This window comes from Paenibacillus sp. FSL P4-0127, from assembly GCF_038007325.1.
GTDB classification, from domain to species: Bacteria; Bacillota; Bacilli; order Paenibacillales; family Paenibacillaceae; genus Fontibacillus; species Fontibacillus macerans.
Window position 1 is genome coordinate 4,065,946 of the sequence record NZ_JBBOWY010000001.1, and the last position, 230,686, is coordinate 4,296,631.

Sequence of the window (230,686 nt, forward strand, 5' to 3'; positions counted from 1 at the left end):
TCAATGCCCTGGAAACGATCCGGATGAGAAGTTTGCTGAAAAAAGAGCGCGACACGGCTAAGATTATCCATAGCATGGCCAAATTCTTCCGAGGCTCTTTGACCTGGAACAAAGACCGGGTTTCGGTGAAGGAAGAGCTGGAGTTTATTTTATGCTTTTTGGACATTCAGAAATATCGCTTCGAGGACAAGCTGGACTGCCGGATCGCCGTCGCGCCGGAAGCGTATGAATGCCTGGTGCCGAAAATGGCGTTCCTTCCTTTCGTCGAGAATGCCTGTATCCACGGCATCGAGCCGCTGAAACACGGAGGGATGATCGAGATTCGAATTGACGCTACGGAAGATGAACTGACTTTTACCGTCAGGGACAACGGGATCGGCATGGACGATGAAACAGTCAACAAGCTGTACCGTTACCTGGAGGCCGAGGAAACCATGGGCGAACGCATCGGTGTTCAAAACGCGATATACCGCACGAAAATAATCTACGGGGAGAAGATCCGTTTTTCGCTGAACAGCCGTCCGGGAGAAGGGACCTGCGTTATGCTCGCAATCCCGAACGAAAAGAGTTGACCGCCGAAACAAATACTGAAATTTTTGCAGGAAGCTCTATAGTTCTCCGGGTAACCCCAAATTGAAAACGATTTTATACTGTTCCTGTAAATACCACTCAACAATCGAAAGGGGCAGATCGGTTTTGACGAAAAAGAAATTTTGGATTTTCTTTCTGGTCGCGGCATTGCTGTTGTCTGTAGTCTCCGCTTGTTCCGGCGGCAAAAACAACCATAAAGCCGTGGGCGAGACAGGCAATAACCCGGAAGAAAGCAACAAACAGGACAAGGTCACCTTTACGATCTTTAATGGCGTAGCCGGATCCAAGGACCGGAATACAAACGAGACCACCCTTGGAAAAATACTGGAAGACCAAACGGGAGTCAATTTCAAACTGGAGTTTCTGGTCGGCGACCTGAATACGAAAATCGGTACGATGATCGCCGCGAACGAGTATCCGGACGTGCTGATTCCGGATGCGGCGATGGAAAGCGTATTGAACGCAGGTGTATTTATCCCGCTTGACGATTTGATCGAGGAGCACGGCCCGAATATCAAACGGGTATTCGGGCCATATTTTGACCAGCTGAGAGCTGAAGACGGCAAGCTTTATTTCCTTCCGATCGCCGTGCAGGTCGGCGACTTCGTTCCGGACCCGGAGCCCGGAGCCGCATTTTGGATTCAGCGCCGCGTCTTGGCCGAAGCCGGTTATCCGAAAGTCAACACGCTGGATCAATATATTGAACTGATCAGAAACTATGCCGAGAAGCATAAGGATGAAGATTTGACGGGCATGATCACCCTCACGCATGACTGGAGATTTTTTGCGACATCCAATCCGCCGATGCACCTCATGGGTTACCCGAACGACGGCGAAGTCATCGTCGATCCGGAAACCTTTGAAGCCAAGACGTACGCGGCTTCCGAGGCGACGAAAAGATGGCTGAAGACGCTGAACGAGTTAAATGCGGAAGGCCTGTTCGACAAGGCTTCTTTCGTGGACAATTACGATCAATACATCGCCAAATTAACCTCCCATAAAGTGCTGGGCTTTTTTGATTACCGCTGGCAGGTGGGAAATGCGCTCAACGTCCTGAAGGACGCAGCGCGCAAGGACCCCGCCCAGGATACTTACAACTACTTCCCGCTTCCCGTTACCTTTGACGAGAACACGCCGGATGCGTATGTCGACGCCGAAGGCGGATTGGCAACGAACCGCGGCATCGGCATTACGGTCAGCGCGAAGGACCCGGCAAGAATCATCCAATATTTCGACAATATGCTGACGGAAGATAACCAAACCCTGTTGTCTTGGGGCATTGAAGGCGAAACCTATGAAGTGAACGAACAAGGCCGCTTTTACCGGACACAGGAACAGATCAACATGATCGACGAAGCTTTTAACGAGAAGTTCGGCTTTAAATATTACAATTGGAACTGGCCGATGTACAACGCCAATTCCACGCTCGCGAGCGGGAATGCCAAAAGCGTGGCTTACCAGCCCGAAGTATTCCAAATGAGCTTGACGCAGGCCGATAAGGCCATTTTGGACAAATACGGCGTGCAAACTTACAGCCAAATGTTCGCGACCCCGAAGTTCCGCCCTTGGTATCCTGCCTGGGGATTCGCCAAGGAACAAAATTCGCCGGAGCAGCTGTGGGAAACGGCCAAGGATGAATTGACCAAGAAATACTTCCCGAAACTCGTGCTTGCAACGCCGGATAAGTTCGAATCGGTGTGGAACGAATACTTGAACGAATTCGGCAAGCTTGACACGGCCGGTTATGAAAAGTGGACGACGGAGCAAGCGCAGGAGAAAGTCAAAATCGTTACCGGCGGTAAATAATCGATTCTACCGGAAGGCCGGGGAGGGAGAATGGTATGGAGACTGATTCGGTGCTGGCCGCGTCCGGGCCGGAGACATGCAAAAAGCCGAAAGGGATCGGGCCGTTTTGCAAAAAATTGGTGCAGCAGCGCGCCTTGGCCGTGATGACCATCCCCTTTTTCATTTGGCTGGTCATTTTCAAATATGTTCCTTTATGGGGCTGGACGATTGCTTTCCAGGATTATAAACCGGCGCGCGGGTATTTGGATCAAACTTGGGTCGGATTTCAACATTTCAGATTTTTGTTTGGAGACGAGCGGTTTTTGCGCGTATTGCGAAATACGCTGGCCATGAGTTCCATCAACTTGATTCTCGGCTTTGTGACGGCGATTTCGCTGGCATTGCTGCTCAATGAACTTCGGAACGTAGCATTTAAGCGAGTGGTGCAAACGGTCAGTTATTTGCCCCATTTCATTTCTTGGGTGGTGGCCGCAAGCATCATTCAAACGACGCTCGCGCCCGACGGAATCATCAACCAGCTGTTGATCTGGACGGGATTGGTTGATAAGGGGAACGAAATATTATTTCTGGGGATTCCCGAATATTTCTGGGGAATATTTGGAGCCGGCTCCGTCTGGAAGGATATCGGCTGGAACACGATCGTGTATTTGGCCGCGATAACGACGATTGATCCGGCGCAATACGAAGCCGCCGAAATCGACGGCGCCAGCAGGTTTAAACGGATGATCTATATTACATTGCCAGGCATTAAATCCGTCGTTGTCATCCTTTTAATTATGAATATCGGCTATTTGCTGGAATCGGGATTCGAGCCCCAATATTTGCTGGGTAACGGCATGAACGTGGATTATTCCGAAAACATTGACATATTCGTATTGAAATACGGCATCGCCCAAAGCAACTTCTCGCTATCCATCGCGGCCGGCATGTTCAAGACGGTGGTCAGCTTCATCTTGCTGTTCTTCGCGAACCATATCGCGAAACGGGCGGGTGAAGCCAGGCTTTTCTAGAGAAGGAGGTAAAGCCAATGGATCAAAGATCCGCAAGCGCCGCGAGAAGGGTTAGGAAACCGCGAATCAAATCTTCCGGCGGTGATCGTATTTTTGATCTCTGCAATTACATCTTTATGGTTCTATTGATGGCCGTGACGCTATATCCGTTCATAAATGTTCTGGCCGTGTCGCTAAACAATGCTCAAGATTCGCTCAAAGGCGGGATTTATTTGCTTCCGAGGATCTGGACGCTGGACAATTACAAATATATTTTCAGGGAAGCCACGATATTTCACGCCACGCTCGTCTCGATATTGCGTACGATCATCGGTACGGTGGCTACGGTGTTTTGCTCCGCCATGGTGGCTTATTCGATCAGCAGGCAGGATTTCGTGCTCCGCAAATTTTTTACGGTCGCCTTTATTTTAACCATGTATTTTAACGGCGGGTTGATCCCCAACTATTTGCTGATGAGGGATTTGCAACTCGTGGGCAACTTCTGGGTATACATCCTGCCCGGATTAATCGGCGTGTTCAACCTGATCATCATCCGCTCCTTTATTGAGAATCTCCCCGAGAGCATTCTGGAATCGGGACGGATTGACGGAGCGGGCGATTACAGAACTTTTTTCAGCATCGTATTGCCGTTGACGACGCCGGTTTTGGCTACGGTGGCCTTGTTCTCGGGCGTCTTTCAGTGGAACTCCTGGTTTGACGTGTTTTTGTACAATTCTTCGCACATTGAATTAAGCACACTGCAGTATGAACTGCAGAAAATTTTGCAGAATTCCAATACGACTTCGGGAACTTCGAGCCTGGACGGGATGATCCAGGGCGCCAGCGGGGCGCAGCAAAACACCGTTACACCGTTGTCCGTTCGCGCCACGATGACGATGGTCGCCTCCGTCCCCATTATCATGGTGTATCCTTTCTTGCAAAAATATTTCGTCAAAGGCATGATGGTCGGCGGGGTTAAAGGGTGATCAAGCCGCCGCGGGAGTCGCATGCTTATCGTGATATGATCAAGGCCGTGAGCATAATCGATTTACGATCCTGGGATTTGGATATGCGCCGTTAAGAATTCGCTTTGAGAAAAACGAAAGGAGAGAATGAAATGAGAACAACAGCTCCTGACGGATACGACCGGTACAGGGAAAACATAGCCTGCGGCAATGTCGAAGTGGTGGAATATTTCTCCGGAGCGGTAGGGACCCCTCGCAAAACGAGGATATATACTCCGCCCGGATATTCCGGAAACCAAATGTATAACGTATTGTATCTTTTGCATGGCATAGGCGGGGATGAAAATGAATGGTTCAACCATGGGCAGCCCCATATCATCCTTGACAATCTTTACGCGGACAACAAGCTCGCGCCTATGATCGTCGTTTTGCCCAACGGACGCGCCATGCCGGACGACCGTCCGGTGGGAGACATTTTCGCCCCCGAAAAGATCCAGGCGTTTGAGAGGTTCGAATTTGATTTGCTCCATGATCTGATCCCTTTTATTGAATCGAACTACCCGGTATCTACTGATCAGGAGAGCCGCGCGATTGCAGGTTTATCCATGGGCGGCGGGCAGTCCTTGAACATAGGATTGAAGCATCTCGACCGCTTCGCCTGGATCGGGGCTTTTTCCCCGGCCCCCAATACAAAAGCTCCCGAGCAACTCGTTCCGAATCCGCAGGCGGCGGCCCTTCTCAGACTGCTGTGGCTTTCTTGCGGGGATCAGGATAATCTCAAGCATATCAGCGAACGGACGCACGCTTATTTGGCGGAGCACGGTGTGCCTCACATTTGGGTTGAGGAAAGCGGCGGACACGATTGGCCCGTGTGGAAAAACGATCTGTACTATTTTTCCCAACTGCTGTTTAAAGTTTAAACAATGAGAAGGAGCGGCTGACGAAATAAATTATGACTTTAGCTCTATTGATTCGAGGCTGCCGTACTGAGGACTGAGGGGACTGTCTATTTATAGAGTTCGTGTCTTGGTGTCCCTGCATGCTGCTTTGCACGATTATCCCCTTCGTTCAGGGGGCAGGGGTTGGGGGCAAGGATAAGGGATCCAGATGTCCGTACACCGGCGGTAGAGTCGTTTCCTCTAGCCTATCGGCTGTATGCGCCCTTGCGGAAAGTGGTGAGAGAGGCGTGGGAATCGGCTGAAGAGTACGTATGTAGCTTTGGGACTGAAACATCTGCAGGCGTACCTGAACGAGTACGCCGGACGCCGTCGGCTGCGCCTGCCCGGAGCGGAAGAAACGATGCGGCAGAAGTTACTGCGTATCTGTGTGGCGATTCCGGCGATCTCTTACCGCCGGCTGATCGCGCGCCAACCGAATCAGCCCCTTGCGGCTGCAGCCTGATAGAAGTGCTTGAACGGTGCAGTCGTTGCTGCAATCGGATTCAGGCTGCAGTAGGCTCACGGTCTTTTCATTTTTCCCGGTGTCTTGCCCCATCCCTCCCGTCAGCTCTGCTTCCTGATCAAACGGTATAATCGTGCAAAGCGTCCGGACAGTGGATATTGATCTGCTAACCACTAAATCAATATTTCAAAAGAAAGTTCAATAAAATCAAAAAAAATTCTATTAAATTTTATCGCTAATCTATTTATAGTGAAATTGTAAAAATGTAATAAATTACTATTATATGTTTTTTTAAGGAGGTTGATAGGCCGTATATTTATTCAATCGAGTGCGTCCAGATTTGGATCCGAAAAAATTAGGGAGGAGCAGATTTATGATTTCACGGTTTAAGAAAGCTATTTGTGCAGGTTCGGCCCTTGTAATAGCATTGACCCTCATGGTAGCGCCGGGCGATGTTGCCGCAGCCAGCGACGCTGTCGTGAATGTATCGGCGGAAAAACAAGTGATTCGCGGTTTCGGAGGCATCAACCACCCGGCTTGGATCGGAGATTTGACGGCGGCACAAAGAGAAACCGCTTTCGGAAACGGAAATAACCAGTTAGGTTTCTCGATATTAAGAATCTATGTGCACGATGACCGCAATCAGTGGTACCGGGAATTGGAAACGGCAAAACGAGCCATTGCCCTCGGAGCCATCGTATTTGCGTCGCCATGGAACCCGCCCGCCGACATGGTCGAGACCTTCAACCGCAACGGCGATACGTCGGCAAAACGGCTCCGTTACGACAAGTACGCCGCGTATGCCCAACACCTTAACGATTTCGTGACTTACATGAAGAATAATGGCGTGAATCTGTATGCGATTTCCGTCCAAAACGAACCCGATTATGCGCATGACTGGACGTGGTGGACTCCCCAGGAAATGCTTCGCTTCATGAAAGAAAACGCCGGTTCCATTAATGCCAGAGTGATCGCGCCGGAATCGTTCCAGTATCTGAAAAATATGTCGGACCCGATATTGAACGATTCGCAGGCGCTTGCCAATATGGATATTCTTGGCGCACATCTATACGGTACCCAGATCAGCAATTTCGCTTATCCGCTATTCAAACAAAAAGGAGCGGGAAAAGATCTCTGGATGACGGAAGTATATTACCCGAACAGCGACAACAACTCGGCGGATCGCTGGCCCGAAGCCTTGGATGTGTCCTATCATATCCACAATGCGATGGTAGAGGGAGATTTTCAGGCTTACGTATGGTGGTATATCCGCAGATCATACGGTCCGATGAAGGAGGACGGCACAATCAGCAAACGCGGTTATAATATGGCTCATTTCTCCAAATTCGTCCGTCCCGGCTATGTCAGAGTGGATGCCACGAAAAATCCTGAAACGAACGTATACGTGTCGGCCTATAAAGGTAACAACAAAATCGTTATCGTTGCCATAAACCGGAGCAGCTCCGGGGTCAATCAGAACTTTGTCCTTCAGAATGGATCGGTTTCGAAAGTATCCCGATGGATCACGAGCAGCAGCAGCAATCTTCAACCCGGAACGGAGCTTACGGTGACGGGTCAGAATTTCTGGGCTCATCTCCCCGCCCAAAGCGTGACCACCTTCGTAGCTGATCTTGGCACAGCTTCAGGCAGAAGCGCAGCCAATGAAGCTGAGACAGACACAACCTTGCCTGACGCTGTCGTAGATAACCTACGTTAAACCTCCTGAAAAAGAAGCAGATTAAGAGGTTGTCCCAAAAGGTCGTGAAACATTGACCTAAGGGGCAGCCCTTTTTTAAATTCTGCAAGGAAGATAATCATGTACGGTAGGTCGATGGGTTTCGGTAAATGAAGGAGAAGTAAAGTAAAAAGATGAACGTTGTCGCGAAATGTGCTCCAATGCATAATGAAAGCGTAACCAAATGGAAGGCGAATACAATTGAACTGGGGGATGCAAATGAAAATGAGGACCCAAAATAGCTCAGTGTGGTTAAAAGGTCTCTCCGTAATAGTGCTGGCTTCGCTTATGCTTGCCGCATGCTCGGGCGGGGGCGGGGACGGGGCAAACGGGGATCCGGGCGGAGCTTCAAAGGATAACCAGAACCAGGCCTCCGCCGCGGATGACGGCCCGCTCGGCAAATACGATCCGGCGATCGAAGTATCATTCGTCAGAGATTTGAGCGATGTTGTGGAGAACAATGTGCTTGGCGTGCTGAAGGGCGAAACGATCGACAACAATCGCTGGACCCAATTGTACGAGGACGAGCTTGGCATCAAGATCAAATACGACTGGGTCGTCAAGGGCAGCCCGACTTCCGATCAATATCTGCAGAAAATCAACGTTACTTTGGCTTCCGGCGACTTGCCGGACGTCATCCCGGTGAATGCCACGCAGCTCAAGCAATTGGCCGATTCCGACCAAATCGAGGACATGACGGAGTTATACGAAAAGTACGCGTCTCCTTTTACGAAAAAAGTTCTCTCGGAAGAAGGAACAAGTGTGTTCGATGCCGCTACGTTCGACGGAAAGTTGATGGCGGTTCCCCAGCTGGAATCTTCCATGGAACGGGCGATGTACATTTGGATTCGTACCGATTGGCTGGATAAATTAGGCTTGAAGCCGCCGAAAACGATGGCCGACGTGCTGGCGATTTCGAAAGCGTTTACGGAGGGCGATCCGGACGGGAATGGCAAGAAGGATACCTTCGGTCTTGGCGTGACGAAAGATTTATGGGGCGGGGCGATGGGACTTGAAGGTTTTATGGCCGGATACGATGCCTACCCTAACATTTGGGTGGAAGACGCCTCGGGCAAACTCGTGTTTGGCAGCACTCAGCCGGAAGTGAAAAAGGCGCTTCAGGTGTTGCAGGATATGGCCAAAAACGGCCAGATCGATCAGGAATTCGGGGTCAAAGACGGGGGCAAGGTGTCCGAACAGATCTCCGCCGGAAAGATCGGGATGGAGTACGGCGAGCAATGGAATTCTATATGGCCGCTTCAGCTTAACCGCGATAATGATCCGAACGCGCAATGGCAGGCTTTCCCGATCGTATCGGAATCGGGCGAGACGCCGAAAGTGCCGCTTAAATTCAGCACTACCCGTTTCTTCGCCGTTAAGAAAGGCGCCGCTCATCCTGAAGCGGTGATCAAACTGTTCAATTTGCATCTGGAGAAAAACTGGGGCGAGACCGCGGAGTTCGATAAGTATTTTGCGCCGCCGGAGGCCGAAAGCGTATGGCAGCTCTCGCCCGTTACGCCGTATCCGGTTAAGAAAAACGTAGACGCCTTCCGGGCGATTGATGCCGCGCGCAAAGCCGGTGATTTCTCCACACTGACCGGGGAGGCCAAGACGATTCAAGAAAAACTGGAAGCCTACGCGTCGGGATCGTCGGATGGGTTTGCATTATGGGGCTGGGAACGGATTTATGGAGAAGAAGGCTCCATGGGAATCGCCGATCATTACGACAAAAACAATCAGTTTCTGCGGGAAAAATTTGTCGGCGCCCCGACTCCGACCATGGTGGAACGCAAAGCGACGCTCGAAAAGCTGCAAAACGAGGTGTTCGTCAAGATCATAATAGGGGATCCCATCGATAAATTCGATCAGTTCGTGGCCGATTGGAAAAAGCTTGGCGGTGACCAAATTACCCAGGAAGTCAACGAATGGTATGAAACTACGAAGTAACGATTCCGGGCCGGAGGGGGGCTATTGCTCTCCCTTGGCCCTACTCTTGCTCACCGATGTGGAGGATGAAAATGAGAGCGAAATGGCGAAGAGAATTGCCGCTTCATTTAATGATACTGCCGGGACTAATGTTGATCGTGTTATTTTCGTATATCCCGATGGCCGGCGTGATGATTGCGTTTCAAAAGTTTATTCCCGCCAAAGGCTTGTTCGGCGAGCAGAAGTGGGTCGGCTGGGACAATTTCGAGTATGTCATGAACTTGCCGAATTTCACCCAGGTTTTGTGGAACACCCTTTTTATTTCCGGCTTTAAGCTTATCTTAGGACTCGTGGTTCCAATCATTTTTGCGATTCTTTTAAACGAATTGAAAAATAATCTGATCAAACGCTCCGTGCAAACCGCGATTTATTTACCCTATTTTTTATCCTGGGTCGTGCTGGGCGGCATTCTGATCGATATTCTTTCCCCTTCCGGAGGGATCGTTAATGAATTCCTCGGATTATTTGGGATTTCGAAGATCTTTTTCCTCGGCGACAACGACTGGTTTCCCTTCACGCTGATCGCTTCGGACATTTGGAAAAACTTCGGCTACGGGACAATCGTATATTTGGCGGCAATCACGGGCATCGATCCGGGACTGTACGAAGCGGCGACCATGGACGGCGCCAATCGCTGGCACAAAATGTGGCATATCACGATTCCGGGAATGCGCATGGTGATCGTGCTGCTGTCGGTATTAAGCCTGGGGCAGCTGCTGAATGCCGGGTTTGATCAAGTGTTTAATTTATACAGTCCGCAAGTTTACGAGAGCGGCGATATTTTGGATACGTTCGTGTACCGGATCGGCTTGCTTGACGCGCAGTACGGGGTAGCGACGGCGGTCGGTTTATTCAAATCGGTCGTATCGTTTACGCTGATTTCCGGCTCCTATTTCTTTGCCTATCGGGTTGCGAAATATCGGATTTTTTAGAGGAGGGAGAACTTTGGAGCAAAGGTTGGCGCCAAAACCGGCAGGGTATGCCCGCATCCGGCAGGGAAAACGGTTTGAATGGTTTCCCCTGGTCAATGCCGTTATTCTTATCTTGATTTCACTCATTTGCGTCTTGCCCTTGATTCATATCATAGCGGTTTCTTTCAGTTCGAGCGCGGCGGCCTCGGCGGGGTACGTGAGGATGTGGCCCGTCGATTTCACATTCGCCTCTTACATGTATACGGCGAGCCGCAACGAATTCTGGCAAGCGATGCTCGTGTCGCTGACGCGGATTGGCTTGGGAACTCCGCTTAACCTGCTGTTGACCATCTTGGTCGCTTATCCGCTGGCCAAAGAGTCGCATGCTTTTCGGTTTCGCAGCCTGTATGCGTGGCTCTTTTTTATTACGATGCTGTTTAACGGGGGACTGATTCCCTGGTATTCGACGATTAAAGAATACGGGCTGCTCGATTCGATCTGGGCGCTTATTCTGCCGGGCGCGGTTCCCGTATTCAGCGTCGTGCTGCTGCTTAACTTTTTCCGGGAGATTCCGAAGGAGCTGGAAGAAGCGGCGCTCATTGACGGAGCGAGCCACTGGAGGACGATGTGGTCGATCTTCGTGCCGATCTCCAAGCCCGCGCTTGCCACACTGGCCTTGTTTTCCATGGTCGAGCATTGGAACAGCTGGTTCGATGGTCTGCTGCTGATGGGCAACCCGTCCAATTATCCGCTGCAAAGCTATATTCAAACCATCGTGATCCAGCAAAACCTGTCGAATATGTCGAGAGACGATATGCTCAACCTGGCGCTTATTTCCGATCGGACGTTGAAATCGTCGCAGATTTTCCTCGGTTCACTCCCGATTATTTTGGCGTATCCATTCTTGCAGAAATATTTCGTAAAAGGCATCGTTTTGGGCAGCGTCAAAGGATGAATGTGCGATTAATTGCATAGGGCTGCTTCGAATGTCTGGTTGTCTCTTCGGTTTCGGGCTATAATTGAGAAAAAATGGCTGGAGGCATCGGCTTTGTTTTTAAGGCAGGACTTTTCGCTGCGAAATACGATATTTCTACGGTTGATCATCACTTTTCTGCTGATCATGCTGCCTATTTTGTTATCCGCGGTTTATCTGTACCATTGGGTCGTGCAAACCGCAAGCGCGGACATAACCAAGACGGCTGCCGCGCAAACTGCATTCTATTTGACCGACCTGGAAAATGAGATCGAGCGTATAAAGCTATTGCAGTTCAGTCTGCTGGAGGACGATAACCTGAACGAACTCGCCCTCGCCTGGGAAACGATGGCGACGATCGACCGTACGGAGAATATGAATTCGCTGATGAAACGGCTGTACACCGTCCAAAACAGCAGCATGTATATCAAGGACGTGAGCGTTCATATCGCGACGATCGATCGAACGATGTCGGCCCTGGGCGGAGTGCGCGGGTTCGAAGCTGAGCGCTACCGCGAAATCCGCTCTGTATTTGGCGGCGGTTCCCAGGTCATCGAATGGAATGGCGGACTGTTCCTCGGCGCGATGAAACAGCGGGGAACCAAGGGGGCGGAGCCGTTGTTTACGGTCGAGATCGAGCTGGATCCGCAAAAGCTTCAGGAGGCGCTGGCCCAATTCAACACCTATCCCGGCAGCGGCACGCTGCTGCTGTCGGATAGCGCCAAGGTGGCTTTGGCGGGCGGAACGGGGGAATTGTCGAAAGCCGGCGCACCCTTTTATATCCGGGAAATCCGGCCGGACGCAGCAGGCAAAACGGCCAAGCTGCTTATTGCGGGGAACCGGTATTACGCCGTCCAGGCGCACTCTGCGGACCTGGGATTATCGATCTACCGTTTCATTCCCGAACAGGTCGTGCAAAAGCCGTTGAGCAAGTTTTACAAATGGGCATGGGTATTCGCCGCCTGTGCGTTGGGGATTTTTGCCGCTTTTGCGTTGTCTACCTATAAGTTCATCCACAAGCCTATGCTGACGCTCGTTAAAAGCTTCAGGAGGATGGAGCAAGGGGATCTGAGCATTTATATCGCCCATGAATCCAAAGACGAGTTTCGGTACTTGTACGGCCGGTTTAACCAGATGGTGGAAAATTTGCGTTCCTTGATCGATCAAGTCTATAAGCAAAAAATCATGGCTCAGCGAGCGGAGCTGAAGCAACTGCAATCGCAAATCAACCCGCACTTTTTATATAACAGTTTTTTTATCTTGAATACGATGGCCAAGACGGGGGACACGGAACGCATCGAACAGTTTACGACGCTGCTCGGGGAGTATTTCGAGTTTGTGACGAGAAATGCTTCCGACCTGGTTGCTTTGGAACAGGAAATTCATCATGCGAGAATGTATGCGGAAATACAGGAGTTGCGGTTTTCCAGAAGGATTCAGGTCCGTTTCGATCCGCTGCCCGATGAGCTGCGGTCGATTCCCGTGCCCCGGTTGATCGTTCAACCGATCATTGAAAACGCATTCAAGCACAGCCTTGAAAAAAAGGTCAAGGACGGCTTGATCGCCGTCCGTTTCGAGAAGGCGAGCAGCCAGGTCCGAATTATCGTGGAGGATAACGGAGATCGCTTGGCGGATGAAGCGTTGAAGCGGATACGGAAAGCATTGCACGATGTCCGGGATCAGGCCGAGACCACGGGGATGGTCAACATTCATCGCCGAATTCGCATCACATTCGGGGAGGATAGCGGATTGCAAACGGAACGGAGCGAGCTTGGAGGGCTTAGGGTAACGATCCTTCTTGCCGATGGAGGTGACCGGTCAGGTGTACAGAATGCTGATCGTTGACGACGAAGAGATTATTACGGATGGCTTGGCGGATATTTTCGGAAAGCTGAACCTCGATCTCGATCTGTATAAGGCGTATTCCGGCCAAGAAGCGCTGGACTTGTTAAACCGGACCAGAGTCGATATCGTCTTGTCCGATATCTGCATGCCCGGTATGAACGGCCTGGAACTGATGGAAGCCATACGTCTCAACTGGCCGCAGTGTAAAATTATCTTTCTGACGGGGCATAGCGACTTCAACTATGTCTATCAGGCGATTCAAGCGCCGGACGTGCAATATGTGCTGAAGAACGAAGGTTATCCGAAATTGATCGCAGCCGTTGAGCGAGCGCTTCAGGAATTGGCGGATACCTTGCGCGCGAACGATCTGATCCGGCGGTCGAAAGAGCAGCTGCATACGCTTGAGACGCTTGCGCATGGGGACTATTTTCGAAATCTGTTGTTCCACGACGTCCTCTTCGAGCGGGTACTGGCGGAAGATTTCCAGCGGCTGCAGATACTGCTGGACGCGTCTCTGCCGGTGCTGATCGCGCTCGGCAATTTAACGCATGCCGGAACGGCGGGGGCGTCCCCATCGTATGCCGAGCGGCAGGAGACGGCACTTGCGGTTAAGTTTCTGGCGGAGGCGTTTTTGGCGGAGCGGACGAACAGCATCGGCGTCATTGATCGATACGGCGATCTGATTTGGCTTTTTCAGCCCAAGCGGCTTATCGATGGGGAAAGAACGGACGCTTTCGAACAGACGGTTATGTATTTGGAAGGGACATTTGAGCTGATTCAGCAAGCCTGCCTGGAGTCGCTCGATACGACGGTTGCCGTTACGCTAAGCGGCGAAGCGTTTGCCTGGGAAGGACTTCCCGCCGTTTACGACAAAATGAGGCGGCACCAGCATGATCGGACCGGGGACGGAACGCGAATGGTCCAAAAGGTGTTTCCCAATAAGGACACCCCGGCGTCCGCCTCGATCCGCAGCCGGTCATTGCGCGATAAATCCGAAGCGTTAGCCGCGCATTTGGAAGCCGGAAGAAGAGCGGAATTCATGAGGCTGTTCGACGAATTGGCCGAGCCGGCAGCTTACGAACACGGGAGGGGAGACCCCAATCTGACGGAGCTTTGTTACACCATTGCGCTTGTGCTGCTGTCTTACATCAATCGCTGGGAAGTTCGCGAGATCGGTTCGTTTGGCCTGATGCGGCTGGAGGACTATCATTCCTGGAGAGAAGCCTTGGAGTTTTTGAAAGGCGCGGCCGAGGTTCTGTTTTCGCTCCGGCAAAGCGGAGAGCAGAAGAGAGCGGCCGGCGCAATCGATAAAATGTGCGTGTACATTGAACATAATATTAGCGAAGATCTGTCCCTTGTGAGACTGGCGGAAGAATTCCATTTCAATCCCTCCTATTTGTCCAGACTGTTTAAGCAGGAACGGGGTGTCAATCTGTCGGAATATATCGATGAGCTCCGAATCCGCAAAGCGAAGGAGCTGCTGAGGAAGGACGAGTTGAAGGTGGCCGAGGTCGGTTGGTTGATCGGATACGAAATGCCGCAATCCTTTACCCGTTTTTTTAAAAAATGGACCGGCTTAACGCCGCAGGAATATCGCACCGGCACGCAAAGCGGCGACGGGTCCTTTTTGTGATTTTGACGCTTTCTAAAGTTGCCTTTTAAAGTCCGGAAGCATAGCAGGCCTTGTATTCCGCAGGCGTCATATTCATATAAAACCTGAACCATTTGGAAAAGTAACTGACATGCTGGTAGCCGGACTCCAGCGCGGCCTCCAGAACATTGTACGATCCGCTGCGCAGCAAGCCCGCGGCTTTATTGATCCGGATAAAATTCACATATTCCATCGGCCGCATCCCGGTCTGCGTTTTGAAAAATTTGCAAAAATGGGAGCGGCTAAGGGACGCTACGGCAGCCAGTTGATCCAACTCAAGCTTTTCATGGGAGTGCTCCTCCATATAAGCCAGCACTTTTTTGATTTGCCGGTTATATTCATATGCGTGGCGTTTTCCTTGATCGTCGTTTTTTTCCATCAACCCGTGCCGGCAAACATCCGCAATCAGCAGCAGCAGGAGGCCTTTCAAGCTCAATTCGTAAGCGGGCGACCGCTGCTCGAAGCGGATCAGAAGCTGCCGTATATAGTCCAGCAATTCGGGAGGCGTCCCTGCGGGAGCGGACAACAAGGCGGGCAGCCTGGCTGTCCCCTGCAGGATCGGCCCGAGGAACAGCTCCTGAATTCGATCGGCCTGGAGCGAAGACAGCCAGGATAATTTGAACACGATGGAGTAATAACATATCCCTGCTTCATGATCGTTCATTCCCGAATGGAGTTCGCCCGGGTGAACGACGAGCGCTTCTCCCTCCCGAATGGCGAACTCCCGGCTTTCGATGCGGAACGTGGCCTTTCCTCGGGCCAGATAGATGATTTCCATCTCATTATGCCAATGGATGGGAAGGATGGAAAGAACCCCGGCTTGATGCTCCACCTGGTATATATGCAGCGGAAAGTCGGGAACGCCGTGCGGCTTGTTTTCCCGGTAACGATGCTCGAACATGCGCCCTCCTGGAAATCGTAATATAGTGACGATAATACGCAATTATCTGCTAGATATGTTGGGATTAACAATAATATCATTATATTATCAAATCCACGGGGAAGGGTAGCGATAGTTTTGAGGTTGACTCATTTTCATACCGAAGCGAACGGCGTTACGTTAAACACCTCTGCCGGAATCATGCAGATCGCATTTTGCACACCCGGGATTGCCGGAATCCGTTATACTTTGGATTCGGAGTTCAGCGGGAAACAGAGCCTTATGGTTGTGAATCGGCCGGAAAGACAGGATGTGCAATTGAAGGTTGCAGATCATTCGGGCCATCTGGAAATCTCGACCGAGCTGCTTAAGGTAATGGTGGACAAATCAACTTGTGCATTCAGTTATTGGGATTCTAGCGGCAGTCTGCTCGCGGCAGAACCGTCCAGAGGCGGAAAAACGCTCGAGCGCACCGACGTTTACCGAACGATCTTCGATGCTTCGGCGGACGGGGTTGAAACGGATCGCGGGGCGGACGGGTTCCGCGCAAGAGCGGAGGGGATGAACCGCATTTTCGACAGGCAGGCCTATCATACGAAGCTGGAGTTCGATTGGCAAGCTGGCGAGGCGCTGTACGGGCTTGGCTCGCATGAAGAGGGGATGATGAATCTTCGGGGCAAACATCAATATTTGTATCAGCAAAATATGAAGGCAGTTATCCCGGCCCTTTTATCTACAAGAGGTTATGGAATTTTGGTGGACTCCTATTCGTACATGAGTTTTCATGACGACTCCTTCGGTTCTTACATTTGGACTGACGTCGACGATGAAATGGAATTTTATTTTATTTACGGTCCGGAATTCGATCAGATCATCGCCGGGATTCGCTATTTGACGGGCGAAGCGCCGATGCTGCCGAAATGGGCTTACGGCTATGTGCAATCGAAGGAACGCTACGTTTCCCAGGAGGAATTGATCGATACCGTACAGGAATATCGCGGCCGCGGATTGCCTCTCGATTGCATTGTATTGGATTGGCAATCATGGACGGGGGAGCTATGGGGGCAAAAGACGCTTGATCCGCAGCGTTTCCCGGACCCTTCGGAAATGATGCGCAAGTTGCATGCGCTGAACGCCAAGCTGATGGTATCAATCTGGCCGATCATGAAAGAGGGCGGCGACAATCATCGGGAAATGAGCGAACATGGGTTTCTGCTTGGCAACCAGGCAACCTATGACGCTTTTACGGATGAAGCCCGCCGATTGTATTGGAAGCAAGCTCATGCCGGACTGTTCTCGCATGGGATAGACGCATGGTGGTGCGACTGTACCGAGCCGTTCGAAGCGGACTGGAAAGGGGCGGTCAAGCCGGAGCCCGAACAGCGAATGCTGATGAATACGGCGGAAGCCAAGCTTTATCTCGATCCGGAGTATATCAATGCCTATTCGCTGCTGCATTCCAAAGGCATCTATGAGGGACAACGTTCCGTAACCGACGGCAAGCGGGTCGTGAATTTGACGCGTTCCGCTTATGCCGGGCAGCATCGTTACGGCGCGGTTACTTGGTCGGGCGATATATCTGCCAACTGGGAGACGCTGAGAAAGCAGATTGCGGACGGTCTTAACTTTTGCGCGGCGGGGTCTCCATATTGGACGCTGGATATCGGCGCGTTTTTCGTTCATAACCATAAAGATCTCTGGTTCTGGAACGGAGATTATAACGATGGAGTTGCAGATCTGGGGTATCGCGAGCTGTATGTCCGCTGGTTCCAATTGGGGGCTTGTCTGCCGATGTTCCGTTCCCACGGGACGGACACGCCAAGGGAAATTTGGCAATTCGGCGAGCCGGGCGAACCATTTTACGATACGTTGGCGAAATATCTGAAGCTTCGGTACAGGCTGCTGCCCTACATTTATTCACTTGCGGGGGCGGTTGCGCATCATAGCTATACGATGCTCCGGGCGCTAGCTTTCGATTATCGGGAGGATGCGCGTGTGCACGATATTGACGACCAGTTTATGCTGGGTCCGGCCTTTCTGGTTGCGCCCGTCACGACAGCGATGTATTACGGGCCCGGTTCCCGTGAACTTCAAGGCGTCAGCAAGTCGCGCAGCGTCTACCTGCCGGCCGGCGAATGGTACGATTATTGGACTGACGAAAGAATCGAGGGCGGCCAAACGCTTGAAGCGAAAGCCGATTTGGAGACGCTTCCGCTTTTTGTCCGTGCCGGCTCCATCATTCCTGTCGGACCGGACGTGCAATATGCGGATGAACGGCCTGAAGCGGTTATTCGCCTGAAAGTATACCCCGGTAAAGATGCCGAATTTACGCTTTATGAAGATGAGGGGGATACTTATAACTACGAGGCGGGTGCTTATTCCACGATTGAGATGCGCTGGTGCGAATCGGACCGCACGCTGACGATTGGGGGGCGGACCGGCAGTTATGACGGTATGCCTGGGGACAGACAATTCGCAGTGGAAATCGCCGGGAAATCCGGTCAAAGCATCGTTTCTTATCAGGGTGACCCTGTGGTCGTCAGGGAAGATGAGATTGAAGTATGAGAAGAAAGTCTTGCAGTTAACAAGGAGAGTGTAATTATAGTGAAAAAGCAAGGATTGAATCCCTATCTCCCATCATGGGAATACGTACCTGACGGAGAGCCGTATGTTTTTAACGGCAGAGTTTATGTGTATGGTTCTCACGACCGTTTCAACGGACACGCTTTTTGTTTAGATGACTATGTGTGCTGGTCGGCGCCCGTGGATGATCTGGGCGACTGGCGGTATGAAGGCGTGATTTACAAGAAAACGGATGACCCGCTGAATCCGGATGGCAGAATGTGCCTTTATGCGCCTGACGTTACCGTCGGCCCGGATGGACGGTATTATCTCTACTATGTTCTGGATAAGGTTTCCATCGTTTCGGTAGCCGTCTGCGATACGCCGGCCGGCAAGTATGAATTTTACGGTTACGTCAGGTATGCCGACGGCACACGCTTGGGAGAAAGAGAAGGCGATGAGCCCCAGTTTGATCCGGGCGTGTTGACGGAAGGAGAGCAGACCTACTTGTATACCGGTTTCTGTGCGATTGGAGACAAATCCAGACACGGCGCAATGGCCACGGTGCTTGGTCCTGATATGCTCACGATTGTGGAAGAACCGGTATTTGTCGCGCCGAGCGAACCTTACGGCAAGGGCAGCGGGTTTGAAGGACATGAGTTTTTTGAGGCCCCTTCCATAAGGAAGAAGGGCGATACCTATTATTTTGTCTATTCCTCGATCGCCATGCATGAATTGTGTTATGCCACCAGCAAATTTCCGACGAAAGGATTTGTTTACCAGGGGGTTGTCGTAAGCAACAACGATCTGCATATTGATTCCTACAAGCCGGCGGACAAACCGATGTATTACGGCGGCAATAACCATGGCAGCATCATCCACATCGACGGGAAATGGTTTGTTTTTTACCATAGACATACCAACGGTACAGCTTTCTGCCGGCAAGGCTGTATCGAGCCGATCGCATTCCGGGAAGACGGAACGATCCTTCAGGCGGAGATGACCTCCTGCGGTCCGAATGGCGGACCGCTTGCGGGGCGCGGGGAATATCCCGCTTACCTGGCATGCAATCTGTTTTGTAAAGACGAGGAGCTGTATACAGGCGGTTTCGGCCAATCCGGGGCATGGCTGGACAGCCGTTTTCCGAAAATCACCCAGGATGGAAAAGACGGGGATGAAGAAATCGGGTACATCGCCAATATGACGGATTCCGCTACGGCCGGGTTCAAGTATTTTGACTGCCATGGAATCAGGAAGATTAAAATCAAGGTGCGCGGATATTGCCACGGCGTCTTTGAGGTGAAAACAGCTTGGGACGGCCCGGCTCTCGGAAATATAACGGTTAATTTTTCGAATATCTGGACGGAATATTTTGCCGATCTCGTCATACCGGACGGCATACAGGCGTTATATTTTACGTATAGAGGCTCGGGAGGCGCAAGCCTGTCCTCGTTTACATTACTTGGAGATGAATAGAATAGGAATACCATCTAAAAAATCGGCCTTGTTCGCATCGTCTGCGAAGAGGCCGATTTTTCATGCGTTTTTAGATTTACTTATTTCAATTTTCCTGCACGGATGTCGTCTGTCATCCCTTTATAAGGCGCTTTGGAGATTAGTTCTTGATTGTTAACGCCGGCATTCTCCAAAAATGTGATGTCAGCAAATTCAGGAACAACATATTTGGGATAAGTTTCATATTTTTCGCGCGATTCTTTCATTAATTCAAGATGGTCATTTTGATAACAAACCGTAATTTCCGGATGTTCATGAACCCACTTTGGGAAAAAAATAACACCGTGCATTCGTTTTTCATTTGGCATAAAATTCAAGGAAACGTCCGTTCCTGTTGGTTCGGTCCAGGATACTTTATAAACGCCTTCCGTTAGTTTTACAATATCAACTTCCTGGTCCCGCACCCAGCGGCCCGCAACCATGCCGCTATGGATCCGATAATCAATGGTATGGTCATTCTTAATGTAGATTTCGTATTCCCAACCATTTTCATAAGTATAAATCATATGGCTTCCTACAAAGTCTTTTAAAGCTTCTTTCGGTTGCATATGAAATCTCTCCTTATTTGAATAATTGCCTGCTTGAACGATGTTATTTCATATCCCGCCAGTTCTGGATATTGTTCTCCCAAATATATTTATATTTTCCGATAATATCCCTTGCTGTTTTTGGCTTTTGTCCAGTTAAAGTTTCAATGGCATCGGAATGAACGTTTAAAAGCCCTTCTTTAATGCTGGCATCGGTTGTCACGAGATCATCGCCGCAGAATGGAACGGGCGAGCGGGAGAAATCCCCGGTAATTTCTCTAGGAATGTGCAGTTTCTCCAGGTGTTCATAATATTGCTCCGCATTCACAGGAATATACTCCAGGTCTCTACCGGAAACTTCTTTAATGAGGTTGCACAGATCCCTTACGGAAACAGACTCTGATCCTACGATATTATAAGCCTCGTTGTCTTTGGCTTTTCCGAGCAGGGCTGCGGCTGCGGCCCTTGCACAATCATCTTTGTGAACTAAAGTAGCCCGTTCTTCGCCGGCAGTGCTCAACCATTTATTGTCGGACATTAGTGCCAACATCGTATACATTGTCAGATAGTTCTCTAAATATAAGTTATTTCTCATTGCATTGTAGGCAATGCCCGTTGACTTTAAGTAATTTTCAGTTGCTGTATGGTCCGGAGTTACAAAAACGTGAGCGTAATTAGGATCTGTCGCACCGATAAATGAACTATACGTGATGTGGGAGACTCCTGCTTTGATCGCCGTATCAATCGCATTTTTGTGTTGCTGGACTCTTCTGCCTACCTCAAGGCCAGAGACAATATAGATGCGGTCACCATCTTTGAAAGCCCGTTCCATGGATGGAATGTCATCATAATTGATTTCAAAGATTTTGACTCCCGCATTTTCCCATCGTTGAACCGTATCTTTGGGAATTCTGTCTTTCTTCATGCATGTGAAGGTTAAATTGCGGCCATCTGCTTCTGCGAGCACGGTTTCCGCTACACGGCTTGCTAGTTGACCATCTACGCCTGTTACAATATAACGCATGTGTATTCCTTCTTTCCTAGTGATAACTTTCACAAGGAAAGAATAGCATAGGTTGACGTTACAGTGAAATTACCCTATGTTATGATTTATAAAAAGGATTTATTACTAAAAAGGGTGTTTCAGATGAATATTCAGCAACTAAAGTGCTTTGTTTCTCTTGCCGAGACCCTGAATTTTTCAACAACGGCTGAGAAATTAAATTTGACACAACCTGCTGTAAGCCACAATATAAAAAGTTTAGAAAATGAGCTGGGAATCATTTTATTTGTCCGCAACAAAAGGACCGTTAATTTGACTTTAGCCGGCAATAGCTTTTACGAAGATATGGAAGGACTGCTATTTAGATTAGACCAATCCATTAAGAAAGCAAAACTGCTCTCGGAAAAATATGAAAGCACTTTGGTTATCGGATACACGGAGACTGTTTTTGAGAAGCAAGTTTTGCCGGACATTATTAGGCGGTTTAAGGAAAGATACCCGCAGATTCAGATTCAGTTGAAGAAGTCTAATTTGACCAGAGAGAAAGAAGACTTGTTAAACCAAAAGTTTGATATCATATTTACTTCGGAAGATAATTTGGGAAAGGACATTGATTTTTGTTTTTATCCAGTACTTAAAGGGGCCTATGTTTGTGTACTGCCCAAAAATCATCCTATTGCGAATGAAAGTGTGTTGGACATCGAACAATTAAATCATCAAGCGATCATTTTATTTGACGAACACCAATCCCCTCCAACACTAAAAAGGATGAACAGGAAAATTATTGAGAATTGTCCCGATTCCATTTATACCTATGGAGATACCATAAATACAGTACATACCATGATAAAAAGCGATCTTGGCGTTTCGGTTCTGCCGGACTTTGTGATTGGAGAGGACAATGAGATCGCCTTTGTTCCCTTAAGCTATACTGAAGAAGTGGTTTACGGTATTGCGTGCCTTAGAAGCGAACAGCGCTTAGAAGTAAAACGCTGGATTTCAACTATAAAAGAGTTGTTCACTTAAACCGAAACCTGAACCAGGCAATGAGAAATCTTTGCTTTGGCTTCAGGTTTTTTATAGCTTTTTGATCCGGCTGGCGAGACTGGCTCTTAAAAAATGACAACGCTTTCTTAAAAATGTTGGCTTACGGCGATAAAGTCCAGGAGGATACACTAGATGTAAAGCCCATGGTTCCGAAGTGAGTTTTGCACGAAGCTTACTCAGGAAGCAATGCGCACAAAACTTTGAGGAGGAGCGCATATGGAACTGGATACACAGCTTATGAGCCCCGCGGCTGGGGTTGGCCGGCGAACCCAATTGTGGAAGCGGTTTAAAAAGCAAAAAGTACTGCATGTATTTGTCGGACTCGGCATGATCTTTCTGCTGATTTTTTCGTACACGCCGATGTTCGGTATTTTGATGGCTTTTAAAGACTACAGCATTTCAAACGGCATTAAGGGGATCTTTACCAGCGAGTGGGTGGGTCTGAGGTATTTCGATGAATTCATCCACGATTATCAGTTTGCTACGATTGTCCGCAACACGCTGGTCTTGAGCTTTCTGAAGGTCATCTTCGCTTTTCCCGCGCCGATCTTGCTCGCGATCATGCTGAACGAAGTGAAGAACATGGCGTTCAAGCGGTTCGTTCAGACAATCAGCTATTTGCCGCATTTTATTTCCTGGGTTGTTGTTGTCGGCGTTTCCTACGCTTTTCTGTCCGCGGACGTCGGCATGGTCAACAGAGCCCTGATCGAAGCCGGATTCATCGACAAACCGCTCAATATTTTGACGAGTCCCAATTACTTCTGGGGGCTTGCCGTCGGAAGCGCGATTTGGAAGGAAATGGGCTGGTGGACGATTATCTTCCTGGCGGCCATTACGGGAATCAATCCCTCGCTTTACGAAGCCGCCGAGATTGACGGCGCCGGCAGGCTGGCGCGCATCCGTTATATCACGCTCCCGGGGATGAAGGGGACCATCGTCGTTGTGCTGGTCCTGACGATCGGCAGCATTCTCGGCGGCGGACTGGTCGGTTCGAACTTCGAGCAGGCCTACCTGTTCGGCAACAGCATCAACAATCCGACATCGGAGATCGTACAAACCTACGCGTTCAAAGTCGGTCTGAGCGACGGCCGTTTTTCCTATGCGGCGGCGATCGATCTAATTCAGTCCGTCATCTCGGTGGTGTTGATTTTCTCCAGCAACTTCATCGCCAAGCGAGTGTCAGGGTCAAGCTTATTCTAGAAAAAAGGAGGGTTGGTGGTGCTCAAAAGTCAAAAACAGAAGGATTTTCTTTTTGACAGCGTGATTTACATCGTTTTGTTTATCATCATGCTCACCATGCTGTACCCGTTCTATTATGTGCTGATCGCCTCATTTAACAAAGGTTCCGATACACTCCTGGGAGGCGTTTATTTGTGGCCCCGAAGCGTTACGCTGGAGAATTACAAAGTTTTTCTGGACGATCCGAAATGGTATCGCGCCTTCTTGGTTACGGTTGCCCGGACGATATCGGGCACGGCGTTGGGACTTCTGCTGACGAGCCTGGTCGCTTACGCTCTTTCCCACCGTGATTTGTTGTTCAGCAAGACGTATTTTACGATCATCATTTTCGCGATGTACTTCTCCGGCGGCTTGATTCCCTATTACGTAGTGCTGCGTTCGATCGGACTGCTTAATTCATTTGCCGTTTACATTGTCCCGTCCATGCTTAACACGTTTTTTCTGCTGATCGCCATCTCGTTCTTCCGGGAAATCCCCGGCGAGATGAAGGAATCGGCGCACATGGACGGCGCTGGCGAACTCGTGATTTTTTTCCGGATCATCCTGCCGGTTTCGACGCCGGTTCTCGCCACCATGGCCTTGTTCATGGGCGTCGGCCAATGGAATTCATGGCTGGATTCCGCTTATTTCGTACAATCGGAGAACCTGAGAACGCTTACTTACCGCATGATGGAAGTGATCAACAAGAGCAACTCGCCAATGGATGCCATTGCCGTTGCAAACAGCGCTTCGGCCTCGGCAGGGGTTACGAGCTTCTCGCTGCAGGTAACGTCGATGGTGGTCTCCATTGTGCCGATCATCTGCGTTTATCCGTTTCTGCAAAAATACTTTGTGCATGGAATCATGTTAGGCTCTGTGAAAGGATAAGTAGTTGTTCCTATTTTTAAGCGCTTACATTAAAATGACAATATATCCATTGGAGGGGTTTGTTTTGAAAACATTCCAAAGCTACAAGCTGCTTGCAGCGACACTGGCGGCAGTGCTTGCGTTTACGCTGCTGTCCGCCTGCGGCAACAACGGCAACGGCGAAGGCGCGAAGCAAGGCGGCGATTCGCCGGAGAAATCCGGCGGCGTGAAGGAGTTGTCGCTGTTCATCGATGCGCCATGGTATCCGGTTAAAGAATGGAAAGGACCGATCGCAGAGAAAATTACGGAGAAAACGGGAGTCAAGCTCAACGTTACCGTCGCAACGGACGATAAGCAGCTGCCGCTGATGATCGCTTCCGGAGATCTGCCGGACCTCGTCTTCACGTATGCCAACATTAATCGGATGTCGGATTCGAAGCTGTCCTATCCCTGGAATGAGTTGATCGGGAAATATGCGCCGGATTTCAAAATCGATCAGACGAGAATTGCGATCCATACAATGGACGACGGCAATTTCTACACGGTACGGAATTCCTTCGCCACACAGGAGGAAATGGCTCAAAATAAATATTCGATCGGCAGCGACGGCAATCCCGGCATAGCCGTGCGGGAAGATATCCTGAAGGAGCTCGGCAATCCGCCGATTCAATCGCTCGACGATTTCACGAAGGTGCTGGGCATGGTCAAGGAGAAGTATCCCGATATGGTGCCGCTGATGATGGACAAAGAGTGGATTGAGCAGTATTTTCTGCAGCAGTTCGGCACCGAAGCCCTCCTGGATGGCTGGTATGAACGAGATGGAAAAGTGGATTATGCCATCAGACAGCCGAAGATGTTGGACTTCTTCAAATTTATGAATAGCTTATATCGCAATGGATACATTCTGGCGGAAAATTTCGCCTTCGCAAACGACCAGATTGACGACCAGTACGTAACAAGCGGCAAAGCGTTTGCTCACGTTTATACCGTTACCGCGGCGGACTCGGATAACATCAAAATCAAGAGCAACGGAGGTTCATTTACGTTTAAAATGCTGCCCAGCGCCTTGTCGAAAGACGCGAAGGTTGTGAGCACGGGTCTCGGATTTGCCGGTACTTTCATCACCAAGAAAAACAAGGATCCGGAGGCGTCAATCAAGTTCATTCAATACCTGGCGAGCGACGAAGGCAAAAAACTGACCATGTTTGGCGTCGAGGGCGAGCATTGGACATGGAACGATGCGGGTTATCCGGATCTGAAATACAATCCGACCGATGCCGATTTCATGAACGGCAATGGAATTAAATGGTGGTATCTGTACAACGACGGAGTCACGGAAGGGATGCTGTCCTATGTTCCGGGCACGCAGAAGACACAGGCCTTGCTGGAGACAAAGGCCATTACGGCCTATAAGCCGGCGCTCGGCCTGATTCAGACCCAGCCGGATTCTAAAGAAAAGACGATCAAAACCAAGATCGACGAGATGATCAAAAATGAGAAAGTTAAAATTTACCTGGCGAGTTCCGAAGAGGAAGCCGTTGCGAAATACGAGAATATGGTGAAGACGGCCGAGAATATGGGCTTGCAAGAGCTTGTCGATTGGGCAAACGAGACTTATCGGAAGAAGAAGGATTTGTTCGAGTAAGCGAAGGTCGCCGCAACCGGTAGGGAGGTCAAATCTCTACCGGGTTTTGCTGGGCTCATGGTACGGTTAGAAGAAATAAATCGGCAGCGGGGGGAATCGTTACCGTGAGCATCGTACGCAAAATCATTTTAGGATATGTCATCTTGATTTTTATTCCGGTCGTCACGTTCGGCTATTACTATTATGTACAAATCTACGGCAACCTGACCCAACAATTCGTGGAGAGCCGGCAAAAAATATTGGAACAGGCCAAGGCAAACATGAAGGCGGATCTGACCCGAGTCGACTCCATCCATCGCTTGCTGCAATATAACCCGTATGTGACGGATTATTTAGGCGGAATTTATGAATCCGAATCGGACAGCATTTACGCCTACAACCGGTATATCAGTCCGATTATTACACAGTCGCTGTATGCCAATCCGGAAATTGAGAGGTTCAGGATATATACCACAAAGGAGCGCGCGCTTCAAATCACCGACCGGTTTCTCGATATATCGTCTCTGGATCCTCAGGGCAAGGAGATCGCCAGTTCGCTGAAGCCTGGTCAAGGAGTGTGGGTTGTGCCCGATCCGGAAGCCCGGGAACCGCGGCTCGTTTTTTATCAGAACATTTACAACCCGGATTTTACGGAGATCATCGGGCTTCTTGAGCTCCGCATCAGCGGTGGTCTGATCCGGAAATTTTACAACGCGACAGGCGGAGAAGGCAACTGGAAAGCGTTCCTGTTACCGAAGCAAGGAGGTCTGCCGGCGGCGGAAGGCGCAGCTGCCGGGATTGACGACGAAACGTGGAAGCTGCTCGGCACGAACGATACGAAAGCCTATTTCATCAACCGGAAAACGATCGTAAATCAGCTTTACATCGAGGAGCTTGGCGTCCGGGTCGTCGTCACCGGAAAGGTAGACGAAGTGTTTCACGCGGTCAAACGCAAGGAGATTATTCTGATTTCCACCATCGTCCTTCTTCTGGCGGCACTGTCGCTTGCGTATTATGCACTCGCGTCTACCATTACGAAACGTATCCTGCGCCTGGCCAGACATATGCGCAACTTGAGCGATGACAATATGAAACAGTACATCAGCAAGCACGACAAGCCGAACCGCCAGGATGAGATCGGGTTTCTGACCATGACCTACAATTCGATGATCCAGCGTATGGATGAGCTGATCAACAACGTCCACCGGGCCGAGCTGCGAAACAAAGAAGCGGCCTATAAAGTGCTGCAAGCCCAAATCAAACCGCATTTTCTATACAACACGCTTGAGACCATCCGAATGCTGGCGGAATCCAACAACGATAAAGAGGTAGCCGACATTTCCTATTGGTTCGGGAAGCTGATGCGTTACAGCCTGTCTTCGAAGGAGGATCAGACGGTGCTTGCCAGGGAAATCGAGACGGTTGTCTTCTATCTCAATATTCACAAAATGCGGCTTCAGAACAGGCTGAGTTACGAGATTGACATCGCCGTCGACGCGGAGCAGATCGCCTGCCCCCGGTTCATGCTCCAGCCTTTGATCGAGAACTGCATCATCCATGGGGCGTCCGCGACGCTTCGACCCGTCCATATCAAGCTTCAGGCGTCGGAAACCGCCGGCGAAATCCGGATCTGCGTTTCGGACAGCGGAATAGGCATTCCGGAAGACAAACTGCCCAGGCTCCGTTCACGGCTAACGGGGGGAGGCGATGTACATTCCGTCCAGGAGATGGAGGGAGGCGTAGGTCTGATTAACGTCAACGAGCGAGTCAAATCGTTTTTCGGCGGCGCTTCGCACTTGGCGCTTGATAGTGAGCAAGGCCGGGGAACATGTCTCACCATCATCATATCGAAAGGGGCGGCGGGTCAACGATGAGATTATTGATTGTGGATGATGAGCCGCTTATTCTTGGGGGATTGGTCAAGGTCATCAAGGATGCGGCTCCGCTCGGTACCGAGGTGCGCGAGGCAGGCAACGCTTTTGAAGCGCTTGAAGTCATGAAAGGTTATATGCCGGATGTTACGGTGACGGATCTCCATATGCCGGAGAAAAACGGATTCGAGCTGATGGAGGAGGCCAAGGAGAGCGGATTGTGCGACCGATTTATTATCCTGACGGGCTATGACGATTTCGAATACGTGAGGAGAGCGCTGCGCTGGGGCGTGGTGGATTATTTGCTGAAACCGCTTGACAAAAATGAGATTGCCGGGCTGCTGACACATATCGATCAAGAGCTTCCTTCCGAAGCCGATTCGGAGTGTGAACGGCACACGAAACGTATTCTGGCCTATACAGAACAGCATTATATGAACGACCTTTCGCTGGATCATCTTGCCGAACTGATGAATCTTCATCCGAATTACATCAGCAGCTTGTTCAAGAAAGTGACGGGAGACACGTTTGTGAATTATTTAAACGCATTCCGGATCAAGGAAGCGCAGAAATTGCTAGGGACGCACCGGCATCTTTCCGTGAGCGAGATCGGGCGGCGGGTCGGGTTTGAGAGTAAACATTATTTCGCCAAAGTGTTCAAGAAGTATACGGGGATCACGCCAGGCGCCTACCGTGAAAGAGACGAAACGGCAAAGGACAGAGACGAATCCTAAAAAAAGAAGGTCGGGATGAAATGGAGATTAATAAGGACTATAGATTCGGCGATATGATAGCCCGTTATGTTAAAGACGGCCAAACCGGGCAAGCGGGCTTGGTCCTGCTGCCGGAATCCATGGTATCCCATGTCTGTGAGAAGAAATACAAGGCGGATCCTTTAGTGCAACTCAAATTCATCGGGGATGCTTATCCCGGCGGATTCGCGCACGGCCATTCCATGCGCAACAGCGGAACCATGGATGCGCTGTTATTTGAAGAACAGCGTAAATTGGAGCGCGATACTAGTGTAACGGTGGTGTCCGCATGGCGCAGCCAGAGTTCGTGCCGGGTCGAGCATCATTTAACCTGGTATTCGGGGTATCGAGCACTGGAGTCTTTTACAATCATCAAGAATGAAAGCGAACTGCCCGTTACGGCGGAAATGATATCATCCTTCTCATTGACAGGGTTTACCCCGTTTGCCGAGAATGATGCTCCCGAATCGTTAGTTTTCCATCGAATCCTTAGTTCATGGTCCGCGGAAGGGCGCTTATATTCCAGTAATATCGAAGATTTAAACCTTGAACCGGCCTGGGCGCCTTCGGGTACACGATGTCTGCGCTTCGGACAGGTAGGATCCATGCCGGTGCGGGGATTTTTCCCGGCGGCATATTTGGAGGACACCCGCGTTGGCGTGACTTGGGGGGTTCAAATCGCCCACCCCGCCTCCTGGCAGATCGAGATCGGCAGACGGGATGACGCCCTGTATCTGTCAGGCGGACTGGCGGACAGGGAATTTGGCCATTGGACCAAGACGATTGGCCCTGGAGAGGCATTTCAGACTCCCAGCGCCTATCTCACCGCAGTAGTGGGGGATGTTGACCGTGCGGCGGAGCGGTTAACCGGGATGCAGGACCGGCCTCTATTGCGCGGGCCGGCGCTGGAAGAAGATCTGCCGATCGTCTTTAACGAGTTTTGTACAACATGGGGGTCTCCATCGGCTGCGAATCTTTACGCGATTGCCGAACGGCTCAAAGGCAGGGGAATACGTTATCTTGTCATTGATTGCGGATGGTATAAGCGGGAAGGGACGCACTGGTTTAACAGTATGGGCGATTGGGATGTGAACCCGATTGATTTCCCCGATGGGCTGGAACAAACGCTCGAACATATTAGAAAATGCGGGATGATTCCCGGCATTTGGTTCGAAATGGAAGCTTGCGGCGTGGAATCCGCGGCGTTTCATTGGGTTGATCATCTCTTAAAACGGGACGGCTTGCCGATCACGAGCGGTGACCGGCGGTTTTGGGACTTCCGCGATCCCTTTGTCGTCAGCTATTTGAAAGAGAAAGTGATCTCCTTTTTGAAAAATCATGGATTCGGCTATTTAAAAGTTGATTATAACGATAATCTGGGCATCGGCTGCGACGGCGCGGAATCGCTCGGTGAAGGATTACGCCGGCAGATGCAAGCGGTTCAGGATTTTTTCAGGTTGATCAAACAAGAAGTACCCGATATTGTGATTGAAAATTGCGCATCCGGCGGTCACCGCTTGGAGCCTTCCATGGTTGGACTTACAAGTATGTCATCATTTTCGGACGCTCATGAATGCGAGGAAATCCCGATCGTTGCCGCGAATTTGCATAGAGTGATTTTGCCGAGGCAAAGCCAGATCTGGGCCGTTCTTAGAAAAAATGACAGTTTGCAGCGTTTGGTGTACTCGCTGGCCGGCACGATGTTAGGCCGGATGTGTTTGTCCGGCGATATCCATGATTTGAATGAAGAACAGTGGAAAATTGTGGACGAGGCCATTGCTTTCTATAAGCTGGTTTCTCCGATCATTAAGGAAGGTACAACAAATCGATACGGCACCTTGGTGCACAGCTATCGTCATCCCAAGGGATGGCAAGGAATCACGCGCACATCCAAAGACCGATCACAGATGATGGCAGTTGTACATACCTTTGGAGGTGATGTTGCGGAAAGTGTAAAGCTGCCTCTTCCTGCATGGGGGCATTACGAAAATACGCAAATGTTCCCGGACAACAATACGGATGTGAAAGTAGAAGACGGTCACATTTCCTGCCGTTTGGCAAAACCGTTTTCGGCCTTGTGCATACTTCTTCGCATGAAGCAGTCTGGCGCACAATAAGGTGGAATGGAGGTGGTTTGATGCGTATTGACGCTCACCAGCATTTTTGGAAGATCGACAGAAACGATTACGGCTGGATTACGCCGGAAATTCCGGTGCTTTTCCGCGATTATTTGCCTTCCGATCTTGAACCGCATTTGCCAAAGCACGGCATCGGCAAAACGATTCTGGTGCAGGCGGCGCCAACGATTGAGGAAACCGAATTTATTCTTGAATTAAGCGAAACGGCCGATTTCATCGCCGGTGTGGTCGGGTGGCTGGATCTTGAGGACCCTACTTATAAGAAACAGTATGAGCGGTTTTGCAAGCATCCGAAATTTATCGGGCTTCGCGTGATGATCCAGGAGATGGAGGACCCAAACACCGTTTTATCGCCCGCTTATTTTGAAGCGTTTTCATATTTTGCGGAACAGGACGTGCCGGTTGATTTGCTTGTCCTGGCGAATCAACTGCCGCAGCTTGTCCAATTGCTGGAGCGAATCCCCAGGCTTCGGGGCGTCGTCGACCATTTGGCAAAGCCGCCGATCGCTTCGGGGTTGTTGGAGCCGTGGAGAAGCCATATGGCGGAAATCGCCCAATATCCGAACATCTGCTGCAAGCTTTCGGGGATGGTGACGGAAGCCGGCCGTCAGGGTTGGAAAAAGGAAAATTTCACGGCATACGTCCATGCAACGCTTGATTTGTTTGGCCCCGAGAGGGTGATGTTCGGCAGCGATTGGCCCGTGTGTCTTCTGGCGGCAACTTATGATGAAGTCGTAGACATATTGCGGCAAGCGTTGCAAGACCGGCTGCCCGCGGAAGCGATCGAAGCTGTTTTCGGCGCCAACGCCGCGAAATTTTACAAGTTGAATAAACATTGAGATTGGGGGAACGACGCGATGAAATACAGAAAGTTGGGGAACACCGGGCTGAACGTGTCGGCGTTAAGCTTTGGGGCGTCTTCGCTGGGAGGCGTGTTCCGGGACGTTCAGCGGGATGAGGGGATACGTACGGTCCATACCGCCATCGACATGGGCATCAATCTGATTGACGTTTCGCCTTATTACGGCCTGACGAAGGCGGAAACCGTGCTGGGCGAAGCGCTGCGGGCGATTCCGCGGGACCGGTATGTTTTGTCCACGAAAGCGGGGCGTTACGGGCAGGATGAATTTGATTTCTCGCGGGAGCGGGTGATTCACAGCGCGGAAGAAAGCATGCGGCGCCTAGGGACGGATTATCTCGATATTTTACTGCTGCACGACATCGAGTTTGGTTCGCTGGAGCAGGTGGTGGAGGAAGGAGTCCCCGCGCTTGAACAGTTGAAAAAATCCGGGAAAATCCGTTTTTTCGGCGTATCCGGCTTGCCCTTGAATATCTTCGAAGCGGTTTTGTCCCGTACCGCTCTGGATGTCATCTTATCGTACTGCCATTATTCTCTGAACGATACTACGCTGCTTGGTCTCCTCCCGCTCTTGGAACGGCTGGGAACCGGCCTGATCAACGCATCGCCGCTGTCCATGGGTTTGCTGAGCAACCGGGACGTGCCGGATTGGCATCCTGCGGGCGAGGACATCAGGGCCGCTTGCCGGCGGGCCGCCGAACATTGCCGGAGTAAAGGAGCGGACATCGCGAAGCTGGCGGTCCAGTTCTCCACGGCGGATGAACGCATTCCGACGACGCTGGTCAGCACGGCAACCCCGGAAAATATCCGCAACAACATTTTGTGGACGGAAGAACCGATGGACGAAGCATTGCTGCGGGAAGTATTGGAGATCCTGAAGCCGGTCGATGGCGCAACGTGGCCGAGCGGACGGCCGGAATGGGGCGGAGAGCCGGTCCGGCGGAGCGGAGGGCGATGATCATGAAGGGCATCATCTGCGAGGAAGTTGGGCGGTTCGTGTTTCGGGAGGATCTGCCGGAGCCGCAAATGCATGAGGGCGAGGCGATCGTAAGGATTCGGAGGATTGGCATTTGCGGAACCGACCTGCACGCGTACCGGGGCAATCAGCCTTATTTTACCTACCCGCGTGTGCTCGGCCACGAACTGGCCGGGACGATCGAGCAAATCGGCGACAACCGGGAAGGGCTGCGGGCCGGCGACCAGGTCAGCGTTGTCCCGTACATGCATTGCGGCCATTGCCGGGCCTGCCTGAGCGGGAAAACGAATTGCTGTCAACATATGAAGGTGCTGGGCGTCCATACGGACGGCGGAATGCGGGAGCGAATCTCCGTGCCAATATCGAGTCTTATCAAGACGGAAGGAATGACGTTGGATCAGGCGGCGATGCTGGAGCCGCTGGCGATCGGCGCGCACGCCGTCCGCCGCTCGGGGCTGGGCGCCGGGGATCAGGCGCTCATCATCGGCGCCGGACCGATCGGGCTTGGCGTGATGGCGATGGCCGGATATGCCGGAGCAAAGGTGATCGCGATGGATGTGAACGACGAGCGTCTGGAATTTTGCAAGGTCTGGGCCAAGGCCGAGCATACGGTGAACGCGCTCCGGGAGCCGCAGGAGCGGCTGGCCGCGCTAACGGACGGCAGCTTCCCGGCATTCGTCATCGATGCTACCGGCAACGTCCCGTCGATGGAAAACGCTTTCGAACTTGTCGGCCATGGCGGCTCTTTGACCTTCGTCGGATTGGTGAAAAGCACGATCACCTTTAGCGATCCTGATTTTCATGCCCGCGAAATGACGCTTCAGGGCAGCAGAAATGCTACGCGGGAGGATTTTGAGCAGGTGCTTGCGGCCGTATCGGCGGGATGCATGGATATCGGCCGTTACATTACCCACCGCTGCGGATTCGAAGACATGATCGGGCAGTTCGACAGCTGGCTCAAGCCTGAATCGAAAGTGATCAAGGCTTTGGTGGAACTGGACTGATCGCTGAACATATATGCTATTTTGGCGGATTGGAGGAGCAGTATGACCAGTTTGGAACAGAAGCACCGCTTATGGTACAGGAAACCTGCGGCCGAATGGAACGAAGCGCTTCCGATCGGCAACGGGCGGCTTGGCGCGATGATCTTCGGGGGCACGGCTGAGGAGAAGCTTCAGCTCAACGAGGATTCGGTTTGGTACGGCGGCCCGCGCGATCGCAACAATGAAGACGCGCTGCCCCATTTGCCCCAAATACGCAAGCTGATTATGGAGGGACGGCTGCGGGAGGCGGAGGAACTGGCTTCGATGACGATGACGGGCCTGCCCGAGGCGCAGCGCCATTATTTGCCGCTCGGCGATCTGCTGCTGTATTTCGCTGATCACGAACAGCCTGCCCAAGACTACATGCGGGAGCTTGATCTGGAGAATGGCGTATCCCGGATCAGCTATCGGATCGGCGAGGTGCGGTACACCCGCGAGCTGTTTGCCAGTTATCCGGATCAGGCGATCGTCATCCGGGTTTCCGCCGACAAGGAGAAGGCGATATCTTTCAAGGCCCGGTTTAACCGGCAGAATTGGAGATACCTGGAGAAGTCGGAGAAATGGGGGTTATCCGGGCTGGTTATGCGCGGAGAGTGCGGGGGCAAAGGCGGCGGCGCTTTTTGCGCCGTAATGAAGGCGGTCCCGGAAGGCGGCGACTGCCGGACCCTTGGCGACCACCTGCTGGTGAACGGAGCGGATGCGGTCACGCTGCTGCTGGCTGCCGGCACGACCTTTCGCCACCCGGACCCGGAGCTTTACGGCAAGCGGCGGTTGGATGAGTCCAGCAGGGTTCCCTACACCGATCTTCTGGCCCGGCATATCGCGGATTACCGCGAGCTGTACGGGCGGGTTGGCCTGAAGCTGCCGGAGAGTCCGGGCAAAGACGCGCTGCCGACCGATGATAGGCTGGAGCTGTTTCGGCAGGGCGCTGAGGATCACGGGCTGATCGCGATCTATTTCCAATTTGGCCGATACCTGCTCATTTCCTCCAGCCGCCCGGGTTCCTTGCCCGCGAACCTTCAGGGAATATGGAACAACAGCTTTTTACCGCCATGGGACAGTAAATTCACGATTAATATCAATGCGCAAATGAATTACTGGCCGGCGGAAAACTGCAATTTGACCGAGTGCCACGAGCCTTTGTTCGATTTGATCGAGCGAATGCGGGAGCACGGCCGGGTAACGGCCAGGGTCATGTACGGCTGCCGGGGATTTACGGCGCATCACAATACGGATATCTGGGCGGACACGGCACCGCAGGACAAGTATCTTCCGGCTTCCTACTGGCCGATGGGCGCCGCTTGGTTATGCCTGCACCTGTGGGAGCATTACCGGTTTACCCAGGACCGTTTCTTCCTTGCGCGGGCGTATGAGACGATGAAGGAGGCGGCATTGTTCCTGCTCGATTATTTGATCGAAGACGATGAAGGGCGCCTGATTACTTGTCCGTCCGTCTCCCCGGAGAACAGCTACAGGCTGCCGAATGGTGAGACAGGGGTGCTCTGCGCCGGGGCCTCGATGGATTATCAGATTATCGATGCGCTGTTCGGCGCCTGCATCCGCAGTGCGGAAATCATCGGACGGGACGAGGTCTTCCGCGGGGAGCTGGCCGCCGCCCTGAAGCGGCTCCCCAAACCGCAGATTGGCAAATACGGGCAGATACAGGAATGGATGGAGGATTACGAGGAGATGGAGCCGGGACATCGCCACATCTCTCATTTATTTGCATTATACCCGGGCGAAGCTTTCAGCCTGGAAGGCACGCCGGAATTGGCCCAAGCCGCCCGGACAACGCTGGAACGCAGGCTGGCGAGCGGCGGCGGCCACACCGGCTGGAGCCGGGCGTGGATCATCAATTTCTGGGCCCGTCTGCAGGATGGGGGCAAAGCTTACGAGAACGTGAGGGCGCTGCTGGACCATTCCACGCTGCCTAACCTTTTCGACAACCATCCTCCGTTTCAAATCGACGGCAATTTCGGCGGAACGGCAGGCATTGCCGAAATGCTGCTGCAAAGCCACGCCGGGGTGATCCGGCTGCTGCCCGCTTTGCCAGACAACTGGAGCGAGGGGAGCGTCAAAGGGCTGCGTGCCCGGGGCGGCTTTACCGTCGACTTCTCCTGGATGGAGGGCATGATAACGGAAGCGGTCGTGACTTGCGCGGTTTCCGGACCTTGCCGCTTGGAAGCTCCTGGTCTTGACTCCGTTACGTTTGCGGGAGAGGCCGGACGCTCTTATACGTTTAGTAAAAAGACGAGGCGTGATCATTAAAAACTCAACTTTCGGTGCGACCAGCACGAAAACCTATAAGCAGGGGAGCATGGGGATGACAGCGATGGAATGATGCGGAGCTTGAAGCCGCTATTCAGGACCTTGAATGTGCTGAAACCTTTACATGGAAGGCACTATATGCCACTCCCGGCACGTTGCGATATAAGGAAGCGGGGGAAATCCAACAAATGCAAAAGTGCAGGCGGTTTTCGTCGAAATTCCTCGAAACAGGTGGTTCAGATACAAAAAGCCGTTTTTGCATTTCAACCGCTCTAAAATGGAGATTTGCGGAGAATGAAATGCACTTTTGCAGTTGATCCCATCGGGCCTCTTCATGCCTAGGTAACGTTCCGTTTTTAAAGTAGAGAAATTTTCGTCGCCTCTTTTTAATAAAGCCCGGCCCATGCTTCCAACCGGAAAGGAAGATGGGCTTTTTTTTGCATTTCCGGCAAAAGCCCGTTTATGTAATTTAATATTTCAAAAGAAAGTTCAATAAACTCAATAAAAATTCTATTAAATTTTATCGCCAATCCATTTATAGTGAAATTGTAAAAATGTAATATATTTCTATTATATGATTTTTAAGGAGGTTGATCGGCCGTAAAAGCTTATTGAAGATTTGATCTCCGGTTGATTCCATTCAGAGGTTAAACGAAAGGAGAGGTGAAAGTAATACAAAAGAATACTGCACAGGATCAAAATATTTTTGAGAATCCGATTATATGGGCGGATGTGCCCGATCCCGATGCAATCAGAATTGGAAACGCTTACTATATGACGAGCACAACAATGCACATGAACCCGGGTGTGCCGATCATGAAATCCTATGATCTCGTCAATTGGGAAATTGTGAACTATGTTTACGATACACTGGGGGATTTGGACGCGCAAGCTTTACGGAATGGCCAAAATGAGTATGGCAAGGGCTCGTGGGCCAGCAGTCTTCGATATCATAACGGCACCTATTATGCAGTTTTTTCATCCAGCATAGCGGGGAAGACCTTCATCTACCGGACGCAAGATATCGAAAACGGTCCGTGGACAAGCTCCACGATCGGTTTTTACCATGATATGTCTTTGCTGTTTGACGATGATGGGAGAGTGTACCTCGTTCATGGGAGCGGAGATATTCGCCTTACCGAACTCACCTCGGATGCCGCCGCCGTCAAACCGGGCGGGTTAAATCAGGTCATTATCCCCAACGCCAGTTTGGCAGCGGGTCCTAACGTAGGCCTTCCGGCCGAGGGGGCGCATATTCAAAAAATCAACGGCAAGTATTACGTCTTCCTGATCACCTGGCCGCAGGGAGCCGGCCGCACCCAATTGGTGTTTAGAGCCGATCGTATTACAGGTCCTTATGAAGGGCGGGTCGCTTTGGACTATGCCGGTATAGCTCAAGGCGGAATCGTGGATACGCCGGACGGAAAATGGTATGGCCTGTTATTTCAGGATCATGGCTCCGTAGGACGCATTCCCTTCATTGTCCCTGTCACCTGGCAAAACAACTGGCCGGTATTCGGCGTAAACGGCCAAGTCCCTACGCAGATGCAAAAGCCGGTCGCCGGCGTGAATTCGAATGAATGGTTTGTGGCCTCCGATGAATTCAATCAGTCCCGGCTTTCGCTGGTATGGCAGTGGAATCACAATCCCGACAACAATCTTTGGTCGCTTACGGCGCGTTCAGGATATCTGAGACTGACGACCGGAAGAACCAGCACAAGTATTTTGGATGCCCGTAACTCGCTGACGCAAAGAACCGTTGGTCCGGAAAGCTCCGGACGGATCGCAATAGACGTAAGCCGCATGAAAAACGGCGATTATGCGGGGCTTGCGGCGCTTCAAAAGAACTACGGGCTTGTTGGCGTCAAAATGTCCGGCAATTCCAAATCGGTCGTGATGGTTAACGGCAGTTCGGCAACCCCGGTGGAAGTGGCCAGCGTGCCGCTTACACAGAACAATGTATATTTAAAAGTGGAAATGGACTTCAAAAACAAAACCGATAAAGCCTATTTTTATTACAGTTTGGACGGCAACCGGTGGACGGCGATCGGCAACAGGCTGCAGATGAGCTACACCATTCCGCATTTCATGGGTTATCGGTTTGCCATCTTTAATTATGCGACTCAATCGGCCGGCGGATACGTGGATGTCGATTATTTCCGAATCGAAAACCGGATGACGGGAACGGAGTGATCATCCGGAGAATCCCCCGTGCAAAGCGGCTCGATTTCCAAAATTCATTATTGGGAGGCGATTTTATGTATTTGTTAAAGTCAAAATTTGTGCATGTATTGACCGCTTTGGTCATGGTGGTATCTTTGCTGGTGTTTTCCTCGCCGCAAATCGCGAATGCCGGGCTTGTGTCAGGCTCCAAATTTTTAGGCAACATTATCGCTGGCTATGTTCCCTCCAATTTCACTGCTTATTGGAACCAAGTCACACCTGAGAACTCCACAAAATGGGGTTCCGTCGAAGGCGTACGCGGTTCCATGAACTGGTCGCAAGCGGATATGGCCTACAACTACGCCAAGGCCAATGGCTTACCGTTCAAATTCCATACGCTCGTATGGGGAAACCAAGAGCCGGTGTGGATTTCCGGGCTGCCGGCTGCGAATCAAAAGGCGGAAGTTACCGAATGGATTCAAGCGGCCGGTCAAAAATACCGCAACGCGGAATTCGTCGACGTTGTGAACGAACCGCTGCACGCCAAGCCTTCTTACCGGAATGCGATCGGCGGCGACGGCTCTACGGGATGGGATTGGGTCATCTGGTCGTTCGAGCAAGCGAGAAAGGCGTTCCCGAATTCCAAACTATTGATTAACGAATACGGCATAATCAGCGATCCGAATGCGGCGCGGCAATACGTTCAGATCATAAACTTGCTGAAGGCCAGAGGTTTGATCGACGGCATCGGCATTCAATGTCACTATTTCAATATGAATACCGTTTCCGTAAGCACGATGAACAGCGTCCTCGGCACGCTGTCTGCTACCGGGCTGCCAATCTACGTCTCGGAGTTGGATATTACGGGCGACGACGGAACTCAATTGCAAAGATACCAGCAAAAGTTTCCGGTGCTGTGGGAACACCCGAACGTGAAAGGCATCACGCTCTGGGGGTATATTCAAGGACAAACATGGGAGGACGGATCTCATCTTATCACCAGCTCGGGCGCCGAACGTCCGGCCATGAAATGGTTGAAGGGTTATCTTGCCGGAAGACGATAACGGTACGGCGGATCATAACTGGAGATTCAACGTTTATTAGATAACTCATGCAAAGAGGGGAATGAAATGAAAAATAGCAGTCGAATGAAAGCTTTATTATTGGCCTTTGTCATACTGTGGGCGGGAGTGTTGAACGGACAGGTTGCACAGGCGGAAACAGCGGCCATCGCTAAAACTCCGGGCAACTCCAACCCATTAATGGATCACAAGCTTGGGGCCGATCCATCCGCGCTGGTCTATAACGGTAGAGTCTATATTTATATGTCAAGCGATGCTTATGAATATGACAGTAACGGAAAGATCAAGGCCAACTCGTTCAGCAATTTAAATAAAGTGCATCTGATCTCATCCGACGATATGGTGAATTGGACGGATCACGGGGCTATTCCGGTGGCTGGGTCAGGCGGCATCGCCAAATGGGCGTCGGGTTCTTGGGCACCGGCCGCAGCGCACAAAAAAATAAATGGCCAGGATAAGTTTTTCCTTTATTTTGCCAATAGCGCTGGAGGGATCGGCGTACTCACGGCGGATAGTCCGATCGGACCGTGGACGGATCCGCTGGGAAAAGCGCTGGTTTCCTGGAGTACCCCGGGAGTCAGCGGCGTTGTTTGGTTATTTGATCCGGCTGTGCTGGTAGATGATAACGGCTCCGGCTACTTATATTTTGGCGGGGGAATTCCTGGCGGTGATAATCCAACTCAAAATCAATGGGCAAGTCCCAAGACGGCCCGCGTCATCAAATTAAGCAGCGATATGATTCATATCGAAGGCAGTGCGCAATTGATTGACGCCCCCTTCTTTTTCGAGGATTCAGGGATCCACAAGTATAACGGAAAATACTATTATTCCTATTGCTCCAACTTTGGCGGAAATCATCCGGCGGGCAGCCCGCCTCCCGGTGAAATCGCCTATATGGTGAGCAACAACCCCATGGGGCCGTTTACTTACGTGAAATCCATCTTGAGGAATCCGGCTGTGTTCTTCGGCGTCGGGGGCAATAACCACCACACCATTTTTAACTTTAATAATAAGTGGTATATTACCTACCATGCCCAAACCGTCAGCAAAGCCCTTTTAGGTGACGGTTTGGGATACCGTTCTCCTCATATCAATGAACTGACGTATAGCGGGAATGAAATCGTACCGGTTCAGGGCACGATGCGGGGCGTTTCGCAAATTAAGCATCTGAATCCGTATCAAAGAACCGAGGCGGAAACTATCGGGTGGAACGGCGGCATTCTGACCGAGGTTTCCCAAGCGCCGGGCGGCATGGTGCCAAGCGTAAATATGAATGTAACCGATATCCACAACGGGGACTGGGTTGCAGTGGGGAACGCCGATTTCGGATCAACCGGCGCAGCCTCGTTTAAGGCCAATGTTGCGTCCACGGTAGGAGGGCAAATCGAAATTCGCCTCGACAGCCCAACGGGCCAGGTGATCGGCACGCTTAATGTCACTCCTACAGGGGGGAACCAGGTATGGAGATTGCAAGAAACGAATGTTAATCGAGTGACGGGCGTTCATAATATCTACTTTATGTTTAAAGGAGCAAGCGGCCAGCGTTTATTTAACTTCGATTATTGGCAGTTTGCGACTTCTTCCGGTGGGGAGACGCCGGTTGAAAACGGCCGCGTATATAAGCTTCAGAACGTACACAGCAACATGGTGGTCGGCATTACCAATATGTCCACGGCCAACGGCGGGCAGGCGGTCCAATGGGATGACAACGGTACGGCGGATCATGAATGGCGGTTTGAGCGCTTGGACAGCGGTTATTACAAGCTGACGAATATCCACAGCGGCAAAGTGCTGGGTATAGAAAACATGTCCACGGCCAGAGGAGCTTCCGCCGTACAGTGGGACGACAATGGCACGGCCGATCATGAATGGCAGCTCGCGCCGCTGGGCGATGGCAGCTACAAATTGGTCAACCGCCACAGCGGCATGGTGCTCGGCGTGGACGGCATGTCCAGGGAAGCAGGCGCAAAAATCGTGCAATGGGACGATAACGGCACCGCAGACCATAACTGGAGATTCATGTTGGTCAGGTAACGAATAAGAAATGGCGGTGCAGGGATAACTCCCTTGCACCGCCATTTCTTTGCTTTTTACATGTTTTTTATAACCGATTGCGGTTCCGGTACAGCAAAATCATAAAAAACGGGGCCCCGATCGCGGCCGTTAAAACGCCGGCGGGGACGTCCCGGGGCAAAAAAGCGGTGCGGGCGATCAGATCGGCAATGAGCAGGATCAAAGCGCCCAGCAGCGCGCTGATCGGGAGCACGCCGGAAAAGGACGGCCCCGCCAGTTTGCGGGCCATATGCGGCGCCATCAGACCGATAAAGGCGATTGCGCCGCCGATGGCCACGGCGGAACCGGCGAGCGAAACGCTTAGGGCGATCAGCAGCAGACGCTGCAGCTGCACGCGGGCGCCGACGCTCGTGGCGATATCATCGCCGAGGGCCTGGATGTTGACCTGGCGGGCTTGCAGCCAGGTCAGGGCCAGCAATACAGCCGTCCAAGGCAACAGTGTCAGCACGTCATTTTCCCACGACACGCCATAGATACTGCCGGTCATGAATGTGAGCGATTGGCTGGCCAATTGCAAAGGACCGGAGATGATCAGCATGAACGACAGCGATTTAATGGCGGCGGACACGCCGATCCCGATCAGGATGATCCTCAAGGGAGACACGCCCTTTTTCCAGGCCAGCACATACAGTAACGCCGTGACGAGAAATGCACCGCCGATCGCGGCAAGCGGCATCCAGTGAATCGAAATGCTGCCTTGAAACAAGAAAATGAACAAGACCGCGCCCAGCGAAGCACCCTCGGTGATTCCGGCCACATCGGGCGAGGCGAGCGGGTTGCGGATGACGCCCTGCAGAATAGCCCCGGCCACCGCCAAAGACGCGCCGACCAGCACGGCGATGATGATCCGCGGCAGCCGGATTTTTTGCACGATGACCTGATTTCCCGGGTCGGCCATGCCAAATAAGGATTTGATGACGGTAAGGGGAGGGATGTATTTGCTGCTGACGGCAACGCTGATGACCATAACCGCCAAACATACTACGGACAACAACAGGCAGATCCAAACCGTTCTTTTTTTCTTCGCCAGTATGGTCGATTTGGCGGCCGAGACTTCAAGTTTGCCGGGCTTGGCCATCAGTTTTTCACCCCTTTTCTTGCGATATATACGAAAAACGGTACTCCGAGCAGCGCGGTCATGACCCCGACCGGAACTTCCTTGGGCATGGCGATGTACCTTGAGCCGATGTCGGCCGACACTAAGAGCAAGGCCCCGAACAAGGCGCAGTAAGGCAAGATCCAGCGGTAATCCGCGCCTATGAAATAGCGGACGATATGCGGGATAATGATCCCGACAAACGCGATCGGACCGGCTACCGCAACCGACCCTCCGGCGAGCAGAATCACGGCCGCCGTAGCCAAAGTTTTAATTCGGCCCGTGCGTTGCCCGAGCCCTTGCGCTACGGTATCTCCCATTGCCAGGATATTCAGCTGTCCGGACAGAAGGAGAGCGATAACCATCCCGGCCCCCATATAAGGAAGAACGGCAACGAGTTGGTCCATTCCCCGTCCCGCAACGGATCCGACCAGCCAGACGAGCACCTGATCGAACATTTTGCCGTCGGAGAGCATCAGTCCCTGCGTGAGCGAGTAGAAAAAAGCGGCCATCGAAGCGCCGGCAAGCGTGATTTTGAGCGGCGTCATGCCGTCACGTCCGATGCTTCCGAGCAAAAACACGACCATTCCGCTTAAGGCCGCTCCGGTCAAAGCAACCCAGGTAAGGGGCTGCATGCCCGATATGCCCAGCCACCCGGTCGCCAGGATAATGAAGAAGGCCGCGCCGGAGTTAACGCCAAGCGTGCTCGGCGAAGCGATCGGGTTGCGGGTGACGACCTGCATCAGCGCTCCCGCAACCGCGAGGCAAGCGCCGACAGCGGCGGCGATAAAGGCCCGCGGTACCCGGGCCGTCTGAATGAGCAGATGCTCGTTGCTGCCGTTTGGGCGGACAAACGATTCCCACACGGTACCGAAAGGGATGTCCGTCACGCCGAAGCTGATGCTGCAAACGAGGGCTGCGGCCAGGGCAAATAGCGAAATCAATAAGCCGAAACCTTTCATGAGGCAAATTCCCACTTTCCAGTTCAAGAAAATAATATCCATTAAATATTAGAAGATGCGGTGCGGACTGTCAATGATTATGAGAATCATTCTTAATGGATTGACAAGAGGTCTGACATGCTTTATAGTTTTGAACATCGTGGTGAAGATGATAATCATTATCACCTATAACAAGTACTTTGCAGACATATTTTTAAGGGGGATCATTAATGAGCTTTACTCGTAATCACATCATCCGAAAACGCGCCGTATGGTGGGGGCTCGCCATTTTGGCGCTCATGCTGGCGCTGAGCGGATGCGGAAGCAATCAAAGCCAAGGAGCTTCCGATAATACCACCAAAGCGTCAAACGGGACGCCTTCCGCGGAGAATGGTAACTCTAGCGGTAATACGGCCGCCGGCGCTGTCCGTACCGTTAAACATGCGATGGGAGAGACGAAAATAGAAGGTACGCCGAAGCGGGTCGTCGTTTTGACCAATGAAGGCACGGAAGCGCTGCTTGCTCTGGGAGTTAAACCGGTCGGCGCCGTCCGCTCCTGGACGGGGGAACCATGGTATGCGCATATTAAAGACGAGATGGACGGGGTTGAAGTAGTTGGCGAGGAGAGCCAGCCGAATCTGGAATTGATCGCCGGACTGCAGCCTGATTTGATCATCGGGAACAAGATGCGCCAGGAGAAAGTTTACGAGCAACTAAATGCGATCGCGCCTACGGTGATGTCCGAAGACCTGCGCGGCAACTGGATGGACAACTTCAAGCTGTACGCCGAAGCGCTTGGAATGACCGACAAAGGCGACGAACTGCTGGCCGCCTTCGAAGCGCGGATCGAAGACTTTAAAGCCAAAGCCGGCGATAAGCTGAAAGAAACGGTATCAGTGGTCCGGTTCATGGACGGCAAAACCCGCGTATATCACACGAACACGTTCTCAGGAATTATTTTTGAGCAGCTTGGCATCGCAAGAAATGAAATGACGAAAAACGCCAAAGATACGTTCGTCGATGAAATTACGAAAGAACGGTTGTCCGAAGCGGACGCCGACCGGTTGTTCTACTTTACTTATGACATAGGCGACGGCAAAGCCAACCAGACCGAACTGGACTGGACGAACGATCCGCTGTGGAAAAACCTGAACGCGGTGAAAAACGGCAAAGCCTATAAAGTGGACGACGCCATCTGGAATACTGCCGGCGGCATCAAAGCGGCAAATCTGATGCTTGACCAGCTGTCCGAGATATACGGGCTTGAAAAGTAACTTAAATATTTAAAGGCTGCACAGCAAGAGGCCGTTTCCAACCATGGGAACCGGCCTCTTTTGATTTCACGCTGGGGAATCGCTAGCTGTCGCGGAAATCAGGGAAAATGTTTTCGGCGTTATTTCGCCGTCCGGGCGAACCTCCCCAAGATTTCCGTGGACTGCACCACGTTCATGAATGCCTGCGGGTCGGTTTCGGCCACCGCTTTGCGGACGGCGGCCAGTTCGTATCGCGTCGTTACCGTCATGAGCATATAATTTTTCTCTTCACTGTACCCGCCCTCCGAGTGGATGCACGTGATGCCGTGATGCAGCTGGCGCAAGCGGCAAAGCATTTTCTCTTTTTGCTTGGTGATGATAAAGCAGGTCACCTTGATATGTCCGACATGGATCATGTCGACGACCTTGCCTTTGACGAAGGTCGACAGCATGGAGTAGAGGGCCAGGTCCCAGCTCTGCAGAAATCCGAGCGCCACGATCACGATGCCGTTCAAGAGGAACAAAATGTTGCCCATGGCCACGTCATGTTTACGGGTAACGATCGATCCGAGAATATCGAAGCCGCCGGTCGAGCCGCCTACGCGCAGCGAAAAGCCGATGCCCGCCGCCGAGATGATCCCGCCGCACACGGCGCCGAGAATCGGGTCGTTGGTCACCTGGATCTGCGGGATGATCGCCATAAACCACGTCGTGCTCGCGACGGAAATACAGCTTAAAATGATGTACCTCCGCCCGACCGCTTTCCAGCCCCAGGCGATAAGAGGGACATTCAGCAGAAAGTACAGAATCGATATATTCCAGTCCGTAAAATAACCGATAAAGGAGGCAACCCCTGTCAGCCCGCCGGACAGCAGCTTGTGGGGGATCAGAAACAAATTAAGCCCGGCGGCGACGAGCAGCGCGGAAACGAGGATGATTCCCACTTCCTGAGCCGGTTTTAAGGCGGCTTTGACCGGTTTGGGGATGATCGGAACATATTGATTCAAGTTCATGTCTAACCCTTCTTTTCTTTAAAGGTTGTGCAAAAAGTCTTCTTTCCATGACGGAGCAGTTCATGATGTGGACTCGGCATCGAGATATTTCGATAAAAAAATGTTATCGGATTAAATTATCATTTTTATCACTCATAAGGACTATGATCTGCGTCACGAAAAACAATGTTCAATAATATGTCATTCCGTTTTTGCCGGGCGGTTATACGTTTTTTCCATGATTTATTTTGCCTTGTCTTTCTGTGCTTTTGAGGAACCGGGCCGGGCTTATTTTAAAAGCATGGTTTATATATGGTCGTCCGGCATGGGAAAAGCTGAATCGGGGCATGTTATGGATAATTCTTGATTGAAAGAAAGGGATATCCATGGTAAAAAGAAGAGGAAACGGTCCGGCGGCGGAGGGCGCCAATGAAGCGGACCTGAAGCAGTTCAAAGCGGAGGTTATGCGGCGCGAAGGTTACCCTGTCGATCCGCAGCATCCGGACGACGTGAAATACGAGGTGGCCGAATCGCTTGGCGTGCCGCTAAAGGAAGGAGATAACGGGGATTTGACCTCGGAGGAGGCCGGTAAAATCGGCGGCGCCATCGGCGGCTCGATGGTCCGGGAAATGATCCGTTTGGCCAAGCAGAAGCTGAGCGATTCGCAGCGGTAAGCGTATTATGGCTGGGGCGAACTTGAAGGCATCGCCGGCGTTTCGCCCCGGTCAACATCGTGATCGATTGGAGGAAACAGGCCATGAACGAGCTCGATCGGCTGGAAGCATGCTTACCGGAATGGGTGGAAGCGAGCCGGCTGGAAAGCGCAAAGGGGACTGTGGCCACGTACATTCCCGAATTGTCGAAATCGCCCAAGCATCTGCTGGGGATTCATCTGATCGATGCGGGAGGAAGATCCGTAAGCGCTGGAGATGCCCAGGCTCCGTTTACGATGCAGAGCATCTCTAAGGTGTTTACGTTGATCCTTGCGTTGATGGATCATGGGGAAGAAGCGGTTTTTTCCAAGGTGGGCATGGAGCCTACGGGCGACAACTTCAATTCGATCATGAAGCTCGAGCTGGTGCAGCCGGCGATTCCGTTTAACCCGCTGATCAACGCGGGGGCGATCGTGGTGTCTTCGATGATCAAAGGCGACGGCGCGTTGAACAAATCGGCCCGCATCCTGGAGTTTTTTCGCGAGTTGGCCGGGAATCCCGCGCTGGATTACAATTTGGAGGTGTACCGGTCGGAGGCGGCGACGGGCCATCTGAACCGCTCGATGGCTTATTTTTTGCTGGATAAAGGGACGCTGGGCTGCGATGTGGAACAGGTGTTGGAGGTTTACTTCCGCCACTGCTCGATCGAGGTAACTTGCGCCGATTTGGCCCGTATGGCTTTGGTGCTGGCTATGGACGGCACGGACCCGATTACCGGCAAGGAGCTGGTTCCCCGGCGCTTTGTGCAGATCGCCAAAACGTTTATGGTGACTTGCGGAATGTACAACGGCTCGGGCGAATTTGCGATCGGAGCGGGATTGCCGGCCAAGAGCGGCGTATCGGGCGGGATTTTGTCCCTTGTGCCCGGGCGCTGGGGAATTGGCGTGGTAGGACCGGCGCTAAACCCGAAAGGAAACAGTATCGCGGGCGTCCATTTGCTGGAGCGGTTGTCGCGCGAGTTTAACTGGAGCATTTTTTAAGATGATAAGAATTTATGATGCGGTTCATTTCCGGTCAAAAGCTGCTTATTATCGAATAGACTCAAAAGAGATGTACGCCTGATCCATATTTTCGAGGAATTTTATAACAAATCGTGCATTTTTCTCATATCCTCTTCCATTTGAACTAGTTACTATAGAGATGTAAACAAGTTACTCAGAAGCGAATGGGAGGGGTTCATCCATGTTGAAATGGAAGCGTTTACTGGTTTCGCTGATGGCGCTTTCCCTCGTCGGGATGCTTGCGGCATGCGGCGGCGGTGGAAAGCCGGGCGGAGCCAACGGAGAAACGGCCGGTGCGGGGAGCGCATCGGGGGCGGGAGGAGACGGACAAATCAAGCTGCGCATGATGTGGTGGGGATCTCAAGAACGGCATGAAGCCACGCTGGCCGCACTGGAACTGTACACGAAAAACCATCCGAACATTACGTTTGAGCCGGAATATTCCGGGATGGACGGCTATTTGGACAAATTGTCGACACAGGCGGCCGCCAAAAACGCGCCGGACATCATCCAGCTGGACCCGGGCTGGGCTCCGGACTGGGCCGGACGCAATCAATTGTCACCGCTGGATTCGGTGGACGTTGCGAAGATCGATCCGAAGCTGCTGGCCGGGGGACAGAAGGACGGAACACAGTATGCCATGCCGCTTGGTTCCGTTGCTTTCGGGTTGATTTACGACAAAGCGGCGCTGGATAAGCTGGGCATCAAAAACCCGGAAAACGGTTGGACTTGGGACGATTTCTTTGCCTTAGCCAAAGAATTCAAAGGCAAGCTGCCCAGCGGCCAATATTTCACCAAGGATTACGCGGCCAACTATTTTATGTATTCGGCATACCAATACAGCAAAGGTAAAGGCACGGTCATTACGGATGACGGCAAATTCAATGTCGACCAGGAATCGTTCCTGGAGTGGACGAAGCGGTTCGAAGAACTCCGCAAGGAAGGGCTGGTTCCGCCGGCCGATGTGAATTCCTCGGATAAAGAATTCGATCCGCAAATGGACTTGATGGTGGCCGGAAAAATCCTGTTCCGCTACAGTTTCTCCAACAACTATGGCGCATGGGACAGTCTGAAGCCGGGCGCGTATGCGCTGGTGACGATGCCGCGGGCCGAAGAAGCGGGCGGATGGCTGAAGCCGTCGATGTATCTGGCCGTTTCGGAAAACTCCAAGTATAAGGAAGAAGCCGAGAAATTCATCGACTGGTTTGTGAATGATCCGGAAGCCGCCGCGATCCTGAAAACTTCGCGCGGGCTGCCGGTAAACAAGGACAACGCGGCGGCGCTGGAAGAGAGTATGAGCGATGTTGACAAGGTCGGTATGGGGCTGCTGCGCGCCACGGAGCAGGACGGGCAGACCTGGACGGCCGGCCCGGGCGGCTGGACCAACTATATCGACAAGGATTGGCCGCTCGTTCACGATCAGCTGAGCTTTAACAAAATCACGCCGGAAGAAGCCTACAAACAGCTGAAGGAAGCTGCGCTGGCTTACGAGTGATACTGTACATGTTGGGCTAGCCCGGAACGAATTTTTGGTTCCGGGCCAGGCATGTTCCAGGAAAGGGAGGGTGCTATGGCTATACGGATTCGGGATGTGATCGGCAAATTGACGGAGGAAGGCGGGGCGCTTGGCGAGGAATCAGTCGACAGACTGGAAACGGGGAATTTCTTGGCCGAAGTCGAGGCGATAGCGACAGCGTTTATGGCGTCGCAGCAGGTGCTCGAGCGGGCGGTGGCCTTGGGGGTGAACCTGCTGATCACGCACGAAGGGTTGTTTTACAGCCATCGCCCGGGCAAGCAGCCAGCGGCTAATGACCCGGTCGTCCGGCAAAAACGGCGGCTGATCGAGGAGTCGGGGATTGCGGTTTACCGTTTCCATGACGGCATACACCGCTATGAGCCGGACGGGATAATGGCGGGGTTCGTGGAAGAGGCCGGCTGGGAAGCTTACGTCAAGGAATATCAACCCGCGGCAGCCATATTGGAGCTTCCCCCGACCCCGCTAGCCGATATCGCGCAGCATTTAAGAACCAAGCTGGAGGCGCCGTTTGTCCGCTTTGTCGGCGACGCCCGGACGGTGTGCTCGCGCGTCGGGCTGCTCGTAGGCTACCGGGGCGGCGGAGAGCTGGCGATTCCGCTGTTTGCCGAGCGCGGCGTGGACCTGGTCGTAGCCGGGGAAGGCCCGGAATGGGAGACGCCGGAATACGTGCGGGATGCGGTGCATCAGGGGCTGAACCGGGCGCTGCTCGTGCTGGGCCACGGTCCGAGCGAAGCCCCGGGCATGAAATACCTCGCCAAGCGTCTTCAGGCTGCTTTTCCGTCCGTGCCCGTGCATTTTTTGGCGGATCAGCCGCTTTTTCAAATCATAGGATAGGAGGAGTTTTACGTGAGTAACAATCCGGCGTTGTCGGAACCTACCGGTTATGAAGCGTGGCTCGGTTATCGCCGGGCAGCCTCGGGAAGCCGGGTTGAGGAATATGCCGCCTATACAAGCATTCTCGTTGAAGCCAAGGATGACATCCTGCAAAATGCCGCCGCCGAACTTGTCCGGGGGATGGAGGGGATCGCGGGCTCCGCGCCTCAGATTGCTGATGAAGCAGGAGATCAAGCTTCCATCGTGCTGGGCGTATTTGGACGCGGCGGCGCGGTGGACCAAGCGTTTGCGGACGCCGGGGATCTGCGCTTGGGCGCGGAAGGATATGCGATCCGCTCCGTTTCCGGCGGAAAGCGGATCGTCATTGGGGCGGAGGCGTCCGCCGGCGTATTGTACGGCGTGTTCCATTTGCTGCGGCTCATGGGCACAGGCGCCGCCATCGGCGGTCTGGATATCCGGGAGCGTCCCGCGGGGAGGCTGCGCATGATCAACCAGTGGGACAATATCGACGGCTCGATCGAACGCGGTTATGCCGGGGATTCGATCTTTTACGCGGGCGGCAAAATCACCTCGGATTTGGGGCGAATTCGCGATTACGCCAGGCTTCTGGCATCCGTCGGGGTGAACGCGCTAGCGATCAACAACGTAAATGTGCACCGTCTGGAAACGATGCTGATCACGGAGGCGTATCTGCCGGAGGTGGCCGGGCTTGCCGGGATCTTCCGCGGTTACGGGATCAAGCTGTTCCTCAGCGTCAATTACGCGGCGCCGCTGGAAATCGGCGGCCTGCCTACGGCGGACCCGTTGGATCCTGAGGTTCGGCGGTGGTGGCGTTACAGGGCGGCGGAGATTAACCGGTATATCCCCGATTTCGGCGGTTTTCTCGTCAAAGCCGACTCGGAGAACCGGCCCGGGCCGTTCACTTACGGCCGCGATCACGCGGACGGCGCCAATATGCTGGCCGAAGCGCTGGAGCCGTATGGAGGCGTTGTCATTTGGCGCTGCTTCGTGTACAACTGCAAGCAGGATTGGCGCGACCGGAAGACGGACCGGGCCCGGGCGGCGTACGATCATTTTGTGCCGCTGGACGGCCGTTTCCATGAAAACGTCATCCTGCAGGTGAAAAACGGGCCGATCGATTTTCAGGTGCGGGAGCCCGTGTCGCCGCTCCTCGGCGCAATGCCGGCCACGAACCAGATGATCGAGTTTCAGATTACCCAGGAATATACCGGACAGCAGCGGCATGTGTGCTATTTGGTGCCGCAATGGAAGGAAGTGCTGGAATTTGATACGTATTTCCAGGGGAAGGGCACGCCCGTGAGACGCATCGTCGACGGTTCGGCGCACGGGAACCGGTATGGCGGCTTCGCGGCCGTGTCCAACATTGGGGACGACGCCAACTGGACCGGACATTTGCTGGCTCAGGCCAATCTGTACGGATACGGCCGGCTCGCCTGGAATCCGGAGCTGACTGCGGAGCAAATCGCCGAGGAGTGGATTCGCCTGACGTTTGGGGACGGCGAGCGTACGGTTCGGACGATTCTCGGCATCCTGCTTGATTCCCTTAGTATTTACGAATCCTATACGGCGCCGCTCGGCATCGGGTTTATGGTCAATCCCGGCCATCATTACGGACCCAACGTTGACGGTTATGAGTATTCGCTGTGGGGGACGTACCATTTTGCCGATTGCCATGGGATTGGCGTGGACCGGACCAAAGCGACGGGAACGGGTTATACGGCCCAATACGCCGAGCCCAATTTTAGGCGTTACGAATCTTTGGAGAGCTGTCCGGATGAACTGCTGCTGTTTTTCCATCACGTTCCTTACACCCATGTCCTCCATTCCGGCAAAACGGTCATCCAGCATATCTATGACACGCATTTCGCTGGCGCGGAGCGCGCCGCCCGGCTGCAAGAAGCCTGGTCCAGCCTGGCCGGCCTGATCCCCGATTCGCTGTACAAGCAGGTTGCGGACCGGCTGGCGGAGCAGGCGGAACATGCTAAGGAATGGCGGGATCAGATCAACACGTATTTCTACCGCAAAAGCGGGATCCCCGACGAACGGGGCAGACGGATTTATTAATTTAGGAAACCAAGATCGTCATTGTACGATTCAATTTCATTTACGGACTTATTTCGGAGGGATGGGAAGCCATTCCTCTTTTTTCGTTGGCGCGTTTTGTATGCCTCTCATTGGAATTATCCAATAGAGCTTCAGAATGGTAACTTCCGCTGCTGGCTAGATTGGATTTTTCCAATAGATTCGGAACGAAAGCCGGCAAAAGTGCCGAACTGCTGCAAATCTATTGGATTTTTCCAATCAACGTACTATCGGAGCCGCTAATCAAGCCAATCTATTGGATTTTTCCAACGTGGGGAACACGGGTTAAGCCGGCAAAAGAGCAAGCAGTTAAAAAAAATTGAAACTGAACCGTCCAGACGGTATAGTATATTCGGAGGTGATTTCATGGACGGCTCAAAAAAAGCTTCCAAACGGAACGCGATATTACAGGCTGCCGCAAAAGTGGCTAGAGAAAGCGGCGTTGAGCATCTAACCCTGGATGCCGTCGCCCAAGAAGCTGGAGTCAGCAAAGGCGGCCTGCTTTATCATTTCCCGAACAAGGAGGAATTGATCTCGGGCATGGTCAAGCAATTTTCCGATGACTTCGTCGGCAGCGTCAGGACCCGGGCGGACAAGGACCCGAGTGAAAAAGGGAAGTGGATCAGAGCCTATATGGAGACAACCCATGATTCGATAAAACACGAAAACGGCATGTCGATCGCGCTCTCCACCGCGCTTTTCACCAATCCGCATCTTTTGCGGGAAATGCAGGCCGAATACCGGGAGCTCCAAAAAAGCATCGAAAATGACGGATTGGATCCCGTGGTTTCGACACTCTTCAGACTTGCCGCCGACGGTCTGTGGTTTGCCGAAATGTTTGGATTTGCCCCGCCGGATCAAGCATTAAAAGAAAAGGTGCTCCGCTATATCGCAAACAGGATCGAGGAGGAAAAATAGTGGCTTATTTATTTCTGATGATATCTATCGCCAGCGAACTGATCGGAACTTCAATGCTTAAAGCTTCCCAAGGATTTACCAAATTAGCGCCTTCGATCATCACGGTCGCGGCCTTCGTTTGCGCCTTTTATTTTTTGTCGCTGTCGCTCAAAACGATTCCGCTTAATGCCGCTTACGCCATTTGGTCCGGGCTCGGTTCCGTATTGACGGTCATCATCTCCGTACTCATTTGGAAGGAGAAGATCAATGCCGGCAGTATTGTCGGTATCGCTTTGATTATTGCCGGGGTGGTGATCCTCCAGATGCTTGGTCCCGGACACGGTTCGTCAAATGACGAAGCGAAACAGGAAGCAGCTATAGTTCAAAAAGAATAAATTCGACCGACACCGCCACAGCGGGACAAAACAGAAGGGGGCAATCTCGCCTTAACCCAGCAATCTAAAAATTGGCCTTTAGAATAGCGGCATTTGATGCACTTATTATCAGGAACCCCATCATGTTTAATTCATTAGCGGCATTTGATGCACTTATTTTCCGATGACTGGACCAGAACGCTGGATTTTCCAAAGGATTCGGGAAAATAGCGGCATCAATGCCCTCTATTTCTTTCAAGTGGGGGGATATCGCCGGAATAAGGACATTTTTTGCACCTATGTTGTGCGCTTCTGGAGTTTCTTCTAAGTCAGCCTGGCCCGCCGCTTTAGTTTTTAGCGGGTTGTCCCCTTTTTTCGTGATATTTTAAAAGAAATCGAGGATTCCTCTTCTACAAGCGCTTTCATGCTCACCTTATACTTGAATTAAATCAAGAAACAAGATTGAACGAACAGAGGTGAGCAAGCATGAAAAGTTCCCCAGCCGTTGCCGCAACCGACGCGCCCAAGCCCATCGCCAAAAAGCGCCGGGCCAAGCCGAAGAAATGGAATGCCCCGGTCGCCGGCTATTTGTTTATTTCGCCATGGCTGCTCGGTTTTATCGGCCTGACGGCGTATCCGCTTTTTTTGTCGCTATACTATTCATTTACCGACTATACCTTGATGGAGCCAATCAATTGGGTCGGCACCCGCAACTATGAACTGATCTTCACCGCGGACTCCAAATTCGTCAACTCCGTAAAGGTGACATTCCTGTACGTCCTGGCGTCGGTTCCCTTAAAGCTGATCGCCGCGCTGCTCGTGGCGATGATCTTGAACAAGGCGGTCCGGGGCATCGGCCTCTACCGGACGGCGATTTATTTCCCTTCGCTGATCGGCGGGAGCATCGCGGTGTCGCTTTTGTGGCGCAACATTTTCGGCGTGGACGGCATCTTCAACAAAATCATCGCCGTGTTCGGGATCGAGGGCAAAGGGTGGATCACCAGTCCCGACACCGCGCTCAGCACGCTGGTGCTGCTGACCGTATGGCAGTTCGGCTCCTCGATGGTCATTTTCCTGGCCGGTTTGAAGCAGATTCCAAACGACTTGTACGAGGCTTCGGCGGTGGACGGCGCCGGCCGGTTCCGCCAGTTCTTCAACATCACGCTGCCGATGCTGTCGCCGGTTCTCTATTTCAACCTGATCATGGGCGTGATCAACGCCTTCCAAATGTTTACATCGGCGTTTGTCATCACGAACGGCGGGCCGATGAACTCGACTTACGTGTATGCCCTATACCTTTACGAACGGGCGTTTAGCCGCTATCAGCTCGGTTATTCCTCGGCGCTCGCCTGGATCATGCTGGCTATGATCGTGGTCGCCACGCTGATCATCGCCGGCAGCTCGAAATATTGGGTGTTCTACGAAACGGAGACGGAAGGGAGAAAAGGCAGATGACGTTCAAATGGAAGCCGCTGATCCGGCACGCGTTTATGATTATGTTCAGCCTCGTTATGATTTATCCGGTGCTTTGGTGGATCGGCGCCTCGCTCAAAACGAACAGCGAGCTGGCTTCGCCGAATATTTTCCCGTCGGCGCCGCAGTGGAGCAATTTCGTCAAGGGGTGGAACTCGGTTCCGGGCCATTCCTTTAGCGACTTTTATCTCAATACCTTTGGCCTTGAGCTGGCTGTGATGGCCGCCACGCTCGTGTCCAGCACGCTGGTGGCGTTTGGCTTCGGGAGGCTGAATTTTCCGCTGAAAAACCTCTGGTTCTCCCTGTTCATGCTGACGCTGATGATGCCCGGACAAGTGCTGATCATCCCGCAGTACGCCTTGTTTCATCAGCTCGGTTGGGTCAATACGTATTGGCCGTTTATCGTGCCCCATATGCTGGCGGGCGGCGCGGGCGGAACGTTTTTCGTATTCCTGCTGATCCAGTTCGTGCGCGGCATTCCCAAGGAGCTCGACGAATCGGCCAAGATCGACGGCTGCTCCTGGTTCGGAATCTACCTGCGCGTGGTGATGCCGCTGATGAAACCGGCGATCGTCACGGTGATGATTTTCTGCTTCCTGTGGAATTGGGACGATTTCCTCGGCCATCTGCTGTACTTGAACTCGGTCGACAAATATACGGTCAGCCTGGCGCTGCGAATGATCAACGATTCCCAGTCGGCGCAGGAGTGGGGGCAGCTATTGGCGATGTCGCTCGTTTCCATCGTTCCGGCCACCATCATCTTTATGTTTCTGCAAAAATATTTCGTCGAGGGGATTGCCACGACCGGAATAAAGGGATAAGGGCGGCTTGCGGCAAATTAAATAACGGTAAAGCGTGAAATAACGTTTCGCGGCTTTACCGTTTTTTGCCTTGACTTGAAGGGAGTGCAGCTAAAGAATGACCAATCCTTTTAAAAAATACCGCATCGACAGTCTCTTTTTCCGCAGCTTTGCCGTGCTTATGATCCTTGTGCTGCTGTGCATCGCCTGGGCTAGCTACCGCATCTCCTCCAATTCGCTGGTGCGGACGAGCTCGCACTACCAGCAGTTGCTGCTCGACGAACTAAACAACGAAATCTCGACCCGGCTGGTGATGATCGAGCAGATCTCCTTGTCGACTTCCCGTGACAACGAGCTGATCACGTTTCTGCGGGACCGTCAGGACGAATACGACCGCTACCGCAGATCGCTGAGCGTAGAGCATGCGCTCGCCAACCTGACTTATTCGATCCCGCTGATCCAGGGCATCGATTTATATATGCAGCGCCCGCTGCGGGGCGACGCCAACAGCTATATCCAATTCCGCAGCCTAGACGATTTGGCGGGTCAGGACTTCTCCAAGGCGCTAGCCAACAACGATTTTGCCTGGTCCGGAAAACACGAAATCCCCAGCTTTCAAGGCGATGTGCCGGTGCTCAGCTTTGCCCGCAAAATCGTCGAGGAGGACAAATACCTGGGCGTGCTGGTGGTTCACGTCAAGGCCCGGGAAATCGAGAAGCTGCTGGCCGGACCTTCCGCCGCGGCCAACCGGATGATGATCGACACGCTGGGGGAGCAGACGCTGGAAATCGGGCAAACGCCAAGGTCCGCCGAGTTGTCCAGGTGGATCGACGTCAAAAGCGAGCGGTCCGGCTACGTGCATATCCGGGGCGGCGAAGGGCTCGGCGATTCCTTGCTCGTTTATTCCAAACCGGCCGATTCCCATTGGATGCTCGTGGAAATTACCGATTGGAGCGATATTACCAGCAGCAGTTTCGGGCTCGCGCTCGTGATCGGGCTGATCGGGATCGGCGCGATGCTATTGGTGCTGCTGCTGACGCATTATTTGAGCCGGCAGTTTACCAAGCCGATCAAGCAGCTGGTGGCGGCGATGCGGCTGTATTTTGTGGACGGCAACAATGTCGAGCTGCCCGGCGATTATGAAAATGAATTCGGCTATCTGTTTTCCGGTTACCGCAAACAAAACGAGCGGATCGAGGAGCTGTACCGTTCCTTGCAGCGGCGTTACGAGCAGCAGCGCAAAGCGGAAATCGAAGCGCTGCAGGCTAACATCAACCCGCATTTTCTCTACAATATGCTGGATCAGCTGAACTGGATGGCCATCGAGGCCGGCCAGGATGAGCTGAGCCGGATTCTCGAGCTGATGGGGCGCATGTTCCGCATCGGCTTGTCCAACGGCGACAGCTTCATCACGGTTAGCGAGGAACTGGAGCATATCCGCTGCTATCTGGAAATTCAGCAGCTCCGCTGGCAGGCGGGCGGCGGAGAGCTGACGTACGACATCCATGCGCCTTATCCGCTTCAAGAGCTGTTTCTGCCGAAGCTGACGCTGCAGCCTTTCGTCGAAAACGCCATCGTGCACGGATTTAACGCGCGGAGCGAGGGGCATATTGCGATTGCGCTGGAGGATCGGCCGCAGCAGATCCGGATCGTGATCGAAGACAACGGCAGCGGCCTGAAGCCTTCGGCGGACCGGAGGCCCAAGCGGCGCACCGGGGGCTATGGCATCCGCAACGTGAAGGAGCGGATCGCCGGGTACTTTGAAGGCGCTTACGGCGTGGAGCTGTCCGACCGGGAGGAAGGAGGAACCCGCGTCGTCATTACACTGCCCCGTCTTCAGGAGCCGCCGGTTCCGCCTGTCCATGATCCGTTTGAAATCGCCGAAAGCATCGAACCGGCAAGCGGTGAAAATTCATCCTGGAAACAAGCTGAAGGAGGCTACTAAAAATGTGGAAAATCGCCATCATCGATGATGAACGCCAGGTGCTGCAGGGCATGAAGCGGGCCATCCCGTGGGAGCAACTGGGAGCGCAGTGGGTGGGTGAGGCTTTGAACGGCGAGGAAGGCTTAAACGTGGTGCGCGCTACCGAGCCGGACATCGTCATCACGGATCTTTATATGCCGTCGATGAGCGGAATCGATATGATCGAGCAGCTGCGCAAGGAGGGTTACCCCGGAAAATTTGTTATTTTCAGCGGGTATTCCGATTTTGAGCATGCCCGGCAAGCGCTGCGGTTTAATGTCAGCGACTACGTATCGAAGCCGATCAGCGTGCCTACGCTTAAAACGATTTTGTCCAAAGTGATCGGGGAACTGGCCCGGGAGAGGGAACAACAGCAAAAACAAGGGGAAATGGAACAAAAACTGAGCTTGTACGAGCCTTTCGTCGAAAAAGAATGGGTCAGATCGGCGGCGGCGGGGACGCTGGACCTTTTTTACCGCGAAGCAGGGCGGCTGCCGGAGCCTTACCGTTATTGGTCCGAGGTCGGCCACGTCGCGGTTGCCGTTGACTTGGTGCGCGACGAACGCGCCAACTCGGCGGGCCTGTCGGATTGGAACCTGTTCCGCTTCGCCATCAGCAACATTACCGGCGAGGTCGCCCGGAAGATGTTTTCGCGGATAGAGTATACCGAGCTGCACAGTACGCGTGCGGTGCTGCTCGTTCATCCGCAGCCGGAAGAACCGGAAGAGCGGCTTGCGGCGAAGCTGGCCGAGCTGGGGAGAAATCTGATCGACGCCGTCAAAAGCTGCCTGAAGCTGGTCATTCTCGTCGGGATCGGCGGCTTGAAGCGGCAGTGGCTGGAGATTCCCGATTCCACGGAAGAAGCGTTCCGGGCCATCGATTTGCGGACGGGCCGAACGGAACCCGGTTATTATTTGTATATGTACAAAAAGGAGGAGAGCGCGTCCCAAGGAACGGTAGAGACCCTGCCGGTTAAATTTTATGTGGAGCTGGCTTCGGCCATTAAAGCGTCGCAGGAGGAGACGGCCAAAAGGCTGGTGGCCGACTATCTGGGGCGGCTTGGGCCGCGGAAGGCCCTTACGCCCGAATACGTTCAAGTGCTGGCGAGCGAGCTGTGGGGCGTATTTACGTATTGCTTGTACGAGGCCGGCGTCGTTCTCGACGATCTCGTGCCCGGCGAGCGGATCACCAAAGAGCTGGTCGGTTTGACAAGCCTGGAGCAGCTCTCCGAGTGGCTGTCCGCCAAAATTTCCTTCATCTGCGCGAGCCGGCAGTGGCGGGGGAACAGCAAGCACAGGCAGGTCGTCGATTTTATGACCCAATACATCCATGAGCATTATGCCGAGGAAGTGACCTTGGCCGAGCTGTCGGAAAAAATATATATTTCCCGAAACCATTTGTCGATTATTTTCAAAAACATGACGGGCGAAACCTTCAACAACTATTTGACCCGGGTCCGCATCGAAAAAGCGCGGGAGCTGCTGATGGAGCGGAAGATGCTCGTTTACGAGGTGGCGGAGCGGGTCGGCTACAAAAACGTGCCTTACTTCAGCACGCTGTTCAAAAAAATGACCGGTTTGAATCCGACCGATTTCATAAAATAACCGTCTTTAGGACAATTTTAAAAAAAGATTTGACCTTCACGTTGCGTCAACGTTTATAGTGAAGTCGTCGGGAGGTGAACACATGGAATACACCGTTCAGAAACTGGGGCGCTTGGCCGGGATAAGCACGCGGACGCTGCGTTATTACGATGAGATTGGCATTCTTAAGCCGGCAAGAATGAACTCGTCGGGATACCGCATTTACGGACAAAAAGAGGTCGACCGGCTGCAGCAGATTTTGTTCTACCGCGAGCTTGGCCTTAGCCTTGAAGACATCAAGACGATTCTTTCCGACCCGTCTTTTGATGAGCTTTGCGCCCTCCGGGACCATCGTGAGCAGCTCCTTGACCAAAGAAAACGCTTGGACGCGCTGATCGCCAATGTGGAAAAAACGATTGACGCGCGTGAAGGGAGAATAATGATGAGCAATCAGGAAAAATTCGCGGGCTTCAAAAAGCAATTGATCGAAGAAAACGAAAGAAAGTACGGCCGGGAAATCCGCCAAAAATACGGGGACGACAAGGTTGAGGAGTCCAACCGCAAGCTGCTGAACATGACCGAGGAGCAGTACGAAGAGGTGACGCGGCTGGAAAGCGAACTGAAGGAAGTCTTGGCCGCCGCGTTCAAAACGGGCGATCCGGCCGGCGAGCTGGCGCAAACAGCGGCCGACTTGCACAAGCGTTGGCTGACGTACTCTTGGAACGAATACAGCAAGGAAGCCCATGCCGGACTTGCGCAAATGTACGTGGACGATGAACGCTTTAAAGCTTATTATGATGAGCAGCAGCCGGGTACGGCCGAATTTTTGCGGGATGCGATTCGCATCTATACCGGGGTGCGGGAATAGTCCAGTGCAGCAAGTGTCGTTAAGAGCTCCGCGGCGGGATGCCGCAGGGTTCTTTTCTAGATGGGCTTTTCTAACGGTTGCTATCGCCGTTAAATCGCTGATTTTACTCGCTTGAAAAAATCTAACGGATGCAACCGGCGTTATTTGGGCTATTTTCGTCCGCTAAGGGTGATTATCGGGCAAATAGCGTCGATTACATCCGTTAGAAAATCGGATGCCCCATTTTTGCGGGAATAGCGTTTGCGGCAACCGTTAGAGTATTGCAGGAAGAAACAGCATTATATCATTTTGGGGATTTACAAGGACGGTGAAATACGGTACTATATTTCCATCGATATAGAAATATGCAGACCGGTATAGAAAGGAGGCATTGCCAATGGAGATTAGCCCGGAGACGCGCGAAGCCGTAAAAGTATATAAAGCGCTCGGAGAGCCGACGCGGCTGAATATCGTCAAACTGCTGGCAAACGAGCCGGACCAATGCTGCGTCTCGCTGGGAGAGAAGCTGAGGACCGTCGCCAACTCGACGCTATCGCATCATTTAAAGCAGTTGTTTGAGTGCGGATTGCTGGATTCGCGGAAAGAAGGCACCTTTATTTATTACAGCTTGAACCGCGAAGTGGCGGAAAAATATGCGCCATATTTGTTGAAGTAAATTTTTTTTTTGCTGTATATTTCTATGTTTTTAGAAATATAATAATTAACTTTAAGGAGTGGGCAAAACACCAATGTCGAATACATGGAAGATTTATATTTTGGCTTTGATTAGTTTTTTGGTGGGTACGTCGGAGTACATCATTTCGGGGATATTGGACCAGATTGCCGGGGCGCTTGACATATCCATTGGGGCGGCCGGCCAGCTGATCACCGTCTTTTCGCTGACCTATGCGATCGGGACGCCGATCTTGATGGCCTTCACCGCCGCCATGGACCGGCGCAAACTCATGCTGCTGTCGCTGGGCATATTTGTGGTTGCGAACGTCTTGTCGTTTGTGCTGCCTGGTTTCGGATGGTTTATTGCCGCCCGGGTGGTCATGGCGCTGGGAGCGGGCATGGTCGTCGTTACGGCGCTTAGCATCGCGGCGCAAATCGCCCCTGCAGGGAAACAGGCGAGTTCAATCGCCACTGTAATTATGGGCTTTACCGCTTCATTGATCGTCGGGGTTCCGCTGGGCCGGGTAATCGCTTCAAGCTTTGGCTGGAAAGCTGTGTTTGTGGGGATCGCTTTGCTTGGGATCTTGGCGATGATCGTCATTCGCTTTACGATTCCCCGGCTTCAAGGCGACAAGCCCGTACCGCTGGCCGGCCAGCTTGCCATGCTGAAAAATCCGAAAATCGCGCTGGCGCTGGCGATCACTTTCTTCTGGCTCGGCGGGTATTCGATCGCCTATACCTATATCTCGCCGTATCTTCTTCAAGTTGCGGGAATGGGTGAAGGGCTGCTGAGCACGGCTTTGCTGGCCTTCGGGATCGCCAGTCTGATCGGCTCCAAAGCGGGGGGATTCAGCGCGGACAAGAAGGGCGTCAACTTTACGTTGGCCGCCGGGATGATCATTCATATCGCTTCGCTGATTTTGCTGCCCTTCGCGGCAAATTCGCCGATCGCCGTGTTTGCGGTGCTGATGCTATGGTCATTTTCGGCTTGGACCACCGGGCCAACGCAGCAGTATAATCTCGTCACGCTGGCCCCGGAATCGTCCGGCGTCATGCTGAGCCTCAATTCATCGATGAACCAGTTGGCGATGGCGGCCGGCGCGGCCATTGGCGGCGTGGCCGTGGGCCAGGTGTCGTTGACGTCGATCACCTGGTTCGGAGCGATCGGGGTGGCAATCGCGATACTTGGGGTTTGGGGGCTGGCCCGTTTGCGGCGGCAGGCGGAGCAGACCGGTTCAACTGAAGCGGGGCAGTTCGAAACGTCCGAAGCAGCACAGCTCCAAGCGGCTGAAGCAGCGGAGAAAGACGGCGGATGCCCGCAGGTCAGCGGGCAGGGCGCGTAACGCTGCGGGAAAGACGGCGAATGCCCGCAGGTCAGCGGGCAGAGTGCGTAAGCTCTGCCGTTTCGTCCGGTCCGGGCCAGGGTGCGCTTGCGCTGGGTTGGCCATTAGCCATAGATAAACAAAGCGAAAGAAGCTTCCGATTCGCGGCAGATGCGGAAAGGAAGCTTCTTTTTGCATTTGGTTCAAGGCTTGTTTTCTTAACACATTCTGATTGGAAATATCCAATAGAATGGAAAGTAAGTGAAACATACAGCGGCTTGATTGGATATTTCCAATAGATGAGGTTCAGCAGGACGCAAAACGGAAGGTTTGAGTGAATTCTATTGGATATTTCCAATGAGAGCTCCCAATAGCGTACGATTCCCGTCAATCTATTGGATTTTTCCAATGAGAGGTTAAAGTGACGGCCATTCTCCGTTCCGCAACGCAATGGGAGAACACCCATCTCCAACCTTGGGTCTGAAAGCTTACACCCAGTTGCCATTGCGGAAGACCGGCTCGATCGTGCCGTCGGCCAGTTCGCCGTCGATATCGAGCTCCGCGGAGCCGATCATGAAATCGACGTGCGTTAAGCTGACGTTGCCGCCTCTGGCCGTCAATTCCTCTTTGCTCAGCTTGGTTCCGCCCTCGATGTTGACCGGATAGGCGCTGCCGAGCGCCAAGTGGCAAGAGGCGTTCTCGTCGATGCCGGTGTTGTAAAAAATCCGCTTCAGCCGCGAAATCGGGGAATCGTGCGGAACCAGAGCAACTTCGCCGAGGCGGCGGGCGCCTTCATCGGTGCTCAGCAGGTTGGCGAGATGCTCCCGGCCGGATTCGGCGTCATATTCCACCACTTCGCCGTCCCGGAATGTCAGCTTTAAACCTTCCACCAGCTGACCGTTCAGATTCAGGGGCATCGTGCTTGCAACGGTGCCGTTTACACCGCTGCGGTGGGGCATCGAATAAATTTCTTCCGTCGGCATATTGGCCACGAAATAATTGCCCGCCGCGTTGTAGTCGCCGCCCCCCAGCCATAGATGGCCTTCGGGCAGCTCCACGGATAGATCGGTTCCTGGCGCACGATAGTGCAGGAGCTTGTAACGTTTCGCGTTCATGTATTCCTGTTTTTGTTTAAGCTCATCGATATGCTCGCGCCAGGCCGCCACCGGATCATCGCTGTAGACGCGGTTCATTTGGAAAATCGCTTCCCACATCGCCTGAATGCGCCGCTCCTCCGGCAGGTCGGCAAACACTTTATCGGCCCAGGCCCGCGTGGGCGCTTTGATCAGCGACCAGCTGATCTGATTGTTGCGGGTTTGGGCGAAATGCTTCTCGCGCGCCTTGGCGGCCGCTTTAACGGCGGCGGATACTTTGGCGGACGGGATGCCGGCCAGCAGCTCCGGATCGGGCACTTTAATCCGCAGCACCGCGCCGCCTTCCGCCCCGAACTGCTCGGCCATGTCCGCGAGCCACTGCGGATAATACGACAGCGATTCGTCCGAAGCGTTTTCGTACCTGATCCGGGTAATTTGCTCATCCTCCCAATCGACGTGAACATATTTGGCTCCGGCGTGGTAAGCCTTGGTTACGAGCAGCCGCGTGAACTCTACGGTTTCCAAGGGAGCGTAGATCATCAAGCACTGCCCGGGCTGCACGCTGACCCCGATTTTGATGACCAGTTCTGCGTATTTTTCTAGCAGGGTATCAAATGGTTCCATAGGCTGATCTCCTCCGAGTCTTAGTTTCGCTTATGTATACATGATCTATTGTAGCACTTTCTGAAGGGCGAAGGGAGGAAGCGCGAAAGGCTGGATGCTAAGCGAAGGAGGAGAACGGTAAAGCCGAAAGGGACTGGAGGCTGTGCGCTGGCAGGAAAGAGAAGGAAAGAGAAGGGAAAGCCGAAAGCGTGCCGGAAACGGGCTGACCATGAAGGAAAGCGTACCTCGCCGGAATGCACGTACCTCGCCGAAATGCGCGTGCCTTGCCGGAAAGTTCCCGCCATTTTATGCCGCCTTAATATTGCGGTGTTATCGTTAACTCAAGTCCAATTTAAATTTCAGCATCGATCATTTAAAGGAGGTCGGCCAAAAAATGCGCGTTCTTATTGCGGGCGGCGACGGTTTTTGCGGATGGCCAACGGCGCTGTATTTGTCAAAACAAGGGCATGAGGTGGCGATCATCGACAATTTGGCGAGGAGAAAATGGGATGAAGAGCTGCGCTCAAATTCTTTGACCCCGATCGCTTCGCTTCAGGCGCGAGCGGCCAAGTGGGAGGAACTCACGGGCAATACGATCAGGTATTATATTGGGGATTTGAACCACTACGACTTTTTGTGCGAGGTTATGCGCCAGGTCCGCCCGGAGGCGTTCGTGCATTTTGCCGAGCAGCGGTCGGCTCCGTATTCGATGATCGACCGGGAACACGCGGTGTTCACCCAGGTCAACAATGTAGTGGGGACGCTGAACGTGGCCTATGCGATCCGCGAACTGGCGCCGGACTGCCATTTGATCAAGCTTGGCACGATGGGAGAATACGGGACGCCGAATATCGACATTGAGGAAGGGTATATCGAGATCGAGCACAATGGGCGCAAGGACGTGCTGCCGTATCCGAAGCAGCCGGGGTCTTTTTACCATCTGTCGAAGGTGCATGACAGCCATAACCTGATGTTTATTTGCCGGATATGGGGGCTGCGGGTGACCGACCTCAATCAGGGCGTCGTTTACGGGCTGCATACGGATGAGACGCGGCTTGATCCGGTGCTGATGAACCGGTTTGATTACGACGGCGTGTTTGGCACGGCGCTAAACCGTTTTTTGATTCAGGCGGCGATCGGCCACGATTTGACCGTGTACGGGCGAGGCGGGCAAACCCGGGGTTTTCTCAATATTACGGATACGGTGCGCTGTATCGAAATTACCGTCAATCATCCGGCCGACCGCGGGGAGTTTCGCGTATTTAACCAGTTTACCGAGGAGTTTTCGGTGTTGGAGCTGGCGGAAAAGGTAAAAAAAGTGGCGGAACGGGAAGGTCATAAGACGGAAATCGCCCATTTGCCCAACCCTCGGGTTGAAAAGGAATCGCATTATTTCCACGCGAAAAATACGAAGCTGCAGCAGCTTGGCCTTACGCCGAACCTGCTGACGGACGAGGTATTGCTGGGTATTTTCGAAACCGCCCAGAAATATAAAGACCGCGTCGTTATGAGCAATGTGCTGCCCGATGTGAGCTGGGGCTAAAAGGGGGCGTACAAGCCAAATGAAAATCGCCTTCATTACCGAAACGTTTTATCCATCCACAAACGGCGTCGTCACGCGGCTGACGCAAAGCATCTGCTGGCTGGTCCGGGAAGGTCACGAAGCGCTCGTCGTCGCCCCCGATCAGGGCGTGAGCGAAGTGGAAGGGGCCCAGGTGATCGGAGTTCCGAGCTTGCGGTTTTTTCTGTACCCGAACCTGCCGCTGGCGCTGCCGAGCCGACGCGTCGGCAAGGCGCTGCAGACGTTCAAGCCGGACCTTGTTCATGTGGTGAATCCGGCCGTGCTGGGGGCAGCGGGCATATGGTATGGGCGCCGCTACCCGCTGGTCGCTTCGTATCATACCCATGTCCCGCAGTACGCCGATTTTTACAAGCTTCCCTGGCTGAAGCCGGTCCTCTGGAGATATTTGCGCCTGCTGCATAACCGTGCCGATTTGAATCTTTGCACGTCGGGGGCGGTGCAGGAAGAGCTGTTGTCACGCGGGTTCGGCAATGTCCGGCTTTGGCAGCGGGGGGTGGACACGGAGCTGTTCGGCGCCCGGCGCCGAAGCGATGAGATGCGCCGGATGCTTTCGGGCGGCGAACCGGACAAAAGGCTGCTGCTGTACGTGGGCAGATTGGCCGCGGAGAAAGAAATCGAACGTCTCCGCGACGTTCTGCTCGCCTCGGACGATTTCCGGCTGGCGATCGTGGGCGACGGACCGCACCGCGGACGGCTTGAATCCCATTTCGCCGGTACGCGGACGGTGTTTACCGGCTTTTTGCACGGGGAACAGCTGGCCCAGGCTTATGCGTCCAGCGATATTTTCGTATTCCCTTCGACGACCGAAACGCTGGGGCTCGTCCTGCTGGAGGCGATGGTTTCCGGACTTGCCGTCGTGGCGGCCGCAAGCCCGCCCAGCCGGGAGCAAATCCAGGAAGGGATCACCGGGTTTCTGTACGACCCACAAGTCCCGGGCAGTCTGGTTAACGCCATTCTCCCCTTGCAGGATGAAGAGTTGCTGCGCCGCATCGGGGACCGAGCCCGGGAAGCCGCCCTGACCCAAGGCTGGAACGAGCCGAGCCGGCAGCTGCTGGAGTTGTACCGGACGGCCATGGCAAACCCGCAGGGCGGCCGAATTCCGGGTATGGTCCGCAAAAGCGCCAAGCGGGCCAGGTAGAGGCGTTTTCTATTTGACAGCGATCGTTGGCCCGAAAGTTTTGCGGCGGTGATCGCTGTCATTTTTTTGAATGCGGGCATGTATTATGTGTATAATTCCGTGTTGACAAATTGGAATTATATGAATAATAATGGAGGTGCGCACGGTTAGGATTTTGTATAAATTTTAATATTTTTACTTCTTTATAAGATTACGGAAAGCGGGTTGTTTGAGCATGAGCTTCAGCTATTTATCGCATTTGGAATGTCCGGTTTGCGGACGAACCTGCGGGGCGGACGAGGTCCGGCAGTTATGTCCGTGCGGTGCGCCGCTGCTGGCCCGGTACCGTCTGAATGAACTCGGCAAGGATTGGACGCGCGATTCGCTGGTTGGCCGCGAAAATACGCTTTGGCGTTATCATGAATTGTTACCGGTCCTAAATCGCGAAAATATCGTCACGCTAGGGGAAGGGATGACGCCGCTGCTCGATATGCCGCGTCTGGGGCTCGATTACGGGATTTCCCGCTTGTGCATGAAGGACGAAAGCCTGGTGCCCGGCGGCAGTTTCAAAGCCCGCGGCGCGGCCGTGGGCGTCTCCAAGGCGGTGGAGCTCGGCGTACAGAAGTTGGCCATGCCGACCAACGGCAACGCCGGCGCGGCATGGGCGCTGTATGCGGCGCGGGCGGGCATTGAGGCGACGATCGTCATGCCGCAGAACGCGCCCGCGATCACGCGCAGCGAGGCGGCCCTGGCCGGCGCCAGGCTGTATCTGGTGGACGGTCTGATCAGCGATGCCGGGCAAATCGTCGCCCGGGCGGTTGCGGAGGACGGACTGTATGACGCCTCCACTCTGAAAGAGCCGTACCGGATCGAAGGCAAAAAGACGATGGGGATCGAAATCTGCGAGCAGCTACGGCTGGAAATTGCCTGATGTGATTTTGTATCCGACCGGCGGCGGCGTGGGGTTGATCGGGATTTACAAGGCGCTGCTGGAGCTGCGCGAAATCGGCTGGATCCGCGGCCGGCTGCCGCGGCTGGTGGCCGTACAAGCGGAGGGCTGCGCGCCGATCGTCAAGGCCTGGCAGGAGCGAAAAGAGCGCTCGGAATTTTGGCCGGATTCCGCAACGGCGGCGTTTGGCATCAATGTGCCGAAAGCGCTGGGTGATTTTCTGGTGCTGCGGGCGGTCTACGAGACCGCTGGGGCGGCGGTGGCCGTCAGCGACAAGGAGCTGCTGCGGGAGCAGTGGAAAATCGCCCGGCTGGAAGGAGCGTTCATCTGTCCGGAGGGAGCGGCGGCTTTCGCGGCGGCCCGCAAGCTGGCGGAGCAAGGATGGATCAAGGAGGGCGAAACGGTCGTCGTGCTGAACACGGGAGCCGGCGTCAAATATCCGGAAACGGCCCAGGTAGAGCCGCCGCTGCTTAACATCGGGGAATCTATCCCTTCCCGGCTTTCTTAATCCGGGTATACAGGCGGCATAACGGGGGAGGGGAAACGCAGCATGAAACTCGATACGGATTTTATGATTGAACATATTCCGGACTTCGTCCGCGCGGCCGGCCTTACCCTGCGGATCGGCGTCATCGCCATCGTGCTGTCGCTGGCCGTGGCCGTGCTTTACGCCATGATTCTCTATTTCAGGGTGCCGGTTCTTAGGACGCTTGTCCGCGCACATGTGGAAGTTGCCCGCAACACGCCGCTGCTGATCCAGCTGTTTTTTCTGTACTATGGCCTCCCTTCCCTCGGGATCAAGCTGCCCGGGCTGACGGTCGCCTTTATCGCCATGGCGTTTCTGGGCGGCGGTTATTTTACGGAAGTGTTCCGTTCGGGGCTGGAAGCGGTGGACAAAAATCAGGAGGAATCGGGGCTGGCCATCGGCCTGTCCCGCCGGCAGCTGTTCCGGCACATCGTGCTGCCGCAAGCGCTGCGCATCGCGATTCCGTCGCTGTTCGCCAACTTCATCTTTCTGCTGAAGGAGACGACCATCGTCTCCGCGATCGCGGTGCCCGAGCTGCTGTTCACCACGACAAGCTATATCTCTTTGTACTATAAAACGTATGAAATGCTGTTGATGATGACCTTCTGTTATTTGCTTATTTTTCTGCCGCTGTCTTTCGGGCTGAGCTGGATCGAAAGGAGGTACCGGCATGGAGCGTACGGGAATTGAACTGCTTGTCTTCAGTTTGCCGGAGCTGGGCCGCGGCGTATGGAAAACGGTTTTAATTTCGCTTTATACGATTGCGATCAGCATCGTCTGCGGCCTCGGGTTTGGAGCGCTCCGCACTTCGCGGCGCCTGTGGCTGCGGATTGCAACGCGTGCGGTGCTCGAGCTGTTTCGCAGCGTACCGGTGCTGGTCTGGCTGTTTTTCTTTTTTTTCGGCCTGCCGTTGTTTTTCGGGATCGACATTCCCGCTTTTGCTTCGGCCGTGCTGGTTTTGTCGCTTTGGGGCATGACGGAAATCGGCGAGGTGGCGCGCGGCGCGCTGCAGTCGCTGCCTAAAGGCCAGCTTGAAGCGGGCCAAGCGATCGGGCTTAATACCCGCCAGCTGTACATATATGTGCTGATCCCGCAGGCGGTGCGCCGGATGATACCTCCGAGCATCAACGTGTTCACCCGGATCGTGATGACCAGTTCGCTGACCGTGCTGGTCGGAGTTACGGAAATGATCAAATCGGGGCAGCAAATCATCGAACGGAATTACAAATACGGCCTGGCGGCGATCATCATTTACGGCGCGCTGTTTGCCTTGTATTTTCTGATTTGTTATCCGCTGTCCGTCTATTCGCGGCGGCTGGAGAAGAAGTGGGCGGAGTAGTTCAACTTAACGGAAAGGCGGGACAGGACATGGGCGAAAGCTTATTAAGCCTGGAGGGCGTCGTGAAAATTTTCGACAAACATCCGGTTCTGAACGGGATCGACCTGGAAGTGGCGCAAGGCGAAGTCGTCGTTATTCTCGGACCTAGCGGCTGCGGCAAAAGCACCCTCCTGCGATGTTTGAACGGTCTTGAACCGGTGCAGGGCGGGAGCATTCGCTTTCAGGGCGAGGACCTTACTGCGGGCAAGGCGATCTGGCAGCAGGTCCGGCAAAAGATCGGCATGGTGTTTCAGAGCTATCATCTGTTTCCCCATATGACGGTACTGGAAAATATTTTGCTGGGACCGCTGAAGGTACAAAAACGCTCAAGAGCCGAAGCGGCGGCGGAAGCGCTGCAGTTGCTGGAAAGGGTAGGCCTGGCGGACAAAAAGGACGCCTATCCGCGCCAGCTCTCCGGCGGACAGCAGCAGCGGATTGCGATTGTGCGCGCGCTGATCATGCACCCGCAGGTCATGTTGTTTGACGAGGTTACGGCCGCGCTGGATCCCGAAATGGTCAAAGAGGTGCTGGAGGTGATGCTGGATTTGGCGAAACGGGGGATGACCATGCTGATCGTCACGCACGAAATGGGTTTTGCCCGCGCCGTGGCGGACCGGATCGTGTTTATGGATCAGGGGGAAATCCGCGAAACCGCAAAGCCGGATGAATTTTTTGCGGGACCGCGAAGCGAACGGGCCAGGCAGTTTTTGGGGCAGTTTTTTGCCATCGAAACCGGAAAAGGGAGTGGAAACCTATGAAAAACTCATGGAAACGGGCATTATCTGTATTATCTTTATTGCTGCTTGCGGGGATGCTGACCGCTTGCGGCGGCGATTCCTCCGGCGCGGCCGGCGGCTCGGCGGGAGCCAAGGAGGCTTCCGGCGGCGGCATTCAGGCCATTAAAGACCGCGGCAAACTGATCGTCGGCGTATTTTCCGACAAGCCGCCTTTCGGGTTTACGGACGAACTAGGAAATTTCATCGGTTTTGACAACGATTTGGCCAAACGGTTCGCCAAGGATTTGCTCGGCGACGAAACGAAAATTGAATTCGTCACGGTCGAGCCGGCCAGCCGGATTCCTTACTTGCAAAGCGGCAAGGTGGACCTGATCGTCGCCAATATGACGGTCACGGACGAACGGGCCGAGCAGGTAGACTTCACCAACCCGACGATGAAAGTGGCGACCCAGGTGCTCGTCGCAGACAACAGCGGAATTCAAACGCTGGACGACCTGAAGGGGAAGAAAATCATCGTAACCAAGGGAACGACCGCCGATATTTTTCTGACGGAAAACCGCCCGGATATCGAACTGGTCAAATACGATAAAAACACCGAGTCTTTGCAGGCGCTGAAAGACGGACGCGGCGACGGCTACGCTCAGGACAATTTCATCTTAATCGGCTGGGCCAAGGATAACCCGGGGTTTCATCTGATCGAAGAAAAGCTGGAAAAAGAAGCGCCGATCGCTCCGGCTGTCCAAAAAGGCAACACGGAGCTGAGGGATTGGGTCAATACCGAGCTGGAAAATCTGGGGAAGGAGCAGTTCCTGCTCCAACTGTATAACAAATACGTCAAAGACGAGCTGGGGCCCGATACCGATCCCAATGAGGTCATCACGGAGGGCGGCAAGCTTTAGTCCGGTTAAACCTGCAAACCTTTTTGCAGGTTTTTTCACGTCCAGTCTTAGAACCTGGTACTATTATGTGGTATAATGAGTTGATCGAAATAACTGGCAACTTCAGTTTAAAAGGGGATAGATCAACTTGAACTATGAGCAGTGGCTGGCGCCGGAATTTTACAATATAACATCGGAGATGGAGAACCACGACCCGGGGAAAACGGCTTTAAAATGGTTAAGCGAGCAAGGCGATTATGAGGAAATTTCATACGGAGACCTGCTGGCCGGGGCGAACCGGCTTGCCGGAGGATTGTCCGGGCTCGGATTAAACAAAGGGGACCGCGTGCTGGTGATGATGCCGCGGCATATTAATGCTTACGTAATTTATGTGGCCTGCTTGAAGCTGGGGCTGACGATCATTCCTTCGTCCGAGATGCTGCGGGCCAAGGACTTGGCTTACCGGCTTCGGCACTCCGGGGCGCGGGCGGTCATCGCCTGGCACAATGCGACCGGGGAGGCGGACAACATTGATGAGGAGCTGCCGTCATGGGCATTTCGCATCGCGGTTGCCGGAAGCAACGAAACCGTCCCCGCTCCAGCCGGGTGGGTTATGCTCGATTCATTGATGGACGGGCAGCCGGACACCTTTGAGGCGGTGCGGACTCACCGCGACGATATGGCCATTTTGGCTTATACGTCCGGAACGACCGGCAATCCGAAGGGCGTCGTGCACAGCCATGGGTGGGGTTACGCGCATCTCAGGATCACCTCGGCCTGGCTGGACATTCGAAGCGCCGATACAGTGTGGGCCACAGCCGCGCCGGGCTGGCAAAAATGGATTTGGACCCCGTTCCTGTCGGTGCTGGGGAATGGGGCGACCGGTTTCGTATATCAGGGGACGTTCCAACCGCATCGCTACCTGCAGCTATTGGAGAATTACGGCATTCAGGTCATGTGCTGCACGCCGACCGAATATCGGATCATGTCGAAAACGGACGGGCTAGGCGGTTATAACCTATCCGGCCTGCGCAGCGCCGTTTCCGCCGGGGAGCCGCTAAACGATGAAGTGATCCGGAAATTTCAAGAGGAATTGAACATCACCATTCGCGACGGATACGGGCAAACCGAAAGCACGCTGCTGATCGGCAATCTGAAGGATACTCCGCTTAAGCAGGGATCGATGGGCAAAGCGGTTTCCCCGGGCGTGGCGGAGGTGGTCGACGAGCGGGGAACTCCGCTTCCGGCGGGACAAGTCGGGGATATTGCCGTTCATGTTAGCATGCCGGCTTTGTTTAAAAACTATTACCTGGAGCCGGAGCGGAAGCAACAAAACGTGCGCGGTGAGTATTTTATTACCGGGGACCGGGCGCGAATGGACGAAGAAGGCTATTTCTGGTTCGAGGGGCGCGGCGACGATATCATCATCAGTTCCGGATATACGATCGGGCCGTTTGAAGTCGAAGAAGCGCTGATGAAGCATCCTGCCGTCAAGGAATGCGCCGCCGTGGCAAGTCCCGACGAAATTCGCGGGCATATCGTCAAAGCTTTTGTTGTGCTGAAAGAAGGGGCGGCGGGTTCGCCGCAACTGGTCAAGCAGCTTCAGGCTCATGTCAAAGCGGTGACGGCCCCGTATAAATATCCGCGGAAGATCGAATTTGTCGCTGAACTGCCAAAAACGAATACGGGCAAAATCCGCAGAGTAGAGCTGCGGGAGCGGGAGGAGCGCGCAGCCTTGAAGGTGAAAAGCTCCATTTAAAAAAGAGGACTCCGAACTAGGGCAAGAAGGCCTTGATGTAATTGGGGAAAATCACCGACGACTTCATGAATTCGTTACATGGTAAGAAGGACGGCTCGATGAGATCAAATGCAAAAGCCCCATTTGAATTTCTGCAAATTTCTGCTTTTGGGCGGTTGAAGTGCAAAAATACATCTCATTTGCAGCTATAGGATAAAAAGGTAGCTTATCATAAGAAATGAACTGCATATTTGCAGTTGAACCGCCTGTTTCGGGGATTTTCGACGAAAATCGCATGCCCTTTTGCATTTCGTGCCGCTAGCGTTGCATTTAAGTCTGGCAAGATACATTTTCTGAGCACACCAATGCTCTAACGGTTGCCACAAGCGCTATTTGTTCCAATACCATTGATTTCAAATTGTAACGGTTGCCATGGTGCTTATTTCGCTGAAATCCGGTAATTTTTGCCTTAGATTCAGGCAAATAACGGCGCTCGCAACCGTTAGAATTTAGATAAGGTCTTTTTTCGGCAAATAGCCGCTGCTACAACCGTTTAGATTTCGGATAGCTTTCACGGGAAAGCTTGAGCAAAAGTTAATTCAACGCCAGTGATTTCGTGCCGATTTCCCCTCTTCCTTTTTCCAGCTCCGGGTTCCATCGCTGTTAAATCCATGCTCTATCTGCTTTAAAGTTGGTTTCCGCTGCGGCCTAAGCGGCAGGAGTGTGGGATTGGCAAAAGTTCGAACGCATATTGTCCGGGCCTTTTCCTCAAATTAGTAAGGACCTGCATCTTATCATCTTTTTGGAGGAGGCTAAAACATGGCAAATCCTTATTCCAGCATGCAATCGCAAAACCCGATCTCATCCGCCCAGCAGTCCGTCAAAAAAGCGCACCGGGCCGTAACGCAAGCACAGTCCCATCCGAGCGAAGAAACGGTGGAAAATGCCTATAACGCCATTCACAAAGCGGAGAACGCCATTTCCCAGGCGGATGGGCGCATGAACCCGGAACCGCTGGAACGCGCCAAGGAAGATTTGCAGGAGGATCAGGCCGATTTGGCTGAAGCGGAAAGCCGGCTGCGGTAACGAATGCGGCAGCGAGTATATGGCGAAATCGAAAATGTTACAGAACATGGGTTGACATGAACGCGAATTGCCTTTACTATAGACTCACGCTTAGTTTCCGGCTTAAGGAGCCGGGAAACGGGGGAACCATTTTTTTGGGGCGAATCATTCAGCAATGATTGTAGGGTACCATCTTACCCGAGCCCGTCAGCTAACCTCGTCAGCAGTGGATGGGTCTATATTGCGACATTAAGAGATTTTATTAGGCCCTTTTATAAGGGCCTTTGTCCGTTTTAAGGACCCTGCTGGGTAAGCTTTGTCTTCTCCAAGCGGCGGTCCTTTTTGGTTTGGACAAATATTTCTTATGAGGGGATGAGGAGGAATGAATCAATTGGAAACGTCCGTAATTTTTGATCCAAAGACGGATGCTTACCCTTCCCGGGTTTATGCTGAGCCGAGATGGCTTCCGCGGCAGGATCCCATCGTATATGGCGAGTGGAACGCGGAAAGCGGAATCAGCAAAGAGCATTCGGATTTTTACGCCAAAAACGGTTATCTGTTCCTGGAGAACTTTTTTGGCGGAGCGGAATTAAAGGGCTATCAGGAGAAGGCGCAGCGCTTGCGGGAAGCATCCCGGAACCTTTCATCCGATGAAATTATCCGCCAGCCCGGCGGGGAAGAAGTGCATTCGATCTTTGCGATTCATCGGACCCACCCGGTTTTTCAGGAGTTGTCCCGGCATCCGAGACTGCTCGCGATCGTCGAGCATGTTTTGGGGGGACCAAGCTACATCCATCAGTCGCGGATCAATTACAAGCCGGCATTTACCGGCAAAGAGTTCTACTGGCATTCGGACTTTGAGACCTGGCATGTGGAGGACGGGATGCCCCGGATGCGGGCGCTCAGCTGCTTGATCGCACTGGAAGACAATTATCCGTTTAACGGACCGCTTATGGTCATGCCCGGTTCCCATCAAATCTTCGTGTCGTGCGTCGGCCAGGCGCCTGATGATTGCTCCAAGGAATTCATCGCGCCCGATCAGGCGAGCTTAACCGAGCTGGCGAAGCGCTGCGGCATTGAAACGCCGGTCGGCAAGGCAGGCTCCGTACTGCTGTTCGACTGCAATTTGATGCACGGCTCCAACAGCAACATTACGCCGTACCCGCGCAGCAATATTTTTATGGTCTATAACAGCGTAGCAAACAAACTGGCGGAGCCTTATTTCGGGAAGAAGCCGAGACCCGAATACATGGCGGCCCGCACGGAATTTTAAGAAAAAAAGCCGTCCCGGCAAAATGGCTTTGCGTTGGGACGGCTTTATACATAAAGAAGCGCAAAATATCGCATAGTAAATTCAAACCCCAACCTTCCGGGAAAGGAGTGACCTTTAGGTGAGCAATAAAATTGAAGCCGTACGCGCGGATCATCAAAATTTTGTCGATAAGACCGAAGACGAGGTTAAGGCCGTGCCGGCCACCACGAATGTGAATGAAGCGGTCGAAGCCATTACCGGGCATATCAATAAATACGATGAACCTGAAGAAAAGGAACAAAAGAAATGACGCACCGCCAGAAAAACCCCGGAATTCCGGGGTTTTTTCGCAAGCTACATGTTTAGCGCTTGATTGGCCATTTGCACGTCGTGGGCCAGCAGTTCTTCCAAATTGTACGCCGGATAGTAGCCGTGTCGGTGCATGAAGTTAAATATTTTGGTATGAAGGGCGATGGCGCCAAGCAATTGTTTTTGGAATGTTTCCTTTAATTGAGGAGTAGCCGTCTCCGTAATGGAGGCCGCGTAATTGCGTACGGAGGCTTTGGCGAAGCCAAGCAGGCTGGCCGCGTCAAATCCGGTCATATCGGGCGAAACGTTGCGGGCCATACCAGGCGCCAGCGGATAAAATTTAAGCAGTTCGCGGATATTGTGCTCCAAGGTTTTGATCGTTTCTGCATAAAGCGCTTTTAACTCCGGGTCCATCACCATCGGCAGTTTCTTTTTGAACGCCGCCAAATTGGCGGATTGAAAGGCGACTAGCTCATGCAGCTCCAGTGTTTCATGCCAGGCCAGATGCTCCTGTTTCCATTCGTTATTCACGATCTCACACTCCATAGTTAGAATTGATTCATTATATGCGCAGCGGAACCTTATGGGTATTTGTCCTTGTCTGGGACGATTTTACTCCGGCTTCCGGCAATAATAGAAAACGATGGGGCGCATTCTAAAAGTGATTTACCAAGCAACCGAAAAACAGCGAAGGAGGATACGTTCTCATGGAATTGGCCGCACACGAGGCACAGGATTTGAATGAACTAACGTTAAGCTGCGTTAACTCGATTACGAACATGGCGTGTTTCTTAAACCAAGCGCAGGACCCTGAACTGAAGGCGATCCTGCAAAAACATCTTCCGCTTCATTTTCAGGACTACAACATGAAGGTGGAGTATTTAAGCAAGGCGGAAGGGGCCAGCGGGAAACTGGCCATCCCGGATTTGCAGCCGGTCCTGCAATCCTTTACCGAGGCGTCTGCGTCGCCTGTTCCGGTCACGCCGAGAACCTCGATTCAGCAGTTCAACGACCGGGAAATCGCCACCGCTTATTTGCTGACTTTGAAACGGGCGGGCAGGGAGTACGCTTGGGCGGCCATGGAGATGAGCCATCCCGACATCCGCAGCTTCCTGGAGCATGCCTTCTGCATGTGCTCGCACCACGCTTATGACGTATGGCAATGGATGGTAAAAAAAGGCTATTATCCGTTAGAAGCGGCTCCGATGTCGACGATGAATACGCTCGGCGCTTTTTATCAGAAAGTGCAGGAGCCGGCGGCGGTTCATTAGCAACTCGGCGGAGCATAGCGAAAGAAAAAGAGCGGTTACCAAGGAAACCAATGACCTGGCGCACCCGCTCTTTTTTCATGGGATCGGCAATTGGAAACATTGTTTTTGTGGTACAATGTCAGCGGATGCGGGCGCATTCAATTCCACTGCCAAGTGCAAAGAAGGTGCTGTTATTGGCCGCGATTTTTCATTACAACCCGGACCGTCCGTTCCGCGATTCACCGGAGCTGTATTTATGCTATTGGGGCAAGGAAGCCTGCGCTCCCCAGCATTCGTTCGGCCCGGGCGTACGGGACGTTTATAAGATCCACTTTGTCCATGAGGGAAAGGGGAGCGTTCGCGTGGAGGACGGCGAGACGCTGACGCTGACGGCGGGCCAGGCGTTTATCGCTTATCCTGAGCGGGTCGTCTTTTACCAGGCAGACGCCGCAAGGCCCTGGGTTTATTCCTGGATCGCCTTTTGCGGCGATCAGGCGGGAGAAATTCTGGCGCGAACCCGTGTGACCGCGGAGCAGCCGGTGTTCCCCATGGATACCCGTTTGATGCCGAAGCTGTACGAGCTTTTGAACGAGGCCGAGGAGCAGGCGGCCACCCGCGATTTGCGTTTGCGGGTCTTGCTGAACGAGTTTTTCTCGGTCATGGTGGAGCTGGCTCCGGCTTCCGCGCCGGGTCAAGCGGCGGTTCAAGCGCAGGCGAAAGACGCTTACATCCACCGCTGCCTTGATTTTCTGCACAGCCATTACGGCGAGGAGATTTCCGTCGGCCAGCTGGCGGCGGTCGTTGGGCTGGACCGCAAATATTTGTCGGCCATCTTTAATAACCGCGCCGGCAGAAGCGGCTTGAAGCTGCCCGCCATATCCCTCGGATTATGGCATAATTTCGGCGGCATCGATGTTTTGGAAAACGGGCGGGCGATGCTGCGCCGGGCGTTTGACCTCGGCATTACGCATTTTGATCTGGCCAACAACTACGGCCCGCCGCCGGGGTCGGCGGAGGAAACGTTCGGCAGGGTGCTCAGGGAAGACTTCCGCCCTTACCGTGACGAATTGATCATCTCCACCAAAGCGGGCTACTACATGTGGCCGGGACCTTACGGGGAATGGGGCTCCAAAAAATATCTCGTCTCCAGTCTGGATCAGAGTCTCAAACGGATGGGCCTCGAATTTGTCGATATTTTTTACCACCATCGCCCTGATCCGGATACACCGTTGGAGGAAACGATGTCCGCGCTCGACCTCGTCGTGCGTCAAGGGAAAGCGCTTTATGTCGGGCTGTCCAATTATCGGCCGGAAGAAACTCGCGCGGCAGCGAAAATCCTCAAAGAGCTCGGCACGCCATGCGTGATTCATCAGCCCAGCTATTCGATGATGAACCGCTGGATCGAGGAGGGGCTGCAGGATGTTTTGCAGGAAGAGGGGATCGGTTCGATCGTTTTTTCGCCGTTGGAAAAAGGCATCCTGACCGACCGCTACTTAGGCGGGATCGCGCCGGATTCCCGGGCGGCCGGGCCCAGCGTATTCCTGCGTGCGGAGGATTTGACCGCGGAGCGGATCGGCCAGGTGAAGCGGCTTAACGATTTGGCCGCAGCAAGGGGGCAAAAGCTGTCGCAAATGGCGCTCTCCTGGGTGCTGCGGGGCGGCAAGGTGACCTCGGCGCTCATCGGCGCGAGCAAGGTCAGCCAGATCGAAGACGCGGTTCTTGCGCTGCGAAACACCTCGTTCAGCGCTGAAGAGCTGGGCCAAATCGACGAGATTTTAGGTTATTAGATTGTAACGAAAAGCACCGCTCCTGAAGATCAGTCCGGGGGAGGTGCTTTTTTTGCGGGCAATAATTTATTCCGCCGTATTGAGTTGTCCTCCGGTTAACCTTTATAATATGACGAGTGTATCTTTTTGCGAGAAAGGTGTAGTTTCATGAGCATATTGAATGTAGAAAAGCTAAGCCACGGGTTTGGCGACCGGGCTATTTTTAACGATGTGTCCTTCCGGCTGCTGAAAGGCGAGCATATCGGCCTGATCGGGGCCAACGGCGAAGGCAAATCCACCTTCATGAACATCATTACGGGCAAGCTCCAGCCCGATGAAGGCAAAATCGAGTGGGCGCGCCGGACGCGCGTCGGCTATTTGGATCAGCATGCGGTGCTGAGCAAGGGCATGACGATCCGCGACGTGCTGCGCGGGGCGTTTCAGTATCTGTTCGACTTGGAGCAGGAAATGAACGACATGTATGCGAAAATGGGCGAGGTGTCGCCGGAGGAGCTTGAGCGGCTGCTGGAGGAGGTCGGCACGATTCAGGATACGCTGACGAACCAGGACTTCTACATGATCGACGCGAAAGTCGAAGAGACCGCGCGGGGACTCGGGTTGACCGATATCGGGCTGGATAAGGACGTAAACGATTTGAGCGGCGGGCAACGGACGAAAGTGCTGCTGGCCAAGCTGCTGTTGGAGAAGCCGGACATTCTGCTGCTGGACGAACCGACGAACTATCTGGACGAGCAGCATATCGAATGGCTCAAACGCTACCTGCAGGAATACGAAAATGCGTTTATTTTGATTTCGCACGACATTCCGTTTTTGAACAGCGTCATTAACTTGATCTATCATATGGAGAATCAAGAGCTGACCCGTTATGCCGGCGATTACCATCATTTCCAGCAGGTATATGAGGCTAAAAAACAGCAGCTGGAGGCCGCCTATAAGCGCCAGCAGCAGGAAATCGCCGACCTGAAGGATTTCGTCGCCCGCAACAAGGCGAGCGTCGCGACCCGGAACATGGCGATGTCCAGGCAAAAGAAGCTGGACAAGATGGAGATCATCGAACTGGCCAGGGAAAAGCCGAAGCCGCAGTTTAATTTCAAGGATGCGAGAACGTCCGGGAAGCTGATCTTCGAAACGGCGGATTTGGTGATCGGCTATGATTCGCCGCTCTCGAAGCCGCTGAACCTGCGCATGGAACGCGGGCAGAAAATCGCCCTGGTCGGGGCCAACGGGATCGGGAAAACGACGCTGCTGCGCAGCATTCTCGGGCAGATTGCGGCGCTATCCGGGTCCGTGCACCTCGGCGATCTCCTGGAAATCGGTTATTTTGAGCAGGAGATGAAAGAAGCGAACTACAACACGTGCATTGAGGAAATTTGGGACGAGTTCCCGTCGTTTACGCAGTTTGAGGTGCGCGCCGCGTTGGCCAAATGCGGCCTTACGACGAAGCATATCGAGAGCAAAATCGCCGTGCTGAGCGGGGGGGAGAAAGCCAAAGTCCGCCTGTGCAAGCTGATTAACCGCGAGACGAATTTGCTGGTGCTCGACGAACCGACGAACCACTTGGACGTGGACGCGAAGGATGAATTGAAGCGGGCGCTTATTGCGTATAAGGGGAGCATTTTGCTCATTTCCCACGAACCGGAGTTTTACCGCGACGTTGTGACGGAAACGTGGAACTGCGAAGCGTGGACGACGAAGATGCTGTAAGCGGAAGACACTAACGGCATTCAGTAGAAACGGCTTGCTCTTTTACAGAGGGCGGGCTGTTTTTATTGTAATAAGGGCGAAAGAACAGTCATACAAGCGGGCAGCCTCATATACCGTAATGAAGCTAAAAACCTATAGTGAGGTGAATCTATAAATGAGCTGCCATTGCTGCCCGCCCGTAACGATCGTTGCGCCGACGCAGGTCATCGTCCAAGATATCTACGACCCCCAGCTTGTCCAAGTCATCCATCCGATAAACATAGTGACTCGACGTCATTGCGTTCCCGTTTACGAGCATCTGGTCAAATACAATGTCGTTAGTGAGGCGCCCAAGGCGGCGGTTTGTTCCACGGCTCCGCGGCGGAAAAGAAGAAAGCGGTAATGCTCTCCCTTCTTAAACAGCCCTACTGCGTATTAAGGTAGGGTTGTTTTTTATGGAGTTCCCCAGTCAAAAACAGCGATTGCAAGAATAGTCCACAGCTTGAAAAAAATCGGTTATAATAGATAGGTACTAAACATAGAAAGTGGGAACAGTATGGGCCGCAAATGGAACAATATTAAGGAGAAAAAAGCTTCGAAAGACGCCAACACAAGCCGGATTTACGCAAAATTCGGGGTTGAAATTTATGTAGCCGCCAAGAAGGGCGAACCGGATCCGGAATCGAACCGCGCCTTGAAAGTCGTTCTGGAACGGGCCAAAACCTACAATGTGCCTAAAGCGATCATCGACCGCGCTCTGGATAAAGCGAAAGGCAGCTCGGAGGAAACCTATCAGGAGCTCCGTTACGAAGGCTTTGGACCAAACGGGTCGATGGTCATTGTCGATACGTTGACCAACAACGTGAACCGGACGGCGCCGGAGGTGCGTTCCGCATTCAACAAAAACGGCGGGAATATGGGCGTCAGCGGTTCGGTATCCTATATGTTTGACGCCACCGCGGTGATCGGCATGGAAGGAAAAACGATCGACGAAGTGTTCGAAATCCTGATGGAAGCCGATGTCGAGGTACGCGATATCGTAGAAGAGGATGATTCGGTCATCGTATACGCCGAACCGGATCAATTCCACGCGGTGCAGGAAGCGTTCAAAAACGCAGGGATCACCGAGTTTACCGTGGCCGAGCTGACGATGCTGCCGCAAAACTATGTGACGCTTCCGAAAGAGGCCGAAGCGCAATTCGAGAAGCTGATCGATGCGCTGGAAGATTTGGAAGATGTCCAGCAAGTCTATCATAATGTCGAATTTGAAGACTGAACGAAACAAGATGAAGGATGCACACCTCGGGGAGTTGAGCGTCTCAAGTGGCGTGCTTTGGATGGAAACAGGCTGACAAGGAGGATTACCTTGGACAGCCTGTTTGCTTTTCTTGAGCTGCATTTTCCGCTAAAATAATTGACAGTCGGCTGCTGGAACGGCGACCCGCCGTCGACGAACCTTCAGCCTTCAAAATAGCGGAACTTTATATACTTATTATCCGGAGCCAGGCAGGTTCATCCCCATTAGCGCCATTTTTTGTCCTTATTTTCCTAGGAATGGCCCAGAAGCGGGGATTTCGGTAGCGATTCAAGCAAATAGGGACATAAATTACCTCTATTTCTCTTTGAACAGGGGAGAACGCCGGAATAACGCCCTTTTTGGCCCTTATATTTTGCGCTGAGGTTTTTCAGGTGCAGTTTCGTAAAACGGAATTGATATATCGCAATTCGGATATATGATTTTAGGAGGAACATGATGAACAACGGGGCTTTGGGCGCCGGCCATTTAATGGAAACCGAAATCGTGCCGCTCGGAGATACCGCTCTGGTCGTAAAGCTTGGAGAGGCGATTCATCCGGCGGTGAATCAAAAAGTCAGGCAACTCGCCGATTATCTTGAAAAAAATCCGTTCCGGTGGATGGTGGAGTACGTTCCCGCCTTTACTTCGGTAACTCTATATTACGACATCATGCGGCTGCTGTCGGAGCTTGGCGGAACTAGAGAACAGGAGGAGGTCGTTTATCCGTTCGAGCTCGCTGCCGCTTTCGTTCGAGATGAGCTGCGAAAGCTTGAGGGCACCGGCCTTCCGCCGTCGAGAGTGATTCAAATTCCGGTTTGCTATGGCGGAGAATTGGGCCCGGATTTAACCGAAGTGGCGGAGCATCACGGTCTAACGCCCGAAGAAGTCATTGAGATACATACTTCGGCCGATTACCTGGTTTATATGCTTGGCTTCGCTCCCGGATTTGCCTATTTGGGAGGCATGTCGGAACGTATAGCGACACCGCGGAGACAGACGCCGAGACTGTCGATTCCGGCGGGTACGGTCGGCATTGCGGGGGATCAGACCGGCGTGTATCCGCTCGAAACGCCGGGCGGCTGGCAGCTCATCGGCAGAACGCCGATCGAGCTGTTCCGGCCGGGGCAAATGCCGCCAACCTTGCTGGGGGCGGGCGATACGGTACGCTTTTATCCGATATCCCGGGGGCAATTTGACGCTTGGGAGGAGGTTACAAGGTGAGCCTCTTGATCCATAAACCCGGCCTGCTGACGACAGTGCAGGATTTGGGCCGATACGGCACGCAAAAATACGGCGTCATCGTCAGCGGAGCGATGGATGCCTTCGCCTTGCGCATCGCGAATCTGCTCGTTGGCAATGAGGAGGGGGCAGCCGGGCTCGAGATTACGATGATGGGCCCGGAGATCCTGTTCGAGCAAACGGCGTTAATCTCGATTTGCGGCGGGGATTTGTCGCCCAAGCTAAACGGAGTATCGTTTCCGGGCTGGCGGACCGTTCTGGCCCCCAAAGGTTCCGTACTCACCTTCGGGCCCATGAAGCAAGGCTGCAGAGCTTACTTGGCCGTCGGCGGCGGATTGGAGGTGCCGGTGCAAATGAACAGCCGCTCCACCTATTTGCGGGCCGGTATTGGGGGATATGGCGGGCGAGCGCTGGCCAAAGGCGACAGGCTTCCGGTCGGGAACATGTGCATGCGGAGCCTGAATTTGCTGGCCTTGCTGGCCCGGAAGGCGGAGAATAGCGCGGGCGCCGTCAGCCGCTGGTCGATTTCCGCCGATCTTATTCCTCCCTACGAGCCGAATCCGACGGTCCGGGTGATCGCGGGAGAGCAATACGATTTGTTCCGGGAAGAGAGCAAAACGTTATTCGTAAGCGAACCGTTTGAGGTGTTGCCGCAGTCCGACCGGATGGGATACCGTTTCAAGGGGCCCGAGCTCAAGCTGGAGAAAAACGAGGAGATGGTCTCCTCGGCCGTTACGATGGGAACGGTACAGGTGCCGCCTGATGGCCATCCGATCGTGCTGATGGCCGACCGCCAGACGTCCGGAGGGTATCCGAAAATCGCCCAGGTGGCTTCCGCGGATTTGCCGCTGCTCGCCCAAGTGAATTTGGGCGGGAAGGTGAGTTTCCAGATAATCAGCTTAAGAGAAGCGCAGCGGCAGCTCGTCGAACGCGAAAAAGCCGTCCTTACTTTGCGCCGGGGACTCGACCTTTTGCAGCAGCAGAAGTAAACCGAATCGTTGAACAACCTATCGAAAGAGAGGCGAATGAACCATGAGCGTGGTGGACTTGAATTGCGACATGGGAGAAAGTTTTGGCGCTTATAAAATCGGCAGTGACAGCAAGGTGCTGAAGTATGTGACCTCCGCCAATATCGCCTGCGGTTTTCACGCCGGGGATCCGTCGATGATGCACCAAACCGTAAAGCTGGCCTTGGAAAGCGGAGCTGCGCTCGGCGCCCATCCGGGACTGCCGGATCTTGCCGGCTTCGGCCGCCGGGAGATGAATATTTCCCCTCAGGAAGCTTGCGACATGGTCGTGTACCAAATCGGCGCTTTGTGGGGATTCGTGCGTGCGGAAGGCGCAAAGCTGCAGCATGTGAAGCCGCACGGGGCCCTATACAATATGGCGGCCCGCAATGCCGGGCTGGCTGAAGCGATCGCCGAGGCGGTTTACAAAGTCGATCCCGAGCTGATTTTGTTCGGCCTGGCCGGAAGCGAATTGATTCAAGCCGGGCAAAAAGCGGGGCTGCGCACTGCAAGCGAGGTGTTCTCCGACCGTACTTACCAGTCCGACGGTTCACTGACGCCCCGCAGACAGCCTGATGCTTTGATTACCGATGAGCAAAAATCGGTCAACCAGGTGATTCGCATGGTGGCTGAAGGCAAAGTAATGTCCCGGCAGAACGTGGACGTGCCGATCCGGGCCGATACGATATGCATTCATGGCGACGGCGCGCATGCCGTGGAATTTGCCGGCAAAATCCGCAGCTCTCTCACGAAAGCGGGGATCGTCGTTCAGCCGATCGGTGTGACGCTCGGACGAAGCGAGCAGGGGTGAGAAGAACCTCGCCGGCGGCGAGGTCCTTTGTTCCGTGCAATCCCATGCGTTGGATGCGCGGGAGGGATGCGTTTGGGGCTTAATCCCGCAGTTAGAGTCAGATTGTTATGGAACTTATTTCAAGGTTAGAACCGACTCTTCCCCTTCTTTCATGCGCAAAAGCACTGAGTTTTCGGCACCTTCTAAACTGTGGTAGTCTAAACCTATGGACACTGCTCTAACGGACCCAAATGACTTTTTGCTTCTAAACGAGCTCACCCGGCCGATTCGAGGGAAATAACGTCATCTCGGTCCGTTACATTTGGCAAACCTCCATTTTTTTGCGGATAGAGCCTTAGGAGTCCCTTAGCTCCCCGTTTCCCCGCTTCTTCAGGTTCCGCTTCTCCTGTCACCTCTACACCCGCACTTCGTCCTTTAATCCGCCGGAAATTTTATACGCTATCATATTGAAAAAATCCGGGCGGCCATTCAAGGCCCCGGCATATTTTGGCCAAAGACCGCGTACTGTTTAACGGCGATAAAATCGCGGCCGACGCGGCCGAAACGATAGAACCTGCCGAATTGACACGGATGGAGATGACCTGAGTATGGAGGAGATAACCCGCTCGCTGCTCGCTTGCCGGACGGAAGGACGGCGCTGCGCCGTGGCTGCGGTGATCGAGGTGGACGGCTCCGCTTACCGCCGCGAAGGGGCGCGCTGCCTTATCCACGAGGATGGGGAAGTGACGGGTATCCTCAGCGGCGGCTGCATCGAGGAGGATTTGCGCGGGCACGCCGCGGAGGTGCTGCGTTCCGGCGAGCCGCTAAAGCTGTTCTACGACTTCCGGGTCAAAGGCGACGGCGTTTGGGGGCTTGGGCTCGGCTGCAACGGTGCGATCACCGTTTGGCTGGAGCCGTTTGATCCGGTGCGCGCTCCCGAGGCGGCGGACCGGATTTTATCCGACCTGCTGGGGCGTGCGGAAACGCGGGAGCCCTACGAGGCGGTGACGGTGATCGTTTCCTCCGATCCCGTCGCCGTTCCGCCGGGCACGCGCGGGGTTAGCCCCAGCGGGGCGTACGCCGGCCGGCTTGACGGCGGCCGGACGGCCGGGCTGGTGCGAGACGTACGCGGCAGCTCCCGGCTGGAGCTGCTGGTCGAACGCATCGCACCGCGCCCGGAGCTGGTCATCGTCGGCGCCGGCGACGATGCCCGCGTGCTCTGCAGCATGGCGAAAATGCTGCAGTGGCGCGTCACCGTCGCCTACCATGCGACTGAAAAAGCGGGCAAAAGCCGGTTCCCGGAGGCGGACGAACTGCTGATCATTCCGCGCCTTGCCTTTGACCAAGTGGACGTCAAAGGCAAATTCGTGGTGGTCATGTCGCACAATCTCGACTTGGACCGCGAAGCGGTGCGAAAGATGCTTACGCCGGAGGTGGCTTATCTGGGGCTCGTCGGCTCGAGATACCGGCTGGAAAGAATATTGGAGCATATGGGGCCCGGGCGGGAACATCCGCATAAGGCAGATGAAGCAGACGGAAGCCTTGGCGAAGCCGGGGAGCAGGGAACGGAGCAGGAGACGGAGCAGGGTGAAGCGCAGCGCAGCGGCATAGACCGCAGCCTCTTGGATAAGCTGTATTCCCCCGTTGGCCTGGATATCGGGGCGGCTACGCCACAGGAGATCGCCATGAGCATCCTTGCGGAAATGTTGGCCTGCCGAAACGGCAAGCCCGGGGGATTTCTACGCAACCGTAAAGGGCTGCGCGCGGCATCCTCGGCCGCGCAGGTTGCCGAAGCGTGCCTTGCGCCGCGGGATCTCTGCCAAACTTCGGAGACTACTTGCCATGTCTGACTGGGCAAACGCCGTCTGGGCGTTGATTCTCGCCGGCGGGGCGTCGGCGCGGATGGGCCGGCCCAAGCTGCTGCTTCCGGCGCCCCAAGGCAATGTGCTTAAGCAAACGGTATATCAGGCGTTGTCTTCCGGCAGCTGCCGGGTGGCGGTTATCGCCGCCGCAAACGGCCCGGTCAAGCGGAAGCACCTGGAGGTCCGGCCGGTGCTGCGGGCGGGAGCCGGGGGCATGATGACAGCGGGAGCGGCCGATGTTCGACCGGATTTGGCGGAGGTTACCGAATGGCTTGAAACGGATGCTTCAGCACGGGGGCTCGGCGCATCGCTGGCCGCCGGCGTGCGGCAGCTGTCGGCGCGCCATTCAATGCAGGCCATCCTGGTGCTGCTTGGCGATCAGCCGGAAATAAAGCCCGATTCGATCCGCCGGGTGACCGGTACGTTCCGGGAAACCAGAGCATGGATCGTTCAGGCCCGTTATGAGGATCGTCCGGCCCATCCGGTGCTGTTTGCCGCCCCGCTGTTTGCCGAACTGACCGCGCTGAACGGCGACGTGGGCGCCAAAGACCTTCTGCGCAAATTTAACGATCGCATTGTATATTCCGCTGTCCCCGGTCCGGCGCCGGGTGATATCGACACGCCGGAGGACTATCGAAGTTATGTGCGGAATGCTTTTTCCAAAACTTGATTTGCCGGGAGAGAGACGTTATTCTTAGGTCAATCCATGTTAGGAGTGATGTAAGATGGAGCTCACATACCGGTTTGATCCCGAGCGTCTCGAGATCCGCGAAACGGCGGGCGATGCCGATGTGGAGTTTGAGATTACCTTCCTGCAGAAGGAGCCTGTGCTGGCAAAAATGCGGGACGTGCAGAAGCAGTTCGAGGAAAACGACGTCTACACGGATGTTTTGTTCTACATGAATGAAGGTCGGGAGCAGCAATACAAGGTGGTTGTTCGCAAGGATTTTTACACGGACTTTATTTTGGCGCTGCTGAAACACCAGCTTTTGACCCGGGTGGAATGGACGTAAACACAAAAACAGAAGATCGCCGCTTCCAGCGCCTTTCTGGCCTGAATGGGGCGATCTTCTGTTTTTGTTGGCACGAGAAGCGATTACCCGATGGCCGTAGCTGTAAAAACGATCGGACCTACAACTCTTGCCGCGGCATTGTTGTCTTGATTTTCCACGATTAACTGGTAGTTTTGCGTACCGAGCGGAGCTTGCTCTACCATATTCACGGTGATCAGGCCCCAATCGTTAAAGAGATCTTCCAATTCCACGAGCCCGTAAAATATTTCCGTACCCGCCCTCCAAATCCGCACCAAAATATTCGGGGTATCGGCTAACGCCTCGACGCCGACCGTGGCTTTCAGTTCCACCCGGTTGTTAAATGAAGCGGGGTTTGCCGGATCAATGAACACCGAGACGGCGGCGATTTGGACACCGGCCGGTGAAATAGGGATCGGGATCGCCGGACCGACATTGGTTGCGGGCGAAACTACCGATGCATTGTAATCCAGTAATGTTCTTGCCATAGGACTATCATCTCCTTTGGTTTTCTGCTTTTATTTTATGTTGCTAAACGACGCTCGTTTGGATAAAGGTAGCGGTTCAGTTGACTCAATTTGGTAAGCCAAGCAGGTAGGCGTGGATCATTCCCGCAAGTTTTTAGCCGCTTTAGCCCGCAAAAAAAAGGCCGCCTCCGGCTGCTTGCCGATAGGAAGCCGTTTATCATCATGGAAAGTTGTTAGCGAAGGCCTACTGCGAACGCAGCTGTTCGCCGCGAACGGCGCGTTTGGCCGACCATAGACGCCAGCCCGTCAGCACCGCGGCCACCAGGCAGATGGTCGCCGAGGTCATAAAGACGACGTGCATGCCGGAGAGGAACAGATCGGGGCGCCCCGGCACCAGTCCCGTACACCGCTGGCCGGCGAGGCTGCTCATGACGCCAAACAAGGTCGTGGTGGCGACGGTAATCCCGACCACCATGCCGACGTTGCGCACAAGCGAGTTGATGCTGCCGGCGATCCCCAGCTGCGTTCTCGGCACCTTGGACATCACCAGCGAATTGTTGGGCGATTGGAACAAGCCGCTTCCAAGACCGAGCATCCCGATCCATACGCCGACCAGGAAAATAGGGCTGCTCCCGTGAAGACCGGCGAGGCCAACCTGGGCGATGACCATCACGATCAGGCCGGCGAAGGTGAGCAGCTCGGAACCGATTTTGTCCGACAGCGCGCCGCTGAGCGGAGCGACGATCACCATCACGATCGGGAACAACATCATCAGCAGCCCGGCATGCGATGGGGAAAGGTTCAAAATGCTCTGTGTATAAAAAGGTGCGATAATATTAAAACAAAAATTGGCGACAAAAACGAGAAATCCGCACAGGATGCTTAGGCTGAACAGCGGATTTTTAAACAGCGACAGCTGCAGCATCGGTTCGGTCTTGCGCGTTTCGATCCAGAGAAAAACGATAAACACCACGGCCGCAATGATCAGGGCGGCGATAATACGCGGGTCGCGGTAGCCGATCTGCTGTCCCAGCAGCAAGCCGGAGAACAAGGCGAGAATAAATAAAGGGAACAGCAGGCTGCCGGCTTTGTCGATTTTTACCCCCAGCTTGGTGCGGTCCGCAGGCAGCGTTCTCCAGCCGATCACGATGGCGATGAGCCCTACCGGAATGTTGACCCAGAAAATATATTCCCAACCGAGCGCGGACACGATGACGCCGCCCAAGCTTGGTCCGGCGATGCTGCCCAAAGATACGAACGTGCCGATCAGCCCCAACGCCCGCCCCCGTTCCGTAGCCGGAAAAATATCCGTGATAATGCCCTGGTTGTTGGCCATCGTCATCGACGCCCCCAACGCTTGGATCAACCGCGAGCCGACCAGCATCGTCAATGAAGAGCTGAACCCGCAAAGCAGCGAACCCACGGTAAAGATAATCATGCCCCACTTGAAAACTTTGATTTTTCCGACGATGTCCCCCAGCTTGCCGAAAAAAAGAATCGCCGCGCAGATCATCATTAAGTAGGCGGTGACCACCCATTCGGCCTCGGCAACCTGCAGATCAAGCTGCTTAGAAATAACGGGGAGGGCGATGTTAACGATGCTGCCGTCGAGCGTCGACATAAACGTAAACAGATTCAGCACGACGAGAATAAGCCAGCGCCGCTTTTGGATTTGCGGATCCTCCTGATAGGATACCGGAGCGCCCATACTTTCCGTTTTCATACAAACTACACCTCTCTTGTTCGGTATACCCAAAGATTGCATTTTGTTGCGTCCGCAACTGTTTTGCTGGTTTTAGTTTACTCCGATTTAGTTGCACATGCAACAGATTTTTAGTAAAATTTTCGTAAAACAGACCGCTCGCAAAGAGGTGAAAGGGATGGAGAAGTTTTTCGTCGGCAAGTTGATCTCATACATCCAGCGCATGAACCAAAAGCAGCTGGCCGCCTTGCTGAAGCCTTACGACATCGGCGGCGGAGGGCACCACACTTACCTGAAGGCCATTTTGGCGAACCCCGGGATCAATCAGGATCAACTGACAAGCGAAGCCAAGTTCGACAAAGCGACCACGGCCCGCTGCGTAAAGCAGCTGGAGGAGGCGGGCTATGTTTACCGCCGGATCGACGATCACGACCGCCGTGCCTACCGGTTGTATCCGACCCAAAAGGCCAAAGACTTCGAGCCGACGCTGCGGCGGATTTTTGAGGAACACAACCGCCGGTTCACAAGCTGCTTGACGGAGGCGGAAAAGGAGCAGCTATCGAGCTTGCTGCAAAAGATCTACGACAGCTATCAGGCGGATTAAAGCTGCCGTCGGATCTATTTTCCCTAGGTTCAATCCATATTATTTATAGGAACGAAATGCAAAAAAAAGCAACGGTTTAATGTCCGCGGAACGATTTTTGATGAAACGAAGTGATATCGCGAAAAAGGGATTGCCCGTCATCCGTGACGGCAAAACCGGCGGACAGCGGAAGGTAAAGAGCGCGGTAGGGCTCGGGGACCCAAATATACTGGTGTACATAAGACGTGGCGATAAAACCGCACCGCTCCCAAAATTTCAGGCGGCTGCGGTTTTCCTCCGTATCATCGGCCTCGGCTTCAATGATGATTGCCTTAACTAGGCTTTCGCTGGCCGCCCAATCGCGGATTTGCTTGAACAAGCCCGCGCCCAGCCCTTTTCCGCGCAAATCGCGGCGGATGGCCATATAATCCAGGATCAGCCGTCTATTTTCCGCAGGGCCGCTAAACCCGGCAACCGCCATGGCGGCTGCTTCGCCGTCCAGAGTCCCTGCGTGCATGCAGGCGATCCCCTTGTTTAACATGCTCCGCAGCACTTTTTCCGGTTTGGCTCCGTGCGGGAAGGCTTCCCGGTAAATCGGGCCGAGCCGTTCCCACCAGGTTTCGTCCCAATGCATAATTGTTTCGAATTTTAGCTGCAATGAAGGTGCCTCCTCAAGCGATGAATGAATGTTAAGCAGCGTGTCTTTAAATAGTAATACAGCGGCGTGGCTGCGGCAAATTTTCACCGATTCCAAACTTCAGGACATATGTCCTTTCCAAAAGGTCCCGTGTTATCTTTTAATATGAACAGACTATGAAGAGGGGAGAACACCATGAAAGGCTTGTTATTTGCGTTTTTGGCGGGGGCCTTTATTACACTCCAAGGGGTGGCGAATTCGCGGATCAGCTCGAGCATCGGCACCTGGCCTGCGGCCGCGCTAACGCAGTTCACCGGCTTTATCGCGGCCTGGCTCATCTGGCTGTTTATCCGGGACGGCAATCTGAAGCAGTTGGGGCGCGTGCAGCCGTTATATCTCGGCGGCGGAGCGCTCGCGGCGATCATTATTTTCTCCAATGTCACGGCGATTCAGCATGTCGGGGTCACGCTTTCGATCGCGGCCGTGCTGATCGCTCAGCTGTGCATGACTTTCCTGATCGACAGCACCGGGTGGTTTGGCATCGAAAAGAAAAAAATGCGGCTGCCGCAGTTTGTCGGCATCGCGCTGATGATTGCCGGCGTCGCGATTCTTAAATTGTAGGCCGGCCGCGCTTGGGAGGATCGGAACTTGAAAGAAATCGAAGATCGCGGGCAGCTTAAAGCCTATATGCAGACGCATCAACTGGATAACGTATTTACGGAGCCGCTCATCCCGCACCTGACGCTGCTTACTTTCGACCAAGGCGAGTTGATTTGCGCCCAAGGGGAGCCCTCCGGGGTGATGTATGTTTTGGTGAAAGGGAAAATCAAAATATACAACACGTCGGAGGAAGGGCGGACGCTCGTGATTTCCTTCAAGACGCCGCTTGAAGTGATCGGGGACGTGGAATATATCCGGGGCAGCGATATCATCAACACGGTCGAGGCGGTATCCCCGGTGCACATGATCGCAGTGGAGTACCGCTGGCTGCGGAAATACTGCGGCGATCATTCTCCGCTGCTGCGTTTTTTGCTGGACATCATCACTAACAAATTTTATATGAAGTCTAGCTCGCTGAGCTTTAATCTGCTGTATCCGGTGGAGGTCAGGCTTGCCAGTTATTTGCTGTCCGTATCGTTTGACGAATCCGGCTCGGGTTATAGGAGGGAGCTTAGCACCGCGGACCTGACGGATGCGGCCAATCTGATCGGCACCAGCTACCGGCATCTGAACCGGGTGCTGCAGAAGTTTGCCGCCCGCGGGCTGATCGAACGGAGCCGGAAGGGCATTTTGGTCAAGGACAGGGAAGGTCTGCAGAAGCTGACGCACCGGAATATTTACGAATAATCGGGAGGAAACGATGGTTTTAGGGATTTTATTGGCGCTGATTGGGGGTTCTCTGGTCGGTATACAAAATATTTTTAACAACAAAGTCAATGAGCATACGGGTACCTGGACGACCACCACGCTCGTGCTGGGTCTCGGGTTTGCCGCTTCTTTTGCGATCGGATTGTTGCTCGAAGGGAAAAATATGTTCGCGCTGCGCGATATGCAGACTTGGTTTTATTTCAGCGGCTTGATCGGCGTGGGCGTCGTCACCTGCATGGTGCAGGGAGTTAAGCGTTTGGGGCCGACCTACGCCGTGGCGATCGTTATGACCTCCGAGCTGGGATTTGCTTTGTTGTTCGATTCCATGGGATGGCTCGGGCTGCAGAAGGTTTCGTTTACGCCGAAACAGCTGATTGGCGTATTGGTCATCGTCGGAGGGATCTTCGTGTATAAACTGGGTGAACGGCGCAGGTCCGAGGCGGCGGCCACCGCCAAGAAGGCGAAGAGGGAAGCGTTGAACTAAAGAATTACAATTAGAGAACGAGGAGGAAAGAATATGCCGGAGAATATCGATAAAATCGCCTGGATTTGTATCAGGGACGGGCGGATTTTGAGCGTCCGCTCCAAGGGGAAGGAGCTATTTTATTTTCCCGGAGGGAAGCGAGAGCCCGGCGAAACCGACGCCGAAACGCTGCAGCGCGAAATCGGCGAGGAGCTGTCCGTACGCATCAAGCCGGAAACGATCGCCTATTACGGTGCGTTTGAAGCTCAAGCCGACGGCAAGCCGGAAGGGGTGCTCGTCAAGATGACGTGTTATACGGCCGACTGCGCGGGTGACCTTGCGCCCGCCTCCGAAATCGGAGAACTGGCCTGGCTCGGCTATGCCGACCGGGACCGGACGTCGCTGATCAGCCGGATCATTTTTGACGAGCTGCATGAGAAGAACTTGCTGGCTTGATGGAGGACCTAGCGAGATTAGGGGTAGGGGAATAGGGAGGCAGGGAGATTGGGTGGTAAGGAGTTTGAGAGTTGGGAGTCGTCTGTCTGTCGTTTCGAAGCGTATTAAGAAGCATATTCAGAAGCATATTCAGGAGGACATTCAGCAGCATACTCAGCAGCAAATAAGGACAAAAATTGTGCTTATTTCCGTGCTGAAATGGGGAATGGGGGAAATAAGCGCACCGCCGTATCACCGCACATCGCAACACCATACAACGGACCGCCGAACCGCCACACAACCGCCGTTATCACCCGGTAGCCATCCTGCAATGAAAACCGCTGACCCGCTCAGCGGTTTTTTTAATAGGGTTTTCACCGCCATCATCAGGGATTTCCCTGATGGGAAGATGGAGGCGCGCCGTTCCATAATGGAAACAGACAGAATGAATATCATTGGATTCCCCGATCAAATGCATTCATTCGTGGATGAAGGAGTGAACGCTTCCTATGAAAAAAAGATCAGGACTAACTTTTTTCAAACCGAAGGAAGGCTATTCGGGAAACTGGTCGATCGTTGAAGAAAAAAGCCGGGAATGGGAGAACATGTACCGCGGCCGCTGGTCGCACGACAAAGTGGTGCGCACGACGCACGGGGTCAACTGTACCGGCTCCTGCAGTTGGAAGGTTTTTGTGAAAAACGGCATCATCACCTGGGAAAACCAGCAGATCGATTATCCGTCCTGCGGGCCGGACATGCCGGAATTTGAGCCGCGCGGTTGTCCGCGGGGCGCATCGTTTTCCTGGTACGAATACAGCCCGCTGCGGGTGAAATATCCGTATATGCGCGGGCGCCTGCTGCGGCTGTGGAAAGAGGCGCTGGCAAAGCAAGGCGACAACCCGGTGGAGGCATGGGCCAGCATCGTGGAAAATCCGGAAGCCGCCAAATCGTATAAGCAAGCCCGCGGCAAAGGCGGCCATGTGCGCGTGACGTGGGAGGAAGCTACCCGTCTTATCGGCGCGCAGCTCATCTATACCATAAAAAAATACGGGCCCGACCGGATCGCCGGCTTTACGCCGATCCCGGCCATGTCGATGATCAGCTACGCATCGGGCGCGCGCTTTATCTCCCTGCTGGGCGGGGAAATGCTCAGCTTCTACGACTGGTACGCCGATTTGCCGCCGGCTTCGCCGCAAATCTGGGGCGAGCAGACCGACGTGCCGGAATCGTCCGACTGGTACAATGCCGGCTACCTCATCATGTGGGGCTCCAACGTGCCGCTGACGCGCACGCCGGACGCCCACTTTATGACCGAGGTGCGGTATAAAGGGACCAAAGTGGTGTCCGTAGCCCCGGACCACGCGGAAAACGTCAAGTTCGCCGACAACTGGCTGGCCCCGCATCCGGGAACCGACGCGGCCGTCGCGCAGGCGATGACGCATGTCATTTTGGACGAGTTCTACGTGCGGCGCCAGGAGCCGATGTTCCTGAACTATGCCAAGCAGTATACGGACATGCCGTTCCTGATTTTGCTCGATTCGCATGAAGGCAAATACAAGGCCGGACGGTTCCTGAGAGCCAGCGATCTCGGCGAACGTTCGGAGCACGCCGAATGGAAGCCCGTTATTATCGACGAAGCGGAAAACGAGCTGATCGTCCCCAACGGGACGATGGGGCAGCGCTGGGAAAAAGACGTGAAATGGAACCTCAAGCTCGAACGCGAAGACGGAACGGCTATCAAGCCGGCGCTTTCGGTCGAAGGCCATGAAGCCGAGTGGACGGAAATCGTCTTCCCGTATTTCGACCAGAGCGGCAACGGCACGTTTGCCCGGACGATTCCGGCGAAGCGGATTACGCTCGCCGACGGTTCGACCCGGCTGGCGGCCACCGTGTATGACCTGATGCTCAGCCAATACGGCGTGAAGCGTCCCGGCGGCTCGAACGCGCATACGGCGGCCGGCTATGACGACGCCAGCTCGCATTACACGCCGGCCTGGCAGGAGAAGATCACCGGCGTCAAAGCTTCGCTCGTCGTGCAAATCGCCCGGGAATTCGCCCAAAACGCGCTCGATACCGGCGGGCGCTCGATGATCATCATGGGCGCGGGCATCAACCACTGGTTCAACAGCGATACGATTTACCGCTCGATCCTGAACCTGGTTGTGCTGACGGCCTCGCAGGGCGTAAACGGCGGCGGCTGGGCCCACTATGTCGGCCAGGAAAAATGCCGGCCGATCGAGGGCTGGTCGACGATCGCGTTCGCCCGCGACTGGCAGGCCCCGCCAAGGCTGCAAAACGCCACCTCGTTTTTCTATTTCGCCACCGATCAGTGGAAATACGAGGAAATGAGCACGGATTCACTCAAATCGCCGACGGGCGGCCAAACGAAATACAGCCATCCGGCGGATTACAACGTGCTGGCCGCGCGCCTGGGCTGGCTGCCGTCTTACCCGCAGTTCAACAAAAGCAGCCTGGCTTTTGCCGCGGAAGCGGCGGCAGCCGGAAAGACCGAAAACGCCGACATTATCAAGTACGCGTACGAACAGGTCGTGAAGGGCGAAACAAAGTTTGCGATCGAGGACCCGGACGCGCCGGAGAACTTCCCGCGTACGATGTTCGTTTGGCGCTCGAACCTGATCTCCAGCTCGGCCAAAGGGCAGGAGTTCTTCATGAAACATCTGCTCGGCACGAATAACGGGCTGCTGTCCACGCCGAACGAAGAGGAAAAGCCGCAGGAAATCGTCTGGCGCGATGAGGTCGAAGGAAAGCTCGACCTGCTTGTGTCTTTGGATTTCCGCATGACCGCGACGCCGATGTACGCCGATATCGTGCTGCCGGCGGCGACCTGGTACGAGAAGGTCGACATCTCCTCGACCGACATGCACCCGTTCGTGCATCCGTTTAACCCGGCGATCGATCCGCTGTGGGAATCGCGCTCCGACTGGGATATTTACCGCACGCTGGCCGGCGTCCTGTCGGACATGGCGAAAGAGCATCTGCCGGGCGTCTACAAGGACATCGTAAGCTCACCGCTCGGCCATGATTCCATCGGCGAAATCTCCCAGCCGTACGGCGAGGTGAAGGATTGGAAACGCGGCGAGATCGAGCCGGTCCTGGGCAAAACGATGCCCGGCTTTACCGTGGTTGAGCGGGATTACACGAAAATTTACGACAAATACGTTACGCTCGGGCCTAATCTCGAGACCGGCAAAGTCGGCGCCCACGGGGTATCGTTCCCGGTGAAGGAAGAGTACGAAGAACTTAAGTCCATCAATGGCGCTTATTTCGACGACACGATCAAAAACGGGCGGCCGAAGCTGCATACGGCCAGACACGCGGCCAACGCCGTGCTGCATCTGTCTTCGGCGACGAACGGGAAAGTTTCGCAGCGGGCTTGGGAATCCGCCGAGCAGGAACACGGTGTGGAGCTTAAGGATATTTCCGCCGACCGCGCCGCCGAAAAGATCACGTTCGCGAACATTACGGCCCAGCCGCGCGAGGTTATTCCGACGCCGGTGTTCACCGGCTCGAACAAATCGGGCCGCCGGTATTCGCCGTTTACGACCAATATCGAACGGCTTGTTCCGTTCCGCACGTTGACCGGGCGGCAGCATTTTTACCTGGATCACGAAATCTTCCTCCAGTTCGGCGAAGCCTTGCCGGTTTATAAGCCGACGCTGCCGCCGATGGTGTTCGGCCCCCGCGACAAGCAGGTCGCCGGAGGCGAAAACGCGCTGGTGCTGCGGTATTTGACGCCGCACGGCAAATGGAACATCCACAGCACGTACCAAGACAACCTGCACATGCTGACCTTGTTCCGCGGCGGCCCAACCGTGTGGATCAGCCGCGAGGACGCCGAGCAGCACAACATCGCCGACAACGATTGGCTGGAAGTGTTCAACCGCAACGGCGTCGTGACGGCGAGAGCGGTCGTCAGCCACAAAATGCCGAAAGGCACGATGTTTATGTATCATGCCCAGGACAAACACATCAACGTGCCGGGCTCCGCGATTACCAAGGAGCGGGGCGGCAGCCACAACGCGCCGACGCGCATCCATTTGAAGCCGACGCAATTGGTCGGCGGTTACGCCCAGCTGAGCTATGGCTTTAACTACTACGGTCCGATCGGCAACCAGCGGGACGTGTACGTGGCCGTGCGCAAACTGAAGGAGGTCGATTGGCTTGAAGATTAAAGCGCAAATTGCCATGGTGATGAATCTCGATAAGTGTATCGGCTGCCATACGTGCAGCGTCACATGCAAAAGCACCTGGACGAACCGGGAAGGCGCGGAATACGTCTGGTTCAACAACGTGGAGACGAAGCCGGGCATCGGCTATCCGAAGCGTTGGGAGGACCAGGAGCAGTACAAAGGGGGCTGGACGCTGAAGAACGGCAAGCTGGAGCTGAAATCCGGCAGCAAGCTGTCCAAGATCGCCCTCGGGAAAATTTTCTACAACCCGGACATGCCGGAAATGAAAGATTATTACGAGCCGTGGACCTACGACTATGAGAAGCTGACGAATTCGGGCGAGAAAAAGCACCAGCCTACGGCGCGCCCGAAATCGGCGGTCTCCGGCGAGCCGATGGACATCGACTGGGGGCCCAACTGGGAAGACGATCTGGCCGGCGGACATATCACCGGGCCCAAAGATCCCAACATCGAAAAAATCGAAGAGGAGATCAAATTCAGCTTCGAGCAGTCGTTTATGATGTACCTGCCGCGGCTCTGTGAGCATTGCCTCAACCCAAGCTGCGTGGCGTCCTGCCCTTCGGGCGCGATCTACAAGCGCGATGAGGACGGCATCGTGCTCGTCGACCAGGAGGCCTGCCGCGGCTGGCGCTACTGCATGACGGGCTGCCCGTACAAGAAGGTGTACTTCAACTGGAAAACGAACAAGGCGGAAAAATGCACCTTCTGCTTCCCGCGCATCGAGGCGGGGCTGCCGACCGTTTGCTCGGAAACGTGCACCGGCCGGATCCGCTACCTCGGCGTGCTGCTGTACGACGCGGACCGCGTGCAGGAAGCGGCTTCCATGCCGAATGAGCAGGACTTGTACCAGGCGCAGCTGGACCTGTTCCTCGATCCGAACGATCCCGCAATCATCGAGCAGGCGCGCAAGGACGGGCTTAGCGAGGAATGGCTCGAAGCCGCGCAAAATTCGCCGGTATACAAACTGGCGATCGAATATAAGCTGGCGTTCCCGCTGCACCCGGAATACCGCACGCTGCCGATGGTTTGGTACGTGCCGCCGCTGAGCCCGATCATGAGCTATTTCGAAGGCCGGGATTCGATTCAAAATCCGGACCTGATCTTCCCGGCGATCGAAGAGATGAGAACGCCGATCCAATATTTGGCCAATATGTTGACCGCCGGAGACACCGGGGCGGTAAAAGTCGCGCTGCAGCGCATGGCGATGATGCGTTCGTATCAGCGGGCGCACTTTTCCGGGAAACCGTTTGACGAAAGCCGCCTGGACCGGGTAGGCATGTCAGCCCGGCAAATCGAGGAAATGTACCGCCTGCTGGCGATCGCCAAATACGAAGACCGCTTCGTGATTCCGACTTCGCATAAGGAAGGCTACATGGACCCGTACCGCGCCCAGGGCTCGGAAGGGTTCGGAATGGACTGCGGCGGCTGCGGCCCGGCCTTCACTGCGCAGGAAAAAGGCAAGAGCGGCCAGGATTTATACGAACAGAACTTTTACGGGGGGATCTGGCGTGATTGATCTTGTCAAGCTGCATGAGTATAAAGAGATGTTCGGCTTTTTTGCCGGTCAATTGGCCTACCCCGACAAAGCGGCTTTTCGCGAGCTGCGCGAAGCGGAGGAGCTAAACTGCCCTCCTGCGGTCCGTGAACCGATCGCGGCATACCGGGAACGGATGCTCCTGCTCAGCATGGACGACATCGAAGAACAGTATGTGCAGACGTTCGATTTCGAGAAATCGTCGACGCTTTATATGACCTACTTCAAATATGAAGATTCGCGGGAACGCGGGCAAATGCTGACGGCGCTTAAGGGCGTTTACGAGCTGTACGGTCTGGAAATGGAAGGCCGGGAGCTGCCGGATTACCTGCCGGTGATGTGCGAGTTTCTCTATGCCGCCCAATGGCTGAATCAGGAGCAGGCCGAAACCGCCATGCAAACGCTGCTCACCGTGCTTGAAGACGGCACGTACAAACTGATGAAGTCGCTCGAGAAGCAGGACAGTCCTTATTTTTATCTCATCAAGGGGTTAAGGGAAACGTTTAAGCTGTGTCTTCGGCAGGAGGTGAACGCTAGTGAGCTTGGTTGATCAGTTTGCCTGGGTTATATTTCCTTATCTGTGCGTCGCCGTTTTTATCGTCGGCCATATTTTCCGCTACCGCTACGACCAATTTAACTGGACGGCCAAATCCAGCGAATTTATCGAGAAAAAACAGCTGATGATCGGCAGCCTTCTGTTCCATATCGGCGTCATTCCGGTCATTCTCGGGCATGTCGCCGGGCTGGGGATTCCGAAGTCGTGGATGAACGCCATGGGCGTCAGCGAGCATTTGTACCATATCGGCGCGATGTACGGCGGGGGCTTTTTCGGCGTCGTCACGTTTGCCGGGATGCTGATCCTGACGGCGCGCCGCCTGACGAAAAAAACGATCCGCCGCTTAAGCTCGGTTTCGGATATCGCGGTCAATGTGCTGCTATTGTCCATCGTTTTTATGGGCCTGTTCTCCACGCTGGTTACAAACAATGTGCAGCCGGAATTCGATTACCGGGAAACGATATCGGTGTGGTTCCGCAACCTGCTGGTGTTTCGCCCGGAGGCCGCCTATATGGCGGAAGTGCCGCTTTCGTTTAAAATTCATATTATAGGCGGATTTTTGATTTTTGCGCTGTGGCCGTTTACCCGGCTCGTTCATGTTTGGAGCGTACCCTTGAATTATGCCCGGAGAAGCTATATCCTTTATAGGAAGCACCGCCAGCATTAACGCCGGCAGAAGGATTTGAAATTAGGAGCCTAGCGTATGAAGCCATTGTCCAGCGATTACCAGTTCAAAATAGATCAGCTAAGGGAGCAAGCGGGTTACGATTTCGCCGCCCTCGCGTTTGCGCAAACGGCGGTCAACGATTACGTGATCACGTGGCAATTCGCTTCCGGCAATTTAAATGAACGTTATAAGCGCATCGTTCTCCAATCCGGAAAAGGGATTGCCGGCATCGTGTTCAAAACCGGCATCCCGATCCTGGTGACCAGCGTCCGGGAGCAGCTCAACCCAAAGGAATTAATCAATTATCCGATCGTCATGTCGGAGAAGTTGACCGGCCTTGCGGCCATTCCCTTATATTTGGCGGACCGTGTGGAAGGCGTGCTGCTGATCGGCTGCCGCGGGGGGCAAACGATGCCCCAAGACACGCTGCAGGCCTTATACGGGGCGCTTCACGGCCGGTTCGGAGATTTTGCCGTAAAGGAGTTGACCATCCCGTGAGCCAGCCTTCGCTGCAGATTTCGCCCGAGCTTTTGCTGAAAATGTATGGACAAAGCGCGGAAGCGATCATTTTCTTCGACCGCGACAACGAAGTTATCGCCATGAATCCGACGGCGGAGCAATTGCTTGACCCGCGGATGTTCCGCCGGGGGAAACGGGACGGAAACAACGCCTTTTGCTTTGCCTGCCGGGGCTACACCAGCGAAGAGGAGCCGATGACCTGTTTGGATTGTTATTTGTCCAATCCGCTTAAAGATTTCAGCTCCTTCCAGCTTTATCTGGAAACGAAGGACCGGGGTCTCGTGCCGTATTCCGCCGGTTTCCACACGGTCGATGAACAGGCCGGCATCCGCGTTTTGATGCTGCGCGATCTGACGAACCATCTGCTGACCCAACAGACCTTGAACCGTAACACGATGACCAAAAGCATCATCAAGGCCCAGGAAGACGAGCGCAAACGGATTTCGCGCGAGCTGCACGACAGCGTGGCGCAAGAGCTCGTCAGTTCGCTTGTCGATCTGCGCGTGCTGAAATATTTGAACGTGCAGGAGGATGCGCTGCAAAAAATCCGGCAGACCGAGGCCTCCTTGACCCGGCTGCTGGAGCAGATCCGCAATCTGTCCGTGGAGCTTCGTCCGGCGTCGCTGGACGACCTTGGCCTGGAGGCGGCCTTCCGCTCCCATTTCAAATGGGTCGAGAAAAACTACGGGGTGGTCGTCCGTTTTAACGCGGAGCTGGGCGGACTGCGGTTCAATAACGAGGTCGAAACGGTCGTTTACCGGGTCTGCCAGGAATCGCTGCTCAACGCCTTAAAGTACGCCGATGTCGACGAAATCACCGTGCGGCTGTACATCGCGGACCGCAAGCTGGAGCTGGTCGTCGAGGACCGGGGAAACGGCTTTGACGTCAATGCCAGGGACCCGAAGGGAACCGGCCTCGGCTTGTACGGGATGAAAGAACGGGCCGAACTGGTAAACGGGGAGATTGTTATCACCTCGGAGCCGGGGAAGGGGACGACGGTGCTGCTCAAGGTTCCGGTCGGACCGGACGGAACGGTCAGCCCCTGACGGGTGAGTCTGCATAATAGAACGGAGTTGGAAGGGAGGAGCGGATCATGAAGGTTGTCATTGCCGATGACCATGCCGTCGTCCGCAGCGGCTTTGCGATGATCATCAATTTTCAGGAAGACATGGAGGTCGTCGCGACGGCCGCCGACGGGATCGAAGCCTACAAAATGGTGGCGAAGCATCGGCCGGACATTCTGCTGATGGATCTCAGCATGCCTCCCGGCGAAAGCGGACTGATCGCCACCGCGAAGATCAACGAGGATTTTCCCGATACGAAAATCATTATCCTGACCATGTATGACGATGAGGAATATCTGTTCCACGTGCTGAAAAACGGAGCCAAAGGTTATGTGCTGAAAAACGCTCCGGACGAACAGCTGGTCTCGGCGATCCGCATGGTGCATCAGGGCGGCGTTTACATCCACCCGAAGCTGGCCACCTCGCTCGTCCGCGAGTTCATCAACCAAAACCAGGAGGCGGACGAGAGCAGCCCCTACCGGATTTTATCCACCCGTGAGATCGAGATTTTGCCGCTGGTGGCCAAGGGCTACGGCAATAAGGAAATCGCCGAGATGCTGCATATTTCCGTAAAAACCGTCGAGGCGCATAAAGCGAAGCTGATGGAGAAGCTGAATTTAAAAACAAGGCCGGAGCTGGTGGAATACGCGCTCAAAAAGAAGCTGCTGGACTTTTAATCCAAGCGCTTGCCCATAATCGTCGTTTGATGATTATGGGCTTTTTTGTGTCCAAACGGCCAGGTTAGGGAGTTCCGGAACGCAAGCGAGGGATTTCCCTATTTTAGCCGGGCGGTGTTCTCCTCTACAATACGGATTGGGGAATCCGATCGCGGTTCATTCAGTAATTTGGGAAAGGTGATCTATTTGATAAGAAAAGTTCAATTACCGCTGCAAACATTAAATCTTATCGTTGGTTTTGCCGTGTGGGTGATCATCTCTTCGCTCGTGTCGTTTATGGGCGAAGACATCAACATCCCGCCCGACAAGGTGGCGATCATCACGGCGATTCCGGTCGTGCTTGGTTCTGTGCTTCGTATACCTATCGGTTATTACACCAACATCTTTGGGGCCCGGCTCGTCTTTTTGATCAGCTTCGTCTTATTGCTGTTTCCGGTGTACTACATCAGCGAAGCGAAGTCATACGTCGATCTGATCATCGGCGGGTTGTTCCTCGGGATCGGCGGAGCCGTATTTTCCGTCGGCGTTACGTCGCTGCCGAAATATTACCCCAAAGAGCGCCATGGCTTGGTGAACGGCGTTTACGGATTGGGGAATCTGGGAACGGCCGTCACCTCTTTTTCGGCGCCCGTCATCGCTACGCAAATCGGCTGGTCGATGACCGTGAAGCTGTATCTGATCTTGCTGCTGGTGTTTGCGGCATTGAATTTTCTCCTGGGCGACCGCAAGGAAGTCAAAGTGAAAACGTCAATGATGGAACAGATCAAAGGCGTCTACAAAAACGAAAAGCTGTGGCTGTTTTCGCTGCTCTATTTCATTACCTTTGGCTCGTTTGTCGCTTTTACCGTGTATTTGCCGAATTTCCTCGTCACGAATTTCGACCTTGGCAAGGTTGACGCGGGGATGCGGACGGCCGGCTTCATCGCGCTCGCTACGTTCATGCGCCCGGTTGGCGGTTGGCTGGCGGACCGCTTCAACGCGCTTTATCTGCTGGTCGGGGTCTTTACGGCCTTTACCGTGGCCGCGATCGTGTTGGCCTTCTCGCCGACGTTCACCTTATATACCGTCGGTTGCCTCGTTATCGCGATCGCCGCAGGGTGCGGGAACGGGGTGATCTTTAAGCTGGTACCGCAGTATTTCAACAAGCAGGCCGGGATCGTCAACGGGATCGTTTCGATGATGGGCGGACTCGGCGGATTTTTCCCGCCGCTGCTGTTATCTTACATCCATTCGGTGACCGGGCAGTATTCGATCGGATTTATGCTGCTGTCGCAGGTGGCGCTGGCCAGCGTGATCCTCGTTCTTTGGATGCTCTACCATGACAAGGCGAGCTTGCCGGCGGAGACGTCCAATATCAGCAATTAAAGCTAGCCGTATTCATGAAAACAGCCTTGGCCGTAGTCAATCATCGGGCCAAGGCTGTATTATGTTTAGCGGCGGTTCAGATCACGTAGAAACATTCCTTTGCCTCCGTCTGCTTGATGCCGAATTCAAAGGTGTCCTGACGCAATCCCCGGCGCATCGTTTCAAGCGATAAAATATCCGCCGGAGGAATATTCCCCAGGTGTACGTCCGAACCGAATTTCCGCAGCAGCAGCACTTGTTGATGCTTCAGCGGCGCTTCCCACATCAGCCTGCGGGAATCGGGGACGAATTCCAGGATATTGTCGACAATATCCATGCGGGCATCGCCCTTTTCATCGAAAATGCCGACGCCGCAACCCGACTCGCGGGCCTCTACGGTCATCAGCTCGGCCCCGGCCTCCAGATCGGCCTCCTGAGTCTCCGCCAGATGTGTGGCATCGATAAGCGACCCGGACAGCTTTTTGCCGAATTCCGTAACGACCTTAAGACCGTGTTTTTTGCCTTCCTGAATCAGCTCGGTGCGTTTTTTGCGCGGAAGCTCGATCGTTCCGTCGGACACCTCAATCCCGTTGAAGCCGAGGCTGCAGACCGCGTCAAAGAAAGCCGGAACGGCATCTTGCTGAACGGCCGTTTCCAGCAGCGTGCCGCCGGGCATCACCATCAGGCCGTGCCGTTTGGCCAAATTGATCTTGTACAGCAGCAGCTCCGTGCTGTACAGCGGGGATGTGCCAAAGCCAAACTTGACGCAATCGACATAGGGGGAACCCAGTTCGATCAAATCCGCAAACGCATTTCTGCCCAAGCCTTTGTCGATGATCATTGTGAGGCCGCGGCTTAATGCCTCCAAGGGTTGACGGTTGCCCTCGCCGGGGGCTTGACGGCGCAGTCCGCTCGGGTCGCTTAGCTCGTGGGGCCAAACTGCACGCAACGTACTATTCATCTGGAATCTCCTCATTTCTTTAAACTTAGCTTTTGATCCAATGTCATAGGCATCATATGCGTTTGCCCCCCGGCAGGTGCCCATCTTTTGGTAAAAGGGAATCGCGGCTCAGCTGACTTTACGAGGCGGCCGGATTAGGAAAAAGACCAGCCCCAGCGTAATCAAAGACAGGACCGAGACGGAAATAAACACCAGATAATCCGACTTGTCCATCATCCAACCGAATAACGGCGGACCGAAAGCGACACCTAGAAACCGCAGGCTGTTGTACAGGGAGGTGATCATGCCCCGTTCGCTTTTTTGCACCGCCCCGGTAATGATCGTATTTAAACAGGGCAGGAGCAGCCCGGTACCGATGCTGCTGACCGTAAGCAGGCCGATAAACACATACATGTTTTTGAAGAAAAAAATCGTGGCCCCGAGCGCCAGCGTCATCAACAGCAGCCCGATGTTCATAAGCCAGCGCATCAACGTGCCTTTTTTCTTGATCACGCTCCCGGTCGTATAGGATGTAATGACCATCCCAAGCAGGGGAATGGCTAAAATAAAGCCTTTGACGACCCCGTCGATGTTGTAGGGCGGATCCTCCAAAATATTGGACAAATAAAACAGCACGCCGAACAAAATGAACAGTCCCAACGATCCGGCAAAAAAACAGGTGATCAGCCAGCTGCCTTTTTTGCTGAAAACTTCCCCGATTTTGTGAATGTATTTCCCCAGCTCCTGCTTCTGCTCGTGTTTGGGTTCTTTAATCAAAAACAAGACAGCAAGCAAGGACATGAGACAAAACGCGGGAAACGCGAAAAACGAAGCGTACCAGACAATCAGAACGAGCAGGGAGCCGATGATCGGACTAAGCACTTTTCCCGAGCCGTTGGAGGCCTCAATCAGCCCCAGCGCTTTACTTTCCGTACCGCCCTTGTAAAGGTCGCCAACCAGGGCCATCGCGATGGGCGCGGTCCCGGCGGCCGCCATGCCCTGGATCGCTCGGGCGGCAATAATCACCCCGTAGGAGTCCCAAATCGCTCCGAAGCCGGCGAGTACGCCCGCTCCGCCGTAAACGATCAAAGCGGGGACGATGATCATTTTCCGCCCAAACTGGTCGGACAAATAGCCGATTACCGGAATGAACAGGGCGGCGGCCAAAGAAAAAATCGAGATGACCAAGCTGCTTTGAAATTTGCTGATCCCGAGCTGCCGCTGCATTTCGGGAAGCACGGGCACCAGCATGGAGTTGCCGAATACCTGCACGATCGGTATGGTGGCGATGGCGATAAATTCCCAAATACGCCCTTTGGACTCACTGCCGGATTTCTCCTCGGCTTCCTCGGCTTCTTTTGTTTTGCGGCCTGGAGTAAGGCGTATATCGCTTTCAAACGAAATATTCAGCTTGCGTGATTTGGTCTTTTCCATGTGTATTAGCTCCTCAGGTCGGTCAAAATGTAAACACATAATTAACAAGTTCATTATTTGTTATTCTCATGGAAGGTATTCATCACGGGTCCGTTGCACCATTTAAGCCGGGTTGGGCATAAGCTGATAATGCTCGGGAAGAAGGGAGGAACATGTTGGATATCGAGATTATGCAGGGGGGCGGCAAGATGCCCGCAGCTTCGGATATCAACGTGGTGATTGACGTCATACGGGCATTTACGGTCGCTCATCAGGCGTTCATTCATGGCATTAAAGGCATCTTTCTCGCGGCAACGCCGGAGGAAGCTTTTTGCTTGAAAAAGGAAAAAGAGGGATGTCTTCTGGCGGGAGAGGAAAAAGGGCTGCTCATCGGCGGCTTTGATCTTGACAACTCCCCGGCGCGAATACGGCGGGCGGATCTTCGGGGGAAGTTTCTGGTCCAGAGAACGACCAATGGCGTGAAGGCGACGCTAAACGCTCTAAACGCCGAGCATGTTTTGGTAACGGGGTTTTCGAACGCCCGGACGACAGCGGAGTTTATCAAAGCAAGATGGCTTAAGTCCAACCCCTCCATCACGATCAACATTATCGCCTCGCATCCCACGGGGGACGATGACCTGGCCTGCGCGGAGTACATTTCCGGCATTCTTCAAGGCACCTTCACTCCTTCGGCGGAGGAAACCAGGCTAAGGATACTTGGCTCCGAAGCAGCCCAAAAATTTTACGATCCCGGCAAGCCGGAATTTTTGCCTGAAGACATGGAATTTTGCAGCGCGGAGTTGCGCTCGGATTTCGTGATGGCGGTGAACCGCTTAAACCGCATTCCTTTCGTGGAAAAAGTGATAGTTTGAATAAGAAGGAGAATAACGATTTTTTCGGGAGGTCTGGTTCATCGTTATTCTCTTTAGCTTTTTGCATCCGTTTGTTATTCCGGTTTTTTGGTTAAACAGGGCTATTATGCCCAATTGCCGCGAAATCTTTTTTGATCGAAGGCACTTTTGGTTTGCTTCATGTGTTATAAACATAGAAAGCCATGGAGGTGAGAAAAACGTTACAGGAACCTAAACCGCCGGAAAGCTTACGGGAGCCCGGGCAAATTGAAGACATCGTCCAGCGGATTCAGCAAGGGGAACGGGAAGAGTTTGCGCTGATCGTTCAGGCGTTTCAGCAGCCGATTTTTCGCTACTGCTGCCGTCTGCTCGGCAACCGGCAAGACGCCGAGGATGCCGTACAGGATGTTTTGTTCAAGGCGTATCAGTCCATAGGGCGGTACAAGCCTGCGGCCAGCTTCTCGTCTTGGTTATACAGAATCGCTTGCAACCATTGTCTGAATCTATTGCGCAGACGCCGGCTGCAGAGCCGGATCATGCGTATTTTCAAACCGGAGACTGCCGCCGGGAGCCCGGAACAGAAGATGGAGGAGAGCTTGTACAGTGAAACCTTGCAAGCGGCGCTTATGAAGTTGTCGCTGGAAGAGCGGAATATGCTGGTGCTGCGGGTTTTTGAACAGCTTAGCTATCAGGAGATGAGCGAGATCCTGCAGGTTAGCCCCAATGCCTTGAACAAGCGGATGAAGAAGACGATGAACAAAATGAAGGCCTGCATAGAGCATAAGGAGGAGATGGAATGCAATACGGAGTCGGTAATGAGTACGAAAATATAATTCAAGAGGCTGTGCCCGCGAAAAATTTGCCGGAAATTGAGGTCACGGAGCGGGTGATGCGCCGCATTCGCGAGTCCGAAGGGAAAGCGCCGAACAACCGCAGCCGCTGGTTTAGCCGTACCGGGGCTTTTACGTCCGCGTTAACGCTGCTGTTTATCTCCCTAACGGCTTATGCCGCTTCCGAATGGATTCAAATCCGGAATGCCGCAGGAGAGATTAAAGTACAATATGCCGCGCCGGATCTTACAAGGGAGCAGGGTTCCTATGACAAATTTGAGCATAAAGCGCTGAAACTCGCCAAACCGGGCGAATTGATCGCTTATTATGTGAAAAGCGACAAGGCTGCAGATGACCCAAGCGCCAAGGAACAGCTGCAGTTTGCTTACAAGGAGCGCCGGATCACCGACTACGCTGCTTTTTTGGCGGAAATGAAAAGAACGGGGACTCCGCTGCTGCCCGAAACGGTAGCGGGATATCCTTTTGAATACGGTGGGGTGGGTGCGCATATTCCTACTGTTGCTGAAATAAAGAACTCTGAGGTGTATGCGCAAACACTGAAGGAGCTGAAAGCTAAAGTCGAAACCTCAAGCGGGACTCGCTTTGCCGCAAAAGTGATTCCATGGACGGAGGCCGGTGCCGTGCAGGGGAGATATACGCTGGATACCGCTCATATTGTAGTCAGCGCCGTAATGCTTCGCGGCGGCAAGCTTACCCAGGAGCAGGAAGACAAGGCTGAGCTGATTTCGGTGGAAGGCAGGAACCTTGTTTATAACGATGTGAAAAAAGAGAATAGAAGCTATCATTACCTTACGTGGTATAACGAACAGCAGGATGCTTACTATCTCTTATCCACTTTCGGCGGGCACGCTCTAACCAAGGAACAGCTCGTGAAGTTGGCCGGGGAATTATTCCGGGGCGGGCTTTGAAAAAATTCAAATGGGGGCGTTGGTTGGTACGAGGTCGATTTGATAAAACCGGCTGCTTGGAACGGCGACGAACCGTCGGCCCCCGAAATAGCGGCACTTTATGTACTTATTATCCGGGGCCAGGCATGTTCCCGCTCATTAGCGCCATTTTTTGTTCTTATTTTCCTATAAATGGCCCAGAACACGGGAAACCCAATATGGTTCAAGCAAATAGCGACATAAATTACCGCTATATCTCTCAAATTGACCGGTATCGCTGGAATAACGCCATTTTATGCACTAGCGTTGCATAAAACCTAACGCGAATAATCAAATATTAGTTAAATATGGGTAATTATGATCATTTTTCATGGAAAAAGCATAAAAAATCTCCTATTGTAAAGAGGTAGGTACGTTGTCCATAACTCTCTACAAAAGGAGACCATCCATGGATAACGTTAAAGCTAAAACGGTCATTCGTCAACTGATTTCCTTACTGCCCATCGATGTGCATCAACGTTTACTCTTCGACCATTACACCAAGAAACTTACCACGATGAAAGCGATCATGCTCTTCATCAATGCTCAGTTGAAACAATGGTCATCTTACGGTGAAATGGAAATTGCACTTCGTGCTGAGCCGAAACTTCAGCAGCTTCTACAGTTGGAGAGTATCAGCGGCTCGCAATTATCCCGAAAACTCGATCAGATCCCAACGGAGCTGTTGGAGTGGATGTTTCAGCATCTGGCATCACAAACACAGCAACGTGCTTGCCACCAGGGCCAGAGCGGGAAATTGCACATCATTGATTCTTCCAGCATTCGACTGCCGCTTCAACTTGGAAGTTGGGCCAAGATGTCAAATAAGAGTAGCGGCGTCAAGATGCATCTGCGCCTCGTTGTTACAGCTCCCGACAAGCTATTTCCTGATGCCATGATCCCCAGTTCGCTCAATGTAGGGGATCGTGCGGGGGCCGTTGAACTGGTCGTCCCCTCGGATGCGATTTATGTGATGGATCGCGGTTATGATGATTATGCCCGGATGGATCAATGGGTCCAGGACAACATCCAGTTTGTGATCCGTATGCGAGATCGCGCGCTTGCCACCGTCATTGAGGAGTATCCTGTTCCGGAAGGCTCGAACATCACGCGGGACGCCAAGGTTTGCGTGGGCAGTTCCTTCCGATCCATGGAACATTCCGTTCGTTTGGTGGAGTTTTATGACGAGCAGGAACGGACTTATCGTATTTTTACATCGGTATGGGATAAGACCGCTGAAGAAATCGCGCAGATCTACAAAAATCGCTGGCTCATCGAGTTGTATTTTAAATGGCTGAAGCAACATTTGCGATTGAAGAAGCTGCACAGTCATAAACCACAGGCTATTTGGAACCAGTTATTCTTGGCTTTAATTACTGCCTTGCTCGTGGAGCACATCCGGCACAGCACCCAAACGGCAAAAACAAACTGGCAAGTGCTCCGGATTCTCCGCGAGTATTTGTACCGTTCATGGCGATCCTTTCGAACCGAACTGGATCGGAAACCCAGTCGAAGTAGTCCGGGGAGACGTCCGGGGTCAGGTCCCAAAGCGTTATCGGTGCGCACAATGGTTGGGATAATTAAGCCAAGCAAGTTCAAGAAATAATATCCATTATATACATTTAATGGGACATCGCGACCTACGCATTAGGTAACCTTGACTTTTTGGTCTTAAGCTTAAAAAATGACTGTAAAAAAATCCATTTATAGTTTCAATAATCCAAATGTGGGTTTTGCTGAAAATTGATGTTAGTGTTCTTGCAACGCTAGTGCATTTTATGTACTTATTTTTTGGCTGGAGTTTCCCGGCCAGAAAATAAGGCTGCTCCCGTCTCCAACTTAACTCAACTCGACCCAACCAACTAACTCAACCAACTAACTCAATCCACCCCAGCCCAACCAACTAGCTCAACCCACCCTAGCCAAACTAACTAACTCAACTCAACCTATCATCGCCGTGCCTTGCATGAGGATTAACTTAATCATTTAACCCGTCTTGCGGCACGATAACGCGCGCCTTTCTCGGCGCGCGTTATGTCCCGTGCAACGCTAGCCGTTACCGGTGCTGCGCATACACGTTCGCTTTGCTCGCCTGGCGGATCAGCTGGACTTCCTCGGCGGACAAAGCCGGAACGTTGGCGGCTGCGATATTTTGGAGCAGCTGCTCCCTGGAGCTGGCCCCGGGAATCACAACGGCCACCGCCGGGTGGGCAAGGGAATACCGGATGGCCAGCTGCGTCAGGCTGCGCCCCTCGGTCTCCAGCTCCCGGAGCTGTCGGCGCAGCGAGATCAGCTCTTCCAGCTCATAATCGAGAACGCCTTTGGCGGGCTCTCTTCCGGCGGCGAGCGCGCCGCTGGCCAGCGGGCCGCGGGCAATGGCGCTGATTCCTTTTTCCTGGAGCAAAGGAAGCACGGTTTCTTCAGCCCGCCGGTCCACGATGCTGTATTGATTCATGACGCTGACGATGGAAGAGCGGGCGGCGTATTCCCGGATCACGTTGGGGCGAATCGAGGAAATGCCATACTCCCGAATGACGCCTTCGTGCTTTAACTGCTCGAACGCTTCGATCGTCTCATCGATCGGGTCTTCCATGGTTCCTCCGTGAAGCTGATACAAATCGATATAATCCGTGCCGAGCCTGCGCAAGCTTTCTTTGACGGCCGAGAGGATATAGGTTTTGGAAGGGTCCCACACCCAGCCGTCCTGACCGGGAATTCTCCGGTTGCCTGCTTTTGTGGCCAACACGACCCGATCCCGCCGTCCCCGAATCGCCTTGCCGACGATCTCTTCGTTGCGCCCGCTATCGTATAAATCGGCGGTGTCCAGGAAGTTGACGCCGAGATCCAGCGCCTCATGAATCAGCGAGACGGCTTTCGCTTCGTCCGTCCCCAAAGTCATGCAACCCATTCCGATTTCGCCGACGAGCAAATCGGATGCGCCTAAACGATTCATTTTCATATGATTCATCTCCTTATATCTGCATATGTAAAATATAATCTTCGTCTATCATATCATTTCAAATCATTTCAAACCTTTTTCGGCGCAAATATGCGGCGGAAAGAAGAAAACCAACGGTCCGAAAGATCGTTGGTCAAACATCAAGCAACGTAGGCTAGTGGATATCGCGTTTTTTGAAGTTGCCTCCGCGCACTTCGGATACGTCGGATACGACGACAAATGCGCTGTGATCGATGTCTTTGATGATGGAGAGAAGCTTGGTTTCTTCCATGCGGTTAATGACGCAGTTCAGGATTTGGGTTTCCTCCTTCGAGTACCCGCCCCGGCCCGGGGTGAAGGTAACGCTTCGGCCGAGACGGGATTGAATCGCTTCCCCGAGCTCTTCCGATTTGCTGCTGATCACCTTGACGGACTTTGATTTCTCCAAACCAACTTGAATGATATCGATGACATTTTTGGCGATGTAATAGGTTAATGCCGAGTAGAGGGCGTTTTCCAAGCCGTAAATAAAGCCCGCGCCCGTAAAAATAAACGCGTTGATGACCAGGATAATGTCGCCGACGGAGAACGGGATTTTGCGGGAGAGCAGTACGGCGAGCACTTCCGATCCATCCATGGCGCCTCCGCTGCGGAGCACGATCCCGATTCCGACGCCGATCAGCAGCCCCCCAGCCAAGACGACAAGCAAAGGATCTTTAGGTCCCAATATCGGTTTGATGTGATGCATCAGCACGGTGGAAACCGACAACGCCACGATGCCGATACTGCTCATAATCGCGAACGTTTTTCCGACCTGCTTGTAACCGAGGTATACGAACGGAATATTTAAAACAAACAGCAAAATGCCGAGGGAAATGCCGAACAGGTCGGAGCCCATGATGCTTAAGCCGGTAACGCCGCCGTCAATGACATCGTTGGGGATCAGCACGGCTTCCAGGCCGTATCCGGTAATCACTGCCCCGATGATGATCATGATCACCCTGCGAACCCATTCAAATGTTTTATTTTTTTTCATAAGTTTGCTCCTTACGTTGTTGGGATTGTTCCAAATAAATTTTTGCGATAAAAAAAAGCCGCCGGGCTTCCAATTCCAGCCCCGTACGTTCAAAAGCTTCTTTCAACGCTTTAAGCGCAATCAGGATTAATGTGCAATTGATGACTTTCTGCGCGATCAAGCCGTGCAGCCCGTCGATCAGTTCGATGGAACTGACGGGCGTATTTTCCGCCGCAGCCTTTTGTTTTAATGCATCGATTAGTTCCAGGACAAAACTTTTTTCTATATGCACCCCGCTTCCTTTTTGGTCAAGTTGAAGGAGCGGGTCCATCGCAAAGATGTTTTCCCGGGAATCCAGCATGACTTTGATGATCGCCTCGATGTAACGCAGCAGTTTGGGAATGACTTCATGCCATTCGGGACTTGTCCGAAACAAGCTTTCCCACGTTAGCGAAACTTGCTGGACCATTCCAAAATACAGCATGGCCGCGTCAAAGGAATACGGCTTGATCTCGGCCCCGTATATATCAACCAGTCTGGAGGACAGCCATTTTATTTGTTTGCCGATCAGCGCCGATATTTCAAGCTCTCCGCTATGATACTCCGACCATAACATTTCGAGAATGGGCCTTTTCTCCGGCAAAGACATCGGGACGGCCAATTGGTCGGCCAGCAGCGCCAGCTCGGAAGGGTATTCGCCGGCTTCCAGCTCCCTGCGGATCACCATGTCATCCTGATGGCTTTGCTCGAGTATAGCCACGATTACATCGCTTTTCGAGTTAAAATATTTGTAAAATGTGCCCTTTGCGACTTGCGAGGTTTCGAGAATCATCTGAATGGAAGTATGGGGAATTCCATGCTCCTTGAACAGTTCAAGCGCCGTGTCCATTATTAAATGCTTGCGGTCCCTCATGGAAACGCTCCTTAGATGTTTTAATGTATTTATTATATCATCATTAATGGGGTTAACCAAACCTCTAAAATTTAAAATGAACTTCATGTACAATTTAAAGTCGTGATTATCAATAAAAATTGACATGCCGTGTTTGATATTGAATTAAAATAGACATAGCGTATAGTTTTGAGGGCGTAGAGAGTTTTTTGCGAACCCGGGTTCCTTTGTTAAAATTTACTGGACATATTGTTAACCTGTGTAGTAATTTTAGGTTGACAATTATGCGGTAATACTCCATTTTGAAGGGACGGGATCACTTGATGAAAACGGTTGGGCCGTGGGATATTTACTTTGCAAAGGCGCTCCAAGGAAATTGCCTCACGATGGAAGAGGGGCTGAATGTGCTTCAGGCGGAGGATGATGAGCTGCTCCCCCTGATGGAAGCGGCTTTTCAAGTCCGAAAACATTATTTCGGCAAAAAAGTGAAGCTGAACATGATCATTAACGCCAAAAGCGGACTTTGCCCGGAGGACTGCGGCTACTGCTCGCAATCGCTCGTCTCGGCGGCCCCGGTGGCCAAATACGCGTTGTTGGATAAAGAGACCCTGCTCGCCGGCGCGCGCGAAGCGATGCGGCGCAAAGCCGGAACCTACTGCATCGTGGCGTCCGGCAGAGGGCCGACGGACAAGGAGCTGGAGCAGGTCGCGGAGGCGGTGAAAGAAATCCGGGAGACGATGCCGCTCAAAATATGCGCCTGCCTCGGCCTGCTGAAAGCGGATCAGGCCCGGCGGCTGTCGGAAGCGGGGGTTCACCGCTATAACCATAACTTGAATACGAGCAAGGCGAATTATCCTTCCATCACGAGCACGCACACCTATGACCAGCGCGTCGAAACGGTGGAAACCGCCAAAGCTAGCGGTTTGTCGCCTTGCTCCGGCGTAATCGTCGGGATGGGGGAGACGGACCGGGAAATCGTGGAGATGGCGTTTGCGCTGCGCGAACTGGATGCTGATTCGATCCCGGTCAATTTTCTGAACGCCATCCCGGGAACGCCGCTGGAGCACGCCGGGCGGACGCCGGCTCTTAAGGCGCTGAAAACGCTGGCCCTGTTCCGCTTCATTTGTCCGTCCAAAGAAATCCGCGTGGCCGGCGGCCGCGAAACGAGCCTCCGCTCGCTTCAGCCATTGTCCCTGTACGCGGCCAATTCGCTGTTCGTCGGCGACTACTTGACGACCGCAGGGCAGGACGTTCGCCAGGACCACCGCATGATTGAGGATCTGGGCTTTGAGATTGAACTCACTGCGATTTAGCGCTTTGGAGGATGGCGCGGCTGCCCGTTTTCCATTAAACTGAATATGGAAAACGAAACCAACAAACGTGGTGATAAGCTTGTTTAACATTATGCTGATCGAAGACGACCGGTCTCTTTTTCAGGAAATCAAAGAACGGCTGGAGCAGTGGTCCTACGGGGTGCATGGGGTTGGGGACTTCGGAGACGTGCTGCGGGAGTTTACGGCGATTCGTCCCGATCTGGTCGTCATCGACATTCAGTTGCCGAAATATGACGGGTTCCACTGGTGCCGGATGATTCGGGCTCATTCCAACGTACCGATCATTTTTCTGTCCTCGCGCGATCATCCGACCGATATGGTGATGTCCATGCAGCTGGGGGCGGACGATTTTATCCAGAAGCCGTTTCATTTCGAGGTGCTGATCGCCAAAATCCAGGCGACGCTGCGGCGCGTGTACGACTACAATACGGACCGGATGGAGCTGCGGACATGGCGCGGGGCCGCGGTGGAGTACGTGCGGAATACGATCCGGAACGGGCAGGGGACAATCGAACTGACGAAAAACGAAATGCTGATTTTAAAAATGCTGATTGAACGCAAAAACCGGATCGTCAGCCGGGAAGAGCTGATCAGGAGCTTGTGGGACAACGAGCATTTCGTCAGCGACAACACCTTGACGGTCAACGTGAACCGGCTGCGCAAGAAGCTGGAAGAAATCGGGCTGGGCGCTTATATCGAAACCAAGGTGGGACAAGGGTATATAGCCACGGAAGAGGCGGCGCCCCAATGATCCGGAAATTTCTGCGAGAACGGCTAAGTTGGATTTTGCTGATTGCCGGTTTGCAGCTGCTGCTGCTGTTTGTCGCTTTCATCGACAGCGAGATTCCATTTCTGCCGATCCTTTATATCGTCTTTTTGTCGCTGCTTGTGTTTGCCGTTTTTCTCTTTATGCGCTACTCGAAAGAAACGAGGTTTTACCAGACCCTTGCGGCCTGGGACGATACGTACGACCTGTCCGCGATCGCCCGTCCCGACAGCCCGTTTGAAACGATTGCGATGGACATGCTCAGCGAACAGACGGACAAGTACCGGAAGGAAGCTTCGGCGCATGTGGCCCGGCTGGAAGAGGAAAAGGACGAGCTGATGTCCTGGATTCATGAAGTCAAAACGCCGCTCACCGCCATGCAGCTTATGATCGATCGGCTGGAGGAAGGAACGCTGAAGTCGCAGCTGAGGTACGAGTGGCTGCGCATTCATCTGCTGCTGGATCGCCAGTTGCATCAGAAGCGGATCGCTTTTATCGAAAATGACCGGTATGTTGAGCGGACGGCGCTGGAGCCGATCGTGCACAAAGAGATCAAGGATTTGCAAGCCTGGTGCCTGCAAAAAGGCATCGGTTTTGATGTGTCGCTAACGGCCAAAGAAGTGCTGACGGACGGCAAGTGGCTCGGCTTCATCCTTCGGCAGCTGTTGAGCAATGCCGTAAAATACAGCCAGGCTTCCGATATCATCGTTGAAAGCGGGGCGCTGGAAGGCCGGACCTGGCTGCGTATTCGGGATTTCGGCCGGGGGATCGATCCGAAGGATGTGCCGCGCATCTTCGAAAAGGGCTTTACATCAACGGCGGCGCATCTGGACAATGCGGCTACGGGAATGGGACTATATTTGGCGAAAAAGGTCGCGGATTCGCTGTCCATACGCATTGAAGCCGAATCGAGGCCGGGCGAGGGGAGCGTTTTTACGCTGTATTTTCCGCAAAGCAACGATTTTGTAAGCACGCTGGGCATGTGACAACATTGTCACATGCCTTTGTGTTTTGTTCGGCTAACCGCAGGACAGGGCGGGGGCGACTGGTTAAGATAGAGGCAGAACCAAAGGAGTGATGGAAAGTGGCGATACTGGAAGCCAGCAAAATTCATAAAAGCTATGGCAACAAATTCAATAAACAGGAGGTGCTGAAGGGGATCGACCTCAGCGTGGAAAAAGGCGAATTCGTCAGCATTATGGGGGCGTCCGGCTCCGGTAAAACGACTTTGCTGAACGTGCTCTCGTCCATCGACAAGGTCAGCCTCGGCAGCATCAAAATCGAAGGCAAGGAATTTACCGGCATGAAGGAAAAGGAGCTGGCCGAGTTCCGAAAGTCTCATTTGGGGTTTATTTTTCAGGAGTACAATTTGCTGGATACGCTGACGGTCAAAGAAAATGTGCTGCTGCCTTTGTCGATCAAAAAAGTGTCCCGGAAAGACGCGGATCATAAATTCCGGACGATTGCCTCTGAGCTGGGCATTTACGAGTTAAAGGACAAATACCCGAACGAAATCTCCGGGGGACAAAAGCAGCGGACAAGCGCGGCACGGGCGTTTATCCATGATCCCAGCATCATTTTTGCCGATGAGCCGACCGGTGCGCTCGATTCGAAGTCGGCCTCCGATTTGCTGGGCAAGCTCAGCGAACTCAACCGGAAAATCGAAGCTACGATCATTATGGTCACCCACGATCCGGTGGCGGCCAGCTACTGCAGCCGGGTCGTCTTTATCAAGGACGGTCAGATTTACTCGCAGCTGGTCAAGGGAGAAGAATCCAGGCAGGCGTTTTTTAACGACATCATTAAAGCGCAAGGTGTATTGGGCGGTGTCCAGGGATGAGCTTAAACCAGTTGATATACCGCAATTTGAAAAAAAACATCAAAAACTATTACCTGTACGTCTTTGCGCTTATTTTCAGCGTCGCTTTGTATTTCGCGTTTGTGACCCTGCAATACGATCCGGCGCTTGATGAAATCAAGGGTTCCGTGAAGGGGGCGGCCGGATTGGCCGCCGCGTCGGTTCTGCTCGTTGTCATCGTGGCGATATTTTTGCTGTACGCCAACACGATTTTCATCAAGCGCCGCAGCCGGGAAATCGGATTGTTTCAATTAATCGGGTTAACGAAGGGAAAAATCTTCCGGATTTTAAGCAGCGAGAACCTGATCCTGTATTTCGGTTCCATGCTGGTCGGCATCTTCTTTGGTTTTTCCTGCTCCAGGCTGCTCCTTATGATCTTGTTCAGAATCATCGGCGTGGACGAGCAGGCCAAGCTCAGCTTTTCGCCGCAGGCGCTGCTGCAAACCGTGATCGTCTTCGCGGCCGTTTATTTGCTGATCATGCTCATGAACTATACGTTCATCAAGCGGCAGAGTATCCTTTCGCTCTTCCGGGTCGTGTCTTCGACAGAAAATACGTACCGGAAAATGCGCGTCTCCGAGCTGTTTATCGGCTTGCTCGGCATCGGGTTCATCCTTTTCGGATACAAGGTCTCGACCCGCTTGTTCAGCGGCGCTTTCACCGCTATGAACGAGCTGTTTCTGGCGATGGTGCTGATCTTGGGCTCCGTTATTTTAGGGACATATTTGTTCTATAAAGGGTCGGTCAGCGCTATTTTTAACCTGGTGCGGAAAGCGAAGGGCGGTTATTTGTCGCTGAACGAGGTGCTGTCGCTTTCTTCGATTATGTTCCGGATGAAATCCAACGCCTTGCTGCTGACGATCATCACGACCGTATCGGCGCTGGCGATCGGACTTCTGTCGCTCAGTTATATCTCGTATTATTCCGCGGAAAAATCGGCCGAGCAAAGCGTACCGAACCACTTTTCGATGATGGAGCCCGCGGATGTAGCGGCGTTTGGGCAGGCGCTTCGGCAGGCGAACATCGAGTACAGGGAAACCAAACGCGCCGTTCTTATGGTGGACGCTGACGTCGCCCAAGTTATCGGCGTCAGCACGCAAGACGGCGGCAACGGAATCATGACGCTTCCGGTCGTCAGCGAGAAATCGGTGGACGGCGTGGACGTCGCCCTGAGGGAGGCGTTGTTTATGGGGTTAAACGATGCGATGACGCAGTTTATGGCGATCCGGCCGACAGGAGAACTGACGCTTAAGGGACAAACGGACGAGATCAAATTATCGCTGATCGGAATGGATAAAATGGCGGTCGTCTCCATTCCTTTTTCGGGCGGGGTGCCTACGGCCGTTGTGGATCAAGCGGTGTTTGAACGAATGGCGAAGGACGTGAACCCGGATATCCAAAAGGGAACCTCCGTATATTACGGCATCGATATCGTTAACCCTGAACAAATGGATCAGGCCGACGAACTGTATAAAGGCATGGGCTTAGAAAGTCGTTCCGGCAATATGTCGCAGCCTGAGCTCATTACGAATCAAAAGGGCAACATGGGGCTGATCATGTTCATCGTCGCCTTTCTGGGATTGACTTTCCTGATCACTTCGGGCTGCATTTTGTATTTCAAGCAAATGGGCGAAGGGGAAGAGGAGCGGCCGAATTATACGATCTTGCGAAAAATCGGGTTCACGCAAGGCAATTTGCTCCGCGGCGTTCAAATCAAGCAGTTGTTCAGCTTCGGCATTCCGCTGGCCGTAGGCTTGTCGCACAGTTATTTTGCCGTGAAATCCGGCTGGTTTCTCTTTGGCACCGAGCTGTGGACGCCGATGGTCCTGGTGATGCTGCTGTACACGGGTTTGTATTCCGTCTTTGGACTCCTGTCCGTTATGTTCTATAAACGGGTTATTAAAGAATCGCTGTAACACCTAAACTTCGGTCCGTCAGGGGCAACGCCATAGATCCGATAATCGGCAAATTAAATCCCGCGATGCTTATATGGCGCCTCCGGGATTTTTTGCCGTATGAATAACTTTTGCATAAAGACATAACCCTAATGCTAGGTTTAGCCAGTTGACGAACATTCCATTCGCGGATATTATAGATATATTGAGTCTGTAATACTCATTTCATTTAGGAGGAAGATCGTCATGACAACTTTGCTGGATGTAGGCATTATCGGAGGCGGTCCGGCCGGCTTAAACGCGGCTTTGGTTTTGGGCAGAGCGAGAAAAAACGTAGTTGTGATTGACGAAGGCCGTCCGCGCAACCGGGTGACGGGCGAGTCCCACGGGTTTTTGACCCGCGACGGCATCAAACCGGCCGAATTCCGTCGCATCGCCAAAGAACAGATCCAAGCCTATCCTACGGTTCGCTTTGTGGAAGATACCGCAGTGACGGCAGCGGGAGAGGATGGACGTTTTCAAATTACTACCGCACAGGGGGAGACGTTCCAAGCGAAAAAGCTGCTTTTTGCCTCAGGAATGAAGGATGCTCCGCTGGACATCCCGGGCTTGGCCGAGGTGTACGGGAAAAGCGCGTTTGTATGCCCTTATTGCGACGGTTGGGAATTGCGGGACCGGCCGCTCGTCGTGATCGTTCCGAGAGATCAGGTGTTGCACATGGCTAAAATGATCTCGGGCTGGACTACGCAATTTACAGTGTGCACCCATGGGCAGGGGCAATGGACGGAGGGGCACCGCGAGGATCTTGAGCGCCACCAGGTTCCCGTCTTCGATCTGCCGGTTGAACACATCGATTCTCAGGAAGGCATGGTCCGCCAGGTTGTATTGAAGGATGGCACGGCCGTTCCTTGCACCGGAATCTTTTTTGCGCCCAAGCTGGTCCCGGGATCAAGCTTGCCGCAAATGCTGGACTGCGGCATAACGGAAAGCGGGGCGATGATCGTCGACGATCTCGGCAAAACGAACGTACCGGGGATCTTCGGCGCCGGCGATGCGGCTTCCGCCAAGTATCAGGTGATTGCAGCCGCCGCGGCCGGAGCTTTGGCCGGTATGGCCATCAATAACGAGCTCCAGGAAGAAGCCTGGAATCGTAGGGGATAAACTGAGGACGCCAGCAGGCGTCCTTTTTTTCTGCTTGACGAATCCCTCCAAGGACTCGCTTCAAACGCTTTACATATACAAGCTGGCCAACAGGATTCCCAGGCTTTCTTCGTAAATTTGGTCATATTGCGCCAACGGCAGGGGATTGACCCCGCTGCCGAGCTCCACCGTAAACCCCGGCCTTCTCCAGTCCTGGATGAACCAGTCTTTGTAGCCGGCATAGCTTTCGACATACCGTACCGGTTCGTATCCGCTGACGCGGGCAAACTCGTTTACGATCGTTTCGGCATAGGGCGGTTCCAGATTCTCGAACCCCCAATAAATGACCTCGCCCTGGGTGTGAAAAGCCAGCACACGGGCAAAATCGCTTTCCCTTGTTAACTCGGCCATGGCGATCGCTTCCGGCTCGGTGAGCGGGGCGGTTCCCCCATAATCCCGCGGTCCGCGCTCCTGCGGATTTCTGGCGACTTCACGTTCCCACAGCGCGGGGAACTGGTCGTTGAGGTCCACGCCGCGTATGTTCGCTTTCCACCCCTGGAAATCGGTGCTTCCGTTGTTGTAGGACAGCACATTGCTGCGGTATGGCTCCTGCTCCGGCAAGCCGTTTATGACCAAATCCACGCCGTCGGGATTAACCATGGGGACGACGGACAAGGTCGCCGCCTCATAGTAAGGCCACATTTGCAGCCCTCTGATCCCGGTATTGTTGGTTAATGCGAGCGAATAATGATTCAGAAACTTGATCAGGACAGGCGTCGTGATCCATTCGTTGGCATGGAAGGCCCCGTTGGCATGGACGCGTTTGTTGCCTTGGCCGACGCGCAGCTCGGGGAGCGGTTTGCCCATCACGGAATGGCCGATATTGCGGTATCCGAGAAACGGATACAGATCCATAAGCCGGTTCAGATCGGAGCGAAGCGCGGCATAATCGTACGGTTTTCTGACGTCCACCACAAACCAGGTGACCCGCAGCGGCAGCTGCACTCTCTGCCCGATCTCCAACCGGTTCGGATTGACCGACGGGTTCAGCAGGATCAGCATATCCAGCGAAATCCCCCGGTCTCTGGCCAGCTTCCATAGCGAGTCGCCGGGTTTGATTTGATATTCGCTAACCAGAAACCCCGGAATATTCACTTCCTGGCCCACGGCAAGATTCGCGGCGTCCACTCCGGCGTTGGAATCCACGATCAACTGCAGCGGCAGGTTAAACAGCTGGCTGTAATACCACAGCGTATCCCCGGCGCGAACTTGAATTTTCAAAAGCCATCCCTCCTAGACGTACCCTCCCTATCAGCATATGGGGGAGGCATGGGCTCCATGTCTGCTCAACTATTCCAATTGGTTCATTTTTCGATATTCTTTTGGTGATACCCCGTATCGTTCTATAAAAATTTTATTGAAAAACCCATGATTTTGGTAACCTACAGCATTCAAGATTTCTTCTAAAGTCTTGCTCGTATTTTCCAGTAAAAAACAAGCTTGGTTTAATTTTTGTTCTTGAAGAAGCTGTTTAAAACTTTTGCCTGTATCCTTTTTGATCACACGACTCAAATAATTAGGATGAAAAGCGAACTTGTCAGCCGTTGAATTCAATGTGCACCTCTGATAATTTTCTTCAATATATTGTAAAATCTCTAAAATGTAAGTTTTATTCGATGAATTCGACCTTGTATTATTTTCGGTTTGATAATAACGGAGTAGTTCTGCGAAGATGAGTATCATGTACGCATTGATAATATCCTTAGCGGAAAAGCTTGGATCATAGTATTCACACAGTAGGTTCTCTACTAAATAAGCCAGTTTATCGCTCTCTTGGCAGTGAAATAAAATATACCGGTTATGTTCGCGGTCCTTCGATATGGCATCGCGAATAAAATCAGAGATGATGCTGTTGCTGGATAACTGACTCAAGATTGAAGCTGTAAAATAACTTTTTTCCATCAAAAAATTAATGATAATGTCGTGTTCTTCCACGTCTTTTATGGTGTGCGGAACATTTGTGTCCATAATACAAACATCCCCGTTTTTTAAAGAAATCGCTTTATCCCGAATAATTGCTGTGCAGGAGCCTGCGTAAATGTAGTTCATTTCAATGTAATTGTGTATATGCATAGGAATCTTAGAGTATCTCGAGTGTTTAACGATGGCGAGCTTCGGATTGAATGAATATGGACGCTCGTTGTTTTTCTTCTGTTCAGAAAATTTAAATACATATATGTCTTTACCATCGAGTTTTACTTTCTCAAATTGATCGTAAAAAGAATTCTGATAGTCGGGTTCTTCTTTATGTCTCTTTTCACTATTCGTCAGCGTGAACAAAAGCTTTGTTAAGTCACTTCTTAACATGTGTCACCTCAATTAAAAGTTAAGTTTGGTACATTTATAAGTCACTTGTCGTAATTGTACAACAAATAAAAAGCGTTTACAATTCAGGGTGTAAGCCGTTCCACTATACTCAGGCCTAGTATAACAACGCCTTAAATTGGTAATTTGTATACCAATAAACGTTGAAAAATTGTTATTGGTTAAATAACGACAAGTAGGGAGTGGGAGAGATGGATTTTAAATCCTTGGCAAAAGAAGTGGTTGCCCAATTAGGCGGGAAAGAAAATGTAAGAAGCGTAACCCATTGTATGACTCGTCTGCGTTTTGTTTTGAAAGATGACAACTTGGCCAATTCAGAAAATATAAAACAGGTCCCGGGTGTGTTGGGCACCGCCGTTTCCGGCGGTCAATATCAAGTTATTATTGGACCTCAAGTGGCGAAAGCATATGAAAAAGTAACGGAAGAACTCGGTATTCATGGAAATGAAGAAGGTACGGATGAAGGTGAACAAAAAGAACAGGGGAAAGGCGGAATATTTAATCGTTTCTTTAAACTGATTTCGGGAATTATCTTTCCTGTTATGGGTGTTCTGACTGCAGTCGGGATTATGAAAGGAGTACTTGCGGCGCTAACATCTTTCCATATCCTTACTGCCGAGAGCGGCACCTATCAGATCCTTTATACATTCGCGGATGGTTTCTTTTATTTCCTGCCTATTATTCTCGGTGTATCGGCAGCTCAAAAATTTAAATCGAATCCATATGTTGCCGCTACCATCGGAGCAGCGCTTGTCTATCCTAATATTGTGAACGTATATAATGCAGGAACAAACCTGACATTCCTGAAAATACCAGTAGTTTTGACAAGCTATGCCAACTCTGTATTTCCAATTATAGCTGCGGTTGCATTTGCCGCCTGGTTAGAAAAAAGAATTCAGAATAAAATGCCGGCTTCCGTAAGATTATTTGCAACTCCATTCATTGTATTGACGATTGTCGTTCCGCTTACATTTTTGGTTATCGGGCCCATTATGACGTATATTAGTAACATGCTCGCAGCGGGTACGCAAGCAATCTATGCGTTAAGCCCAGTCGTTACAGGTGTTCTTCTAGGAGCTTTTTGGCAACTGGTTGTTATCTTCGGTTTGCATTATGCATTTATCCCTATCTTAATGAACAATATCGCCACGATGGGGGAAGATCCGATCAATGCCATTTTGAATGTAACCGTATTTGCGCTAGCTGGTGCGGCGATTGGGTTTGGTTTAAGACAAAAGGATAAGCAGAAACGCTCATTAGGCCTTTCAACAGGGATAACTGGACTGATGGGAATTACAGAGCCGATTATTTATAGTATTGCCATTCCTTATAAAAAACCGTTTATAGCCGCTTTTATCGGCGGGGGAATCGCGGGCGGCATCACGGCGGCGACGGGGGCAAAAATGTTCGGTTTTGGCGGAAATGCTATATTTGCGGCCCCTTTGTTTATCAATCCTAAAGGAATGGATACAAGCTTTACCGCTTATTTAATTACTTCAACTGTTGCGTTTTTCGTACCTCTGGTTATCGCATTCCTGACCAGCAGACGGAGAGAAAATTTGTCGAAGAACGATAATAAATAGATACGTTAGGAAGATGCAATATGAACAAAATAGAGAAATTATTGAATAAGCAGGAGGGGAACCGCATATTTCCTTTTCTGTGGATGCATGGCGAATCTGCGAAAATCATCGAAGAGTACGTGAATAAAATTTATGAGAGCGGCATCAGGGCGTTATGTGTGGAGCCGCGCCCGCATCCTGACTTTGTAGGGGAAAAATGGTGGGCGGATTTAAAAGTTGTCCTTGAAGCGGCTAAGAAAAAAAATATGAAAGTTTGGCTGTTTGATGATGCTCATTTTCCAACGGGGTTCGCGAACGGAGCCATCATGAAAGATTTTCCGGAATTAAGAAAAAAGTTCTTGAAAATTAACCAATTGGATTACCATGGTCCGCAGAGAGACGCTGGTATAATTGTGAAATGGCATGCCGGCGGAGATCGAAATGCGATCATGACGGTGGGAACCGATGAGGCCCAGACGCAACAAGCGTTAGAGAAATCAGGAGAACACATTGTAGGTGTTATTGCTGCAAAGATAATCAATTATGAAACCATCGATACAAACACGTTAGTCGATATCTCAAATTACATGGTTAATGGCGTCGTTTATTGGGATATTCCGGAGGGAAATTGGCGTATCTTCACTTTAGTAGAAACATACAATGGTGGAGAAGCTTCCACGGAGGGATACCTTAATCCCATTGATCCAACGGCTACTCAAGTTCTAATTGATACCGTATATCAGCCGCATTTTGAACATTTTTCCGAATACTTTGGTACAACCATTGCAGGTTTTTTTACGGATGAACCGAGGTTTGGCAATGTCAAGGGACCAAATGCGCGGATCGGTAAAGCGGAGATGGTACTTCCTTGGCGTTCTGATCTGCTTATTTTACTAGAAGAAAAACTAGGGGAACAGGCAAAATTACTATTGCCTTTATTAATGGCAACCGGCACGGAGAAACAAAGCTTAATACGTTACGTCTATATGGATCTTGTCTCCCGATTATACTCCGATAACTTTTCGGGAAAACTGGCCGAGTGGTGTCGTGAACACGGTGTGGAATACATCGGTCATATCATTGAAGATAACAATGCCCACGGAAGATTAGGATATGGCGCAGGCCATTTTCACCGTGCTATAGACGGTCAGTCGATGTCCGGGATCGATGTCGTTTTGCATCAGCTATTGCCTGGACTGGACAATGGCTATTTTAGGAGCTTTACCTCAACAGGTTGGGATGGCGAGTTTTTCCATTACGGTTTAGCAAAGTTGGGCTCTTCCTTTGGTCATTTGGATGAGAAGAAAAAGGGCAGAACGATGTGTGAATTATATGGAGCCTATGGATGGTCAGAAGGCTTAAACTTAATGAAATGGATGACGGACCATATGCTTGTAAGGGGCGTCAATCACTTTGTCCCGCATGCCTTTGACATGGCTCCTTACCCGGATACAGACTGTCCGCCGCATTTTTATGCGCATGGGAATAATCCGCAGCATCGTCATTTGCATCATTTGATGAATTATACAAATCGCGTTTCAGAGCTGTTGAGCGATGGGATACATGTAGCGTCATCCTTGATCCTTTATCACGCAGAGGCTGAATGGTCCGGAGAAGCAATGCTGTTCCAGAAACCCGCCAAAGAACTGACGCGTAATCAAATTGATTTTGATGTCGTTTCAATCGATATGTTGGATAAAGCCGAAATTAAGGAGAATAAAATTTATATCAACCAGGAAATGTTTGAAAACCTGATTATTCCTTATGCAGAAAAGTGGCCGAAAGTGTTTTTTGATAAGGTGGAAAAACTGATTGCTGAAGGTGCGAATATCATTTTTGTTGACGGATATCCAATGGGGGCTAGTGAAGAAGGATCGATCCAAGATTCGATCGCCTTATTTGAAGAAAAGGATCATGTCCAAATCGTCTCATTACATGATTTGGCCAAACATATACGTTCAGTAGGGGCTTATCATATTGCACTTGAACAGGAATCCCCATCATTACGTTTTTATCAATACCGTCATGGTAACGATGAAGTGTATATGTTCTTTAATGAATCATCAGATGTAAAAATTGAAAATACCGTCATGATCAAGCAAACAGGCTATATCCATCAATATGATGCACTGGATAATAAACTCTATATTATAAGTGATGAACAACAGAGCTTTATCTCGTTAAATTTAGATCTTCAAGAATCAAAGATTTATATTGTTTCTAATAAAAAATTAGATGCACAAAAGCGACAGATTTTAGAAAAAGTCGACGAAATGGAAATTAAAGGAGAATGGAGAGTTAGCTTAGCTACTGCAAAAGAATATCCTATGTTTTCCGAAAACTTTACCCTAGAAAAACTACAGAATATTTCTAAGCCGACATTATATTCTGATTTTTCCGGTACGATACAATATGAGATTGAATTTGACCTTGGATATGAAACTTCCTATAACTATGATTTGGACTTGGGAGATGTCTATGAGGTAGCTGAGGTTTTTATCAACGATGAACATGTGGGAATAAAAATGGCTAAACCTTATCATTTTGATATTACCGATTATATCAAACAAGGAAGAAATATTCTTAAGGTTGAAGTAACGAATACTTTGGGTACAAAGCATAAGGACTTCTTATCTCAATATCGAGCTTTGCAACCGAGCGGACTGCTTGGAAAAGTAAGGTTAGGCAGACAAAAGGCGCATTAAACAAAGGGAAAGCGGGAAATTTATGTTTAAAGGAGGAATGAAACATGCCGGACGACCGCTTACCGATCGAAACTGACGGGGACCCGCAAACCGTTTACGAAGATACGAGCCCGCATCAGCGAACCGGCTTTATGCCGGAGCAGCCCGACGTAACGGCCCTTCCTTCCAATGAGGAAAGTCTGGAGCGAATGAGGAAAGTCTGGAGCGAATCGGAAACGACCAGGCCCAGGAGTAACTTTGCAAGAACAGCGACTAGTCCGGTCGCTGTTTTTTTATTTTCAATATAAGCGGATGTGAACAAACGTTCCCCAGTTATGATATACTAAAATGGAAATTTACGTTTGTCCATGAGGATGGAGAGTTTGCCATGGAAAATCGTTCGCGTTCCCTTGAATTTGCGGAAATCGATTTGTACGAAGAAGAGCCGGGACTTGATATACCGCCTAAAAAAGATACGGACCTGAGTCAAGCGTCCGCGGCGTCCATTCCGTTCTACAACCGTGAGCGCCATTTCGCCAAGGAAGCGCGGAAGCGGGTGAACGAGCGGGGCGAGCCGGCGCCTTTTGTGCCGTTTATGAGCTATTGGCCGACCTACGAACATATGATGGAGTCGCAGCAGAGATGGTATTTTTACTGGCGTTCCGAAGTGCGCGCCGGGCGTTACCCCGATACGGATCTATCGTACATATTCGTTTATGTTTATGAACTGATCAACGGTGTGGGGTGGTCGGACCCGCAGGAAGGGTTCGAAGAACTTAACCGGATTTGGATGGCGTATGGCGGACGGTATCCGCAGCTAAACGCCTATTTGAAAGATTGGCTCGCCGATTTTGCGTTTGTGCACGCGCTGGATGTTCCGCTGCTGGAAATCATCACGCGCGGCGGAGGTTCGTATCCGGAGGATTTGTTGGATATGGAACTGCTGCGGCTGTTTAAGAAGCAGCCGTCCCAAATCCCGCTGGACCTCTTGTTTGCGTTAAGCGACTACGATTTGCGGCGCAGCAAATTTTATCAGGGACCCGGCAAAGCGGATCTGGAGCTGTGGGTCCCGCGGATTGTCGGGATGCTGGACGCTTTTTTGTGCAAAACCCAGGGGACCCGGTTGATCGACAAATTCCATCCCGGCCGGGAGCGGACGACCGAGCGGTATCTGTTCCGCAGCGCGGTCTACGACGATTCGCTTTACGGGAGAACGATAGCCCTTGGTACGGTCCCGCTCAGCAGCCATCGTCCGCTGCAAAAATACATTACGCAAACGATCCGCTATGCCGAAAACCGATTAAGGGAATTAAGAGGATTTAGAGGACGCTTGAGGGGCGTCGTTATGGAGCCGGAGACGGCGCGCCTGATCGACCGCTTTCTGGAAAAAGAGTTCGCTGCGCAGACGGCCGCAAAGCCGCGGATCGAAATCGACGCGGAGAAGCTGGCGGCGCTTAAGCGGGATTCGGATTATGTGCGGACCAGGCTGGCGATCGGCTATGAAGAAGGGGGCGAAACGGCGGCGGAGGCGATATCGGGTTTGGCCGCGGAATTGGGCCCGCAAGCGGATTTGGATTCGGAAGCAGCTTTGGACTCGGAGGACAATGTCGTGCCTGAACAAGAAGCTGACAAAGAAGATGGAGAGAGCTTGGCGTATTGGGACCTGCCGCAGCTGGACGAGGATTGGACTTCATTCGCCGAACAGCTTGATTCGGCGCAGCTCGAAGCTTTGCTTGCCCTCAAAAGCCCTGCGCCCGATAGCGCGCTTGCCGCTGTGGCCGAAGCTTACGGCACCATGCCCGAGCTGATCCTGGATGAAATCAACCAGCTGGCGATGGAAACGATCGGGGACCTGGTTGTTGACGAAGGGCGGATTGTCCCGGAATATATGGACTTTTTTGCGCATTTGAAAGGAGAATTCTCGTGAATGAAGTGAAAATTCCCAAGCGGCTCACCACGGCGCTGGTCAATTCGCTCACGGCCGGCGTGGTGCCGCGGGTGGGGCTGGAGCATGTCGCGGTGGGGCGCCGGGCGGAAGTTGACGCCATTCTCAAGGACCTCGACAACATCGCCGAGGGCGGAGCGGCGTTCAGATTTATTACCGGACGTTACGGCAGCGGGAAAAGCTTTTTGCTGCAGACGATCCGCAACTACGCGATGGACCGGGATTTCGTCGTGGCCGACGCGGATTTGTCGCCGGAGCGGAGACTGGTCGGGACGAAAGGGCAGGGCTTGGCCACCTACCGCGAGCTGATGACCCATCTGTCCACCAAAACGCGCCCGGACGGCGGAGCGCTGGAAGCGATGCTGCAAAAATGGTTCGCCGCCTTGCAGCAGGAGGCGCTGCGGGAGACGGGCTTTAAGCCAAGCGATCCCGCTCTCAACGATGCGGTGGAGCAGCGGATTTTTGCGGTTACGGCGGAAATGCAGAACCTCGTGCACGGGTTTGATTTCGCCAAAGTGCTGGCCGCTTACTGGAACGGGTACAAGCTGGCCGACGACGACCGGAAGCAGGCGGCGCTCCGCTGGCTAAGGGGCGAGTACCCGACGAAAACGGAAGCGAAAAAGGAACTGCAAGTTGGCGTCATCGTCGATGATGAAAATTGGTACGATTACGTCAAGCTGTGGTCGGAGTTCGCGGCGCGGATCGGATACCGCGGCCTGCTGCTGTTTATCGATGAAGCCGTCAATTTGTACAAGATTTCCAACAGCGTGTCCCGGCAAAGCAACTACGAAAAACTGCTGACGATGTTTAACGATACAATGCAGGGCAAAGCGGAGCACCTGGGCATTTTTGTTGGGGGAACGCCGCAATTTGTCGAAGACGAGCGCAGGGGCCTGTTCAGCTATGAAGCGCTGCGCTCCCGGCTGATGGAAGGACGTTACGCCGGGAAAGGCTTCGTGAATTATTCCGGGCCGATCCTGAGGCTGGAGATGCTGTCGCCCGAAGAAATACTGCTGCTCCTGCAAAAGCTGGTAAACATCCATGCCCAGCATTTTGGCTATACGCCGTCGGTCGCGCAGCAGCAGATTGTATATTTTATGGAGGCCGCCGTCGGCCGCCTGGGCGCCGATGAGTTGCTCACCCCGCGTGAAGTGATCCGCGATTTTATGGATTTGCTGCATACGCTGCGGCAAAACCCGGAAGCTTCCTTCGAGCAGCTTGTTGGCGAGCACCAGGTAAAGCCGGCCGAAGCGGATCCGGACGAGGTCGACGGCTTTCTGGCGGAGTTTGAACTATGAGCGACAATCCTTTTTATCAGCTGGCCCCGTTTATCCAGGAATTTATTTATAAGCGGAAATGGGAGGCGCTAAGGGCCGTGCAAGTGGAGGCCTGCCGCATCTGCTTTGGGACAAGCCGCCATTTGCTGATCGCTTCGGGCACCGCCTCGGGGAAAACCGAAGCCGCGTTGTTTCCCGCGCTGACCGAGCTGCACAACAGGCCGGCCAGCTCTGTCGGCATTTTGTACATCGGCCCGCTGAAGGCGCTGATCAACGATCAGTTCGCCAGGCTCGAGGATCTGCTGCGCGAATCGCGCATTCCGGTTTGGCATTGGCACGGCGACGTGCCGCAAGCCGAAAAAACGAAGCTGGTCCGGAATCCTTCCGGGATACTGCAAATTACGCCCGAATCGCTTGAGGGGCTGCTGATGAACCGCCCCAACGCGATTCCGGCATTGTTTAAAGACTTGCGCTACATCATCATCGACGAGGTGCACGCCTTTATGGGGGTGGACCGGGGCATCCAGGTGCTGAGCCAAATCGCCCGGATCGAGCGGATGGCCGGCGCCAGGCCGAGGCGGATCGGGCTGTCGGCGACGCTGAGCGATTACGAATCGGCCAAGGCATGGTTAGGAGCGGGAAGCAGCGAGCAAGTCGAGGTCGTATCCTCGGCGGGAGGGCGCAAGCTGCGGCTGCGGGTTGAGCATTTTTCGTTTCCCGACGCCCGTGACGAACAGCAGGCCGAGCAGCTGCAGAACGCCCGCAAGGCATATTACGAGTACATTTACGACAGCACGCATTTGAAGAAGGCGCTGATTTTCACCAACAGCCGGTCCGACGCCGAGCTCACGACGCTGGAAATGCGCCGGGTCGCGGCGAAACGCCATGAGCCGGACGTGTTTTACGTTCACCATGGGAGCATTTCGGCGATGCTGCGGGAAGAGGCGGAGAGCGCGCTGAAAAACGGCCCGGGACCGGCGGTGTCCGCGGCGACGCTGACGCTGGAGCTGGGGATCGACCTCGGGGAGCTTGAGCGGGTCGTGCAGCTTGGCGCTCCGTACAGCTCGTCCAGCTTCGTGCAGCGGCTGGGGCGCTCCGGCCGGCGCGGCGATGCGGCGTCCGAGATGCTGTTCGTCGTCCAAGAAGAAGAGGACGAGGATGCCCCGCTGCCGGCCCGCATGCCGTGGACGCTGCTGCGCGCGATCGCGGTGATCGAGCTATACGTCCGCGACAAGTGGATCGAGCCGCTGGAGATCCGCAAGCTGCCGATCGGCACGATGTACCATCAAACGATGAGCATGTTGAAAAGCATGGGGGAAGCGGAGCCGGCCGAGCTGGCGCAAGCGGTGCTGACGCTTCCGTCGTTTCGCCAGGTGAGCCCGGAGCAGTATAAAATGTTCCTGAATTATCTCCTGCAAACCGATCATCTGCAGTGGACGGAAGAAAAGTCGCTGATCATCGGCCTGACCGGGGAGAAGATCGTAAACAACTTCCGCTTTTACGCCGTCTTTCAGGATGACGAAGAACATGCGGTGTATAACGGCTCCGAGGAGATCGGCTCGATTACGACCGTTCCGCCGCCCGGATATTGCTTTACCCTGGCCGGGAAGCTGTGGAAGGTGACGGAGGTGGATGCGAAGCATAAGGCGGTTTACGTAAAAGCGGCGATCGGCAAAGTGGATACGTTATGGCTTGGGGCAGGCGGAGATGTTCATACGCAGGTGGTGAAAAAGATGCGCGAAGTGCTCGCCGGCTCGGCCATTTATCCGTATTTGTCCCCGCAAGCGGTGAACCGCTTGGAGCGGGCCCGGCGGCTGGCGAGGGAGACCGGGCTGGCCCGGCAAGCTGTCCTGCCGGCTGGCGGAGACTCCTTGTTCGTGCTGCCGTGGGTGGGCAGCAAGGCGTTTCGAACCTTGGAACGGCTGCTCAAGCATCATTTGTCCGAACGCCTCGCCTTACGGTCCGTCGTCCCGATGGAGCCCTATTACATGATCGTTTCGGGCAAAAGCGATGCGCAAACGTTAATCGGGGAAATCGCAAGAGCTTGCCGGGACTGTCGTGAAGAGGACCTGCTGGCGCCGGAGGAAGCGCCTTACCTGGGGAAATACGACGAATTTGTCGCTCCGGAGCTCATCCGCCAGGCGTTTGCCGCCGACGGTCTTGATTTGCAGGGACTGCGGACAGGGCTCGCCGATATGCCGGAAGAGGAAGTATAGCGGGGTTCCTGCGCCTGAAAAGGATGTTCTGATTGGAAAGAAGATTGACCAAATTAGCACTAGCGTTGCATCAAATCTGATCTGACAAGCTGCATTTTCTAGCCACACAAATTTTCTAACGGATGCCACAAGCGCTATTTGTTCGAAAAACGTTGATTTCAAACTGTAACGGTTGCCATGGAGCTTATTTCGCCGAACACCGGTAATTTTTGCTTGGATTCAGGCTAATAACGGCGCTGGCAACCGTTAGAATTTCGAAAAGGTCTTTTTTCGGAAAATAGCCGCTGCTACAAGCGTTAGATTTCGGTCAGCTTTTAGGGGGAATTTTGAGCAAAAGTTAATGCAACGCTAGTGCCAAAAGCAAATGGGCCGTTCCCCCAATAAGGAGGACGGCCCATTTTTAGCTTTAGTGTGAAGGTTATTTATTCAGGGGAAGGTTAAGTTCCAAATCTTCCAGATATACTTTAATAGGCGACCCGTCGCTGTTTTGAACCAATTTTCCTTTGCTGTCCGTTTTAAAGGTATACGGTTTTACGACAATAGAACTTGGAACAGCCGCAAAGGATGTATATGTCATGTCGAAGTAGCGCTGCTTTTTGACGACGCCGTCATTAGCTTGCAGGATAGGAGATAAGGTATTCCCTTTACTATCCGCGAGATCAAATCCTAAATTTTTTAAATCCTTTACTTGCTTATGAGCGCCTTGTGCAGCCAGCTCTAACCGGCTTGAATAAGGGGTTAATTCTACCCGTTTTACGGTATAGCTGAAATTTCCCGCTTTCTTAACCACCGCTTTGCTTAAAACCGTGTTTTGTGGCGCTTGTTTTTTAACGGGTAATTTAAAGGTAAAAGGATCCTTCACGCCTGAAGTATGAGCTTTGACCGTAAGCTCGAACTGCTTGGGCAGATACAGGGTTCGCGGGCCCTTAACGGACAGGTCGTTGAAGGAGATCAACAAACTGTTGTCTTGCAACTCCGATCTTCCATACGACTGTAGATCCATCTTTTTGCCGTCGATATAAATATCAACGTATAGAAGAACCCCTTTTTTCTCGGCATTTGTTATATCGTCCAGCGTTGTTTCAAAATCATCGCCTTCCCTTTGCAAAGCAAAGGAAACTCTTGCTCCATCAAAAAGATAGTCCGTCAACTTCAAGGTGACGCCATCTTTCGTCACTTTTTGATTTGGCACCTTTGTTATCCCTTGCTTGGCCGCTTTCTGCAAACCCGAATCTCTCTTAGCCCATTCAAAAAGACTTTGGGCAGCAGCAGACTCTTGTTTTGGCCGCATCAGCCGCAGCCACCCCGGATAGGGCTGGCCCGCTTGCGGTTAAAAACGAAGCGATAAGCAGGCTCAGGGCGATTTTCTTGTTGAAAATTTTGCTGATCATGATTGTATTCCTCCTGATTTACGGATTGAGCGGGATCGTCATTTCCAAATCTTTATGGTACGTTTTTGTTTGTTCGTCAACCGCAGTCCAATCCGATTTTTTGACCGTATAGGTATACGGTTTGATCGTAATGGATTTGGGTGCCGTACTGAACGCGCTATACAGTTCGTCCTCATGATAGTGATTTTTTGGCGCTTCAGAAGGGGACGGAACCCACGACTGTTGAATTGGATTTCCTTGTTCATCCACAATATCGTAATACATTTTGCTGGCCGCATACTCGCCTGTCTGATTCTCGGTTACCGGTACTGTACCGTTGCTGTCAATGACCACTCTGGTGGAACCGGCAGTCAGATTGACCCGTTTAACCGTGTAACTGAAATCGCCTTTGCTCATTGTTTTTTCCGGATTGACGGAGAGGATCGGTTGAACCTTTGTGATTGGGATTTTAAGCACGAAAGGTTCTTCTACTTGGGTAACTTTTACCGCTAACGACAATTCAAACCGATCCGGAAGCGCCGCTTCTTCCAAGCCTTTTCTTATGTTATAAGTGAAGGTGTCCTGTTGCCCGGGAATTTCCCCGCTATCGCCATATAACCCCTTCACGAGTTTACCGTTAACGGTGACATCCAATAAACTGGATCGCCAATCAATATAACCCTTGACTTTCTCACTTTGCTCCAGGTCGCGCCAAGGCATCATGACACCGTCCAGTTCCGCTCCTTCTCGGACCATACCCACACTCAAACGATTCCCATCATAATAGGCTTCCACCACTTTCAGGGTGATGCCATCGTGAGTCACACTTACATTAGGGAAGGTTACCATGCCTTTATCGACTGCGGCCCCCAGGGCTCCTTCTGCGGTCTTAAATACACTGCCGATCAGCGGCAAATTTTCCAAAGCGGCCGCCATTGCCGGAGAAACAAAACCCGAGCCGATTACGGCTCCTCCCAATACAAAAGTTGCTGCCGCGGTAAGTCCAAGTTTTTTGACCATTTTCATTTTTGTAAATGCTCCTTTATTATCTATTGAATGATTCAAATCTTGGTCCATGATCATTTGATAGGTATTGTCCAATCTTAAACGCGTGCTTTCCGGCTTTTGCCAGCAGTATGCATTCCTCACTAAATTCCAAATCGTTTCACCTCTTTTCTCTTTCATTTCGTTTATTAGACCGGCCAACTGTCCGAAAGGTAACATACAAAAATTTATGGTTGTCAGAAAACATCCTTGGCAATCTTCCTACTGAATTATGCGTAAATTCATTTTAAAAAGCAAAAATGGTTGTAAAAAATCGCTTTTCCCGATTCGATTGACTGGAAAAATAGATAATGCTACAATTTTTTTATTAATTTACGTAAATTTTGCGATGGGGTGTGTACATTGGCAACGATAAAAGAAATAGCCAAAGAAGCCGGGGTGTCGATAGCCACGGTTTCCCATGTCATTAATAAAACGAGATACGTCAGTCCCGAGCTGGCGGAAAAAGTGGAAGACGTCATCAAGAAGCTGGGCTACGACAAAAAAATAGCGGTTGCCGGCAATCAGTTCAGAATCGGCAAAAAATCGGAAATCGCCTTGCTTTTGCCGGGTTTGTCGGGAACGCTTTATTCTCAGCTGGCTTCCGCGATTTCAGCCTGTATAACCGAACGGGGCTATAGTTTGACGGTTTATTTCCATCATGACGATGTGACGCTGGAGAAAAACATCATTACCAACATCCTGAACAACAAGCGGATCGCAGGGCTGATCATCGTACCGGCCAGCACGGAAGCGAAGCAGTTCCAGAAGCTTAAGCAGCAGCAGTTTCCGTTTTTGTTCCTGGACCGCAAGGTTCGCCTGGAAGGCGTCGGCTCCGTGCTGGCGGACAGTAAAGAAGGGATTTACAGAGGCTGCGTTCATCTGCTGAAATCCGGACACGAGGAAATCGCCTTGATCATTGAAAAAGCGGATTTTTCCAGCGTCGAAGACCGGTTGGAAGGTTACCGCGAAGCGCTTGGCTCCTACAAAATCCCGTTTCGCAAAGAGCTGGTGATCGAAGTGGAGCAAAACCGGCTGGATGATTTCGAAAAAGGGATCAAAGAGGTCTGGGGCCAGCATAAAAGTCCGACCTTTGTGGCCAGCGGCAACCGGATTACGCTCAATTTGCTGCGGGTGATGAACAAGCTGGGGCTGGAGTGGCCGGCCGACGTTTCGGTGATCGGGTTCGGCGATGAGGAATGGTCGGAAATCATCAATCCGCCGCTGACGATGCTGAAGCAGGACACGAAGCAAATGGCTTTGGAAGCGGTTTCGATGCTGCTTGATATCATGGATCACGGTCCGGGCGAGGCCCGGGAAATCAAAGTCCCGATGACGTTTTCGATCCAGAATTCGACCCAGGTGATCGGCAAAGGACCGTTTGGCGAAAAGCCGGTTTCCCCCAATGAATTGACGTTGTCCAAGGAAGAAGTTGAAAAATTGACGACAGGCAGCTATAAAGTCGGGATCTCTTTTCATTATGGCGGTACGGCGTGGACGAGACTATACGAAAACGGAATCCGCCATGTGTTGGACCAATACGGCATCTCCATTATTTCCATTACCAATGCCGGTTTTGACCCGAATCTGCAGGTCACGCAACTGGAAGGCTTGCGCATGCAAAAACCGGATGCGATTATCGCCATCCCGGTTGACGATGAGCTGACCGCCAAGAAATTCAAGAACATCTCGGAGGAAACGAAGCTGATTTTTATGAGCCATGTGCCGGAGGGTATGACGAAAGACGAGTATTCCTGCTGCGTTTCGGTGAACGAACGGGAAAACGGGCAAAACGCGGCGCTCCTGCTGGGCAACTATTTCAAAAACGAGCAGAACGTCAAGATAGGCTTCATCGGGCATGGCGCCCCGTTTTACGGCACGCATTTAAGGGACGCCGTGGCGAACGACACGATCCGCAGCAATTTCCGCAATATCGAGATCGTTGATGAGCAGTATTTTTACCAAATCGAGAAAACGTACGACGTATGCAAAGAAATGATCAAGCGGCATCCGGAAATTCAAGGCCTGTATATTTCCTGGGACAGACCGGCGCTCGAGGCGATCAAGGCTTTGCAGGAGCTGAAGCGGGAGGACGTGGCCGTCTTCACGTTCGATCTCGATACGGAAATCGCCACGTATTTGGCCAAAGAAGAAATGGTCAAGGGATTGTCCACGCAGCGGCCATACGATCAGGGGATCGCGGTAGGTTTGGCGACCGCCAAGGCCTTGCTGGGCCATGATGAGCATAAGTATATCGGCGTTCCGCCATATATCGTCGAACCGAAAAATCTGTTAAAGGCTTGGAAAAATATTGTATTGGAACCAGCTCCAGCAGAAATTGAAGAATTAATTCTCAAGAAATTTACGTAAATTAATTTGCAATTATTTTTTTGTTTAAAATTTCGACAAAATATTTGACATTTCGCAGCTCTCTATGATACATTTTACGTAAAGAAGTTGAAAGCGGTTTATTCGTAAAAACAGTGCGCACCGGATCGACCGCAGACGTTCTTTATTCACAAACTGATCATAGGGGGCTGGTTTATTGTGAAAAAGCAATTTTTTAAGTTTTCATTGATAGCGCTTACCGTTTTGGCTCTGTCGGCTTGCGGCAACGGGCAAGGGACCAATGCGGGGAATCAAGCGGGGAGCGGCGATGGCGGCGGCAAGGACGGGACGTACAGCTTTGCTTTCTTGACGAACACGCAGAACAATACGTTCCAAACGGCGATGAATGAAACCTACGAAAGATTGGCCAAGGAGAAAGGTTACAAATATACGATGCTGGACCCGGATTATGATCTGAACAAACAGATCAATCAGATGTCGGACGCGGCCAACCAGGGCTTTGACGCCGTGTTCGTGATCCCGGTCGATTCCGCGGGGATCCGCCAGGGGCTGGAAGCGATGCATGACCGCAACATTCCGGTGTTTAACGTCGACACAGCCGTCATTAAAGAGGATCGAGACCTCGTGAAAAGCATTATCGCCACCGACGCGTACATGGCCGGCAAGCTGATGGGCGAGCAGATGGTAAAAGACTATCCGGATGGCGCCAAAATCGCCATCCTGGACTTTCCTTCCAACGAAAGCTGCGTGCAGCGGGTAGCGGGCTTTATGGACGGCCTCGGCGACAATGCCTCCAAATTTAAAATCGTAGCCCAGCAGGACGGCAAGGCGGCGCTGGACGCCTCGATGCCGATCGCCGAAGACATCATCCAGGCGAATGCCGACATCGACGCCTTCTTTGCGATCAACGATCCGTCGGCTTTGGGCGTAGCGGCGGCGATTAAGGCGAGCGGCAGAACGGATATCGGCGTGTACTCCATCGACGCGTCTCCGGACGGCAAAGCCGCATTGCTCGACGGTTCGTTTACGGCGGTTTCGGCCCAGGTGCCGATTCAGATCGCCGAAACTTCCTTCAATATGGCGGTCGATTATTTGCAGGGTAAGGAGATTAAACCGGAAGTGCTGCTGCCTTCTCATATCGTCACGAAGGAAATGGCCAAAGAAACCGCCGGCAAGTGGCAATAAGCCCCTTAAATTTAGAATGCAAGCGTCCCTTGCATTCTAAATTTTTTCAAGATGATACCGCTTCGGAGGTGAACAACCATGGGAGATAATTTGCTGGAGATGCGTGGGATCGCCAAAAGCTTCGGGGGGACCCATGCGCTCAAGGGCATCGATTTTGAACTGAAAGCCGGCGAGATCCATGCCTTGCTGGGCGAAAACGGCGCAGGCAAATCGACGCTGATCAAAATTTTGGGCGGCATCCATAAGCCCGACCGTGGACAAATCTTTATCGGCGGTGAGCCCGCGGATATCGACAGTGTGCAAAGCGCCCGGGCTTACGGAATCGGCATTATCCACCAGGAAATCGTGCTCGTTCCATATCTCAGCGTTGCCGAGAACATCTTTTTGGGCCGCGAACCGGTCAACAAATGGGGGTTCAAGGACGAAAAGCGGATGAAAGCCGAAGCCAACCGCATGATCGAGCAGCTTGGGCTGAACATCGATGTCACGACATTGGTGGGAGAATTGACGGTGGCTCAGCAGCAGCTGATCGAAATTGTTAAGGCGATTTCATTTAACGTGAAAATCCTGGTGATGGACGAACCGACCTCCTCCTTGTCCGACGAGGAAGTGGGCCGACTGTTCGTGACGATGGAGAAGCTGCGGCGGCAAAACGTCGGCATTATTTATATCTCGCACCGGCTGGAAGAATTGTTTAAGATGGCGGACCGCATCACGGTCATAAGGGACGGCGGTTATGTCGGCACGAAGCGGACCTCGGACACCAATACGGAAGATCTGGTGGCGATGATGGTCGGCCGGGAGCTGGAAAGCTTCTATACCCGTACCTATTCCGTCCGTGACCAGGAGGTGCTGCGCGTTGAAGGGCTGTACAGAGAGGGCGTATTCGAAGACGTCTCCTTCCGGGTGCGCAAAGGCGAAATCCTCGGTTTCTCCGGCCTGGTAGGCGCGGGGAGAAGCGAACTGATGCAAACCATTTTCGGCGCCTACCGGCATAACCGCGGGCGGATTTACTTGAACGGCGGGGAAGTCAGCTTTAAAAATTGCAGCCAGGCTATCGCCAAAGGGATCGCCATGGTTCCGGAAGACCGCAAGGACCAAGGGCTGGTCCTCGAGAACTCGGTCGGCTTCAATCTCACGTTAACGAATCTCGATCAATTGATGGGCAGCCGGTTTTTGATCAGCGAGAAAAAAAGAAGCGAACAGATCGGCAAATACGTGAGCGGCCTGAATATTAAGACCGCCTCGGCGGACATCGAGGTGTCCAGCTTGTCGGGAGGCAACCAGCAGAAGGTCGTTATTGCCAAATGGCTGGCCACGAACCCGCAGCTTCTGATCCTGGACGAGCCTACCCGCGGAGTCGACGTCGGGGCCAAGTCGGAAATCTACGCGATCATCAACCGGTTGGCCAATGAAGGGTTGGCGATTATTATGGTCTCCTCCGATCTTCCGGAGATCATCAATATGTGCGATTCGGTGTGCGTGATGCGGAGCGGCAAGCTGGTGGCGCAATTAAACCGGGAGGAACTGTCCCAGGAAAATATTATGCGCTATGCGACAGGAGGATGAGAAAGCGATGAGCACAAAAAATAGCGCTCTTACATCAATGGTCAGAGGCAATATCGGCATTATATTCGTGTTGCTGGTTTTATGCGTGATTTTATCGATCGTATCGCCGGTGTTCCTGACGACGGAAAACTTGATCACGGTGCTGCGGCAGGTTTCCAACAACGTTTTCCTCGCTCTCGGCATGACCCTGGTGATGATTTTGGGCGGCATCGACCTCTCGGTCGGCGCGATTGTGGCCGTCTCCGGGACGCTGACCGTCGGCTTTATGGTCAATAACGGCATCCCCATGCCCGTGGCGATTTTGCTGGGGATTTTAATCGGCACGCTGCTCGGATTTTTCAACGGGGTGATCATCACCCAATTTAAGCTGCCTGCATTTATCGTGACGCTGGCGACGATGAACATCGCCCAGGGGATTGCTTATATTTACAGCGGCGGACGGTCGGCCCGCATTACCAACGACGCCTATACCCAACTGGGGACGGGGAAGCTGTTCGGTTTTTTGCCTCTGCCCGTACTATATATGGCCATCTTGACGGTTATCTTCATCGTGCTGCTGAACAAAACGAAGTTCGGAACCAACATCTTTGCGATCGGCGGCAACCGGGAAGCGGCCCGTCTGTCGGGCGTGCGCATCAAGAAGGTGGAGATTGCGGTGTATACGCTGGCCGGGCTGCTTTCGGCACTGGCGGGCATCGTGCTTTCGGCGAGAATGTATTCGGGCCAGCCTTCGGTTGGCCAGGGCTATGAAATGGACGCGATCGCAGCCTGCGTGCTGGGCGGAGTGTCCATGGCCGGCGGGCGGGGCCGCATCAGCGGAACGATCTTCGGCGTCATGATCATCGGGGTCGTAAGCAACGGTTTGAACCTGATGGGAGTCAGCTCGTTTTGGCAGCTGCTGGTTAAAGGTTTGATCATCTTGATCGCCGTCCTAATCGACGCCCAAAAGGGCAAAAAGCTTCCGTTTTCCTTCAAATTCGCCAAATAAACCGCAGCATCAGACCAACCAAGAAAAGAGGTTTTGACTATGGACACAACAGCGCAAGCATTCAAATATAAATTTCAAATCATGCTGAACAATCCGGACCATCTGCCGAGGCAAAACGAGCCGGTGATCACCAAGCTGAATTTCTCCGATTACCGGGTTCACCCGGGCAGCCTTGAACTGTATGACGACCAAAACCGCAAGGTCCCGTTTCAACTTATAGACGTGGTGCTTGACGGGGAATTTATCCAGGAAGCGTCGATCGTTTACGTGGTCAGCATGGACAAACGGGTCGCCTCGTACTCACTGTATGCCGGCGGCAAACCGCTTGCTGAGGCCCCTGAGTTTAAGGGCATTCAAAAGCTTGAGCCCGTGCAGGTGGACGGCTTCCGCAGACTGGATACCGGCTACTATATTCTGGAGCTGTGCTCCGGCACCGCCGACGGCACCTCCTACGGCAAATGGGGCATCCGGTATTTCGAAGCCAAGGAAGAACGGAAAAATTTAATCAAGGATTACTCCAATGCGATCGGGGGATTTTACGGTCCTTTCTTCACCCCGAAAAACGGGCTGATCAATCCGCCAGAGCACACGAAGGTGGAATTCGTCGTCGAGGCCGAAGGCCCGATCTACTGCCGGTACCGAATGAACGGCCAGGTACCCGACGGATTGGACGAAAATCTGAAAGGGAAAAAGTTTTCGGTGACCTGGGAGTTTTTCTACAATTCGCCCTGGTTCCGCAGAAAATACGATGTCGACGATTTCTCCACCACGGTGGACGGTATCCCGGTCGTCAACAAAATTACCGTCGGGGACGAATTCGAGAGCGGCCAAGGCAACCGCGTCTTTACCTCCTTCGCTTCTTACGGGGGCACGTATTACCGGGAAGGCGACCTGTACGCCAACATTTTGTCGGACGGCGTGCACCGTCTGCTTGCTGACGCGGACAAGCTGGGGAACGACAAGCTGAAGCAGTACAAGGCGAGCATCGGGGAGAATATCAACGAGGTGTCCTGGGACTATTTCTGGCGACTCTTTTGCATCCAGGACGGGATTTTGACGGCGGAGGAAATCAAGGCGCATATTGCCGAGATCATCCCCGAATCCCATAAACAGGTGCACCAAAGCGAGCGGAACGAACAAGTGCTGTTCCAAAAGCAGGTGGACGTCAACAGTGCGCCCGAGCAGACCATTTTCCCGCTGAGCGCCAACAAAACCGCCGAGATCAACGATGAAACCGGCTATGCCATGGTGTGGTACACGAGCGAGGTCGTATCGCGTTACCAAATCGTGCAGCGCAGTGATTCCGGCTGGGTGAACTGGGGCACGAACGGGGAAAACGAACATCCCGAGCTGCCGACCGGCTCGACGATTTATACGGCTTACGGCAAATTTGCGGACTGGGAGAAGCAGGCGGATGCGATGGAGAAAAATATCGACTCCAAGCAAGGGCTGGCGCAAGTTTTGAACGGTTATATAAGCTAAAACAGGCTGTTTTTCGGGAAAGGGTTCCGATGAGTAGCCGGTTTGAGTTTCGCTATACCGAGATCGCGAGTTGCAAGGGGAACACCCTGCACTCGCGATATTTTTGGATAAAGGCTATTATGACCGGTTCGCTTTGCGATATTTCGCAGGGGTCGTCTCGAAGTGGCCGGCAAACGCCCGGTAAAAAAAGCCGAGGCTTTGGTAACCGATCCCGTAAGCGATTTCCTCAATGCTTTGCTCCGTATTGGCCAGGAGGGAAGCGGCATGGATCATGCGCTGCGTTTTGACCAGTTCCATGAACGTTTTGCCCGTTCTTTTCTTGAGTAAATTCCCCAGGTAGTTGGGATTATAATTAAACGCCGTCGCCAGGTCCGCAAGCGTGCAGGTTTGATAATTAGCTTCTATATAACCCAGGATATGGACCAAATTCGCTTTCCTTTCGGGATCGGAATTCGTCTCATTTGTGTGATACGAAAACACCCGCATTAATTCCGTAAACACGATCATCATGTAATTGTAAATCATTTCTTGCGAGTAGACCCGGCTGTCGAACGCCTCGCACATCATATTTTTGATGAATAAGTGCAGGTTTTCATGGTGCTCGGATTCGAACACAATATAGCGGTTGTGGTCGGTGCTTTCGGAAATAGCGTTCACCAAAAAATTCGAAACGATCCCTTTCGTTTTGAATCTCCCTAAAGCCGAAGTGAAAATCTCCTTTTTCATAATGATATTCACCAGCAGATCGTTTTCCCCCATCGCTTCAATGCGGTGCAAAACATCCGTATCCAGCAGGCAAACTTGTCCTTCCCGCAGAATGACTTTTTTCTCGTTAATCCACTGAACGCAGGATCCCGAATAGATGTAATTCATTTCGATAAAATTGTGGAGATGCAGCGGCATCGGCGCAAAACGGTTATGCTTGCGGACGTGGATCGGGCCTTGTTCGAAAAACAGACTGTCCGGCATGCGGAAATAAGTCCCGTCCTCGCCGATCCATTCCTCGGGCCATTCCTCGGGCCAAATGTCATTTACGTTTTCCCGCGTTTGCAACTGCTTGGTTTCAATCTCATTGACCGTGCGCAAATATTGGTCAAGCTCTTGATGGTTCATAAGACAACAATCCTTCCAAGAAAAAGCATTAAGTTTAGTATACCTGTAAAAAGGAGAAAAGATAACCGTAATTAAGAAATTGTATAGGCTTACCGAAAGCGTTTTAATATGAATAGATCAAAATTTACCGAGGCGCCTCTAAATCTTTAGAAAGGAGAATACTTCGAAGCGTAACTGCTTTTTATTGCGAATTTATCTTCGGTAAAAACAATTGATATGGGGTGTAAATAACATGAGCACGGTATTAGCGACCGGAAATAAAGAAACGCCGCAAGATGCGGCGATGGCGAAAATCGGGCTGGGCGAAAAGCTGGGATACGGCGCGGGGGATATCGCGAGCAACCTGATCTGGACAGCGTTGTCCATGTTTGTCACTTATTACTATACGGATGTCGCCGGCTTGGCCGCTGCCGCTATCGGTACTATGTTCCTCGTTGCCCGCGTGTTGGACGCCTTTGTCGATGTCGGAGTAGGGGCAATGGTGGACAAAACGAAAACGAAATTCGGAAAAGCCCGGCCCTGGCTGCTGTGGTGGGCGATTCCGTTCGGCATCTCCGGCGTGCTGCTGTTTTCCATGCCCGATCTCGGCCCGGCGGGATCGCTGTTTTACGCTTATGCCACCTATCTGCTGATCAACATCATCTATTCGGCGATCAACATTCCTTACGGCGTGCTCAGCTCCTTAATGACGCAGGATCCGTATCAGCGTTCTTTGCTGAACATTTTCCGGATGGTGATGGCGCTGGTAGGCATGCTGATCGTATCCAACGGAACCCTTCCGCTGGTGGCGGGGCTCGGGGGCGGGAAACCGGCCTGGACATTGACATTTGCGGCGTTCAGCGCGGTTGCGGTCATCCTGTTTTTGATTACGTTCCTGACGGCCAGAGAACGCGTCCGTCCGGCGGTGGTTAATAAGGATATCCCTTTGAAAAGAGGCCTTCCCGCACTGTTCCGCAACAAGTATTGGGTGCTTGTGCTTTTGCTGAATACCGTATTTTACGGAATGCAAGCGGTAACATCGGCGGTCAACGTGTACTATGCCCAATATTTGCTCGGCAATAAGGACCTGGTGGGGCTGCTGACCATCGCGCAGCTTGTTCCGATGATGCTCGGTTTGCTTGCGCTGGCTCCCGTCATTAAGAAATTCGGCAAACGGAACGTCGCTTTGGCGGGAATGGCGGTCATGGCCGTCGGCTGCTTGATCCCGGCCATAGATCCAGCGAACGTAACGGTCGTGATCGTCTCGACCGTAGTCAAAGCCCTCGGCACCGCGCCGCTGATCGGAACGATTTTTGCTTTTGCGGCCGACACGGTCGACTACGGGGAGTGGAAGACAGGCATGCGCACGGAAGGGCTCATCTTCAGCGCTTCCAGCTTCGGCGGCAAAACGGGCAGCGGCCTGGGCGGGGCCATGGTCGGCTGGATGCTGGCTTTCAGCGGCTATGTCGGAGGCCAGGAAGCCGTTTCTGCGTCGGCCTCTCACGCGATTCAATTCCTTTTTATCTATTTTCCGGCCATCCTATGCGCCGTATTATTCGTGATTTTATGGTTCTATAAGCTGGATAAAGAGTACCCGAAGATTTTGGCGGAGCTCCAAGCTATTAAAAAAATGTAAAAAGAATGCTGATAGGAGGTATCTTCTCTAATGGCAAACGATAGAGAAACTTATGAATCTTCACCCGCCGTTGTTCCTAAGCGCTCGTTCATTGAGCAAGCGGAACGCTTAAAGCCCGTTCTTCTTCAACGGGATGAGGAGGCCCGGCAAAACGTTGAGGTCGTGCCGGACGAGCGCGCGATCCATGGCTGGCGGGCCATCGCCGCGTCGAGCGCGGACACGCTTGCCCCGCAAAGTTTCGGAAAGGGCGATGCGGTCATTTTGGACTTTGGCGACCACCGGGTCGGTTATGTTTCCTTGGACGTAAAGCCGGTCGGGAGCCCGCCGGACGCACCGCTCAGACTTAAGCTTACGTTTGGAGAAATGCCTGTTGAGGTGGCGGAGCCTCTTGCAAACTACAACGGCTGGATCAGCAGCTCCTGGCTGCAGGAAGAGACGATCACGGTTGACGTGCTTCCTTGCCGCATCGAAATGCCGCGGCGCTACAGCTTCCGCTATCTGAAGCTCGAAGTTCTCGATACGTCCAGAAAGTACCGCGTCGCGTTCGACCGCGTGCTATGCCGAACCGTTACCTCGGCCGATCCGGCGCAAGTCGTCCCGTTGGTACACGCGGATCCGCTGTTAACGGAGATCGACCGGGTCAGCGTGCGTACGCTGGAGGATTGCATGCAGGACGTGTTCGAGGACGGACCGAAGCGGGACCGCCGGCTATGGCTCGGCGACCTTCGCCTTCAGGCGCTGGCCAATTACGAGACGTTCCGCAATTACGATCTGGTCAAGCGTTGTCTTTACCTGTTCGCCAGCGTTCCCGATGAGCGGGGGCGGGTGACTTCCAATTTGTTTATTGAACCCGGCATCATTGCGGACGATACGTATTTTTTGGACTACTCCCTGTTCTTTACGACGGCCCTTCACGACTATTTCAGGGCCAGCGAAGACAAGGCGACGCTGCAAGAGCTGTGGCCGACCGCACGCCGGCAGGCGGAGCTGGCTTTGGAGTGCTTGGATGAGCGGAATATCGTCATGGATCGGGAAGGATGGGGCGCGTTCATCGACTGGCATCCGAAGTTGAACAAGCAGGCGTCGGCTCACGCCGTATTGATCTACGCCTTGAAGCGGGCCGTCCCTCTCGCCGAGCTGCTCGGCTGCGAGAGCGCTCCCCGTTTTGCGGAGCGGCTTAAAGCGTTGGAAGCGGCGGCCATGGCAGATCTGTGGGACGCGGAGCGCGGTTTTTTCGTAAGCGGCCCGGAGCGCCAAGTATCCTGGGCTAGTCAAATCTGGTTCGTTTTGGCCGAAGTATTGCCTAAGGAGGACAGCCGCTTGCTGATGCTGCGTCTATTGGCCGAACGGCCGCAGGTGGGGCCAACGACCCCCTATATGTATCACCATCTCATTGAGGCGCTGCTTCTGACGGGGCTAAAAGAAGAAGCCGTGAGCCGGATGAAGGCGTATTGGGGAGGAATGATCGCCGACGGCGCCGATACCTTCTGGGAGCTCTACGATCCGGAGAACAAAAGCTTTTCCCCATACGGCAGTTATTTGATCAACAGCTATTGCCATGCCTGGAGCTGCACGCCGGCCTATTTGATCCGCCATTATCGACTGTAATCATGCTGCACCAAGGAACTCTTGCCCGCCGCCCGGCGGGGAAGGGGTCCTTTTGAGGATTTTCATCAAAAACCAGCGAAGGCCGCGGCAGGACGCCCGGTTTTCATTTAACGAGGATTCTGGTATACTTGGTTTCGTCCCCAATAAATGCCAAGTAGGTGACTTTTGTGAAACCGGTTACAGTTTACGATATCGCGAAAGAGGCGAATGTTTCCGTGGCCACGGTTTCCCGGGTGCTGAACAATACCGCGCCGGTCAAAAAAGAGACCCGGGAGCGCATCAACGAACTGATTAACAAATACCAGTTTCAACCGAACGCGCTGGCCCGCAGTTTGACCAAAAAAGAGACGGGGATGATCGGCATCATCCTGCCGGACATTACGAATCCTTTTTTTCCGGAGGTATTGTCCGGGTTCGACCGGGAGGCGAGAAAGCAAGGTTATACTTATTTCCTTTGCGACACCGTGTCCGCCAACGGGGACAGCGCCGACCAGTATGTCCGCGAATCGCAGTATTTGAACGTGCTGACGGAGAAGCAGGTGGACGGCATCGTTATGCTGGGCGGGCGGATCGATCTGGCCAAACCCGGAAAAGAGCTTACGGAGGAAGTCGTCGAGGTCGGCAAAAAACTGCCTTTGCTGCTCATCAACGGACGGCTGCCCGGATCATCGCTTAGCCGGGTGGCCGCGGACGAGCGGCTTGGCGCGGAACTGGCGACCCGGCATCTCATCGGGCTGGGGCACCGCGACATCGCCGTTGTCGGCGGATATCGGCATATGTCGAATACGCTGCAGCGTATCGCGGGGTTCACGAAAACGATGGAGCGGCACGGCATCCCGGTACGGAGGGAATGGATGCTTCACGAAGGTTTTTCCGTGGCGAGCGGCACGGCGTTTATGGATCGGCTGTTAAGTTTGCCGCAGCGGCCGACGGCGATCTTTTGCCTGAACGACCTCGTGGCGATCGGCGCGCTCAAAGCGGCCGCCAAAGCCGGGCTGAAAGTGCCCGGGGACATTTCGATCGTCGGCTATGACGACATTCCGTTCGCGTCCAACAGCATTCCGGAGCTGACCACCGTATCGCTGCGCGCAAACGAACTCGGACGCACGGCGGCCGAAATTCTGCACAAAATGATAACCAAGGACAAGGTAGCCAAGACAACCTTGCTCAAGCCCGAGCTGGTCGTGCGCGAATCCACCGCCGCCCCTGCCGAATAACGATTGACACAGCAGGGGGAGCAGGGAGGAGGAATGCCTGAATAAAAGTGTTGACAACGTTGTGACGTCAGGCTAAAATAGCGGATGAAAACCCTTACATTCTATGGGCCAACCCCGGTCCAACGATTCAACCGTTCCAAAATTTATGTAATATGCATTGATCACAGCAACTTTCTCCGCAACTAACTTACAATCGACCTTGTAATCTTACCACGAATCGCAATCCATTAGAGTTTCAAGTTGCATTTCTCCTATGTTTTTCAGCGTGTTTTTTCTGGCTTTATTTAGAAGCGGCGTTTGACAGCCGGCTACCGGTACGCTCAACCGTTCCCGCCTTCAAAATAGCGGCACTTTAAGTGCTTATATTGGAAGCCGTAGCATGTTCACCCCCATTAGAGGCATTTTATGTACTTATTTTCCTAAGAATGGCCCAGTACGAGGGGATTTTCTTGCGACTGGGGAAAAAGCGGTATAATTTCCCTTTATTTCTCGCGAATTGCCTGATATCGCCGGAATAACGACCGTTTTTGCGCTTATTTTTACCCCTGAGACTTTCAAAGCATTTTTCCGAATTTCAGACCTCTGTGTGGCCATTCCAGAAATGAAACCCGTTTCATTCGCTGTGGCCATGGTGCCCAAAAATTATTTTTTGCATATAATGAAACGGGTTTCATGAAATGGGTTTCACTAAAATTCAGCAAAAATTGGCGAGGAGTGATTCAAGCTTGAGTATCCGTATCCGTGTCCGCTCCGAAGCGGCCGTAAGCTTTGGCGGCAATGCCGTCCGAATCGGCGGGGAGAGCGTGCTCCTTTTGTCGGCTTCGCTGTTCTACTTCCGAATCCCCCGCGAACATTGGCGGGAGAGGATGGAGCAGGTTAAAGCGCTGGGCTACAACAGTATCGATGTTTATTTTCCTTGGAACTTTCATGAACGGCGGGAAAACGTTTGGGATTTCGAGGGGATGCGGGATGCGGAAACGTTTTTGCGCCTGGCCGCCGAAGCCGGACTGTGGGTGATCGCGCGGCCCGGGCCGTACATCTGCTCCGAATGGGACGGAGGCGGGCTGCCGGCTTACCTTTACGCCAAACAGCCGCCGATGAAGTTAAGGGATAACGATCCGGTTTTCCTGGAGCATGTCGGCAGGTGGTATGACAAAATCATGCCGATCCTGCAAAAGCAGCAAGCCGGTGCAGGGGGAAGCGTGATTTGCGTGCAACTGGACAATGAGCTCGATTTTTACGATTGCGACGACCCCAAGGGGTATATTTCCGCGCTTCGCGATCTTGCTTTGACGTATGGAATCCGGGTTCCGCTCACCGCGTGCGCCGGACAGGGCGGGCTTCTTCAAGCCTCGGGGCTGGCGGAAGGCGTGGTGCCGACTTGCAATTTTTACCCGCATGACCGCGATCCCGAATTCGAGAGCAAGGCGCTTCATTACCGGGAGAAGCTTGCCGATTTGCATGTTCCGCTGCTGGTGACGGAGACGAACCGCACCCATTACCTGCTGCGCCGGCTGCTGTCGGCCGGGGCCAAGCTGCTCGGGCCGTACCTGCAAGTATCCGGGACGAATTTCGGATTTACGAACGCAACAAACAATTGGGGTAAACCGCTGGCGTTCCTCGCCTCGGATTACGATTTCGGCGGCATGATCTCCCCGGAGGGGCATATCCGTCCGGAAGCTTATGAAGGCAGGCTGCTCGGCAGGCTGATCCGCGCGTACGGAGCGGCGCTGGCGGAAGCGGAGCCTGCCGCGAAGCCGGCGTGGAAGGCCGAGGGGGACACGGAACATGTTTTTGGCCCCTTTGCGCTGGGGCTGGCAGGCGGCGGTCAGCTTGTTTTCATCACCAATGGGGATGAGCGCGACAAGCGGATCGCGCTGCGAGCGGCGGATGAAGGCCTGCTTCTCCCGTCCTCCGGAACACTGAAGCTTTGCGGCTTAAGATCCCTGGCTTTGCCGGTCGATGTGCCCTTGTCCGTTTGGGGCCTGCCAGGACGTATTGTTTATTCGACGGCCGAGCTTTATATGGCGGAGCGGCAGGAAGGGGGAACGGTGTTGGCTTTCCATGCGGCGGGAAGCGGGGAAATAGCGCTGGCGATCGATGCGCCGGTGGCGTCGGCAGCGGCGGAACAGGCGACGCTTGAACAAACGGATCGCCAGCTGCGCGTCAGGTTTGCCGGGACCGGGACGGCTTTGTGCCGAATCCGCTTGGAGGATGGAAGGTTGTTGACCTTGATCGTCACCGATTATTTGAAAGCGCTTTATACCGAGAGTATCTCGATAAACGGCAAGATTACAGTCACCCTGCCGTCAGCCGAAACGGAGCAGCCCGCAGATAACGTTGCTGGGAACTGGCGCTTAAGCTTGGCGGATGGAGGTAAGCTGGGTGGGTATGCTGACAAGGTCGGCGAAGCAAGCTCGCAGGCACCGTTTCTGGAGCAATTGGGCGTTTACCGGGGGTTTGCTTGGTACGAAGCATCCGCCTTAGTGCCGGTGGGCGCAAAAATCAGAGGTTTTCTTGTCCGCCAAGGCAGCGACGTCATTTCGCTGTACGCGGGCGGCCGGTACATCGGAACGGCGACCCCTGGAGGAAGGAGCGCCTTTATTTCGGCCGAAATGGAGGATTTCCCAGGGGGGACGCTCGGGCTGCAAGTCCGGGCGGAAATTTGGGGGCACACCAATTTCGACGATGCCCGGCTTCCGGGACTCAGACTGCCGGCGCTGAAGGGCATCAGCGGACTCACGGCGGTTACCCGCGTCCGCGACATCAGCTCCAACTGGCGCGTATTCCAGCGGGCGGCTGAGGCGATCGGGGCAGGCGTTGCGGAAGTCCGCGGGACCGCCAGGACCGGCAAGACCGCCAAGGCAGAGATGATCGATAAGGCAAAGATGATCGACAAGACGGATAAGATCGCCAGGATTGACCCTGCCGATGAATCGCTGTGGCCGCTGGTCGGCTTTGGCGGTTGGCTGACGGCCGACCAGCGGTCGCATGAAATTTTCCGCAGGGAGTTCGAGCCGTCGTCAGGCGCCGCGGCGTGGGTGCTGCATTTTAAGGGCCTGGAGGCCGAGGCGCGGCTCGAAGTCAACGGGAATGATGCGGGCCCGGTTCGGCGGTTCGATCCGTTCATCGATATCACCCCTTACGTTACCCCTGGCGAAACCGTCCGGTTGACGGTGTACTTGAAGCGAACCCTTGGGCAATCCGCCGGACGCGTCATCATTTATGAAGGTTATGCGGCCAATGGGTTCACCGTTTTCGCCGCGGAGGAGCCGCAGCTAACGGCCAGCGCCGAAGCGGCCCAAGCGTCCGCCGCTGCGCAGGAGCTGCCGCTGACGCTCGCTTCCGGCGCCGCCGGCTGGCTGTTTGGCCGCGTGAAAAGCTCTGCGGCGGGCAAGGGCTGGCGAGTCCGAGCAGCCGGCTCCGGCCTGAAGCTCACGGTGTTCATGGGCGAGCGGATCGTCGGCCGGCTGTGGCTCCCGGGAGGTGCGGCAAGGCCGGTGATCGCCGGAGGCAGCGCGGACTCGTTTTATTTGCCGGGTCCATGGCTCGGCGCGGAAGGCGAACCGCTATCCATCTTTCTTGAGGCCGTTGATCCGCAGGCTCACGGAAAGCTGGAGTCGCTCGATTTTATACCGGTATGAAAGGAGGCGCCGTAAATGGCAACCGCTTCGCAAACGCAGGCGCACACCGGGCGGCATCGCCGCCAGCCGCTTCATGGCAGCGGCCGCTGGAGACGTTTCCGCAACAATCGAACGCTGCTGCTGATGTGTCTGCCGGCCATCCTGTTTTTCATCGTGTTCGCTTATTTGCCAATGCCGGGCCTGTATCTTGCGTTCATTAAATACAACTACACGGACGGCATTTTCCGCAGTCCGTTCGTCGGCTTCGACAATTTCAAATTTCTCGTGATGACCGGGGACCTGTGGCGGCTGACTTTTAATACGGTCGTGTACAATCTGGCTTTTATCTTGCTGGGGAACGTGCTGCAAATCGTCGTCGCCGTTTTCCTTAACGAAATCCGCCAGAAATGGTTCAAAAAAGTGACCCAGACGCTCATGTTCCTGCCGCATTTCATTTCGGCGGTGCTGATCGGCCTGATCGCGTACAACGTGCTCAGCTACGATTACGGGCTGCTGAACAGCATTTTAACCTCGCTTGGCATGGACCCGGTCAAAACATATTCCAATGCCAGCATCTGGCCTTACATTATCGTGCTGACCTACTTATGGCAGTCGACGGGTTACGGCTCGATCGTCTATTTCGCGGCGATTATGGGGCTCGACAACGAAATCATCGAAGCTTCGGAGATCGACGGGGCGAACGCCTTCCAGCGCATCCGCTACATCGTGCTCCCCTGGCTGAAGCCGACGTTCATCATTTTGCTGCTGTTCTCGCTGGGCGGCATTCTCCGCGGCAATTTCGGCCTGTTCTTCAACCTCGTCGGGGCCAACAACACAGCGCTGTACGCCACGACGGACATTATCGAAACCTATGTATTCCGCGCGCTCATGACCAACTTCAACTTCTCCATCGGCAGCGCGGTCAGCCTGTACCAGTCGGTGTTCGGCTTTTTCGTGGTGATCACGGCCAACTGGCTGGTCAAAAAAATCTCCCCCGACAACTCTCTTTTTTAGTGAGAGTTCAGAAAATCCAGGTTTTCAGGATCGATAAGGTTGAATGAAGCTAGAGACGAAAGTAGCAGAGCGTAGGGCGAACCTGCGTAAGCAACGGAAAGCCTGGCTGAATTCAAGATTTGACGTCGAGTTCACTTCAAGAAAGGCTTCGTCATGGAAAGATGACTCTTTGAACAACCATTTCTAGGAGGCGGCGCGCATGGATGATACCCACGAAACCCGCAGCATCCGCACGGATTTGAGCGGGATCGTCGTCAAACTGGTCGGCTACGTGTTCATCGGACTGTTCTCGCTGTTCTGTCTGCTGCCGTTTCTGCTCGTACTCGGCACTTCTTTTACGGCGGAGGCGGCGATCAAAAAATACGGCTTCAATTTTTGGCCCAGGGAGTTCAGCACGTTTTCCTACAAAATCGTGTTTGAGAACCCGGGGCTCATCGTCGGCTCCTACCTCGTGACGATCGGCATCACCGTGGTGGGAACGGCGGTGGGGCTGTTCCTGGTGGCCATGACCGGGTACGCGCTGCAGCGGCCCGATTTCCAGTACCGCAATAAAATTTCTTTTTTCATATATTTTACGACACTGTTTTCCGGCGGGTTGGTGCCGTTTTATCTGCTTGTGACGCAGTACCTGAGTTTAAAAGACAACTATCTGGCGGTGCTGCTGCCGGGGCTGCTCAGCCCGTTTCTGATCATCATGATGAAAAGCTTCGTCCGTTCGATTCCGCATGCGATCACCGAATCCGCCAAAATCGACGGGGCCGGCGATTTTACGATTTTCGTGCGGCTGATCCTGCCGATGACGACGCCGGCGTTGGCCACGATCGGCCTGTTCATCGCCCTCGGCTATTGGAACGAATGGTACAACTCGATGCTGTTCCTGTCGCCGGATGTGAAGTACCGGCCGCTGCAATTGTTCCTGTATAACGTGATCACCAGCGCCGACTTTATCCGCAACTCGGCGGCGGCTTCCAACGTGGAACTGCGCGACGTGCCGCTCGAATCGATGAAGATGGCGACGGCGATCGTGGCGACGGGGCCGGTTATTTTGTTCTATCCGTTCGTGCAGCGCTATTTTATCAAAGGGATTACGGTCGGCGCGGTCAAAGGCTGAGGAGGTCATGCGTTTAAGTGAGAGTTCAAGAAGTCAGGTTCTCCGCACCGAGAAGGTTGGATAAAGCCAGGGAATGAGCAGCGGAGCGTAGGGGGGCCTGCGTGAGCAACGGAAGGACCGGGTGAATTCAAGATTCGATGCCGAATCCGCTTCGTGATCAAAAGATGACTTTTTGAACAACCTCAACACATATTCAAAAGGGAGGTTTAATTCCATGAGCAAGTGGAAAAAAGGGTTAAGCCTGCTGCTGACGGCGATGCTCGTGTTCGTGCTGGCATCGTGCGGCGGCAATGGCGGCGGAGGCGGAGACGCGAAAGGGAGCGCCGGCAATTCCGGGGGGAACTCGGCGAATCCCGGCGCGGAGGGCAGCGGAGATATCGACACGTCGAAGTTCGTCAAGATCAGCTATCTGGTGCTCGGCGACAAGCCGAAAAACGGGCAGTTCGAAAAGGTGCTGGCCGAAGTGAACAAAATCATGAAGGAAAAGATCAACGCCGAACTGGAATGGAAATGGATCGAATGGGCCGACTGGCAGACGAAATACAATCTCGCGCTGGCTTCCGGCGAGCCGTACGATCTGATCACGATCGGCACGGACTGGCTGGACACGTGGGGCAACGCGCAGCGCGGCGCGTTTATGAACCTTGATGAGCTGCTGCCCAAATACGCGCCGGAAACGTGGAAGTCGGTTCCCGAGGAAGATTGGAAGGAAAGCATGTACAACGGCAAAATCGTGCTGATTCCGGAAAACGATTACACGCAGTGGGTAAACCACGGCTTTTTCTACCGCGGCGACTGGGCGAAGGAAGCCGGGATCACCGAACCGATCAAGGATTGGGAAAGCATCGGGAAGTACCTGCAGTATATCAAGGACAACAAACCGGACGTCATTCCCTGGGACGCCGCATCGGGCACGCAGACATGGGGCGGATTCGTGCAGTCCTCCACCGACGAGCTGGAGCTGCCGATCTCGACCGGTTTCCTGCCGGTCTACACGGCCAAATCTTATGAAGAGAAATTTACCGTCGTCAGCCCCGTTTTTGAGGACGTGTTCTTGGACTACGCGACGATGATGAAAAGCTGGGCCGACAAAGGCTTCTGGCGCGAGGATGCGCTGAACAACAAAAACAATAACCGGGACGCGTTGAAGGCGGGCCTGTCCGGCCTTGACCAGCATCACACCCAGACGTTCTCCGGCTTGCGGGTGGAGATGGACCGGCTGCAGCCAGGATCGGAGCTGCAAATGTTCCCGTTCTCCCGGACGCGCGGCACGAACCTGATGGAGCTGTCGATCACGCACGGCGGCACCTCGGTTGGCGCGCACAGCAAAAACCCGGAGCGAGCTTTGATGGCCTACGACCTGATCCGCAACAACGAGCAGGTTTACCACTTGCTCAACTACGGCATCGAAGGGGTGCAATACGTGATCAAGGACGGCAAACGCGCCCGTCCCGAAGGGTATGACGACGTCAGAGACAACTTCTACTCCGATTTCTGGGGCGGCCGGGTCGACAAGTTTGAAATTTCGAGCGAAACGACTTGGGATCAGATCGAAGAGACGCTGTACGCCGAATACGACAAGATCAAAAAGCCTTACGTTTACGGGCAATTCGTGTTCGACAAGACGCCCGTGGAAGCGGAGCTGACGGCGATTTCGCAAGTAACCGGGGAACTTGGTCCGGCGATCGTAATGGGCAAGGCGGGCGATCCGGCAGCGGCGGTGGAGGAGTTCCGCAGCAAACTGAAGCAGGCCGGGTACGACAAAGTGCTGGCCGAGCTGCAAAAGCAACTGGACGCGTATAAAGCGCAGCTGGGCGAGTGACCTCGGCGATCGGCGCTGCTGATCCGGTAGACCGCTCGCCGTCATGCAGCGGATAGCTGGCCGGGAGTTCACGCAAAACGCGAGACGGAGGGCGGATGCCGATGGGCGTCAGCTCTCCGCTATCCCGATAGAGCAACCATTTCATTTCAAGGAGGGAATTTATATTTTGATGCTCAAACGCCTCGCCAAACCTTTATTGCTTTTCCTTGTCGCTGCGTTGGTTTTAGTTCATTTTGGCCCGGTTCCTAACGTTTCGGCCCAGTCCGAACCGCTGGGGGCGAGCACGGTGAGAACGGCGTTTACGCCGGACCAAATCTGGGCGGATACAAACGGCGATCCGATCGACGCCCATGGCGCCGGAGTGATGTTCGATGACAAGACGCAAAAATATTACTGGTACGGTGAATACCATCAAGACGCTTGGCCGGCGGCCGGGGTGCGCGTCTATTCTTCGGCGGATTTGCTGAACTGGAAGGATGAAGGCATGGCGTTGACGATGGTGAAATCGATGGCCGATTTTACCGACGATCCGCTTATTTCCGAGCTGTACGCCGGGCGGACGGATACTTACAACATCTGGGCGGACATTCGCGTTGGCCGGATCATTGAAAGACCCAAGGTCATCTATAATGAAAGAACGCAGAAATACGTGATGTGGGCCCATATTGACGGGGACAAAAATCCCGAAAACAACGCGCAAAACTACGGAAAGGCCCAGGCCGGATACGCGATCAGCGATTCGCCGACAGGGCCGTTCGTTTACCAGCGCAGCTACCGCATGGATCAATGCCCGCCGGATCAGGTCGACTATCAGCCCGGCAACCCGGGTATGGCGCGGGATATGAACCTGTTCAAGGACGACGACGGCACGGCTTATCTGATTTACTCCAGCGAAGAAAACCGGACGATTTACATTTCCAAGCTGCTCGACGATTATTCGGACGTAGTCGGCTGGCATAAAGACGGGAACGTGGACGAAAACGGCAATCCCGTTCGCGATGCGGTTTACAAAGGCGTTTACGGCGAGGATTATGTGCGCGTATTCCCCGGAGGGGTGCGCGAAGCGCCGGCCGTGTTCAAATATAACGGCAAGTATTATTTGCTGACCTCGGGCGCGACCGGATGGTCCCCTAACGAAAATATGTTCAGCGTGGCCGATGATATTTTCGGACCGTGGTCGCCGCTGAAAAATCCGTTTGTGCGCACGTCGCCAAGCGATCCCGATCCGGCCAAGGCTTTCGGTTCGCAGACGACAAACGTGATTCCGGTCGATCCGGAACGCGGCAAGTTCATTTATATGGGCGACAACTGGAACGGCGGCAATTTTTCGGCGAACGGCGGCGCGAAATACATTTGGCTGCCGATCGAATTCGGCCAGGGGACGGACATCTCGATCAAATGGTATAGCAGCTGGACGCCGGATATCTTGGACCATATGGGCGGTGTGGAAGCCAAAGTGGAACTGCCGGAAGTGATTGAAACCGGCACGCTTCTGAATTTGCCGAGCGAAATCGAGGTGACGCCGCACGGCGCTTCGGCTTCCATAACGACACCGGTCGTTTGGACCGTTGGCGGCCAGCCTTTGGGTGCCGGTACGTTTGCGCTGCCGGGCGTTTATTCGCTGCAGGCAACGCTGCCGGAATTCGGCGGCAAAACACTGCAGTTCAGCCTGTACGCCGTTCCGACAAACACGATTTATTTCGTGAACAGCGGCGGTCAGGAGACGAGCGATTACCGGCTGATGACCTCTTACCTTGAAGCGGCGCTGCTCAACAAGGGCACGCCGGAACAAGCGTACGATCCGGGCGATCCCGCGGCTTGGGGGTATCTTGGGACAGCTTCCAAACCGGCCGGTGCGGAGAGCGGGGATATTTTTACGACTCTAAGGTATTTGAACGGAGGCAACGTCGTCAACTCTCCCGCCGGGACCGATCTAACCTATAAATTCAAGGTTGATAACGGAACCTACACGGTTTATACCGGCTTTAACGACATCTGGCGAAACAGTACGCGCAAAGCCGACTTATACATCAACGGGGAAAAGAAGACGGCGATCACCTTCATTGCAAACCGGGTGTACGGTCATGCCGCGGATGTGACGGACGGGACGATCGAGATCACGGTGCGAAACACGGCGGCCCAGGATCCGCTGATCAACTGGATCATGATTGTGAACGATTCGCTGCCGGAGGACCCGCTGCAAGGGCTTCGCGCCCACGAGGAGAACGCGGGTTCGGCCTCGCTTAGCTGGAACAAGACGCTCGGCGCGATAGCTTACACATTGTACCGGTCCACCCGCGCAGACGGAACGTACGAACCGGTCTACCATGGCAAGGAAACGGAGTTTACGGACAGCGGCCTGAATCCGGCGGCGAACTATTACTATAAGATCAGCCACACGGATCTGTCAGGCGAATCGCCCTTATCCGCGGCGCTGCCGCTGCGGCAGGATCAAACGCCGCCGGGATTTAAGCTGCTCGCGGGCGGAGCCGAACTGGCGGAAGGGGATTCCTTTGATGACTACGCGCCGTTGACGTTCGAAGTGTCCGATAACATGTCGGATCTTATATCGGCGCAGATTACTGTGACGGGAGCCGTATACACGGTGGATTTGACGCAAGGAACCAGCGTCGAAATCGATTTGGCAGGGAAAGTCGGCCGCCATGTTGCCGAAATCAGCGTGGCGGATGCGGCGGGGAACGAGCTCAAGGGCACCTTCGAATTTCATGTCACGACCAGCATCGCCTCCATGACCAAATTGTTGGAGCGGTTTGCGCCGGAGCTCAGCCGCCCTCTCGTCAAGCCGCTCGCCAACAACCTCAAACAGGCGCGGCGCGAGTTGGATAAAGGCCGCCCCGATAAAGCGGCTAAGCATATGCGCGATTTCCTGAAGCACCTGAACAATCCGGCTTTGGCCCGGGAAGGGGATGAACACGCAAGGGCCGTCCTGAACGCGGACGCCGAGGTTTTGATCCGCCAATGGACTGAAGAAGGAACACCAAGTCTCGATAACTGAATAAATGATTAATTGAGTTAACTAAATGGTTTTCCCTAAGATTCTCGTTCCGTACAGCATTCCCGTTCCTACGAACCTATGAAAAAGGGTTGGCCCATACCTTTCTATCATTTTCCGAATAGATTGCAAGAGAGGATGCACGCAATCGCATTCGCTCACTTTCATCGGGTTTTGGTAGAAAGGAGAGGCTTCAAATGGGGAGAATCACGATCAGGGAACTGCAAACCGGTTACGCCGGCCGCTTGTTTACCCCGCTGGAAATCACAAAAAGGTATTTGAGACGAATCTTGCTCAAAGATCCGGCGTTGAACTCGTTTATTACGATCGCCAAGGAGCGGGCGATTCTGGAAGCGAAACGGCTTGAGGCCAAAGCCAGGGCCGGCGAACAGACCGGTGCGCTGTACGGCATCCCGCTCGCTTACAAGGACAACATCGACACCAAAGGAATCCGCACGACCAACGGCTCTTCCATCGACGCTTATAACGTGCCTTATAAAAATGCGGCGGTCGTTCAGCAGCTGCTGCTCAAGGATTCCATTCTGCTTGGCAAAAATAATCTGCACGAGTACGCCCTCGGCGTAACTTCCAACAATCCGCACTACGGTCCCGTCCACAATCCATGGAATCGGGAATATACGCCAGGCGGCTCCAGCGGCGGATCGGCGGCGGCGGTGGCCGCCGACTTGACCGCGGCTTCGATCGGTACGGATACGGGCGGCTCGGTACGCATCCCGGCAGCTTCCTGCGGCGTCATCGGCCTGAAGCCGACCTACGGTAAGGTGCCGACAAAAGGGGTGTTTTATGTATCATGGACGCTGGATCATGTCGGTCCGATCACGTCCACGATGAGCGATTTGGCGGTGTTGGCCGGGGCCATGCTGGGGCAGTCTTATCTGCCCGACCTGAAGACAGATGTTCGGGGGCTGCGGATCGGCGTACCCACCAGTTATTTTAACGAGCGCATCGATCCGGAAACTTACGGTCTGTACCTGCGCGCCCTGGAAGCGCTGGAGGCGCTCGGCGCGATCCTGATCGACACGGACGTGTCGTTTGTGGCCGGAAACGCCGAAACGTCGCTGACCATCGCCGCCTCGGAGGCCGGCTATGTCCACCGGAGCAGGATGGAGTGCTGCCTGTCCCAATACGGAGAGGATGCGAGAGCTTTGCTGGAATCGTCGCTGGAGATCACCGCTTTGCGCTATATCGAGGCGCTGAAGGCGAAGGAACGGTATGCGGAAAAATTCGCCCGCCTGTTCCGGGAAAACATCGATGTGCTGGCCACGCCCACCATTCCGATTCCGGCGCGGAAAATCGGCGTCGACGAGGTGCGGTTCGGCCCCTATACGGAGAGCGTTTTTGACGCGATGACCCGCTACACCGGCATTTTCAATATGGCGGAGGTGCCGGCCTTGTCGATTCCGTGCGGCCTAACCTCCGAGGGTCTTCCCGTCGGCCTGCAACTGGTTGCCGCCCGCGGCCGGGAGGATCTGCTGATCCGGGCGGGCTACGCCTATGAGCAGGATCAGCTTGGGGATTTTTACCGGGAGCGGGATAGAGTCTGCGCCGGATATATTTCGGAATGATGCAGAGGGGAACATGGTCTCGGGCATCCGCCGCATATGCGCGGCGGGTGCTCTTTGCTTGAAAGAATGGAGATCACTGGCTGGTTTGCTGAATTTTTCAGAACGCATTGACCATAATAAGGTAAGGATGTCCGACGACAGCCACAGAAAACGAGCCCTGGCTTGGGAGGAGCGGCGATGCAGAACATTGGCGAGACAACAATAGCGCCGCGTTTGGATGAAAATGCCGCGCGGCTGTACGAGGTCTACGCGGATAGCTTTGACGCCGTGTTTCATGATTTCAACTGCGGCGGAAAGCGGGCGGTGCTCGTATATTTGGACGGTTTGTCCGATACGGAGAAGATCGACGAACAGATTCTTGAACCCGCGTTGAAGCTGCCGGAAGGGGAGGGACTGGATGGCCTGTGCGCATGTTTGCCCGTATCCGCGTTTTCCCGAACCCTCTCGTTTGAAAAAATCGTTGCGGAAATCGGCAACGGCAATCCGGTGCTGTTGATGGACGGTGAAGTGGAGGGAATCTCGTTTAGCCTGGCCAAATGGGACAAGCGGTCGATTTCGGAACCAGAAGCGGAATCGGTCGTGCGCGGCCCCCGGGAAGGCTTTGTGGAAACGCTGACGGTCAATGTATCGATGATCCGCCGCAAGTTGAAGTCGCCCGAATTGAAGATGCGGGCCATGGAAATCGGCCAGTATTCCCAAACCAAGGTCGTGATCGCTTATTTGCACGGTGTTGCGGATTCCGCGCTCGTCGCGGAAATCCAAAAGCGGCTGAAACGCATCGATGTGGACGGTGTGCTCGAGAGCGGCTACATTGAAGAGCTGATCGAGGACAATCCATACTCGCCGTTTCCGCAGCTGCAGTCGACGGAGCGTCCGGACGTAGTCGCGGCCGGACTGTTGGAGGGCAGGGCGGCCATACTGGTCGAAGGGACGCCGATCGCGCTGATCGCGCCGACAACGGTTTTTGCGTTTCTGCAATCCCCCGAGGATTACTATCAGCGTTATTATATTGCTTCGGCTATTCGCTGGCTGCGTTACCTGTTTGCGTTTATCGCTTTGATCGGTCCCTCGTTTTATGTGGCGATCGTCACGTTTCATCAGGAAATGATTCCGACTACGCTGCTGCTCAACATGGCGATTTCCCGGGAACAAATCCCGTTTCCCGCCCTGGTGGAAGCGCTGTTGATGGAGTTTACCTTCGAGGCGCTAAGGGAGGCCGGAGTGAGGCTGCCGAAGCAGATCGGGGCGGCGGTCAGCATCGTGGGGGCGCTGGTCATCGGACAGGCGGCGATCTCGGCGGGCCTCGTCTCTTCCCCGATGGTCATGGTGGTCGCGATCACCGGCATCGCCTCCTTTCTGATTCCCCACTTCACCTTGGGCATTTCCATCCGGCTGCTAAGGTTTCCGATGATGTTTCTGGCCGGATTCCTCGGTTTCTTCGGATTAATGATGGGGCTTACGATCATTCTAACCCATTTGTTCGCTTTGCGTTCCTTCGGGGTGCCGTACGTATCGCCGGTTACGTACACAAGCGTCAACGCTTTGAAGGATACGATGGTCCGCGCCCCTTTCTGGAAAATGAACCGCAGGCCGCGTATCGGTGTCCTGAATCGCTACCGCCAGGGTGCGGGTCAGCGTCCGGGGCGGGAGGGCCAACGCCGATGAAGCGCGGCAAATACCGGCTCGCCGTATGGGGGCTGCTCGGAATGTTTCCGCTGTTGTCGGGCTGTTGGGATCGGACGGAGGTTAACGATTTGGCTTTAATCATGGCGGCCGGACTCGATGAAGGCAAGAACGGAGGCATCGAACTTTCCGTACAGGTGTACACTCCCAGCCAAGCGTCCGGCGGGGGCGGCGGACTCGAAACCGGCGGCGCGGACGGCAACGGCGGCAGCCAGGTTATCGTGCAGAGCATACGCGGAGCCGATTTCGCGGACGCTGCGGCCAAATTGCAGGAACAGCTTCCCCGCCAAGTATTCTGGGGTCACAGCGAGGTATACGTGCTGGGCGAACAGCTTGCCCGGAAAGGAGTTCTGGATCAGATCGATTTTCTGTTCCGCCATCCCCAGCCGCGCGAGCGGGCTCATGTTTTCGTCAGCAAGGGTAAAGCCAAAGATATTCTAAGCATGAGCACCCGTATCGAACGGGACAGCTCCGAAGCGCTTCGGGAATTGTCCAATCTGTCGATGGGGATGGGGATTACGATGAAAGATTTAAACCAAATGCTGACCGGCCGGTCGAAGGCTGCCATTTTGCCGCTGATCGAAATTAAGCGGGAGCAGGGCAGCGATTATTCCTTTCCGGTCATTTCCGGCGTCGCGGTTCTGAAAGACGGGAAGCTGGCGGGCGAATTTAATGAAGACGTCCGCCGGGAAACGCAGTTGATCCGGGGTGAACTGAACGTATTGAACGTTACGTTCCCCGTAGAAGGAAAGAAAGAACAGGAAGAGGGGCTTATATCCGTCCGCATTATCAAGTCGCGCGCCAAGCTGGTCCCGGAGATCCGCGGTGATCGGTGGAGGTTGACGGTGCTGGTGGAAGGCGAAGCGGTCGTGCAGCAGAACGAATCGGCGGTCGATGTGACGAAGCCGGAGGAGCTGCCGCGCTTGGAGAAATTGTTAAACCGGAAGCTGGCGCAAAAAGTGGAACAGGCCTTCAGTCAGATTCAAGCGGAAAGCCGGGCGGACGTTTTTGGGGCGGCGGACGCGTTTTGGCGGAAATATCCCCGGCAATGGGCCAGGGAGGAAAGCCGATGGAACGATATTTTTCCGAACGTCGACATACTTGCCGCAGCCAAGATTCGCATCTTGTCGCCGGGTTTTTCCGGGAAAAGCCTGCATAAATGAGGGAAAAGCATGATCGGTTTAAAAGTGATCGGCATCAGCCTGCTGGCCGCCGCCTTGTTTCTGTATGAGCTCCCCCTGCTGCGGGCGGGAAAAAAGAAAGAAAAAATCGCATTTGCCGTCCTGACCTTAGGAGGGTGGGGGCTGGGCCTTGTGTTGTTGTTCGTTCCCGGTTTGCCCGGTCCCACCGAACTGATCAACTACGTGTTCCGCCCCATCTGGATGTTATTGACTCCCGAGGGATAGAGGTGCGTACTCAACCGTATGGAAAAGGAAAAGATTTCGAATATACAACTCGCCTTTATGATGTATTTGATGGTCGGAGGCACCTCGATTCTCATCGTGCCGTCGTTCACCGCGGCGCAAGCCAAGCAGGATATGTGGATATCCCCCGTTCTTGGTTCGGTGTTCGGGCTTCTCATCGTATGGCTGACGTGGAGCTTGCACCGGATGTTTCCGGGAGAGACGTTGATCCAGTATGTGCAGCGCGTACTCGGAAAAGCGCTGGGAAACGCGTTCATCGCCGTGATCCTGTTTTTCCAGATCGACGCGATCGGCTTAATCGTCAGGGAATATGCGGAATTTACCGTTCAAGCGTTCCTGTCGCAAACGCCGCTCGTCATTATTATCGCCAGCATTGTGCTGACGTGTTCATTTGCGGTCAGGGCGGGCGTGGAAGTTATCGGGAGGTTCGGATTGATCTACGGTCCGCTGTTCTTTTTGTTTGTGCTGGCCATCTTTTTATTGCTATTGCCCGATTACAAATTTACGAACATGCTTCCCGTATTCGGCCTGGGGATTCGTCCCGCGTTAAAAGGGGCGTTGGAGCCCTCGGTTTGGTTTATGGAGTTTTTGTTTATCTACTCTTTTTACCCGGCGGTCCGCCAAGGGGATCAGACCTTAAAAGGAGGGATATTCGCGGTCGCGCTGATGATGTTCACGATGGTGATCACCAATTTTACCTGCTTGTTCCTGTACGGGGAAGCTACGGCCAACCTTACTTTTCCGACGCTTTCGGCATCGCGGTATATCAGCATTTCGGACTTCTTTTCCCATGTGGAGGCGATTGTGATGGCGCTTTGGATGCTGGGCGGTTTTGTGCAAATATCCATGTGGTACTATTCCTTGACGTTGAGTACGGCACAATGGCTCAAGCTGGACAATTACCGCTTCCTCGTGTTTCCGGTCGGCCTGCTCATCGGGGTTTTCAGCATCTGGACGGCCAAAAATTTTCAGCAGATGCTGAAATTTTTTCCGACCGGAGGGACGGGGTTTTCTTTCGTTGCCCTGTTACTGATGCCGCTTCTGCTCTATGCGGTGGCGCTGATTCGGCGGAAATTTTTTTTCAACAAATATTGACATGATTCGCTGCATTCAAATAAGATTTAACTTATATTTATACAAAATTGGATTTGTGGAGGTGAAACAAATTGTTTTTCAAACAACAGTATGAAGAGATCGCCAAAATCGGAAAAACGATTTTCGACCATCCCGAGCTGGGTTACAAGGAGTTCTCAACAAGCGCATTGGTGTCGGATTATTTGCGTAAAGTGAACCCCGACGCCTCCCTGGAAACGTTCAGCACCACCGGTATCAAAACGACGCTCGGACCGGGCAAGCCGTTACATATCGCATTTATCGCCGAGTTGGACGCCGTTTACGCGCCGACTCACTGGCGGGCGGACGAAGAGACCGGGGCGGCCCATAACTGCGGCCATTATACGCAAGTGGCCATCGCGCTCGCCATGTACAACTATTTCTTTACGACGAAAGCGTATGAGGGGTATAATTATACACTTTCGTTCGTTTTTGTGCCTGCCGAGGAATATCTTGATCTGGCTTACCGGGAAGAACTGCTGAAGCAGGGGAAAATCTCCTATTACGGCGGAAAACCGGAAGCGATGAAGCTGGGCGTCTTTGACGGCATCGATATCGGGATCTGCGTTCACGCCATGGGCGGGGAATACCCGCGGCGGACGATTGAGATCAATTGCGATTTGGCCGGATTTTTGTACAAGAAGTACAGCTTTAAGGGCAAGGCAAGCCACGCCGGATTTGATCCGTTTTCGGGAAACAACGCGTACAGCATGTCGACTTTGTTCAACGTGGCGCTGGGCCTATGCCGCCAGCAGCTCAAGGATGCGGAGAAGGTGCGCATGAACCCCATCGTGATGTCCTCCGATATGTCCACCAACGTCATACCGAACCAGATTACGGTCGGCACGGATCTGCGGACTCAAACCGTCGATTATATGACCGAGGTGGCCGCGAAAATGGACGACGCCGCCAAGGGCAGCGCGCTGGCGCTGCAGGGCGAGGTCGCCATCGAGACACAGATGGGGTATTTGCCGTTCGTGCAGGACCGGTATTTATCGGAATTCGTGCTGGAAGCGTTCCGCGAAACCGGAGAAATCAGCGATTGTCTGAACAATAACGCGATCAGCGCGGCCGGCGACATCGGCGATTTATCCTTTATGATCCCCTGCATCCAGATCGGGTACAGCGGTTTTACGGGAACAATCCATGGGGACGACTTTAAGGACATCGACCCGGAATTCATTTACGCCGTATTCCCCGAATTTTTGACTCGGGTGTTTAAACGCATGAACGGGCGTATCGACCCCAGCAAGCTGTACCGCCGTTCTTTCGCCGATTACGAGAAGCTGCTGGCTTCCATCGTGACGCCCTCTTGAGGCGCGGGCGGAACGATGACGAAAACTTACCGAGGAGAGACCCATGAAGCCGAAGTTAAACTTTATTTATTTGCTTGTTTTTGTACTTTTGGTCATCACCGTTGCCGAGTGGATCGGCATCCAGTCGATTCCGGTCGGCTCGGTGCGCATTAGTTTGCTGCCGCTCGTTTTCGCCATCCTGATTACGATGGTTTTGGGCTTGGCTATATTCCGCAAAGGATTCATGAAAAAAATCTACAGCAAAGAAAACGTGGATTTTGCCGGCAAATATCTGATCTTTATCATGCTGCCGCTCATGGCCCGGTACGGAGCCGATATCGCTCCGAAAATCCATGAGATCATGCAGGTTGGCTGGGTATTTATTCTGCAGGAAATCGGCAACCTGGGGACTGTACTGCTGGGCTTGCCGGTGGCCATTTGGATCGGCCTGCGGCGCGAAGCCATCGGAGCCACGCTCGGCATCGGGCGGGAAGGCGAACTGGCGTACATCCCCGAGAAGTATACGCTGGATTCCGACGAAGGCCGGGGCGTGCTGTCCCTTTATATCATCGGAACCTTATTCGGCACGCTGTTCTTCAGCATTATTGCGCCGTTGATGAGCGCGGCCGGCTTCTCCGTTGAAGCATTGGCCATGTCTTCCGGGGTCGGCTCCGCGAGCATGATGACCGGGGCATCGTCCGCGCTGATCGCGGGTGCGCCCGAGCGAACCGACACGATCACCGCGTATGCGTCCGCAAGTCAGCTGTTGACCAGTTTCCTCGGCACGTACACGATGGTGTTTTTGGCGGTGCCGCTGCAGCGTTTTATGTACAAACTGTTGGTTAGGGGGAAAGCGAAATGACGAGCGGATTGAACAAATACGTCAAATACGCTTTAGTGCTGCTGCTTAGCGTGGCGCTGATCCTGTTCACGGAACAGATCAAGCATCTGAAAAATCCGGAATCTGCCTCCATCTCCTGGGATACGATCGGCGGGCTTGCCGTGCTGTGGCTGTTTTCCTTTATCGGCATCCTCATCTCGGCGGTCATGAAGAAGGTTCCGGTCAAATTTCTGCAGGAATTTCCGGTGCTTGGCTGGGTGTCAATCACTTCGCTGATCTTCTGTCTTTCTTCCGATGTGTTCGTAAACGCGATTCAAGCGGTGAATTTCCTCTCGATCACGACGCCGATCCTGACGTTCGCGGGCATTTCGGTGGCCAACCGGCTGGTGGATCTGCGCAAAACGTCCTGGCGCGTCGCCATCGTCGCCATTTTCGTCTTCACGGGAACGTATCTGGGCAGCGCTATTGTGTCGGAAATCGGTTTGGCCTTTACCCGCTGATTTCCGCGGGTAGAAAGCGGCGGCTAACCTTGGACCTGGTATTTTGCGGGTCGCGGTTGGCCGCCGTTTTTAATCTAACCGCTACGCGGGGCCACCGCGAAATTAGCGGTATATAAGGGCGTTATTTCTCCAAAGCAGGGAATCCATCCGAAATAAAGGGAAATTTTGTCGCTATTTTCGGCAGATGAGAGCGAAAAGGTATTTTTTTCAAGCCAGGAATAAAATAGAGGTCCCAAATTCCGCTATTTCACGGACGAGGGAGCGAAAATCAATAATAACGCCCCAAATTACCGCTATCTGGCCGCATTTTGACGTATACCACCGTTAGCTTGAGCTGTATCTTCTGGACTTGTAGTAGTCGTGTCCCATGCGGCCGTGCCGGCGCTTGTAATCCGAAGAGGAGCCAAAAGGGCGAGGGTGCCCGTAACTGCTGCTGTATCGTTTTCCGTAATGCCTCCCCGAGCTGCTGCTGTATCGTTTTCCGTAATGCCTATCCGAACTGCTGTAGCGCCGCCTTCGGTGAGAATCATGAGACATCGAATGCAGGATCTTATCGATGAATCTTCTTAACATCATAATCACTCTCCTTATTTGTAATCATTATTGATATTTTATTCGGATATTAACATAAAGGAGACGGCACTTTCAAATCCGGGTGCATCGTCCGTGCTTTATTGGAATTTGGTATGACGGCTCAGCGACTCCAGCTCTTTCATGAATTCCGCGGAACCCGAATAGGGCTCCCGCAGTTCCAGCAAACGTTCGATGACCGTTTTCAGCTCGCCGGAGAGCGCCAGCTCGTCTTGCCAGCTTCGCTCCTCCGATGGACCGCTGTTTTTTTTCGGCTCGTACGCAGAGTAGAGGAGAAATAGCATAAAATGGCCGATGTCCAGCAAATCGGAGGAAACCTCCGCCGCTTTAAACTGCCTTGAAGCCGTACCACGCCGGCAGAACCCGTTCCGCACGGGAAAATGGTCCGGCGCCGGTTCGCCTATTTTTCTCGCCAAGCCAAAGTCAATGAGATAGATTTCACCATCTTTCACCAGAACGTTGGGAATGCGCAAATCCAAATGGACATATCCTTTTTCGTGGGTGTACATAATGAGCTCCAAAAGCTGCCACGTAATCCGTACGCATTCCCGCTCTCCGTACTTATAGTCCAGCCCAAAGATCAGATCTTCGAACGTATCGCCCTGCAAAAAAGACATTGCCAAATACGCGTTGCCCTTGCCGGTAAACCATTCGATGAATGCGGGAAATCGCGGATGCGGCAACGCCTTCAGAATCATCGCTTCCCTTTCCAGCAAGCGTTTGGCATAGGGGCCTTTGCTTGGTCTGGCCTGCTTGACGGCGACCAGGCTGCCGCTGGCCCGGTCTACACATTTATAGATTAAACCGTAGCTGCCCTGGCCGACGATTTCTTGTACGACATACCGGTTGTCGAGCACTGTGCCCGCCGCAACCGGATAATCCCGCCATGCGGCATAAAACGAGCTCAGGAATGAAACGAAACGCATTCATGGTCCCCCATTTCTCCTTTACATATAGTTGACGCCGCATACTGTAACATTTGTTATAGTAAATGGGGATGACTTTATTTGCAACGGAATGATAGTTTGCTACGTAATCATAAATTACAACGTATCATAGAATAGACAAGACGAGGTAGGCGTTATGAAAATTGAACTTATTGAGGTTGCGGACGCTTCGTACCAAAGGGCCGAGGAGCGGGCGGGCGAATATTTTGCCGCGCTGAAGGCGCAGCTCCATGAACGGAGTTATGTTCCCGGTTTAATCGAAGATATTGGGCAGTGGAAGAGGAGGCATATTCATCGCGCTCCGCTGCCGTTTCTTTTTGCCAGGACACGAAAGAAGCCCGATCCCTCCGACGTTCAAACCTATTTGAGGTGGCTGAACCGGTCGGGCAAGCTGGACGCTTATTTGGAGCGCAGCGTATCTTATATTTATATGCGGGATTTGGGCAAAGATTTGAACGACCCCCGTACGCGAAAGCGGTTGGAGCATTTCCTGGCGGATCTGAAAAAACTCTTCCTGAGCCCCGCCGAATCCGCCGGCGGTAACCTGCCGGAGTTGCTCAGCCTGAGGTCGTTTTACCGCTGGGCCGAGAAGGAAGGCGTGGAGGGCGCTGCCATCTGGCTCATCGATAAGCTCAAAGGCGTGTCCGCCCACCTCCCCAAAGAAATGAATGCGGAGGAAGCCCAGCGGAAGCTGATCAAAATTATTCTCGGCGTCGTATTGCACGCCTTGGACGAAATCAGCGAGGAAGCCCCAGCCGCAAAGCGGGCGCAAATCTTGGAAGCAGCGATCAAATCGGGTTACTATTACGGACTGACTTATCCTTTTATTGACGATTTGCTGGATTCCGAAGCGCTGAACGCGGACGAAAAGGAGCACTATTCCCGGATGATCCGCGCCGCGCTGATCAGCGGGACCGTTCCTGAACCGGGGGAATGGAGCGGCGGGCAGCGCGAATTGATGCGCTACGTGTACACGGAGCTTCGCGAAGCTTACGAGTACATTAAAAGCCGTCAACCCGCGGAAGCCCAGCGGACGTTTTTCGACCAATCCTATGTTTTCTTTCATGCCCAGCATGTGGACAGGGTGAAGGAGCTTGCGCATGCGGATTATTCCAACGAGGAACTATATTTGCCAATTATACTTAAGTCCTCTTCGTCGCGGCTGATTGTCCGTTCCGTGATCGGGGCCCCGCAGGACGAGGGTTTTGACCGGCGGGTGTTTTATTACGGCTTGTACAACCAGTTGGCCGACGATTTCGCCGACCTGTCCGAAGATATGGAGCGCGGCGCGGTAACGCCTTACACCTATTATTATAAATACCGCCATCAACGCCCGGATTTGATCAATCCTTTCGAATTATACTGGGCGGTCATCTTTCATTTGATCCATCATGTCTACCGCTCGGATGCGGCAGTGCGCGAAATCCTGCTCGACCGGGCCATCAATGGGCTTAAGCGGTATCGGAAACGCGCCGGTCAAGCGAAGTACGAAGAAGTGATGGAGATTTTTTCCACGGGCAGTCCGGAATTGAACCGGTTCATAGAGCGCATGGTGCACAAAGCGGAAGACGTGGATTTCTTGGATAAATTGCTGCGGGACCAACTGCTCGCCGTCATGAATCGCCATCGCAGCGAACAGGAGCAATTTGCCGAAATCATCCATACGGCCCGCCTGGCCATTAATAAACGGTTGCCGCTCTCCAAACCGGGAGCCGCCGCTCCGCCGATGCAGGAGCTGCTGATCGAAACGGCCAACTATTGCCTGGAAGGCAGCGGCAAACGGCTGCGGCCGATCCTCGCCTGGGTGATGGGCGTCAATGAGTTCGGGTTGCCGGACGCGGGGCTTACACCGCTGCTTAGAGCGCTCGAATATATGCACACCGCTTCTTTAATTTTCGACGATCTGCCGTCCCAGGACAACTCGTCCATACGCCGAGGGAGGCCTACCCTGCACCGGGTTCACAACAGCGCGATCGCGGAATTGACGGGGATTTTCCTGATTCAGAAGGCCATCGAAGAGGTATCTTCTCTCGAAGGCTTCCCCGGCGGCGCCGTACTTGCTTTGCTGAAGTATATGTCGCAAAAGGCCGGAGAAATTTGCATGGGGCAGGCAATGGACCTTAGTTCCAGAGGCAAGGCGCTGACCTTGGATGAACTGAATCAAATTTGTTTTTACAAAACCGGGATCGCTTTTGAGGTATCGCTGGCGGCACCGGCCATTTTGGCCGGTGACGAGGCGGATATAAACGTTCTGAAAACTTACTCCTATCACGCGGGGATCGCGTTTCAAATAAAAGACGACCTGCTGGATTGGGAGGGCGACCTAAAGCAGCTGGGCAAGCCGACCGGGCAGGACAAAGATAACGAAAATTCTACGTTTGTGGCGATCCTCGGCTTGGAAGGCGCCAGAAAGCAAATGTGGGAACATTACTGCCTAGCCGAGGAAGCTTTGAAGGAGCTGCCGCGGGGCACCGTTTTTTTGAGACACTTACTGCATTTCATCGTGGGCAGGGATCGCTAGGCTATGGCCTGGCGGCCGGCCCATGAATTATATTGTGTAAATTTTCACATACTTTGTTTATAATAATTTTGGATGGATAAATTTACTATCCCAGAGAAAGAGAGGAATGAAATGATCAATGTGACGAAACTGCTCACCGGCATGCAGAGCGAGGGGGATCATCTCCGCTATGACATCACGCCGGGAGACAAACCGTATGGCGTTTCGGCCGGCAAAGGGCCGGTTGTGGTCTGGAACGCGACGCGCTCCTGCAATTTAAGCTGCAAGCATTGCTACGCGGATGCCCGGGCGTCCAAGGAACCGGATGAGCTTTCCACGGCCGAAGCCAAAGCGTTTATCGACGACTTGGCTTCGTTTCAGGTGCCTGTGCTGCTTTTTTCCGGGGGAGAACCCTTGGTCCGCAAAGATATTTTGGAGCTGATTTCTTATGCGGCCGGCAAAGGACTGCGTCCGGTCGTATCCACGAACGGCACGCTGATTACTCACGAGAAAGCGAGGCTGCTGAAGGAGTCCGGGGTCAAATATGTGGGCATCAGCCTCGATGGCCTGGAGGAGCGCCATGATTTGTTCCGCGGCCGGAAGGGTGCTTTTGCCCAGTCGTTGGCCGGTTTGCGCACCTGCCTGTCCGTCGGGCAAAAGGTGGGCGTGCGGTTTACGATCAGCAAGCATACATATCCCGATTTGGATGGGGTGCTCGATTTGATCGACCGGGAGAACATCCCGCGCGCCTGCTTCTATCATCTCGTATATTCCGGTAGAGGAAGCACGCTGCAGACGGAGGATGTCACCCGCGAGGAGTCGCGGCGGGCGCTGGACAAGATCATCGCCAAAACGCTGGATTTGCACCGGAAAGGGAAAAAGACGGAGCTGCTCACCGTGGACAACCATGCGGACGGGGTTTATTTGTATCAATGGATGAGGGAGCATGACCCGGAGCGGGCTCCGCTTTTGCTCGGGCTGCTGCGGCGAAACGGCGGCAACCGTTCCGGGGTGGCCATCGGCTGCGTCGATTGGCATGGGCGTATTTATCCGGACCAATTCACCCGGCACCTGGAGATTGGCAACCTTCGCACACAGAAGTTCAGCGAAGTTTGGCGGGAAGCGGCCCACCCCGTCATGGCCGGACTGCGGGACCGGAAACCGCTGCTGAAAGGGCGGTGCACGGCGTGTGCTTGGCTGGATTTGTGCAACGGCAACTTCCGGGCAAGAGCGTCGGCCACCGGCGATTTCTGGGCGGCCGATCCTTCCTGTTATTTAAGCGATCGTGAAATCGGGATCGTATAAAGCCAACGTATAAAAAGGAGATAACGCCATGCTCGTATCCTGGAATGTGACCAGAAGATGCAATCTTTATTGTGAACATTGCTATCGCGATTCCGGACCGGAGTCGCCGACGGAAGGCGAACTGACGACGGAGGAAGGGCGCCGGCTGATAGATCAGATCAAGGAGGCGGGATTCCGGATGCTTATTTTCAGCGGCGGCGAACCGCTGACCCGCGGCGATCTTTGCGAGCTGATCGCTTACGCAGCGGGGCGTGGGCTGCGCGCCGCGCTGGGCAGCAATGGCACGCTTCTTGACAGCGCCAAAGCCGCCGAGCTGAAAGAAGCCGGTCTGGCGGGCATCGCCATCAGCATTGACAGCGCTTCTCCCGCCTACCACAACCGCTTCCGAAAGGCGTCCGACGGGTGGGAGCGGGCGGTGCTGGGGATACGTTACGCGCGTGAAGCCGGGCTCAAGGTTCAGATCAATATGACGCTGACCACCGAAAATATGGACGATTTCGAACGGGTGGCCGCATTGGCGGAGGAGTTGGACGTTTCCTCCCTGCATCCGTTTTTTCTCGTCCCGACCGGCCGCGGCATTTACATCGAAGAAAATGCGTTAAAGCGCGAACATTATTTCACCGCATTAAAAAACGTCCTGGCCAAGCGAAAGACGACCTCGGTCGAAATCAAGCCGACTTGCGCTCCGCAATTTATGCCTTTGGCCAAAAGCATGGGACTTAACCTGCGCTACACGCGCGGCTGCCTGGCCGGTGTCGCCTATTGCTCCATCCTGCCGAACGGCGAGGTGCATATTTGCCCGTACCTGCCGGTCAAGGTCGGCGATGTGCGCGAGCGGCCGTTTCACGAAATTTGGGAAACCAGCCCGGCGTTTCAGGACTTAAGGAATTTCGAGAAATATGAAGGATCTTGCGGGTCGTGCCGGAATGTCGGGATTTGCGGAGGCTGCCGGGCCAGATCGTATTATTACAGCGGCGGCAATTATTTGGCGGAGGAGCCATGGTGTCATAAAAGACCGGCTGCAAGAGCGGCGGGCGGGAGGGAAGTTTAAATGGAGCTGGATGCGCAGGATCGGTCTCTCCTGAACCGGCTGCAGGCCCGCATTCCTCTGACGGCCGAGCCTTGGCAAGCGATTGGCGAAGAGCTGGGGCTGAAGCCGGGAGAAGTGCTGGAACGGCTAAAGGGACTTAAGGATCAAGGAGTTATTCGGCGGATTGGCGGCGTTTTCAACCCGGCGGGTCTGGGGTACGCGGGAAGGCTTTATGCCATGGAGGTGGAGGAGAGCCGCTTTTATCAGGCCGCTGCCGTCGTCAACGGCTTTAAAGGGGTAACCCACAATTACCGCAGGCGGCATCGGCTGAATATGTGGTTTACTTTATCGGCACGGTCGGAGGAAGAGCGCGAGGCGATTCTCGGGCCGATTCGTAAAGCAGCGGGTTATGCGCGGCTGTACGAATTTCCGTCCGAGCAGGTGTTCAAGCTGAACGTGTTTTTGAATATGGAAGGGAACGCCGAAAAGGGCAGCCCTCCGCTGTCCAGAAGCCAGGAGCGCGTGAGCCTTTCGCCGCGGCGGGCTTGCGAGACCGATGAACTGGATCTGCGGATCATTCGCGAGCTGCAGGGCGATATGCCGCTGTTGCCCGACCCTTTTGCGGAGGTGGCGGACCGGGCTGGCTGCGGCAGAGAAGACGTATTGATCCGGCTGGAAAGGATGCAGGCTACGGGGGTTCTGAAGCGGGTTGCCGCCGTTTTGCGGCACAGGGAGGCCGGTTTTTCCGCCAACGGCCTGTTTGTTGCGGTTCTGCCGCAGGAAAAAATCTGCGAGTCCGGCCAAAGGTTAGCTGGGTTCAAAGAGGTCAGCCATTGCTATCAGCGCCGCTCCTATTCGGATTGGCCGTACAATTTATATGCGATGATTCACGCCTCCGAGGAAGCGGAAGTTCAGCGTGTTGTCAGGGAGTTTGTTGAAGAAGAACCGGTTGAGGCTTATGACATTCTTTTCAGTACGGAAGAGTTAAAGAAGACAAGCTGGTCGCTGTAATTTTTTTGAGGAAATCGGCAGGCTTGCGGGCAGCAGCTGTGTTAATATGGAAAGAGGTTTAAGTGCCATTTCGGAATAAAACCAATGATGAGGTGAGCTAATGGAAACTCAGCATGGAATGGGAACTCTTTTTCCGAGCGTGCAGCAGTTTACAACAGCGTCCGAAGATCGGTGGAAGCCGGCCGCTTCCTCCAAAATTCTCATTATTTCCAATGCAAAATCCTCCGGCAATCCGCGGCTTGACGATACGGTGTCGCTGCTTCAGTCGGAGTTTGCGGCTAAACGGCTGCCGACCGAAAACAAGCTGCCGCTTCAATACGGAGCCATCGGCGACGCGGCCCCCGGCGATTTGGTCATCGAGCTTGCTGAACCGCCGGAAACAAGCAATCCGGAGGGCTGCACGATCGACATTGGAAGTTTTGTTAAAGTAACGGCTCCTGGCGAGCGAGCGGTCATGTACGGCGTCAGAACCGTGCTGCAGCAGCTGCTGCGGAAGGGCTATCTGCCTTGCGGCAAGGCCGTCGATTACCCGGCGGTGCAAGAACGGGCGCTGCATGTGGATATGGGGAGAAAGTTTTTTACGGCCGAATGGATCGTGGCAAGAATTAAGGAAATGTCCTGGCTGAAGCTAAACGCGCTGCAGCTGCATTTTTCGGAAAACGAAGGTTTTACGCTGCGGAGCGACCGCCATCCGGAAGTCATGTCGCCGGAATATTTAACGAAAGAGCAAATGCGGGAGATCGCCCGGGTGGCGGAACGTTATCACGTTACGCTAATCCCTTCCCTGGATTCGCCGGGCCATCTGGGCTACGCCTTGCGGAATCATCCGGACTGGCTGTTGAAAGATACGAACGGTGTTCCGGCAAAGGGAGCGCTGGATATTACGAATCCGCACGCCAGAGCGTTTGTGCTGGATTTGATTGACGAGTATGCGGAACTGTTTCAAGCCAGCCCTTATTTCCATATCGGCGGAGACGAATTTATCGATTTTGAAAAGTTTGACGCGTACCCCCAACTGGCGTCGTATGCCCGGGAGACGTTGGGGATCCAAGGCGGTACGGGCGTCGATGCATATATCGACTATGTTAACGATATTGCCGATCATCTGGAGCGTAAGGGTTTTGTCGTGCGGGCGTGGAACGACGGATTATACCGCGCCGATCAGACGGAACGCGCCGCGCTCAAGTCTACCATTCAAATCGCCTATTGGACCAAATGGCATCGCAATATGGCTAGGGTGGAAGCTTTTATGGACAAGGGCCATGACTTATTGAATTATAACGATTCGTATTTCTACTATGTGCTGGGGGAAAATGCCGGCTACAAATATCCAAAGGGAGAAAAGATCTACGACAGCTGGCATCCCGGTGTGTTCCCCAGAGTGAGCGAGGCGGAAAGGCAAGAGTACGCGCGGCCATACCCCGACGCATTGATCGGCTGCTCTTTTGCCATTTGGAGCGACAAACCGTCGGCGCAGACCGAAGCCGAGGTGAGCGCCGGCATCGCCGAACCGTTGCGGGCCATGGCGGAAAAATCATGGCTTGCGGAGAAGCGCTACGGCAGTTATGAGGAGTTTAAGGCGGCGTTTACGTCTTTATAGATTTCGGAACAGCAAATCCCTACTTTTTGATGGAAGTAGGGATTTATATTAAAACAAGAAATTGTATTTTCGCTTTCCGTGAAGGATTCTGCGGATTTCCACAGTTTCATCATTAACTACACAAAATACAATATATGGGTCAACTATCAGCATTCTGTAATTCAGTGCCTGAAGACGAAGGTCATTTGGAATAGATTTGTTGTTGGGGAATATTTCCAGAATAGAGATGGTTTGGTCAAGCTTATTGGCCATTAAGAATGCGGCGTCAGGATTATCAAGCATGATGTATTGGATGATTTCAGATAAGTCTTCTTCAGCAATGGGCAAGTATTCGATTTTATATTTCTTGTCCACGGATTTGACTCCTAAGGTTTTTCATCACTTCAGCGTGACTCTTTTTGGGAGCTCCGTCATTACTTTGCTTTTCAGCCAAGGCGAGCTTTTGGTATAGTTCGATTAAAGCTTGTTGTTTCTCAAATGCAGCATGACTCATGACGACAAGATCACTTTGTCCATTTTTTGTAATAAAAATAGGTTCTCCATCCTGATGTGCTAATTCGGAAATCAAGTTGAAATTATTTCTTAAATCAGAGATGGGACGAATCGTGGGCATTTTTTTCACCTCAATCATTTTATTGTTATTAATATTATCATAATTATGATAATGAATACAGGGGTGAGGGCGAACACGGCAAATTGTAACGGTTATAGGCGTGCTTAGCCGTTTTTTTGATTAACTTTTTATAGCGGGGGATGCAGTTTGAAGCAGATAGATTTGCAACCTGTAACGGGAATGTCGCCTGTTATCGGTTTATTGCATGCGATGGTGAGGTTTAATTTTTTGCGCTTGAAGCAAGCGGTAGAAGGGTTGACGCAGAAAAAAATCGATTACAAGGGGCCAAAAGGGGAACAAAACAGCATAGCGCAATTAATCAGGCATTTGACGGTCGTTGATCTTCATTGGGTGTATCGTCTGCAAAAGGCGGAAGTTCCGGCAGAATATACTGCGAAGTTTGGGCCGATGTATGATGCGGACGGTAAGCTGCCTATGGTCAAAAACGTTCCCTTGCAAACTCTTCTGGAAGATTACGAGCAGATTCAGGAAATGCTAAAAGAAGTATGTTTAAAACTGGATGATGATGAACTATTGAAAGAAGTTCCTTATGAAAACGGCAATACAGCAACCGTTCGCTGGGGCATTTGGCATATCGCCGATCATAGCCGCCACCATTATGCTCATATCGTCGGCCTGAAAAAGGGCTGAAGTCTAGAAACCAGTGTTCAACAGCACGCTACTGGAATGACCGACCGTCGGCTAGGTATGACCAAGTGGCCTTCATAATAGCGGCATTTTATGTACTTATTTTCCTATGAATGGTCCAGAATGGGGGCAGTTTCACGTGATCCGGGAAAATAGCGACATAAATTGCCCCTAAAACTCTCAAATGGAAGGTTACCGCCGGAATAAAGACATTTTTTGTTCTTATGTTTTTCGCCGGAGCCTTTCGTTCGGTCCAAGTGCAATTTCTGTTTGTTACACGTAATGATAGTGTCGCAGACGATACTTTTTTTCTAAGGAATGATAAAATGTGAAACCGTTTGAAGTCGTTAGTCTGGATATGTTCCAAACTTTAGTGAATGTGGATTCCAGAATCGAGCAGATATGGAAGCCGATATTAGTGAATACCTATACGCATGAAGCTGCAGACGAGTGCGGGCGTTTATTATTAAATTATTTTTTCGAGCATTGGGAACAGATGAAAGAAACGAAACTATTTTTCTTAATGAGCGAAGTATATGAACGCAGTTTCGGAAGCTTATTCCGGCAAATGAACATGACGTACGAGGCAGCGGCAGCCCTTAAAATATTATTTGAGGAACACACACGCTCGGAATTATATGAAGACACGTCCAGTTTCTTAAATAGAATTTCGCCAAACTATAAGGTTTGTATCGTTAGTGATGCGGACGAGGCGATGATCCCGGAATTTTATAAGGAATACGGGATGCGGATTCTGACTTCCGAACATTATCGGTCTTATAAAAATGACGAAAACAATACGATGTTTAAAGAATTGCTTCAAATTTATGATACGGATCCGGACAAAGTTATTCATATCGGAGATTCGGTTTCCGATGTCGAAGGGGCAAAGCGGGAAGGCATAAAAGCATGCTGGTTGAACCGGAATAAGCGCGTTTGGAATCACGAAATTGAACCGGACTATGTCATAGAATCATTAAGCGATTTAGAAGTCATACTGTAATTCATCCGTGAAAGGAAGGTCCCGAATCCGATGCAAGCTATTCAGATGATTGAATTAAATCAGCAAAACCTTGAAGAAGAAGGAGGATATTGCTTACGAAGCAAACCTCTATCAACCGGATATCAGAACAAAAACAACTGGTTAAAGGACGAGCTGGCAGCAGGATTAAAATACATAAAGCTGATGGAAAATGGAAAACAAGCAGGATTTATAGAGTATACGGCTGCGGAATATTCGTCCAGAGTCGTCCACGCCAACGATTATATGATCATCCATTGCTTATGGGTCAACATTTCCGGAAAAGGCTACGGAACCAGACTTATCCATAAATGCATTGAAGATGCAAGGCAGCAAAATAAATGCGGTGTTGCGGTAATCACCAATTCGGACACTTCTTGGACTCCGAGCAAAGACATTTTCTTGAAAAACGGGTTTACTCTGATTCAAGAAGCGCCCTACGGATTTGAACTGTTAGTACATCCGCTCAAGGATGGTCCGCTTCCTTTTTTTCCAAACAATTGGGAGGAAAGATTGAAAAATTCCGATGAACTAACCATTTTCCGCACCAACCAATGTCCGTTTGTGGATGTCGCTACCGAAAATATGTTAGAAGGGGCTCGAAAGCTCGGGCTTGAAGCCAAAGTCATTGATATGAAAAACAGAGAAGAATTGATGGCGTTATCCCCGACGCCGTACGGTATTTTTGGGGTTACTTATCGCGGGCGATTAGTTACGTTCCATAGACTTACCGTTCACTCCGCAATCAAGAAACTTAAATCCCTTTGCAATTAAGCAGAGAAAAATGACTCAAGGAGATTCTGGAATCATCTCCTTGAGTCGCCAGTTTCAAGCAAAAGCTCATGCAAGCTATAACGTGCCGGGCTTTTTTTCCTTTTCGTTAAAAAACAGCTTCATCATCGGAGGGGTGACGATCGTCGTGATCAGTACAACAAGCACAATGACGGCGAACATCCCTTCGTTCAGCAGCCCGGCTTCTTGACCGATGGCGGCAATGATCAGCGCGACCTCGCCCCGGGACACCATCGCCGAGCCGATCCCTAGGGCGCTGCGCCAACCGAAGCCGGCGGCTTTGGCCCCAAAGGCCGATCCCAATAGTTTGGTGGCTATGGCCAGCACGCTTAATCCGGCAATCAGGCCGAGCTGGGAGGAGACGGCGGAAAAATCGACCTTTACGCCAATCGTCGTAAAAAACACGGGGACAAACACAGCGTATCCGATCGTTTCGATTTTTTCGGTAACCTCGCGCTTATACATGGTAAGGCTGATTGCCACCCCCGCAATATACGCCCCGATAATAGCGGCCACGCCGGCATATTCAGCCATGTAAGCAAACAGGAAGCAAATGATCAATGCTGCGGAGATGACCGACTCCGACACGCGGAGCGGAGAGAACTTGCGCAGTACCCAAGGGACGACTTTCCAACTCAAAACGATCGCGATCGCAAAAAACGCGAACTTCTTCAATATAATCATGCCCAAGTTTACGTCGCCGCCGGCGAAGCTCATGACAAAGGCCAGCAGGATAATGACGAGAACATCGTCAATCACGGCAGCCCCCAGGATCGTAGCACCCTCTCTGGATTTGAGCCTGCCCATTTCTTTCAGCGCCTGGACGGAAATACTAACGCTCGTCGCGGAAAGCAGCAAGCCGAGGAAAATAGCTTCAAATACGGGCATGCCGATTAGAATACCCGATAGATATCCTAATCCGAAAGGGAGGGCGATGCCGGCCAAACCTACGTAAGCGGATGCTTTGCCGGATTTCTTGAATTCATCCACATCCGTTTCCAGACCCGCAATAAACATGAGTAATATGACGCCGATCTGACTTATTTCTTCAAGAATATCGGTTTCATGGATCAAGCCCAACACCGCAGGGCCAAGCAAAATGCCTATAAGCAGTTTCCCCAAAACCGCTGGCTGCCGCAGCCTTACGCTCAGGTCCCCGGCCAATTTGGATGCGACCAGGATAATGGCCAGTTCTAAAATCAGCATGTCAATCATCCTCCATTGAAGTATATGATGTGAAAAAAATTAAAAAAAAACACAAAAAGAGCCTGCAACCAAGGGAATGTTATGCCGAAAACGACATACTACTCCCTTGGTGACAGGCTCCTCCAGGTAAAGCATTTTAAATTTTAATCAACGAGTGTAATTATACCAAAAAGAACAGGTTAGCGCCACTCATTTTTTTAATATGAAATTGACCGATCGGTCAATATATTATATATTATTTATTGACCATATGGTCATTTTTTTGAGGGAGATGGTGTACATAATCATGAAGATAGACAAAAAACAAGCCATTTTGCAGGCAGCTTTAGAAGAGTTTTATCAAAAGGGTTATGAAGGCGCTTCTACGAATCGGATCACCAAGGAGGCCGGGGTTTCTAAGGGAATCCTTTTTCATTATTTTTCAGATAAAAGGACATTGTATTTAACTCTGGTTGATGAGTGCATGAACCATTACTATCGCACCCTGAACTCAAATCTGACGGATCTCTCCGACGATCTTTTTGAAGCCTTAGAACAGCTATCCAAAATAAAGATAAACTTATTCAAGAGCGATCCTATGATGTATGGGTTTATTTCCCATGCGTTTATGGCTATGCCGGAAGAACTAAAGTCTGAGCTTGAGCTTAAGCAACGGCGAATGCAAACTGATTCCGTTCCTCTACTTGCAAGCAGGATCGATCGGAGCCGCTTTCGAAGCGGAATCAAGCCGGAGGAAGCCATCGAATTTGTATTGTTGTCCTTGGAAGCGTTGATTACCAAGCGATTGTCCAAGCTGCGCGAAGAAAAGTTGAATGGAAATGAAATTGCCGTAGTTATGGACACGAGTCCTTATTTAGATATGTTGAGGTACGGCATCTATCGAAAGGAGGAGAACTGAATGAGAATAAAGCTGCTGACGATCGGAACACGGGGAGATGTGCAGCCTTTTATTGCTTTGGGGAACGGCCTTCAGAGGCGCGGGCATGATGTTGTCGTGTGTACATCCCGGGAATTTGAGGACTTTGTTCGTACGTTTGGAGTCGGCTTCGCCCCGATACGGGCCGACTTCATGAAATTAACTCAATCCGTGGAAGGCAAACGCATGCTCGGCAGCAATCCCTTGGAAATCATAAAGCAAATGAAAAAGCTAATCTATCCTATGATGCAGCAAATGCTTGAAGATCTTTGGACGGTATCGCGCGACGCGGATGTGCTTATCTATCATCCCAAAGCATTCGGCGGGTATGATATCGCGCAAAAACAGGGAATCCCCGTTTTTGCGGCTCATCCAATTCCCATTATTGCGCCTACAGGAAACTTTACCCATCCAAGCCTGCCCTTCTCGTTAAAGAATCGATGGTTAAACCAGAAAAGCTATCAGTTGAACCGACTATTTCTTTCCTCCTTCATGAGTATGATTAACAAGTGGAGACGAGAGACGTTAAACTTGCCTGCACGCAGCGTGTTCACGAATGATCTGCGTATTGATGGACGCGCTATCCCGGTGCTGTATGGCTGCAGTCCGTCAGTCATTCCTTATGACCGGAAATGGAAGGACCAGGTGAGCATGGAGGGTTTCTGGTTTCTGCAGGATGCGGACGATTGGCACCCTCCGAAGATATTAGAGTCTTTTATCGCGGCAGGTTCCCCGCCCATAGTTATAAGTTTTAGCAGTATGCCTTTAAAAAAGCCGGATAAAGTGTTGGAAATGATCAAGCAGGCCTTAAAACGAACCGGACAGCGGGGGATTATTATGACCGGCTCGAGCGGCTTAAGTTACAGCTGCGATACGGACGAGAACATCTTATGCATTCAAGAAGCCCCGCATTCGTGGCTGTTCCCGCTGTCCGCCGGTGTTATCCATCATGGCGGAGCTGGAACAACAGCAGCTGCCCTGAAGGCGGGAAAGCCGATGACGATCTGTCCTTTTACGGGGGATCAGCCCTTCTGGGCGAGACGAATGCATGAGTTAGGCGTGTCCACTCAGCCGCTGCATGAGAATACAATGTCGGTAGACAGTTTGGCTGATCGAATGCTCGCTCTGACCAGCAGCTCTAAACTTAAGAACAATGTACTTTCGCTGTCGGCTAAGATTCATAAAGAGATGGGAGTAGAGCGGACATTGGATTTTATTGAGCGACGACTGTAACAATCTTTTTAGGAAACTAAAACTAATCTAAGTAATACCCAGAAACGATTTTTATCACAGATATGTTAAATTATCCAAGTCTATTTGTTAAAATTTATTGACAATTCCAATTAAATGTTGTTTCATTTGATTAAACCAAGTTGAATTCATTTTTATTTAGGGGATAACTTACGTGGAACTGGGCAGTAAAATCCGAAAGATCCGTAAATCACAAAACCGGAGTCTGGACGACATCGCCAAGGCCTGCGGGTTTACGAAAAGCCTGTTGTCCAAAATCGAAAACGGGAAAACGGTGCCCCCGATCGGCACGCTCATCAAGATTGCCGAAGCGCTGGGAACCAAAGTCTCCGTGCTGCTCGACGACAGCGATCTGCATGGTACCGTGCACACCACGAAAGCGGCGAGTATGGATAAAATGGTCCGCACCGACAAAGGGTATTCCTTTTCCGCGATTGCGGCGGAACGGCCGGAGAAATTGATGCAGCCGTTTTATTTCGTGGCCAGGAAAGGAAAGGCCGGGAACCGGACGCTGTCTCATGTCGGACAGGAATTTATTTATGTGCTGGAAGGCACCATGATTTATTACGTAGGCAACGAAGCGTATACGCTAAACGCCGGCGACAGCTTGTATTTCGACTCTTTTGAAAATCATAAATATACGCCGCTGACGGATGAAGTCAAGTATTTGTCGGTGTTTTGCTCCGATTCCAAAGCCTGACGGCAAAAAAGAGGGGATGGAAAATGCTGAACATTTTGGTCGTGGACGACGAACCGAAGCACCGGAAAGGGCTGTCGCGGATGCTTCAGGGGCTGAACCCGAAGTGCAACATTTTTCATGCCAGGGACGGTGCGGAGGCGCTTGAAAGCATCAGCGTTCATCCCGTTGACCTGGTCTTTACGGACATTCAAATGCCGGTGATGGGCGGGCTCGAATTCATGGAGCATTTGGCCCGGCGCGGCGGGAACGAAAGCGTCATTATTATGAGCGCGTATTCGGAGTTTGCCTATGCGCAGCGCGCGCTGCAACTTGGGGCCTGCGATTATTTGCTCAAGCCGGTGGAAGAGCATAAAATCGCGCCGCTGTTGGCGAAAGCGGAGCAACAAGCAAGCGCCGTGCGTCCCGCCGCCTCGAAGGCGGCCCGGGAATGGCTCTTCGAGTTTGACGACCGCCCGAATAATCCGAAGCAATGTAAAGCCGAGCCGATTATCGAAAGCTGCAAAACCTATATTGACACGCATTACCATGAAGAAGATTTGTCGCTAAGCACGCTGGCCGTGAAGTTTTATTTCAATCCTTCGTATTTTTGCAACCTTTTCAAAACGCATACGCGTATGACCATCCACCAATACATTACCCAAACCCGCATGAAGGCGGCGGCAAGACTGCTGCTGCATACCTCGCAAAAGGTTTACCAAATTGCCGAAAACGTAGGTTATAAAGATGTAAAGTATTTTATTCGCCTGTTCCGCAAGGAATTCGGCGCAAGTCCGGAAGAATACCGCCGCCTGTCCGCCATTCGCTAAATAAGGAAGGGATGTCATTTGAGAGGACGTTACGGTTTGCCGCGATTCAAGGATCTCCGCTACAGGACCAAACTTTTTTTAACCTATGCCCTCATCATCACGATTCCGCTTGGCATCCTCAGCTCTAAATATTATTTCTCCAGCAGAGAGTCCGTCTCCGAATTCGCCCGGCAAAACCTTTACTCCATCGTCAAGCAAAACAACGAAATCATCGACGCCGAGCTTGCCCGGGTGGAGGAAAGCAGCCTCGCCCTGATCGCGGAACAGGTATTGTACGAGCAATATTTGCACGCGAATCCGGGGGACGAATACAGCATGATTACGATGGAAAAAAAGGTAAGCCGGGCGCTCAACAAATACTTTCCCGATTTGCAGGACATGTATTCGATCCATTTGATCACCAGCTATTCCAACATCGGCCCCACGGGAGCTTCCGCTTTGATCCCTTATGAAGATTTTGACGAGACCGGTCTATACCAGGCGGCGGTAAAAGCGGACGGGGGAATGGCGTGGGTCCCTACCTTTTCGTTTGCGCAAATGTTCAAGCGGGAAATCAATCCGTCCAATCCGCCGGAATACTTCCGGCTGCTGGCCGGGGTGCGCCTGCTCAAACTGTTCGAAATCAACAACGGCGAAGTGATCGAGCTGCAGGGCAAAGCCGAGCTCCCGGTGCTGGTCATCACTTACCGGCCGGACTATTACCGTGCCCGCTTCGAAAGTGCGCTCCCTTCCGCAGGAGCTTCTTTTTTTATCATGAGCCCGGGGGGAGAGCTGGTCGCCGGTTCGAATGCGGAGCGGGAACACGCCGGCTTTAAACCGGATTGGCTGGAGGAAATGGCCAAACTGAAAAGCGGGACCTTAACGATGATCAAGAACGGCCAGCCGCTGATCGTTTGCTTTGATACCTCCGAAGTAACGGGCTGGATTTCGGGAGTTACCATCTCGCCGGAAGCTTTGGGGGCCGCTTTTTTGCCGGAGATCAAATCCTATACCTTTTATTTGGCGTTATTTCTGCTGATCTTCTCGCTCCTGCTGGCGCTTATGTTCGCCAATTCCATCACCAGGCCGATTCATCAACTGCTGCGGGCGATCAAAAAGACGGGCGAAGGGGAATTCGATACCCGCATCCCGGTTGAGTCTTACAACGAGATGGGGTTGTTGATTCATAAATACAACCAAATGAACGTAAAAATCAAAAATTTAATCGAAGAGAATTACAAGGTCAAGCTCAGGGAAAAAGAGACGCAAATCATGTCGCTGAATATCCAGCTGAATCCGCATTTTTTGTACAACACTCTGAACATCATGAATTGGACGGCGCTGGAAAACGATCAGAAGGAGCTGAGCCGGATGATCGTCAGCTTGTCCGCCATGCTGCAGTACACCTCCGAAAACAGCCGCGACACCGGCGATTTGGCGGAGGATTTAAATTGGCTCCGGCATTATCTCTTTCTCACGAACGAACGTTTTGAGGGCAAGTTTACCGTCACCTATGACATCTCCCCCGAGCTTTATTCGTATCAAGTTCCCAAGCTGTTTCTGCAGCCGTTCGTCGAAAACGCGATTGTCCACGGCTTTTCCCGCCTGCACACCGGGGGAAGGATTCTGATCCGGGGGCGGGTGGAGGAGGGGGAGCGCGTGTTCACGGTGGAAGACAACGGCATCGGCATTCCCGCTCACAGATTGGAGCAATTAACCCAAATGGAGAGCGGCTCCATCGGCATACAAAACGTGGACAAAAGAATCAAGCTTATTTACGGAGAGGCCTATGGCGTAACCCTGACTTCGCAAGAAGGGAAAGGGACCACCGTTCACCTCCGTCTTCCTTTATCCAACAAATGAAAATCCTCCACCAATCCAAAAATGTTCGAATTCTTTTTAGAACCGTGCTTTTTTACAATAAATATACAAATCATTTTTGCTGAATGGAGGGTTAGAGGATGAAGAGAGCTAGGCGTTTCGCGGGCAGGATGTTAGCGGCGGCTCTTGCCGTTGCCGTCGTGTTGCCGGCCTGTTCGAATAGCGGGGGAACCTCCGAAGAAAGCCGGGGCGGCGGCCAGGACGGCGGTAAAGAGCAGGTTACGCTGAAATTCTCCTTCTGGGGAGATACGATCGAGAAAAAAACGGTGACGGAAGCGCTCGAACGTTTTGAGCAGGCGACCGGAATTGGCGTGGAGCCGATGCACGTCCCAGCCGATTATTTAACCAAGCTGACGACGATGGTGGCGGGGAATGTCGCGCCGGATCTCGGTTACTTGTCGTCCGGGGCCGCTTTAAGTTGGGGGGCGGACGGGAAGCTGCTTAATCTCTCCCCGCTGATCGACAAGGACCCGGATTTTAAAAAGGAGGATTATCTCGACCAGGTCTGGTACGAAATCGCCCCCGGCAACATCATCGGGATGAGCACCGCGGTCGAAGGATACGGGCTTATGTACAACAAGGATCTGCTGCTGGAAGCGGGCGCACCGCTACCCCCGACCGACGCGGATAAAGCCTGGGATTGGGATACGTTTGTGGAATACGCCAAAAAATTAACGCTGGACGACCAGGGGAGAAATGCGCTTGATCCCAACTTTAACCCGGACAAAATCAGGCAGTACGGACTTCAGTACGATCCTTACAACATGATGGCGGCGGTGGTATCTAATGGCGGCAACTTTTTGACGGAGGATGGAAAAGGGTTTGGGCTGGCCCGGCCGGAGGCGATCGAGGCGATTCAAAAGCTGGCGGATCTGATGTATGTTCACCATGTTTCGCCCACCCCGATGCAAACCAAAAACCTGCCCGATACGGCGCTGCAGACGAAAAAAGTCGCTATGACGGTCTCCGGGAACTGGGCTTTGCAAGCGTTTGCGGAACAGGATTTTAATTTGGGAGTCGGGGTGCTGCCGAAGCTTAAAGTCAGCAATACCCTGTTGGACGGGGCGCCGACGGTCATTTTTAAATCGACCAAGCACCCGGAGGAAGCGTGGCTGCTGTACAAATATATGGCCGACCCCGAATCGGTGCTGCCGCTGATCGAAGGCGGATTATGGATGCCGCTGAAAAAAGAATGGTACACGAATCCGGACCTGATTAACAAATGGGCCGCCGGGAACAAGGCGCATCCGGAAGGATACACCGAGGCCTATATGAAGCAGACGATTGAAAACGGCATCCGCACCCCTGGCTTTGAAGTGAAGAACCTGGACAAAATCAATGCCTTAGTAACGCCGGCTCTCGACTTGGTCTGGACGGGCAAAATGACGGCCGAAGAAGCGCTGAAGGGGGTGGAGCCCAAGGTGCAGCCGCTGATTCAAGGATATTACGGCAAGTAATATCCAGGCTTGTTCATTCATCCGGATTGGGGGGATTGCTATTCTTCATAAACGCCGTATCGCTTTAGAAGGCATCCTGTTCGCCCTGCCCAGTATCTGCGGGCTGATGCTGTTCGTCATTTTGCCGATGCTCGCCAGTCTTTTGCTCAGCTTTACGGATTACCGGATCGTAAATGCGCCCAAATTCATCGGGCTGGCGAATTATACGCGGCTGTTCGACGGCACGGATCAATATTTTTACAACTCGCTATGGGTCACCTTCAAATATGTCGCGCTCCGCGTTCCGCTCGGACTGGTCTTTTCGTTTATCGTTGCGTTTCTGCTGAACATGGAGTTTATCCGCGGCAAATCCGTGTTCCGCACGATCTATTATTTGCCGGCCATCGTGCCCGCGGTGGCGTCCTCGATGATTTGGATTTGGCTGTTTAGCCCGGATCTGGGCCTGTTCAACAGCTTCCTGGAAGCCTTGAACCTACCGACGCTCGATTGGCTGTATTCCGAAACCACCGTGGTTCCTTCCATCGTGCTGATGAGCCTGTGGGGGATGGGGAGCACGATCATTATTTTCCTGGCGGGCCTGCAGGGCGTGCCGAGGTCCTTGTACGAAGCGGCCATCGTCGATGGCGCCGGTCCGCTCCGGAAGTTCCGGCATATCACGATTCCGATGATGACGCCGATTATATTCTTCAATCTGATCATGGGCTCGATCGGAGCTTTTCAGGTGTTTACCGAGGCGCTGATTATGACCCAGGGCGGGCCCAACAATGCCAGTCTGTTCTATAACTACTACATTTACCGGCAGGCGTTTCAATTCGGGGAAATGGGGCAGGCGTCGGCGATTGCCTGGATTCTCTTTATGATCATCCTGCTGGTCACGGTCATCTTCTTCCGCACATCCAAATCCTGGGTGTTCTATGAAAGCGAGGTGTAGCGCCTATGCGTAGAAGCCGCAGAATCTCGCAGCTGACCGTTTACACGATCCTCATTTTAGGAGCCTGCTTTTGTCTATTGCCGTTATTTTGGCTGGTCCGCAGTTCGATGATGAGTTCGCTGCAAATTTTTGAAATGCCGCCAAGGTGGATACCTTCGCCCTTTCGCTTGCAGAACTATGTGGAAGCCTTGACGACGATCGATTTCTTCCGTTTTTTCCGCAACACGTTAACCATCACCATCGGCTGCTTGGCCGGAGCGCTGATCAGCAGTTCGCTTGGGGCTTACAGCTACGCCAGGTTAAGCTGGCCGGGCAAAAAGTTCTTCTTCGGGCTGCTGCTGTCGAGCATGATGCTGCCCAGTGCGGTCACGCTGATTCCGACCTTTATCGGCTGGAAGCTGGCCGATCTGATTAACACTTACGTCCCGCTCATCCTGCCGGTGTGGTTCGGCTCGGCCTTCGACATTTTTCTGTTAAGGCAGTTTTATGCCGGCATCCCGCGGGATTTGGACGAAGCCGCTTTTATGGACGGGGCCGGTCCGTGGACGGTTTTTTCCCGGATCATCATTCCTTTGTCGAAGCCGCCGCTGATCGTCATCGGTTTGTTTTCCTTCATGAATTCGTGGAACGATTTTATGGGTCCGCTGGTGTACTTAAATGAGGAAAGCAAATTTACGATGGCGCTGGGACTGCAAATGTTTCAATCGCTGCACAGCGCGCAGTGGCACTTGCTGATGGCTGCTTCGACCGTGGTGATTTTGCCGGTGATCATCGTGTTTTTTATTGGGCAGCGTTATTTTATCGAAGGCATTACGTTGACCGGGATGAAAGGCTGAACGCAGGATGCATGCGTATGAGGTTCGGTCTGAAAAGATGAGAGGGAGGGTGCAATCCATGGAAGCACAGCGTCTTGAAAAGGTACGGGCAGCGCTCAAGCGGCAGGGGATCGACGGACTATTGATCGCAAGCCCCTATAACCGCAGATATGTTACCGGCTTCACCGGCACCGCCGGCACGGTGGTGATTACGCAGGACCGGGCCTTGCTGGTGACCGATTTTCGTTATACCAGCCAGGCGTCCCAGCAGGCTCGTGAATACGAAGTTGTACAGGCGGCGGGCGACCCGCTTGAACTGATCCGGGAGAAACTGGCCGGGGCCGGCGTTGCGAAATTAGGGTTCGAGAAAAATCACGTGACCTACGCGGGATATGAGGCATATGAAAAGTGCTTTCAGGGATTCGAGCTGGTGCCGACGGACAATATCGTCGAACAGCAACGCGGCATCAAAGACGAGCGGGAGCAGGCGCATATCCGGCGGGCGATCGAGATTACGGAAAAGGCTTTCGACTATATTTTGGGCTTTATGAAGCCGGGCGTTACCGAACGGGAGGCGGCTGCGGAGCTGGAATACTTCATGCGCAAAAACGGGGCGATTTCGTCGGCGTATCCCACGATCGTCGCTTCCGGCGTGCGCTCCGCGCTGCCGCACGGATTGGCCAGCGACAAGCCGCTTGGCGTCAATGAGTTCGTAACCCTCGATTTCGGGGCGAACTACGAAGGATATTGTTCCGATTTAACGCGGACTGTCTTTATCGGCGAGCCTACGGAGCGCCATCAGGAGATCTACCGGATCGTGCTGGAGGCCAACCGGACCGCCCTGGAGGGGCTCAAACCGGGGATGACGGGGAAGGAAGGCGATGCGCTGGCCAGGGATTGTATCGCCGGCTACGGGTACGGCGACTATTTCGGCCATGGCCTCGGTCACGCCTTTGGTTTGGAAATCCACGAGCCGATGCGGTTTTCGCAAAAAACGGAGGACGTGCTCGAGCCGGGGATGATCCTGACGGTGGAGCCCGGGATTTATATCCCCGATTTCGGCGGCGTCCGCATTGAGGATGACATTCTCGTGACGGAGACCGGCATTGAAGTGCTGACGAAATCAAGCAAAGAACTGATCGTCTTATAATGCGGGTTCAACAACCTCTGTAAAAGAAGGAGGACTGCGTTCATGAATTCGGTGGCTGCGGAAGTCGTTGTCATCGGCGGCGGGATCATCGGCATGTCCATCGCCTATTATGCGGCGAAAGCCGGCATGGACGTGATCGTGGTCGAGCGCGGCGAAATCGCCGGGGGCACCTCGTCCAAATGCGACGGCAATATTTTGGCGATCGACAAGGACCCCGGCTTTGACAGCCAAATGTCCCTGAAATCGCAGCAGTTAGTGGCGGAGTGGGCCCGGGAGCTTGATGAAGAATTCGAATACCGGGCCCCCGGCAGCATCCTCGTGTGCGAGACCGATGAAGAGATACAGGCCGCCGAGAGCTGGGTTGCGCGCCAGCGGGAAGCGGGCCTTCCTTTTCGCATGCTGGACCGGCAGGACCTGCGGGAGGAGTGGCCCTTTCTGGCGGACGATTTGCCGGGCGGGTTGGAATGCGCCACGGATTCTACGGTGAACCCGGTCCTCTTAACCTATTCGCTTGCTTCCACCGCCCGCCGCCATGGAGCAAGGCTGCGAACCCATACGCCCGTGACGGCGCTGCTGCTGGATGAGAAGCGCGGAATTCGCGGGGTGGAAACCTCCGACGGGACGATCCGCGCGAAATTTGTCATTAACGCCGCCGGGGTATGGGCGAAGCGGATCGGGCTAATGGCCGGGATAGATATTCCGATCGAACCCCGCAAGGGCCACATTCTCGTCGCCTCCCGCTGGGAGAGCATCGGGAAGCGGAAAGTGATGGAATTCGGCTATTTGATCAGCAAATTCGGCGGAACGCGCAAGGTGGACCCGAGGTTCGAACAGTACGGCATCGCGCTCGTGTTCGAACCGACCGCTTCGCAAAACTTCCTGATCGGCTCCAGCCGCCAATTCGCGGGGGAAGACAGCCGCGTCGACCAGGAGGTGATCCGGCTGATTGCGGAACGGGCGATCCGCTTCTTTCCCGTGCTGGAGCGGATCCCGCTGCTGCGGACGTACGCGGGCTTGCGTCCCTGGACGGCCGATCATTTGCCGATCGTTTCCGCCGTCGACGAAGTCCCCGGATTTTATGTGGCGGCAGGACATGAAGGGGACGGCATCAGCCTGGCCGCGGTTACGGGGAAGGTGATGAGCGAAATGTTAAGCGGCGCCGAGACGTGCATCCCGGTCGAGCCGCTCCGTTATGACCGTTTTCGCCGCTCTGTTGCCCGCCATTAGGAGGTGGTGTTATGAGTATGGGATTTTCCAAGCTGGTGAGCACGATCGATACCCATACGGGCGGGAATCCGACCCGCACCGTGACCGGCGGAGCGCCGGAACTGATCGGAAGGACGATGACGGAAAAGATGGTTTACATGTCCGAGCATTACGACGATTTCCGCACCGCGCTGATGTTTGAGCCGCGGGGACATGAGGTGATGTCCGGCTGTATTTTGACCCCGCCTTGCGACGAGCGGGCCGACATCGGGGTGGTGTTTATGGAAACCGGCGGATACTTGCCGATGTGCGGACATGATACGATCGGCCTTTGCACCGCGCTGATTGAGGGGGGAATTTATCCTGACAGTCAAGACGTCATCCGGCTCGACACCCCGGCGGGTCTTGTGGAAGCGAGGCTGGAGATCGAGGACGGGAAGGTGAAGCAGGTAACGTTCACGAATATCGCCTCTTTTTTGTACAAAAGGGATGTGTTGGTAGATGTCGAAGGGCTAGGCGAAATCTCCATGGACATTGCGTATGGCGGCAATTTTTACGGACTGGTCGACGCGCGGCCGCTTCGCCTTCCCCTGGTTCCCGGCCAGGGCTCGGAAATCATAGGGTTGGCCGTCAAGATCCGCGAGGCCGTGAATTGCCAGGTTGAGGTGGTGCATCCGGAAATCCCGGTCATTCGCGGGCTTACCCATATCGAGTTCTACGGCGATCCGGTATCGCCGTTGGCCCACTGCCGGAATACCGTGGTTGTGCCTCCCGGGGGGATCGACCGTTCACCGTGCGGGACGGGAACTTCGGCCAAGGTCGCCGTGCTTCACGCCAAGGGAGAACTGGCGAAAGGGGAGGAATTTGTCCACGAGAGCATCGTGGGCTCGCTGTTCCGAGCCAAGATTGTGGAAGAAACGATGGTAGGCGGCCTGCCGGCGGTTATACCGCAAATCTCCGGGGCGGCTTGGGTGACCGGCTTTCACCAGTTTGTTTTACAAGCTCGGGATGAGCTGAATCGGGGATTTTTTCTGCTTTGATAGTTCGAGTTCAAAAAGTCAGGATGTCAGATTTTTTGAACTACTCTCTAATGGGTTCGGGGGCCGGTGTACATGAGAATGAAAAATTGGTATGCGGCGATCGACACGCATTCCGGCGGCGAGCCGCTTAGGATCGTCACCGGCGGCTTGCCGCCGCTGGAAGGAGCATCGCTGCGGGAGAGGGCGGAGTTTTTCCGGCGGAACTTCGATGCCGCAAGGAAGCTGCTGCTGGCCGAGCCGCGGGGGCACGGGGCGATGACCGGGGCGGTCGTTACGGCGCCGGTGACGAAGGAAGCGCGGTTCGGCCTGCTGTTCCTGGATCAGGAGGGCCTTACGGCCATCAGCGGCCACGGGATTATCGCCGCGGTTGCGGCCTGGACCGCCACAGGGCAGTTGGAGCCTTCCAAGGCCGCCGCGGGTATTCTGATCGATTGCCCGGCGGGAACGGTGCGTGCGGTTGCCGATTGCGAAGGCGGAGAAGTCCGCTTGGTTATGGTCGAATCGGTTCCGAGCTTCGTTTGGGCCGCGCCCTTTCGGGTGAATGTTGAAGGCGCGGAGGTAAGGGTCGATATCGCCTTCAGCGGCGAGATGTACGCCGTTGCCGATGCTTCTTCCTTGCTCGCCGGCGTAAGCGGGGGATATCCGCTGCCCAAGCTGCGGGAATGGGCGCGGCTGATCCGCGAGGCGGCGGAAGGGCGGCTGCAAGTCGAACATCCGCTGGCGGACTGGAATGGGAAGATTTACGGCGTGTTTTTTTATCGGAGGGAAGCTGAGTACGATGGCCGCTGTGAAACCCACGTTGAAACCCACGTTGAAACCCGTCTTGAGTCCCGTCTTAAAGCCAGGGCTGATGATCGGCCTGATGACCGTGATTCGTCCGGGATCGTCTACCGGAGCGCGGCTGTATTCGCCGGAGAACAGCTGGACCGGTCGCCGGGCGGAGCCGGGGTTTGCGCTCATTTGGCGGTACTCTATTCCCGCGGATTGCTGGCGCGGGGCCAGCAGGTCGTCTACGAGGGGATCACCGGCGCCCAAGCGGTCGGGAGCATTGCCGGGGAAACGGCGGCTTCCGGCCGCAGGGCCGTTATCCCGCGGTTTACGGGAACCGCCCATGTCTTAGGTTTTATGAATTTTTTGCTGGATCCGGCCGATCCGCTGCCTGAAGGTTTCATCCTTAATTAGATTAATATTTCATTACATGAATAAATGAAAAGCGAGGGGAGAAAGCGCGTTATGCCTAGATTTGAAGGAGTTTACGTGGCCATCGTCACGCCGTTTACCGCCAGCTGCGAGGTGGACTACAAGCGTTTGGCCGAGCTTTGCGACTGGCTGATTTCACAAGGGGTGAACGGTCTGGTTCCAGCCGGCTCACTGGGGGAATACGCGACCATGACCGGCGAAGAGCGGGCCAAGGTTGTGGAAACCGTGATCGCGGCCGCGGCCGGGCGGGTGCCGGTGGTGCCTGGGTCCGCCGCGCCTTCTACGCGGCAGGCCGTCGAGTGGGTGAAGCATGCGAAGGAAGCGGGGGCTGCCGGCGTGATGGCGCTGCCGCCGATCAACTACCGGCCGCTGGAGCATGAGGTCATCGCCCATTATGAGGCGCTCAACGAGGTGGGGCTGCCGATTATCGCCTACAATAATCCGCATGATTACAAGGTCGACTTGACCCCGCAGCTGCTGGCCAAACTTTCCGGGCTTGAGCATATAGTGGCCGTCAAAGAGTTTTCCGGCGACATCCGCCGCGTTCACGATATTTTGGCCTATACGGATTTGGAAGTGATGATCGGCGTCGACGATTTGGCCATGGAGGGGGCGCTGTTCGGAGCGACAGGCTGGATCTCCGGGGTGCCGAACGCTTTGCCGCAGGAAGGCGTGGAACTGTTCGGCCTGGCCAGACAAGGCAAGGTCCGGGAAGCAACCGAGCTGTACCGCCGGCTGCTCCCGCTGCTTCACTTCGACGCCAGCCCCCAGCTCGTCCAGTCGATCAAGTACATGATGGAGCTGGCCGGATTCCCGGCCGGGCCGACCCGCCCGCCGCGCCTGCCTTTGCCGGAGGCCGATTGCGAGGTGATTAAACAAGCGTTTGAGCAGGCGACCTGCCATAAACAACCGGCCAATTAACCGGCAGTCGCACGAACAAGGGGCATTAAGAAGGAATCGGCACAAAAATGGGAGCAAAGGCAAAAGCGGCGTTTGATATCAGGACGGCACAGCCCCTCCAAGCAAGGCCGGCGTCATTCCAAAGGTTGTGAGCGCCGCTAAGTCGACAAAATGCAGGGGAAACCAAATTTAACGGTTGCGACAGCACTGGCGTTGCATTAACGCCTGCACAAAATCTCTGGTACACCTTGCCCGCAATTCCATTTGAGATCACGCCAGAAATCTAACGGTTGTATCAGTCGCTATTTTGCCAATAAAGCCCCTTTCTAAATTTTAACGGTTGTGAGCGCGGTTATCTGCTCTAATCTGAGCCCAAATCGCCGGGTTTAAGCTAAATAAGCGCTATGGCAACCGTTAGAATTTGAAAACGGCGATATTGGAGCAAATAGCGGCTGTGGCAACCGTTAGAGCGGTGGCGAGAAAATGTATCCCGTCGGATTTAATGCAACGCTAGTGTTGCGACAGAGCTTATTTTGGCTTATCTCAAAGGTTCGCCCCTTTTTCACCCAAATAAGCGCGGGTGCAACCGTCAGATAATGAATCTCGTCTTTTCGGCTGATTAAGCGCAGGTTACAACCGTTAGCGAAAGACTGAAGAACCGGGATGCAGAGCCGTTAACTCAAAACGAATGGATAGCCAACTGACTTTACAGCCAAGCGCCGATTTCTGGGTTGAGTCCAAAAAGGAAGCGTCCAAAAAGGAAACAAAAGAAGGGAGCTTGGAATGAGCTTGAAACAGGAAGAATCGTCAAAATCGTCAATGGTACACAGCCGAAATTGGATCGGTGGAGAATGGATCGTCCCTGCGGCAGGGGAGTGCGCCGTGGTTAATCCGTCCGACATCCGCGAGGAAGTAGGCGTGCTTCATTTATCCGACGCTTCGCATGTCAGACAGGCGGAGCAGGCGGCACGTTCGGCATACGCTTCCTGGTCCCGCTTGACGGGGGCCGCAAGAGGCGAGCATTTGCACCGGCTGGCGGCCGCTTTGGAGGCGAGGGCGGCCGAGGTGGCCCGTCTCGCCAGCATGGAGATGGGCAAGCCGATTACGGAAATGCGCGGCGAAGTCATGCGCGGCGTAAACCTGCTGCGTTACTATGCCGCAGAAGGAGTACGGGCGAGCGGGGCGGTGATCCCTTCCAGCGAGCCGGATGTTTTGCAGTATAGCCGGAAGGTGCCGCTTGGGGTGGTAGGAATTATCACCCCCTGGAATTTTCCCGTGGCCATTCCGCTATGGAAAATAGCGCCGGCGCTGATCTGCGGCAACACGGTGATCTGGAAACCGGCCGAGTCCGCTTCTTTGACCGCGACCAGGCTGGCGGAAATTTTCGCCGAAGCCGGACTTACGCCCGGTGTCGTCAATCTGGTCGTCGGCAAAGGCGGTAAAATCGGCGGTCCGCTGCTGGAGCAAATCGCTTTGGACGCGGTCAGCTTTACCGGCTCCACGGCCACCGGCACGCACATCGCCGAGACCTGCGCCAAACGCAACATCAAATATCAAACAGAAATGGGCGGCAAAAATGCCGCCGTGGTGCTAAGCGACGCCGATCTGGAGCATACCGTGCCCCTAATCGTCAGCGGCGCTTTCCGCTCGGCGGGCCAGAAATGCACGGCGACCAGCCGCATCATCGTGGAATCCGGGATTTACGATTCGTTTACCGAAGCGTTGACGCAAGCGGTATCCAGGCTCAAGCTGGCCCCGGCCCTTGACCCGGAGGCTTACCTGGGACCGGTAGCTTCGGCAGGCCAATACGAAACGGTGAATTCCTATGTGCAGCTGGCTTGGGAGCATGCCGAAATCCTGGCTCAAGGTCCGGCAGCGGCGGAGGACCGGGAAGGCTACTACATTCGGCCGCTGGTGGCGGCGGGCTTGAACGCGGAGCATCCGCTGATTCAGGAGGAGATTTTCGGACCGGTCGCCGTGGTGCTGGAAGCGTCCGATTTCAAGGAGGCCGTCGCTTTGTGCAATCAGTCCGTTTACGGCTTGAGCGCTTCTTTATTCACCCGGGATTTGTCCTCTGCTCACCGGTTCCTCGACGAAGCCCGGGCCGGAATGGTCCGCGTTAATCAGGAGACGGCGGGCGTCGAGTATCAGGCCCCGTTTGGCGGCATGAAGCTGTCCAGCTCGCACTCGCGCGAACAGGGGCAAGCCGCCCTGGATTTCTACACAGAGCTGAAGACCTGCGCTATTCGTTATTTTTAGGGTCATCTTTTGAAGATTTAAGAATGAATAGCCACCGGAGATATTCTTCCTTAAATCGCAAGAAAAACTTCATCTTAAGGCGGCCTGTCTTCTTTGATTGTTCATCGATAGAGTTTTTCTATCACGGAGCAGGACAAGAAGCGGATCGGGCGTCGAATCTTGAATTCAGCCGGGCCTTCCGGTGCTCACGTACCCAAAACGTACGCTTCGCTCCTTTCGTCCCTAGCTTCATCCAACCTTCTTGGTGCTCAAAACCTGACTTTTGAACACGGACTTTTTAGGAGGCTTACGATATGCAACGACGATCCACGGTGATTTGCCGCTGCGAAGAAGTGACGCTGGAACAATTGGAGGCGGCCTATGCGTCGGGATGCCGTACCTCCCGGCAACTGAAGATGAAGACGCGGGCCGCGATGGGCGCTTGCCAGGGCCGGGTATGCAGGAACCTGCTGGAAACCTGGATTCACGCAAAAGATCCCGAGTCCTCCCGCGATGCCGAGCTGCTGGCCTGCCGCCCGCCGATCCGGCCCGTCACTTTCGGCCAACTGGCAAGGGGGGGAGAATAGTGGAACGGATCATAGACCACCCGATTCTGGGTCCGCAGAAAACGCCGGGTAAAATGGTGAGTTTTACATTTAACGGCAAGGTATTGACGGGACGGCAAGGGGAGCCGATCGCCGCCGCTTTGCTAGCCGGCGGGATTCGCATTTTACGCAGGCACGAGGAATCCGGCAGTCCCCGCGGGCTGTACTGCGCCATCGGTCATTGTATGGAATGCCGGCTGGATGTGGAAGGCAAGGGGCCGGTGCGCTCCTGCCTTACCCCGCTGGAGGCGGGGATGCGCATTTCCGAGGGGCGGCGGCTGCCCAATGAAATAACGGGGAGGAAACGGCCGTGACGAAGTCCCCGCTATTCGACCTGCTGATCGTCGGCGCCGGTCCAGCGGGATTGTCGGCCGCGGCCGAAGCGGCCGGCCATGGGCTCGGCGTAGTCGTGCTGGATGAGTTCCCCGAACCGGGCGGGCGTATGCTGGGCCAGTTTCACGAGGAAAAAGGGCACTGGTGGGTAGGCCGGCGGGAAGCTGAGCAACTGCTGGAAAAATGCGCTGCCCTGGGGGTTGAAATCCGCTGCGGCATATCCGTTTACGGTATGGCCAGGCAGGATGACCGCTGGGTGGTTAGAACGACCGGCGGAGCGTTGGCGGCCGCAAACGTCCTGCTCGCTACGGGCGCCGCCGAAATTCCCCGGCCCTGCCCCGGCTGGACGCTGCCCGGCGTGATGTCGATCGGCGCGGCCCAGGTGCTGGCCAATGTGCACTACGTGAAGCCCGGCCGGCGCGGCCTAATTATCGGCGTTAACACGCTTGCCATGGCGATCGCCCGGGAGCTAGCGGTCAGCGGAGTGCCGATCGCCGGGATTGTGCTGCCCGGGCCGGGTCCCTTGTCCGGCGAAGACGCCTCGCCCAAGGCCGTTTTGGCGAAGCTGATGGGCCTCGCCTATCTGGCGCCTTCGCCGCTGCTGCGAATCGGCGGAAAGATCGCGGGCAGCTTAGGGATCGTGGGGCCGGCGGCCCGGTTTTTCCCCCGCAGCGGGATGAAAATATGGGATATTCCGTTACTGCTGCGTACGGCGGCCATATCCATTAACGGTACGGACCGAGTGGAATCCGTAACGTTGGCGGATGTAACCGGAACCGGCGAGGTCATCCCCGGCAGCGAGCGGGAGGAGCGGGTGGATTTCGCGGCGCTGGCGGGGGGATTATATCCGCTGGCGGAATTGGCCGCGGTGGCCGGGTGCCCATTTGTGCATGTACCGGAGCTGGGCGGCCATATTCCGCTTCACAATGAGCAATTGCAAACCCCGGTGAAAGGCTTGTATGTCGCCGGCAATATTACCGGGATCGAAAGCGCGCTGGTGGCTATGGCCCAGGGGCGGCTGGCCGCCGCGGCCGTATGCGGCGATGCGGGCGTATTGGGAACCCGCAGGGAAAGCAAGCTGCTTGAAGCGGCGCAGCAAGTCCGGCGCGTGCGCTCCTCCGCGTTGATTCAATTTCAGCCGGGCATCGCTGATGCCAGAGAGCGGGTTTATAAGCAATACGCTGGGTTCCTGCGGGCTGAAGTGGGGGGTTCAATGAGCAAATGAACTAAGCTCAAGAGAAAAACATAAGCACAAAAAATGACGTTATTCCGGCGATATCCGTGCATTTGAAAGAAATAGAGGCATTTTATGCCGCTATATTCTCCCGTCGCAAGGAAATGCCCGAGCCCCTGCGCCATTCACAGGAAAATAAGGACAAAAAACGCCGCTAACGGGGATGATCAGGCCTGGCTCCGGACAATAAGATCATAAAGTGCCGCTATTTTTGAGGGATGACGGTTAGCCAAGGCAGCAGCTAGAGCCGGCCGTTAACCGCCGTATTTTTAGGTTGAGCTATAAACAAGGAAGGGGATAAAGGATGAAAAGATGGGTCTCATTATGGATGAGCATTCTGTTAACGGTTTCCTTATTCGCTTTACCGGCCGCCGCCGAGCCGGCGGAGCCGCAGCAGCTTGACGATCAGGCGGAAATTGTCGATATTTTCGGGAGAACCCTGAACAATTACGGCGTGGAGCTGGTGGACTGGCAAGGGTATATCGCCAATCCTTTTGTCAAACTAACGCTTGTTCCGCCGCGGAACGCCGCTTATCCTTTGACCATAAACATTAAGGCCAAAGGCAGCTCCAGATTGATGTTGGACCGTCCCAGCACTTTTAGCGCAAACGGGGCGGCCAAGACGCTGTCGTTCCAAAACGCCGGCGAGCGCAAGCCTTTTTACCTTGAGATCCAACCGGACCGGATCGGCGGAAACGGCGAAATCGAACATTACACGCTGGAATTGACGGTGACCGGCGCGAATGGCGCCTCCCGCACGCAAACCACTCCGATTCGCGTCCTGGATCAGGACGATAACAGGGAGCCGGAGCTGCCGCTTAAATTCGATTACAGATATGACACGGTTCAGCCCTATTTCAGCAATCCGGCGATCCGTGCAGCCGGTGAGCAGGCAATTAAAGATTGGTTCTATTTCTTCGATATGGAGCCGTTCGATACCGTTCCGGCCAACGCGGAAACGACCTGGCTGCCGGAGGATGGCTTCAACGGGCATGTCGCCGCAACCAACAACGAGCCTTACAACGGAATGTGGATCTACCTTAGAGGACTCAACGGCCCCTACTCGACCGGCGGACCGGCGAACAACGGACAATATCACAAGCGGGGCGGAGTGACCGTACCGGGGAATATCCATCGTTCCTTGCTAACGATCCTCGATTTTTACGATACCGCGACGCCGTTTACTTCGCTAAATGACGAGGAATGGTACCTGTCGGAAATGTCGGGTACGCGCACGGACGTTTACGGCCTGATCATGCACGAGTTTGGCCACGCGGTCGCGTATTCCGATAGCTGGCAAGGGATGGCGGCCTACGAGCGCGGCGGCTGGAGAACGGCGGACAATATTATAGACTACCAAGGCGTTCCTGTACCGCTGGACAATAGCTACCATATTCCCGGTGATCAGCAGTATTGGGATCGGCTCAGCGGCCAGAACGGCGGATATAACCATCTTTTTCACGACAATAAGCGCTGGATGCTGACCAAACTGGCCTTGCTGATTGCGGAAAAAGCGGGCTGGAAATTAAATCGCGAGCTGACGCCTTTCTTGAGTCCGTCCATCAAAAATATCTCTATTCCTAACGCAACGCCGGGAGGGAATTACGCACTGAAGCTGCAGGCCGAGGGCGGGGTTCCTTTCTACGATTGGACGATTACGCAAGGCTCGTTGCCCGGAGGTCTGAGCTTGGACCGCTTTACCGGCGAAATCAAAGGAACCGTATCCGGTAATGCCCAAGGAAGCTACCGGTTTACTGTGCAGCTTCGCGATTACGATGAAAAGGGTACCCCGGTGCAAAAACAATTCACCATCAACGTCGGACAGGGAGGAGCCCCGACAGAAAATGTAGCCGTCAATGGAACGGCCTCCACCTCCTACGTATCCCCTTGGGAAAGCCTGGCCGGGCTGAATGTCGAGTACGAACCGGAAAGCTCGGCGGACCGTGGACACCCGGTGTACGGCAACTGGGATAACCCGGGAACCGAGCAGTGGGTTCAATATGACTTCAACCGTCCGTATAAGATCTCGTCCAGCGAAGTGTACTGGTTTGACGATAATCAGGGGATCGATCTGCCGGAGTCTTTTTACCTGCAGTACTGGAACGGAAATGCTTGGGTGCAGGTGCCGAACCCATCCGCATATGGTGTGCTTCCGGATCGGTATAATGTGACCGCCTTCGACCCGGTGACAACGACGAAAATCCGGTTAACGATGAAGGCAAAGGCCGCCGCGTCAACCGGCATCCAGCAATGGAAGGTGATTGGGGAGCCTGCTTAGTGTTGATTTGATCGGGCGAATAGCAGGCATATCGAGTTTGGCGAGCTGCGGGGGAGAAAATGCCCTTGCGGCTCGTGTTTTTATAATAAAAATTTGAAATAACACTTGAATAATATTCCAACCTCCATTACAATCTAACTGATATTGATATTCATTATCATTTAGAGTGTAATGGGGGAGAAAACAATGTTGTTCAAGTTCAACAACAAATCATTTTTCAGCCATATTGCGCTTGTGTTGATCTTTACGATGTTGGCAGGCTGCGGAGCCGCCGGCGGGGCGGCGGAAGGAACGGCAAATACGAGCCAGGCGGCGGGCGCCAGCGCGGATGCGGGCAGCGCCGCAAACGGCGGAGCGGATAGCAGTGCGGGGGAAGAGACGCGGATCATTAAACATGCGATGGGGGAAACCGAGATTAAGGGAACACCGCAAAAAGTCGTCACCCTGTTCCAAGGGGCGAACGATGTCGTGGTTGCGCTGGGGGTGAAGCCGGCCGGAGTGGTCGAATCCTGGGCGCAGCAGCCTGTCTATGAATATTTGCGGGCCGATGTGGAAGGCGTGCCCCTCGTCGGGCAGGAGACTCAGCCGAACCTGGAGGAAATACATAAGCTTAAGCCCGATCTGATTATCGCCAATAAGACGCGGCATGAGGACATTTATGAGCAGTTGTCCCAAATCGCGCCGACCGTGATGCTGGAGACGCTGTACGACTGGAAGGAAACGCTGAAAACGGCGGGCACGGCGTTGAACCTTGAAGACAAGTCCGATCAGCTATTGTCCGATTGGGAGGCGAGAGTGGCCGACTTTAAAGAGAAGATGGGCGATCGCCTGCCGATTGAAGCTACGATCACCAATTTCAGAGCCGATCAGGTGCGGATTTACTATATGGGTTACGCCGGCCAAATTTTGCAAGAGCTTGGCTTTACAAGACCTCCGGGTCATGACGAAGATATCTGGGGCGTCGAGCTTGCCTCGAAGGAAGGCATTCCGGATATGAATGCGGACATGATCTTTAACTTCAATTACAGTGCGGATGGTGAAGCCGTCCAGAAGAATTACGAGGAATGGACAAAAAGCAAGCTGTGGGCCAATCTGGATGCGGTCAAAAACAACCAGTTTGTCCAGGTGGATGAGGTAATATGGAACCTCGGGGGCGGTTACAAGTCGGCCAACCTTTTGCTCGATGGTCTGTATGAGTATTTCAAACTGAACTAAGGGGAAAGAGTGAGGACATGTTGCCCCTGTTTGCACAAGGGAAATCCAAGATTTTAGGGCTGGCGGCGTTGCTGGTGCTGCTGGCTGCGGCGGGTGCCGCGAGCATGATTTACGGCCGCACGGAAATTACGGTTTCCACGGCGGTGGAAGCGTTCAAACATTATGATGGAGAATCCACCCCGCATATCGTGCTCCGTACCGAGCGGCTGCCCCGGACGGTGATCGCCGCCGTTGTCGGCGCCAGCCTGGCGGTTGCGGGTGCGCTCATGCAAGCGTTGACACGTAATCCGCTCGCTTCTCCAAGCGTGTTTGGCATCAATGCCGGGGCGATATTTTTTATCGTGCTTGCAAATGTGGTGCTGTCGGTCTCATCATTAAATACGATGATGTGGTTTGGCTTTACCGGGGCTGCCATTGCGGCGGCCGTCGTGTATGCGCTTGGCTCCATCGGGCGGGACGGCTTGACCCCAATCAAGGTTGTGCTGGCCGGGACGGCGATTACCGCCTTGTTCTCGTCCTTCACGCAGGCGGTGCTCGTTCTGGACGGGACCGGTCTGCAGGAGGTGCTGTTCTGGCTGGCCGGCTCCGTCAGCGGCCGCACGCTGGAGATGCTGTATCCCGTTCTGCCGTATATGGCCGCGGGAGCTTTGGCCGCGCTGTTTATGGGCCGGGCGATCAATCTGCTGTTGACCGGCGATGATATCGCTAAAGGCATGGGGCAAAACGTCGTGCTGGTCAAGACGGCCATGGGCGCCGCAACCGTGCTGCTCGCCGGGGGTGCCGTGGCCGTAGCCGGCTCCATCGGTCTTGTCGGACTCGTCGTGCCCCATATTATGCGCACATGGGTCGGGAATGACTACCGCTGGCTTATTCCTTACTCGCTCATAGGCGGAGCGGTGCTGCTGTTGTTGGCCGATGTGACCGCGCGGCTGATCATCCTGCCGGAGGAACTCCCGCTTGGGATCATGACCGCCCTGATTGGCGGACCGTTCTTCGTCTACATTGCCCGCAAGGGGGTGACGAAGATATGAGAGGAACGTTTATCTTCCGCAGCAAGAAGGAAGCGGTATCCCTGCAGGTGGAGAGGAGAGCGGTGCTTGTCATCGCCGTGCTGGTTCTTCTCGTCCTGCTCGCCGCTGTGCTTGGCACAAGCCTAGGCAGCGATGTGATTTCGCCCCTGGAAGTGCTGCGGACGATTCTGGGACTGAATGCAGGGGAGTATGATTTTGTAGTACTTACGCTGCGGCTGCCGCGGGTGCTGCTGTCCCTGCTGGTCGGAGCCGCGCTCGGCATGTCCGGCGCCATTTTGCAAGGAGTGATCCGCAATCCCTTGGCTTCTCCGGATGTCATCGGCATCACGGGAGGCGCGGCGGCTGTTGCCGTCGGGTTTGTGACGCTGCTGGGCGGGGCGGTCAGCATCAAGCTGTTGCCGGCCTTTGCGGTTGCCGGAGCATTGGTGACCTCGATGGTCATCTATGCGCTTGCCTGGAAGGCCGGGGTCGCGCCGATCCGCCTCGTGTTGATCGGCGTCGGCATTTCGGCCATCACCAGCGCCGGCACGACGTTTATGCTGATCATCAGTCCGTTTTATACCGCCGGGCAAGCGTATATTTGGCTGACAGGCAGCGTGTATGGCGCTTCATGGACGGATGTTTATACGATAATTCCGGTTATTTTGCTCGTCGTACCGCTTGCGCTTTGGCTGGCCCGCAGTTTGAACGCGCAGGAATTCGGGGACGACCTGGCCACCGGACTCGGCGTCACCGTTGAGCGCCACCGCTTTGCGCTGCTGCTGTGCAGCGTCCTGCTCGCCGGATTTGCGGTTGCCGTGGCCGGCACGCTTGGTTTCGCCGGATTGATCGCGCCGCATATCGCCCGAAAACTGGCGGGACGGATGTTCGGCGGCCTGCTGCTCGTGTCGGCGCTGACCGGCGCGCTGCTTGTATTCGGCGCCGACTTGGTCGGACGCACGGCGTTTCTTCCGCTGGACGTCCCGGCAGGGGTGTTCACCGCGGGGATTGGGGCGCCGTTTTTCCTGTACCTCCTGTTTAAGAACAGAAATCAATTTTAATTGCGTTCAAAAATCCGGATGGCTTTTTGAACAACCTCATGAAGAAGGAGGAGAAACCGTGAGCATCTTGGAAGCAAAGGACTTGACCATTTCTTATGGCACGGAGCCTGTGATCGACAACCTGAATCTGGCGATTCCCAAAGGAAAAATCACGGTGCTGATCGGCAGCAACGGCTGCGGCAAATCGACATTGCTGCGCACCATCGCCCGGTTGCTCAGACCCAGGTCGGGCACGGTGCTGCTGAACGGGGAAGAGATTGCCAAGCTTCCTGCCAAAGAGGTCTCCCGGCGAATGGCGATTTTGCCTCAAGGACCATCCGCCCCGGAAGGGCTTACGGTGAGCCAGCTAGTGCGGCAGGGGAGGTATCCCCATCAAAGCTGGCTGAAGCAGTGGTCGCGCGAGGATGAGCGGATGGTCCGGCTTGCGCTTGAGTCCACGCGTCTGTCGGAGCTGGCGGACCGCCCGGTGGACGCCTTGTCGGGAGGACAGCGCCAGCGCGCCTGGATCGCCATGACCCTCGCGCAGGGCACGGAAACGCTGCTGCTTGACGAGCCGACAACGTACCTGGACATGAGCCATCAGATTGAAGTCCTCGATCTGCTGTTTGAACTGAACGAGCGGGAAGGCCGCACCATTGTCATGGTTCTGCACGATCTGAATCTGGCCTGCCGTTACGCGCATCATATCGTCGCGGTCCACAACAAAACCGTGTTCGCGCAGGGCAGACCGGAGGATATCGTGACCCGGGAGATGGTCCGGACCGTGTTCCGGATGGACTGCGAGATCGCCGTCGATCCGCTGTTTGGAACACCTTTATGCATACCTCACGGAAGGGGCAGAAAAATTCAAGATGAACAAGACTACAGACAACTCGCTGCAACCGGAAGAATTTGAAATCCTGGCCGCCGACTACCGGTTAACCCGGGACTCTTCGCCTAACCGGACTTTCTCCATTCCGTTTGCCGACTTGCTGGATTCGGAGAAAAGCCTGGCCTATTTTCGCGGGGTAAAAGGCATTTTCGAAACCGATTCCGAGCTTGCCGCCGTCTCGCTGTTTGCCAAGCGGTATGCCTTTCTTGTCGTCGCTCCCGGACTCTATGCGATGTCCTGCCTCAACAAGGGCTTGAATTTGGCCTTGGAGAACGGCTGGATCGAATCGAGCTACCGGGAGCAGGCGTGGCTGCCCAAAGCGAGGCTTTTGGACCTGCAGGTTAGTGAGCCAGGTGAGGGACAGAGAAGCGAATGGCGCGACCGGGTGATTGAAACGATGTTTGCCGGAAACTTGTCCCGGGTGTGGACCGCCATATCCAAAGCGGCCGGCATCTCCAAAGCGTTGTTATGGGAAAATACGGCGATCTATGTCTATTGGCTGTATGAGAAAAAGTTTACGCAAGAAGGAGCCAGCCCCGAGCAAAAGCGGCGGATGGAGGAGGATTACCGCTACCTGCTCTATGACGCGCCGCCGCGTCTTTTCGGCGAACCGCGCAACCCGATCAAGAAATTCAACAGCCCCAAAGTGATCAAGGCTGAGTCCGATAGCCCGATCCGCATGCGCAAAACGTGCTGCTTGTATTATCTGACGTCGGACACGCCGCACGACTATTGCTCGACATGCCCGAAACGGAATCGTTAACAAGGGAAGCGCCGGGGAGCGCCGCTTCTTCCTGCGGGGCTAGTGCCGCCTCCCAAGGCACGCGCGGCATGCTGTACGGCACTGGAGCAAAGAGAGATGGTCCAGGCTGAAGCGGCTAAGGGACCGGAGAGTCCTTATTTCCTGAAAATACACTAGGGTTGCATTAAATCTGATCCGGCAAGATACATTTTCTTATAGAAGTTGAAATAGCGGGATTCTACCTTGTATGAATTTGCCGAATCATGGAAATCTGGAACGGGCAGCGATCGTAAGAACATTTCACACGGCTGACCTGTTCCGTTCAATTATCAGTTCATCTTATATAGCCACATAAATATTCTAACGGTTGCCACAAGCGCTATTTGCTCCAAAAACGTTGAATTCAAATTGTAACGGTTGCCATGGCGCTTATTTCACTAATACCCGGCTATTTTTTTCCTGAATTAAGGAAATTAACGTCGCTCATAACCGTTAGATTTCAGAAAAGGTCTTTTTTCGGAAAATAGCCGCTGTTGCAACCGTTAGATTCCCGGGTAACTTTTACGGGAAATCATAAGCAAAAGTGAATGCAACGCAAGTGCTAACGGACCATAGCTTCCTGATTTGCCCCAAAATGACCAAATAGGCTAGTTCATACCTCTCCACCTCTCGCTTAAAAACCCTTTTTCCACTCCTGTACTCCGACAATGTTTATAACCCCGAACGCGCGAAAAAAACTTAAATTACCTTAAAAGTTTATAATTGACATTTCAAACAAACCTCCTGTAAGATAATTACATATGATATTGATAATCATTATCATTAAATTGATGCTTTTATATTATCGGAACCATGAGGAACAACCGTGGCTTTTTCGGGGATGGGAGGGGTTGCATTGCGCGGGGCGCAAAGCCAAAATTTACAAAATCGGCTGATTATGAGCAAAGCCGAGGAGATGGGCATCGGCTGCCGCCAGCTTATCGCCGGGTGCGAGGATTTTTTGGAGCTCACTTGCCAGGGCAGGAGCATCGTGATCAACAAAACGAGATCCCATCGTCTGCCGTTGATTGCCGGACTGCTGGCGAAAAATAAAGAAGCGGCGAACCATTTGCTGCAGCGCCGGGGGCTGCCGGTGCCTCCGTTTATCGTGGTGCCGGAGATGGGGGAGAAGGCCGCACGGTTTCTGGAGGCCAGCGCGTCGGTTGTGGTCAAGCCGCTTGATGCCAGCGGCAGCACCGGCGTCACGCTGGACGTCCGGACCAGGGAGCAGCTTGTCGAAGCCATCCGAAGAGCCGGCCGATCCAGCGGGAGCATCCTGGTTCAGCGATTTGTGCCGGGGGCGGATTATCGCGTTCTGGTCATCGGCGGCAAGGTGGCGGCGGTCACCGGATACCGGCCTGCCTATGTCATTGGAAACGGCTCCTCCTCGGTAAGGGAATTGATCCGGCGATTGAATGAAACGAGAATCAGACGGCGCAGCATCGGCGAAATGGAGGCGTTTGCCGAAATCAAGGCGGATTCGCCGCGGCTGAAAGCGGTGCTGGACAAGCAGGGGGCGGCGCTTGACGATCTTATTCCGGCGGGAGCGCGGCTGGAGCTGTTTGATCTTCACAATGCTCCGGCCGGCGAGATCAGCGAAATTTACGCCGATCGCACGGATTCCATCTGCCCGGCCAACGCCGAAATGGCCATCGAGGCTGCGCGAACGCTGCAGATTGATGTCGCCGGCATCGATATGCGCTGCCCCGATATCGGCCGGCCCATAACGAAGACATCCGGCGGCATCCTGGAGGTCAATGCCCTGCCTGATTTCGCGTATCACGTTTTTTCGTATGAAGGCGCTTCACGCGATGTCACCCGCATGTACCTGGAATATTTGTTTGAAACAACACTTTCTGCATCCCACAACTAAACCAAAGGAGCGTTGGAAGGATATGTCGGTAAAGGTCCATAATGTCCAAAACGATCAGAACGATTACTTAAGGCTGCAGGAAGAAAAGGAATCCAATGCGCGCGCGTACCCCCGGCATTTTCCGCTTGTGATCAGCAGGGCGAAAGGAATGATGGTGACGGATACGGAAGGCCGCATGTACTATGACTGCCTGGCCGGCGCCGGCACGCTGGCGCTGGGCCATAATCATGAGGTCGTGGTGGAGGCGATTCGCGGCGTGCTCGAACAGCAAATTCCGCTTCACACCCTCGATCTGGCCACGCCGCTCAAGCTGGCCTTTATGGAGGAACTGTTTTCGATTCTGCCCGAAGAACTAAGGAACAGCAGCAAAATCCAGTTCTGCGGCCCGACCGGGGCGGACGCCGTTGAAGCCGCGATCAAGCTGGTGAAGAGCGCAACCCGGGGCAGATCCGTTCTTGCCTTTCAAGGCGGCTATCATGGGTCGACGCAGGCGGCGATGGCGCTGAGCGGCAATCTCAGTAAAAAGGAGCATCTGCAGAGCCTGCTGCCGGATGTGCATTTCCTTCCTTTCCCCTATGAATACCGCTGTCCGTTCGGCATGGGCGGCGGCATGACCGCCAAGCTGAGCGCGCAGTATATTGAGAACCTGCTCGACGACTGCGAAAATGGCATTGCCGCTCCTTGCGGCATCATTGTGGAGACGGTGCAGGGCGAGGGAGGAGCGATCCCCGCCGATCTTGAATGGCTTAGGGAACTGCGGCGCATCACGGCCGAAAGGGGCATCCCGCTGATCATTGACGAAGTGCAAACGGGGATCGGGCGTACGGGCCGCATGTTTTCGTTCGAGCATGCCGGGATCGTCCCGGACGTGATCGTCTGTTCCAAAGCGGTTGGCGGCAGTCTGCCAATGTCGCTTGTCATCTACAAGGAAGAGCTGGATGTATGGCCGCCGGGGGCGCATACCGGCACCTTTCGCGGCAACCAGCTGGCGATGGCCGCCGGGCTGGCGACGCTGCGCTATATCCGCGAACAGGGTGTGCTGGCCAATGTGCAGCAACGCAGCGAGCAGTTCATGGCCGGGCTCGGCGCGCTGAAAGCCGGGTGCGAGGCGATCGGCGATGTTCGCGGCCGCGGCCTGATGATCGGGGTGGAGATCGTGGACACCGCCGGCCGCAGGGATCGTTTGGGCCACTATCCGCCGCATGGGGCACTGGCCGCCGCCATTCAGCGGAGCTGCTTCAATAATGGTTTGATTGTGGAGGTGGGCGGGCGCCGCTCCGCCGTCATCCGCTTCCTGCCGCCGCTGACGATCACCGAACGCGAAGCTGCGGACGTGCTTTCGATTTTCGAGAAATCGGTGACCGAAGCGCTGGCCGAACCGCCCGCGGCTTTCGCCTCCTGCTGATAAAAGGAGCAGGCCAATTTATCCGTATCGAGAAAGAAGGTTGGCATCATTGCTGGAGATAGAGAGCAAGCTTCGTTCCGAGAGCTTGGAACAAGCGAACCGGCACACGTGCAAGCTGCTGCTTAACTGCTACATCCGGGAGCTGGCGCAGGAGAGGGAGGATGACATTGCGCTGAACGCGGACACGCTTGACTATGCGGTCGCTTTCCCGGTCTGCGGGGTTACGGTTTTTGGAAAGCTGGCCTATTATTCCGCCGCCGGAGAGCATGAATACGAGAGCATTCGGCGGTCCGGCGCAAACGGAGCGAATGGTCATGTGGAATACGGGGAACTAGTCCAATGGATCATCCGGGAGCTGTCGAGCGAAGGTTTGGGGACAGGCGAAGGCGCGCCGGCAGATGATAACCGGATCACGGACGAACAGGCGCGCAGTTTTGCGGAAAAGGTGGACAACAGCTGCCGCAATCTCGCCCTGTTTATCGAGCGGGCGGCGGAGCTTGAGGTGTTCGACTACCGGACTTCGGAACAATCGCTGATTTACGGGCATCCGTTCCACCCCTTTCCCAAAAATTCGCGGGGATTTTCCGAGCGGGATGTGCGAATGTTCAGTCCGGAGCTGCGCACCTCGTTTCGGCTCGGTTATTTTGCCGTAAGAAAGGATGTATTCCGGGACGAGTGGGTGGCGGAGGACAAAAAAGTACCGCCGCATGAAAGCGTGCAGGCGCATCTTCGGCATACGCTTGGGGACAAAAGCGGCGAATACGCTCCGCTTCCGGTTCATCCGTGGCAATACAAGCATGTGCTGGGCCTGTCCGAGGTTCAGGATTATGTCCGCGAAGGGAAATTGGTTCCCCTCGGCAGCCTGGGGCCGCTTGTCTATCCGACGACCTCCGTACGTACGGTATATGTGCCCGACATGAACTGCAATATCAAGCTGTCCCTGAGCATGCAGATCACCAATTTGATCCGTACCAACAGCGATGAGCAGATGCGCAGGACGCTTGACGCCTCCCGCTATTTGCTGCGGCATGGCTGTTTCGGTCCAAATTCGCCTACCCGGATCGCTTATGAGACGGGCGTTAGCACCTGCCGGTTTGCGGATGAGAAGTTGACCCGGCAGTTTACGATCGTCTACCGTCCGATCGAATTTGATCCGGCATGCACCTATGTGCTGGCAAGTCTGGCGGAAGCTCCGCAGCCGGGAAGGCCTTCGCGCCTGACGTCGATGCTGGGCGGCTTCGGACGGAGCGGACAGGCGGACCGCTGGTTTGCGCGCTATCTGGAGCTGTCGCTGCTGCCGCTCGTGCGCGTTGCGTGGGAGAAGGGCATTCATTTTGAAGCCCATTTGCAGAACACGCTGCTGACCTTGCGGGACGGCATGCCGGAGGCCTTCATCATTCGCGATCTGGAAGGCGTTAGCGTCGAGATCGGCAGGGCGGCGGAAGGGTTGGGGACAGCCCGGGGACAGGAGCTGTCCGGTCCTTTGTTCTATTCAAGAGAGCAGGCCTGGGCGCGGACATCGTACTATTTTATCGTGAATCATCTCGGCTCGCTTATTCATGCCATGGCCAGGGATGCGGGCGTTCCCGAAACGCATTTCTGGACGATCGTGCGCGAAACGCTCCGGCGGGCATACGAGAGAAGCGGCAATGCTTTTGCGAAACACTTGCTTACGGCAGGTACGTTCTATGCCAAGCGGAACATGCTGAGCTGTCTAAAAGGAAGCGGCGAGGCGCCGGCTTATGTGCCGGTCGGCAATTTAATTCAAGAAACGGAGGAGTGAAAAGCGCGTGGAATCAACGGATAGTTTGGCTAACTTGTCCGGCCCGAAGACGGCCGCCTATCATGATGTCCAGGAGAGGATGATGCGCCAGACGCTGGAGGCTTTGTGGTTCGAGGGCATCTTGAACCGCACCGAAACCGGCGGGATTTGGCGGACGGATGGAGTAGGCAGGGACGGAAAGCCCGTTGCTTATACTTGCGAGGCGGAGGAGAAATTTTCGTTCGGCCGGGTGAAAATCGTCAAAGATTCCATCCAAAGAGCAGGCGAACCCTGCGCCGATCTGCACCTGTTTGTGGAGGAACTGGTACTGGGCAACCTGCAAGGGGAGCGGATCGACTCCTTCATCCAGGAGCTGCTGGAGACGCTGGCTAAGGATAGCCAGTGCAGGGCCGAGCTCCCCGAGCGCGTTCCGGACGGCGACAAACACTATGATGCGTTGGAAAGCCATATGACGGACGGGCATCTTTACCATCCAAGCTACAAGTCCAGACTTGGCTTCACATTAACGGACAATCTGGCGTACGGTCCCGAATTCAATCGGAACATTCGTTTGCACTGGGTTGCCGTGAAGCAGGAGCTTGCCGATATGGCGCTTTCCGCCGGCTGTTCGGCAGAGGAGATTTACGGGCAGCACCTGACGGAAAATGACCGGCGCAGGTTCGGCCGCATGTTGGAGAAGGAGGGCGATGGGAGTGCGTATGTGCTGATTCCCGTCCATCCCTGGCAGTGGGAGCATCGGCTTGAAACCGTCTTCACTCGCCAGCGGCTGAGCCGGGAGCTGATTCCGCTGGGGGTTTCGGACGGCAATTACCGGGCGCAGCAATCGATCCGCACGCTGTCGCACAGAGATCATGCGGAGGCTTCATACATCAAATTGTCGCTCAGCATCACCAATACCTCAACCGGCCGCATTTTGGCCCATCATACGACGCAAAACGCGCCGCTGATCAGCGACTGGCTGGACGGTCTGATCCGGCAGGACGAGCTGCTGCGGCGGGTGCGGTTCGGCATCCTCAAAGAGGTTATGGGACTGTCCTTGCGGTACGAGAGGCTGCCTAGGATTCAGTACCGCAGCGCGTACGGCACGCTGGGAGCGATCTGGAGGGAGAGCGTATCCGCCCGCCTGCGGGAAGGTGAAGAGGCCTGGCCGCTGAACGCACTGATGCTGGTGCAAAAAAACGGCGAGCCGTTCATCCGGGATGTCATCGGCCGGCACGGAATCGGGCGGTGGAGCGAAGCGCTTGTCCGCACGCTGACCCTGCCGATGATTCATCTGCTGTACGCGCACGGCATCGCCTTGGAAGCGCATGCTCAGAACATCATCCTGGTGTTAGAGGACGGGCTGCCGTCACGGATCATCGTCAAAGACCTGCATGACGGCGTGCGGTATGTCCCGGACAAGCTGCTGTTTCCGGAGCTGGCGCCCAAGCTGTACCCTGAGCCGGAAACGCACCGGCGGTTCAACCGGTATTCGTTTATCCATGCCAAAGCGGCGCCGGAGGTGCGGGATTACACGTATGACGCTTTCTTTTTCATCTGTATGACGGAGATCGCCCTGACCCTGGAAAGGTTCGGACTATCGGAGCGGGAGTTCTGGGGCCTGTGCGCGGCAACGATTGCGGAATATCAGCGGCAGTTTCCCGAGTATAGGGAGAGGTTTAAATGGTTTGACCTGTTTGCGGCGGATGCGTTGATCGAGGAGATGACCAAGCGCAGGTTGTACGGCGACGGCGAGCTGCATTTCCGCAAAGCAAGCAATCCGCTGCGGCTGGCGCGGGAGAGTTTGTCACTATTATGAGACCCAATACGCTGAAATTAAAAATAAACCGGAAGCAGCCGGTGTTCGGACTGATTGTCTCCATTCCGCATCCCGTTGTTGTCGAGCTGATCGGCCATGCTGAATATGATTTTGTCATCATTGATCACGAGCACGCCTCCACGAATATGGAGCGCGTCGAGGAACTGATCCGCGCCGCCGAGCTGGCGGGTGTCACCCCGCTTGTCCGCGTTTCGGGCGTGGAACGCACCGAAATACTGAAGGTGCTGGACGCGGGCGCCCAGGGCATCGTCATCCCCCATGTGGAGCGGCGGGAGCAGGTGGAGGAGGCGGTCCGCCGGGCGTATTACCATCCGCTCGGAATGCGCAGCCTGAACAGCGGCCGGCCGGGCGCGTTCGCCAAGTATCCGCTGACCGACTACATCCGCGAAGCCAATGAAGCCATCATGATTGTACCGATGATCGAAAGCGCGGAAGGCATCCGGCAAAGCGAAGCCATTTTGTCCCATCCGCAGATCGGCTTTGTGCTGGAAGGGGCGGCGGACTTGTCGCAATCCCTCGGATTGCCGTGGCAAACCGGGCACCCGGAGGTGCGGCGGCGGCTGGAGCAATTGCATGCGGCGTCGCAGCGGTGCGGGGTTCCGTACGCGGCGGTGGCCAGAAGCAGGGAGGACATGCGGCTGTGGGCGGAGCGAGGCGTACGCATCTATGTGCTGGGAGACGACAGAAACACGGCATTCCGCGCATATCTGCAAAAGCGGAATGACTATCGGGACGCGGGTGGTTGGACATGAACGCAAACGTATGGGAAGCGATAGGCCGATTGCAGGCGGGGAACCGGGAACCGCTATGCGCCTACCTGTATGACCTGGCGGGGATTCAGGCGCATGTCCGGGAGATGCGGCGGGTCATGCCGGATGGAACGGGGCTGTTCTACGCGATCAAAGCCAACCCCGACCGGCTTATTATCGAGTCGCTGCTGCCGCTGGTGGACGGCTTTGAGGTGGCCTCCGCCGGCGAGTTGCTCAAAGTCAGGGAAGTCTGTGAGAACGTTCGCGTTCTGTTCGGAGGTCCCGGCAAAAAAGAAGCGGAACTGGAGCTGGCGCTCAGGCATAATGTCACCTATATCCATGTGGAAAGCCTGCTCGAGCTGAGGCGGATTATCCGGCTGGCCCAAGGGCGGAGCAGGCCGGTGCGTATTTTGCTGCGCATCAACCTGAGAACGGCTGCGTTGCCGCAGACCAAAATCGCGATGGGGGGACGTCCTGCTCCTTTTGGGCTGGACGAGCTGCTGATCGAAGAAGCGATCGGCATCATCCGGGCGGAGGGCCAGGGGACGGTCCGGCTAGGCGGTTTCCATTTTCACTCGCTGTCGAATAATTTGCGGGCCGAGCTGCACGCGGAGATGATTGAGCTGTATCTGCGGAAGGCGGAGGAGTGGGCAGAGCGCTATAATCTGGACCTTGAAATCGTCAACGCGGGCGGCGGCTTTGGCGTCTCCTACGATGCTGCGCCGGCGTTCGACTGGCCGCTGTTCACTTCCCTGATCGCGCGGAGCGCAGCGAGGAAGCGGCTTCCCGGGGTGCGGCTGTGGTTCGAGCCGGGCCGGCTGATCGTGGCCGAGCACGGCTACTACGCGGCCGAGGTGGTTGACATCAAAATATCGCATGATCAGCACTTTGCCGTGCTGCGGGGAGGCACCCACCATAACCGGCTGCCCGCTTCCTGGGGGCACAATCATCCGTTTGTCATTATGCCGACAGGCAGGTGGAAGCATCCTTTTGCCAGACCGGAGGTCAGGCACGGAAAAGTGACGTTGGTTGGCGAACTGTGCACGCCGAAAGACCGGCTGCACGCGGATGCCGAAGTGGAGTGTTTGCGGGTCGGCGACATCGTTGTTTTTGAGAAGTCCGGCGCCTATTGCTGGACGATCTCCCACCATGATTTTCTCGGCCATCCGCATCCGGAATTTTACTATTTGACGGAAGGAAATGGTCATGCGCACATCGACAATACAGCCCGGCCTGAAAGCGGCTGAGTCGCGGATTACCGCCGATTTGCTGAATGCTTTTTTGACGGAGCGGTTTTTCCGGTTGGACGAGGAGCTGCTCCGGCCGCTCTCGGCTGCGCCGGCGCGGATTCGGCGGTTATACGGAGAAGATGGAGAATATGGTGACGAGACCAAGGTTTATGCCGGGGAAATCGTGTTTCTGGTTGAGTCCGGCATCCGCTTGGGAATTCAGTGGGTGCAGAATACCCCCATTTATAAAAAGAATGCCGACGGAAGCTGGGCCGGCTTAGGCACTGCGCCGGAGCTGGCGGAAGCCGTGCTGCGTTCGGCTTTGTCTGCGGAAGCTTACGCACAGCCGGGCGTTGCGGACTTTCTGGCCGCTGTGGAGACGGCGGTTCGGCAGCTAGCGCTCAGCCTGAGTCCGGAGCGGATGGAGCAGCTGCTGGCATTCACCCCGGCCACGGCTTACGAGTGGTTCATCAAAGGGGAACGGATCGCCGCTCTGCGCGACCGTCCGTTCCATCCGACGGCCAAAGCCAAAATCGGCTTCACCGGGCCGGACAGCTTGCGGTATTCGGCGGAGTTCGGCCAGCCGATCCGACTTCGCTGGGTAGCGGTGCATAGGGATTCGGTTGAGCGGGGTTGCGAGGAGGAAGAGTTGTCCTGCCTGGATGTGTTGAACGCCGAGCAGCGGGCTTTGGTTGAGGCGGAGCTGAGCCGGCGGGGGATGGGAGCGGACGAATACGTGCCGATGCCCGTCCATCCTTGGCAGCTTGAGCATGTGATCGCGCCCCGTTTCGCTCAGGAGATAAAGGAGGGGACGATCGTGGTGCTGGATGCGGAGGCCGGCGACTTCCTGGCCACCTCCTCGCTGCGTTCCATGGTGCCGGAAGCCGTGACTGAGCCCAATGCCGAAGCTGGGGGCGTATCGGCCGTGCTAAAGCTGCCGGTCAGCGTGCTGTCGCTGGGAGCTGCCCGTTATTTGCCTGTGGTGAAGCTGCTTAACGGCCTGGCCGGAGAGAAGCTGTTGCGTCAGGCAGTGGCTTGCGATGAGACGCTGCGCGGCCGGGTTTATCTGTGCGAGGAGCGCCATTGGTGGGGCTACATGCCGGCGGCGATGGGCTTGTTCGACGACCACCCGCGCCACCTGGCCGCCCAACTCCGGCTTTATCCGCCGGAGCTATTTGTGGAAGGGTGCAAGGTGATCCCGATGTCCGCGCTTGGTGTGGATTTGGGCGGCCGGCATTTTTTGTCCGAAATGATGGGCAAGCCGCTTTCCGCCGAAGAGGTCTTAAGCTTCTATGCCGACCTGGCCGGCATGTTCTACGATGTGGTGATGCGTCTGTTTAAGGTTGGGGTTGTGCCGGAAATTCACGGACAAAATTGCTGTCTGGTCTTGAAGCAAAATCAAGTGAGCGGACTGCTGTTTCGCGACCACGATTCGGTGCGGCTGCATCAGCCGTACCTGGACAAGCACGGCATTGGGGACCCGGGCTACCGCATTCGTCCCGGCTATTCCAACAGCCTGTACAATGAAACGATCGATAAGCTGATATTTTACGTCCAGTCGCTTGGTACGCAGGTAAATCTGGCTTCGATTATGGAAGCCCTGTCCGGCGTGTACGCCATTCCCGAGTCCCGTTTGTGGGCGATCACGGGGCAGGCATGGAAGGAAGCGCTGCTGGCCGCCGGGCTGCCGCAAGCCGACCGCGCCGCGCTGTACCGGGCGATTTTCGAGAGCCGGGAGTGGCCGGTGAAGCTCGTCGTCCGCCCGCTGCTGGAAGCGGATGGGGTGCCGGGTGCGATGCCTTCGGGAAAGGGCCAAGGGCGCAACCCTTTTTTGGCGGAGGAAATTTTCCCTTGACAAACCGCGCTGAGATAATTTATGCTGATGAAAATTTAGGAAAACGAATGAAAGGAGCGTGAACGGGGATGAAATTGGCGATGTATCCAATCGGGTATGAGAACTTGGAGCAGTGGTGCCTTCTGGAGGACAACCGCTTGTTTGATCATGCCGAAAGCTTTTTATCCTCGTCATGCAGCCGTTTCAATATATCCAAACATTCTCTTTTTTAGGGAAAGTTGTATACAATAACGTTGTTTGCAACGTGTGAATTTGTTCGGATATAAGACCGCTGAGATGACTCGGCGGTTTTCTTTTTGGTCATTTTGGATGAATGTTCAAAAAAAGATAAGAAAAGGGTTGACAGCACAAAAACACCATGGTAACATCATAAACATCAACAAGGTAAAACATTAAAGCATTAACGTGGAAATGCGTTTTGTAAATCTACGAGGAAAGGAAGGGATAGGAAATGAAAATGCACTATACATTAGATTTTTTGGAGCAACGCTATAACGAACAGGCAAATATTTGGCGAGAGAGCGGCGAACCATCCTATCTCAATCCGATCGCCGGTAGCTTTTACGTACCACGTTTAGTCCGTAACATCCTTAAAGAAGGAGGGACGGTACTGGCGTGATTGTGAATCGCGGACCGTTCTGAATTCTAAATTCAATTCCGTCGATACATATTTAGTACGTAAAGGCTGCTTGCACCCTGGCAAGCGGTCCATTTGTGCTTGTTTCTGCCCGGAGGATTCGGGAGAGGCTAGTGAAGCGAATGGCGCCGCTCCTTGGGGAGGCAGTCTTTTTTTCATGGCGCATTAGGCAAGCGGTCAAAGCCACAGGACTTTCAATCCTGCAATCGCCCGGTTCGAATCCGGCATGCGTCATTAATCTTTGCGGAGATCGTGGTGAAACGGATAACACGTCAGGTTGTGGCCCTGATATTGCACCGGTTCGAATCCGGTCGATCTCCCCAATGAAAAGTACATACCTATACGGTTACGGTTCGCAAAGTGTGAGTGGGTCACTTGGCAGGGTTCAATGATGTGGTCTAACGAAACACAAGCTGTAAAAAATCGGCGGGAGATTAACCCGCTCTTAGCAAGGATTTACCGTAATCCAGTTCTGTTCTTAGCATGGCGTGGTGGTGAAAATGGATGAACACACCGGCCTTTCACGCCGGGATTTGCGGGTTCGAGCCCCGTCCACGTCATCTTTATTCATCCTGTAGGGGTCCATGTTCCTAGGACGGCGAGTCTGCCTCCAAAGCAGACTGTGGTGGGTTCGATTCCCACGCCCCCTGTTAAGCTGGTTCGAATCCGGCTCGGCACATTTGTGATCAAGCAGCGCTGATCAAGACATATTATGAAAAGGGAGCTTTCGGCGTTTTATAAGCCGGATTCTAAGCTATATAAGTTGAACTAAAGAAAAATCGGGAACTAGGCAAGAGCGTTCAATATTCTAAATAATACACACTTTAGAATATTGAACCTTGGTGAAATGATTCTGAAGAAACTGAAAGCTTTCTGGAAGAAAGCTGCATCGGAAGCATATGCTTGGTCGCCTTTGTGAGCGGATTTCTTCCTTGTTGGAATCTGTAAAATCAAGAAATCCGCGAACAACAGCGATCGTAAGAACATTTCACACGGCTGCCCTATCACGTACAATCAATAGTTCAACTTATATAGCCCGAAAAATTCCAAAACGAAAGGAAGAAGCCAACCTTGCAGTACAGGTGAACCCTATGAAAAGTAAAGGACGACAGTACCCATTGATTCATGAGACGACATTTCGGAATACGACGGAACAGAACCTGGAATTTAGCGATGTGATGGAGCGGATATCCCGGTTCATCGCAGGCGATCCGCGGGGTGTATACGACCTCGTTATTACGACCGACGCACAGACCCACCCGGGCCATACCAAGTTCGTCAGCTACATCGTAGTGTACCGTGCAGGAAGAGGGGCATGGCTGTGCAGCCGCCAAGTGATTCTCCCCAGGGAAATTTATTCGGTTCGCGAAAAATTGTCTTTGGAAACGTCATACAGCCAAGAAATTGCCGCGCAATTCGGGTTGAACGAGCGGATCAGCCTCGAAAACCTGATCCTTCCTTATCTCGATCAAGGGGCGGACATCCGTTTTATAGTCGATATTGACGGCGGCCGCGAGGCCAAGAACCGGACGGCGGCCTATCTTGCGGAAATGGTTGGTCGAATTGAGGCGATGGGTTTGATCGCTAGGGTCAAGCCTGAATCGGTGATGGTCAGCGTAGCCGACCGCGAAACCAAGAAACCGTACCCGTTAAGGGAGGCATCAAATTCGTGAACGGCAAGACTGAGGCGTTTCTAAAGATGCACATAATGCTAACATTCTGGCCCGGCATATGCCGGGTTTTTCTTTAACAAAAATGGGGGAAGCGCATGGATGAAGAATCCACCTTTCCGACGGGAAAAGGGGGCGGCCATCAGCCCGATGAGGCCGTGAAATTAGATACTATATGGAGTGCCTTAAGCATTTATGTGAAAGCAGTTCTTGCCATCTATAAATGGATATAGGATATTGAGAATAATTTGTTTGATTTTTTGTGAGGATACAGTAACCGGTCTGTAACTATCTTTGACAACCATTCTACTAAAATGAGATTTAGAGTTTTTACATATGAAAACAAGGAGAATGGTTGATGAAAAAAAGACTCAAGGTTATCGTTGCGGCGTGCTCCGCTTTCGTGTTGTTATCGGGCTCCGCACTGGCTATGACGACCGAACCGGAGATTTTTATTAACAAGGCCCCGTACGCGAATACGTATTTGAAGCTGAAAATCGAAAACGGCACGGCTATGGTTTCGCTGCGCGCTATCGTGGAGGAGTTGAAAGGGGAAGTGACCTACAAGGACAACAGCATTCATGTAACCCTGCCGGAAGCGTCCCAACTGGCTCGTCAGGTTGACATGTTTATGAGCGGGCTGCATGCGGATACACCGGAGGAGGCGGCGAAGACATGGATTCGCGGAGTCCAGAAAAGAAGCGGACCGATGCAGTATGCCGTCATGACCCCGGCTTTACAGGCAAGCACAAAACAGGAGTTCGAAGATAATTTCTGGGTTACGGGCGGATCCAGCCCGCATATGGGAGCCGTGGAAAAGTTGGATACCAAGTCATTGTCTGATAAAAAAGTGCAGATCACCTTTAATTATCCCCTTATTGTAATGAAAGAAGTCATAGGTTATGGAAAGGCATCCCTAACGATCGAAAAAGGGAGCGGGCTTTACGAAGACAATTGGGCGATCTCGAAAATTTGGCTTGAGGATCCTGGTGATACGGGAGTTATGATCGGCGCAAATTAGCGCGATAATAGAGAGCTTTCGCAGCATGAAATTGGCAAGTAAGCTTTAATGTAACCGGGCAAAGCTAACAAGATAAAAAAATTATTAAACGGAGGCGGGTGAACCCTGCTTCTTTTTTTTTGGAGTGCTACCTTATTGAGCATAAAAGTTGTGGCTCGAATGCCTCGAATAAGATAGCCAGATGGAGTCATATTCAGAAAAGGGCCGGTCAGCTATGATAATAGAAAGAAACAAGCATTCGGCCGCTGCTCGAGAAAAGTCCTCTACCTGGACCTTAGTCGAGGGAAAATTCAGTCTTCGGGCGAGTTTATTAATTTGCCTTCTCCTCTTATTCTTAAGAAATGAAAGTAAGTAACAATTAATGATTAACTAGAGAAAATCAAGGGAGAGAAGGCGAGTGAGAAAAGTATGGCGTTTCATCGTGTATGTGTTTGTTTTCGTTCTGGTTGTGGGGGGAACCGGTGCGATTGGTTTCATGAGCACGATGCAGGAGGCTATGTCGGTTTACGATAAGCCGGTTCCTGCATCTTTACAAAACATCCAAGCTCCTGCCTATGATTCGAAAAAGCCGACCGTGGCCGTTATTATGGCGAATGAAGTGACCGAGGTGTTTGATTTTCTCGTACCCTACGAAATGTTCTCCATGACGGGTTCGTACAATGTGTTTGCGGCGGCTCCCGACAAAAACATCAAATCGTTGACGGGCGGCCTTGATGTCGTACCGCAGTACACTTTTGACGAGTTGGACAAAATGACGGGTAAAAGTCCGGATATCATCGTGATTCCTTACATGCCGATTTTGGATGAGACAAAATACAAGCCTGTCCGCGATTGGATCAGGAAACACTCAGGCCAGGAAACGATTTTGTTGTCTATTTGCAATGGGGCGGAAAATTTGGCGGATACCGGGTTGCTGAACGGGAAAGCTGCGGCAACGCATTGGGGAGATATCGGCAGATTGGAAAAGAAATATTCCGCAGTGACTTGGAAAAGGGATCAGCGTTATGTACCTGACGGCAACATAGTCTCCTCGGCCGGTCTGACTTCGGGGATCGATGCCACGCTGTACGTCATATCCCGGCACTTGGGGGAGCCGGCGGCGAAGAAAGTGGCGGAGGAAATGAATTACCCTTCCTACGATTTTGTTGAGCATCCGCAAATGGAGCCTTTTACGGCCGGATTAAGCGATATCGTCTATGTTTTGAACAATGCGTTTCAATGGAGCAAGAAAAAGAACGGGGTAATGCTGTATAACGGGACCGACGAGCTGATGTTAGCCTCAGCTTTTGATACGTACGGGGCTTCCGGTACGACGACAACCTTGACGATATCAAGCAAACAAGGGCCGGTCGTTACCCGGCACGGTCTGAATTTGATCGCCCGGTATCAAATAGCGAATGCTCCGCAACTCGACAAAATAATTTTTGTGGGGCCGGACGTTAAAACGCTCGCTGCGGACGATATCCGAAACTGGAATAAAAATGGCGGAAAGGCGGAGCAGCTTTATCTGCACAGCGATGTGCCGGAGCGATTCGCGATGGAGCCTGCGTTTGAAGATTTAGCGCAGCAGGAAGATATCCGGACGGCGAAGTTCGCCGCCAAGCGGCTTGAGTATCGCGCCACAAGCCAGCTTAAGCTTGGAGGAGCGCCATTTTCGTATGAAGCGTTCGGAATACCGATTGGTGTCGGCTTGTTGTCGCTGTTCGTTGTTTATTGGGTAGAAAGACGTATCATAAGGAGAAAGACGTTTTCGCGAAGTTTTGTCGAGTAACACAAAATGAAGTTCTAAAGAAGGGGTCAACCAGAATTGGTTGATCCCTTTTTTAAGTGAAGGTAACTGACTTAATTGTTACTATATTTTTTATTAGGTAAGAAGGCTATAAAAAGGAGTGAAATTAAAGTGAAGCCGACTGTCCACATAAATGTATGATTAAAAGCCGTGTTCCGCGTCGTTATACTGATAACAGATTGAGAGGTCATTTGATTTTGCAAGATGATTGCAAGCACTGAAGCACCAAAAGCTCCCCCGATTTGCTGTAGAATCCGAGTGGCGCTGCTGGCATGCGGGACCTGTTTTTTACTTAATCCTTCATAAGCTGTTGCCATAACAGGGAGCATAACTCCGCCAAGTCCTCCGCCACGGACAACGAGGGCAATGGCCAGCAGAAATTCGCTGGTATTGGCGCGGCAAAAGGCAAAGGGAATGGTTCCGAATATTGTTAGAAGGGTACCGCAGAGCACGATCCATCGAGAGCCGATTGTATCTGTAAGTTTACCTGCTAATGAACGCGTCAATAACATCCCTATACCTTGAGGAATCAATAATAACCCTGAAGCGAGAACACTCTCCCCGCGAACTTGTTGATAATAGAGTGGTAGTAATAACATGCCTCCATAAGAGGATAGACCTGATAAAAACAAAAGGCAAGAAGATGCGGTAAAAGGCATGCTTTTAAATATACGTATATCGATTACTGGATTGTTAGGCTTTCTTAAAACATAAAGGCAGAATACCAGCAGAAATAAAACTCCAACGACAATAGGGACGATGACTGAACTATGCAAAAAGCCATGATCTGAGCTGACTTTGGTAAGCCCATAAATAATCAACACGATACTAGGCGATAACAAGGATAAACCAAGGATATCTAGTTTCTGAGGCTGATTTGGGGCATCATCTTTGGGTAAACCCCATACGGCCAGGATTAAAGCGATGAAACAAACAGGAAGATTGACATAAAAAATCCAACGCCAGTTAAGATAATTAATAATAACCCCACCTAATACAGGTCCAAGAATAGGCCCGATCAGTACAGGTAAACCAACAATGGCCATTAATTTACCTAATTTCTCTCCGCCAGCTGCCCGCACAATCATGGTCTGCATGATTGGCATCATCAAGCCACCGCCCATTCCTTGAACCACTCTAAAGGTGATGAGACTTCCCACATTCCATGCCAAACTTGATAAAACAGACCCAATTAAAAATAAACTTAAAGCCAATATCCATATGTTTTTACCGCCAAAACGGTCAAGTGCCCATCCTGAAATAGGAATAACAATGCCAAGGGCAATTAAATAACTCGTCATTACCCACTGAATCGTTGAAACGGACGCGTGTAAAGCATTTCCAAGCGTATCGATTGCGACATTCATTATGGTGGTATCGAATAAAGGGGCTAGAAGTCCAACCAACAGAATCCATGCCATTTTCATAACGGCTGGATCTATTTTTTTATTGGCTGTTTGTTCAATTTGTTTATCCATGCATATTCACTCCTTTTCACCATTGGATACTCCGAGTATCTTATTCGGGTTTATGATATAATAATCTCATAAGAAACGCAACGTATTTTATTGGAGGGTTAAATATGAATAAGAAAAATGAAGGTGAGTTTACGACTAGACGAAGAGGCGCGGAATTAGAAGCCGCCATTCTTCAAGCGGCATGGAATGAACTGTTGGAGGTTGGTTTTCCGAGTCTTACAATAGAAGGGGTTGCTGCCCGGGCTCAAACCAGTAAGCCAGTTATTTATCGGCGTTGGCCGAATCGCGAGGAGCTTGTCTTGGCAGCAATTCAGAATATTTTACCGGCACCACCGGAGGAAGTCCCTAATACTGGCAATCTGCGAAGCGATGTCATCATCGTATTGAATCGATTGAATGAAATGCTCCGTCAAATTGGGCCAGAAACGATTCATGGATTAATGTCTGTTCTAACGGGCATCCCCTTATCCGAATTGATCAGTTTCCGCAGAACCAATACCATGCAAACCATTTTGAATCGGGCAGTAGAGCGAGGAGAAATTAGGCGGGAGAAAATTACTCCACGAATTGCAAGGCTGCCTGTTGATCTTATAAGACATGAGGTGTTGATTACCTATGAACCTGTGTCACAGGACACAATTGCTGAAATTGTGGATGAGATTTTTTTACCGTTAATTAAGTGAATCTTTTTAGGCAAACATAAATAAATAAGAATATATGTTCCCGTTAGGACTTTAGTAGGTAGGGAAGGCTGCGAATATTAGGTATTATATAGAAGAAAGACTTATATGATAATTTTGGCAGAGCAGTAAACTTACCGATGGCGGAGGGGAACTACGTTTGATTGAGATTACGGAAACTTGGATCGACTCACTGGCCCCGAATAGCGCGGCGATTAAGAACGGCCAGGATTTAAACAGAAAAGGCAAGTATATCGAGCTGCACCGGTCCGCGGATGGACAGGTGCTATTTGGCTTGTGTGCGGGAAGCGGAAAGACGCCTTACGCGCCATCCGCGGATTTCGCCGTTCCCGACAAACCGGTGATGCGCTGCAGCTGTCCGAGCCGGCAATTCCCGTGCAAACATGTATTGGGTCTCTTGTATGCCTATGCGGAAGGAAAGCCATTCATGGAGGCGGAAGTGCCCGCGGATCTGGCGGCCAAACGGGAGAAAGCCGGAAAGCGGGAAGAGAAGAAAGCGCAGGAAGCCGCTGCCGGAGCCGATGCCAAGCCGAAAAAAGTCAATAAATCAGCGCTGAAGAAAAAAATCGCGGCGCAACTGGAAGGGCTGGAGCTGCTCGAGAAGTTAACGCAATCTTTGATCCGGCGCGGACTCGGGACCTTGGATGCCAAGGAGCTTAAGGTGATTCAGGAACATATGAAGCAAATGAAAAGCCACTATTTGGCCGGCGCGCAAATTCAGCTTGGCAAGCTGCTGCTGATCTTGTCGGAGCGGCAAAATCCGGAGCAAGCCTATTCGTTGGCCGCCGGGCAGCTTGCCGTCATTCATGCCTTCATTAAAAAAGGCAGAGCGCATCTGTCCGCAAGGCTGGAAGATCCCGAGCTGGCGCTGGACCATGAGTCTTCCATCGAGGAATGGCTAGGGCATGCCTGGCAGCTGACCGAACTGAAGGAGGCGGGATTGGCCGCTCCGGGAACCGAGCTGATTCAGCTGGCCTTTTTAAGCTATGATGATGCTGCCCGGCAGGAATACGTCGACTGCGGTTATTGGATTCAGCCGGATAGCGGGGAAATTCATTATACGGTACAGTACCGTCCCTATAAAGCGGCGAAATTGATACGAGAAGAAGACAGCTTTTTCGAGGTGGCCGTCGTGCCGGAGCTTTACCGCTACCCCGGCGATCTGAACCGGCGCATCCGCTTCGAATCGATGACCGCCAGAGCTTTGGAAGAGCAGGATCTGGGCCAAATTCGCCGCTGCGCCGCTCCATCTTTCGCCGAGACCGTCAAACGGGTCAAAAACCAGCTAAAAAATCCGCTGGGCGATTCTAACCCGGTCGTGCTGCTGGCTGTAGCAAAGGTAGTCGCCGATTCGGAAGGCCGGCTGTTTATTGCCGACGCACAAGGGGACACGCTGGAGCTTCGCGATGTATTGGACGACGGAACCGTTCAGCTTATGAAATTTTTGCCGGATGAGCACCTTCAGGACATCGCCGTGCTGGGGATGTTTCAACATGATTCCCTAAGCGGCCGGCTAACGGTTCAGCCGCTCAGTATTTTAAGCCAACAAGAGCTGATACGATTGCTTTATTAGTCCGGGTTAACAACGACAACCTCTACTAATAAGCCGAATTGGAGGAACATGCATAATGAGTCAGGCCATATTGTTTGAGCTGAACGATGAAATCCGGCGCCTTTATATTGCCGGCAGCGATCTGGCGTCCGGGGATTATAGATTGAAACGGTTGGTTCCGGCTTTGCAGCAGTTGGGAGAACGGGCTCCGGTATTTAAAAAACTGGCCGAAGGCACCGCGTCTTTAATTGCCGAAGACAGCGGAGCGGATTCGGCCCGGCGGCTGCAGGACGTCAATCTTCTCCTTCAGTCGGTGCTGCGCACCCAGGGCAAAGGTTCCGCCGCGGGCGAGACGGTTATGCTGCACAACAAACCCGTTTCCTTAAAGACGTTCGCATCCTTCCGGAAATTGTCCGCGGTCCGCCATGCGCTTACCACCCGGGGCGGCGGGCGCCATGAAATCATCGTCGAAGCGTTCCGCGATGGATTGTTTCAGGATCTTCGCCTGCTTCCGTTTGCCTTGGAAGCGTTGAACGACCCTTATGCGGAAATTGCCGAGTTTGCGATGACGGACATTTTGCCGTCTTATGGCGCTGAAATCGTGCCGCATCTGATCCGAAGCTTTGAGCCCGCCGGAGGGAAGCTTGAAGCGCGCAAGCTGACCGTTATCGCAAGGAGCGGCGGCGAACAAGCGCGGCCTGTCATTTATGAGGCCGCCGTTTCGGGTTCCGATGAAGTGCGGACGACGGCGATTCGTCTGCTTGCGGGGTACGCCGAATATGAGGGGGCTTTGCTCGAATTCAGCCGCGACAAGAAGAAGAGCATTCGCGAAGCGGCGTATCAGGCGCTGGCGGACAGCGACTCGGCAAGCGCGGCCGAACGTCTGTATGAGGCTTCCAAAGGCAAAGACAGCGAACTGGTAGGCCCGGCGTTAAACCGAAGCCGATCGGAACGGTTGAACGGGTGGCTGGCCAGGGATTTTGCCAAACTGATTCAATCTGTGGAAGCGGGCGTAGCGGATAGGGAGAAAACGCAGGAAAGCTCGATGTTGGCGAGACGCTATTTCTGGGCGCTTCACCATAAAACGATGCCTGAGCTGGAGGAGATTTATTTAAGAGTTCTACGGAACTATACTCACTATGCTTACACGCTTGGCTGGACTTTTTTAACGAACGCAGCGCTGCAGTACATAACCAAAACCGGCTCCGGCGAGGGGCGCGAGCTTGTCAGGGCTGCGATAAAAATCGAACTGAAAAAAACGGCGGGAACGAACACGTATGTGCGTGAAACCTTTGTTAAGGCGCAGTCCGCATTGCCTCCGGAACACTTGTATGAGGAGTATGCCGGCATTCTGCAAGACCGGTTGGCTGCTTCGTCCGTCAGCAAAAGCGCCAACTACTGCAAGCACTTGCTCGATACGTTGGAAGGTTTGGTCATTGACCGCAGGTATCGGGAAGCGGAGCCGGTATGGACGAGTGAACGGAGGAGCTATGCATATTACGTGGAAATGCCGTCGCCGGAGCAAATCGCCGCAGCATGGGACCCGCGCTGGCTGGATCATTTCATTGCCCTCAATCATCTGGCCTTGGTCAGCGCTTTCGCCCGGCCGGGACATGAGGCTGCCGCTTCCTATTTGCTTGCTAAGCTGGGCAAATCGCCGGAATTTCGCAACCGTTTTGCCAATTTGGCGGCCATGGGGCTGGTTCGCGCGGGAATCCCGGAGAAAGAGCTGCATGAAGCGCTCATCCGGGCTTTGGAAGACGAGCGGAATACGGAATGCCACGAAATCGAACCGTTTCTGTTCGACCAGCTTTGCCGTCTTCCCGCCTCCTATGCGGACCGGATCCGCAAGGCCATGCCCAAATTCGTTGGCAGCAGCGTAGAGCAGTTGGGGTATATTTTAAAAACGATGGAGTCGTCCATTTAAGGGGTCTCATATTTTTATCATAAAGGAGCGATGGCGGTGATGAGTACGGAATCCGCGATGCAGGAGATGATGCGCAAGCCTGCGGAGCTTTTGTATCAGGAAGAACTGCAGGCTTTGATCCGTGAGGATCAAGGGAAAATCCCGGCCGGGTGGCAAATGTCCCCGCAGTCGGTGCTTAAGTTTATCGTCGGGGGAACCGCGGGGAGTCAGGCGATCACCCCGAAATATATCGGGAACCCGCGTCTCGTTGAAATGGCGATTGCGACGCTGGTGACAGACCGCGCTTTGCTGTTGATCGGCGAGCCGGGAACGGCCAAGTCCTGGCTGTCGGAGAATCTGGCCGCAGCCATTTACGGCAACTCCGGGCTGGTTGTGCAGGGAACGGCGGGGACGACGGAAGAGCAGGTCCGCTATTCCTGGAACTATGCCATGCTGCTGGCCCAGGGGCCAACGCCGGAGGCGCTGGTGAAGAGCCCGATCATGCGGGCGATGGAAGCGGGCGGCATCGCCCGCTTTGAGGAAATTTCCCGCTGCGCCTCCGAGGTGCAGGACGCTTTGATTTCGATTTTATCGGAGAAGACGATCTCGATTCCCGAGCTAGGCAAAGAGCTGAACGCGCGCAAAGGATTCAGCATTATCGCTACGGCCAACACCCGCGACCGCGGGGTCAATGAAATGTCGACGGCGCTGAAACGCCGCTTTAACATGATCGTGCTGCCGGCGCCGGCCGACCTTGAAACCGAAGTGGAAATCGTCAGGAAGCGCGTCGCCGAAATCGCCGCATCCTATGACCTGCAGGCGGCCGTTCCCGCAGACGAAGCGCTGCAAAAGATAGTGACGATCTTCAGAGAGCTGCGCAGCGGCATGACGCTGGACAAAAAAGAAAAGGTGAAATCCCCGGCCGGGGTCATTTCCACGGCGGAAGCCATTTCACTGCTCACGAACAGCATGGCGCTGGCGGCCAGCTTTGGCGGCGGAGAAATCACCGATGAAGATTTGGCCGCAGGGCTGCAGGGGGCGATCGTGAAGGATGACGACAAGGACCGTCTCGTATGGAAAGAATATTTGGACAACGTGATGAAAAAACGCGGAGCAAGCTGGCGCGGCCTCTACAACGCCTGCAAGGAGATGAATCAATGAAGCCGGCGAGCGGTGCTGGAGTGCAGATCTTTGGCGTCCGGCACCTGTCTCCGGCCGGCGCTTACCATGTGGCCGACTTCCTCGATCAGATAAAGCCAACGGCGGTACTGATTGAGGGCCCGGCGGACGCTTCCCCCGAAATCGCGCATTTGACGAACACCTCGACCAAGCCGCCGGTGGCGATTTTGGCCTTCACCGAGGAAGTGCCGGTCCGGACCGCGCTCTGGCCGTTCGCCGTGTATTCCCCGGAATATCAGGCAATGCTCTGGGCTCGAAAACATGGTGCGTACTGCGCCTTTATCGATTTGCCTTCGTCTTCCGCGGTTTGTCTGCAGGATGCGCGCGGCGCCGCCCGGGAGCGGGAAGAAGACCGGCCGAACGGCAGCGCCGCTCCTCTCCCGGAGGGAGAAGGCCGCGTGACGGAAGGGGGCGCTGAGCCGGAAAGCTCCTTGTACGGCAGGATTACGGCAATCGCCGGCGAATACGACTATGACGCGTATTGGGAACGTAACTTTGAGCACAATTTGCGTCCGGATGCCTACCGTCAGGCCATTCTGGCGTACTCGGGACAAATGCGGGAGCTGACCGCGGAGCGGGAGCGCCGCGGCCAAAGGCTCGAATACGCCTATAATGCGGTGCGCGAAGCGTATATGTGCCGGCAAATTGCCGATGCGGTCGCTGCGGGACATAAGCCCGAACAGGTCGTGGTCATTTGCGGGGCGTATCACGCTTCCGCCCTCAAGGATCTGTCCCTTGCCATGAGCGACGAAGAAATATCGCAGCTTCCTTCCCGCAAGACGAAGCTGACGCTGATGCCGTATTCCTATTTGCGGCTTTCGTCTTTGACCGGGTATGGAGCGGGGAACATTGCGCCGTACTATTTTGAAATGATGTGGGAGCAGATGCAGCGGGGTACGCTGGAGGAGCTGCCGCATCGTTATCTCGCTTCGGCGGCCGCGGATTTGCGAAGGACGGGAACGCACCGCTCCACGGCAGAGGTGATCGAGGCGGTCAGGCTCGCCGAATCCTTGTCGGCCCTGCATGGCGGCAGCCTGCCGGTACTGATGGACCTGAGAGATGCGGCCAAAACGCTCCTGGGGCGCGGAGAACTCGCCGTGGTCGCCGAATCGCTCGCGCGTACGGAGGTGGGGACGGCGATCGGGGCCCTGGCCGAAGGGGTCAGCCAAACGCCGATTCAGGACGACGTGAACCGCCAGCTGAAGCGGCTTAAACTGGAGAAATACAAAACCGCGGTTGCCCAGGATTTGGTCCTCGACCTGCGGGAAAACCGGCGGGTTAATTCCGAGGAAGCGGCCTATCTTGATTTGAACCGCTCGATCTGGTTCCATCGTTTGAAGCTGCTCGGCATTCATTTTGTCAAAGACCGGGCCAGGTCCGCCGGCCAGGCGGTGTGGTCGGAGCATTGGATCGTCCAGTGGTCCCCGGAAGTGGAAATCGAAGTCGTGGAATCCAATTTGCTGGGCGAAACCGTAGAAACCGCCGCGGCCTTCGTTTTGCAGCAGCGGCTGGAGGAATGCTCCACGATCAAGGAGGCTTCCGCGCTGCTCTCCGTTGCCTATGAGTGCGGGATGATCCGGCAGATGGAGGCCGGCCGATCGGCCTTGCAAAGCCTGGCGGTCCAGAGCCGGAATGTCGTGGAAATCGCGGACGCGGCGGGAATCCTGTCGCAGCTTGTCCGCTTCGGCGGGATCCGCAGAATCGATACGGCCCCGTTAATCCCATTGCTGCAGCAATTGTTTTTGCGCGCGGCTTTGTTTCTGCAAGAGGCGAGCCGATGCAATGATGAGGCGGCGCAGGCGATGGCGGAAGCGATGAACGAGCTAAGCCATATCGCCGCAGAGCATAGCGCCGAAGTGGATGAAGGGCTGTGGGTTGAGGAGTTGACCGCTTTATCGGACAGAGATGATGCCCACCCCAGGCTGTCCGGTCTGGCGTGCGCGATTTTGCTGGAGCGGGGAGAGCTTACGGCCGAGCAATGCGCTGCCGAAGTTTCGCGCCGGCTCTCGCCGGGGATTCCGGCCGACCTGGGCGCAGGCTGGTTCGAAGGTCTGGCGATGCGCAACCGGTATGCGCTTCTGTCGCGGATGAGCCTATGGGAGCAGCTTAACGCGTATATCAGCGCGCTGGAGGATCACGAGTTTGTGCGGGCGCTGGTCTTTTTGCGCCGTGCTTTCAGCGCTTTCAGCCAGAAGGAAAAAACGATGGTCGTCGAGCTGCTTGGCGAATTGTGGGGCGTTAAGCCGCAGCAGGCGGCCGAAATCATGATGGATGAGCTTAAGGAGGATGAAGCCCGGATGCTGGATGAACTTAATGATTTCGATTTTGAGGATTTATAG

General features: G+C 53.6%; 189 protein-coding genes, 4 tRNA genes, 2 pseudogenes and 1 riboswitch (1 of these 196 cut by a window edge). Of the genes and pseudogenes, 168 read left to right on the top strand and 27 right to left on the bottom strand.

Features of this window, described 5'->3' with window-relative positions; genetic code table 11:
* The 12 genes from NYE74_RS18365 to NYE74_RS18420 form a co-directional block, all read left to right on the top strand.
* Positions 1-572, top strand: the final stretch of a protein-coding gene (locus NYE74_RS18365; RefSeq protein ID WP_341005072.1) for a sensor histidine kinase. The gene continues 1,177 nt to the left of window position 1, outside the view; 572 of the gene's 1,749 nt are visible here — the last part of the coding sequence; its start codon lies off the left edge, out of view; it ends in the stop codon at positions 570-572.
* Positions 573-696: 124 nt separating this feature from the next.
* Positions 697-2,397 (top strand): ABC transporter substrate-binding protein, encoded by a 1,701-nt coding sequence (locus NYE74_RS18370; RefSeq protein WP_341005074.1) that lies wholly within the window; start codon positions 697-699, stop codon positions 2,395-2,397.
* Between the two features lie 35 nt (positions 2,398-2,432).
* Positions 2,433-3,407, top strand: coding sequence for an ABC transporter permease (locus NYE74_RS18375; RefSeq protein ID WP_341005075.1), 975 nt, complete (start codon positions 2,433-2,435; stop codon positions 3,405-3,407).
* A gap of 17 nt (positions 3,408-3,424) precedes the next feature.
* Positions 3,425-4,372 carry a carbohydrate ABC transporter permease gene (locus NYE74_RS18380; protein ID WP_341005076.1) on the top strand — a complete coding sequence of 316 codons (948 nt, stop codon included), beginning with the start codon at positions 3,425-3,427 and terminating at the stop codon, positions 4,370-4,372.
* 131 nt (positions 4,373-4,503) lie between these two features.
* Positions 4,504-5,271 carry an alpha/beta hydrolase gene (locus NYE74_RS18385; RefSeq protein ID WP_341005077.1) on the top strand — a complete coding sequence of 256 codons (768 nt, stop codon included), beginning with the start codon at positions 4,504-4,506 and terminating at the stop codon, positions 5,269-5,271.
* Between the two features lie 298 nt (positions 5,272-5,569).
* Entirely contained in the window at positions 5,570-5,752 is a 183-nt protein-coding gene (locus tag NYE74_RS18390) for a hypothetical protein (protein WP_036622635.1), read from the top strand.
* Between the two features lie 373 nt (positions 5,753-6,125).
* A complete protein-coding gene (locus NYE74_RS18395; RefSeq protein WP_341005078.1) occupies positions 6,126-7,469 on the top strand; it encodes a glucuronoxylanase in 1,344 nt (447 codons plus the stop codon).
* A 243-nt stretch (positions 7,470-7,712) separates the two neighbouring features.
* A complete protein-coding gene (locus NYE74_RS18400; protein WP_341005079.1) occupies positions 7,713-9,434 on the top strand; it encodes an extracellular solute-binding protein in 1,722 nt (573 codons plus the stop codon).
* A 71-nt stretch (positions 9,435-9,505) separates the two neighbouring features.
* The gene (locus NYE74_RS18405) at positions 9,506-10,405 is read left to right on the top strand and encodes an ABC transporter permease (RefSeq protein WP_115311178.1); all 900 of its coding nucleotides are present in this window, start codon (positions 9,506-9,508) and stop codon (positions 10,403-10,405) included.
* Positions 10,406-10,418: 13 nt separating this feature from the next.
* On the top strand, positions 10,419-11,339 hold the full coding sequence (locus tag NYE74_RS18410; RefSeq protein WP_082207757.1) for a carbohydrate ABC transporter permease: 921 nt from the start codon (positions 10,419-10,421) through the stop codon (positions 11,337-11,339).
* A 93-nt stretch (positions 11,340-11,432) separates the two neighbouring features.
* The gene (locus NYE74_RS18415; RefSeq protein WP_036622643.1) at positions 11,433-13,202 is read left to right on the top strand and encodes a sensor histidine kinase; all 1,770 of its coding nucleotides are present in this window, start codon (positions 11,433-11,435) and stop codon (positions 13,200-13,202) included.
* Entirely contained in the window at positions 13,189-14,835 is a 1,647-nt protein-coding gene (locus NYE74_RS18420) for a response regulator (protein ID WP_270619505.1), read from the top strand. The genes NYE74_RS18415 and NYE74_RS18420 overlap by 14 nt, the downstream gene beginning before the upstream one ends.
* 25 nt (positions 14,836-14,860) lie before the next feature.
* Here the strand turns inward: NYE74_RS18420 and NYE74_RS18425 are convergent, their stop codons facing one another.
* Positions 14,861-15,754 carry a helix-turn-helix transcriptional regulator gene (locus NYE74_RS18425; protein WP_036622646.1) on the bottom strand — a complete coding sequence of 298 codons (894 nt, stop codon included), beginning with the start codon at positions 15,752-15,754 and terminating at the stop codon, positions 14,861-14,863.
* 117 nt (positions 15,755-15,871) lie between these two features.
* Here NYE74_RS18425 and NYE74_RS18430 point away from each other — a divergent pair, with 117 nt between their 5' ends.
* Positions 15,872-18,298 carry a glycoside hydrolase family 31 protein gene (locus tag NYE74_RS18430; RefSeq protein WP_213510266.1) on the top strand — a complete coding sequence of 809 codons (2,427 nt, stop codon included), beginning with the start codon at positions 15,872-15,874 and terminating at the stop codon, positions 18,296-18,298.
* A 39-nt stretch (positions 18,299-18,337) separates the two neighbouring features.
* The gene (locus tag NYE74_RS18435) at positions 18,338-19,771 is read left to right on the top strand and encodes a family 43 glycosylhydrolase (RefSeq protein WP_036622650.1); all 1,434 of its coding nucleotides are present in this window, start codon (positions 18,338-18,340) and stop codon (positions 19,769-19,771) included.
* Between the two features lie 80 nt (positions 19,772-19,851).
* Here the strand turns inward: NYE74_RS18435 and NYE74_RS18440 are convergent, their stop codons facing one another.
* Positions 19,852-20,358, bottom strand: coding sequence for a phenolic acid decarboxylase (locus NYE74_RS18440; protein ID WP_036622652.1), 507 nt, complete (start codon positions 20,356-20,358; stop codon positions 19,852-19,854).
* Between the two features lie 43 nt (positions 20,359-20,401).
* Positions 20,402-21,361, bottom strand: coding sequence for an NmrA family NAD(P)-binding protein (locus tag NYE74_RS18445; RefSeq protein ID WP_036622654.1), 960 nt, complete (start codon positions 21,359-21,361; stop codon positions 20,402-20,404).
* Positions 21,362-21,484: 123 nt separating this feature from the next.
* On the opposite strand from NYE74_RS18445, the gene NYE74_RS18450 reads away from it, so the two are divergent.
* From NYE74_RS18450 to NYE74_RS18515, 14 genes are all read left to right on the top strand, one after another.
* A complete protein-coding gene (locus NYE74_RS18450) occupies positions 21,485-22,366 on the top strand; it encodes a LysR family transcriptional regulator (RefSeq protein WP_124332005.1) in 882 nt (293 codons plus the stop codon).
* A gap of 237 nt (positions 22,367-22,603) precedes the next feature.
* Positions 22,604-23,587, top strand: a complete 984-nt coding sequence (locus NYE74_RS18455) for an ABC transporter permease (protein ID WP_036622656.1) — start codon at positions 22,604-22,606, stop codon at positions 23,585-23,587.
* 18 nt (positions 23,588-23,605) lie between these two features.
* Positions 23,606-24,493: a carbohydrate ABC transporter permease gene (locus tag NYE74_RS18460; protein WP_036622658.1), complete on the top strand. Its 888-nt coding sequence runs from the start codon at positions 23,606-23,608 to the stop codon at positions 24,491-24,493.
* Positions 24,494-24,557: 64 nt separating this feature from the next.
* Complete coding sequence (locus NYE74_RS18465) at positions 24,558-26,117, top strand: extracellular solute-binding protein (protein ID WP_036622660.1); 1,560 nt, start codon at positions 24,558-24,560, stop codon at positions 26,115-26,117.
* Between the two features lie 104 nt (positions 26,118-26,221).
* Positions 26,222-27,970, top strand: coding sequence for a sensor histidine kinase (locus NYE74_RS18470; protein WP_036622662.1), 1,749 nt, complete (start codon positions 26,222-26,224; stop codon positions 27,968-27,970).
* On the top strand, positions 27,967-28,701 hold the full coding sequence (locus NYE74_RS18475; protein WP_036622664.1) for a response regulator transcription factor: 735 nt from the start codon (positions 27,967-27,969) through the stop codon (positions 28,699-28,701). Before NYE74_RS18470 ends, NYE74_RS18475 begins: the two co-directional genes overlap by 4 nt.
* A gap of 20 nt (positions 28,702-28,721) precedes the next feature.
* Positions 28,722-30,836, top strand: coding sequence for a glycoside hydrolase family 36 protein (locus tag NYE74_RS18480; protein ID WP_036622666.1), 2,115 nt, complete (start codon positions 28,722-28,724; stop codon positions 30,834-30,836).
* A 20-nt stretch (positions 30,837-30,856) separates the two neighbouring features.
* Positions 30,857-31,696 carry an amidohydrolase family protein gene (locus tag NYE74_RS18485; protein WP_036622668.1) on the top strand — a complete coding sequence of 280 codons (840 nt, stop codon included), beginning with the start codon at positions 30,857-30,859 and terminating at the stop codon, positions 31,694-31,696.
* Positions 31,697-31,714: 18 nt separating this feature from the next.
* Positions 31,715-32,674: an aldo/keto reductase gene (locus NYE74_RS18490; protein ID WP_036622671.1), complete on the top strand. Its 960-nt coding sequence runs from the start codon at positions 31,715-31,717 to the stop codon at positions 32,672-32,674.
* Positions 32,675-32,676: 2 nt separating this feature from the next.
* Positions 32,677-33,696, top strand: a complete 1,020-nt coding sequence (locus NYE74_RS18495; protein WP_124332008.1) for a zinc-binding alcohol dehydrogenase family protein — start codon at positions 32,677-32,679, stop codon at positions 33,694-33,696.
* 42 nt (positions 33,697-33,738) lie between these two features.
* Complete coding sequence (locus NYE74_RS18500) at positions 33,739-36,003, top strand: glycoside hydrolase family 95 protein (RefSeq protein WP_124332009.1); 2,265 nt, start codon at positions 33,739-33,741, stop codon at positions 36,001-36,003.
* 663 nt (positions 36,004-36,666) lie between these two features.
* The gene (locus NYE74_RS18505; RefSeq protein WP_227872742.1) at positions 36,667-38,196 is read left to right on the top strand and encodes a glycoside hydrolase family 43 protein; all 1,530 of its coding nucleotides are present in this window, start codon (positions 36,667-36,669) and stop codon (positions 38,194-38,196) included.
* A gap of 113 nt (positions 38,197-38,309) precedes the next feature.
* Positions 38,310-39,230 carry an endo-1,4-beta-xylanase gene (locus NYE74_RS18510; protein ID WP_270619506.1) on the top strand — a complete coding sequence of 307 codons (921 nt, stop codon included), beginning with the start codon at positions 38,310-38,312 and terminating at the stop codon, positions 39,228-39,230.
* Positions 39,231-39,296: 66 nt separating this feature from the next.
* Positions 39,297-41,282, top strand: coding sequence for an RICIN domain-containing protein (locus tag NYE74_RS18515; protein WP_445323406.1), 1,986 nt, complete (start codon positions 39,297-39,299; stop codon positions 41,280-41,282).
* Between the two features lie 67 nt (positions 41,283-41,349).
* Here NYE74_RS18515 and NYE74_RS18520 read toward each other — a convergent pair whose 3' ends face one another.
* The gene (locus NYE74_RS18520; RefSeq protein WP_124332010.1) at positions 41,350-42,399 is read right to left on the bottom strand and encodes a FecCD family ABC transporter permease; all 1,050 of its coding nucleotides are present in this window, start codon (positions 42,397-42,399) and stop codon (positions 41,350-41,352) included.
* Entirely contained in the window at positions 42,399-43,379 is a 981-nt protein-coding gene (locus tag NYE74_RS18525; protein WP_036622679.1) for a FecCD family ABC transporter permease, read from the bottom strand. The genes NYE74_RS18520 and NYE74_RS18525 overlap by 1 nt, the downstream gene beginning before the upstream one ends.
* 209 nt (positions 43,380-43,588) lie before the next feature.
* On the opposite strand from NYE74_RS18525, the gene NYE74_RS18530 reads away from it, so the two are divergent.
* Positions 43,589-44,632 (top strand): ABC transporter substrate-binding protein, encoded by a 1,044-nt coding sequence (locus tag NYE74_RS18530; protein ID WP_124332011.1) that lies wholly within the window; start codon positions 43,589-43,591, stop codon positions 44,630-44,632.
* Positions 44,633-44,751: 119 nt separating this feature from the next.
* On the opposite strand, the gene NYE74_RS18535 is transcribed toward NYE74_RS18530, so the two are convergent.
* Positions 44,752-45,624 (bottom strand): YitT family protein, encoded by an 873-nt coding sequence (locus NYE74_RS18535; protein WP_051985418.1) that lies wholly within the window; start codon positions 45,622-45,624, stop codon positions 44,752-44,754.
* A 365-nt stretch (positions 45,625-45,989) separates the two neighbouring features.
* Between NYE74_RS18535 and NYE74_RS18540 the strand changes: the two genes are divergently transcribed.
* The 14 genes from NYE74_RS18540 to NYE74_RS18605 all read left to right on the top strand — a co-directional run bounded on the left by NYE74_RS18540 (position 45,990) and on the right by NYE74_RS18605 (position 61,746).
* Positions 45,990-46,277 (top strand): small, acid-soluble spore protein, alpha/beta type, encoded by a 288-nt coding sequence (locus NYE74_RS18540; RefSeq protein ID WP_174719594.1) that lies wholly within the window; start codon positions 45,990-45,992, stop codon positions 46,275-46,277.
* An 83-nt stretch (positions 46,278-46,360) separates the two neighbouring features.
* Positions 46,361-47,296 carry a glutaminase A gene (glsA, locus tag NYE74_RS18545; protein WP_124332012.1) on the top strand — a complete coding sequence of 312 codons (936 nt, stop codon included), beginning with the start codon at positions 46,361-46,363 and terminating at the stop codon, positions 47,294-47,296.
* Between the two features lie 202 nt (positions 47,297-47,498).
* Complete coding sequence (locus NYE74_RS18550; RefSeq protein WP_124332013.1) at positions 47,499-48,812, top strand: ABC transporter substrate-binding protein; 1,314 nt, start codon at positions 47,499-47,501, stop codon at positions 48,810-48,812.
* A 75-nt stretch (positions 48,813-48,887) separates the two neighbouring features.
* The gene (locus tag NYE74_RS18555) at positions 48,888-49,688 is read left to right on the top strand and encodes a Nif3-like dinuclear metal center hexameric protein (RefSeq protein ID WP_124332014.1); all 801 of its coding nucleotides are present in this window, start codon (positions 48,888-48,890) and stop codon (positions 49,686-49,688) included.
* A 12-nt stretch (positions 49,689-49,700) separates the two neighbouring features.
* A complete protein-coding gene (locus NYE74_RS18560) occupies positions 49,701-51,773 on the top strand; it encodes an alpha-glucuronidase family glycosyl hydrolase (RefSeq protein WP_124332015.1) in 2,073 nt (690 codons plus the stop codon).
* Positions 51,774-52,157: 384 nt separating this feature from the next.
* On the top strand, positions 52,158-52,709 hold the full coding sequence (locus NYE74_RS18565; RefSeq protein ID WP_036622693.1) for a TetR/AcrR family transcriptional regulator: 552 nt from the start codon (positions 52,158-52,160) through the stop codon (positions 52,707-52,709).
* Positions 52,706-53,083, top strand: a complete 378-nt coding sequence (locus tag NYE74_RS18570) for a DMT family transporter (protein ID WP_164815269.1) — start codon at positions 52,706-52,708, stop codon at positions 53,081-53,083. Before NYE74_RS18565 ends, NYE74_RS18570 begins: the two co-directional genes overlap by 4 nt.
* A 465-nt stretch (positions 53,084-53,548) precedes the next feature.
* Positions 53,549-54,517, top strand: coding sequence for a carbohydrate ABC transporter permease (locus tag NYE74_RS18575; protein ID WP_036622697.1), 969 nt, complete (start codon positions 53,549-53,551; stop codon positions 54,515-54,517).
* Positions 54,514-55,356, top strand: coding sequence for a carbohydrate ABC transporter permease (locus tag NYE74_RS18580; RefSeq protein WP_124332016.1), 843 nt, complete (start codon positions 54,514-54,516; stop codon positions 55,354-55,356). Before NYE74_RS18575 ends, NYE74_RS18580 begins: the two co-directional genes overlap by 4 nt.
* A 97-nt stretch (positions 55,357-55,453) precedes the next feature.
* A complete protein-coding gene (locus NYE74_RS18585; protein ID WP_063836306.1) occupies positions 55,454-57,280 on the top strand; it encodes a sensor histidine kinase in 1,827 nt (608 codons plus the stop codon).
* Between the two features lie 2 nt (positions 57,281-57,282).
* Entirely contained in the window at positions 57,283-58,902 is a 1,620-nt protein-coding gene (locus NYE74_RS18590; protein ID WP_036622701.1) for a response regulator transcription factor, read from the top strand.
* Positions 58,903-58,984: 82 nt separating this feature from the next.
* Positions 58,985-59,749: a MerR family transcriptional regulator gene (locus NYE74_RS18595; protein WP_174719595.1), complete on the top strand. Its 765-nt coding sequence runs from the start codon at positions 58,985-58,987 to the stop codon at positions 59,747-59,749.
* 376 nt (positions 59,750-60,125) lie between these two features.
* Positions 60,126-60,404 carry an ArsR/SmtB family transcription factor gene (locus NYE74_RS18600; protein ID WP_036622705.1) on the top strand — a complete coding sequence of 93 codons (279 nt, stop codon included), beginning with the start codon at positions 60,126-60,128 and terminating at the stop codon, positions 60,402-60,404.
* Positions 60,405-60,477: 73 nt separating this feature from the next.
* Positions 60,478-61,746: an MFS transporter gene (locus NYE74_RS18605; RefSeq protein ID WP_124332018.1), complete on the top strand. Its 1,269-nt coding sequence runs from the start codon at positions 60,478-60,480 to the stop codon at positions 61,744-61,746.
* A gap of 467 nt (positions 61,747-62,213) precedes the next feature.
* Here NYE74_RS18605 and NYE74_RS18610 read toward each other — a convergent pair whose 3' ends face one another.
* Positions 62,214-63,443, bottom strand: coding sequence for an aminopeptidase (locus NYE74_RS18610; RefSeq protein WP_124332019.1), 1,230 nt, complete (start codon positions 63,441-63,443; stop codon positions 62,214-62,216).
* 373 nt (positions 63,444-63,816) lie between these two features.
* Here NYE74_RS18610 and NYE74_RS18615 point away from each other — a divergent pair, with 373 nt between their 5' ends.
* The 11 genes and pseudogenes from NYE74_RS18615 (at position 63,817) to NYE74_RS18665 (ending at position 74,954) form a co-directional block, all read left to right on the top strand.
* On the top strand, positions 63,817-64,965 hold the full coding sequence (locus NYE74_RS18615) for an NAD-dependent epimerase/dehydratase family protein (RefSeq protein WP_036622709.1): 1,149 nt from the start codon (positions 63,817-63,819) through the stop codon (positions 64,963-64,965).
* A 19-nt stretch (positions 64,966-64,984) separates the two neighbouring features.
* The gene (locus tag NYE74_RS18620) at positions 64,985-66,142 is read left to right on the top strand and encodes a glycosyltransferase family 4 protein (protein WP_341005087.1); all 1,158 of its coding nucleotides are present in this window, start codon (positions 64,985-64,987) and stop codon (positions 66,140-66,142) included.
* 214 nt (positions 66,143-66,356) lie between these two features.
* A pseudogene (locus NYE74_RS18625) lies at positions 66,357-67,578 on the top strand (threonine synthase).
* Between the two features lie 42 nt (positions 67,579-67,620).
* Positions 67,621-68,286 (top strand): amino acid ABC transporter permease, encoded by a 666-nt coding sequence (locus NYE74_RS18630; protein WP_036622713.1) that lies wholly within the window; start codon positions 67,621-67,623, stop codon positions 68,284-68,286.
* Positions 68,267-68,935 (top strand): amino acid ABC transporter permease, encoded by a 669-nt coding sequence (locus NYE74_RS18635; RefSeq protein WP_036622715.1) that lies wholly within the window; start codon positions 68,267-68,269, stop codon positions 68,933-68,935. Before NYE74_RS18630 ends, NYE74_RS18635 begins: the two co-directional genes overlap by 20 nt.
* Before the next feature lie 29 nt (positions 68,936-68,964).
* A complete protein-coding gene (locus NYE74_RS18640) occupies positions 68,965-69,732 on the top strand; it encodes an amino acid ABC transporter ATP-binding protein (protein WP_036622718.1) in 768 nt (255 codons plus the stop codon).
* Positions 69,729-70,610, top strand: coding sequence for a transporter substrate-binding domain-containing protein (locus NYE74_RS18645; RefSeq protein WP_036622720.1), 882 nt, complete (start codon positions 69,729-69,731; stop codon positions 70,608-70,610). Before NYE74_RS18640 ends, NYE74_RS18645 begins: the two co-directional genes overlap by 4 nt.
* A 178-nt stretch (positions 70,611-70,788) precedes the next feature.
* A complete protein-coding gene (locus NYE74_RS18650; RefSeq protein ID WP_051985863.1) occupies positions 70,789-72,348 on the top strand; it encodes an acyl-CoA synthetase in 1,560 nt (519 codons plus the stop codon).
* Between the two features lie 798 nt (positions 72,349-73,146).
* The gene (locus NYE74_RS18655; RefSeq protein ID WP_036622724.1) at positions 73,147-73,413 is read left to right on the top strand and encodes a hypothetical protein; all 267 of its coding nucleotides are present in this window, start codon (positions 73,147-73,149) and stop codon (positions 73,411-73,413) included.
* A 77-nt stretch (positions 73,414-73,490) separates the two neighbouring features.
* A riboswitch (cyclic di-AMP (ydaO/yuaA leader) is annotated at positions 73,491-73,633 on the top strand.
* 141 nt (positions 73,634-73,774) lie between these two features.
* On the top strand, positions 73,775-74,665 hold the full coding sequence (locus tag NYE74_RS18660; RefSeq protein WP_036622727.1) for a phytanoyl-CoA dioxygenase family protein: 891 nt from the start codon (positions 73,775-73,777) through the stop codon (positions 74,663-74,665).
* 118 nt (positions 74,666-74,783) lie between these two features.
* The gene (locus NYE74_RS18665) at positions 74,784-74,954 is read left to right on the top strand and encodes a hypothetical protein (RefSeq protein WP_155619422.1); all 171 of its coding nucleotides are present in this window, start codon (positions 74,784-74,786) and stop codon (positions 74,952-74,954) included.
* A gap of 44 nt (positions 74,955-74,998) precedes the next feature.
* Here NYE74_RS18665 and NYE74_RS18670 read toward each other — a convergent pair whose 3' ends face one another.
* Complete coding sequence (locus tag NYE74_RS18670; protein ID WP_036622729.1) at positions 74,999-75,484, bottom strand: spore coat protein; 486 nt, start codon at positions 75,482-75,484, stop codon at positions 74,999-75,001.
* A 176-nt stretch (positions 75,485-75,660) separates the two neighbouring features.
* Here NYE74_RS18670 and NYE74_RS18675 point away from each other — a divergent pair, with 176 nt between their 5' ends.
* The 12 genes and pseudogenes from NYE74_RS18675 to NYE74_RS18730 all read left to right on the top strand — a co-directional run bounded on the left by NYE74_RS18675 (position 75,661) and on the right by NYE74_RS18730 (position 86,881).
* Complete coding sequence (locus NYE74_RS18675; protein WP_036622731.1) at positions 75,661-76,224, top strand: spore coat protein; 564 nt, start codon at positions 75,661-75,663, stop codon at positions 76,222-76,224.
* Between the two features lie 125 nt (positions 76,225-76,349).
* A pseudogene (locus NYE74_RS18680) lies at positions 76,350-76,841 on the top strand (AraC family ligand binding domain-containing protein); the annotation flags it as partial.
* A gap of 168 nt (positions 76,842-77,009) precedes the next feature.
* On the top strand, positions 77,010-77,990 hold the full coding sequence (locus NYE74_RS18685) for an aldo/keto reductase (protein ID WP_036628095.1): 981 nt from the start codon (positions 77,010-77,012) through the stop codon (positions 77,988-77,990).
* 147 nt (positions 77,991-78,137) lie between these two features.
* Positions 78,138-79,694: an ABC-F family ATP-binding cassette domain-containing protein gene (locus NYE74_RS18690; RefSeq protein ID WP_124332022.1), complete on the top strand. Its 1,557-nt coding sequence runs from the start codon at positions 78,138-78,140 to the stop codon at positions 79,692-79,694.
* Between the two features lie 154 nt (positions 79,695-79,848).
* Positions 79,849-80,076, top strand: coding sequence for a hypothetical protein (locus NYE74_RS18695; RefSeq protein ID WP_082207763.1), 228 nt, complete (start codon positions 79,849-79,851; stop codon positions 80,074-80,076).
* 153 nt (positions 80,077-80,229) lie between these two features.
* Positions 80,230-80,949 (top strand): YebC/PmpR family DNA-binding transcriptional regulator, encoded by a 720-nt coding sequence (locus NYE74_RS18700; protein WP_036622735.1) that lies wholly within the window; start codon positions 80,230-80,232, stop codon positions 80,947-80,949.
* Positions 80,950-81,426: 477 nt separating this feature from the next.
* Positions 81,427-82,191 carry a 5-oxoprolinase subunit PxpB gene (gene pxpB, locus NYE74_RS18705; protein ID WP_227872779.1) on the top strand — a complete coding sequence of 255 codons (765 nt, stop codon included), beginning with the start codon at positions 81,427-81,429 and terminating at the stop codon, positions 82,189-82,191.
* A complete protein-coding gene (locus NYE74_RS18710) occupies positions 82,188-83,198 on the top strand; it encodes a 5-oxoprolinase subunit C family protein (RefSeq protein ID WP_036622737.1) in 1,011 nt (336 codons plus the stop codon). Before pxpB ends, NYE74_RS18710 begins: the two co-directional genes overlap by 4 nt.
* 43 nt (positions 83,199-83,241) lie before the next feature.
* Complete coding sequence (locus NYE74_RS18715) at positions 83,242-84,027, top strand: LamB/YcsF family protein (RefSeq protein ID WP_036622739.1); 786 nt, start codon at positions 83,242-83,244, stop codon at positions 84,025-84,027.
* A 587-nt stretch (positions 84,028-84,614) separates the two neighbouring features.
* On the top strand, positions 84,615-85,856 hold the full coding sequence (locus NYE74_RS18720) for an XdhC family protein (protein ID WP_036622741.1): 1,242 nt from the start codon (positions 84,615-84,617) through the stop codon (positions 85,854-85,856).
* Positions 85,849-86,538 carry a nucleotidyltransferase family protein gene (locus tag NYE74_RS18725; RefSeq protein WP_036622743.1) on the top strand — a complete coding sequence of 230 codons (690 nt, stop codon included), beginning with the start codon at positions 85,849-85,851 and terminating at the stop codon, positions 86,536-86,538. The genes NYE74_RS18720 and NYE74_RS18725 overlap by 8 nt, the downstream gene beginning before the upstream one ends.
* Positions 86,539-86,593: 55 nt before the next feature.
* Positions 86,594-86,881 (top strand): hypothetical protein, encoded by a 288-nt coding sequence (locus NYE74_RS18730; RefSeq protein WP_036622746.1) that lies wholly within the window; start codon positions 86,594-86,596, stop codon positions 86,879-86,881.
* Positions 86,882-86,964: 83 nt separating this feature from the next.
* Here the strand turns inward: NYE74_RS18730 and NYE74_RS18735 are convergent, their stop codons facing one another.
* Together NYE74_RS18735 and NYE74_RS18740 are read right to left on the bottom strand one after the other, a co-directional pair.
* Complete coding sequence (locus tag NYE74_RS18735; protein WP_051985421.1) at positions 86,965-87,387, bottom strand: hypothetical protein; 423 nt, start codon at positions 87,385-87,387, stop codon at positions 86,965-86,967.
* Between the two features lie 223 nt (positions 87,388-87,610).
* Positions 87,611-89,089, bottom strand: coding sequence for an MFS transporter (locus tag NYE74_RS18740; RefSeq protein WP_341005097.1), 1,479 nt, complete (start codon positions 89,087-89,089; stop codon positions 87,611-87,613).
* 157 nt (positions 89,090-89,246) lie between these two features.
* Here NYE74_RS18740 and NYE74_RS18745 point away from each other — a divergent pair, with 157 nt between their 5' ends.
* Positions 89,247-89,672 (top strand): MarR family winged helix-turn-helix transcriptional regulator, encoded by a 426-nt coding sequence (locus NYE74_RS18745; protein ID WP_240751804.1) that lies wholly within the window; start codon positions 89,247-89,249, stop codon positions 89,670-89,672.
* 76 nt (positions 89,673-89,748) lie between these two features.
* Here NYE74_RS18745 and NYE74_RS18750 read toward each other — a convergent pair whose 3' ends face one another.
* Entirely contained in the window at positions 89,749-90,309 is a 561-nt protein-coding gene (locus NYE74_RS18750) for a GNAT family N-acetyltransferase (RefSeq protein WP_341005099.1), read from the bottom strand.
* A 174-nt stretch (positions 90,310-90,483) separates the two neighbouring features.
* Here NYE74_RS18750 and NYE74_RS18755 point away from each other — a divergent pair, with 174 nt between their 5' ends.
* The 13 genes from NYE74_RS18755 (at position 90,484) to NYE74_RS18815 (ending at position 103,147) form a co-directional block, all read left to right on the top strand.
* Positions 90,484-90,909, top strand: a complete 426-nt coding sequence (locus NYE74_RS18755) for a DMT family transporter (RefSeq protein ID WP_036622754.1) — start codon at positions 90,484-90,486, stop codon at positions 90,907-90,909.
* Positions 90,910-90,936: 27 nt separating this feature from the next.
* Complete coding sequence (locus NYE74_RS18760; RefSeq protein WP_341005101.1) at positions 90,937-91,635, top strand: Crp/Fnr family transcriptional regulator; 699 nt, start codon at positions 90,937-90,939, stop codon at positions 91,633-91,635.
* Between the two features lie 13 nt (positions 91,636-91,648).
* On the top strand, positions 91,649-92,140 hold the full coding sequence (locus tag NYE74_RS18765) for a DMT family transporter (RefSeq protein ID WP_341005103.1): 492 nt from the start codon (positions 91,649-91,651) through the stop codon (positions 92,138-92,140).
* A gap of 33 nt (positions 92,141-92,173) precedes the next feature.
* The gene (locus NYE74_RS18770) at positions 92,174-92,575 is read left to right on the top strand and encodes an NUDIX hydrolase (protein WP_341005104.1); all 402 of its coding nucleotides are present in this window, start codon (positions 92,174-92,176) and stop codon (positions 92,573-92,575) included.
* Positions 92,576-92,639: 64 nt separating this feature from the next.
* Entirely contained in the window at positions 92,640-93,134 is a 495-nt protein-coding gene (locus NYE74_RS18775; protein ID WP_124332025.1) for a hypothetical protein, read from the top strand.
* Positions 93,064-96,747 carry a nitrate reductase subunit alpha gene (locus NYE74_RS18780; protein WP_341005105.1) on the top strand — a complete coding sequence of 1,228 codons (3,684 nt, stop codon included), beginning with the start codon at positions 93,064-93,066 and terminating at the stop codon, positions 96,745-96,747. Before NYE74_RS18775 ends, NYE74_RS18780 begins: the two co-directional genes overlap by 71 nt.
* Positions 96,737-98,281: a nitrate reductase subunit beta gene (gene narH, locus NYE74_RS18785; protein ID WP_036622764.1), complete on the top strand. Its 1,545-nt coding sequence runs from the start codon at positions 96,737-96,739 to the stop codon at positions 98,279-98,281. Before NYE74_RS18780 ends, narH begins: the two co-directional genes overlap by 11 nt.
* Positions 98,274-98,849: a nitrate reductase molybdenum cofactor assembly chaperone gene (gene narJ / locus NYE74_RS18790; RefSeq protein WP_036622766.1), complete on the top strand. Its 576-nt coding sequence runs from the start codon at positions 98,274-98,276 to the stop codon at positions 98,847-98,849. Before narH ends, narJ begins: the two co-directional genes overlap by 8 nt.
* Entirely contained in the window at positions 98,836-99,522 is a 687-nt protein-coding gene (gene narI, locus NYE74_RS18795; RefSeq protein ID WP_124332027.1) for a respiratory nitrate reductase subunit gamma, read from the top strand. The genes narJ and narI overlap by 14 nt, the downstream gene beginning before the upstream one ends.
* Before the next feature lie 36 nt (positions 99,523-99,558).
* Complete coding sequence (locus NYE74_RS18800; RefSeq protein WP_124332028.1) at positions 99,559-100,020, top strand: GAF domain-containing protein; 462 nt, start codon at positions 99,559-99,561, stop codon at positions 100,018-100,020.
* Positions 100,021-100,061: 41 nt separating this feature from the next.
* Positions 100,062-101,087: a sensor histidine kinase gene (locus NYE74_RS18805; protein ID WP_124332209.1), complete on the top strand. Its 1,026-nt coding sequence runs from the start codon at positions 100,062-100,064 to the stop codon at positions 101,085-101,087.
* A 47-nt stretch (positions 101,088-101,134) separates the two neighbouring features.
* Positions 101,135-101,782 carry a response regulator transcription factor gene (locus NYE74_RS18810; RefSeq protein ID WP_036622774.1) on the top strand — a complete coding sequence of 216 codons (648 nt, stop codon included), beginning with the start codon at positions 101,135-101,137 and terminating at the stop codon, positions 101,780-101,782.
* 186 nt (positions 101,783-101,968) lie between these two features.
* Positions 101,969-103,147, top strand: a complete 1,179-nt coding sequence (locus tag NYE74_RS18815; RefSeq protein WP_341005106.1) for a nitrate/nitrite transporter — start codon at positions 101,969-101,971, stop codon at positions 103,145-103,147.
* 76 nt (positions 103,148-103,223) lie between these two features.
* On the opposite strand, the gene NYE74_RS18820 is transcribed toward NYE74_RS18815, so the two are convergent.
* Positions 103,224-104,087: a phosphosulfolactate synthase gene (locus NYE74_RS18820; RefSeq protein ID WP_341005107.1), complete on the bottom strand. Its 864-nt coding sequence runs from the start codon at positions 104,085-104,087 to the stop codon at positions 103,224-103,226.
* Between the two features lie 108 nt (positions 104,088-104,195).
* Positions 104,196-105,500: an MFS transporter gene (locus NYE74_RS18825; protein ID WP_328272470.1), complete on the bottom strand. Its 1,305-nt coding sequence runs from the start codon at positions 105,498-105,500 to the stop codon at positions 104,196-104,198.
* Positions 105,501-105,655: 155 nt separating this feature from the next.
* Between NYE74_RS18825 and NYE74_RS18830 the strand changes: the two genes are divergently transcribed.
* The 4 genes from NYE74_RS18830 to NYE74_RS18845 all read left to right on the top strand — a co-directional run bounded on the left by NYE74_RS18830 (position 105,656) and on the right by NYE74_RS18845 (position 109,713).
* A complete protein-coding gene (locus NYE74_RS18830) occupies positions 105,656-106,351 on the top strand; it encodes a 2-phosphosulfolactate phosphatase (protein ID WP_445323423.1) in 696 nt (231 codons plus the stop codon).
* A 182-nt stretch (positions 106,352-106,533) separates the two neighbouring features.
* Positions 106,534-107,163 carry an RNA polymerase sigma factor gene (locus NYE74_RS18835; RefSeq protein WP_445323407.1) on the top strand — a complete coding sequence of 210 codons (630 nt, stop codon included), beginning with the start codon at positions 106,534-106,536 and terminating at the stop codon, positions 107,161-107,163.
* Positions 107,127-108,089, top strand: coding sequence for a hypothetical protein (locus NYE74_RS18840; RefSeq protein ID WP_341005110.1), 963 nt, complete (start codon positions 107,127-107,129; stop codon positions 108,087-108,089). Before NYE74_RS18835 ends, NYE74_RS18840 begins: the two co-directional genes overlap by 37 nt.
* A gap of 427 nt (positions 108,090-108,516) precedes the next feature.
* Positions 108,517-109,713, top strand: coding sequence for an IS4 family transposase (locus NYE74_RS18845; RefSeq protein WP_240752336.1), 1,197 nt, complete (start codon positions 108,517-108,519; stop codon positions 109,711-109,713).
* Positions 109,714-110,163: 450 nt separating this feature from the next.
* On the opposite strand, the gene NYE74_RS18850 is transcribed toward NYE74_RS18845, so the two are convergent.
* The 3 genes from NYE74_RS18850 to NYE74_RS18860 form a co-directional block, all read right to left on the bottom strand.
* Positions 110,164-111,066, bottom strand: a complete 903-nt coding sequence (locus NYE74_RS18850) for an aldo/keto reductase (protein WP_341005111.1) — start codon at positions 111,064-111,066, stop codon at positions 110,164-110,166.
* 154 nt (positions 111,067-111,220) lie between these two features.
* Positions 111,221-112,081 (bottom strand): YitT family protein, encoded by an 861-nt coding sequence (locus NYE74_RS18855; protein WP_341005112.1) that lies wholly within the window; start codon positions 112,079-112,081, stop codon positions 111,221-111,223.
* On the bottom strand, positions 112,068-112,973 hold the full coding sequence (locus NYE74_RS18860) for a TetR/AcrR family transcriptional regulator (RefSeq protein ID WP_328272144.1): 906 nt from the start codon (positions 112,971-112,973) through the stop codon (positions 112,068-112,070). Before NYE74_RS18860 ends, NYE74_RS18855 begins: the two co-directional genes overlap by 14 nt.
* 302 nt (positions 112,974-113,275) lie before the next feature.
* On the opposite strand from NYE74_RS18860, the gene bioB reads away from it, so the two are divergent.
* The 6 genes from bioB to NYE74_RS18890 all read left to right on the top strand — a co-directional run bounded on the left by bioB (position 113,276) and on the right by NYE74_RS18890 (position 119,966).
* Entirely contained in the window at positions 113,276-114,265 is a 990-nt protein-coding gene (bioB, locus tag NYE74_RS18865) for a biotin synthase BioB (protein WP_341005319.1), read from the top strand.
* Positions 114,266-114,344: 79 nt separating this feature from the next.
* Positions 114,345-115,037 (top strand): response regulator transcription factor, encoded by a 693-nt coding sequence (locus tag NYE74_RS18870; RefSeq protein ID WP_328272143.1) that lies wholly within the window; start codon positions 114,345-114,347, stop codon positions 115,035-115,037.
* The gene (locus NYE74_RS18875) at positions 115,034-116,038 is read left to right on the top strand and encodes a sensor histidine kinase (RefSeq protein WP_341005113.1); all 1,005 of its coding nucleotides are present in this window, start codon (positions 115,034-115,036) and stop codon (positions 116,036-116,038) included. The genes NYE74_RS18870 and NYE74_RS18875 overlap by 4 nt, the downstream gene beginning before the upstream one ends.
* 98 nt (positions 116,039-116,136) lie before the next feature.
* Positions 116,137-116,892, top strand: coding sequence for an ABC transporter ATP-binding protein (locus NYE74_RS18880; RefSeq protein WP_036622794.1), 756 nt, complete (start codon positions 116,137-116,139; stop codon positions 116,890-116,892).
* Positions 116,889-118,826: an ABC transporter permease gene (locus NYE74_RS18885; RefSeq protein WP_328272141.1), complete on the top strand. Its 1,938-nt coding sequence runs from the start codon at positions 116,889-116,891 to the stop codon at positions 118,824-118,826. Before NYE74_RS18880 ends, NYE74_RS18885 begins: the two co-directional genes overlap by 4 nt.
* A 225-nt stretch (positions 118,827-119,051) precedes the next feature.
* Positions 119,052-119,966, top strand: a complete 915-nt coding sequence (locus NYE74_RS18890) for an NAD(P)/FAD-dependent oxidoreductase (RefSeq protein ID WP_341005114.1) — start codon at positions 119,052-119,054, stop codon at positions 119,964-119,966.
* Between the two features lie 69 nt (positions 119,967-120,035).
* On the opposite strand, the gene NYE74_RS18895 is transcribed toward NYE74_RS18890, so the two are convergent.
* A complete protein-coding gene (locus NYE74_RS18895; RefSeq protein WP_341005115.1) occupies positions 120,036-121,226 on the bottom strand; it encodes a M14 family metallopeptidase in 1,191 nt (396 codons plus the stop codon).
* Positions 121,227-121,295: 69 nt separating this feature from the next.
* The gene (locus NYE74_RS18900; RefSeq protein ID WP_328272138.1) at positions 121,296-122,312 is read right to left on the bottom strand and encodes an AraC family transcriptional regulator; all 1,017 of its coding nucleotides are present in this window, start codon (positions 122,310-122,312) and stop codon (positions 121,296-121,298) included.
* A gap of 209 nt (positions 122,313-122,521) precedes the next feature.
* On the opposite strand from NYE74_RS18900, the gene NYE74_RS18905 reads away from it, so the two are divergent.
* The 5 genes from NYE74_RS18905 (at position 122,522) to NYE74_RS18925 (ending at position 132,014) form a co-directional block, all read left to right on the top strand.
* Positions 122,522-123,913: a PTS transporter subunit EIIC gene (locus NYE74_RS18905; protein WP_328272137.1), complete on the top strand. Its 1,392-nt coding sequence runs from the start codon at positions 122,522-122,524 to the stop codon at positions 123,911-123,913.
* Positions 123,914-123,933: 20 nt separating this feature from the next.
* Positions 123,934-126,597: a glycosylhydrolase-like jelly roll fold domain-containing protein gene (locus NYE74_RS18910; protein ID WP_328272136.1), complete on the top strand. Its 2,664-nt coding sequence runs from the start codon at positions 123,934-123,936 to the stop codon at positions 126,595-126,597.
* Positions 126,598-126,964: 367 nt separating this feature from the next.
* Positions 126,965-128,503 (top strand): TerB N-terminal domain-containing protein, encoded by a 1,539-nt coding sequence (locus tag NYE74_RS18915; protein ID WP_328272134.1) that lies wholly within the window; start codon positions 126,965-126,967, stop codon positions 128,501-128,503.
* On the top strand, positions 128,500-129,819 hold the full coding sequence (locus tag NYE74_RS18920) for an ATP-binding protein (RefSeq protein WP_328272133.1): 1,320 nt from the start codon (positions 128,500-128,502) through the stop codon (positions 129,817-129,819). The genes NYE74_RS18915 and NYE74_RS18920 overlap by 4 nt, the downstream gene beginning before the upstream one ends.
* Positions 129,816-132,014 carry a DEAD/DEAH box helicase gene (locus NYE74_RS18925; RefSeq protein WP_341005116.1) on the top strand — a complete coding sequence of 733 codons (2,199 nt, stop codon included), beginning with the start codon at positions 129,816-129,818 and terminating at the stop codon, positions 132,012-132,014. Before NYE74_RS18920 ends, NYE74_RS18925 begins: the two co-directional genes overlap by 4 nt.
* A gap of 418 nt (positions 132,015-132,432) precedes the next feature.
* Here NYE74_RS18925 and NYE74_RS18930 read toward each other — a convergent pair whose 3' ends face one another.
* Genes NYE74_RS18930 through NYE74_RS18940 form a run of 3 tightly spaced genes read right to left on the bottom strand, consistent with a single transcriptional unit; the run spans position 132,433 to position 134,569 of the window.
* On the bottom strand, positions 132,433-133,305 hold the full coding sequence (locus NYE74_RS18930; RefSeq protein ID WP_127463434.1) for a DUF5643 domain-containing protein: 873 nt from the start codon (positions 133,303-133,305) through the stop codon (positions 132,433-132,435).
* Positions 133,262-133,405 (bottom strand): hypothetical protein, encoded by a 144-nt coding sequence (locus NYE74_RS18935; protein WP_155619414.1) that lies wholly within the window; start codon positions 133,403-133,405, stop codon positions 133,262-133,264. Before NYE74_RS18935 ends, NYE74_RS18930 begins: the two co-directional genes overlap by 44 nt.
* Positions 133,406-133,423: 18 nt before the next feature.
* Positions 133,424-134,569, bottom strand: a complete 1,146-nt coding sequence (locus NYE74_RS18940; protein ID WP_164815243.1) for a DUF4179 domain-containing protein — start codon at positions 134,567-134,569, stop codon at positions 133,424-133,426.
* 213 nt (positions 134,570-134,782) lie between these two features.
* Between NYE74_RS18940 and NYE74_RS18945 the strand changes: the two genes are divergently transcribed.
* The 5 genes from NYE74_RS18945 to NYE74_RS18965 all read left to right on the top strand — a co-directional run bounded on the left by NYE74_RS18945 (position 134,783) and on the right by NYE74_RS18965 (position 142,001).
* Positions 134,783-136,798, top strand: coding sequence for a LacI family DNA-binding transcriptional regulator (locus NYE74_RS18945; RefSeq protein WP_227872745.1), 2,016 nt, complete (start codon positions 134,783-134,785; stop codon positions 136,796-136,798).
* A gap of 177 nt (positions 136,799-136,975) precedes the next feature.
* On the top strand, positions 136,976-137,962 hold the full coding sequence (locus NYE74_RS18950) for a sugar ABC transporter substrate-binding protein (protein WP_036622812.1): 987 nt from the start codon (positions 136,976-136,978) through the stop codon (positions 137,960-137,962).
* Positions 137,963-138,040: 78 nt separating this feature from the next.
* A complete protein-coding gene (locus tag NYE74_RS18955; protein ID WP_036622814.1) occupies positions 138,041-139,531 on the top strand; it encodes a sugar ABC transporter ATP-binding protein in 1,491 nt (496 codons plus the stop codon).
* Positions 139,532-139,538: 7 nt separating this feature from the next.
* Complete coding sequence (locus NYE74_RS18960) at positions 139,539-140,519, top strand: ABC transporter permease (protein ID WP_082207766.1); 981 nt, start codon at positions 139,539-139,541, stop codon at positions 140,517-140,519.
* Between the two features lie 39 nt (positions 140,520-140,558).
* The gene (locus tag NYE74_RS18965) at positions 140,559-142,001 is read left to right on the top strand and encodes a hypothetical protein (protein WP_036622818.1); all 1,443 of its coding nucleotides are present in this window, start codon (positions 140,559-140,561) and stop codon (positions 141,999-142,001) included.
* 117 nt (positions 142,002-142,118) lie between these two features.
* Here the strand turns inward: NYE74_RS18965 and NYE74_RS18970 are convergent, their stop codons facing one another.
* Positions 142,119-143,114: an AraC family transcriptional regulator gene (locus NYE74_RS18970; protein ID WP_124332039.1), complete on the bottom strand. Its 996-nt coding sequence runs from the start codon at positions 143,112-143,114 to the stop codon at positions 142,119-142,121.
* A 232-nt stretch (positions 143,115-143,346) separates the two neighbouring features.
* Here NYE74_RS18970 and NYE74_RS18975 point away from each other — a divergent pair, with 232 nt between their 5' ends.
* The 16 genes from NYE74_RS18975 to NYE74_RS19050 all read left to right on the top strand — a co-directional run bounded on the left by NYE74_RS18975 (position 143,347) and on the right by NYE74_RS19050 (position 166,579).
* A complete protein-coding gene (locus NYE74_RS18975; protein ID WP_155619412.1) occupies positions 143,347-144,729 on the top strand; it encodes an MFS transporter in 1,383 nt (460 codons plus the stop codon).
* A 30-nt stretch (positions 144,730-144,759) separates the two neighbouring features.
* Positions 144,760-146,337, top strand: a complete 1,578-nt coding sequence (locus tag NYE74_RS18980) for an alpha-L-rhamnosidase-related protein (RefSeq protein WP_051985426.1) — start codon at positions 144,760-144,762, stop codon at positions 146,335-146,337.
* Positions 146,338-146,504: 167 nt separating this feature from the next.
* On the top strand, positions 146,505-147,554 hold the full coding sequence (locus tag NYE74_RS18985; RefSeq protein WP_036622824.1) for a LacI family DNA-binding transcriptional regulator: 1,050 nt from the start codon (positions 146,505-146,507) through the stop codon (positions 147,552-147,554).
* 725 nt (positions 147,555-148,279) lie between these two features.
* Positions 148,280-151,198, top strand: a complete 2,919-nt coding sequence (locus NYE74_RS18990; RefSeq protein ID WP_170179986.1) for a beta-galactosidase — start codon at positions 148,280-148,282, stop codon at positions 151,196-151,198.
* A 123-nt stretch (positions 151,199-151,321) separates the two neighbouring features.
* Entirely contained in the window at positions 151,322-152,191 is an 870-nt protein-coding gene (locus NYE74_RS18995) for an ABC transporter permease (protein WP_124332210.1), read from the top strand.
* A 199-nt stretch (positions 152,192-152,390) separates the two neighbouring features.
* Positions 152,391-153,302 carry a carbohydrate ABC transporter permease gene (locus tag NYE74_RS19000; protein ID WP_036622828.1) on the top strand — a complete coding sequence of 304 codons (912 nt, stop codon included), beginning with the start codon at positions 152,391-152,393 and terminating at the stop codon, positions 153,300-153,302.
* Positions 153,303-153,516: 214 nt separating this feature from the next.
* On the top strand, positions 153,517-155,124 hold the full coding sequence (locus NYE74_RS19005; protein ID WP_124332041.1) for a DUF3502 domain-containing protein: 1,608 nt from the start codon (positions 153,517-153,519) through the stop codon (positions 155,122-155,124).
* A 169-nt stretch (positions 155,125-155,293) separates the two neighbouring features.
* Positions 155,294-158,140, top strand: coding sequence for an FIMAH domain-containing protein (locus tag NYE74_RS19010; protein ID WP_341005320.1), 2,847 nt, complete (start codon positions 155,294-155,296; stop codon positions 158,138-158,140).
* A gap of 194 nt (positions 158,141-158,334) precedes the next feature.
* On the top strand, positions 158,335-159,723 hold the full coding sequence (locus tag NYE74_RS19015) for an amidase (protein ID WP_213510697.1): 1,389 nt from the start codon (positions 158,335-158,337) through the stop codon (positions 159,721-159,723).
* Positions 159,724-159,900: 177 nt separating this feature from the next.
* Entirely contained in the window at positions 159,901-161,388 is a 1,488-nt protein-coding gene (locus NYE74_RS19020; protein ID WP_036622832.1) for a spore germination protein, read from the top strand.
* Positions 161,385-162,569 (top strand): Ger(x)C family spore germination protein, encoded by a 1,185-nt coding sequence (locus NYE74_RS19025; protein WP_124332043.1) that lies wholly within the window; start codon positions 161,385-161,387, stop codon positions 162,567-162,569. The genes NYE74_RS19020 and NYE74_RS19025 overlap by 4 nt, the downstream gene beginning before the upstream one ends.
* A 9-nt stretch (positions 162,570-162,578) precedes the next feature.
* Entirely contained in the window at positions 162,579-162,812 is a 234-nt protein-coding gene (locus NYE74_RS19030) for a hypothetical protein (RefSeq protein ID WP_036622834.1), read from the top strand.
* An 18-nt stretch (positions 162,813-162,830) separates the two neighbouring features.
* On the top strand, positions 162,831-163,925 hold the full coding sequence (locus NYE74_RS19035; protein ID WP_036622835.1) for a GerAB/ArcD/ProY family transporter: 1,095 nt from the start codon (positions 162,831-162,833) through the stop codon (positions 163,923-163,925).
* A gap of 71 nt (positions 163,926-163,996) precedes the next feature.
* Entirely contained in the window at positions 163,997-165,259 is a 1,263-nt protein-coding gene (locus NYE74_RS19040) for a M20/M25/M40 family metallo-hydrolase (RefSeq protein ID WP_316561071.1), read from the top strand.
* 43 nt (positions 165,260-165,302) lie between these two features.
* Positions 165,303-166,100, top strand: coding sequence for a DUF3100 domain-containing protein (locus NYE74_RS19045; RefSeq protein ID WP_341005117.1), 798 nt, complete (start codon positions 165,303-165,305; stop codon positions 166,098-166,100).
* Positions 166,097-166,579 (top strand): hypothetical protein, encoded by a 483-nt coding sequence (locus NYE74_RS19050; protein WP_036622837.1) that lies wholly within the window; start codon positions 166,097-166,099, stop codon positions 166,577-166,579. Before NYE74_RS19045 ends, NYE74_RS19050 begins: the two co-directional genes overlap by 4 nt.
* Before the next feature lie 671 nt (positions 166,580-167,250).
* On the opposite strand, the gene NYE74_RS19055 is transcribed toward NYE74_RS19050, so the two are convergent.
* Positions 167,251-168,096, bottom strand: coding sequence for a serine/threonine protein kinase (locus tag NYE74_RS19055; RefSeq protein WP_036622838.1), 846 nt, complete (start codon positions 168,094-168,096; stop codon positions 167,251-167,253).
* Positions 168,097-168,253: 157 nt separating this feature from the next.
* On the opposite strand from NYE74_RS19055, the gene NYE74_RS19060 reads away from it, so the two are divergent.
* The 5 genes from NYE74_RS19060 (at position 168,254) to NYE74_RS19080 (ending at position 175,563) form a co-directional block, all read left to right on the top strand.
* Positions 168,254-170,638 (top strand): polyprenyl synthetase family protein, encoded by a 2,385-nt coding sequence (locus NYE74_RS19060; RefSeq protein WP_341005118.1) that lies wholly within the window; start codon positions 168,254-168,256, stop codon positions 170,636-170,638.
* Between the two features lie 111 nt (positions 170,639-170,749).
* Positions 170,750-171,922, top strand: coding sequence for a radical SAM/SPASM domain-containing protein (locus NYE74_RS19065; protein ID WP_036622840.1), 1,173 nt, complete (start codon positions 170,750-170,752; stop codon positions 171,920-171,922).
* Positions 171,923-171,950: 28 nt separating this feature from the next.
* The gene (locus tag NYE74_RS19070; protein WP_124332047.1) at positions 171,951-172,973 is read left to right on the top strand and encodes a radical SAM/SPASM domain-containing protein; all 1,023 of its coding nucleotides are present in this window, start codon (positions 171,951-171,953) and stop codon (positions 172,971-172,973) included.
* Positions 172,974-173,963 (top strand): siroheme decarboxylase subunit beta, encoded by a 990-nt coding sequence (gene ahbB / locus NYE74_RS19075; RefSeq protein WP_316561070.1) that lies wholly within the window; start codon positions 172,974-172,976, stop codon positions 173,961-173,963.
* A 100-nt stretch (positions 173,964-174,063) separates the two neighbouring features.
* Positions 174,064-175,563 (top strand): beta-N-acetylhexosaminidase, encoded by a 1,500-nt coding sequence (locus NYE74_RS19080; protein WP_213510700.1) that lies wholly within the window; start codon positions 174,064-174,066, stop codon positions 175,561-175,563.
* 48 nt (positions 175,564-175,611) lie between these two features.
* Here the strand turns inward: NYE74_RS19080 and NYE74_RS19085 are convergent, their stop codons facing one another.
* Together NYE74_RS19085 and NYE74_RS19090 are read right to left on the bottom strand one after the other, a co-directional pair.
* On the bottom strand, positions 175,612-175,917 hold the full coding sequence (locus tag NYE74_RS19085) for a type II toxin-antitoxin system RelE/ParE family toxin (RefSeq protein WP_036622843.1): 306 nt from the start codon (positions 175,915-175,917) through the stop codon (positions 175,612-175,614).
* A complete protein-coding gene (locus NYE74_RS19090) occupies positions 175,901-176,176 on the bottom strand; it encodes a type II toxin-antitoxin system Phd/YefM family antitoxin (RefSeq protein WP_036622844.1) in 276 nt (91 codons plus the stop codon). The genes NYE74_RS19085 and NYE74_RS19090 overlap by 17 nt, the downstream gene beginning before the upstream one ends.
* A gap of 147 nt (positions 176,177-176,323) precedes the next feature.
* Between NYE74_RS19090 and NYE74_RS19095 the strand changes: the two genes are divergently transcribed.
* The 3 genes from NYE74_RS19095 to NYE74_RS19105 all read left to right on the top strand — a co-directional run bounded on the left by NYE74_RS19095 (position 176,324) and on the right by NYE74_RS19105 (position 178,619).
* Positions 176,324-176,827 (top strand): DinB family protein, encoded by a 504-nt coding sequence (locus NYE74_RS19095; protein ID WP_227872748.1) that lies wholly within the window; start codon positions 176,324-176,326, stop codon positions 176,825-176,827.
* Between the two features lie 325 nt (positions 176,828-177,152).
* Complete coding sequence (locus NYE74_RS19100) at positions 177,153-177,827, top strand: HAD family hydrolase (protein WP_124332050.1); 675 nt, start codon at positions 177,153-177,155, stop codon at positions 177,825-177,827.
* A gap of 30 nt (positions 177,828-177,857) precedes the next feature.
* Positions 177,858-178,619, top strand: coding sequence for a GNAT family N-acetyltransferase (locus NYE74_RS19105; RefSeq protein ID WP_124332051.1), 762 nt, complete (start codon positions 177,858-177,860; stop codon positions 178,617-178,619).
* A gap of 75 nt (positions 178,620-178,694) precedes the next feature.
* Here the strand turns inward: NYE74_RS19105 and NYE74_RS19110 are convergent, their stop codons facing one another.
* Entirely contained in the window at positions 178,695-179,843 is a 1,149-nt protein-coding gene (locus tag NYE74_RS19110; RefSeq protein WP_036622846.1) for a cation:proton antiporter, read from the bottom strand.
* A 286-nt stretch (positions 179,844-180,129) separates the two neighbouring features.
* Here NYE74_RS19110 and NYE74_RS19115 point away from each other — a divergent pair, with 286 nt between their 5' ends.
* From NYE74_RS19115 to NYE74_RS19305, 39 genes are all read left to right on the top strand, one after another.
* Positions 180,130-180,741 (top strand): TetR/AcrR family transcriptional regulator, encoded by a 612-nt coding sequence (locus tag NYE74_RS19115; protein ID WP_164815242.1) that lies wholly within the window; start codon positions 180,130-180,132, stop codon positions 180,739-180,741.
* Positions 180,742-181,992 carry a glycosyltransferase gene (locus NYE74_RS19120; protein WP_036622848.1) on the top strand — a complete coding sequence of 417 codons (1,251 nt, stop codon included), beginning with the start codon at positions 180,742-180,744 and terminating at the stop codon, positions 181,990-181,992.
* 172 nt (positions 181,993-182,164) lie between these two features.
* Complete coding sequence (locus NYE74_RS19125) at positions 182,165-182,710, top strand: helix-turn-helix domain-containing protein (RefSeq protein WP_036622849.1); 546 nt, start codon at positions 182,165-182,167, stop codon at positions 182,708-182,710.
* Positions 182,711-182,733: 23 nt separating this feature from the next.
* Complete coding sequence (locus tag NYE74_RS19130; protein WP_036622850.1) at positions 182,734-183,516, top strand: response regulator transcription factor; 783 nt, start codon at positions 182,734-182,736, stop codon at positions 183,514-183,516.
* 18 nt (positions 183,517-183,534) lie between these two features.
* Positions 183,535-185,358 carry a cache domain-containing sensor histidine kinase gene (locus NYE74_RS19135; protein ID WP_155619408.1) on the top strand — a complete coding sequence of 608 codons (1,824 nt, stop codon included), beginning with the start codon at positions 183,535-183,537 and terminating at the stop codon, positions 185,356-185,358.
* Positions 185,359-185,456: 98 nt separating this feature from the next.
* Positions 185,457-186,833, top strand: coding sequence for an ABC transporter substrate-binding protein (locus NYE74_RS19140; protein ID WP_051985432.1), 1,377 nt, complete (start codon positions 185,457-185,459; stop codon positions 186,831-186,833).
* A gap of 106 nt (positions 186,834-186,939) precedes the next feature.
* A complete protein-coding gene (locus tag NYE74_RS19145) occupies positions 186,940-187,764 on the top strand; it encodes a carbohydrate ABC transporter permease (protein WP_227872749.1) in 825 nt (274 codons plus the stop codon).
* A 5-nt stretch (positions 187,765-187,769) separates the two neighbouring features.
* Positions 187,770-188,600, top strand: coding sequence for a carbohydrate ABC transporter permease (locus NYE74_RS19150; protein WP_036622854.1), 831 nt, complete (start codon positions 187,770-187,772; stop codon positions 188,598-188,600).
* A 58-nt stretch (positions 188,601-188,658) separates the two neighbouring features.
* Positions 188,659-189,729, top strand: a complete 1,071-nt coding sequence (locus NYE74_RS19155) for a M24 family metallopeptidase (protein ID WP_124332054.1) — start codon at positions 188,659-188,661, stop codon at positions 189,727-189,729.
* Positions 189,730-189,771: 42 nt separating this feature from the next.
* Positions 189,772-190,956 carry an NAD(P)/FAD-dependent oxidoreductase gene (locus NYE74_RS19160; protein WP_036622856.1) on the top strand — a complete coding sequence of 395 codons (1,185 nt, stop codon included), beginning with the start codon at positions 189,772-189,774 and terminating at the stop codon, positions 190,954-190,956.
* A gap of 17 nt (positions 190,957-190,973) precedes the next feature.
* Positions 190,974-191,975 (top strand): proline racemase family protein, encoded by a 1,002-nt coding sequence (locus tag NYE74_RS19165; protein WP_155619495.1) that lies wholly within the window; start codon positions 190,974-190,976, stop codon positions 191,973-191,975.
* A 72-nt stretch (positions 191,976-192,047) separates the two neighbouring features.
* Positions 192,048-193,157 carry a proline racemase family protein gene (locus NYE74_RS19170; protein WP_341005119.1) on the top strand — a complete coding sequence of 370 codons (1,110 nt, stop codon included), beginning with the start codon at positions 192,048-192,050 and terminating at the stop codon, positions 193,155-193,157.
* Between the two features lie 51 nt (positions 193,158-193,208).
* The gene (locus NYE74_RS19175) at positions 193,209-194,096 is read left to right on the top strand and encodes a dihydrodipicolinate synthase family protein (RefSeq protein ID WP_036622858.1); all 888 of its coding nucleotides are present in this window, start codon (positions 193,209-193,211) and stop codon (positions 194,094-194,096) included.
* A 762-nt stretch (positions 194,097-194,858) separates the two neighbouring features.
* On the top strand, positions 194,859-196,334 hold the full coding sequence (locus NYE74_RS19180) for an aldehyde dehydrogenase family protein (protein WP_230876977.1): 1,476 nt from the start codon (positions 194,859-194,861) through the stop codon (positions 196,332-196,334).
* A gap of 293 nt (positions 196,335-196,627) precedes the next feature.
* Positions 196,628-196,900, top strand: a complete 273-nt coding sequence (locus NYE74_RS19185) for a (2Fe-2S)-binding protein (RefSeq protein ID WP_036622859.1) — start codon at positions 196,628-196,630, stop codon at positions 196,898-196,900.
* Between the two features lie 53 nt (positions 196,901-196,953).
* Complete coding sequence (locus NYE74_RS19190) at positions 196,954-197,232, top strand: (2Fe-2S)-binding protein (protein ID WP_082208049.1); 279 nt, start codon at positions 196,954-196,956, stop codon at positions 197,230-197,232.
* Positions 197,229-198,476, top strand: a complete 1,248-nt coding sequence (locus tag NYE74_RS19195) for an NAD(P)/FAD-dependent oxidoreductase (protein ID WP_341005120.1) — start codon at positions 197,229-197,231, stop codon at positions 198,474-198,476. Before NYE74_RS19190 ends, NYE74_RS19195 begins: the two co-directional genes overlap by 4 nt.
* A gap of 313 nt (positions 198,477-198,789) precedes the next feature.
* Positions 198,790-200,763 (top strand): putative Ig domain-containing protein, encoded by a 1,974-nt coding sequence (locus NYE74_RS19200; protein WP_124332057.1) that lies wholly within the window; start codon positions 198,790-198,792, stop codon positions 200,761-200,763.
* A 186-nt stretch (positions 200,764-200,949) separates the two neighbouring features.
* The gene (locus tag NYE74_RS19205; RefSeq protein ID WP_036622863.1) at positions 200,950-201,978 is read left to right on the top strand and encodes an ABC transporter substrate-binding protein; all 1,029 of its coding nucleotides are present in this window, start codon (positions 200,950-200,952) and stop codon (positions 201,976-201,978) included.
* A 17-nt stretch (positions 201,979-201,995) separates the two neighbouring features.
* The gene (locus NYE74_RS19210; protein ID WP_240751790.1) at positions 201,996-203,009 is read left to right on the top strand and encodes a FecCD family ABC transporter permease; all 1,014 of its coding nucleotides are present in this window, start codon (positions 201,996-201,998) and stop codon (positions 203,007-203,009) included.
* The gene (locus NYE74_RS19215; RefSeq protein WP_036622865.1) at positions 203,006-204,049 is read left to right on the top strand and encodes a FecCD family ABC transporter permease; all 1,044 of its coding nucleotides are present in this window, start codon (positions 203,006-203,008) and stop codon (positions 204,047-204,049) included. The genes NYE74_RS19210 and NYE74_RS19215 overlap by 4 nt, the downstream gene beginning before the upstream one ends.
* Positions 204,050-204,107: 58 nt before the next feature.
* The gene (locus tag NYE74_RS19220; protein ID WP_051985434.1) at positions 204,108-204,944 is read left to right on the top strand and encodes an ABC transporter ATP-binding protein; all 837 of its coding nucleotides are present in this window, start codon (positions 204,108-204,110) and stop codon (positions 204,942-204,944) included.
* On the top strand, positions 204,901-205,683 hold the full coding sequence (locus NYE74_RS19225; RefSeq protein ID WP_036622866.1) for an IucA/IucC family C-terminal-domain containing protein: 783 nt from the start codon (positions 204,901-204,903) through the stop codon (positions 205,681-205,683). Before NYE74_RS19220 ends, NYE74_RS19225 begins: the two co-directional genes overlap by 44 nt.
* Before the next feature lie 874 nt (positions 205,684-206,557).
* The gene (locus tag NYE74_RS19230) at positions 206,558-207,574 is read left to right on the top strand and encodes an ATP-grasp domain-containing protein (protein WP_230876976.1); all 1,017 of its coding nucleotides are present in this window, start codon (positions 206,558-206,560) and stop codon (positions 207,572-207,574) included.
* Positions 207,575-207,596: 22 nt separating this feature from the next.
* Positions 207,597-208,979, top strand: coding sequence for a diaminobutyrate--2-oxoglutarate transaminase (locus tag NYE74_RS19235; RefSeq protein WP_036622868.1), 1,383 nt, complete (start codon positions 207,597-207,599; stop codon positions 208,977-208,979).
* A 49-nt stretch (positions 208,980-209,028) separates the two neighbouring features.
* Positions 209,029-210,762, top strand: a complete 1,734-nt coding sequence (locus tag NYE74_RS19240; protein WP_036622869.1) for an IucA/IucC family protein — start codon at positions 209,029-209,031, stop codon at positions 210,760-210,762.
* Between the two features lie 7 nt (positions 210,763-210,769).
* Entirely contained in the window at positions 210,770-212,560 is a 1,791-nt protein-coding gene (locus NYE74_RS19245) for an IucA/IucC family protein (RefSeq protein ID WP_051985435.1), read from the top strand.
* Positions 212,557-213,333 carry an HpcH/HpaI aldolase family protein gene (locus NYE74_RS19250; RefSeq protein WP_155619403.1) on the top strand — a complete coding sequence of 259 codons (777 nt, stop codon included), beginning with the start codon at positions 212,557-212,559 and terminating at the stop codon, positions 213,331-213,333. The genes NYE74_RS19245 and NYE74_RS19250 overlap by 4 nt, the downstream gene beginning before the upstream one ends.
* Entirely contained in the window at positions 213,330-214,577 is a 1,248-nt protein-coding gene (locus NYE74_RS19255; RefSeq protein WP_213510704.1) for a type III PLP-dependent enzyme, read from the top strand. Before NYE74_RS19250 ends, NYE74_RS19255 begins: the two co-directional genes overlap by 4 nt.
* A complete protein-coding gene (locus NYE74_RS19260; RefSeq protein ID WP_341005121.1) occupies positions 214,537-216,414 on the top strand; it encodes an IucA/IucC family protein in 1,878 nt (625 codons plus the stop codon). The genes NYE74_RS19255 and NYE74_RS19260 overlap by 41 nt, the downstream gene beginning before the upstream one ends.
* Positions 216,415-216,865: 451 nt before the next feature.
* On the top strand, positions 216,866-217,033 hold the full coding sequence (locus tag NYE74_RS19265; RefSeq protein ID WP_170179987.1) for a hypothetical protein: 168 nt from the start codon (positions 216,866-216,868) through the stop codon (positions 217,031-217,033).
* Between the two features lie 177 nt (positions 217,034-217,210).
* Positions 217,211-217,285: transfer RNA gene (locus NYE74_RS19270), tRNA-Glu, on the top strand.
* A gap of 12 nt (positions 217,286-217,297) precedes the next feature.
* Positions 217,298-217,374: transfer RNA gene (locus NYE74_RS19275), tRNA-His, on the top strand.
* A 162-nt stretch (positions 217,375-217,536) separates the two neighbouring features.
* Positions 217,537-217,611, top strand: a tRNA-Glu gene (locus NYE74_RS19280).
* Between the two features lie 32 nt (positions 217,612-217,643).
* A tRNA-Ser gene (locus NYE74_RS19285) sits at positions 217,644-217,701 on the top strand.
* A gap of 441 nt (positions 217,702-218,142) precedes the next feature.
* Positions 218,143-218,724: a ribonuclease H-like YkuK family protein gene (locus tag NYE74_RS19290; RefSeq protein WP_341005122.1), complete on the top strand. Its 582-nt coding sequence runs from the start codon at positions 218,143-218,145 to the stop codon at positions 218,722-218,724.
* Positions 218,725-218,819: 95 nt separating this feature from the next.
* Positions 218,820-218,954 carry a M20 family metallopeptidase gene (locus NYE74_RS19295; protein WP_148090729.1) on the top strand — a complete coding sequence of 45 codons (135 nt, stop codon included), beginning with the start codon at positions 218,820-218,822 and terminating at the stop codon, positions 218,952-218,954.
* Between the two features lie 125 nt (positions 218,955-219,079).
* Complete coding sequence (locus NYE74_RS19300) at positions 219,080-219,742, top strand: hypothetical protein (protein ID WP_124332064.1); 663 nt, start codon at positions 219,080-219,082, stop codon at positions 219,740-219,742.
* Positions 219,743-220,139: 397 nt separating this feature from the next.
* Positions 220,140-221,513 carry a DJ-1/PfpI family protein gene (locus NYE74_RS19305; RefSeq protein WP_124332065.1) on the top strand — a complete coding sequence of 458 codons (1,374 nt, stop codon included), beginning with the start codon at positions 220,140-220,142 and terminating at the stop codon, positions 221,511-221,513.
* 71 nt (positions 221,514-221,584) lie between these two features.
* Here the strand turns inward: NYE74_RS19305 and NYE74_RS19310 are convergent, their stop codons facing one another.
* Positions 221,585-223,009, bottom strand: coding sequence for an MDR family MFS transporter (locus NYE74_RS19310; RefSeq protein ID WP_124332066.1), 1,425 nt, complete (start codon positions 223,007-223,009; stop codon positions 221,585-221,587).
* A 104-nt stretch (positions 223,010-223,113) separates the two neighbouring features.
* On the opposite strand from NYE74_RS19310, the gene NYE74_RS19315 reads away from it, so the two are divergent.
* From NYE74_RS19315 to NYE74_RS19335, 5 genes are all read left to right on the top strand, one after another.
* Positions 223,114-223,692 (top strand): TetR/AcrR family transcriptional regulator, encoded by a 579-nt coding sequence (locus NYE74_RS19315; protein WP_124332067.1) that lies wholly within the window; start codon positions 223,114-223,116, stop codon positions 223,690-223,692.
* 157 nt (positions 223,693-223,849) lie between these two features.
* Entirely contained in the window at positions 223,850-225,283 is a 1,434-nt protein-coding gene (locus NYE74_RS19320) for an SWIM zinc finger family protein (protein WP_124332068.1), read from the top strand.
* Between the two features lie 55 nt (positions 225,284-225,338).
* Entirely contained in the window at positions 225,339-227,189 is a 1,851-nt protein-coding gene (locus tag NYE74_RS19325) for a HEAT repeat domain-containing protein (RefSeq protein WP_240751785.1), read from the top strand.
* A 39-nt stretch (positions 227,190-227,228) separates the two neighbouring features.
* Positions 227,229-228,329 carry an ATP-binding protein gene (locus NYE74_RS19330; protein WP_115311182.1) on the top strand — a complete coding sequence of 367 codons (1,101 nt, stop codon included), beginning with the start codon at positions 227,229-227,231 and terminating at the stop codon, positions 228,327-228,329.
* Positions 228,326-230,686: a DUF5682 family protein gene (locus NYE74_RS19335; protein WP_341005123.1), complete on the top strand. Its 2,361-nt coding sequence runs from the start codon at positions 228,326-228,328 to the stop codon at positions 230,684-230,686. Before NYE74_RS19330 ends, NYE74_RS19335 begins: the two co-directional genes overlap by 4 nt.

Excerpts from the sequence above, each read along its gene's own strand:
- NYE74_RS18375 (WP_341005075.1), top strand. The coding sequence starts at position 2,433 with ATGGAGACTGATTCGGTGCTGGCCGCGTCCGGGCCGGAGACATGCAAA.
- NYE74_RS18380 (WP_341005076.1), top strand. The coding sequence starts at position 3,425 with ATGGATCAAAGATCCGCAAGCGCCGCGAGAAGGGTTAGGAAACCGCGA.
- NYE74_RS18385 (WP_341005077.1), top strand. The coding sequence starts at position 4,504 with ATGAGAACAACAGCTCCTGACGGATACGACCGGTACAGGGAAAACATA.
- NYE74_RS18395 (WP_341005078.1), top strand. The coding sequence starts at position 6,126 with ATGATTTCACGGTTTAAGAAAGCTATTTGTGCAGGTTCGGCCCTTGTA.
- NYE74_RS18400 (WP_341005079.1), top strand. The coding sequence starts at position 7,713 with ATGAGGACCCAAAATAGCTCAGTGTGGTTAAAAGGTCTCTCCGTAATA.
- NYE74_RS18405 (WP_115311178.1), top strand. The coding sequence starts at position 9,506 with ATGAGAGCGAAATGGCGAAGAGAATTGCCGCTTCATTTAATGATACTG.
- NYE74_RS18420 (WP_270619505.1), top strand. The coding sequence starts at position 13,189 with ATGCTGATCGTTGACGACGAAGAGATTATTACGGATGGCTTGGCGGAT.
- NYE74_RS18425 (WP_036622646.1), bottom strand. The coding sequence starts at position 15,754 with ATGTTCGAGCATCGTTACCGGGAAAACAAGCCGCACGGCGTTCCCGAC.
- NYE74_RS18440 (WP_036622652.1), bottom strand. The coding sequence starts at position 20,358 with ATGCAACCGAAAGAAGCTTTAAAAGACTTTGTAGGAAGCCATATGATT.
- NYE74_RS18445 (WP_036622654.1), bottom strand. The coding sequence starts at position 21,361 with ATGCGTTATATTGTAACAGGCGTAGATGGTCAACTAGCAAGCCGTGTA.
- NYE74_RS18450 (WP_124332005.1), top strand. The coding sequence starts at position 21,485 with ATGAATATTCAGCAACTAAAGTGCTTTGTTTCTCTTGCCGAGACCCTG.
- NYE74_RS18455 (WP_036622656.1), top strand. The coding sequence starts at position 22,604 with ATGGAACTGGATACACAGCTTATGAGCCCCGCGGCTGGGGTTGGCCGG.
- NYE74_RS18475 (WP_036622664.1), top strand. The coding sequence starts at position 27,967 with ATGAGATTATTGATTGTGGATGATGAGCCGCTTATTCTTGGGGGATTG.
- NYE74_RS18480 (WP_036622666.1), top strand. The coding sequence starts at position 28,722 with ATGGAGATTAATAAGGACTATAGATTCGGCGATATGATAGCCCGTTAT.
- NYE74_RS18485 (WP_036622668.1), top strand. The coding sequence starts at position 30,857 with ATGCGTATTGACGCTCACCAGCATTTTTGGAAGATCGACAGAAACGAT.
- NYE74_RS18490 (WP_036622671.1), top strand. The coding sequence starts at position 31,715 with ATGAAATACAGAAAGTTGGGGAACACCGGGCTGAACGTGTCGGCGTTA.
- NYE74_RS18495 (WP_124332008.1), top strand. The coding sequence starts at position 32,677 with ATGAAGGGCATCATCTGCGAGGAAGTTGGGCGGTTCGTGTTTCGGGAG.
- NYE74_RS18500 (WP_124332009.1), top strand. The coding sequence starts at position 33,739 with ATGACCAGTTTGGAACAGAAGCACCGCTTATGGTACAGGAAACCTGCG.
- NYE74_RS18510 (WP_270619506.1), top strand. The coding sequence starts at position 38,310 with ATGGTGGTATCTTTGCTGGTGTTTTCCTCGCCGCAAATCGCGAATGCC.
- NYE74_RS18515 (WP_445323406.1), top strand. The coding sequence starts at position 39,297 with ATGAAAAATAGCAGTCGAATGAAAGCTTTATTATTGGCCTTTGTCATA.
- NYE74_RS18520 (WP_124332010.1), bottom strand. The coding sequence starts at position 42,399 with ATGGCCAAGCCCGGCAAACTTGAAGTCTCGGCCGCCAAATCGACCATA.
- NYE74_RS18525 (WP_036622679.1), bottom strand. The coding sequence starts at position 43,379 with ATGAAAGGTTTCGGCTTATTGATTTCGCTATTTGCCCTGGCCGCAGCC.
- NYE74_RS18530 (WP_124332011.1), top strand. The coding sequence starts at position 43,589 with ATGAGCTTTACTCGTAATCACATCATCCGAAAACGCGCCGTATGGTGG.
- NYE74_RS18535 (WP_051985418.1), bottom strand. The coding sequence starts at position 45,624 with ATGAACTTGAATCAATATGTTCCGATCATCCCCAAACCGGTCAAAGCC.
- NYE74_RS18540 (WP_174719594.1), top strand. The coding sequence starts at position 45,990 with ATGGTAAAAAGAAGAGGAAACGGTCCGGCGGCGGAGGGCGCCAATGAA.
- glsA (WP_124332012.1), top strand. The coding sequence starts at position 46,361 with ATGAACGAGCTCGATCGGCTGGAAGCATGCTTACCGGAATGGGTGGAA.
- NYE74_RS18550 (WP_124332013.1), top strand. The coding sequence starts at position 47,499 with ATGTTGAAATGGAAGCGTTTACTGGTTTCGCTGATGGCGCTTTCCCTC.
- NYE74_RS18555 (WP_124332014.1), top strand. The coding sequence starts at position 48,888 with ATGGCTATACGGATTCGGGATGTGATCGGCAAATTGACGGAGGAAGGC.
- NYE74_RS18565 (WP_036622693.1), top strand. The coding sequence starts at position 52,158 with ATGGACGGCTCAAAAAAAGCTTCCAAACGGAACGCGATATTACAGGCT.
- NYE74_RS18575 (WP_036622697.1), top strand. The coding sequence starts at position 53,549 with ATGAAAAGTTCCCCAGCCGTTGCCGCAACCGACGCGCCCAAGCCCATC.
- NYE74_RS18580 (WP_124332016.1), top strand. The coding sequence starts at position 54,514 with ATGACGTTCAAATGGAAGCCGCTGATCCGGCACGCGTTTATGATTATG.
- NYE74_RS18585 (WP_063836306.1), top strand. The coding sequence starts at position 55,454 with ATGACCAATCCTTTTAAAAAATACCGCATCGACAGTCTCTTTTTCCGC.
- NYE74_RS18590 (WP_036622701.1), top strand. The coding sequence starts at position 57,283 with ATGTGGAAAATCGCCATCATCGATGATGAACGCCAGGTGCTGCAGGGC.
- NYE74_RS18595 (WP_174719595.1), top strand. The coding sequence starts at position 58,985 with ATGGAATACACCGTTCAGAAACTGGGGCGCTTGGCCGGGATAAGCACG.
- NYE74_RS18600 (WP_036622705.1), top strand. The coding sequence starts at position 60,126 with ATGGAGATTAGCCCGGAGACGCGCGAAGCCGTAAAAGTATATAAAGCG.
- NYE74_RS18605 (WP_124332018.1), top strand. The coding sequence starts at position 60,478 with ATGTCGAATACATGGAAGATTTATATTTTGGCTTTGATTAGTTTTTTG.
- NYE74_RS18610 (WP_124332019.1), bottom strand. The coding sequence starts at position 63,443 with ATGGAACCATTTGATACCCTGCTAGAAAAATACGCAGAACTGGTCATC.
- NYE74_RS18615 (WP_036622709.1), top strand. The coding sequence starts at position 63,817 with ATGCGCGTTCTTATTGCGGGCGGCGACGGTTTTTGCGGATGGCCAACG.
- NYE74_RS18620 (WP_341005087.1), top strand. The coding sequence starts at position 64,985 with ATGAAAATCGCCTTCATTACCGAAACGTTTTATCCATCCACAAACGGC.
- NYE74_RS18630 (WP_036622713.1), top strand. The coding sequence starts at position 67,621 with ATGAAACTCGATACGGATTTTATGATTGAACATATTCCGGACTTCGTC.
- NYE74_RS18635 (WP_036622715.1), top strand. The coding sequence starts at position 68,267 with ATGGAGCGTACGGGAATTGAACTGCTTGTCTTCAGTTTGCCGGAGCTG.
- NYE74_RS18640 (WP_036622718.1), top strand. The coding sequence starts at position 68,965 with ATGGGCGAAAGCTTATTAAGCCTGGAGGGCGTCGTGAAAATTTTCGAC.
- NYE74_RS18645 (WP_036622720.1), top strand. The coding sequence starts at position 69,729 with ATGAAAAACTCATGGAAACGGGCATTATCTGTATTATCTTTATTGCTG.
- NYE74_RS18650 (WP_051985863.1), top strand. The coding sequence starts at position 70,789 with ATGGAGAACCACGACCCGGGGAAAACGGCTTTAAAATGGTTAAGCGAG.
- NYE74_RS18655 (WP_036622724.1), top strand. The coding sequence starts at position 73,147 with ATGGCAAATCCTTATTCCAGCATGCAATCGCAAAACCCGATCTCATCC.
- NYE74_RS18660 (WP_036622727.1), top strand. The coding sequence starts at position 73,775 with ATGAATCAATTGGAAACGTCCGTAATTTTTGATCCAAAGACGGATGCT.
- NYE74_RS18675 (WP_036622731.1), top strand. The coding sequence starts at position 75,661 with ATGGAATTGGCCGCACACGAGGCACAGGATTTGAATGAACTAACGTTA.
- NYE74_RS18690 (WP_124332022.1), top strand. The coding sequence starts at position 78,138 with ATGAGCATATTGAATGTAGAAAAGCTAAGCCACGGGTTTGGCGACCGG.
- NYE74_RS18695 (WP_082207763.1), top strand. The coding sequence starts at position 79,849 with ATGAGCTGCCATTGCTGCCCGCCCGTAACGATCGTTGCGCCGACGCAG.
- NYE74_RS18700 (WP_036622735.1), top strand. The coding sequence starts at position 80,230 with ATGGGCCGCAAATGGAACAATATTAAGGAGAAAAAAGCTTCGAAAGAC.
- pxpB (WP_227872779.1), top strand. The coding sequence starts at position 81,427 with ATGAACAACGGGGCTTTGGGCGCCGGCCATTTAATGGAAACCGAAATC.
- NYE74_RS18715 (WP_036622739.1), top strand. The coding sequence starts at position 83,242 with ATGAGCGTGGTGGACTTGAATTGCGACATGGGAGAAAGTTTTGGCGCT.
- NYE74_RS18720 (WP_036622741.1), top strand. The coding sequence starts at position 84,615 with ATGGAGGAGATAACCCGCTCGCTGCTCGCTTGCCGGACGGAAGGACGG.
- NYE74_RS18725 (WP_036622743.1), top strand. The coding sequence starts at position 85,849 with ATGTCTGACTGGGCAAACGCCGTCTGGGCGTTGATTCTCGCCGGCGGG.
- NYE74_RS18730 (WP_036622746.1), top strand. The coding sequence starts at position 86,594 with ATGGAGCTCACATACCGGTTTGATCCCGAGCGTCTCGAGATCCGCGAA.
- NYE74_RS18735 (WP_051985421.1), bottom strand. The coding sequence starts at position 87,387 with ATGGCAAGAACATTACTGGATTACAATGCATCGGTAGTTTCGCCCGCA.
- NYE74_RS18740 (WP_341005097.1), bottom strand. The coding sequence starts at position 89,089 with ATGAAAACGGAAAGTATGGGCGCTCCGGTATCCTATCAGGAGGATCCG.
- NYE74_RS18745 (WP_240751804.1), top strand. The coding sequence starts at position 89,247 with ATGGAGAAGTTTTTCGTCGGCAAGTTGATCTCATACATCCAGCGCATG.
- NYE74_RS18755 (WP_036622754.1), top strand. The coding sequence starts at position 90,484 with ATGAAAGGCTTGTTATTTGCGTTTTTGGCGGGGGCCTTTATTACACTC.
- NYE74_RS18765 (WP_341005103.1), top strand. The coding sequence starts at position 91,649 with ATGGTTTTAGGGATTTTATTGGCGCTGATTGGGGGTTCTCTGGTCGGT.
- NYE74_RS18770 (WP_341005104.1), top strand. The coding sequence starts at position 92,174 with ATGCCGGAGAATATCGATAAAATCGCCTGGATTTGTATCAGGGACGGG.
- NYE74_RS18780 (WP_341005105.1), top strand. The coding sequence starts at position 93,064 with ATGAAAAAAAGATCAGGACTAACTTTTTTCAAACCGAAGGAAGGCTAT.
- NYE74_RS18800 (WP_124332028.1), top strand. The coding sequence starts at position 99,559 with ATGAAGCCATTGTCCAGCGATTACCAGTTCAAAATAGATCAGCTAAGG.
- NYE74_RS18805 (WP_124332209.1), top strand. The coding sequence starts at position 100,062 with ATGTATGGACAAAGCGCGGAAGCGATCATTTTCTTCGACCGCGACAAC.
- NYE74_RS18810 (WP_036622774.1), top strand. The coding sequence starts at position 101,135 with ATGAAGGTTGTCATTGCCGATGACCATGCCGTCGTCCGCAGCGGCTTT.
- NYE74_RS18820 (WP_341005107.1), bottom strand. The coding sequence starts at position 104,087 with ATGAATAGTACGTTGCGTGCAGTTTGGCCCCACGAGCTAAGCGACCCG.
- NYE74_RS18825 (WP_328272470.1), bottom strand. The coding sequence starts at position 105,500 with ATGGAAAAGACCAAATCACGCAAGCTGAATATTTCGTTTGAAAGCGAT.
- NYE74_RS18835 (WP_445323407.1), top strand. The coding sequence starts at position 106,534 with ATGGAGGTGAGAAAAACGTTACAGGAACCTAAACCGCCGGAAAGCTTA.
- NYE74_RS18840 (WP_341005110.1), top strand. The coding sequence starts at position 107,127 with ATGCAATACGGAGTCGGTAATGAGTACGAAAATATAATTCAAGAGGCT.
- NYE74_RS18845 (WP_240752336.1), top strand. The coding sequence starts at position 108,517 with ATGGATAACGTTAAAGCTAAAACGGTCATTCGTCAACTGATTTCCTTA.
- NYE74_RS18850 (WP_341005111.1), bottom strand. The coding sequence starts at position 111,066 with ATGAAAATGAATCGTTTAGGCGCATCCGATTTGCTCGTCGGCGAAATC.
- NYE74_RS18855 (WP_341005112.1), bottom strand. The coding sequence starts at position 112,081 with ATGAAAAAAAATAAAACATTTGAATGGGTTCGCAGGGTGATCATGATC.
- NYE74_RS18860 (WP_328272144.1), bottom strand. The coding sequence starts at position 112,973 with ATGAGGGACCGCAAGCATTTAATAATGGACACGGCGCTTGAACTGTTC.
- bioB (WP_341005319.1), top strand. The coding sequence starts at position 113,276 with ATGAAAACGGTTGGGCCGTGGGATATTTACTTTGCAAAGGCGCTCCAA.
- NYE74_RS18875 (WP_341005113.1), top strand. The coding sequence starts at position 115,034 with ATGATCCGGAAATTTCTGCGAGAACGGCTAAGTTGGATTTTGCTGATT.
- NYE74_RS18885 (WP_328272141.1), top strand. The coding sequence starts at position 116,889 with ATGAGCTTAAACCAGTTGATATACCGCAATTTGAAAAAAAACATCAAA.
- NYE74_RS18890 (WP_341005114.1), top strand. The coding sequence starts at position 119,052 with ATGACAACTTTGCTGGATGTAGGCATTATCGGAGGCGGTCCGGCCGGC.
- NYE74_RS18900 (WP_328272138.1), bottom strand. The coding sequence starts at position 122,312 with ATGTTAAGAAGTGACTTAACAAAGCTTTTGTTCACGCTGACGAATAGT.
- NYE74_RS18905 (WP_328272137.1), top strand. The coding sequence starts at position 122,522 with ATGGATTTTAAATCCTTGGCAAAAGAAGTGGTTGCCCAATTAGGCGGG.
- NYE74_RS18910 (WP_328272136.1), top strand. The coding sequence starts at position 123,934 with ATGAACAAAATAGAGAAATTATTGAATAAGCAGGAGGGGAACCGCATA.
- NYE74_RS18915 (WP_328272134.1), top strand. The coding sequence starts at position 126,965 with ATGGAAAATCGTTCGCGTTCCCTTGAATTTGCGGAAATCGATTTGTAC.
- NYE74_RS18925 (WP_341005116.1), top strand. The coding sequence starts at position 129,816 with ATGAGCGACAATCCTTTTTATCAGCTGGCCCCGTTTATCCAGGAATTT.
- NYE74_RS18930 (WP_127463434.1), bottom strand. The coding sequence starts at position 133,305 with ATGCGGCCAAAACAAGAGTCTGCTGCTGCCCAAAGTCTTTTTGAATGG.
- NYE74_RS18935 (WP_155619414.1), bottom strand. The coding sequence starts at position 133,405 with ATGATCAGCAAAATTTTCAACAAGAAAATCGCCCTGAGCCTGCTTATC.
- NYE74_RS18940 (WP_164815243.1), bottom strand. The coding sequence starts at position 134,569 with ATGAAAGAGAAAAGAGGTGAAACGATTTGGAATTTAGTGAGGAATGCA.
- NYE74_RS18955 (WP_036622814.1), top strand. The coding sequence starts at position 138,041 with ATGGGAGATAATTTGCTGGAGATGCGTGGGATCGCCAAAAGCTTCGGG.
- NYE74_RS18960 (WP_082207766.1), top strand. The coding sequence starts at position 139,539 with ATGAGCACAAAAAATAGCGCTCTTACATCAATGGTCAGAGGCAATATC.
- NYE74_RS18965 (WP_036622818.1), top strand. The coding sequence starts at position 140,559 with ATGGACACAACAGCGCAAGCATTCAAATATAAATTTCAAATCATGCTG.
- NYE74_RS18970 (WP_124332039.1), bottom strand. The coding sequence starts at position 143,114 with ATGAACCATCAAGAGCTTGACCAATATTTGCGCACGGTCAATGAGATT.
- NYE74_RS18975 (WP_155619412.1), top strand. The coding sequence starts at position 143,347 with ATGAGCACGGTATTAGCGACCGGAAATAAAGAAACGCCGCAAGATGCG.
- NYE74_RS18980 (WP_051985426.1), top strand. The coding sequence starts at position 144,760 with ATGGCAAACGATAGAGAAACTTATGAATCTTCACCCGCCGTTGTTCCT.
- NYE74_RS18995 (WP_124332210.1), top strand. The coding sequence starts at position 151,322 with ATGTGTCTGCCGGCCATCCTGTTTTTCATCGTGTTCGCTTATTTGCCA.
- NYE74_RS19000 (WP_036622828.1), top strand. The coding sequence starts at position 152,391 with ATGGATGATACCCACGAAACCCGCAGCATCCGCACGGATTTGAGCGGG.
- NYE74_RS19005 (WP_124332041.1), top strand. The coding sequence starts at position 153,517 with ATGAGCAAGTGGAAAAAAGGGTTAAGCCTGCTGCTGACGGCGATGCTC.
- NYE74_RS19010 (WP_341005320.1), top strand. The coding sequence starts at position 155,294 with ATGCTCAAACGCCTCGCCAAACCTTTATTGCTTTTCCTTGTCGCTGCG.
- NYE74_RS19015 (WP_213510697.1), top strand. The coding sequence starts at position 158,335 with ATGGGGAGAATCACGATCAGGGAACTGCAAACCGGTTACGCCGGCCGC.
- NYE74_RS19020 (WP_036622832.1), top strand. The coding sequence starts at position 159,901 with ATGCAGAACATTGGCGAGACAACAATAGCGCCGCGTTTGGATGAAAAT.
- NYE74_RS19025 (WP_124332043.1), top strand. The coding sequence starts at position 161,385 with ATGAAGCGCGGCAAATACCGGCTCGCCGTATGGGGGCTGCTCGGAATG.
- NYE74_RS19030 (WP_036622834.1), top strand. The coding sequence starts at position 162,579 with ATGATCGGTTTAAAAGTGATCGGCATCAGCCTGCTGGCCGCCGCCTTG.
- NYE74_RS19035 (WP_036622835.1), top strand. The coding sequence starts at position 162,831 with ATGGAAAAGGAAAAGATTTCGAATATACAACTCGCCTTTATGATGTAT.
- NYE74_RS19045 (WP_341005117.1), top strand. The coding sequence starts at position 165,303 with ATGAAGCCGAAGTTAAACTTTATTTATTTGCTTGTTTTTGTACTTTTG.
- NYE74_RS19050 (WP_036622837.1), top strand. The coding sequence starts at position 166,097 with ATGACGAGCGGATTGAACAAATACGTCAAATACGCTTTAGTGCTGCTG.
- NYE74_RS19055 (WP_036622838.1), bottom strand. The coding sequence starts at position 168,096 with ATGCGTTTCGTTTCATTCCTGAGCTCGTTTTATGCCGCATGGCGGGAT.
- NYE74_RS19060 (WP_341005118.1), top strand. The coding sequence starts at position 168,254 with ATGAAAATTGAACTTATTGAGGTTGCGGACGCTTCGTACCAAAGGGCC.
- NYE74_RS19065 (WP_036622840.1), top strand. The coding sequence starts at position 170,750 with ATGATCAATGTGACGAAACTGCTCACCGGCATGCAGAGCGAGGGGGAT.
- NYE74_RS19070 (WP_124332047.1), top strand. The coding sequence starts at position 171,951 with ATGCTCGTATCCTGGAATGTGACCAGAAGATGCAATCTTTATTGTGAA.
- ahbB (WP_316561070.1), top strand. The coding sequence starts at position 172,974 with ATGGAGCTGGATGCGCAGGATCGGTCTCTCCTGAACCGGCTGCAGGCC.
- NYE74_RS19080 (WP_213510700.1), top strand. The coding sequence starts at position 174,064 with ATGGAAACTCAGCATGGAATGGGAACTCTTTTTCCGAGCGTGCAGCAG.
- NYE74_RS19090 (WP_036622844.1), bottom strand. The coding sequence starts at position 176,176 with ATGCCCACGATTCGTCCCATCTCTGATTTAAGAAATAATTTCAACTTG.
- NYE74_RS19105 (WP_124332051.1), top strand. The coding sequence starts at position 177,858 with ATGCAAGCTATTCAGATGATTGAATTAAATCAGCAAAACCTTGAAGAA.
- NYE74_RS19110 (WP_036622846.1), bottom strand. The coding sequence starts at position 179,843 with ATGCTGATTTTAGAACTGGCCATTATCCTGGTCGCATCCAAATTGGCC.
- NYE74_RS19115 (WP_164815242.1), top strand. The coding sequence starts at position 180,130 with ATGAAGATAGACAAAAAACAAGCCATTTTGCAGGCAGCTTTAGAAGAG.
- NYE74_RS19120 (WP_036622848.1), top strand. The coding sequence starts at position 180,742 with ATGAGAATAAAGCTGCTGACGATCGGAACACGGGGAGATGTGCAGCCT.
- NYE74_RS19130 (WP_036622850.1), top strand. The coding sequence starts at position 182,734 with ATGCTGAACATTTTGGTCGTGGACGACGAACCGAAGCACCGGAAAGGG.
- NYE74_RS19140 (WP_051985432.1), top strand. The coding sequence starts at position 185,457 with ATGAAGAGAGCTAGGCGTTTCGCGGGCAGGATGTTAGCGGCGGCTCTT.
- NYE74_RS19145 (WP_227872749.1), top strand. The coding sequence starts at position 186,940 with ATGCTGTTCGTCATTTTGCCGATGCTCGCCAGTCTTTTGCTCAGCTTT.
- NYE74_RS19150 (WP_036622854.1), top strand. The coding sequence starts at position 187,770 with ATGCGTAGAAGCCGCAGAATCTCGCAGCTGACCGTTTACACGATCCTC.
- NYE74_RS19155 (WP_124332054.1), top strand. The coding sequence starts at position 188,659 with ATGGAAGCACAGCGTCTTGAAAAGGTACGGGCAGCGCTCAAGCGGCAG.
- NYE74_RS19160 (WP_036622856.1), top strand. The coding sequence starts at position 189,772 with ATGAATTCGGTGGCTGCGGAAGTCGTTGTCATCGGCGGCGGGATCATC.
- NYE74_RS19165 (WP_155619495.1), top strand. The coding sequence starts at position 190,974 with ATGGGATTTTCCAAGCTGGTGAGCACGATCGATACCCATACGGGCGGG.
- NYE74_RS19170 (WP_341005119.1), top strand. The coding sequence starts at position 192,048 with ATGAGAATGAAAAATTGGTATGCGGCGATCGACACGCATTCCGGCGGC.
- NYE74_RS19175 (WP_036622858.1), top strand. The coding sequence starts at position 193,209 with ATGCCTAGATTTGAAGGAGTTTACGTGGCCATCGTCACGCCGTTTACC.
- NYE74_RS19180 (WP_230876977.1), top strand. The coding sequence starts at position 194,859 with ATGAGCTTGAAACAGGAAGAATCGTCAAAATCGTCAATGGTACACAGC.
- NYE74_RS19185 (WP_036622859.1), top strand. The coding sequence starts at position 196,628 with ATGCAACGACGATCCACGGTGATTTGCCGCTGCGAAGAAGTGACGCTG.
- NYE74_RS19190 (WP_082208049.1), top strand. The coding sequence starts at position 196,954 with ATGGTGAGTTTTACATTTAACGGCAAGGTATTGACGGGACGGCAAGGG.
- NYE74_RS19200 (WP_124332057.1), top strand. The coding sequence starts at position 198,790 with ATGAAAAGATGGGTCTCATTATGGATGAGCATTCTGTTAACGGTTTCC.
- NYE74_RS19205 (WP_036622863.1), top strand. The coding sequence starts at position 200,950 with ATGTTGTTCAAGTTCAACAACAAATCATTTTTCAGCCATATTGCGCTT.
- NYE74_RS19210 (WP_240751790.1), top strand. The coding sequence starts at position 201,996 with ATGTTGCCCCTGTTTGCACAAGGGAAATCCAAGATTTTAGGGCTGGCG.
- NYE74_RS19215 (WP_036622865.1), top strand. The coding sequence starts at position 203,006 with ATGAGAGGAACGTTTATCTTCCGCAGCAAGAAGGAAGCGGTATCCCTG.
- NYE74_RS19225 (WP_036622866.1), top strand. The coding sequence starts at position 204,901 with ATGAACAAGACTACAGACAACTCGCTGCAACCGGAAGAATTTGAAATC.
- NYE74_RS19235 (WP_036622868.1), top strand. The coding sequence starts at position 207,597 with ATGTCGGTAAAGGTCCATAATGTCCAAAACGATCAGAACGATTACTTA.
- NYE74_RS19250 (WP_155619403.1), top strand. The coding sequence starts at position 212,557 with ATGAGACCCAATACGCTGAAATTAAAAATAAACCGGAAGCAGCCGGTG.
- NYE74_RS19255 (WP_213510704.1), top strand. The coding sequence starts at position 213,330 with ATGAACGCAAACGTATGGGAAGCGATAGGCCGATTGCAGGCGGGGAAC.
- NYE74_RS19260 (WP_341005121.1), top strand. The coding sequence starts at position 214,537 with ATGCGCACATCGACAATACAGCCCGGCCTGAAAGCGGCTGAGTCGCGG.
- NYE74_RS19265 (WP_170179987.1), top strand. The coding sequence starts at position 216,866 with ATGAAAATGCACTATACATTAGATTTTTTGGAGCAACGCTATAACGAA.
- NYE74_RS19290 (WP_341005122.1), top strand. The coding sequence starts at position 218,143 with ATGAAAAGTAAAGGACGACAGTACCCATTGATTCATGAGACGACATTT.
- NYE74_RS19295 (WP_148090729.1), top strand. The coding sequence starts at position 218,820 with ATGGATGAAGAATCCACCTTTCCGACGGGAAAAGGGGGCGGCCATCAG.
- NYE74_RS19300 (WP_124332064.1), top strand. The coding sequence starts at position 219,080 with ATGAAAAAAAGACTCAAGGTTATCGTTGCGGCGTGCTCCGCTTTCGTG.
- NYE74_RS19310 (WP_124332066.1), bottom strand. The coding sequence starts at position 223,009 with ATGGATAAACAAATTGAACAAACAGCCAATAAAAAAATAGATCCAGCC.
- NYE74_RS19315 (WP_124332067.1), top strand. The coding sequence starts at position 223,114 with ATGAATAAGAAAAATGAAGGTGAGTTTACGACTAGACGAAGAGGCGCG.
- NYE74_RS19325 (WP_240751785.1), top strand. The coding sequence starts at position 225,339 with ATGAGTCAGGCCATATTGTTTGAGCTGAACGATGAAATCCGGCGCCTT.
- NYE74_RS19330 (WP_115311182.1), top strand. The coding sequence starts at position 227,229 with ATGAGTACGGAATCCGCGATGCAGGAGATGATGCGCAAGCCTGCGGAG.
- NYE74_RS19335 (WP_341005123.1), top strand. The coding sequence starts at position 228,326 with ATGAAGCCGGCGAGCGGTGCTGGAGTGCAGATCTTTGGCGTCCGGCAC.